Source organism: Pseudomonas mediterranea CFBP 5447, assembly GCF_000774145.1.
Lineage (GTDB): Bacteria > Pseudomonadota > Gammaproteobacteria > Pseudomonadales > Pseudomonadaceae > Aquipseudomonas > Aquipseudomonas mediterranea.
Genome location: NZ_KN322966.1, coordinates 1 through 227,773, shown reverse-complemented (window position 1 = coordinate 227,773; position 227,773 = coordinate 1). Strand labels below are relative to the sequence as shown.

Below are 227,773 nucleotides of genomic sequence, written 5' to 3'. Positions count from 1 at the left end.
GCTGATCGCCGCCATCAGCCTGTTCAGCCACAAGCTGGGCCTGGAACGTGGCCTGTCGGTGGCCCTGTTCCCGATGGTGATCCTGACCATGACCATCGAACGGCTGTCCATCACCTGGGAAGAACGCGGCGGCGGCCATGCCATGAAGGTCGCCATCGGCACCCTGTTCGCCGCATCCCTGGCGCACCTGATCATGAGCGTGCCGGAGCTGGTGTATTTCGTCTTCACTTTCCCGGCGATCCTGCTGATCCTGGTGGGCTTCATGCTGGCCATGGGTCGCTATCGCGGCTACCGCCTGACCGAGCTGGTGCGGTTCAAGGCCTTCCTCAAGGCTGACTCGTAATGTTCGGTTTCTGGAAAACCTGGAAGGCCCTGGAAGCCCGGGGCATCATGGGCATCAACCGGCGCAATGCCGACTACGTGCTCAAGTACAACAAGCGCAGCCTGTACCCCATCGTCGATGACAAGATCATCACCAAGGAACGGGCCATCGCCGCCGGCATTCACGTACCGGAACTGTACGGGATCATCTCCACCGAAAAGGAGATCGACAAACTCGACGGGATCATCGGCGGGCGCACCGACTTCGTGATCAAGCCCGCCCAAGGCGCCGGTGGCGACGGCATCATCGTGATTGCCGACCGCTTCGAAGGCCGCTATCGCACCGTGTCCGGCAAGATCATCAGCCACGAGGAAATCGAGCACCATATTTCCAGCATCCTCACCGGCCTGTACTCCTTGGGCGGACACCGCGACCGGGCGCTGATCGAATACCGCGTGGTGCCGGACCAGATCTTCAAGAGCATCAGCTACGAAGGCGTGCCGGACATCCGCATCATCGTGCTGATGGGCTATCCGGTGATGGCCATGCTGCGCCTGCCGACCCGCCAATCCGGCGGCAAGGCCAACCTGCACCAAGGCGCCATCGGTGTGGGTGTGGACCTTGCCACCGGCCTGACACTGCGCGGCACCTGGCTGAACAACATCATCGCCAAACACCCCGACACCACCAACGCGGTGGATGGCGTGCAACTGCCCTACTGGGACGGTTTCATGAAATTGGCCGCCGGCTGCTATGAGCTGTGCGGACTGGGCTACATCGGCGTGGACATGGTGCTGGACCAGGAAAAAGGCCCGTTGATCCTGGAGCTGAACGCCCGACCGGGGCTGAACATCCAGATCGCCAACGACTGCGGCCTGACCCTGCGCACCCACGCCGTGGAAGCGCACCTGGAGGAATTAAAGGCGCGGGGTGTCGTCGAAACCGTGGAGGAGCGGGTGGCGTTTGCCCAGGAGTTGTTTGGGCATATTCCGCCGGTTGAGGGTTGAGCACTTAAGCGGCTTAATAGAAAACCTGTGGCGAGGGGATTTATCCCCGCTGGGTTGCGCAGCAGCCCCAACAAAGTTAGCTCAATCTGTCTGATACACCGACGTGCCAGGATTTAGGGCTGCTTCGCACCCCAGCGGGGATAAATCCCCTCGCCACAAAAGCTCATACCTGCAGGTAGCTCAAAACCCCGGACTTGCCCATCTCCGACATCCCTCTAGGAGCAAATCCTACACAGGGATTACAATCGCCCCCCCGCCTCAATGGCCGACCCACCCCGCCCATGCCGACCTGTTCCGTACACCCATTACCCTACCGCGCCAACCCCGCCGAGTATTTCGCGGCGATTCGTCATGCCCCGGGAAGCGTGCTGCTCGACAGCGGCCGGCCAAGCGCCGAACGCGGACGTTATGATTTGCTCAGTGCCTGGCCGCTGGAACAACTGGCGGTGCTACCGGAAGAGAGCGGTGCCGATTTCCTGCAACGTTTGCGCGCTCAACTGACGCAGTTGGGGCATGCTGTATTACCGGGCACGCTGCAATTGCCTTTCGCCGGTGGTCTGATCGGCTACCTGAGCTATGACTTCGGCCGGCACCTCGAAGCCCTGCCCTCCCACGCCAAAGACGACCTGCAACTGCCCGATGCCCGTTTCGGCGTGTACGACTGGGCGCTGGTCAGCGACCACCAGACCGGCACCAGCCAACTGGTGTTCCACCCGCATTGCCGCGACAGCGAGCGCCAGCGCCTGATCGCGCTGTTCAGCCAGCCAGCTCCCGCAGCAGAGACCGACTTCAGACTTGAAAGCCCGATGGCTCCCGACCTCAGCGCCGATGAGTATCGGCAGGCCATCGAACGGATCCACGGTTATATCCAGGCCGGCGATTGTTACCAAGTCAACTTTGCTCAGCGCTTCCGGGCGCCCTGCCGGGGGGATGCCTGGGCCGCCTATCAGGCGCTGCGCGCGGCATGCCCGACGCCGTTTTCCGGCTTCCAGAGCCTGCCCGACGGTGGTGCGGTGCTAAGCCTGTCGCCGGAACGCTTCGTTAAAGTCAGCGAAAGCCATGTGGAAACACGCCCGATCAAGGGCACCCGACCGCGGGGCACATCGCCCAGCGAAGACGCGGCTCACGCCGCCGAACTGTTGGCCAGCCCCAAGGACCGCGCGGAAAACCTGATGATCGTCGACCTGCTGCGCAACGACCTGGGCCGCACCTGCCGGACCGGCTCGGTGCGCGTGCCGGAACTGTTCAGCCTGGAAAGCTACCCGAACGTGCATCACCTGGTCAGCAGCGTGACCGGCGAACTGGCCGACGGCAAGGATGCCCTGGACCTGATCGCCGGCAGCTTCCCCGGCGGCTCCATCACCGGCGCCCCGAAGATCCGTGCCATGCAGATCATCGACGAACTCGAACCGACCCGGCGCGGGCTGTATTGCGGCTCGTTGCTGTACCTGGACGTGCGCGGGGAAATGGACAGCTCCATCGCCATCCGCAGCTTGCTGGTCAAGGATGGACAGGTCTGTTGCTGGGGCGGCGGCGGGATTGTCGCGGATTCGGACTGGCAGGCGGAGTATCAGGAGTCGATCACCAAGGTCAAAGTGCTGCTCGATACCTTGCAGAGTCTCTAACCACCGCACAACTTCCCCTGTGGGAGCGAGCCTGCTCGCGATAGCGTCGTGTCAGTCAAGATCAATGCAACTGAACCAACGCTATCGCGAGCAGGCTCGCTCCCACAGGGGATAGTTTTACAAGCTCAGGTTACGAGTCGAGGCCTTGAGGAATTCCTGTTTCAACTCGGCAAAGCTGTGCACCGCCGGGAACTGCGGGAATTCCCGGATCACATTGTCCGGCGCATGGAACAGGATGCCGGCGTCGGCTTCGCCCAGCATGGTGGTGTCGTTGTAGGAATCCCCCGCAGCAATCACCCGGTAGTAGAGGCTCTTGAAGGCCAGGACCGACTGTCTCTTGGGATCTTTCTGACGCAGTTGATAGCCCGTCACCCGCCCGCCTTCATCCGTGATCAGACGATGGCAAAGCAAAGTCGGGAAACCCAGTTGGCGCATCAAGGGTTGGGAAAATTCGTAGAACGTGTCGGAAAGAATCACCACCTGGAAGCGCTCGCGCAGCCAGTCGACGAACTCGATGGCGCCGTCCAGCGGCTTGAGCGTGGCAATGACTTCCTGGATGTCGGAGAGCTTGAGGCCATGCTCGTCGAGGATGCGCAACCGCTGCTTCATCAGCACGTCGTAGTCGGGAATGTCCCGAGTGGTTGCCCTGAGGGATTCAATCCCGGTTTTTTCGGCGAAGGCGATCCAGATTTCCGGGACCAGCACACCTTCCAGGTCGAGACAGGCAATTTCCACAAGACACTCCCATTTTCTGATGTTTATCGGTTGAGTGAACAAAAGGCCTGCCGACTCTAGCCGCAACGCACAGGAACGCGCCAGCCCCGGCCGGTTTTGTTACCATCAGCGTCCTATAGAGCGCGCAGCGCCACCGACCTGTAGGAAACCGCCTGATGAGCCCATCGTTTGACGTCGTGGAACTCGCCACGACCTATGCCAACAAGTCTCCACAAGACATCCTCAAGCTGGCCTTCGCCGAATTCGGCGATGACCTGTGGATATCTTTCAGCGGCGCCGAGGATGTGGTGCTGGTGGACATGGCCTGGAAGCTGAACAAGAACGTCAAGGTGTTCAGCCTCGACACCGGTCGCCTGCATCCGGAAACCTATCGGTTCATCGATCAGGTCCGCGAGCACTACAAGATCGACATCGAACTGATCTCACCGGACCCTACGAAACTGGAGCCCTTTGTGAAGGAAAAGGGTCTGTTCAGTTTCTACAAGGACGGTCATGGCGAGTGCTGCGGCATCCGCAAGATCGAGCCGCTGCGCCGCAAGCTGTCCGACGTTCGCGCCTGGGCCACCGGCCAGCGCCGCGACCAGAGCCCAGGCACTCGCAGCCAGGTGGCCGTGCTGGAAATCGACACGGCGTTCTCCACGCCGGAACGTACCCTGTACAAATTCAACCCGCTGTCGCAGATGACCAGCGAGGAAGTCTGGGGCTACATCCGCATGCTGGAGCTGCCCTACAACAGCCTGCATGAGCGCGGCTTCATCAGCATCGGCTGCGAGCCCTGCACCCGTCCGGTATTGCCGAACCAGCACGAACGCGAAGGCCGCTGGTGGTGGGAAGAAGCCACGCAGAAGGAATGCGGCCTGCACGCCGGCAACATCATCAGCAAATCCAAGACCTGATACGTAGTCGAGTTTTCTGTACACAAAAATGTCACTTCAGGTGGCATTTTTTGTGTGCACTTCTTCAGGCAATGCACCGAAAAGTTACACCGCTGCGTTTCTCTCGCGGCCTATCGCGTCTCTGTTTCCAATCTTCAGAAAATAAATACCTGTTCAAACGGTCAATTTATAAGTGCCAAATTTCATAGACTTATAAAAAGTTGATAACTATTCGAAATCAAGGTTGCTTCTGTTAGATCTTTGCCTGGCACAAATCTGGCTTGAGACGACAAGTGTTTTGTATACAAACCAAATAAAACATACACACACTTTAGATCCGCAAGCCTGAAGCGCCCTATCCCGTACAGGCTGCAGATGCCCCATCACCAATGATGCTTGCCGCGCCGCGACGAAGATTGCCGAGCCCCGCGCTCATGCACAGTCATCGCTGCGCCGAGAATCAGGAGCCTGCCGGAATGCGTACAAGTCTCTCCAACAATATCGCGCTGGATCTACCCTCACCCACCACTGCTTTCGATGATCAAAGCACCGCCATCCTGGCCTTGAGCCCGAGGCTGCACAACAAGGACCTGGCACCGACCAAGGCCGAAGGCCGACGCTGGGGTCGTTACAGCATCTTTGCCCTGTGGACCAACGACGTACACAACATCGCCAACTACTCCTTCGCCATCGGCCTCTATGCACTGGGCCTGGGTGGCTGGCAGATCCTCCTGTCCCTGGGCATCGGCGCGGCCCTGGTATACGGTTTCATGAACCTGTCCGGCTACATGGGCCAGAAGACCGGGGTGCCGTTCCCGGTGATCAGCCGGATCAGCTTCGGCATCCACGGTGCGCAGATTCCCGCATTGATCAGGGCCGTCATCGCCATCGCCTGGTTTGGTATCCAGACCTACCTCGCATCGGTGGTTTTCCGAGTGTTGTTGACGGCGATTCATCCAGGCTTCGCCGACTACGACCACAACTCGATCCTTGGCCTGTCGAGCCTGGGCTGGGTGTGTTTCGTGGCGATCTGGTTCGTGCAACTGCTGATCCTGGCCTACGGCATGGAAACGGTGCGCCGTTACGAAGGCTTCGCCGGGCCGGTGATTCTGGTGACCGTCGCGGCTCTGGCCGGATGGATGTACACCCAGGCCGACGCAACCATTGCCTGGTCGATCCGCGAACCGCTGACGGGCGGTGAGATGTGGCGCAATATCTTCGCCGGCGGTGCGCTATGGCTGGCGATCTACGGCACGCTGGTGCTCAACTTCTGTGACTTCGCCCGCTCTTCGCCGTGCCGTCGGACCATCATCGTCGGCAACTTCTGGGGGCTGCCGGTGAATATCCTGGTGTTTGCCGCCATCACCGTCCTGCTGTGCGGTGCGCAGTTCCAGATCAACGGACAGATCATCGAGAGCCCGACCCAGGTCATCGCCTCGATCCCTAACACCTTTTTCCTGGTGCTCGGCTGCCTGGCGTTCCTGATCGTCACCGTGGCGGTGAACATCATGGCCAACTTCGTCGCCCCGGCCTTCGTGCTCAGCAACCTGGCGCCCAAGTACCTGAACTTCCGCCGCGCCGGGTTGATCAGCGCCGCCATCGCCGTGCTGATCCTGCCATGGAACCTCTATAACAGCCCGCTGGTGATCGTGTACTTCCTTTCCGGCCTCGGTGCCCTGCTCGGCCCGCTGTACGGCGTGATCATGGTCGACTACTGGCTGCTGCGAAAAGGCCGCATCAACGTGCCGCAGTTGTACAGCGAGGACCCGAACGGTGCGTACTTCTACAACAACGGGGTCAACCTGCGGGCCGTGGCGGCATTCATTCCGGCGGCGTTGATCGCGATCGTCCTGGCGCTGGTGCCGGGCTTCGACAGCGTTTCACCGTTCTCCTGGCTGATCGGCGCCTCGATTGCCGGCCTGCTGTACCTGATCATCGCCAAGCGCCAGGCGTATTACGAGGACGTCAGCGGTGAATCCATCGCTGTGGATAACGTCAGCCATTGATCGTTCAAGGCGGCCCGCCGATCCGGGCCGCCGTTTTTTTCTGCGTTAAAGGAAACTGCTCATGCGAATTCTCGTGGTCAACGTCAACACCACCGAATCCATCACCGAGGCCATCGCCCGGCAAGCCCAGGCCGTGGCCGCACCCGGCACCGAAATCGTCGGGCTCACACCGCATTTCGGTGCCGACTCCGTTGAAGGCAATTTCGAAAGTTACCTGGCCGCCATCGCCGTGATGGATCGGGTGATGTCCTACGACCAACCGTTCGACGCGGTGATCCAGGCCGGCTACGGCGAACATGGCCGCGAAGGTCTGCAGGAGCTGCTCGATGTCCCGGTGGTGGACATCACCGACGCCGGCGCCAGCACCGCCATGTTCCTAGGCCATGCCTATTCGGTGGTCACCACCCTGGACCGCACCGTGCCGCTGATCGAAGACCGTCTCAAGCTGTCTGGCCTGTACGACCGCTGCGCCTCGGTGCGGGCCAGTGGCCTGGCGGTGCTGGAGCTGGAGGAAGACCCGCAGCGGGCGGTCGAGGCCATCGTCCGCCAGGCCGAACTGGCAGTCAGCCAGGACAAGGCCGAAGTCATCTGCCTGGGCTGTGGCGGCATGGCCGGGCTCGATGAACAGATCCGCCAACGCACCGGGGTGCCGGTGGTCGATGGGGTGACGGCGGCGGTGACCATTGCCGAATCGTTGGTGCGGTTGGGGCTGTCGACTTCGAAGGTGCGCACCTATGCGACGCCTCGGCCGAAGACCATCATTGGTTGGCCGGGGCGGTTTGGGCGGTGAGTTCACGGCTGTAGACCGCGTCGGTCCTATCGCGAGCAGGCTCGCTCCCACAGGATTGTGGTGTTAGAAAATCTTCTGATCACCGCAAATCCATTGTGGGAGCGAGCCTGCTCGCGATGGGAGCAACGCGGTCCCAAGCCAGACTCAAACCGCACTGAACCGCTCCCCCAACCCCTGCGCGGCGAACTGCTCGATGACGAAGTCCACAAACGCCCGGGTCTTGCCCGGCAGCAGTTTGTGCTCGGCGTAATAAATGGAGATGTTGCCGTCGTCGACGTACCAGTCCGGCAGGACCCGTTGCAACGCCCCGCTCTGCAGATAGGGCACGGCGAACGGCATGCTCACCAGGGCAATCCCCAGCCCTTGGCTTGCGGTGGCGCAGGCAGCTTCCGAATCACTCATGGTCATGCGTGCTTTCAGTGTCAACGGGCTGTGTTGCCGGGTGCGGCTGGTCAGTTGCCACGAACGGATGCGACCGGTTTGCGGTGAACGGATCAAGATGCCCTGATGCTGCGCCAGGTCCTCCGGCTCGACCACCGGAGCCTGTTGCTGCAAATAGGACGGCGCTGCGACCAACACCCTGTGAGCCACCGTCAACTTGCGTGCCACCACGCCCTGGGGCAGCTCGAACCCACCGCCAATGGCCGCATCGAAGCCCTGGCCGATCAAGTCGATCTGGCGGTTATCGAAATGCCAGTCCGGATTGATCGCCGGATACCGCCGCAGAAACTCTCCCAGCAATGGCACCACATACAATCGACCGAACGCAGTGCCCATGCTCACCTTCAGCGTACCTGCCGGTTGCCCACCGGCGCTGGCAAGGTTGGCGACCGCGTTCTGGATGGTATTGAGGCTGCTGCTCACCTCCCCCAGGAACAATTGGCCGGCTTCAGTCAGTGTCAGGCTACGAGTGCTACGCTGGAACAGCCGTACCCCCAGACGCGCCTCAAGCTTGGCGACGCTTTTACCCACCGCCGCCGGGGTCACGCTCAGGCGCCGTGCGGCTTCGGCAAAGCTGCCGACTTCGGCGCTACGCACAAAGCATTCGATACTGCTGAAAGTCTCCATTGGCGCCACTCTAAACTTTTGGTTGATACAGACTGTAGCAAAGACCGTCTACACAAGCTGGCGCCGCATCCTGATACTCACCCCATCGCCGCGGCATCTCGCCCCGGTACATTTTGGAGAACATCATGAGCACTCAAACACTGAACGGTAAGGTCGCCTTGATCCAGGGCGGTTCCCGCGGTATTGGCGCCGCCATCGTCAAGCGTCTGGCCGCAGAAGGCGCAGCCGTAGCCTTCACCTACGTCAGCTCAGCCGCCAAGGCTGAAGAACTGCAGAACAGCATCACGGCAGCGGGCGGCAAGGCCCTGGCGATCAAGGCCGACAGCGCCGACGCCGACGCCATCCGCCATGCCGTCGAAGCGACTGCCGAGGCCTTCGGCGGGCTGGACATCCTGGTCAACAATGCCGGCGTGCTGGCGATGGCACCGCTGGACGAGTTCAAGCTCGAGGACTTCGACCAGACCCTGGCCATCAACGTACGCAGCGTGTTCATCGCCACCCAGGCTGCCGCACGCCACATGACCGAAGGCGGTCGGGTGATCAACATCGGCAGCACCAACGCCGATCGCGTGCCCTTTGCCGGCGCAGCCCCTTACGCCATGAGCAAAGCCGCATTGGTGGGCCTGACCAAAGGCCTGGCCCGTGACCTTGGCTCGCGGGGCATCACGGTCAACAACGTACAACCAGGCCCGGTCGACACCGACATGAACCCGGCGGACAGCGATTTCGCCTCCAGCCTGATGTCACTGATGGCTATCGGGCGCTACGGCAAGGCGGACGAAATCGCCGGCTTCGTCGCCTACCTGGCGGGGCCGGAAGCGGCCTATATCACCGGGGCCAGCCTGACCATCGACGGTGGTTTCGGCGCCTGATCCGGGTATGAAAAAACGCCGGTCATGGCTTCAACCATGACCGGCGCTTCGTTGTGTCGCAGCGGGTCTTCAGGCTCGCTCCAGCTCCGGCAGGCCACAAAGCCCTGGCTGGAACATCTTCAGCGAACGGATGATCCCGTCGGCGTGAGCATATTTTTCGTCGGCCATGGCCGGATCCGGGATGGCGATGGCCGTCATGCCTGCCGCCTTCGCGGCGGTGACGCCAAACGGTGAATCCTCGAACACCAGGCAATCACGAGGATCGACGCCCAGGCGACGAGCCGCGACCAGGAAGATATCCGGTGCCGGTTTTGCCGCGCCCACTTCCGGATCGTCCGCCGTGACGATGAAGTCGAACAGCGCGAACCAGTCCCGGTGCAGGGTGGTTTTCAAAGCAAAGGTATGCCGTGATGAGCTGGTGCCCACCGCGATGGGCACGCCACTGGCCTTGAGGTGACGCACCAGTTCCTCGGCCCCCGGCATCGCCAGGGCATGGGGGAAACGCTCGCGCATCAACGGCTCGCGGATCACCAGGAACTCCTCCGGGGTGATCGGCAGCTCCAGCGCCTGGACCACATAGCGGGCCAGATCCCCGGCACCCCGACCGATGATGTTCTGCTTGACGCTCCAGTCGAACGTGCGCCCATAGCGCTCGGCGATGATGGACGTAACCTCGGTGTAGATGCCCTCGGTGTCCAGCAACAGCCCATCCATGTCGAAAATCACGGCTTTGATCGGGCCAAACTCTTTCAGCGGTGCATTCATCGCATCTGATCCGTTATCAAACAACATTCCAGGGGGATGGCTCAGGCGCGACCGGAGCAACGTGTTTACCTTAAAGGATTCAGCAGAATAGCGAGGGGGGACTGGAAGAGGCAACGGGAAATCTGCGTTCTGTGGATAAGCCCCGGGGCGAGCGCTGCGCACTCGAACGCGAGCCAGCTCGCTCGCCACGGGGAGCCTTCGGATCAGGTGGAAACCTGTCCTGGCTGTGGGCTATTGACTCGAACCGCCCGAGCTGCCGCCACTACTGCTGCTACCAGCACCGGTTCCGCTGCTGGAGGAATCGCCGCCCATGGTGCTGCTACCGCTGGTAGAGCCGCTACCGGTGCCGGGGCTGGTGCTGCTGCCATTGGCGTCGCCGCCATTACCGCCGCTCACGGAACCGGGAGGCAGGGCGTTGCCGTTGGCGTCGGAAGTGCGGCCGGCATCCATTTGGGTCGAGGGTGGCATGCCGCCTTTATCCACTGGCGCATTGTCTCCCGAAGATTGGGCGACAGCCACGACTGAACTGACTGAAAGAATGCCGGCGAGGGTCAAGGCCGTCTTGGTTGACTTCATCATGGTGAGTCTCCTTTTCGAAGTACCTACCTGATGTGGCAACTGGGGCGTGCAGATGGTGCCAGGAAATCGACAGGCGGCTCGGGCCGTCAGCTCGGCTTGCCGGAAGCATCATCACCGGCGATATCCGGGTCATCCGGGCTCGCCTCGACATCATCGTCCTCGCTGGGCACCGACTCCGCATCGGTCTCATCATCCGGCGGGCGTTGGTCGCGGTCCAGGGAATTGGTTGGCGAGGGCAAGGGGTATTCCGGGGTTTCGTCCTCGGTCTCGATCAAGGGAACCAGGGCATCATCCATCAGCGAACCGGGGTCTTCATTGCCCGGATCATTGACGGAAGGTAGACCCGACGGTCTTTTTTCTTCCTTGCCTTCGATTTCCGGCGTCATGGCACACCTCGCATTGCAAATGGATGTATCAATTCGAGGCGGAGGGACAGTAAACGTTCCGATAAATACTGGGGGAAGAAAAAACCCGGCGCCCGGGCCTCACGCTGTTCACTCTGGGGAGTCAGAGTTCCGTGGCGAGGGAGCTTGCTCCCGCTGGGCTGCACAGCAGCCCTTCTTTGTGAGCGCTTCGCACTCAAGCGGGAGCAAGCTCCCTCGTCACAGGTTCATCGTTTTTCTTAAGTGAGCAGCAGGAGGCACAGGGCCGGGCTTTTCAGTCAAACATCGACTCAACGATGCTTTCTTTTATGCTTGTGCTTCTTGCCGGAATGCCCGTCGTTGTCGTTGGACAGGTTGCTGCCCAACGCACCACCCGCCGCGCCGCCGATGCCCGCGCCGATGGTCGAACCGGTGGAGCCGCCCAGGCGATTACCGACAATCGAACCGCCGGCCGAACCCAGGCCGCCGCCAATGGCGGCTTCCGTGCGGCTGCCCTTGCGAGCCCCCACCGCACTGCCAGCCGCGCCGCCGACACCGGCACCAATCGCAGCGCCCGTGCTGCCGCCCATCTGCTGGCCGACCACATTACCCAATACACCGCCAAGGCCACCGCCGATTGCAGCAGTACCATCGCCAGCCGCCATCGCACCTTGGGCAACCACCAGCCCAAGCACCAGGGTGGACAAACTCAAACGCATGATAAAAACCTCAAGAATGCCGCATCGGGAAAGATGGCCGGTGCGCGCGGGCGCGAGTTTACGCCAAACGGCATCAACCATGCTGCTTGGACAACGAGCGTAAGGGGAGTTTTATGACAGGCAAAAAAAAGCCCGCTGGGGAAACGGGCAGGTACTGCTTTCTAACGGATGAGTTCAGCCTACGTCCCCGAGTGTGAAAGAAACGTGAAAGAAATCGCTCGTAGGAAAAAGAGTAGAAATATCTACACCAATGACAGGAATAGTCTGAAGCGAGGGAACACGCCCCCCTGCCACAGGCTCATTCCATTGAATGAGTTCAGTGGCGGGGGTGCGTTTGAGTTATTTGCTGGCAGGTACCCTGGGCAAGAACTTGGCTTTTTCCCCTCGCTGTACCTTCGCAACCTTGGTCCGGATGGACTTGATCGGCTCGTCGCCAAAGTCCGATCGATATGCCGACTGACCACACTGCAACCCTTCATTGATCGGATATGCAGCTGTGCTTTCCTCGCTGTACGGTGCTCCCATCGCCATTCCCCTTTCATCGAGATCGATACCGGCATCAACCGATTACCTGAACAATATCGATCTTCCCGGCTTTTAGACTAGCCGGTCATCAACAGACCGCACGACCATGATGGCACCGACCGACGAATGGAACCCACTGTTTCAAAAGGGAAACACTCAATCGGCAGCGCGCATCGTCCGGCTTAGAATCCGCGAAACCTGGTCAGCCGAGTAAGGTTTGGACAAGAACTCAAAACCCTCATGACCGCTATGGGCCAGTTCCTCGCTGTAGCCCGACGTGAGGACCACCGGCAGATCCTTGCGGCGTCGGCGCAGCTCCCGGGCCAGGGCGATGCCGCTGATGCCGGGCATGACCACATCGGAAAATATCGCATCGAATGCAGCAGCGTCCGGGCCGGCCATCTCCAGCGCTTCCTCGGCGTTGGTCGCCCAGGCGGTTTCGTACCCCAGGTCCTGCAGGATCTGGTTGGCGAAGCGCCCCACCTCCAGGTTGTCTTCCACAATCAACACCCGGCGCCTGCCCTTTTCCAGGATCAGGTGCGTGGTTTCTTCCCGGGCGGGTTCATGCAGTTCTTCGGCTTCGACTTCCGGGAGGTACAAGGTAAACACAGTGCCCTCCCCGACAACGGTCGAAACATCGACATTGCCACCGGACTGCTTGGCAAAGCCGAACACCTGGGACAACCCCAATCCCGTGCCCTTGCCCACCTCCTTGGTGGTGAAGAAGGGTTCGAAAATGTGTTCGAGGTCTTTCGAGGCAATGCCCGTCCCCGTATCCGCCAGGGCTACGGCGACAAAGGGCCGACCGGCGCCCCCATGACCACGAATCGGCGGCATGCCCTCACCGCATTTGAGCCGAAGCCACAACGTGCCCTGGCCACTCATGGCATCCCGGGCATTCAAGGCCATGTTGATCAGGGCCGTTTCAAACTGACTCAGGTCCGCACGGATGTAACAGGGTCGGTCACACAACTCGACCTTGACCTGCATCCGCGCCCCGGTAATGGTTTCCAGCATGTCCCCCAGGTTCTGCACCTGCTTGCCGACATCGATGACTTCCGGTTTCAACGGCTGACGTCGGGCAAAGGCCAGTAACTGGCTGGTCAGCTTGGCGGCACGGTCTACTGTCTCGGAAACTGCCGTCATGTAGCGCTGGCGGCGCTCGTTGGACAGGTCGGGCATGCGCAGGAAGTCGACGGAAGAACGGATGATCGTCAGCAGGTTGTTGAAATCATGGGCAACACCACCGGTGAGCTGGCCGATGGCCTCGAGCTTTTGCGACTGACGCAACGCGGCCTCTGTCTGTTTCAGGCGAGTGCTGCGCTCCTCGACCCGCTGCTCAAGTGTTGCATTCAACTCGGCCAGGGCCGCCAGGCCCTCACGCACCGCGACGTCCGCACGGGCGCGCTCGATATGGGCCCAGGATCGCTCGGTGACTTCCTTGAGCAGTGCCAGATCGTAGGAAGACCAGCATCTGGGCGTCTTGTCATGGATCGCCATCAACGCCGTCAACCGTCCACCCTTGATCAGCGGAACGCAAATAGTCGCCGCGATGCCAAGGGACTGGAACGTCGCCGCCTCCTCTGGCGCCAGCTCCGCCAGGTTGTCGTTGACCACCAATGCCTTGCCGGCCCTGAGGTTGGTGACCGCCAGTCGACCGAAATCGGCCAACCGGTAATGCCCGACAATACTGGGCGAGCCCGCCCTGGCCCAGTCGCCGCGAATCGTGAAACCGTCTTCGTCCTCATCCATGTCGGCATATGCGCAATTGGACAGGTTCAGGTGCGCCGCCAGGATTCGCGTAGTGGCCGCCATGATGTCCTGCGGATCGGTGACATTCGCCACCGCGGTACCGATGGCATCCAATACAGCCAGGCGCTGGTTCATGAACACCGTCGAGGTGGTCTCGGTGACGGTATCCAGCATCCCCACGACCTTGCCGAACTGGTCACGGATGGGGCTGTAGCAGAACGTGAAATAGGCTTGCTCGGGGCCGTCGCCACGCTCGATGACGAGGGGGAAATTCTCGATATACGTCGCCTGTCCGTCGAAGGCCGCCTGCACGATCGGCCCGATCTCGCTCCAGGCTTCCCGCCAGACCTCATCGAACCGCCGTCCCAGTGCATCGGGTTTATTACCGAGAATGGGCACGAAAGCATCGTTGTACAGCATGATCAGATCCGGCCCCCACACAATGGCCTGGGGGAAATGGGAGGCGAGACTGAGCGCCACGGTGGTCTTCAATACATCGGGCCACTGCGCCGGCAACCCAAGGGGCGTGCTCGCCCAATCATGGCGCCGCACCCGTTCGGCCATTTCCCCATAGCTTTGCAGCCAGTCTGTCATTGCGTTAGATCCTTCTGCCGCCCATTCAATCGAGGTACGAAGCGCTCCGGCTTCAGACCGGTGCGTATTATCCCGCCGAGTGTGGGAATGTGCGACGGATTCTGAAGGATGGAGCGTATTAAATCGTGGGAGGGTGGGAGAGATGGCCGATTGGCCTACGGTGACGTCCTACATACCTTGGGAAAATCGGGTTGGCGCATCGTGAACAGCCGACAAGAAACTTCGCACAAGCTATCGCAATCTCCTACATAACATTGGGAATCGTCTGCCTAATCAACCCCTTGTGTCATTTTTGCCGTGGCGACTATAGTTTTGGCGTCGTCCAGATGGCGACCGGGTTTGGCGACCCGATTGACACAAGTGCAACGGTGCTTTCTGCTGTGGCAGCAGCACCCTTGTGCTCACAGAACTGTCTTTATGGCAGCTGTGCGCGGGAGGCCTTCGGGTCTGCCGGCTCCTTGTGTCTCCGGTTCGCCAACCTGCGTACAGCTGTCACCCTTCGTTTGGCGACGAAGCGTGACAGTTCATTCATGACACAAGGAATTGATATGAACCGCTACATAAGCCTTACCAGCAACGCCGACGACCAACCCTTATACGTCGACACCACCGCCCCGCTCCACGTACTCCTTGACGCAGCAGGCTACCGAATCCGCGTCGTCACCCAGTTCCTGGAAAATATCGCGATGCGTGACGAACGCCCTGTCGATCCCTCGACACTCCAGGACCTGGCGCAGCTTTGCTGCATAACCTTGCGCGATGGCTGTGATGTGATGGATGTGATTGCGCGACGCCTGGATGCAGCACCTGCCGGGTTCGCTCTGTAAGGCGTGGACATGCTGGAAACCGAGGCCCCCGACTCAACTCGAATCAGGGGCTTTCATTTATAACCAGCCAAACCCCTTGGCCATCATCCCGGCCAGTCCCAGTGAGGCCACGATCAAGGCCGCGAACAGAACCCTGAAGTCCAGCCTGGTTTCGGTGCGATGTTCCCGCAGGTCCACGCCCATTCCGTTCAGTTCATGCCGGATATATTCGACATGGGTCTCAAGCTTCACGACACGCGATTCCATTCCCAACCTCCCAAGGATGCGACCTCATTTCAAGGCCTTAAACGTTGAGATTGCACGATAACTCTTCTTGGCTTTGGACGTTTCTGTATGGAAGGTAGGAGGTTTCTTGTTTTCTTGTATCCGCTAACGCTGCAACGACAGGCGCTATGAATACGGCGTCTGGGTCTTGATTCCTCGCAAGCGTTTCCCCGGCAACTTCCCGGCAATGTCGACAAAGGGCGTGACGATCAGGCTGTACACCGTCAGGTATCGCTGGTGATCGTGTTCCCCGGTGCCAAAGCGCAGAGGTTCGGGCCGGGCGCTGGTGACATAGAGCGTGCCGAACATCCAGTCCCAGAGCGACAGGTTCGTGCCGAAGTTACGGTTGAAGTGACGTGGCGCATCGCTGTGGTGGATCTGGTGCTGGGCGGGACTGTTCAGCAGGTGTTCGAGCACAGGGCCGAATGACAGCCAGACGTGGGTATGGCGCAGATTGGCCGCCAGGCTATTGAAGATGAGCACCACGTAGGTCACACCGAACAGCCTATAGTGGCTGATCTCCCCGCCGGCCAGGTACCAGAAAATACCGACGTAGAGGCCAAGGCAGGCGGTAATGCTCAGGGTTCCGACAATCCTCTCCACAAAATGAATCCGGCTCGCCGTCGCCGGTACCAGCACCGGTGCTGAATGATGGACCTTGTGAAAAGCCCACAGCCAGCGCGAGTGAAACGCCCGGTGCACCCAGTAGTGAGCGAAGTCTTTCACCAGGAACACCCCCAGCCCATAGAGCAAAACCAGGGATAATCCGTCCTCCGGACGCGGCCGTGCGCCCCAGAGGTTGTTGAAGAATGCCAGGTAGTCTCCGGATCGCAGGATGTACGGATCGACCAGATGAACGATGGGCAATACCAGTGCGAGCTTGAGGAGCTTGCGCAGTAGGTAGTAGCGGCAATCCAGCCACGCAGAGCGATGAAAATACACCCGACTGCCACCGATGAACTGCCAGAACGAATGAGCGTCGGTCAACCCGCGCTGCTTTCTGAAGCGGAACAGGCCATAGGCCACGCCATAGGAAACACAGAGGAACAGAACCCCGAGGCGGCCATTGAAGTTGAAGATGCTGTAGAACTGTTCGGTGATGGGGGTGATGACCCACTCGATCAGTTGCTGGTAGATCAGGGAAAACACATCCACGAAAGGCCGGCCTCTGCTGAAGAGAGGCCATTGTAGATCAGTCGATCAGGGGATAGCGTTCCAGAACCGACGAGGTTGTTCGGGCCTCGATGCATCGATACGCTGACTGACAGGGGCTGGGGGCAGGATTGGTCAAGGAAGCGAAACATGGGTAGCGTCGCGGCAAAACATGATCAGGTTTATCAAGGTATCGCGCTCATCGTCGGTGCGGTCCTGCTGCTGTCGCTGGCCGATGCATCGGTGAAATATTTCAGCAATCGATTGGCGTTGTGGCAGTTGTTCCTGCTGGTGTCCTGCCTGACGGTGCCACTGCTGGGTGGCTGGATGCTGCTTGGGCTCAGATCCGGGCAGCTGCAGGTCACCTCGGTGGGCTGGGTAGCGGCCAGGAGTATCTCGCTGTTGCTGATGTGGGTGGCCTACTACTCAGCCCTGCCGCTCATTCCGCTGTCCGTGGCAGCCGTAGCCATCTACACCACGCCGTTGTTCATTGCGCTTTTCTCGACTTTTTATGCTGGAGAGAAGCTCTCCCTTCTTGGTTGGATCGCCATCGGGACAGGTTTTGCGGGCGTCGCCCTGGTGCTGCGGCCTGGCGCGGATGCCTTCAACCTTGCCGCCCTACTGCCCGTCATTGGCGCCGTGTTCTATGCGATCGCCATGGTGATGACGCGCCGTCACTGTCGCAACGAACATCCTTTGGTGTTGGCACTGGGCCTGAACGTGGCATTCCTGATTGCAGCCAGCCTCGGCGGCATCGCCTCTTTTTTCGATAACGGAACACTCGCCGAGCAGGCCCCTTTCCTGCTGTCGGCCTGGCAACCACTCGGCTGGCAAGGGCTGGTCTTTGTCTGCGGCTATGCCATCGCCCTGATTGCAATCAATACCGCGACGGCAAGGGCCTATCAAATAGCACCGGCCGCGCTGATCGGCACGTTTGACTACGCCTACCTGGTCTTTGCCTGCTTCTGGGGGTATTGGCTGTTTGACGAAGTGCCGGACGGGCTGACCTGGGGTGGAATGTCGCTGATCCTGGGTGCGGGGTTATTGGTGTTGCGCCGATGACCGTCGAACTGTTTCCTTGATAGACGGCTGAACCGCCAGGCGCCGCCACGGGCTCCCGCAGCCATTCTCCCAGGCCACCGCTACGCTGCCTTTCACTTCGATCGAACGCCTCCCACCTCGACGGGGTCTTCTCCTTATCACGTCTCTTATCACGTCTCCGGAATCAGACCATGTCCGCACAAAAGGGCCTTGTTGTACTCGCTCGGGGCGGTTACGCCGCCCGGGGCATTATCTACTTGATCATCGGCATTTTCGCTTTGCTGGCGGCTCAGGATTCGAGCAAACCCAAGGACAGCCACAAAAGCCTGGAGGCGTTGCTGAGCCAGCCATTCGGGCACGTATTGGTCGGACTGGTGGTAGCGGGCCTGCTCGCCTTCGCCGGCTGGCGTATCCTGCAAGCGACGCAAGACGTGGACCATCATGGCAAAGACTTGAAAGGCCTGGTGATACGTGCAGGTCTGTTAGCGGGAGGCGCCGTCAACGGTGCGCTGGCCTTTTTCGCGTTGGGCCTGCTTATCAGCGGCCTTAGAAGCTCCAGCGGCTCAGGCGGTGGACAAACCCGGGACCTGCTGGCCCATCTGCTGTCTTGGGAGCACTCCAATCTATTGATCTATCTGGTTGCACTGGTCCCGCTGGGCACAGGCCTCGCTCATATCATCAAAGGCTGGAAGGCTTCGTTCGAAAAGTACTTCGAAGCGGACGAAGACGTGATGCGCTACGTCCGTCCGGTGTCGCGATTCGGTCTTATCGCCCGTGGCGTGGTCTTCATCGAAATCGCCTTCCTGCTGATGATCAGTGGTTCGAGCTATCGGGCCATGGATCCACCAGGGATGAGGGAAGCGCTCGATGCCCTTCAGAACCTGCCCGCCGGCGGTATTGTTCTGATGCTGATGGCCCTGGGATTGATCGCTTTCTCGGTCTACAGCTTTGCCGAAGCGTTCTGGCGCCGGATAAACATGGAGGTGCCTGGCGTTGCCACTGCCCAGTAGACCCGCACAGTCAAGGCCAGATGAACTTCACGCCCCACAACGCCAGCATCCCCACTACCAACGTCAACAGGGTACTGCGCCAGCGCCAGGCCACCCACGCCGCCACAATCGCTGCCGGTACCTGAGGGTTCTCCAACACGGACGCTCCTTGCCCGTTGGGATAGATCACTGCTGGCAGTACCAGGGAGGCCAAGACGCTCGCCGGCACGTACATCAAGGCCCGCCGCATCAGCGGTGGAATCCGCCAGCGGCCATAGAGTTCGATGAACGACAGCCGGATGGCGAAGGTGCCCAGACCGGCCGCCAGGAACAGGCCCCACAAGGAAAGATCACTCACGATGGCTCTCCTTCGATGCCATCGGCGGTGGCCCGGTTTGAACGCATACTTTCAATCAGCAACCCTGCCAGGACCCCACCGATGGAGGCGGTGATCAACCCCAGGTTGTAGGGCAGCTTGACCGCCAGTACGGCAAGCAATCCGCCGACCGCTGCAGCGCCCCAGCTTGCACCGCTCCGCAGGCCGGGAATGAGCAATGCCAGGAAGGACAGTGGTATGGCAAAACTCAAGGACCAGGTATCAGGGATGCTCGCGCCCAGGTACACCCCGGCCAGCACCGAGAGTTGCCACGCCAGCCACATGCCCACCGCCGTACCGGCATAGTAATGATGGGCGAACGCTCCCAATTCGCCCGACGAGAACTTCAGGCTGCACAGCGCATAAGCCTGGTCCGACAGCAGGTAGGCCATCGGCCAGGTCCAGCGACGGGGCAAGTGGTGCAGGTGCGGGGCCAGGGAAGCGCTGTACATGATGAATCGCAGGTTGATGACCAGGGCCGTGGCCACAATCGCCACCGGCAGGACGCCGTTGTGTAACAACTGGAGTGCAACCATCTGGGCGGAGCCGGAATAGAACAGCAACGTCATGCCCATGCTCATGCCGGGCGACAAGCCCATTTCAATAGCCATGACCCCGGTTACCAGCCCGAATGGGACGACACCCGGCGTCAATGGAAGGAGCGCACGAACACCTTGCATGAAGGCTTCTTTTCCACTTTGGCAGGGCATTTGTTTTCCTTGTTCGTTGTGCTCGCGCCAGGCTCTGGGCAGTGAGGTAGAGTGTAGGCGTCGACCATCGCTGGGCTGAATCAACTTTTTTTCCGGGTAAACAGGTAGTTTTTGTTATGGCACGAAACGACCAGCCTGATCAGGCGCTGATGAAAATGCCCTCGTTCAAGGCCATGAGGTCCTTTGTCGCAGCAGCCAGGTATCGCAACTTTACCCGGGCGGCCGAGGCGTTATGCGTCACTCAGGCGGCGATCAGCCGCCAGATTCGCGATCTGGAAACGTACCTGGGCACGGAGTTGCTTATTCGTACGGGAAGAGAACTCAAGCTGACGCCCTCGGGAACAGCCCTCTTCGACGCCGCGCAGTTGTCGCTGCTCAACATCTTCCAGGCCACGGAAAGAATCCGCCGGAAAAAAAGCGACAAGCACATTCTCACCCTGTGCTGTACTCCCGCCATGTCGACGCTTTGGCTATCCCACAAGCTGAAGAACTTCTTCAGTGCCAACCCCGACATCGACCTGAATGTCATCACCACCCAGCACTTCCTGACCATGGAGCCGGGCATCAATCCGGATATCTTCATCGCCAAAAGCAGCGATCATTACCCCGGCTACCTGCGTCAGGCGTTGTTTCATGAAGTCATCTATCCGGTGTGCACACCACGCTATCTGGAGATGCATCCCGAATTGCAAACATTGGAAGGCCTGCGTAACAGCACCCTGCTGGACCTGAACCCTTACGGTCGCTCGCAACAGTCGGAGCAGGTCGACTGGAATGTATGGTTCGCCTACCAGTCCCACGACTTGCAACCGCCGGTCTCGGACAGCTCCCATTACTTCAGCAGCAACGACTACAGCCTCCTCCTGCAAATGGCCCTGGACGATCAAGGCGTCGCGCTGGGCTGGGACCATCTGGTCGGACATTTCGTGCAACAAGGCCGCCTGGTCAGGCCGGTCGTGGAAGAATTGTCGCTCAGGGAATCGGTTCAGTACCTGATGATCAATGAGGACAAGAAAGACGATCCGGCTTGTGCGCGCTTGAAAGGCTGGTTGGTCGATCAATTTCAGTCATGAATGGGGGGCCGTGATCCTACGCCTCTGAAACTGATCCACCGCTATCGCGAGCAGGCCCCCCCCTCGCGAGCAGGCCCGCTCCCGCAGGCTCGCTCCCACATTGGATCTGCGTGGCGATGACATTTGTGTACAACGCCAAACCTGTGGGAGCGAGCCTGCTCGCGATGACGGCGGCACATTCAACACCTGCGTGACAGCCTCAACCCGTCACACATCCCTGGGGCACTTTCCCGGCAAAACTGTCCACCAGGCTCGCCACCACCATTTCCCCCATTCGCGTGCGGGTCTGCAGGGTTGCGCTGGCGCGATGGGGTTGCAGGACCACCTGCTCGTTGCCAAACAAGGCCTCGGGAACATTCGGCTCATCGACGAACACATCCAGCCCCGCCCCAGCGATGTCGCCGGCGGTCAGTGCCGCCACCAGGTCGGCTTCGTTGACCAGTTTGCCCCTGGCCACATTAATCAGGTAACCGCCCTTGCCCAAGGCGTTCAGTACCTGGGCATCGATGATGGCTTCGGCCTGGTCGGCGGCGGCCGCCAGGATCAAGGCATCACTGGCGCTGGCCAGTTGCTTGAGATCGGCAATGAAAGTGTGAGTCAAATCGCTCATGGGTTGCAGGTCGGTGTAGCTGATCGTGCAGCCGAACGCGGCGAGTCGCGTTGCCACGGCCCGGCCGACACGGCCCATGCCGACGATGCCGATGCGCATGCCGGACACCTGGCGGGCCAGCGGCAAGGGTGCCAACGGCGTCGCGCTATGGGGCCATTGACCCGAGCGCACGTAGCGATCACCGGTGCACAGCCCACGGCACACGCCGATCAACAGGCCGACGGCCAGATCGGCAACGTCTTCGGTCAGTGCACCGATGGTGGCGGTCACGCGGATCCCGCGATCCCGGGCGTAGGCCAGGTCCACTGCATCGGTGCCCACGCCATTGACCGCTACCACTTCGAGATTGGGTAACTGGGCCATGAGCGCCTGGCTGATGCCGGTATGCCCACCGGTGATCACACCGCGAATGTGAGCGCCGTGTTCCTGCAGGTAGGCCGGTTTGTCGGCCTGTTCAAAATAGCGCCTGACCGTAAACAACTCATTGAGCCGGTTGTTGATTTCAGGAATCAGGATCGGGCTGAGCTGCAAGACTTCTGGTTTCATGGGGACCTCGTCAAACGAATAGAAAACCGGCTCAACCGCGACCGGCAAAAGGCATGGCCGTGGCCATGACGGTCATGTTCAGGACATTGGCCGACAGCGGCAGGCCGGCCATGTAGCGCACGGCGTCGGCCACATGCTTGACGTCCACCATCGGCTCTACAGCGATGCTACCGTTGGCCTGGCGCACGCCCTGGGTCATGCGCACCGACATCTCAGTCAGAGCGTTGCCGATGTCGATCTGGCTGCAGGCGATGTTGAATGCCCGACCGTCCAGGGCCAAGGATTTGGTCAGCCCCAGCACTGCGTGTTTGCTGGCGGTGTAGGCGCTGCTGAACGGCCGCGGGGTATGGGCGGAAATCGAACCGTTATTGATAATGCGCCCGCCCTGCGGCTGTTGCCGGCGCATCAGCCCGAAGGCCCCGCGGGCACACAGGAAAACCCCGTTGAGGTTGGTGTCGATCACGTTGCGCCATTGCTCGAACGTCAACTCATCCAACGGTACGGCCGGAGCGTTGACCCCGGCGTTGTTGAACACGACGTCCAGACGTCCGAACGTCACGGTGATGGTCGCAAACAGCGCGTCGACACTCGCCTGATCGCGCACATCGGTGGGCACCGCCAACGCTTCCCGTCCCTCGCTGGCAGCCAGCTCGACCAATGCCTGCAAAGGCTCGGGACGGCGCCCGGCCAATACCAAGGTGTACCCGTCTTCCATCAGGCCCAGGGCCACGGCGCGGCCGATACCGCTGCCGGCGCCGGTGACCAGGGCCACTTTCAATGGGTTGGACATGCTGTCATTTCCTTTCTCGAATCAGTAGGACAAGTGCCGAGCTCAAGGCCGTTGGCCAACCCGCATTTCCAGTTGGCCGATGCCGTCGATGCCGGCGTTGATGATGTCGCCGGGTCGCAGTTCGTCGACGCCGGCCGGGCTGCCGGTCATGATCAGATCCCCAGCCCTGAGCGCCACCGATTGCGAGATCCGGCTGATCATTTCACTGACCGACCAGATCTGGCTGTCGAGGCTGTCGCGCTGGCGCTCCTCGCCGTTCACGTTCAGCCACAAGTCCCCGACGGGGTGACCGGCCTTCGCGACCGGCATGATGGCGGTCATCGGCGCAGCACCGTCGAACACCTTGGCGCCTTCCCAGGGCAAACCGTCGCGTTTGGCCTGACGCTGGACATCACGGCGCGTCAGGTCTAGTCCGGCGGCGTAGCCCCACACATAAGCGAGCGCCTGGCTCTCGGGGATATTCGCGCCGCCCTCGCCGATGGCCACGACCAATTCGATTTCATGGACAAACTCTTCGGTCAGCGACGGAAACGGCACTTCACCGACCGCATCCATCACACAGCTGGCCGGTTTCATGAAGAACACCGGCGGCAGGCGGTTCTGCCCCTGGGCATCAGGCCACGGATAATTGCGACCGACACAAAACACCCGGCCGACGGGAAAACGCTGTGGCGTACCGACAACCGGCAAAGTCACTGGCAGGTCTGGAGTAAAAACATACTCGGTCATGTTCATCCTGATAGAAGTCCTGGTAGAAGCGTCAGCGTACGGCGGCAATCCTTGGCAAAGTTGGATAAAAGCCGCCTCGTCTTGGAGAAAACAGGGTTCAGGCCCGGGTCTTGAGTTCGATGCGATACAACCGCCCCAGCAGAAACGAGTAGGACAAGGTGCCCACCAGCGCCACGCCGCCAATGAACCAGAAGGCCAAGGCAAACGAGCCGGTCTTGTGAACAATCGCGCCGATCACGATGGGGGTGACGATGCCGCCGATGTTCGCGGCCAGGCTGGTGATTCCGCCGGTGAGCCCGATGAGTTCCTTGGGCGCGACCTCCGACACCGCGGCCCAAGAAGACGAAGCAATGCCCTGGGCGAAGAAGGCGATGGTCAGAATGGCAATGCAGATGGCATTCGAGTCGGTGAAGTTCACCAGGACGATGGACATGCCCAGCATCGAGCCCACCACCAGCGGCAACTTGCGGGCAAAGGACAGCGAATAGCCGCGGCGAATCAGCAGGTCGGAAATGATCCCCGCCAGCAGAATACCCACCGTCGCCCCCACGAACGGCAGCACGGCGAAGATCCCGGCTTTGATCATGGTCAGTTGACGCTCTTCGATCAGGTAGGTCGGAAACCAGGTGAGGAAAAAGTACAGCGCCGACGTGCTGGCGAACTTGCCGATGCAGATCGCCCAGACCTGCCGATAGCTGAACAGCTCGGCGATCTGCCGCCAGTTGAAGCGGGTACGCTCCTGGCTGCTCTTGACCAGCCCTCCCCCAGCCTCGATGTACTTCAGCTCTTCCTTGCTGACTTTCTTGCAGTTCATGGGATCGCGGTACAGGTACAGCCAGAGCACACCGAACACAATGCCCAATGCACCGGTGCTGTAGAACACATGCCGCCAGTCGTAGGTGGTCGCCAACCATAGCAGCGCACCGGTAAACAACGCCGTGCCCAGGTACTGGCCGCAGACGTAGATGCTGCTCGCCAGGCCCCGCTCCCGCGCCGGAAACCACACCGTGACCGCCCGGCTATTAGCCGGAAATGCCGGCGCTTCCATCGCACCGACGGCCAGGCGCAGGCCAAACAGCGAAGCGAATCCCGTGGCGAGCCCCTGGCAGACGGTGACCGTCGACCAGCTGATCAACGACACCCCGTAAGTGAACCGCGAACCGAATCGATCGGCGATGAAGCCGGCGGGTACCAATGCAATGGCATAGGTCCAGGCAAAGGCGGAAAAGATCAGGCCCATTTCGATCTTGTCCAGGCCCAGGTCTTTTGCCAGGAAAGGCGCCGCAATCGAGATGTTCACCCGATCGATGTAGTTGATGATCGTCGCAATCAACAGCAACGACAGCATGAACCAACGCCGGCGGGATGGTAGCCGGGCAGACACGGCGGCGTCCACGACGCTGGCCGCCAGCGGCGGCGCGGTGGTCTGGGAGGTGTGGGAATTCGACATGGGTGACCCTTCATTATTGTTAGACGAATCGAAATACGTGCTAGCAGCACGCCTTGATCGGCCATGACAGGCAGCGGCTGCATGGCCGCCAATGTGGTCGTACAACCATGTGAAATCAATTGAGGCGTTAGATCGTTTTTTTCCTGATGAGCCACGGCTGATGAGGCTGTCCAAAAAATACAGCGCTGTAAACTTTGCGAATATTTTCTTTAAATTTAACTAAATAATTGTTTTTAAAGAAAAATATTAGAAGCCTACACATATCATTTTTTGGACAAGTCCCCTCTCCCTTTACGCAGATAAAATTCGGCCCCAAGTGAATGTCATCGTATGACATGTTGAAATTCAGCTGGATACACCCTCACAATTACATTGTCCAAGCCGTTGTCGAGGATCCCCAGGCGATGTCATCATCGAGCCAAGTCCCCACCTACTTCATGCAGCAACGCAGCGAACTGACGGACTTCTACATCCGCGACAAGAAGGGCCGGCGCGCCGAAACCAGCCCCCATCGCCACGAGTATTTCCAGATCCAGATCAACCTGGGCGGCGACACCGTGCAGCACATCGGCCATGTCGAACGGCCGTTCCCACGAAACACCCTGGCGTTCATCCTGCCCCATCGCGTGCACGTCATTCCGCACCCGGTGGAGAGCAATTTCATAGTGATCAACTTCTCCCAGACTTTTCTATTGCCCCATCTGCAGTGCGACCCGATGGACCTGGAAGAAGTCTCGATCCTGCTGGCCCCCGAGTTATCGCCGTTCCGTTTCCAGGAGCATCTGGATTTCATTCTGGGCCAAGAGGATTTCGCCAAAGTCTGTGGACTGATCGAACAGATGCGTGTCCTGGACAGGAACCGCCAGTTCGGCACCCGGGAGATCCTCAAAGGGTTGTTGCTGCAACTGATCGGCAGCGTCTGTGCCTTGTATGCCGAGCCACTCAAGCAGTTGGCTGAAGAGAACGCGGCCGAGATCAGCCGGCGCGATGCACTGGGCAGGATGTCCGAATACCTGCGCAGGAACATTGCCGACCCCGACCTCAACCTGATCAAGGTCGCCGCCGCAACCTACCTGTCGCCGACCTACCTGACCCACTGGCTGCGCAAGGAAATCGGCAAGACGTTCACCGAGCTGGTGCTCGAGCGCAGAATGCACGCGGCGCGCAACTACCTGCTCAATGGCACCCGCCCCGTGGGTGAAGTGGCGCGGTTGTGCGGGTTCGCCGACGAAGCCTATTTTTCACGGCGCTTCCGCCAGATCCATGGCCAGCCACCGGGACAATTCAGAAAGCAGCAGTTGAACCCGGATACACCGCAGTCGGCGTTGAATACGTGATAAGCGAATGTCATCCATGAGACGCGGGAGGCCCTGCCTGCTGCTTTCCCGAGAATGCTGGCAGAGTGCTGGTACCTGAGCTATACATCCCCCACGCCAGAGGGATCTATCGATGAGTACTACTGCACCGGCACATTTGCTGCTTCGAATTTTCACTCGCGTCACCGGACGACCTCGTCTCCTGGTTCTATCCATTGCCCTCGCGCTGGGCACAGCGCCCGATCAATCGACAGCCTATGACATGAACCCCATCGACGTAGATTGCTGGGGGTTGTCGGCACTCTGCTCGGTAACGGACCTGACGGCTGAAATGAAACAACCGGTGCACGAAACCATGACGCTGCTTGCTTATGACTATTACCTCAAGCCCGAAGAAGCGCAGGGAGGAAAAGCCAATTCATCGGCAGAAGATCTCAGGAAAAGTGGAGTTTTTCGGGATCTCGTCCTGGGCAGTGAGTGGAACGATGACCCGGACGCTCTGCTCAGGCAAAACGTCGTGCGAGCGAAGCAATGGTATGCCTTGTTCAAGGACGCCCAGAACCAATCGAAGTGCGCATATGACGGCACGTTGCCGTTGTGCAAGGACGTCAAGATCACAGACACCCCGATGATGCTGTACAGGAGTCATTTCGGCGATTTTCAGTTCCTTCACGCCATGGCATCAACCCCGTCGGAAACCGCGCTGGAAACCAAAGCCAAAATGATGGAATGGGCCAGGTTCGTGTATACCCTCTCGATTTCCGGCAACAATCTCAGCAAGGAAACCATCGACGGCCCGACCATATCATCGTTCTCCAATATAGCGTCCCTCTTGAAAAGACAGGGTTGGACCGTCGGGGCGCTTTTCGATCCAGTCCCCGGCGGTGAGTGGGTAGGGTCTTTTCGCATTGGTAGCCTGGGCCGCTATGAGCCCTCAGGTGATCCCAGGACGCAAGTCAAATACCCCACTGGTACACAGGCATCCAGCATCAAGCACATCGCACTGGGCTCATTGCTTCATATGATCCAGGACTCCTACTCGGACGCACACGTGGAACGGGAAGGAGGTTGTAACCCGCTGAGCCGGGAGCGTGGCCGGATCGTTTCATTCAGGAACTATGTTTTCCAGATCAGTACCGATCACGCCATTGCCGACGTACATCCCAAGTGGCTCGAACATGGAGATCTTGCCAAACACAATCCGCTTTGGGCCTCGGCAAAAATGATCCAGTACTCATTCAGAAAAGTCCCTTGGGAAGGCGAAGTCGAACAATTCCTGAGCAATGAGGTATTCCCATTGGCCTACCCGGAAAAACTGCCTACGACAGGAGATCCTGAGTGCTATCTGGGAACCGGTTGAATCCGGATGACTTCCCGTAACAAGCTTTCAGCCAACCCCCGGGCACGAGCGTCCCGGCCCTCCCTATGCATCAGCGCAGAATCAACACCGCCGCCACCGCTATCACCAGCACCACGCCGAACACCATGCGTGCAATCCACGGCGCGGTCAGCCAGACCCCGGTCACCCCGGCAATCTGCCCGACGTTTTTCTCCGTCAGGCGGAAACTCGGCTCGCGAAAGGGGTTGCCGCATTGAGGGCAAGCGTATGCCTTGTCGGAAATACGGGAAGAGCATTCGGGACAATCGATCAGGCTCATTGCGCTACCTCAGGTGGGTTGAACTTCGGCCACTCAACAGACCATTCATCAGCTTTTTTGTTCTGAACCAAGCGTAGCCGTTTGAACGGAACTTCATGGAAACGTCGTGGCAACTTTCATTCCGGGAGGGTTTCCGGTTTCCAGAATTGCCTGGCCAACCAGCGGCCGATACTCAAGGCCCAGGCCAAGCATGCGATCAGTACCACCCCAAGCAACATTCCATGCACACCCCCATTGCTGATCAGCTTGCCAGCGATGAAAGGAAATCCGAACACACCAATAAAGTAGGCCAGACTAAAGAGCAGGAGTGCCTGTGCCGTCAGTCCCGGTGGCGCTTCATTGGCAGCCAGACCATTAATCACCGAATAGTTAAGGCCATAGCCGACCCCAAGCAGGGCAGCGGTCAATCCATAACTGAAACTGTCGTGGACCCACGAACCGAACCCCATTACGGCGATCAACATCAATGTGGTCAATGCGCAGGAAGTCGCGAGGGGATTACGCTTGACGACCCAGCCGGCAATCAACAAGCGACAAGCAATAGCGGCCCCCATGAACCCGACAAAAAACAGGGAGTAATCCAATCCTTGACTGGCCGCATAGCTTGTCTGAAAACTGCCCAACCCGCCGAAGATCGCGCCTCCCAAACCCACCATGAGGATGGACGACGACGAACGTGAGCGCAGTACTTCCACAGCCGATTTCAGGCCAAGCTGCACCTTATTGCCAGACCGACGCTGTGACTCGGCGAAGTCCCTTCCCAACCACCAAAAATACAAGCCACCCAGCACAGCCGAGGCTGCGGCACAGAAAAAGGCTGTCTGGACAGGCAACCCCCAGTGGCTTGCCAACTTGCCTGCGAGAGGCCCGCTGCCGATTCCGGACAACATGCTGCCTGAAAGAAGCGCAAAACAATGAGTGCGCCTGGACGGCTCGACCATGGCCGCCACCATGATTGGCCCAATCGTATAAAACAGCCCCCATCCGATCCCCAGCAACAAACCGCAAGCCAACAACCCGTTGCCAAGTCCTGACAGCAGGGCAAAGCCCAGCGAAGCAACGACCAGAAATGCTGCCGCCAGTGCCATGCACCGTGCCATGCCGATGCGCTGCATCAAATGCCCCGAGCCAACCACTGCGGCGAGCGTACTCACCATGGCAACCGCAAAGACTTGCCCGGCGTCGCGCTCGGTGCCCCCCAAAGTCGACACGAGCAACGAGACCAGGAAGGTAGCGCCGTAAGCAATAGACAGCAGGAAACTGGCTACGCAAAACAGGCCGAATCGATGGGTGGCTTTGTTATCTGAGAGAAGCGGCATCGGTATTTCTCCACGCGTGGGCCAGACCTCTATGTAGCATGGCCGCACGCGGGAATAGACATCGTGATAACGGAGTCAAGGTTAGGAAATTCGAACCATTGGGACTGCGCAGTGGCTGGACTCGCCTGATGTTGTCTGGCAAATCAGCAAGGAACCACGGTGACCATCCCTGGATTCAAGCTCCACTTCTCAGCCTATTGCTGAACGTGTTTGGACAAGGTCGCCTTGAGCGCGTCCGAGACGAGAGCAATCAGGATCGGCTGGGCGTTGGTTTGCATGTAACGACCAATCCCGGCTTGCCGCTCTTTCACTTCCGCTGCGTACTTTGAAGCGCGTCCTTGCGCAACGAGCGACGCCAACTCTTCCCCGGAGAAGGACTTCTCATAAGCTACGGCAAGGCTCTCTTCCCATTTGGGCTGGTATTGCGGCAACAACGCATTGATCTCGTCGGATAGCGCACTGTTCGCGCTGGCATTGCCAAGCTTATCGGCGATCATTGCGTAGGTTGTCGTGCTTTTCGCCGTCAGCAGTGCAAGGGAAGAGAGTTTCTTGCCCAGTCCAGTCTGGGCAACGAGCATGCGAGCCTCATTAAGCGAAGCTGCATCAGCTTGAACGGTAGTTGAGCAAGTGATTAGCAGCATCAATGCGGCCGCTGCCGATGAAATCCTGTTCATTTTTTCCATTTCCAATCGTGGAGCAATGAGGTCTAGGGTAGTTTCATCCTTGAAGCTATGCCAGAGGCCCGGCCCTGTTCAGGGCCTGAAGCAGCTTGGCCCCGTATCATCAATTTCCAGACACCAAAAACCACAAACCCCCGACTTTCTCTAGGAAAATCAGGGGTTTGCGTTAGCAGAATTTGGCGGTGAAGGAGAGATTCGAACTCTCGATACAGTTTCCTGTATACACACTTTCCAGGCGTGCTCCTTAAGCCACTCGGACACTTCACCGTGTCTCGGCAAACTGTTCAGTCTGTCGAGGCGCGCTAATGTAGTCGAAAGCCTTTCCGATGGCAAAGGTTTTTTTCAGAATTTTCATGCGGTTAAGCTGTTCCGGGATTTCAAACGCGACGGAACAGGGCAAACCGGCCAATCTCCGGTCGACATGTAGGCCGCCCGATGGATACAGCCACGGCCGCCCGGGCGGCAACGACTGTTTATACGGCCCGGGGCTGACCGGTGAGTCAGTCATGGCGCTTTACCTGATCCGCAACGGTGAGTAACGTTTGCGGCAATTCTCCTACAAGGAATGCGTCATGAGCGACCTGATTGCCTACCATCTCGAAGACGGTATCGCGACCCTGACCTTGAACAACGGCAAGGTCAACGCCATCTCACCGGACGTCATTGCCGCGTTCAACGCGGCACTGGACCAGGCGGTGGAGGATCGGGCGGTGGTGATCATCACCGGACAACCGGGGATTTTGTCGGGTGGTTATGATTTGAAGGTGATGACGGCCGGTCCCAAGGAGGCGGTAGGCCTGGTCACCGCCGGTTCGACCCTGGCCCGTCGCCTGTTGTCACACCCCTTCCCCGTCGTTGTCGCTTGCCCTGGCCACGCCGTGGCGAAAGGCGCATTCCTGCTGCTCTCGGCAGACTACCGCATCGGCGTGGACGGGCCGTTCAGCATTGGCCTGAACGAAGTGCAGATCGGCATGACCATGCATCACGCCGGCATCGAGCTGGCCCGTGATCGCTTGCGCAAATCCGCGTTCCATCGTTCGGTCATCAATGGCGAGATGTTCAATCCGCAGAGCGCCGTAGACGCGGGCTTCCTCGACAAAGTGGTGCCGGCGCAGGAACTGCAGAATGCGGCGCTGGAAGCGGCGCGCCAGCTGCAGAAAATCAACATGAAAGCGCACAAGAACACCAAGCTGAAAGTGCGCAAGGCATTGCTGGAAGCGCTGGACACGGCGATCCTGCTGGACCAGGAATACCAGGGCTAATCCCTGTTTATCCAGGACACACTTTTGTGGGAGCGAGCCTGCTCGCGATAGCGGTACATCAGCAACGTATCTATTGAATGTACCTTTGCCATCGCGAGCAGGCTCGCTCCCACAAAAGCCGAGGCCCTCTAGCCTGCGGCTCTCCCTCCGTTGAACACATGCGCTCGAACATCGCCCATCTCCTCCCTCTGTAGGGACAATTGCCGAAAACAGTGCACATTCGTACACTGCGCCACCTTTTGTCCCGGTGGGCCTGTAGATGTTGTTCGTACTGCGTATGTCGTTGATGGCTCTGCACTTTCTCGTAGCAGGTGTGCTGGGTATGATCCTCGGGCTGTGCCGGCCCTTCAACCCGGACAACAGCCGTTTATGCGCAAGGTTGTATGCGCGGCCCGCCATGTGGATTCTGGGTCTACGGGTCATGGCCGATGTCGATACGCTGCGGGATAAACCCCAGAGCTGCGTGATCATTGCCAATCACCAATCCAACTATGACCTGTTCGTGTTCGGCAACGTGGTGCCCCACCGCACCGTGTGCATCGGCAAGAAGAGCCTGAAGTGGGTACCGCTGTTCGGGCAGTTGTTCTGGCTGGCGGGTAACGTGTTGATCGACCGGAGCAATGCGATCAAGGCGCGCCGCGCCATACAGACCACGACCCATACGCTGCAGCATGAACAAACCTCCATCTGGGTGTTCCCGGAAGGCACACGAAACCTTGGCGGGGATGTGCTGCCATTCAAGAAAGGCGCCTTTCAGATGGCGATCGACGCCGGGGTGCCGATTGTTCCGGTGTGCGTCAGCCGCTACATCAAGCACATGCACCTGAACCGTTGGCACAGCGGTGACATTCTCATACAGTCACTGCCGGCGATTCCTACGCAAGGTCTGACCCTGGACGACATGCCCCGCCTCATCGCCCAGTGCCGAGAACAGATGCAGACGTGCATCGCGGCGATGGACAGCCAATTGCAGGCCGGCTGAGCGCAGCCTCTACCCACGACGGGTCTTTCTATTGGAGAACTCAGCGGATTTTGCCGACTCTCAAGCAACAGGGCGCGCTAAGCTGCACGGTGCCTGCTACTGCCATTTTCCAATAAGAAGTGAATCACCATCATGGGTAGAGTCGTTGCTGCTGCGGTCTACAGCGCCGGTAAGAAAGTCACCAATATCACCCTCGACGAAGGCAGCGCCTGGGCTGCAAAACCAGGGCACTTTGTGTGGATCGGTCTGGAAGAGCCCAGTGTCCAGGAGCTGACCAATCTGCAGCGTCAATTCAACCTGCACGAACTGGCAATTGAAGATGCCATGGAGAAGCACAGTCGCCCCAAGCTCGAGACCTTCGGCGATGCGCTGTTCATCGTCACGTACTCGCCGATACGCAAGGACGGCAAGCTGCAGTTCATCGAAACCCATATTTTCGCCGGCAAGGGCTACATCATCACCGCCCGTAATGGGCACTCGGCTTCCTACGCCTATGTCCGACAACGCTGTGAGGCGCGGCCACTCCTGCTGGAGCATGGGGAAGACTTTGTACTCTATGCCATCCTCGATTTCGTGATTGAAAACTATCAGCCCATGGGCGAAGCCATTCATAACGAGATCGATGAGCTGGAGCACCATGTGCTGTGCAGCGCCTTGAACGAACGGGACATTCAGAAACTGCACAGCTTGCGTCGCGACGTGCTGCGCCTGCGCCGCTACGCTGCGCCGATGGTGGAAATCAGCGAGGAATTGCAGAAGCTGAACTTTCCTTTCATCGACAAGAACATGCGCCCGTACTTCCGCGATGTGCAGATCCACGTCACACGGCAGATGGAAGACCTGACGACCCTGGCGGACATTGCCAGCCAGACCATCGAAGTCGGCGTGCTGCTCGAAGCGTCACGCCAGAGCGTGGTGCAGCGCAAGTTTGCGGCATGGGCGGCGATCCTGGCGTTTCCGACGGCGGTAGCCGGGATCTATGGGATGAACTTCCAGGACATGCCGGAACTGAGTTGGCACTACGGCTATTTCACGGTGCTGGGGGTGATTACCGTGGGATGCACCGCGCTGTGGGCCAGCTTCAAACGGTCGGGGTGGTTGTAGGCAGGCCTTCTCCCCATTTGCCCCAGGTACACATAACCCTGTGGGAGCGAGCCTGCTCGCGATAGCGGTGGATCAGCCAACAACAGCGCTGACTGGTAAACAGCTATCGCGAGCAGGCTCGCTCCCACATGAAAGTCTTCAGCGCTGGGTCGTTTCTGCCTGGGGTTTGTGCGCGACGAAACGCATCATCCACTCGGCCACGGTCGTGCCGTGATGTTCCTGTTCCAGGCTCGCCACGCCCTGGCTGTAGACCTGCTCGCCAAGGTGTTGCTGGCGCAGCTCCAGCAATGCACGGGAATAATCGTGGATGAATTCGGGATGGCCCTGGAAGCACAGCACCTGATCATTGATGTGGTAGGCGGCGTACGGACAGAAATCGCTGGAGGCAATGACCGTAGCGTTTTCGGGTAGCTGGGTGACCTGGTCCTGATGGCTGATCAGCAGCGTCAGTTCCTCCATTACCGGGCTCATCCACGGGGCCTTGGCTGCAAGTTTGTAGCGATGGGTGCCGACGCCCCAGCCCTGGGTCGCGCGTTCGGTCTTGCCGCCCAGCAACAACGCCAGCAACTGGTGGCCGAAGCAAATACCCAACAGCTTGTCGCCACGCTGGTAGCGCTCCAGCAGGTACTTCTTGAGGGTTTGAATCCAGGGATCGGTCCCAAAGGAATCGGCCTTGCTACCGGTCACCAGGTAGGCGTCGAACACCTCATCATCGCTCGGGTACTGCCCTTCCACGACGTTGTACACGACGAAATCGGCCGCGACCGGCTGTTGTGAAAACAGCCGCTGGAACATCTGCCCGTAACCCTGATATTGATCGACCAGCTCCGGGCGCAGGATATCGGTTTCGAGGATGCAGATGCGTAGCGACATAAAAAATACCTGACACGGTGATGGGAATATTGCACACCCAGAGCCTGCCTTGAAACACCCCTCAAAGGCAAGCCCCCCGCTGTCAGAACAACGCCTGTCTGGCGGCTTTTTCCAGCAACAGGGCCGGGGGTGAGAAACGTTCGCCATATTGCTCGGCCAGGTACTGGGCCCGGGCGACGAAGTCCCGCAGGCCGTACTGATTGATGAATTGCAACGCACCGCCGGTCCAGGTGGCGAAGCCGATCCCGAAGATCGAGCCAACGTTGGCATCGGCCGTCGACCTGAGCACGCCCTCCTCCACGCAACGCACGGTTTCCAGGGCCTGGATAAACAGCAAGCGATCGCGGATGTCCTGGGGCGGAATCTGCCTGTCGGCATCCTCGAAACGGCGTTTGAGCTCCGGCCACAGATGTTTTTGTCCACCGGCCGGGTATTCATAGAAACCGGCCCCGGCAGCCTTGCCCGGTCGCCGGTACTCCTTGAGCAACACGTCAATCACGGCGAACGCCGGATGCTCAATCGGAGTTTTCCCTTCTGCTTGAAGGTCCTTGGCGGTTTCAGCTCGGATATGACTGATCAAGCTGAGGGAAACTTCGTCGGAAACCGCCAGAGGCCCGACCGGCATCCCGGCCTTGCGGGCCTCGGTCTCGATCATCGGCGCACTCACCCCCTCACCAAGCATGGCGATGCCTTCATGGATAAAGGTGCCGAAGACCCGCGATGTGAAGAAACCGCGACTGTCGTTAACCACAATCGGCGTCTTGTTGATCTGCCGGACGAAATCGAAACCACGCGCCAGGGTTGCATCGCTGGTGTGAGCGCCCCTGACGATCTCCACCAGCGGCATTTTTTCCACCGGACTGAAGAAATGCAGGCCGATGAATTTCGCCGGGTCGGCAATCGCAGCGGCCAGGCCGGTGATGGGCAACGTCGAGGTATTGGAGGCGATCACCGCATCCGGCCCCGCTACCGCCTGGGCGGCCGCCGACACCTTGGCTTTCAGGTCGCGATCCTCGAACACCGCTTCGATGATCAGCTCGCAACCGGACAGCTCCGCATCGTCGTCAGTGGTATGAATCCGCGCCAGCGTGATTTCACCTTGCTGCGGGGTGATCTGCTCGCGGGCGACTTGCTTGTCCAGCAGCGCGGCCAAACGGGCTTTGCCCTGCTCCGCGGCAGCCAGGTCGATATCCTTGAGGACCACCTCGATCCCGGCCAGGGCGCAGACACAGGCAATGCCGGCCCCCATCATGCCAGCGCCGAGCACAGCGACTTTTTCTGTCCGGTAAGGCGCATACCCGTGTGGGCGCGCCCCTCCGGCCTTGATCTCGTTGAGCTGGAACCAGAACGTACCGATCAGATTCTTGGCGATCTGCCCCGTGGTCAATTCAGTGAAATAGCGGGTCTCGATCAGGTGCGCCGCGTCATAACCCACCTGGGCACCCTCCACCGCCGCACAGAGGATTTTCTCCGGCGCCGGCAAGCAGCCCTGGGTCCGGGTGCGCAGGATCGAAGGGGCAATCGCCAGCGTCTGCATGACACCCGGATCGGACGGCGTCCCCCCGGGAATCCGATAGCCCTTTACGTCCCAAGGCTGGACCGCGTCCGGGTTGGCGAGGATCCAGGCCCGCGCCTTGTCCAGCAGCTCATCACGATCGACCGCCAGCTCATCGATCAATCCGGCCTGCAGCGCTTGTCGAGGGCCAACCCGCTTGCCTTCGAGCAGATACGGCAAGGCCCTCTCCAGGCCAAGCAGACGCACCATCCGCACCACCCCGCCGCCGCCCGGCAACAGGCCCAGAGTGACTTCCGGCAGCCCGATCTGCACCGACGAATGATCCAGCGCCACGCGATGATGGCAAGCCAGGCAGATCTCCCAACCGCCTCCGAGCGCCGCACCGTTGATAGCGGCCACCACTGGCTTGCCCAGCATCTCGAGGGCGCGCAATTGCGCCTTGAGTCCCAGGATCATCTCGTAGAAAGCCTTGGCCTCGGGCTTGCCGACCGCGACCAACTCGTTGAGATCGCCACCGGCGAAGAATGTCTGCTTGGCCGAGGTGACGATCACGCCGGCGATCGAATCGCTTTCGGCAACCAGACGAGCCACGCAGGTGGCCATGGCCTCACGGTAAACCGCGTTCATGGTATTGGCGCTTTGGCCAGGCAGGTCCATTGTCAGGACGACAATCCGGTCCTGGCCGGTTTCGTAACGAATGGCAGCGGTCATTGAAAGGGTTCCTGGAAGTCGGCTCAAAGGCGTTCGATAACAGTGGCAATGCCCATGCCGCCACCCACACACAAGGTCGCCAGCCCGTAGCGCAGGCGACGCACCTCCAGTTCATCGAGCAGGGTGCCGAGAATGGCGCACCCCGTTGCCCCCAAGGGGTGCCCCATGGCGATGGAGCCACCGTTGACGTTGACCCTGGCGGGGTCGATGGCCATATCCTTGATGAACTTGAGCACCACCGAGGCGAAGGCTTCGTTGACCTCGAACAGGTCGATGTCCTCCACCCGCAACCCGGCCTTGGCCAAGGCTTTGCGGGTGGCCGGCGCCGGACCGGTGAGCATGATGGTCGGATCGGTGCTGGTGACGGCCGTGGCGATGATTCGCGCCCGAGGCTGCAGGCCCAGGGCGCGCCCCTTGGCTTCAGAACCGATCAGCATCAGCGCCGCGCCATCGACGATCCCGGAGCTGTTGCCGGGTGTATGCACATGGTCGATCCGCTCGACATGGTTGTAGACCCGCAGCGCCGTGGCATCGAAGCCCATCTGGCCCATGGTTTCAAAACTCGGCTTGAGCCTGCCCAGGCCTTCGAGGGTGGTGTCGACACGGATGAATTCATCGTGGTCCAACAACACGATGCCGTTCTGATCCCGAACCGCTACCAGAGACTTGTTGAAAGAGCCGTCGGCCCGGGCCCGCCCGGCTTTTTTCTGGGAATTCAGCGCGTAGGCATCGACGTCTTCGCGACTGAAGCCCTCCAGCGTGGCGATCAGGTCGGCACCGATGCCCTGGGGGACGAAGTGACCGTGCAGGTTGGATTGCGGGTCCAGCGCCCAGGCGCCGCCGTCGCTGCCCATCGGCACCCGGGACATCGACTCGACACCACCGGCCACCACCAGGTCTTCGAACCCGGAGCGCACTTTCATCGCGGCCAGATTCACCGCTTCAAGGCCCGAGGCACAGAACCGATTGAGCTGGACACCCGGAACGCTGACATCCCAGTCGGCTATCAGGGCGGCGGTTTTGGCGATGTCGGCCCCCTGCTCGCCTACCGGCGTCACACAACCGAGCACGATGTCGTCGACCTGGCGGGTGTCCAGGTCCATGCGCTGCTGCAAGGCTTGAAGCAATCCTCCCATCAGGTTCACCGGCTTGACGCTGTGCAGGGCGCCATCGGCCTTGCCCTTGCCACGGGGGGTGCGCAAGGCATCGAAAATCAAAGCTTGGGTCATGACATCCTCGAACCACGACGGATAATGCGATGCTCCAACCATAAGCCCAGCGGCCCTGGATTCAATGACCCGAGCGCTCAAGCGCGTTGACGGCCACGGTCAGACGAACGGTAGCCTGCTATCGGGTTAACCGATTCAGGAACGCAAGCTGTCTAGGTAGAGGACCCGCAAGAAGGTGGCAATAGGCCTCATAGCTTTTTTATAGCGACTTATTTGAAGCTGATACGAATTGGATCTAAGCCAATGCGGCTGCGGCCCCTAATGTAATCCTTGTACAAGAGAGTCGTCGGGTTTTGCCGAGGCGCTTGTCAGACAGGAAGTGCACTGCCAGCCGCCACGGAGTTTTGCAGGCTGGCCTCAGGAAATAACAAAAAAGGCGGGTCAGCCATGTTCAAACATTCGAAAGTTCGTCAAGCCGGACTCATTCTCTTCGCCACAACGCTGCTGTTGATTCTGCCGAATATTCCCAAGGTGATCGGCTAGGTATTGCGCGCGAGTGCCTGCATCAACAGTGAGCGGTATCGCTATCCATTGTGTCGCTAAAAAATGTGACGGGCTCGTTGTTCGAGCGGCGTTGGCTGTGCCAACCTTTGCGTCACTCTCTCGACATGGAAAGCGATCCATTGAAAGCTCTCATCCTGCTCGGGGCGTTGCTGCTCAGCACGCCCCTGTATGCCGCCCAACTGGTACTGGAGCTGGGCGCGACTGCGCGTACCTGGCACACCGAAGAACTGCTCAAGCATCCTGAAGCACAAACGATCCAGATACCCGACGACGTTTCCTACAAGAAACCGATGAGCTATCGCGCCGTGCCACTGACGGCGCTGCTGACCGGTGTCCAGCCGGATGATCACCTGCAGGCCGTGGCCCTGGACGGTTTCGCCGCCGAAATGCCCGCGGCGCCATTACTCAACAAGAACGGCGCACGCGCCTGGCTGGCCATCGAAGATCCAGCCGCACCTTGGCCATCCCTGGGAGAGGGCAAGCCCAGTGCCGGGCCTTTCTATCTGGTCTGGACCGATCCTCAAGCGGGTCATATCAGCCCGGAACAATGGCCATATGCGGTAGCGAGCATCAAGCGCATGTCAGCCGTGGCCGAGCGCTTCCCCGCCCTGCTGCCGGCGCCCAGCCTGTCCAAGGACGACCCGGTCAACAAGGGCTTCGCTGTGTTCCAGAAGAATTGCCTGGCATGCCATCGGCTCAACGGTGCCGGCGACGCACAGTTTGGCCCGGACCTGAATATTCCCTTCAACCCCACCGAATATTTCTCGGGGGATTTCCTCAAGCGCTATATCCGCGATCCCCAGGGCCTGCGTCACTGGCCCCAGGGCAAGATGCCGGCGTTTTCCGCGACCGTGCTGCCGGACTCGGAGCTGGATCTGTTGGTGGGGTATCTGAAGCATATGGCTGGGCGTAAACAGCCGTTGAGCCAATAAGACCATCCACGTGTGGCGAGAGAGCTTGCTCCCTCGCCACAGTAAGTTCCAAGCCGGTCCGCACGTCATTGCTGCTGCACCGTAATCACCGGCGCCGGCGTCACGGCCACCCTGGCCCGCATCTGTTCACCGCCGCCACGACGCAGGCCCCGTACCGGGCAGGCATCCAGGTAATCCAGGCCAACGGCCAATTTCAAGTGTCGCTCCGGACGTGACAACTGGTGGGTCACGTCGAAACTGTACCAGGCGTCGTCGAGCCAGGCTTCGGCCCAGGCGTGGCTGGCCAGGTGTTCACTGTCGCCGCTGTACACGTAGCCCGATACATAGCGTGCCGGTACGCCCAGGCTGCGGGCGCAGGCCAGGAATACGTGGGTATGATCCTGGCACACCCCGCTACGGCCGGCGAATGCCTGGGCCGCGCTGGTTTCCACTTCGGTGGAGCCAGGTGCGTAGGCCATGTGCTGGTTCACCCCGTGCATCAGGTCGATCAGCGCCGTGCGGTCACGACGCTGCCGGCATTGCTCCCGGGCGAAGGCACGAAGGGCCTCGTCCGCTTCGGTCAGCCGGGTGAAGCGCAGGAACGGCAACGCGGATTGATCCTCATGCTCGGCCTCGCGCAACGGGTCGATGTCCACCTGGCCCCGTGCACCGATGATGATCGTTTCGTGGGGCTCGTCCAGGGTAAGGACGTGGAGGATGTTGCCGTACGGATCCAACTGCGCGCGCACCGGCCTCGGCAAATCGAGCTGCCAGCTGAGCACGTGTTGGCGCTCGCTGTCGTGAGGGGTCAGGCGCAGATACTGGATACTGGCGCGAACCTGCTGTTCGTAGTGGTAGGCCGTTTCGTGGCTGATCGAGAGTCTCATATGACCTCCAGGTAAGAACTGTGGATGGCGTTGCCCAGTTCCCGAACCAGCGGAATGAATTCGGTGAGCCAGGCATGCAGGCCACCGTCGAGGATTTCGTTGATGCCGGTGTAGCGCAGCCGTGCATCCATTTCCGCCGCCAGGCGTTGTGCCAGCCGTCCGTTGGTGCCTGGCAGGCTGGCGAGGATCTGGTCGATTTCTTCGGTACAGGCCCGCAGCGAGCGCGGCACATCGGCGCGCAACAGCAGCAACTCGGCCACATGGCGAGCCCCGGGAGCCTCACGGTAGAGCTCAGTGTAGGCCTCGAAGGATGACAGGGCCCGCAACAGGGCGCTCCATTGGTAATACGCGTGGGCCGTGCCGTCGGTGATGGCGTCAGCCTGGTCGCCGGCCATTTCGTAGCGAGCATCGAGTAAGCGTAGCGTGTTGTCGGCCCTTTCGATGAACGTCCCCAGACGAATGAACCGGAATGCATCGTTACGCATGATGGTGCCGAGGTTGCCCCTCGAAACAGATGCGACCGTTCCTTGATCCACTCACAGAAGCGGCTCAGGCCGTAACGCCCCAGGCCCTGGCCGGCGATGTCACGAACCTCCAGCCAGGTGGCATTGGTGTTTTCCCACATGTCGGCGGTGATGCGACCACGCACTGCGTGGGCACTGGCCCGCGCAGCGCCCAGGCAACTGTAGATGCTGGCCGGGTTGGCGGCATCGAGGGCGAAGAAATGCAACAGTCGCTCGGCGTGCAGGTCGCCGTGCCGTTCCCGGTAATCGTCCAGGGTGCCGGTGATCATCAGGGGCATGGCCAGCTCGTGCAGGCCGTCGCCGCGACCATCCTGAGGCATCAATGACAGCGAATAACTCACATCGAGCATTCGCGCGAGATTTTCCGCCCGCTCCAGGTAACGCGACATCCAGTACAGGTCCGAGGCGGTCCTACTCAACATGGCCATTCGTCCTTCAGTCCTCGACCACCCAGGTTTCCTTTAACACCCAGCATAGTCATGGAACGTGGACATGGCCTCTGCTCGACACAGTCAGCTACAAAAAGTGAGTCATACCTGCCCGTGCTCGGCTACAGGTTGCAGACATGAAAACGGCCAACCCGAAGGTCAGCCGTTGTGCTGTGGCAGGGTATGGACATCAGGCCTGGAAGCGTCGGATTTCCTGCTTCACCCCCCAACCTTCGATAATGCCGCCCAAGGGCTCCACCACCGCTTCGAAGTCTTGCTCGAAATCTCCAATGTCATCGTAAGTGGCATACATCACCCGGCTCAGTTCCAATGACCAGGCACCGTCATCCCGTGCGCTGATCTGTGCATTCAACGACTCACCTCGAAAATGACCCGCCGCCCTGCGCGCCCGCTCCTCGTCCGGGAAAATGGCGTAGAACTCGATTGGATGGAATTGTGAGAAGTCGAACCCGCCTTCTTTCATGCGGCGCAGCACACTGGTGCTGATGTCTTCTTGATAGGCTGTGCTCATGAAACGTCCTCCTCAGATCGATGGATAGACTTTCCGTCTTCCCGTGCGGGCAACCCGTGGATTGCAAGCGGTACGGCATCAAATGACCGTCGGGACACAAGCATGTAGCTGACAAGACCGGACCTTGGCGATCCTTTCGCTGATCTCAATTGCAGAGTAGCCGCAAGTGATGGCCACTGCCAAGCGGGGCCAGGCCACGAACTTCATGAAATCGGCTTAATGTCGATGATTTCGATGCTGTGCTGGGATTTGAGATTCTTGACCGTCGGCTCGGCGGTTCGCCCTTCCAGGTCATTGAGGTCCAGCTGGGCGGGCACCGGAAGCAGTCTTTCGCGAATCAACTGTGCTGCCTGCTCCATAGTGGGCTTCTGGTCATAGTCGAACTGCTCGGCGATCGCTTCGCCGTGGTCATCAACGAACGTGATTTCCCACTTTTGCATTGGTGTCTCCTCGATCAAATCATGGCCGGGCTTACCTCTATCTCGACATTTCGGGGGGAATAATCGTTCCACCGAATACCTGGACGGCACCAACGAAAAGACCGCCTCAAGGGCGGTCTCGGTGTAGTCGTCATCAGGCCTGCCGATTACTTCTCGGCACGCTCCCTCAAGGCCTTCAAGGTGTTGAACGGAGCATCCACCACGAATTTGTTGGCCAGCCAGGACGGTACATCACCACCGGGCTCGGTGTGGACCTGATAGGTCACCTCGATCTGGTCCGCGCCCTTGGGTGTGAATTTCCAGAAACCGTCGACCTGGGCCACTCGCACAAACCCCTGCTCTTCCGGGAGGTAGGTCGGCACGCCCTTGAGGTTACGGGTCAGGCTGCCATCGGCGCCTTCGACGGTGGTGACTTGCAGCACCGAATCCCGGGACGTGACCGGCCACGGCGTATTGAACTGGGTATAGGTCCAGCTCTGGTTGCCTTCGTGCTTGAGCAGCTTCTGAGTCTTGCACTCATGGATCCAGGCACAGGCACCCGAGACATCTTCCTGCAGAGCCCGCAACTTCGTCATGGTGGTTTTCATGACGGTCACGCCGCGGTAGGCCTTGTACTTGGAGCCGGCCACTTCACTGAGGGAAACCTTGATACCGTCCTGCTCCTTGGCGACCTGCCAGTCTTCCGCCTGCGCAGTTGCGGTTGCCAGAAAGGCAGTCAAGCCACACAACACAGCCATACGATGCAGCGAACCCATAGTTTTTTTCCTTATTGTCGAAGTCCGGTCATTTGAATTTCGTCATTGGGCTTCGCATTCAGCCCTGTCCATTGACCCGTTACACCGCCGTGGCCTGCTCCCACCAGCCGATCAACCGGATGGCTTCCTCGCTGCTGTTGCCGCAGACCTCGATGTCGGCGGCGAACCCCGAGCACACCGCCGGACGTTCCGGCAGGCCGAAGATCCGGCACAAGTTATCGACCGACAATTGCACACAACGTTCTCCCGCCGGCTTGCCATGGGGCATGCCCGGGATCGACGAGCTGATGGAAGGGGCAATGCAGCAGGCGCCACAGCCTTCACGGCATTTCATGACGACAACATCCTCACGGGTAACGGCCCAATAACGGAATACAGAGTAACGGCTTAAACAACCGTTTTAAATTACCGTCTGCGTGTTTTTTCGCCCAATGGAAGATGACCGGACAGTCAGCGACGAATTGCATTCGCGCTCGAAGACTTATCGCTTGAATTCGAAATCCAGGGCCGCGCCCTCCACTTCCCGGCGCTCCGAATTACGCAGCGGCAGCTGCATTTCGTTATTCAGCAGACGGCCATTGAGCTGGAACGGGTCCGGCTTCTGCCCGAACATGGACGGCAGCAGCGGCTCACGCTTGGGTAGCGGTACCGTTCCGGGTGGTTGCAGTTTCTGAACCATATCATGGGGCAAGCTCAGATCCAGGTTGGCTGGCGGTAATGGAGTCTTGGCGACCTCATGGGCAGATTTGCTCTTGGAGGCAATGGGCGCGCGTTTCTTCTGCGAGGAAGCCGTTTTCTTGGCAGGCACCTTCGCTGCAGGCGGCTTTTTGGACACGCTTTTCGCTGGGCTTTTCGTGGCGCTGGCGGCCGGCTTCTCTTGTACCGAAGCCGCCACCACACCTCCGGCATGGAAGGCAGTCAACAGGCCGATCAAAACCCAGGTGACAGGAACAATGGCTTTCATAGATACGACGGCACTTACGGCAGAGAAGTACATGCTGGCCTGATAATCCGACGCTGACAAGCCCGTCGATCCCTACAGAAAACCGCTGGCGGTCTCCTGGCACAATTGCGTGGCCAACAACCCCAACGTCATCAAGGCCCGTTCCGCCTCGCGATTCCAAGGGATTCCGCAGTTCAGGCGAATGCAGTGGTTGAACTGCTCGGTGTTACTGAAGATCAACCCCGGCGCGATACTGATCCCCTGTTGCAACGCTCGCACGTGCAACTCCTGGGTATTGACCCGCCCCGGCAGGCTGACCCACAGGATGAAGCCGCCGGTGGGACGACTCATCTGCGTGCCTTCGGGGAAGTACTGCTGCACCGCCAACTGGAAAGCGCTGAGATTCTTGCGGTACTCCTGGCGGATATAGCGCAGATGGCGGTCGTAGCCACCGTTTTCCAGATAGGCCGCAATGCCCATCTGCGTGACGCTGCACGCCGAATGTGTACTGAACGTCTGCAGCCGCTGGATCTCCTGCTGGAACTTGCCGGCGATCATCCAGCCGATGCGTACACCCGGCGACAACGTCTTGGAAAAACTCGAACAGTAAATGACCCGGTCCAGCCGATCATAAGCCTTGAGTGCTTTGGTGCGGCCCTGCTCGAACATCAGCTCTCCGTAGATGTCATCCTCGACAATCTGAATGTCGAAATCCGAAGCCAGGCGCAACAGTTGCTTCTGTCGCTCCTCGGGCATGGTACCGCCCAGGGGATTGCTCAGCCGCGTCGTCAGCACCAGCGCCTTGATCGACCATTGGTTGGCCGCCAGTTGCAGGGCCTCCAGGCTCATGCCGGTCACCGGGTCGCTGGGGATTTCGATGACCTTGAGGCCCAACAGATCCGCCAGTTGCAGCAAACCGTAGTAAGTCGGCGATTCGGCGGCGATCAGGTCCCCTGGGCGGGTCAGTACCCGCAGGGACATTTGCAGCGCATCGACGCAACCGTGGGTAATCACCACCTCGGAAGGGTCCACCACGACACCGGCATCGCGCATGCGAATCGCCACCTGGCGACGCAACGGTTCGAAACCCGGGCTGAACATATAGCTGAACGCCCGCGGGCTGTGGAAACGCGTGACTTTGGCCAATTGCTGATGCAGTGCCCGTACAGGCAGGTAATCCACACTCGGCACCGCCGCGCCCAATGGAAATACCCCTTCGCGACGGGACTCGACCAGTACCTGCTGGATGATGCTGCTGCGCGTGACCAACCCCGGCCGCTCGACCCGGGCGATATCCGGGGTCGGTGCCGTCAGCGCCGGCGTCTGGTGCACGTAATAGCCAGATTGCGGCCGCGCACGAATCAGCCCCTGATCCTCAAGGTTGGCGTAGGCCTGCAACACCGTCGCATGGCTGACATTGAGCTGCGAACTCATCTTGCGCACCGACGGCACGCGTTCGCCGGGCTGATACACACCCCGGCGGATGTCTTCGGCCAGTTGCTGAGCAATACGTTGGTAGAGCAAGAGGTTGGTCATGACGCAGCACTCGATTTCACGGGCATGTTGTTCTTGTAGGAAACGATACCGGAACAGTTTAGAAGTGTACGGGGACAGTTGCCAGATTACTCGACCATACAGTGCAGTGACAGCCCCAACTGTGCGCGAGTGATGAACCACGAGCACAAAAAAACCCGGCGCTCCCAAGAGGCCGGGTTTTCCAGTGACGCAGCCCTTAGCGAGCAGCGCCGAGCTGGCCCTTCTCATCGGAGAACACGATTTCAACCCGACGGTTCTGCGCCCGGCCACGCTCGGTGGCGTTGACGTCCACCGGGAACTCGTCGCCGTAGCCTTCGACCTGGATACGCTTGTCATCGATTCCCAGGTCTATCAGCACATCCGCCACCGCCTGCGCGCGGTCCCGGGACAGCTTGAGGTTCTCCTGCTTGCCGCCAGTGCTGTCGGTATAGCCTTCGATGCGCACCACCCGCTTGGGGTTGAGCTGCAGGAACTGCACGATCTTGAGCACGACCCGGTTGGCCGAATTCTTCAACTCAGCCTCGCCGGTATCGAACAGCACATCACCGAGGGTCATCACCAGGCCGCGATCGGTCTGGGTGGTGGTCATCTCCATGATCTGCTCTTCCAGCCATTTGCCCTGTTGCTGGACACTGAGCAACTTGGATTCGCGCAAGGCCAGTTGCAGGCGCTGGCGCTCCAGTTCGAGCTTCGCCGCGCGCTCTTCGTTGAGCACCTGATTACTGTGCTCCCGGGCGATTTCACTGTAGCGCTGGCTGAGGTAGGCGTAGTGCAATACATCCTCGCCGCTGCCCCAGTAGCTGGACAGGCGATCGGCCCGAGCCAGCGACTCGCCGGCGCGAATCACATCCCTGGGCGCTGCGCGCAGGACGTTAGCGTCTTCCTTCACTTTCTGGAAATCGGTACTGGCTTTTTCCAGTGCCGCCTCACTGCGCTGACCCGCGCAGCCATACAAGCTGGCCAGGCCCGCCAGGATCAAACCACCCAACACATGGGAGTGCTTCATTGGGCATCCTCCCTCAGTTGTTTGCGCAAGCGCTTGATGCGGGTGTCGAGCACGTTCAGTTGCTCCTGGCTCTTGAGCGTCAGCACCTTCGCCTCGGCCAGACGTGCGTCCAGCTCGGCCTGCTCGGCACGCATGCGTGCCTTCTTGTACGATTCATCGGCCATGTTGGATTTGGCGCGGGCGAACTTTTCTTCCGCCAGCTTCAATTCGGGTACTTCGTCGGCGCTGGCGCCCACGGCCCGGGCTTGTTCCAAGGCCTGTTCAGTCAGGCGGATCTGTTCATTCGGCGCCGGATCGGCTGCGCAGCCCGCCAGAGCCAGAACGGCCAGGGCAGCGAAAAGAGGTCGAATAGTCACTAATGTTCCCTACTGTTTTGGGGCGCCGACAGGTGGCTGCAACTGTGTGTTCCAACGCTCGAGATTGCGCTGCAACACAGCCTCCGTCAGGCCGGACGCGGCCAATTCTGTCATCTTTTGCGCCAGCTGTCCGCGCAACCATGGGTCGTTGCAGGCGGAGTCATGGGAAACCGCGAGGAACAGTCCCGGTTTATCCACCGGTTGCGGAGCCGCTTGCAGGTCGTTCGCCATCCCCAGTGTCTGCGCCATTGCCAGGCCCGAGTAGCGCCCGGCGAGGACATATTCCACCTCCCCCAGCAGCAATTTCTGAAAGGCCTGGGTCAGGTTGGAGGTGCGGACCAGGGTCAATTTCTGCTCGGCAAAAAGACCGAATTCCTGGGTCATACGAGCCTTTTCCGACAAGGCTCCGGGATGACCGTGCAGATCCTCGGGCCGATTGACGACCAGTGGAGAATCCTTGCGGGTCCAGACCAGGTAATCGTTCTCCAGCACGGGGGGATGAACATAATCCAGGGAATCGAGCCCGGTCGGCGTCAACGAGGCATCGGCGAGCAGGTCCATGCGCCCGCTGCGCACTTCATCCAGTGCCTGGGCGCGCTTGCCGGCGTAAAGCAATTCGACCTTGATGCCCAATTCTCCCGCCACTTGGGTCAGCAAGTCGGCGCTGGCGCCGATCAAGTGTTTGGGATCCTGGGGGTCTTGCCAGAGGTAAGGCGGCGCATCGGGGCTGCCGGTGGCGATCAGGCGTTCGCACTTGCCGGCGGCGACAGCCAGGCCCGGTATACCCGCCAACGCCCACAGCAACGACCAGCCAGCCAAACGGCGAAGATCCATGGCGTTACGCTCCCCTCGAAAATGCAGACAATAAAAAGCCCGGCCTGAACCGTATCGCGGTCATTCAAGGTGAATGGAATCCGTGGCGAGGGAGCTTGCTCCCGCTGGGCTGCACAGCAGCCCTTTTGTGAGCGCTTCGCACTCAAGCGGGAGCAAGCTCCCTCGCCACAATGATTCAGACAAACCTTAAATGAACGGCACTACGGTCAAAGCCGGGCTCTTTATAAGTGAAGAGACCGGATTAGACCAGCTTCTCCAACTCAGGGACTGCTTCGAACAGGTCCGCCACCAGGCCGTAATCAGCCACCTGGAAGATCGGCGCTTCTTCGTCCTTGTTGATCGCGACGATCACCTTGGAGTCCTTCATGCCGGCCAGGTGCTGGATCGCACCGGAGATACCGACGGCGATGTACAGCTGTGGCGCAACGATCTTGCCGGTCTGGCCGACCTGCATGTCGTTGGGTACGAAACCTGCGTCGACCGCTGCGCGGGAAGCGCCGACGGCAGCGCCCAGCTTGTCGGCCAGGGCGTACAGGTGCTTGAAGTTGTCACCGTTCTGCATGCCGCGGCCGCCGGAAACGACGATCTTGGCAGCAGTCAGCTCAGGACGGTCGGACTTGGCCAGTTCTTCGTTGACGAAGCTGGAAATGCCGGCATCGTGGGCAGCGCCTACGGCTTCGACAGCGGCCGAACCACCTTCGGCGGCAACCGGGTCGAAACCGGTGGCGCGGACGGTGATGACCTTGATCGCAGCGGTCGATTGCACGGTGGCAATGGCGTTACCGGCGTAGATCGGACGCTGGAAGGTGTCGGCGCTTTCCACCGAGATGATCTCGGAGATCTGGTCGACGTCCAGGGCAGCGGCAACGCGCGGCAGGATGTTCTTGCCGTTGGACGTAGCGGCAGCCAGGATGTGGCTGTAACCCTTGCCCAACTCGGCTACCAGTGGCGCAACGTTTTCCGGCAGCTGGTGAGCATAGGCGGCGTTGTCGGCCGACAGCACTTTGGCCACGCCGGTGATTTTCGCGGCGGCTTCAGCCACGGCGCCAGCGCCCTGGCCTGCAACCAGAACGTGGATATCGCCACCGATTTTGGCAGCGGCAGCAACGGTGTTCAGCGTGGCCGGAGCCAGCGCCTTGTTATCGTGTTCGGCGATGACGAGGATAGTCATGTTCAGGCTCTCCAATTCAAAGCACCTTCGCTTCGTTTTTCAGTTTCTCGACCAGTTCAGCCACCGACTTGACCTTGATGCCCGCGCTGCGTGCAGCCGGCGCTTCGACCTTCAGGGTCTTGTTGGTGGAGGCGGTGGAAACGCCCAAAGCGTCAGGAGTCAGCACTTCAAGCGGCTTCTTCTTGGCTTTCATGATGTTTGGCAGGGACGCATAGCGCGGCTCGTTCAAACGCAGGTCGGTGGTGACGATGGCCGGCAGTTTCAGGGAAACGGTCTGCGCACCGCCGTCGATTTCGCGAGTCACGGCAACGCTGTCGCCGGACACTTCGACCTTGGAGGCGAAGGTGCCCTGGCCGTAGCCGCTCAATGCCGCGAGCATCTGGCCGGTCTGGTTGTTGTCGCTGTCGATGGCTTGCTTGCCGAGGATCACCAGCTGTGGCTGTTCCTTGTCGACAACGGCCTTGAGCAGCTTGGCCACGGCCAGGGAAGTCAGCTCTTCGGCGGACTCGACGAGGATGGCGCGATCGGCACCCAGCGCCAGCGCCGTGCGCAGTTGCTCCTGGGCGGTGGTCGGACCGATGGAGACGACGACGATTTCAGTCGCCACGCCTTTTTCTTTCAGGCGTACGGCTTCTTCCACGGCGATTTCGCAGAAAGGGTTCATCGACATCTTGACGTTGGCGAGGTCGACGCCGGAGTTGTCCGCCTTGACGCGAACCTTGACGTTATAGTCGACCACTCGTTTGACAGCTACAAGAACCTTCATGGATTCCTCGTTACTCTCCGGTGAAAAGAAAGTCGCCTAGGCGAACCTGGCGGTTGATGCTCATGGGCGCAAGGGCACCTCTAAAAACGCCGGCATGAACCACACATGACTCTTGCTCACGGAGTGAAGACCTTTCGTCGATGGTGACCGATGAGTCATTCATTATCGCGGCGTGTAAACTGCGCGTCCAAACACGCAATACGTCACTTTGTGCTGCCTTCGCCCTGTCTTTAGAGGTGCTCTTGAAACCAACAGTCAGCCTACGGCGAGCGCAAAACCGCCCGTATCTTGACCGGAACGCCTATTCCGGTCAATACGGCAAAATGGCCAGTCATAAGCCGCACGTCGGTGATTTATCTGGGCTGCGGCTATTTCAAACAAACGTTTGTATTGGACCCTGAGAGTGGTGTAGATATAATGCGCCCCCAAGAGAGAACCGCGGGTCATCCATTGTCGCTTTTGTCGTTTTCCCGAAGGAAACAATGGATGCAACGCCCAACCTCCAATTAGAAAAACCGTGAGCCTTGAGAGTAGGAGATAGCCTGTGGAACGCGAATACATGGAATTCGACGTGGTCATCGTCGGTGCCGGCCCCGCTGGCCTGTCTGCCGCCTGCCGCCTGAAGCAGAAGGCCGCCGAAGCCGGTAAGGAAATCAGCGTCTGCGTGGTGGAAAAAGGCTCCGAAGTCGGTGCACACATCCTTTCCGGCGCGGTGTTCGAACCCCGCGCCCTGAATGAGCTGTTCCCGGACTGGAAAGAGCTCGGCGCCCCGCTGAACACGCCAGTCAAGCGCGATGACATTTATGTCCTGAGGAACGCCGACACTGCGAACAAAATCCCTGACTTCTTCGTGCCCAAGACCATGCACAACGAAGGCAACTATATTATTTCCCTCGGCAATCTTTGCCGTTGGCTGGCCCAGCAGGCCGAGAACCTGGGCGTGGAAATCTACCCGGGCTTCGCCGCTCAGGAAGCACTGTTCGACGAAAACGGCGTGGTCCGCGGGATTATCACCGGCGATCTGGGTGTCGACCGTGAAGGCCATCCGAAGGAAGGCCTCTACACGCCTGGCATGGAACTGCGCGGCAAGTACACGCTGTTCGCCGAAGGCTGCCGTGGCCATATCGGCAAGCAACTGATCAAGCGCTTCAACCTGGACAGCGACGCCGACGCCCAGCACTACGGCATCGGCCTGAAGGAAATCTGGGAAATCGACCCGGCCAAGCATCAACCCGGCCTGGTGGTGCACACCGCCGGCTGGCCGCTGGACATCATGGGTACCGAGAACACCGGCGGTTCCTTCCTCTATCACTTGGAAAACAACCAGGTGGTCGTGGGGCTGATCGTCGACCTGTCCTACAGCAACACCTACCTGTCGCCGTTCGACGAATTCCAGCGCCTCAAGCATCACCCGGTGCTCAAGCAGTACCTGGAAGGCGGCAAGCGCGTCAGCTACGGCGCCCGCGCCATCTGCAAGGGCGGCCTGAACTCCCTGCCGAAAATGGTCTTCAAGGGCGGCGCGCTGATCGGTTGCGACCTCGGCACCCTGAACTTCGCCAAGATCAAGGGCAGCCACACCGCCATGAAGTCCGGCATGCTCGCCGCCGAGGCCGTGGCCGATCGCCTGTTCGCCGAATCCGAAGGCGGTGATGAACTGACCGCTTACGTCGACAGCTTCAAGAACAGCTGGCTGTACGAAGAGCTGTTCGCCAGCCGCAACTTCGGCGCGGCGATCCACAAGTACGGCGCAATCATCGGTGGCGGCTTCAACTGGCTCGACCAGAACATCTTCGGCGGCAAGCTGCCGTTCACCCTGCATGACAACAAGCCCGACTACGCCTGCCTGAAGCTGGCAGCCGATTGCAAGAAGATCGACTACCCGAAACCGGACGGCAAGATCAGCTTCGACAAACTCAGCTCGGTGTTCATCTCCGGTACCAACCATGAAGAAGAACAGCCCTGCCATCTGAAGTTGACCGACCCGAGTATCCCCATCGGCAAGAACCTGCCGCTGTACGACGAACCGGCCCAACGCTACTGCCCGGCCGGGGTGTATGAGGTGGTGACCAAGGAAGACGGCGAGAAGCGTTTCCAGATCAACGCCCAGAACTGCGTCCACTGCAAGACCTGCGACATCAAGGATCCTGCGCAGAACATCACCTGGGTCTCGCCGGAAGGCGCCGGTGGACCGACTTACCCGAACATGTAAGCCGATTCGCTGAACATCAAGGCTCCCGCAATGGGGGCCTTTTTGTTGCCTGCGATTAATGGAGCGCCCATACCTCCTGTGGAGCGAGCCTGCTCGCGATAGCGGCGTGTCAGCCAATAAAAAATGCCGACAGGTGAACCGCTATCGCGAGCAGGCTCGCTCCCACAGGGATTGGCGCTGGATCAGGCAGCGCGCTCTTCCCCGGGGTTGCGCTCGAAGTAGCGCTTGTACTCCCGACTGAACTGCGACGAGCTCTGGTAGCCCACCTGATGGGCGACCTGGGCCACGCCCATGCCCTCGCTGAGCAACAGCCGCTGCGCCTTGAGCAGGCGCAATCGCTTGAGGTACTGCACCGGCGACAGCAACGTACTGCGCTTGAAATGCTCATGAAAGGTCGAGGCACTCATGTTCGCGCAGTTGGCCAGGGTCTCGACGTTCAGCGGTTCGGTGAAGTGCGCGTGCAAATGACACAACGCGGCGGCGATCCGGGCGAACTGCCCATGCTGCTCCACCAACGCCCGCAACACATCGGCCTGGGGTCCGCGCAACGCCGCGAAGAGCAATTCTCGCAACCGCGCCTGGCCCATCACCTGGCATTCCAGTGGATCGTGCAGGCAGTACAGCAACCGTTCGACACACCCTCGCATGGCGTCATCGAGCACCGCGCTGGTCATGGATTCCGGCGTCTGCGGCGGCAGGTTCCGTCCCGGCGTCAACCCCATGGCCAGCACCAACTCACCCAGCAGCGGCCGATCGATCGCAACGGAAATCCCGAGCAGCGGAGCATCGGGCATGGCGTAGGTTTCGCACTCGAACGGCACCGGCAGCGCCTGGATCAGGTAATGCCCGGCGCCGTACTCCAGCGTGCGCGGTCCCAGGTAAGCCAGTTTGCTGCCCTGGGCAATGATCACCAGGCTCGGCTCATAGAGCTGCGGGCCACGGGCGATGTCCTGGCTGCACCGCAGCACTTGCACGCCTGGCAGCTGTGTAGGAATAAAGCCGTCACGGGTCGCCAGGGGTTCGATCAGCGAAACCAGCGCCGCATTGGCATCGAGATAGCGGGTCAGCAACATGGGGAAAACTTCACGGAAAAAGGGATGGAAACATCATCGCAGGTCTGGCGCTCCATAGGATCAATCCACGGCCAAGGTCGGAGGATTAGGCATGACACCCGTAGGAATCGCCATCGCGAGATGCGGCCATGGCTCCCAGAATAGATCGCCTGACTGTTCATTGCTTAGCGAGGTTCACTATGTACACTGCCATCGGATATGCCGCCCAATCGCCCACCGCGCCCCTCGCCCCCATGAAGTTCGAGCGGCGCAGCCCGCAGGCCGACGACGTGGCAATCGACATTCTCTACTGTGGCGTCTGCCACTCCGATATCCATCAGGCTCGCAACGAATGGGGCATCGCCGTCTACCCACTGATGCCCGGCCACGAGATCGTAGGCAAGGTTACCGCCGTCGGTGCAAATGTCACCCGCTACAAGATCGGCGACCTGGTGGGCGTTGGCTGCATGGTCGACTCCTGCCGCGAGTGCGAAGCCTGCCATGCCGACCTGGAGCAATACTGCTATCAGGGCATGACCCAGACCTATGCGAGCCCGGACCGTATCAGCGGCGGCCATACCATGGGCGGCTACTCCGACAGCATCGTGGTCAACGAACATTTCGTGCTGCGTATACCGGAAAAACTCGACCCGGCCAGCGCCGCACCGATTCTCTGCGCCGGCATCACCACCTACTCGCCCCTCAAGCACTATGGCGTGAAGGCCGGCGACAAGGTCGGCGTGCTCGGCATGGGCGGCCTCGGGCACATGGGCATCAAGTTCGCCAAGGCCATGGGCGCCGAGGTGACGTTGTTCACCCGCTCGGCGAGCAAGGCGGAAGAAGCCCGTCGCCAGGGTGCCGATCATGTGATCGTGTCCACCGACGCCGAACAGATGGCCGCTGCCGCCGGACGCTTCCACTTCCTGCTGGACACCATTCCGGTGCAGCACGACCTCAATCCCTATCTGGGGACGTTGCGTTTCGACGGCGTACACATCCTGGTGGGCCTGGTCGAGCCGATCGATCCGCCGGTCCATGCCGCCAACTTGATCATGGGTCGTCGTGTATTGGCCGGCTCGTTGATCGGCGGCATTGCCGAGACCCAGGAGGTGCTGGATTTCTGCGCCGAGCACAACATCAGTTGCGACGTTGAAATGCTCGACATCCGCCAGATCAATGAGGCCTACAGCCGCATGATCGCCGGGGACGTGAAGTACCGCTTTGTCATCGACATGGCGACGCTCAAAGCCTGACGTCCGTTAAACCTTGGCACCCAGTTCCGCCGAAAGCCGGGCTGTGACCCCTTTGACCAGGGGAATCAGCTCGGCCATTTTTTCCAACGGCATGTACGGCACGGTGCTGGCAATGCTGATGCCGGCGACAATCCGCTTGCCGGCATCCCGGATCGGCGCCGCGACACAACGGATCGACGGTTCGTTGTCTTCCAGGTCGAAGGCATAACCTCCCGCCACATACTCCACCATCCGCTGCTGGAACTGTTCCCAGGATTGCTCCTGGTGCTGGGGCCAGAATTGATTCTTCCCAGCGGCCGGCAGACTGATTTCGTACAACCGCCGCCAATTTTCCTCGGGATCATCGAGCATCAGCGCCTTGCCGATTCCCGTGCGTGCCAATGGCATGCGATGGCCCACCCGCGAGCGCATTTCGGGGCCATTGCGCCCCGGATTCTTCAGCAGGTACAGAACCTCGTCACCCTCGCGAATCGCCAGGTGAACGGTGTCGCCGGTCAGTGCCGACAACTCGTCCAGGTACGGTCCCGCCAGGCTCACCAGCGGCAGATCTTCCCGGGCCTGGAAACCCAGTTCGATCAACTTCGGTCCCAACAGGTAACCCACCTGCGGCACCACGCGCAGGTAGCGCTCGTCCACCAGGCAACTGGCCAGGCGATGGGTGGTGCTGCGGGTCGTGCCGATCAGCCGGGCGATTTCCTTCAGGTCACGGGCACCGCTGGCGACCGCCTGAACCACACCCAGGCCGCGCAGCAATGTCTGGGTGCCTGTAGGCGATGCGTCCTTGGTGATTTTTGGATCGTCTTGCTGCATAGCCGGCCTTCAACAGTGAGCGGGGAACGGGCGGCATTATGGTCGCCCGCCCCGTCGGACTACAACTCGATGCGCTCGACCTTCCCGACCAGCAGGATGTAGGACAGTGCGCCCACCAGTGCCAGCACGGCGATATAGGTGATGGCCGGGGCAAACGAATCGCCATTGGCGAGGAAACCAATGACAATCGGCGTGGCGATGGCCGCCAGGTTACCGATGAAGTTGAACACCCCACCCGTCAGCCCGAGCAGCCGCGCCGGCGCCAGGGTCGACACCAGCGACCAGGTGATCGAAGCCAGGCCATTACCGAAGAACGCCAGCGCCAGGAACGCGATCACCAATGGCGTCGATTCGACGAAGTTGGCGCCAATGATCGAGGTCGAGATCAGCAACCCGCCAATGATCGGCAGCTTTCGGGCAAACCCGACCGTGGCGCCGCGCCGGATCAGCCAGTCGGAAAAGAACCCGGAACACAACACGCCGACGAACGCCGCGAGAAACGGCAACGACGCCAGCAGGCCGGACTTGATGAAGTCCATGCCGCGATATTTCACCAGGTAGGTCGGGAACCACGTCAGGAAAAACCACAGCGTGGAGTTCAGGCAGAACTGGCCCAGGTAGATGCCCCAGAGTTTGCGCTGGGTCAGGACGATACCCAGGTCGGTCCAGCTGAATTTTGCCTTGGCCTTGGTGGTTTCGGCCTGGATGTCCACCAGCCCACCGCCTTCGCGGATCAAATCGATTTCAGCGGCATTGGCGCCTTTGAAATCCCGAGGCTCGCGATACACCGCGTACCAGATCACCGCCCAGATGATGCCTACCGCACCGGTTACCACGAACACCATGTGCCAGCCGAACGTGTGCTGCAGCCAGGCCAGTACCGGCGTCAGGAAAGCCAGGCCAACGAACTGTCCGGAGGTGTAGAAACCAATAGCCGTGGCCCGCTCGCGCTCGGGGAACCAGGTGGTGACCACGCGGCTGTTGATGGGATACGCCGGCGCTTCCAGGGCCCCGACCGCCATGCGCAGCACGAACAAGGCGATGAAGCTGGCGGCGAAACCAAGCATCACCGTGGCCGCCGACCACAACAGCAACGCGACACTGTACAGAATCCGCGGCGGCACGCGGTCCACCAGCCAGCCGCCGGGGATCTGCATGGCCGCGTAGGTCCAGCCGAACGCCGAGAAGATCAGCCCGACATGGATGGGGTCGATGCCCAGTTCACTGGTCAGCGCGGGGGCGGCAATCGACAGGTTGCTACGGTCCAGGTAGTTGATCACCACGGTGATGAACAGCAGGACCATGATGAAAAAACGCTTGCGGCTGGGCGTCACCAACGACGCTTGCGCGCTCAGGGTGTGCGCTTGCATGTGAGGTGCCTCTTCTTATGTTTATTGAGGAAACGGGCGCGAGGATGGGGGATCTCCTTGCCGATGGAGATCCTTTGTGGGAGCGAGCCTGCTCGCGATAGCGGTATGTCAGTAGCGCATTAATCAGCTGATCCACCGCGATCGCGAGCAGGCTCGCTCCCACAAGGTTCAGTGGTGGGCCTGGGAACTCACCACTCGGCAAAACTGCCATCGGCATGGCGCCAGATCGGGTTGCGCCAGCGGTGGCCGACGGCGGCGCGTTCGATGACGTATTCCTCGTTGATCTCGATGCCCAGGCCCGGGCCGTTGGGGATCTTCACGAAGCCTTGGTCGTAGTCGAACACCCGCGCATCCTTGACGTAATCCAGCAGGTCGTTGCTCTCGTTGTAATGGATGCCCAGGCTCTGCTCCTGGATGAACGCGTTGTAGCAAGCCGCATCCAGTTGCAGGCATGCCGCCAGGGCGATCGGGCCCAGCGGGCAGTGCAGCGCCAGCGCCACGTCATAGGCCTCGGCCATGTTGGCGATCTTGCGGGTTTCAGTGATGCCACCGGCGTGGGACGCATCCGGCTGAATGATGTCGACGTAGCCTTCGCTGAGTACCCGCTTGAAATCCCAGCGGGAAAACAGACGCTCGCCGAGGGCAATCGGCGTGCTGGTCAGCGGCGCCAGTTCCTTGAGGGCTTCGTAGTTTTCGCTGAGCACCGGCTCTTCGATAAACATCAGCTTGTACGGGTCGAGTTCCTTCATCAGCACCTTGGCCATCGGCTTGTGGACCCGGCCGTGGAAGTCCACGCCGATGCCGACGTTCGGCCCTACCGCGTCCCGCACCGCTGCCACGTTGGCGAGGGCCAGGTCGACTTTTTCGAAGGTGTCGAGAAATTGCAGCTCTTCAGTGCCGTTCATCTTCACGGCCGTGAAGCCACGCCCTACGGCTTCTTTCGCTGCGCGGGCGGTGTCCGCCGGCCGGTCGCCGCCGATCCAGGAGTAGACGCGAATCTTGTCGCGCACCTGGCCGCCCAGCAGGTCGCTGACCGACACGCCCAAGGCCTTGCCCTTGATGTCCCACAGCGCCTGGTCGATACCGGCCAGGGCGCTCATGTGCACGGCGCCACCGCGATAGAAGCCGCCGCGATACAGCACGGTCCAGATGTCCTCGATATTGCGTGGGTCTTTGCCGATCAGGTAGTCGGACAATTCCTCGACGGCGGCCGCCACCGTGTGGGCACGGCCCTCGACCACCGGCTCGCCCCAACCGGTCACGCCCTCGTCGGTTTCGACCTTGAGGAAGCACCAGCGCGGCGGAACGATAAAAGTGGTCAGTTTGGTGATTTTCATCTTGTTGTCTCTCTTGTCAGATGCAGCGCACGGGCGCTGGAAAAGTCTTCAGTTCAAGGCATTCCATGCGGCCACGTAAGCCTTGGCGCGCCCCGCGACTTCGTCAGCCGTCAGGCCCGGCTTGAACAATCCGGAGCCCAGGCCGAATCCCTTGACGCCCGCCTCGAGGAACACCGCCATGTTGTCCGGCGTGATCCCGCCCACCGGCACCAGCACGGTCCCGGCCGGCAATACCGCGAGCCAGGCCTTGACCACCGCCGGGCCCATTTGCTCGGCAGGAAACAGCTTCAACACATGGGCGCCTTCGGCCAACGCGGCAAACGCCTCGGTCGGCGTGGCGACGCCCGGCGAGAGGTAGAGCCCCGCCGCTTTCGCCGCCCGCAACACCTTCGGGTCGCTGTGGGGCATGACGATCACCTGGCCGCCGGCGGCCTTCACCTGCTCCACCTGCTCCGGGGTCAGCACGGTGCCGGCACCGATCAGGCAGTCGGCGGGCAAGGTATTGCGCAGGATGCGGATACTTTCGTACGGCTCGGGGGAATTGAGCGGTACTTCGATGACGCGAAATCCGGCGCTGTACAGGACTTCGCCGATGGCTGCCGCCTCTTGGGGACGCAGACCGCGCAGGATCGCGATCAGCCCGTTGTGCGCCAGTGCTTGTGTGAGCATGTCAGACCTCCAGTCAGGTTTAACGCGATGCGCTGGATTCGAGCAGCCCGGCCGCCACGGCCAGTTGCCACAAACCTCGTTCGGTGGCCTGTTCGGCCAGGGTCACCCGGGCAAAGCCGCAGGCGTCGAGGGCCCGTTGATAACGGGCGCAGAGTTGGGAATTGCCGATCAGTACCACCGTCGGCAAATGCACGCTGTTGCGCCGATGCCGTTGTGCGGCGGCCAGTGCCGTCAGCTCGTGGCCGATCAACAAACCAGAGAGATAGTCAGGCTGGGCGCTCGCGCCAAGTTCACCGGTCAGCCCCAGGCTGCGAGCGCTGAACACGGTGGACAATGGACCGACCTGTCCGTCCGTCGACAGTGCCACCTGCACACCCCGGTCGAAGGCCACGCCGTCGAACGCGGCACCGCGCTGTTGGGTACGGCCGAGAATGCTGTGGTCGCTGAGCACGGCAAAGATCTCGCCGGTCATGAAGGTGTCGAAATGCACGATGCAGCCGTCGGCCACTTCCACCCATTTCGAGTGGCTGCCGGGCAAGCCGATCAGCACCGCTTCGTTCGGCAAGCTGTGCAAGGCGCCGAGTACCTGGGTTTCTTCGCCGCGCATCACATTGGGCAACCGCGAGCGCTGGATCACCCCTGGTACGATATGCACATCGACACCGCGAAGGCTCCGAACCGTTTGTAGGGAATGGCCGAGATTGGCGACGTTCGCCGGTGTGTCGCAGTAAGGCGCTTCGCACCAGCCCTGGGCGCTGCCGACCATGCCGCAGGCAATGACGGGTAATCCCGGCTGTGCGTCCAGCCAATCACCGCAGGCTTCGTCGAACGCCAGCTCGAAACCGTCAGTGCACACCCGACCGGCCACGGTCCGCGGCCCAGAAGGCAACTGCATGATCCCCGAAGATAGCGAGCGCTGTTCGAGCACCTCGCCTCCTGCGGCGAGTTTGTAAGCCCGTAGTGAGGTAGTCCCCCAATCGAGCGCGATCAATTGCGCCTGCATCCGCTTCACCTGTTCTGTTTTTTGGCAGTGAGTGGCACGGACTATAAACCTGAGCGCAGAAAAATCTCAATATATAAATATCACTCCCATATATTGGGATAACAACAAAACCATCCTAAACCATCGCCATCCATCCACGACCCTGCTACGTTTCCTGTCCGGATGCCTTAACTCTCAGGGACAACGACATGGCACAACTGCTGAAAATCCTCGGTCGCACTTCCTCGATCAACGTCAGAAAAGTGTTGTGGACTTGCCGAGAACTGGACATTTCCTACGAACGCGAAGACTGGGGCATCGGCTTCAACTCCACCCACGATCCTGCGTTCCTGGCGCTTAACCCCAATGCCCAGGTACCGGTGATCATCGATGAGAACGGTGTGCTCTGGGAGTCGAACACCATCTGCCGTTACCTGGTGGGCAAGCATGGACGCAGTGACCTGCTGGCCGTCGAACCTGCCGCACGGGCGCGAATCGAGCAATGGATGGATTGGCAGGCGACGGAACTCAACCCGTCATGGGGTTATCCGTTCTATGCCCTGGTGCGCAAGGATCCGAGCTGCCAGGACCCGCAGCAAATTGCCGCGGGGGTCAAAGGCTGGAATGAGAAGATGGGGCTGCTTGAACAGCAGTTGAGCCGTACGGGTGCCTATGTGGCCGGGGCGGAGTTTTCCCTGGCAGACGTGCTTATCGGCCTGTCCGTGCACCGCTGGCGCCAGACGCCCATGGAACGGCCGGACTATCCAGCCGTGGCGGCGTACTGCAAGCGTCTGGAACAGCGGCCCGGATTTGCCGAATGGGCCTCCGCCGACCACGCCTGAGCCATCAGTTGCCTTGGGCGAAATCCCGTAGCACCTTGCCGTCCATCCGGTAGCGCACCCATTCTTCCTGGGGTTGCGCGCCGAGGGATTTGTAGAACTCGATCGCCGGTGTGTTCCAGTCCAGGACGCTCCATTCGAAACGACCGCAATCGTTGTCGCAGGCGACCTTGGCCAGATGGCGCAACAACGTCTTGCCCGCCCCGCCGCCACGCTGTTCGGGCGTGATGTACAGGTCTTCGAGGTACAGGCAGTTGCTGCCCAACCAGGTGGAGTAGCTGAAGAAAAACACCGCGAAACCAATCGGTACGCCATCGCGCAGGCAGATCAGCCCGTGGGCGGTCGCGCCTTCGCTGAACAGGCTGCGCTCGATGTCGGCCACACTGGCGATGACTTCGTGACGGGCCTTCTCGTAGTCGGCCAGCTCGGTGATGAAGGCAAGGATTTGAGGCGCATCGCTGGGTTGCGCAGGACGGATCTCGATCGACATGAACGGGCCTTGTAGCCAATTGAAAGCGCCATACTAAGCCGCTACGCGGCGCTCGTCACATTTCAATCCAAATGATGATCGCCCCTGCGAAAGCACCATTCGTCGCAAGCAAGGCACCAACCCCGATCCCGCACGGCCCAAGATCAGGCAAGCATCTGAAAAAATGGAGGCGACACCATGATCACTTCAAGGCTGACTGCGTTCACATTTGCCGCACTGCTGTCTTCGGTGGCCTTCGCGGCGTCCACCTCGGGTACCGGACCGACCGACCCGGTGGAGGCACCCAACTCGCCGGCCACCCAGGGCATGCCCAAGTTGAACACCGACGGCACCGGCGGCGGCACCTTGAACAACGGTCAACCACCCGCCACCGGTACCGATCCGCGTGTGCAGGGTAATGACATGGGCCGTCAGGGCGGCATGAACACACCCGACTCCACAGCGCCCGATAACGCCGAAACCGGCGTGGGCTCGAAAACCACCACCGGCGGTTCGGGCTCCGAAGGCGGCGCCAGCCAGTAGCCTCTGCTCACACACTCGAGGAGGAACATCCCATGCCTCGTGGAAGCAAAGACAAATACACCGCCGAGCAAAAGCGCAAGGCCGAACACATCGAAAAAAGCTACGAGAAGAAAGGCCTGTCCGAGGAAACGGCCGAAGCACGGGCTTGGGCGACGGTGAACAAACAGTCCGGCGGCGGCGAACGTTCCGGCGGTTCGGGAAAACATAAGCCGGCCGCGGAAAAGAAAACCGACCGCAAGGAATCGGCCCGTCGAGCAGCCAAGACCCGGGAAGGTCATCCGCGCAGCAGCAAGGCGTCCCATGAAACCCAGACAGTCGACAGCCTGATGAAGGAGGCCCGGGCGAAGAACATTCCCGGGCGTTCGAAAATGCGCAAGCAGGAGTTGATCGAGGCGTTGCGCAAGGCCGCTTGATTGGCGGCGTCAAGGCGGACGCCATCGCGAGCAGGCTCGCTCCCACATGGGGTCTGCGGCGTTCACAGGTTCCGTGACAACCACAAACCCTGTGGGAGCGAGCCTGCTCGCGATAGCGCCAGGTCAGTCAACATCGATATCGATGTGCCGACGCCTTCGCGGGCAAGCCCGCTCCCGCCGGAGGTCTGCGGCGGGCGCTGGTTTTGTGGTTGACACAAGACCTGTGGGAGCCGGGCTTGCCCGCGATGGGGCCCGCCCGGTCGAAGCAGGTTTCAGCGCTGTTTCATGCGGTCGATGACCACGGCGAGCAGCAGGATCGAGCCACGGATGACGTATTGGTAGAAGGTGTCGATGTTCTTCAGGTTCATCGCATTTTCGATGATCGCCAGAATCAGCACACCGGCAATCACGTGGCGGATCATGCCGATACCGCCGCTCAACGAAACCCCACCCAGCACGCAGGCCGAGATCACTGTCAGTTCGAAGCCCTGGCCGATCATCGGTTGGCCGGAGGTCATGCGCGAGGCCAAAATCACCCCTGCCAGCGCGCCGATCACGCCGTGCACGGCGAAGATGATGATCTTGGTGCGGTCGACGTTCACCCCCGCCAACAGCGCCGCTTCCTGGTTGCCACCGATGGCCATGGTGTTGCGCCCATAGGTGGTGTAGTTCAACAACCAGCCGAAAAACAGGAAGCAGGCGATGGTGATCAGGATCGGCACCGGCACACCGAACAGCTGGCCGTTGCCGTACACGAAGAACGATTCCTGGGACACGCCCACCGCCTTGCCGTTGGCGAAGATGTAGGCCAGGCCGCGAACGATCTGCATGGTCGCCAGCGTGGTGATCAAGGCATTGACCCGCAGCTTGGCAATCACGATGCCGTTGATCAGGCCAACGATCAGCCCCATCACCAGCGCCGCGCTGACACCCAGGAACACGCTGTTGGTATCACGCATCACCACCGCCGCGACCACGCCGGCGCAGGCGATCACCGAGCCGACCGACAGGTCGAAGTGGCCGGACGCCAGGCAATACAACATGGTGCAAGCCGCGATGCCGGTGGTTGAAATCGCCAGGCCCAGGCCCCGCATGTTCAACGGCGACAGGAAGTTATCGATCAACAGCGTGCAGAGCACGAAGATGCCGATGGCCGCCAGCAGCATGACCCAATCGTCGAGGAACCGACGCATGTCCAGGGGTTTGCGTGCCGTTGGCAGTGCATTGTTTTGAATGGTCATGATTTACCTCTCAGTTCGCCGCGTCGGCAACGCGTTGGCGTGGCAGCGCCAGTTGCAGCAGGTTGGATTCGTTGGCCTCGGCACGCGGCAGCTCGCCGCGCATGGCCCCTTCGCATAGCACCAGGATCCGGTCGGAAATGCCCATCACTTCCATCAGGTCGCTGGACACCACAATCACCGCGATGCCCTCGGCCGCCAGGTTGTGGATGATCTGGTAGATCTCGGCCTTGGCACCGATGTCGATGCCGCGGGTCGGCTCATCCAGCAACAGGACTTTCATCGGCATCGATAGCCAGCGACCGAGGATCGCCTTCTGCTGGTTGCCGCCGGACAGGAACATGATTTTCTGCCCCGCCGTGGGCGTCTTCACTTTCAACGCCTTGATCTGCTTGTCGGCGTTGCCTTTTTCCCAATCGCCGCGCAACAGGCAGCCGAAGGTGGAATGGGCGCTGCGGGCGCTGATGTTGATGTTCTCGCCGACGCTGGCCAGGGGCATGATGCCTTCTTTCTTGCGGTCTTCCGGGCAGAGCAGTACACCGGCGGCGATGGCATCCCGGGGCGAACGCAGTTTCAGCGCCTCGCCATGCAGGACCATGCTGCCTTCGGTCTGGCGTTCCAGGCCGCTGAGCAAGCGCAGCAACTCGGTGCGTCCGGCCCCCACCAACCCGAACAACCCGAGGATTTCACCTTTGTGCACCTGGAAACTCACCGGCTCGCGCAGCCCCGGGCCGAGCAGGCGATCGACCTGCAGCGCCACGTCACCGCGCTCGCGGGCACGGTAATCGTAGATGTCCTGGATATCGCGGCCGACCATGCAAGTGACCAGCTGATCGTGGGTCAACTCGCTCATGTTTTCGAAGGTGCGCACGTAGCGGCCGTCCTTGAACACGGTCACCGCGTTACAGATGCGGAACACCTCCTCCATGCGGTGGCTCACGTACAGCACCACTTTGCCCTCGTCCCGCAGGCGGGCGATGATCGCCATCAAGCGGTCGATTTCCCGTGCAGACAGGCTGCTGGTGGGTTCATCGAAAGCGATCACATGGGCGCCCCGGGACAGGGCCTTGGCGATTTCCACCAGTTGGCGCTGACCCAGGGACAGGCGACCGACTTTTTCCTGGGGATCGATTTCGTCGGCCAGGCCCTTGAGCAGCGCCAACGCCTGCTGGCGCAACACGCCGCGATTGACCAGGCCGAAGCGGGCCGGCAGGTGGCCCAGGAACAGGTTCTCGGCCACCGTCATTTCCGGCACCAGATGCAGCTCCTGGTGAATCACCGCCACGCCGCTGGCGATGCTGTCGGCCGTGCATTTGAAGGCCATCACCTGCTCGCCGATCTGCAGCTCGCCGCTGCTCGGGATGTAGGCCCCACCCAGAATTTTCAGCAACGTGGACTTGCCCGCGCCGTTTTCCCCCATCAAGGCATGAACCTGGCCGGGATGGGCAACAAAACTGATATTGGCCAACGCCTGCACGCCAGGAAAGGCCTTGCCGATTCCGTTGAACCGCAAGCTGGCGCCGATGTTGTGTTGTTGTGTCGCTGTTTGCGCTTGCATAACCACCTCGAACTCACAGAGATCAAGCGGCCCCAAGACACCGGGGCCGCTTTTGAATCAACCGGCCGTCAATTCCACAGGCCGATCTTTTCCAGCTCCTGCTTGAAGTTCTCCCGAGTGATCAGCGTCACTTCATCCATGGCGGTGTACTTCGGTGGTTCCTTGCCGGTGGTGACCCACTCGAACATCATCTCGGCAGTCTTGTAGCCTTCGATGTGCGGGCTAGGCAGCATCGAACCGAAGAAACCGCTATGAGGCTTCTTCAGCTCGCCGATGGCGTCGGTGCCGTTGATGCCGATCCCGATCACGTTGTCTGCCTTGAAGCCGGCGCTTTCAGTGGCACGCACTCCACCCAGCACGGTGTTGTCGTTCATGCCGCCGATGATCAGGTTCTTCGCGCCGCTGGGCAGTTTCACCAGGGCGGAGTTGGTGGAGTCCATGCTCCCCGGTACGTCGAGGGTCTTGAGCGCCGTGGTGAGGATGTGATCGTCCGGCATACCGGCTTTCTTCAGGGCGTCCATCGAACCGTCGGTGCGTTTCTTGCCGGTGTCCAACTCGTTGAAGGTGTTGATCACAGCGTAGGTGTCTTTCCAGTCCCAGCCACGTTTCTTGGCTTCGGTGGCCATGGCGGCACCCTGCTTCTGGCCCACTTCGAAGGCGGCCATGCCAAGGTATGGCACGTCTTCCATGAACTTGCCGCTGGCATCGACGAAACGGTCATCGACAGCGATGACTTTCATATCGTTGAGCTTGGCCTTGGCCATGATGGCCGGGCCCAGGGACACGTCCGGCGGGCAGATCACGAAGCCCTTGGCGCCGTTGGCCGCGAGGCTGTCGATGGCCGAGAGGGTCTTCTCGCCATCAGGCACGGCGATCTTGATGACCTTGAAGCCCTTGTCCTTGCCCGCCTTTTCAGCGAACGCCCATTCGGTCTGGAACCAGGGCTCCTCGGCCTGCTTGACCAGAAAACCGATCTTCACTTCTTCAGCCGCCAGCAAGGTACTGCTGAGACCGACCGCGGCAACTGCCAGGGCAACGCGGCACAGGGAACGGATCCCACGACGATGATTCATAGTTGACTCCTTGTTTTTTTTATTGAAAGCCAAACGTCCAGGGTCTGCTCCACCATCGGTGGCAAAGCGCAGGCTGGGCGGTCACAGCAAGTTGCTACAGCATAGATCTAAATAGTCATATCGTATGATGATTGAATTACAGGCAAAGTTTCAGACTGCAATCCCGGAATGTTCAGTCGTGGTACATGACCGAACGTCCACCATCAATGGTGATGCATGAAGCGTTGATGAAAGGTGCTTCATCACTGGCCAGGAACACGGCCGTCATTGCCACTTCGATCGGTTGCCCGATGCGCCGTGGCGGGTGCAGATCCAGCGCACGCTGGCGTTCGGCATGAGGATCGGCGAAGCCGTTCCAATAGTCGACGTTCAGTTGGGTTTCGATATAGCCCGGTGCGATGGCGTTGACGCGTATGCCCTTGGGCGCGTATTCGATGCCCAGGGCACGGGTCAGGCCGAGCAAGCCATGCTTGGCCACCGGGTAAGGGAAACAGCCGGGAATAATGTGGGACGAATGGGTCGAAGCAATATTGATGATGCTGCCCACGCCCTGCTCGATCATCTGCGGCAGCACAGCCTTGCAGCCGTACCAGGCACCGTCCAGGTCAATGGCGAAGCAGCGGCGCCAGTCTTCTTCGGTCATTTCCAAGGGGTCGCGAAACACATTGACCCCGGCGCAATTCACCAATACATCGATGCGGCCGTGCAACTCAACCGCACGTCGGGCCATGGCCTGCAGGTCCTGCGGGTTCGACACATCGGCCCGCAGCGCTTGCACGTCCGCCCCGCGTTCACGCCAGGAAGCGGCAACCTGTTCGACCTTGCCGGCCTGGATGTCGCTGATCACCAGTCGCGCCTGTTGTGCAGCGAACGCGGCGACGATGGCCTCGCCGATGCCTTGGGCGGCGCCGGTCAGCAGCACCACTTTGTTCTTCAGCCGCTCGCCCTTCGGTGGTTCGGGCACTGGCGGCAAGGAAAGCGCTTCAGCCATGACTCAGGACTCCCCTGCCCACAGCCACGACAAAAACCGGGCATCCAGGGATGACCGGCCGAAGGCACTGGGAGGACAGTGGGTCACGTACGTCGCCGGGACGTACGGGGATAGATCGTTGCATCGCTTCACCTGTTTTGTTTTTTTAGTGTGAATGCATGTTGCTGATGGAGCCGACTATAAACCCGGCTCGCCAACAATCTCAATATATATATTTACATCCCATATTTTGGGATTTAACCCGCAAACCGCGTACAGCTCACACCCGGCACATCGACCCGCATGGACAACACTGCGCCATCCAGCGGATGAGCCAACGGACTGGCCGCACTGGTGATGTACAAGGTCTTGAGATCCTCTCCCCCGAACACGCAACTGGTGGGGCGACTGACCGGCAGTTCGATCACCCGGTCAACCTGCCCGTCAGGGCTGATTCGCAGCAGGCAACTGCCGTCCCAGCGGGCGTTCCAGACATAGCCCCGGGCGTCCATCGCCGATCCGTCCGGCCCACCGCGCGAATGAGGGCCGAACCAGACTTCGGCGGGCGCCAGGCTGCCGTCGGGATGAATGAAATGCCGGTACAACGTGCCATCGAGGCTTTCACCGAAATACACCGTGGTGCCGTCAGGACTCCACAACAGCGTGTTGGGAATGCCTCGCCCGCGCAGCAACGGCATGACCCGGCCATCGGCGCCTACGCGAAACAGCCCCCCCGAGCGGTGTTCCAGGGGCAAGTCCTCACCGTTTTCACCAATGTTGTTCTGCATGGTCCCGAGCCAGAGCTGGCCCAAGGCATCGCAACGGGCTTCGTTGGCGCGGTTGCCGGGTTGGGGATCGGCCATGCACAGCAGCGTCAGACGTGGCTCCAGGCCAGGCGAATCAAGATCCAGCCGATAGACACCGCTGCTCAGTGTCACCAGCGCATCACCGCTTTGTGTGGGAATGAAGGCCGACACATGCTCGGGCATCTGCCAGATCTGCACATTGGCACCGATCAACCGCAGGGCCTGTTTGCCGGCGATGTCGACCCAATACAGCGCTTGGGTCGGCGCGTCCCAAAAAGGCCCCTCACCCAGTTTCGCCCGGTGCTCCGTTACCGCCTTCCACATCATTGAAACCTCCCGTTTCCGGCTTGCCCGGCAGTGTCTGTACGACCGGCCATCATGTCAGGGTAGAAGCGCTTGATGGCCAGGTCAGCGTTGTCGATCAGGGTCATGCAGGCCCAGACGCCGCGTGTCGCGTCACGGGAGGCGATGGCTTCGGCGATGTCCTTGTGGATGGGCAAGGTACGGCGCAGCTCATCCGGATCGGCGGCCGATACCTCGAACGACACCGCCAGCAACGCCCCCAGGGCCGGGACCATTTGTTCTATGAATTGATTGTGGCTGGCGGCGAGGATGCACTCGTGAAAAAACTGGTCGGCCCGGTTGTAGTCGGCGCCGCTGTCCACCGCCCGCTCCAGCGCATGGTAGGCCAGGCGGATCGCCTGCACCTGCTCGACCGTCGCCCGCTCGCAGGCCCAGCGCACCGCCATGGGCTCGATGGTGCGGCGCAGGTCCAACAGGTCATCGACAAAGTTCTCCGGCAAACCGCTGCGTGACAACCAGCCGACCACCTGTGGGTCGAACAGATTCCAGCGCCGTACCGGCAACACCCGCGTCCCCACCTTCGGCCCGACCTCGAGCATGCCTTTAGCCACCAGGGTCTTGATCGCCTCGCGAATCACCGTGCGACTGACCCCCAACTGCTCGCCCAGGTCTGCCTCGACCTTGATGGTCTGCCCAGGCTTGACCTGGCCGGCGGCGATCCAGGCGCCCAGCCAATCGACGGTCGATGCGTGAAAACTGCTGGACATGAAAACCCCGCGGGCCACTCTTATTGGTGGCTCACGCTAATCATCATATGATTGGCTGTCAATCGAATTATAGGCAATCCCCTGTGGGAGCGAGCCTGCTCGCGATAGCGTCGGGCCAGCCAACATCAAGTTGACTGACATTACGCCATCGCGAGCAGGCTCGCTCCCACAGGAGGGGTTACGGTTCCAGGCCTATCGGGAAGAACACCCCGCCACTCCACACCCCCAGCCAGCGCTGCCCGTCAACCTCACGGCTCACCGCCAGCTCCACCAATTGGTAGAACACATTTCGGTGGATCAGGGCTTCGAGGTTGCTGCGCACATGCACGTAAGGCGCCGGCTCCTGGGTGCGGGGATCGATCACCACCCGTAGCGGATGGTCGGGGCCGGCTTCGGTGGTCTCATCGACATGGGTGGTGAAGCGCAACAACTGCTCTTCTCCGTGACCCTCGACCTCCAGGGTCACGGCCACGAACGGCGCATCGTCGACCTGGATGCCGACTTTTTCAACGGGGGTAATCAGGAAGTAGTCATCGCCGTCGCGGCGGATGATGGTGGAGAACAGCTTGACCATCGGCTTGCGTCCGATGGGCGTGCCCAGGTAGTACCAGGTGCCATCGCGGGCGATGCGCATGTCGATGTTGCCGCAGAAGTCAGGGTTCCATAAGTGGACCGGCGGCAGGCCTTTGGTCTTGGGGATCTGCCCCAGCAGGTCATTGGCTTTTTGCGGTCCGGTCATGGTGACTCCTCGTTTACTCGTCGCTCATCCCCAACAAACTGCGGGCATATTCACGCAACGGCGTGGCGATGAGGTCTTGTGGCTGCTTGTCGTGGAACGTCAGTAAACCGCCACGACTCTTGATCCGTGCAGTATCAATCAAATACTGGGTGCTGGTCTCGATCAACATGATCTGGATGACGCTGGTATCGACCCCCAGGCGATCCACGGCTTCTTCGTCCAGCCATTCGTCAGAATTGCCGATGCGGTTATCGGCCTTGGCGAACCGGGTGTACAGCAAGTAATGAGCACCGGCAGCACGGGCTTCGCCCATGGCCTGGTCGAGGCCTTCGGGGACACGGGCGCGACGGACCATCGGGAAATACTCGATGAACCCGTTGAAGGCTTCTTCGGCCACGACATTGGGACGCGGATAGGCGCCGCCCGGCGGTGCGAAAGCGCCTTGGGCAATGTAGATGAACGAATCGGGCTGAATACGCAGGTTGTTCACACGGCGGCTGTCGCTGTGATCCAGCAGACCGGCGTCGCTCATGTGATAACGAACGCCCTCTCCCATGTCGCTGACATTCATACAGCCAGCCAGCGCCAAAACGGCCAGCAGCAAAACCAGGCTACGCATCCTACCCTCCAGAAACCGGTGTCGGAAAACCGGCGAATGGCCGTTGAATGCAGCTTTTGCGCCAGCTCAATGAAAATGGGTTGATTGGAGCAATGTAATCGCGGGCAAGCCTTGCTCCCACAGGGTAAGCACCGTACCAGTGGGAGCAAGGCTTGCCCGCGATTGCGTAGGATCAGCCGCCGATGATCTTCATGATGGTCGCGCCCCCGGAGAACGCCACTTCCTGCTTGTCCCCCAACGCCTTGACCAGCAGCCGCTGCAGGGCAGGCAGCGCCTGGTGACGAGGCTTGTCCAGCAGGTCGCCGATGAAGTGACGGTTGCTCGAGGACAGGCAACCATGCAACCAGCCTGTGGAAGACAACCGCAACCGCGAGCAAGTACGGCAGAAAGGCACGCTTTCGTTGGCGATCACACCGAAATAACCCATTCCAGGAATCTCATAGCGCACCGCCGTCGCATCCACCGGCGCGTCGGCTTGCAGGTATTCGTACTGGTCGCCGATCAGGCTCAGCAGTTGTTGCAGGCTGACAAACTGCTGCAAGAACGCATTGGAATCACGGGCCAGGTGTCCCATGCGCATCAATTCGATGAAGCGCAACTCATAGCCACGCGCCAGGCAATATTCCAGCAATGGCATGACCTGATCCAGATTCTGCCCGCGCAACGGCACCATGTTGACCTTGATCTTCATGCCCGCCGCATGGGCCTGGTCCATGCCGTCAAGCACGGTCGCCAGGTCGCCGCCCCGGGCGATGCTGCGAAACGCGGCGGGGTCCAGGGTGTCGAGGGAAACGTTGATGCGGCGGATGCCTGCGTCCACCAGCAAAGGCAGCTTCTTCGCCAGCAACTGGCCGTTGGTGGTCAGGCTGATGTCCTCCAGGCCCATCTGCCCCACCGCCGCCATGAAGCGTTCGAGCTTGGGACTGACCAGCGGCTCACCGCCGGTGATGCGCAGTCGCTCGATGCCGGCCGCTTCGATCAGGTAGGCCACGCCGCGCGCCATCGCTTCGGCCGACAACTCGTCCTGCGCCGCCACCAGGCGCTTGCCGTCGGGCACGCAATAGGTGCAGGCGTAATTGCAGGCGGAAGTCAGGCTGATCCGCAGATTGCGGAAACGCCTGCCCTGACGGTCAACGATCATGGATGACTCCGGCGAAAGAAAAATCGGCCTACGAAACTTGACCTAGAATTCAGGTTTTCGCAAGACCCAAGCCTGAGTATATTACTGGGGCACTGCGCCATGTAAGCAGACATGGCGCAATCAGACAGGTGAATGTCAGTTGTTCGGGACGTCTGTATCACGCTTGCGCTTGTTGCCCATGCGCACACCAATGTCCATCAGGAACTGGAAGAAACCTTCCTGATCCTCCAGCACGTTGCTCCAGAACGGCGAGTGGTACAACGCCACCGCACCATGCACCAACGCCCAGGCAGCGCAGTAGTGGAAGTAAGGCGGCACGTCTTCGAGCTTGCCTTCGCTGATCCGGCCCTTGATCAGCAACGTCAGGCGCTCGAAGTTCGAAGCGCGGATCTTGTGAAGCTCCTCGACCATCTCCGGTACCTGGTTGCCCTTGACCACCTTCTCTTCCAGGCGGTCGAACAAGCGGTAGCGCTGGGGATCGCGCATGCGGAATTCGAAGTAGGCCCGGGACAGCGCCTCCTTGTCCTTGTCCACATCCGCAGAATGCAGCAATTCGTTCAAATCGCGCTCGTAATCGAGCATCAGGCGCAGGTAGATCTCCGCCTTGGATTTGAAATGTTTATAGATCGTGCCTTTGCCGATACCCACGGCATCCGCAATCATCTCGACGGTGACGCTGTCTTCGCCCTGGTCGAGGAACAACTTGAGCGCGGTGTCGAGAATTTCCTGCTCGCGGCGGCGAAACTCACGGACCTTACGAGGTTCTTTGTGCATAAGAAAAAGGTCTGAAGGTCAAAATTCGAAGCCGGGTATTATGCCTAACTTACGCAAAAATGCACGGATCATCCGTTCCCGACGGTAGTTCTTCCGAAAATCGTACAACATTGGCTCACTGCGGCTTACGCCATCGCGTCGCCCCGGCAACCGCTGACGACAGTGAGAACCTATCCGAAGCGAGCGTATTCCAAATTTGTTTAAAAACCGCCCCGGGCAAACTGGACGCGCGGGTTTCCTGATCAATACTTGAACTGTCGGCGCGACATCTCCCCCAAGTGACGCGCCGATAAAGGTACCAAAGGACCGCGTGCCTTTGTTTTACTCCTAATGGTCTTAACCCGGATTCACCCCCCAGAACCCGGGTTTTTTTTGTTCGAAATTCAAGCCTGTAGCGACCGGACATGCGCCTGCGGGAACAACCGCTTGAAGTTCTCGGTCGTCTGGTCCGCGAACCGCTCGTAGGATTCGCCACGCAGCATCGCCAGGAACTCCGCCACTTCCCGTACGTATTGCGGAAGATTCGGTTTGCCGCGATAGGGGATCGGGGCCAGGTACGGCGAATCGGTCTCCACCAGCAGGCGGTCGGCCGGCACTTTGCTGGCGACGTCGCGCAGGGCATCGGCGTTGCGGAACGTGACGATCCCGGACAGGGAAATGTAATAGCCCATGTCCAGCGCCGCCTTGGCCATGTCCCAGTCTTCGGTAAAACAGTGCAGCACGCCGGCCTGGGGCAGCGCGGCGTCGCGCAGCAAGGCCAGGGTGTCGGCTCGTGCACCCCGGGTGTGGATGATCACCGGCTTGCCGGTCTGCTTCGCGGCTTCCAGGTGCAGGCGGAATGAAGCCTGCTGCACCTCGGCGGCTTCCGGCTCGTAGTGATAATCCAGGCCGGTTTCACCGATGGCGACGACTCGCGGATGGTCGAGTTCGCGCAACAGCCAGTCCAGGGCCGGCGCGGCATCGGGCTGGACATCCAGCGGATGGACGCCGACCGAACAATCGACGTCTTCATATCGCTCGGCCAGGACCTTGACGTCGGCGGCGTTGTCGGCGCTGACACCGATGCACAGGAAGTGTCCGACGCCCCGCTGGCGGGCAACATCCAACGCTGCATCCAGGGAACCGCCATGGGCGGCCAGGTCGAGACGGTCGAGGTGACAATGGGAATCTACAAGCATAAAGGCTCGGGCTACATCGTATGGGTGGGACGGTCGGACTTCAGGGTTCCGGCCAGGTGGGTTTCAATCTGATTGCGGGCCGAGCTGTCGCCGTCATTGAACTGTACGCCGACGCCGGCCGCGCGGTTGCCCTGGGCGCCTTTGGGGGTCATCCAGATCACCTTGCCGGCGACCGGGATCTTCTCCGGCTCATCCATCAGGCTCAACAGCATGAACACCTCATCCCCCAGTCGATAATGCTTGTTGGTGGGGATGAACAGGCCGCCATTCCTGATGAAAGGCATGTAGGCGGCGTAAAGCACCGACTTGTCCTTGATGGCCAGGGACAGGATGCCGTTGCGCGGTCCGGGACTGACAGGTTCGTTCATGCTGATCTCCGCTGCGAATTGAACAGAGTCTAGGAGCCCTGGCGATATCTGTCAGTGGCGACCCGGCAAACTCGCCCATTGCACCAACAGCGCTTCGAGCAACAACACCCGGTTGAGGTTCGCCTTGCCCAGCACCTTCTGACGTTGGGCAAGCAACCAGTCCTGAATGTTCAAGATTTTGTCCTGGCTGCTTTTTTGCGCCAGGTACTGAATCACCTTGCGCATATCCGCCAGCCCCAGGCCCGCCTCATCTTCGGTGAGCTGGTAGCGCAGGATCAGGCTCGACCAGCCGCAGAACCAGTCGAACAGCAACAGCAGCGGGATGGCGTTCCAGCCCTCGGCCAATTGCGTCGGCGATTGCTGCTGTTTGAGCAGCTTCTTCACACCGTCCACCACCAGCGCCCGCTGCTCACGCACACCCTGGGCCTGGAGGTTGACGGCCGCCAGGGGCGAACCGGCGGCAAGGGTCAGCAATTCGACACGCTCGTCATCGGTGCTGTCGGGCAAGGCCTGGGCCAGCCATTGCAGACTCATCGCCTCGCTCGGCAAGGGGCAGGCCTGTTGCACGCAACGGCTCTTGATGGTCGGCAGCAAGCGGCTCGGCTGATGACTGACCAGCAAGAGTACCGTGTCGCCGGAAGGCTCCTCGAGGCTCTTGAGCAAGGCGTTGGCGGCGTTGATGTTCATCGACTCGACCGGCTCGATCAGCACCACCTTGCGTCCGCCCAGTTGCGAGGTCTGGACGACGAAGCTGACCAGCTCACGAACTTGGTCGACCTTGATCGCCTTGTCCGCTTCCTCCGGCTCCAGCACGTAATTATCCGGATGGCTGCCGGCCTTGAGCAGCAGGCAGGACTTGCACTCACCGCAGGCGTTCGAGGGGCCCGGACGCTGGCACAGCAAGCTGGCCATCAGGCGTTCGGCCAGCGCTCGCTTGCCGATCCCGACCGGGCCATGCAGCAGGTACGCGTGAGCATGCTGGGCACGGCCGGCCAGTTGTTGCCAGAGACCGTCCTGCCAGGGATAGGCTTCAGCCACGGACGCGCTCCAACAAACCTGGCAACAGGCCGTCCAGCGATTGCTGGACCTGCGTCAACGGCAGGGCGGCATCGATCAACAGGTAACGCGCCGGATCGGCCTTGGCACGGTTCAGGAAGGCGCTGCGCACCGCATTGAAGAATGCCTCGCCTTCAAGCTCGAAGCGATCCAGCCGACCACGGGCGCTGGCACGGGCCAGGCCGACTTCCACCGGCAGGTCGAACACCAGTGTCAGGTCCGGGCGCAGGTCACCCTGGACAAAGGTTTCCAGCGCCGCGATGCGTTCCAGGGACAAACCCCGGCCGCCGCCTTGGTAGGCGTAGGTAGAATCGGTAAAGCGATCGCAGAGCACCACTGCGCCACGGGCCAGGGCCGGACGAATCACCTCCGCCAGGTGTTGTGCCCGGGCGGCGAACACCAGCAACAGTTCGGTGTCGGGGTTCATCACTTCTTCAGCCGGCGCCAGCAGCACCTCACGGATCCGCTCCGCCAGCGGCGTACCGCCCGGCTCGCGGGTCAGCACCACTTCAATCCCCGCCGCCCGAAGGCGTTCGGCGAGGAATTCGCGGTTGGTGCTCTTGCCGGCGCCCTCCGGGCCCTCCAGCGTTATAAACAAGCCAGTCACGGGCAGTCCTTAATCAGAGTCATTGCGGGCTCGGGAGCTCGTCAGCATTCGGTTCGGGAGCGGGCTTCTCGGGTGGCACCTGGGGCAAGGCTTCGGGAGCCGTATCGGGCGAGGCAGCGGGAATCGGCGCCGAGTCGTCCAGCGTAGCCGGAGCCGGGCTGGAGCGATAGTCGGCGCGACGCTTGAGCTGGTATTCGCGCACCGCGTTGTTGTGCTCATCCAGATTGTCGGAAAACACGTGGCTGCCATCCCCGCGCGCCACGAAGTACAGGCTGTTGCCCGAGGCCGGATTCAACGCGGCGTGAATCGCCTCGCGCCCCACCATTGCAATCGGCGTCGGCGGTAGCCCAGGGACCATGTAGGTGTTGTAGGGATTCTCTTCTTTCAGATGGGCGCGGGTGAGTTTGCCGGTGTAGCGTTCGCCCAGGCCGTAGATCACTGTGGGGTCGGTCTGCAACAGCATGCCCATGCGCAGGCGCCGCACGAACACACCGGCGATCTGGCTACGCTCCTGCGGTACGCCGGTTTCCTTTTCCACCAGGGAGGCCATGATCAGCGCCTGGTAGGGCTGGGTGTAAGGCACATCGGCAGCACGCTCGGCCCATTCCTTGGCCAGCACGTCTTCAAGCCGGCCATAGGCCTTGTTCAGCAGATCGACGTCGGACGTCCCGCGCACGAAGCGATAGGTATCCGGGAAAAACCGTCCTTCGGGGAATACACCAGAATGGCCCAGCCGATCCATCACCTCGCTGTCGCTGAGGCCGGTGAGGGTCTGCTGGAGTTTTTCATCCTTGGCCAGCGCCGCACGGACCTGACGGAAATTCCAGCCTTCCACCAGCGTCACGCTGTACTGCACCACTTCGCCGCGTTTCCATACGCCGATCAGGTTTTCCATGGTCATGCCCGGCACCATCCGGTACTCACCGGAGTGCAGGGGCTGGCCGGCGAGATTGAAGCGCCAATACACCCTCAGCCAGAACGCATCCTTGATCAGGCCGTCGGCCTCGAGGCGATAGAGGGTCTTGGTCGGGGTGGTCCCGTTGGGAATCTCCAGCAGTTCTTCCTGGGTGATGTTCAACGGCTGTTGCAACGCCGAATGAATCTTCCAGGCCGAAGCGCCCCACAGCAGCCCTGCCAGAACCAGACCGGTTTCCAGCAACAGCAAGAATTTACGTCTCACGAATCAAACATCCAATAACGCGCGGGCAAGGGTCTGCAGTTTACGGGTGAGCGGCCCGGCCGACCAGCGCGTCGAACCGCATGCGCGTACCGGCCACACGCCATACACGCTGTTGCAGACAAAGACCTCATCGGCCTGCTGCAGCTGCTCGAGGCGGATATCGGTCACTTGCGTGGCGATACCCTCTGACTCGGCCTGAAACAATAATTCGGCACGCATCACCCCAGCCACGCCGCACCGACTCAGGTCAGCCGTTATCAACACGTCATCGCGCACGATAAACAGGTTGCTGAAGACCCCTTCGATCACCCGCCCGGACGTATCCAGCATCAGGCCTTCGGCGTGCTCCGAATCGCTCCACTCGGCGCGAGCCATGACCTGTTCAAGACGATTGAGGTGTTTGAGGCCAGCCAGCAATGGCTGCTCGGACAAGCGAGTGGCACAAGGAAACAGGGCAACGCCCTGCTCGGCATGGGCAGCAGGATAGGCAGCCGGCGGATTCCCTTGCAGGATGCGCCGCACCCGGGCCGAGGGATCGGCGGCGTAGCCGCGCAGGCTATCGCCACGGGTCACGATCAGCTTCAGCACGCCGTCACCCAGGCGTTGCGCGTAGGCGTTCAGTTCAGCCCGCAATGCGCCGTTGTCGAGATTGAGCGCCAGCCGCTGGCAGCCCAGCTCGAGCCGCCGCAGATGACGTTCCAGCAACACCGGTTCGCCATTGCGCACGGCGATGGTTTCGAACAACCCATCGCCATAGGCCAGGCCGCGATCCTTCAGCGACAGAACGTCAGCCGGCTGACCGTCGACCCAGCTGTCCATCAACCGGCAAACCGGCGGAACACCAGCGAGCCGTTGGTACCGCCAAAGCCGAAGGAGTTGGACAGCACCACATCGATGTCCATGCCTCGGGCGGTGTGCGGAACGAAGTCCAGGTCGCAACCTTCGTCCGGCTCGTCGAGGTTGATGGTCGGCGGCGCAACCTGGCTGTTGATCGCCAGCACGCTGAAGATCGCTTCCACCGCGCCCGCGGCGCCCAGCAAGTGACCGGTCATCGACTTGGTCGAGCTGACAGCCAGTTTGTAGGCATGTTCGCCGAACACGGTCTTGATCGCCTGGGCTTCGGCGAGGTCGCCGGCCGGGGTCGAGGTGCCATGGGCGTTGATGTATTGCACCTGCTCGCTGTTGACCTTCGCGTCACGCAGGGCATTGGCGATGCAGCGGGCAGCACCGGCGCCATCCGCTGGCGGCGAGGTCATGTGATACGCATCACCGCTGGTACCAAAGCCAACCAGTTCGGCATAGATGGTCGCGCCACGCGCCTTGGCGTGTTCCAGCTCTTCGAGTACCAGCGCACCGGCACCGTCGGACAGTACGAAGCCATCGCGGCCCTTGTCCCAAGGCCGGCTGGCACGGGTCGGCTCGTCGTTGCGGGTCGACAGTGCACGGGAGGCACCAAAGCCGCCCATACCGAGGCCACAAGCCGCCATCTCGGCGCCGCCGGCGATCATCACGTCGGCTTCGTCGTACATGATGTTGCGCGCCGCCATGCCGATGCAATGGGTACCCGTGGTACATGCCGTGGCAATGGCGTAGTTGGGTCCCTGTGCCCCGAGGTGGATGGACAGGAAACCGGAAATCATATTGATGATCGAGCCCGGCACGAAGAATGGAGAAATCCGTCGCGGTCCCGAATCGTGCAGCGTGCGGCTGGTTTCTTCGATATTGGTCAAGCCGCCAATACCCGATCCCATGGCCACGCCGATGCGTTCACGGTTGGCATCGGTGACTTCCAGGCCGGCGTTGCGCACCGCCTGAAAACCGGCTGCCAGGCCGTACTGGATGAACAGGTCGAGCTTGCGGGCTTCCTTGACCGACAGGTATTCCTCGACATTGAAGCCCTTTACCGAGCCGCCAAAACGGGTGGAATAGGCAGAAAGGTCGGTGTGTTCGATCAGACCAATGCCACTACGGCCAGCCAGAATGCCCTGCCAACTGCTCGGCACATCCGTGCCCAGTGGCGACAACATACCCATACCGGTGACTACGACGCGTCTACGCGACACAGCACTCTCCTTTTTCTAATGACGACTTTTCATCAGACCTAAAGAAAAAACCGCACGCCGTGATGGCAGTGCGGTTTTTCCATGACAGCAAGCAACGACTGGAAACAATCAGCCTTGGTGCTTGTTTACGTAGTCGATAGCCAGCTGAACAGTAGTGATTTTTTCAGCTTCTTCGTCAGGGATTTCGGTCTCGAATTCCTCTTCCAGAGCCATCACCAGCTCAACGGTGTCAAGGGAGTCGGCACCCAGGTCTTCAACGAAAGATGCTTCATTCTTGACTTCATCTTCCTTAACGCCCAGTTGCTCGGCAACGATTTTCTTGACGCGCTCTTCGATGGTGCTCATACCTTGTTTTCACTCCTAATGGACAATTCAGGCAACTGGCCGGTGGGTAAGTGTATAGAAAGGCTTTTCGATTTTTCAACCGAAAGCTTTCCCTTCGAACCCTGACGGCCAGCCGCCTATAAATAAGTTGCAGCTTTATAACGGATTTTAGACAGCTCGTATGACATTTTTTTGAAGCAATCCGTCACATTTAACTCATGTACATCCCGCCGTTCACCGGGATTGTAGCCCCAGTCACGTATGCCGCAGCGTCGGATGCAAGAAAAGCGACCACGGACGCGATCTCTTCAGCCTGCCCCAGGCGCCCCAGCGGAATTTGTGTCAACAAGGCTTCACGCTGTGCTTCCGGCAGTTCGCGGGTCATGTCGGTGTCGATGAAACCCGGTGCGACCGAGTTTACCGTAATCGAGCGCGAACCCACTTCACGCGCCAGTGCACGGCTGAAACCTTCCAGACCGGCCTTGGCCGCAGCATAGTTTACTTGGCCTGCGTTGCCCATGGCACCCACAACCGAACCGATGCTGATGATCCGGCCCCAACGGGCCTTGGTCATGCCGCGCAGGACGCCCTTGGACAGCCGGTACAGACTGTTCAGGTTGGTGTCGACTACGTCGAACCATTCGTCATCTTTCATGCGCATCATGAGGTTATCACGAGTGATACCGGCATTATTGACCAGGATAGCCGGGACACCGAACTGCTCCTGGATGCTGGCCAATACCGCCGCAACGGATTCGTCGCTGGTGACGTTCAGCTCAAGCCCCGTGCCTTGAATACCGTTTTCCTTCAGGGTCGCGGCGATACGCTCGGCACCCGAAGCGGAAGTCGCGGTGCCGACAACGATGGCGCCTTGACGGCCCAGCTCAAGGGCAATGGCCTGGCCGATGCCGCGGCTTGCACCGGTCACCAGTGCAACTTTACCTTGCAGACTCATGCAAGCTTCTCCTGTTCAGGCCTGCGCTGCACGGGCGGCAGCGAAAGCGTCTGGGGTGTTGAGGTTGGAAGTCGACACGCCTTCGGCGCAGCGTTTGTTCAGACCGGCCAGCACCTTGCCAGGGCCACACTCGACCAGTTCGGTCGCGCCCCTGGCCGCCAGGGTCTGCACCGATTCGACCCAGCGAACCGGCTTGTAGAGTTGTTCCAGCAGGTCGCGCTTGAGGGTCTCGAGGTCCGGCGCCACATCGGCGCTGACGTTCTGCACCACGGGAATCTGCGGTGCCTGCCAGTCAATGGCGGCAATGGACTCGGCGAAGCGCTCGGCGGCAGGACGCATCAATTCACAGTGCGACGGCACGCTGACCGGCAATGGCATGGCACGCTTGGCACCACGGGCCTTGCAACCTTCGATGGCACGCTCGACTGCCGCCTTGGCGCCGGCGATCACGACCTGGCCGGGGGAGTTGAAGTTCACCGCACTGACCACATCGCCCTGGGCCGCTTCGGCACAGGCTGCCAGCACGTCGGCATCGTCCAGGCCGAGGATCGCGGCCATGCCGCCCTGCCCGGCCGGAACGGCCTCCTGCATCAACTGGCCACGGCGCTCCACCAGTTTCACCGCGTCGCCCAGGCTCAGGCTGCCCGCAGCCACGAGGGCGCTGTATTCCCCCAGGCTATGACCGGCAACGAAGGCCGGACGCGCGCCGCCTTCTGCCAGCCACAGGCGCCAGAGGGCGACCGAGGCGGTCAGGATGGCCGGTTGGGTTTTATCGGTTTGATTGAGCTGCTCTTCAGGCCCTTGCTGGGTCAGTGCCCACAAGTCATAGCCGAGTGCATCGGACGCTTCTTTGAATGTTTCGAGGATCAGCGGGTATTGCGCGCCCAGTTCGGCCAGCATGCCGAGGGACTGCGAGCCCTGTCCTGGAAAGACGAATGCGAGGGAAGCAGACATGAAAACAAAGCCCCTAATGATCTTGTCGTCAAAAATTGACGCCCCTTGGGGCGCTAGGAAACTGACAGTTGGATGGCCGGTTGAACCGACCGGTCACATTTAAGCATTGTCGGACGAAAACGCCTAAGTTAACAAATCTTCGAGGCGACCATGGAGGCGCTCGGGCAGGTTTTCCTGGATTTCGATCACGGCCCGGTTGATAGCGCTTTGAAAGCCCTGCACACCCGCCGAACCATGACTCTTGATCACAATACCCTGCAACCCGAGAAAACTGGCCCCGTTATGCCGCGCCGGCGCCAGATCAGCCTGCAGGCGACGCATCAAGGGCAACGCCAGGGCACCCACCATCCGCGAGGCCAGGCTCTGCCGGAACAGGCTCTCGATCCGCTCGCCGATCATGGTTGCCAGGCCTTCGCTGGACTTGAGCAGGATGTTGCCGACGAAGCCGTCGCACACCACCACGTCCGCCTCGCCCCGGTACACACCGTCGCCCTCGACAAAACCGATGTAGTTGATTCCCCTGGCGCCCTGCAACAACGTGGCAGCCAACTTGACCTGCTGGTTGCCCTTGATGTCTTCGGTTCCGATATTCAGCAGCGCCACGCGGGGGCGCGCGATACCGAGGGTTTCAGCCGCCACCGAACCCATCACCGCAAATTGCAGCAGGTGCTCGGCGCTGCAATCGACATTGGCCCCCAGGTCCAGCAGCTGGCAAAAACCCGTTCGGGTCGGGATTGCCGCGACCATTGCCGGCCGGTCGATGCCCGGCAGGGTCTTGAGCACGTAGCGCGACAGTGCCATCAGCGCCCCGGTATTCCCGGCACTGACACAGGCCTGGACCTTGTCATCGCGCAACAGCTCAAGGGCCACCCGCATCGACGCGTCAGACTTGCTGCGCAAGGCCTGGGCCGGCTTTTCGTCCATGGTGATGACTTCGGACGCCGGGGTAATCGTCAGGCGCGCGCGATCCACAGCCGTCTGGCCGCTGAGCATTTCTTCAAGGAGGGAGGGTTGACCGACGAGGGTCAGGTGCAGCGAGGGTGTTGCATTCAGGCAAGCAAGGCTGGCCTGAACAATGCTGCGGGGACCGAAGTCCCCGCCCATTGCGTCAATTGCGATGACTTGAGCGGACAAGGATTACTCGTCAGCGCCCTTGTCGATCACTTTACGACCACGGTATACGCCTTCTGGCGATACGTGGTGACGCAGGTGAACTTCACCGGTGGTTTTTTCTACAGACAGGGTGCTAGCCTCGAGAGCGTCGTGCGAACGGCGCATGTCACGGGCAGAGCGGGATTTTTTGTTCTGCTGAACAGCCATAATTGATTAACTCCTAAACGTTTGGGTCACGCTTTAACTGCGCCAATACACTGAACGGGTTGGACCGCGTTACCTCGTCCTCGCTCGGTTCGGGCTCATCTGCTCCCGCCGGCTGCTGGCATTCTTCCGGATGATGAGCAGGCACAATGGGCAAGGCGAGCAGAAGCTCCTCCTCGATCAGTGACTGCAGATCCAATGGATCTTCGCCCAGTTCCAGCACGTCATAACCTTTCGGCAACGACTGGGTATTCGCACCCTCCTTCACCACGGCGTAACTGCATTCGCTGTGGATCGGCAGGGTGACCAGCTCAAGACAACGCTGGCAAACCATTTTGACTTCAGTGTCGATAAAGCTGTGGATCACCACAGATTTACGTTCATCTCGTTCAAAAACGAATTTGGCCTGGACCGTACCGACATCATCGGAAAGCGGGTCGCAGAGTCTCTTCAAATCGGCCAGCAGCAGCTCACCTTGAAGGGTGGTGCCACGATCAGCCAATTTGCGCGGGTCAACGTGAGGTGGAATCGGGTCATTCAACATAGGCGCAGCATTATAGGGATGCACCCGCCCATGTCAAAGGAAATTCAGCCCTGTCCGTCGCTTGCGCGCCTCGCTAGCGTCCTGTCTCGGAAATACGTTCTCTTTTGGCGAGTGGCTTGGGTGTTCGGCCAAGGCGCCGCGACGAGTCATAGCAGGGCTATGGCGAGGAGTGGCAACGCCGGCCGGGCGCCCAAGACGCCGCCAAAAATGAACAGCTTATTTCCGAGACAGGACGCTAGAATTTAGCTCCGACTTTTGGAGATGCCCATGCTGCCTTTATTACTTGCCTCCAGCTCGGTCTACCGCCGGGAATTGCTCACCCGCCTGGGGCTACCATTCGTCTGCAGCTCGCCGGATATCGACGAAAGCCACCGCCCCGGCGAGCCCGCCCAGGAGCTGGTAAAACGCCTGGCCCGGGAAAAAGCCCTGGCATTGGCCGGGAGCCACCCGTCACACCTGATCATCGGCTCGGACCAGGTCGCCGTGCTCGGCGAGCGCATCCTCGGCAAACCCCACACCTTCGAAAATGCCCGCGAACAACTGCTGGCCGCCAGCGGGGCCCAGGTCACGTTCCTCACTGGCCTGGCACTGCTCAACAGCCAGACCGGCGCCTGCCAGGTCGATTGCGTGCCTTTTACGGTCAACATGCGCACGCTCGACCCGGAACGGGTCGAGCGCTACCTGCGGATCGAACAGCCTTATGACTGCGCTGGCAGCTTCAAGGCCGAGGGTCTGGGGGTGAGCCTGTTCCAGAGCACCGAAGGTCCCGACGCCACCAGCCTGATCGGCCTGCCCTTGATCCGCCTTGTGGATATGTTGCTGGCGGAGCGCGTGCAAGTACCCTGAGCGGGTTAGCGCAATGCCGGGCCCTGGAACCCCATCCACATCGCCAGGCGCTCGGCGATGCTCGCCCCCAGCTTCTTCGAGAACCGGTCGAGCGGCGACTCTTCGACGGTGAAGTCCACCAGCTCCTTCTCGCCGATCACATCCCGCGCCACCGAACTGGCACTGCCCAAGCCATCGATCAAGCCCAGGGACAAGGCCTGCTCTCCGGACCAGACCAGACCGGAGAACAGCTCCGGATGATCCTTGTCCTTGAGCCGGTCACCCCGCCCTTTCTTGACGCTGGCGATGAACTGCTTGTGGGTCGTATCGAGCACACCTTGCCAGAAAGCGATTTCTTCCGGCTTCTGCGGCTGGAAAGGATCGAGGAACGACTTATGCTCACCGGCGGTGTAGACCCGACGCTCGATACCGAGCTTGTCCAGGGTCTCGACGAAGCCGTAACCGGCCGCCGTCACGCCAATGGACCCTACCAGGCTGGCCTTGTCGGCATAGACCTGATCCGCCGCACTGGCGATGTAATAAGCACCGGAGGCACCAAGGTCGGCGATCACCGCATAGACTTTGATATCCGGATGCGCCGCACGCAGGCGAACGATCTCGTCATAGACGTAGCCCGCCTGCACCGGGCTGCCGCCCGGACTGTTGATGCGCAGCACCACCCCTTTGACTTTCGAATCCTCGAACGCGGCCCGCAAGCTACCGATGATATTGTCCGCGCTCGCCGCCTCCTTGTCCGCAATCATGCCCTCGATATCGATCACCGCCGTGTACGCCGAACCAGTACCGGGATTCTTCTTCATATCGATCGCCTGGATGATGACCCCCAGCCCGACGAAAAGATAAATAAAGACCAGGCATTTGAAGAAGATTCCCCAGCGGCGCGCACGACGCTGTTCCTCCACCCCCGCCAGCAGGGTCTTTTCCAGCAACTTCCAGCTCTTGTCGTCACCGTTGTCAGCGCTTGCCTTGGCCGGTGCCTTCCATTCATCGGTCATACTTGCATCCTTCAACAAAATTAATCGGTGTGCCGGCTCAGCCAGGCGTGCAATTCAGGAAAATGGTCGATCGCCAGTCGCGGCTCGAATGCCTTCAGGGCCTCGATTGTCTGCGCGCCGTAGCTGACAGCCACCGAGCCCATGCCGGCATTGCGGGCCATTTGCAGATCGAACGACGAGTCCCCCACCATCAGCGCCTGCTCCGGGCGCACCTCGCAATGCGCCAGGATCTGCTCGAGCATCAGCGGGTGCGGCTTGCTGGCGGTCTCATCGGCGGCGCGGGTGATATCGAAATAATCATCCCAACCATGAGCCTTCAGCACCCGATCCAGTCCGCGACGGGCCTTCCCGGTAGCAACAGCCAGGTGATACCCCTCCGCCCGCAACGCCCCGAGCGTATCTGCCACGCCCTCGAACAACGGCGACGGCTCAGCCTCAAGGGCAATGTAGTGGTCGGCATAATGCTGGCGAAAAACCACCAGCGCCTCGTCATCGATCTCCGGATACAGGCTGCGAATCGCTTCCGGCAATCCGAGACCGATGATGCCTTTTACCGCGAAGTCATCGCGCCTGGCAAAACCCGTACGATCGGACGCGACATGCATCGACTCCACGATCCGACCGATGGAATTGGCCAGAGTGCCGTCCCAATCGAAGATCAGAAGTTTGTAGTCAGGGTGCACTCAATCGCTCCACAGTCTTGGCCCACATGGCGTCCACGGGTGCCTGCAACTTCAGTTCACCCCCATCGGGCAGTGGAACCGTGAGCATATAGGCATGCAGAAAGAGGCGTTTTCCGCCCAGATCCCGGATCTCCCGAGTGAAATCGTCGTCCCCGTATTTGGGGTCACCGGCGATGCAATGACCGGCATGTAATGTATGGACACGAATCTGGTGGGTACGACCGGTCACCGGCTTGGCCTCGACCATGGTGGCGAAGTCGCCGAAGCGCCGCAGCACCTTGAACACGGTGAGCGCGTCCTTGCCTTCGTCGTTGACTTCGACCATGCGCTCGCCGGAACGCAGGTTGCTCTTGAGCAACGGCGCACGGACCTGCTTGATGGACGTCGCCCAATGCCCCCGCACCAGCGCCATGTAGCGCTTGTCGATGCCGTCACCGCGCAATTGCTCGTGCAGATGGCGCAACATGCTGCGTTTCTTGGCGATCATCAGCAGGCCGGAGGTGTCGCGGTCCAGGCGGTGGACCAACTCCAGCTCCTTGGCGTCCGGGCGCAACTGACGAAAGGCTTCGATTACGCCGAAATCCAGGCCGCTGCCGCCATGAACCGCAATGCCTGCGGGCTTGTTGATCACAATCAGCGCTTTGTCTTCGTAGATGATCGAGTCTTCCAGGCGTTGCAGCAGTCCCTGGGCAACCGGCACCGGCTCATCGCGCTCGGGCACGCGAACCGGCGGCACGCGCACGATATCGCCCACCTGGAGCTTGTACTCCGGCTTGATCCGGCCTTTGTTCACCCGCACCTCGCCCTTGCGCAAAATGCGATAAATCAAGGTCTTGGGCACGCCCTTGAGCCGGGCGAGAAGGAAGTTATCGATTCTTTGGCCGGCATATTCCGGCGAGACCTCGAGCAGTTGAACGCTCGGGGTCGAAGGGGCAGTAGTCGTCATGCCGGCGATCATAACAATTTTTTATGGAATTGAAGCACTTAATCATTGCTGCTATAGTCGCGAACGCCGCCAAAAGTGGCTGGACAGCGGACCAGCGGTCAAAAACCGGCCCTGACCAACGCAATTCACGAGGACGAGAGGCCGTCCTACGGGGCTTTTGCCACGATTCGGTGAGTTAGCAGGTGTAACGAGCGCAGGTGACATGAGGCCTGAAATACGCCGCAAAGCAGAGTTTTCACTCGCCTTGCGTGCCACATTCACGGCCAGTTCACAAAGTGCAGTCAGTTGCGAACGACCCCGGGCGAAAGCTTCGGAAACAACGCCTAATTTAGCCATGATGCGTGACCTCCCCTTTCCGGAGCTCACGGTAAATGCCAACCCGCTGCGGATTCTGCGCGCGGCAGCACCCGAATTATCAGGGATACGTGTAGGGTGGAGATGTACAACCGTCGGACTGTGTAGCACTAGGCTTGTTTCAGACGCTTCATCTCGTCCACAGACGCCGGTTGATTCCTCCTCCTGACTGAGTGCTTGAGTACCAGCAAGCAGGACGCGTCCGTCGCGACTTCGCCATCATTGGGCCGAACTCGCTGGACACTGGAGTGGTCAGCCACTTCCATGACGCACCTGACACCGACCGTGAGAAGTCGTGTGTGCCGAACGCCGTTTCCGGCAGCCCGGAAACCGACGGTACTACATGAAAAGAATGCTGATTAACGCAACTCAACCCGAAGAGTTGCGTGTTGCACTGGTAGACGGCCAGCGCCTCTACGACCTGGATATCGAATCCGGTGCACGCGAGCAGAAGAAGGCCAACATCTATAAAGGCCGGATTACTCGCATCGAACCAAGCCTTGAGGCTGCCTTTGTCGATTTCGGCTCCGAGCGCCACGGCTTCCTGCCCCTCAAAGAAATCTCCCGCGAATACTTCAAGAAAGCCCCTGAAGGCCGCGTCAACATCAAGGACGTCCTGAGCGAAGGCCAGGAAGTCATCGTCCAGGTCGAAAAGGAAGAACGTGGCAACAAGGGCGCCGCCCTGACCACCTTCATCAGCCTGGCCGGCCGTTACCTGGTCCTGATGCCGAACAACCCGCGTGCCGGCGGCATCTCCCGCCGCATCGAAGGCGAAGAGCGCAACGAACTGCGTGAAGCCCTCAACGGCCTGGTTGCCCCGGCCGACATGGGCCTGATCGTGCGCACTGCCGGCCTTGGCCGCAGCAGCGAAGAAATGCAGTGGGACCTCGACTACCTGCTGCAACTGTGGACCGCCATCAAGGAAGCCTCGCTGGATCGCTCCGCGCCGTTCCTGATCTACCAGGAAAGCAACGTCATCATCCGCGCCATCCGCGATTACCTGCGCCAGGACATCGGCGAAGTGCTGATCGACAGCGTCGAAGCCCAGGACGAAGCCCTGACCTTCATCCGCCAGGTGATGCCGCAGTACGCCAGCAAGATCAAGCTCTACGAAGACAGCGTCCCGCTGTTCAACCGTTTCCAGATCGAAAGCCAGATCGAGACCGCCTTCCAGCGCGTCGTCGAACTGCCGTCCGGCGGCTCCATCGTCATCGATCCGACCGAAGCCCTGGTGTCCATCGACATCAACTCGGCGCGCGCCACCAAAGGCAGCGACATCGAAGAAACCGCCCTGCAGACCAACCTTGAAGCGGCCGAGGAAATCGCCCGTCAGTTGCGCCTGCGCGACATCGGTGGCCTGATCGTCATCGACTTCATCGACATGACGCCGGCCAAGAACCAGCGCGCCGTGGAAGAAAAGGTCCGTGAGTGCCTGGAAGCCGATCGTGCCCGCGTACAGGTCGGTCGCATCTCGCGCTTCGGCCTGCTGGAAATGTCCCGTCAGCGCCTGCGTCCATCCCTGGGCGAAAGCAGCGGCATCGTCTGCCCACGCTGCAACGGCACCGGCATCATCCGTGACGTCGAGTCGCTGTCCCTGGCGATCCTGCGCCTGATCGAAGAAGAAGCCCTGAAAGACCGCACCGCCGAGGTCCGCGCCCAGGTGCCGATCCCGGTGGCGGCGTTCCTGCTCAACGAAAAACGCAACTCGATCACCAAGATCGAACTGCGCACCCGCGCCCGCATCGTGATCCTGCCGAACGATCACCTCGAGACGCCGCACTTCGAAGTCCAGCGCCTGCGCGACGACAGCCCGGAAGCCCACAACAACCAGTCCAGCTACGAGATCGCCGCTGCCGCTGCCGAAGTGGAAGAAGTCCAGCCGGCTGCCGCCACCCGCACCCTGGTTCGCCAGGAAGCCGCCGTGAAGACCGCCCCGGCCCGCGCCAATGCTCCGGTTCCGACCGAAGTCGTCGCACCGGCACCCGCTCCGGTCGCCGCGCCTGAGCCAAGCCTGTTCAAGGGCCTGGTGAAGTCGCTGGTCAGCCTGTTCGCGACCAAGGAAGAGCCTGCCGCACCGGCCGTGGTCGCCAAGCCGGCCGCCACCGAGCGTCCTGCCCGCAACGAAGAACGCCGCAACGGTCGCCAGCAGACCCGCAACCGCAACGGTCGTCGTGACGAAGAGCGCAAGCCACGCGAAGAACGTGCACCGCGTGAAGAACGCGCACCACGTGAGCCTCGTGAAGAGCGCCAGCCTCGCGAAGCCCGCGAGGAAGTGTCGACCGTAGCCCGTGAAGAGCGTGCACCACGTCCGCCGCGTGAAGAGCGTCAACCGCGCGCCCCGCGTGAAGATCGCAAGCCTCGTGGCGAGCGTGAAGAGCGTGTTCGCGAACTGCGCGAGCCCCTGGATGCCGCGCCGGCCGCTGCCGCCACCGCTGAAGAGCGTCCGGCCCGCCAGCCTCGCGAAGAGCGCGCCCCGCGCCCTCCGCGTGAAGAACGTCAACCACGCGCCGAGCAGGCTGCCGCCGCTGCCAGCGAAGAAGAAGTGCTGAATGCCGAGGAGCAACTGCAGGAAGACGGCCAGGACAACGCCGAAGGCGATCGTCCACGCCGCCGCTCCCGTGGCCAGCGTCGTCGTAGCAACCGTCGTGAGCGCCAGCGTGATGCCAACGGTAATGTGATCGAAGGCTCGGAAGAGTCCGAATCCACCGAAGCGCCAAGCGCAGCAGACCTGGCCGCCGGCCTGGCCGTGACTGCGGCCGTTGCCAGCAGCACCATCAGCGCTCCAGCCGAAGCCCAGGCCAATGAACAGGCCGAACGCGCTACCGCTGCGGTGGAAGATGCGCCGGTTGAAAAGCCAGTGGTCGAAGCCATTACCCCAGTAGAAGTGACTGCTTCGCCAGAAGTGGAAGTTGCACCGGCACGCGAAGCCCAGCCTGAAGCCGAAGCTGCCGTCGAGCCTGCACCGGTCGTCGAACAGACGGTGGCCGCAGAACCTGCCGTTGAAACGGCTGCTGAAACGGGTACCGAGGAAAAAGCAGCGGCACCTGTGCGTGAAGAGCAGACAGCCTTCAACTGGAACCCGGAGCCTGCCGCACCGGCACCGGCACCGGTGGTCGAGCCGACGCCAGAGCCTGTCAAGGCAGCCGAGCCAGCGCCAGTGGTCGAGGCCCCTGTGGTTGCCGAAGCACCGGCCCCCGTCGAGGAGCCTGCACCCGCCAGCGCCTTGACCGCGAACGGCCGCGCTCCAAACGATCCGCGCGAAGTGCGTCGTCGCAAGCGTGAAGCCGAGCGTCTGCAGAAGGAAGCCGAAGAGGCTGCCGCCCAGGCATCCGCTGCCGCGCCGGCCCCGGCAGTGGAAGTGGTCGAGGCAGCCTCTGCCCCAGTGACTGAAGCCGCAGCCGAAGCTGCCCCGGTCGAATCGACGCCGGTGACCGACGAAGCCCAGCCTTCCGCTGAAGCTGAAGAAGTCACCCCGCATCGCGCCCCAATGGAAAAAGAGCACGAGCCTAAACCTCACGCCTGATTCCATCGCTCAATAAAAAGCCCCGCCTGGTGAATGCCAGGCGGGGCTTTTTATTTCAGATCGAATGTCAGATCGCCATCGCGAGCAGGCTCGCTCCCACAAGGGATCTGCGTCGATCACAATCTTCCATTCACCTTGGAACACTGTGGGAGCGAGCCTGCTCGCGATGGCGGTGGTCCAGTCGCTATCAATGTTGTTGCTGGAAACTCAAAGCCTCAGGCACATCCACATCCCAAACCACCCCGGGATCGTCCACGGCGATCTCGACCACTCGTGCTCCGGCAAAAAGCACCTTGGCGCCATGATCGCCGCTGAGCGCCATCAATCTCGGCCCGAACCCGCGACCAAACCCCACAGGATGCCCATACTCACCCGCAAGCACCGGCACGCAGATGCCATCCTCGCGAATACCCTCCGCCACCCGCTCAATGCTCGATGGCAGGATGAATGGCATGTCCGCCAGCACAATCAACCAACCATCGAGGTCCGGGCATGCCTGAACGCCCGCCGCGATGCTGTCGCCCAGACCGGGGGAGTCCAGCTCGACGACGTCGCATCCATAAGCCTGGGCCATGCGAATGGCTTGTGGACGCCCCTCGCGGGTCACCAGCACGCATTTTTCCAGGGAGGCCGGCAAATTGACCAGCACCTGCTCGATCACCGAACGGACCGCGCCGTCGCGCCCTGTGCAGTCAGCCAATAACTTGTCCTTGTCGGTACCGGCCACCTGACGAAAACGGTTGCCCTGTCCGGCCGCGACAATGATCACGCCAATCGATCCGCTCATACGTCCTCCTTGCCTCTAGTGGCCTGTGTGGCTAATTCGTTTACTCAAATTAACCGTACAGGCCACTAGCGGCTTACAACGGCTTTTTCTGCCGCAGCTCGACGCCATTCTTGATGGCCACGATTTCGGCCAGCAGCGACAAGGCGATTTCCGCCGGGGTGTGGCTGCCGATGTGCAGGCCGATCGGACCATGCAGCCGCTCGATAGCCTGTGCAGACAAGCCTAGCTGAAGCAGATTGTCCCGGCGCTTCTGGCTGTTGACCCGCGACCCCAGGGCCCCGACATAAAACGCCGGGGAATCCAGGGCAGTCAGCAAGGCCATGTCGTCCAGACGCGGATCATGGGTCAAGGCAACGATTGCCGTGCGCTCGTCGGTCTGGATATTCAGCACCGCCTCATCGGGCATCCCCGAGACGAAACGGCCGTGCTGTTCTTCCCAACCGTAGACGAACTCCTTGCGCGGATCGCAGATCAGCACTTCGAAGTCCAGCAACCGAGCCATTTCCGCGACATAGCGCGACAACTGCCCGGCACCGATCAGCAGCAGCCGCCAACGCGGCCCGTAGATGGCGCGCAGGGTCTGGCCGTCGAAAACCAGCACGTCGCTCTTGCTGGCAGGTGTCAACGCCACATGGCCGGTGGCGATGCTCAACTCACGGGCGACAATCTGATGGGCTTCGCAGCGCTCCAGCAGGTCGGCCACCCACTGTGGGTCACCGACCCGCTCTTCCGTCAGGCGCAGGGTACCGCCACAGGGCAAGCCGAAGCGCGCTGCTTCCTCGCGGGTGACGCCGTAAGTGATCATCTGCACCGGCGGACCATCCGCCGGAATCCGGCCATCATGCAGCCGGGCGATCAGGTCATCCTCGACGCAACCGCCCGACACCGAACCGATCACCACGCCGTCTTCGCGCAGGGCGAGCATCGCCCCCGGAGGTCTCGGCGCGGTACCCCACGTCTGGACCACCGTGAACAGCACCACGCGCTGCCCGGCGCGGCGCCATTGCAGCACGCTACGCAGGACGTTCAGGTCGACGCTGTCCATCAGGCCTTGGCCTGCTGCCAGCCCTGCAGCTGGTAGCGTACCGGCAGGCTGCGGATACGCTGGCCGGTGGCGGCGAAAATCGCATTGCACAGCGCCGGCGCAATCGGTGGTACCCCCGGCTCGCCGACGCCGCCCAACGGCACCTCACCCGGTGGCGTGACCAGGTGCACCGCCACTTCCTTGGGTGCCAGGGACATGCGTGCCACTTCGTACATGTGGAAGTTGTCCTGCTGGACCTTGCCATCCTTGAAGCTGATCTCTCCCACCATCGCATTGCCCAGGCCCATGACGCAGGCGCCTTCGAACTGGGAGCGGATGCGTTCGGGGTTGATCTGCGGACCGCAGTCGACGGCAATGTTCGCCTTGTGCACGATCACCGTGCCGTCCTCCTTGACCTCCACCTCGATGGCAGCCGCCACGTAGGTGACGAAGCTGTAATGCACCGCTAGCCCGAGGCCACGGCCCTTCGGCAACTTCTGCCCCCAACCGGCCGCCTTGGCAGCGGTTTCCAGCACGGTACGGATTCGCGCCGTATCGATGGGATAGCGCTCGGGAGATTCACCGTAGTTCCACTCTTCATTCAAGGTACGCGGATCGATCTTGCGATCCGGGCCGAGCAGCTTGAGGTGGTACTGCAGCGGATCCTGCCCGGCCTTGTGGGCCAGTTCGTCGATAAAGCTCTGGATGGCAAAACCGTGGGGAATGTTCGACACCGAGCGGTACCAGCCCACCCGAGTGTGGGCTACCGCTTCGGGGTTCTCCAGGCGCAGGTTGGGAATGGCGTAGGCCATGTTGGTCACGCCCATGCCCACTTCGAACGGCGCTTCATGAACCATATTCGGCGCAAACAACGCGGTGATGCTCGGGGCCACGGTGCGATGCAGCCAGCCGGACGGCATCCCGTCCCGGTTCAAGCCGGCCTTGAGGTACTCGGCCGAAACGGTGTGGAAATACGAGTGATGAATGTCATCTTCACGGGTCCATTGCACGCGGATCGCCTGGCCCGGAAATTCCTTGGCCAGCACCGCCGCCTCGACGACGAAGTCGGGCTTGGATTTGCGGCCAAAGCCGCCACCCAGCAGGGTGATATTGATCGTGACCTTGTCGAAAGGGATGCCCAACCGTTCGGCGACGCGCTCGCGGGTCACCTGTGGCGCCTGGCTCGGTGCCCAGGCTTCGCACTGGCCATCCTTGAACCGGGCAATGGCCACCATCGGTTCCATCGGCGACTGGGACAGGTGCGGCAGGTAATACGAGGCTTCCAGGGTCGAATCGGCCTTCGCCAGGGCATCGTCGAGGTCGCCGGTGCTGCGCAGGACTTTTCCGGGCTTGAGGGCCGCGGCTTCGAGTTCCTTGCGATAGGCGACCGAGTCATAACCGGCGTTCGGGCCGTCATCCCACTCGATCTTCAAGGCATCGCGTCCCTTGATCGCGGCCCAGGTGTTCTTGGCTACCACGGCTACACCGCCCAGGGGCTGGAACTCCGAAGGCAGCGGACGCCCTTCGATCTGCACCACCTTGACCACGCCCGGTACTTTCAACGCCGCGCTATCGTCCACGCTCCTGACCTTGCCACCATAGACCGGCGGACGCGCCACGACGGCGTAAAGCATGCCGTCGAAGTGCACATCGGCACCGAACACGGCACGACCGTTGACGACGTCGGCACCGTCGATGGCCCGGCTCGCTTCCTTGCCGATGTAGCGAAACTCGGCCGGCTGCTTGAGGCGCAAGCTGTCACGGCCCGGCACCGGCAAGGCGCTGGCAGCGGCGGCCAATGCACCGTAACCCAGTTTCCGACCGGAAGGCTGGTGTACCACGTTGTGCAACTGGGCATGGCATTCACCCACTGGGACGTTCCATTGGGCCGCGGCGGCCTGCTCCAGCATGGTCCGCGCTGCGGCGCCGCAACGGCGCATCGGTTCGTACCAGTGGCGCATGCTGCGCGAACCGTCGGTGTCCTGGTTGCCGAAACGCGCCTCATCGGCAGGCGCCTGTTTTACCTTCACCAATGCCCAGTCGGCGTCCAATTCATCGGCTACGACCATGCTGAGGCTGGTGCGCACACCCTGGCCCATTTCCGAACGGTTGCAGATCACCGTCACGCTGCCGTCGGCGGCGATGCTCACGTACACCTTCGGGTCGTCGATCGCGCCATGGGGCATGCCCTCGGCACCGAATTTCTTTTCCTCGGCAAAGGCCTCCGGCAGACCCCAACTGGCAGCCAACACCAGTACACCGGTGGCGCTCGCGCCCTTGAGGAAGCCACGTCGACTGAGATTGCTCAGCACGAAATCATTGGGCAGCCGGCTCATGCCTTGGCCTCCTTCAAGTGGGTGGACGCCTGGCGGATCGCAGCCTTGATCCGGTTATACGTGCCACAGCGGCAGATATTGCCGACCATGGCTTCCTCGATCTGCTCATCGCTCGGGTTGGGATTGCTCTTGAGCAATGCAGTGGCGGACATGATCTGCCCGCCCTGGCAGTAACCACACTGGGCCACGGCGGTATCGAGCCAGGCCTGTTGTACGACCTGGCCAACCGGGTCGGCATGCAGCCCGTCGATGGTACTGACGTTCTGCCCCTGCACCGAGCCGATCGGCGTGATGCAACTGCGCGCCGGGGCGCCGTCGATATGGATGGTGCACGCGCCGCACAGGCCCATGCCGCAGCCGAATTTGGTGCCGTTGTACCCAGCGACATCGCGGATAGCCCACAGCAGGGGCATGTCCTCGGTCACATCCAGTTGATGGTCTTGTCCATTGAGTTTCAGGGTAATCATGGGCACGCCCGCATAGTTATCGAGTTATGGGGTCGAGCAATCTGCCGCTTGGAGAACGGTTCGGTGTCGCAGACTGGCTCAGGCTGATGGGGCTCTCTTATGTAGACGCAGGCGTCTGCATCGGGCCTTGCGCGATGCGATGGTCGCATCGTCAGCAGATTAAATTAACCCAGGTTCAAGCAAAACGCCCTGCACAATCCTGCACAAATGATGCTTGTGCGAGGTCGCGCAGGGCGTTCCTGGTTCATGGCGAACCTTGACTCAGTAGCGGTTGGGCTCCATTTCCAGGTCGACCTGGAAACGTTCGGCAACATCTTTCTGAATGCGCTGGGCCAGGTCCAGCAGTTGCAGGCCAGTGGCCTCGCCATAGTTGACCAGCACCAGCGCCTGCAGCTTATGCACCCCGGCGTCGCCCTCACGAAAGCCCTTCCAGCCGGCACGCTCGATCAACCAGCCCGCGGCTATTTTCATCTGGTCCTCGGGTTGTGGATAAGCCACCAGGTCGGGGTATTGCAGCTTGAGTTGCGCGACATGCGCGGCCGGCACCAGCGGATTCTTGAAGAAACTGCCGGCATTGCCCAGCACGGCCGGGTCCGGCAGTTTTTCGCTGCGGATGCTGCAAATGGCCCGACTGACATCGAGTGGCGTGGCCTGATCGATGCCCTGCTCGCTTAACCGTTGACGGACCGGGCCATATTCCAGATGCAGGTGGGCAGCGCGGCTGAGGGCGAAGCGCACCCGCAGAATCAACCAACGACCCGACTGCTGCTTGAACAGGCTGTCACGGTAGGCAAAACGGCATTCTTCGAGAGTGAAATCCCGCAACTCGCCGGTGTGACGATCCAGGGCGGTGAGCCCGGCAAAGACGTCCTTGATCTCCACGCCATAGGCGCCGATGTTCTGCATCGGCGCTGCGCCCACCGTACCGGGGATCAGGCTGAGGTTCTCCAACCCCGCCCAGCCTTGCGCCAACGTGTGCTGGACGAAAGGATGCCAGGGCTCTCCAGCCTCGGCCTCGATCACCACCCGCTCCCCCTCATCGCTCAGCAAGCGGATGCCACGGCTGGCCATGCGCAATACCAGGGCATCGATATCCCCGGTGAGCAGCAGGTTGCTGCCACCACCGATCACCAGCAGCGGCACCCCGTGCCCGGCGGCATAGGCCAGCGCCTCGCGCACCTGTGCATCCTCGTGGGCCTCGGCGAACAACCGGGCCTTGACGTCCACGCCGAAACTGTTGAAAGGCTTGAGGCTGACGCCGGCCTGTACCTGCAAGCTCATAGCCGTCCCTTCAATTCGATCACCAGGCGATCCGTGGCGCGCTCGATCAGGTCCAGGACCTGCTCGAATCCCTGCTCGCCGTCGTAGTACGGGTCCGGCACGTCATCGACGCCGGCCTCGTAGCGGCGCAGGAACAGGTCCAGTTCAGCCCGGCCGTTGGCTGGCTGCAGAGCCTTGAGATTGCGCAGGTTGCTGCTGTCCATCGCCAGGATCAGGTCATAGGCGGCGAAATCGGCGCGGCTGACTTGCCGGGCACGCTGGGCCGACAAATCATAGCCGCGCCGCAGGGCCGCGGCCTGGCTGCGCTGGTCCGGCGGCTTGCCCACGTGCCAGTCACCGGTACCGGCGGAGGCCACCTCCACCTGCCCGAGCAGCCCGGCCTCGCGCAGCTTGTGGCGCAGGATGCCTTCGGCGGTGGGCGAGCGGCAGATGTTGCCGAGGCAGACGAACAGAACCCGCATCAGGCCTCCAGCAGGCGACGGACGCGCTCAAGGTCTTCGACCGTGTCGACGCCGGTTGGCGGTGCGATCAATGCATCGGCCACATGGATCCGCACTCCGTGCCAGAGCGCGCGCAGCTGCTCCAGGGCCTCGGTGTTTTCCAGCCAGCACGGGCCCCAGGCGACGAAGTCCTGGAGAAAACCGGCGCGGTAGGCATAGATGCCGATGTGACGACGGTACGGCACGCCTTCGGGCATGACGTCACGGGTTTGAGCAAACGCATCCCGAGCCCAGGGCAACGTAGCGCGACTGAAGGTCAGCGCCAGGCCGTTCAGATCGCTGATCACCTTGACCACGTTCGGGTTGAACAGGGTCTGCACATCCTTGATCGGCTCGGCCAGCGTAGCCATGCGCGCTTCGGGATGGGCCGCCAGGTTGGCCGCGACCTGGTCGATCACGCTGGGCGGGATCAGCGGTTCGTCGCCCTGCACGTTGACCACGATGGCGTCCGGCTCCAGGCCCAGTTTCGCGGCGACTTCCGCCAGGCGATCAGTGCCGGAATTGTGGTCTTCGCGGGTCATGACCACTTCGGCGCCGAAGCCCTCGCAGGCCTCGACGATGCGCAGGTCGTCCGTCGCCACCACCACACGCTGGGCGCTGCTCTTGCAGGCCTGTTCCCACACGTGCTGGATCATCGGCTTGCCGGCGATCGACAACAACGGTTTGCCGGGCAAGCGCGTCGAAGCGAAGCGCGACGGGATCACAACGGTGAAGGCGACGCTCATTTATCCAGGCGCTCATCGGTGGTCAGGGCGCGGGCTTCGCTTTCGAGCATCACCGGGATGCCGTCACGAATCGGATACGCCAGGCCGGCGCCCTTGCTGATCAGCTCGGTCTTGTCGGCGCTGAGCTTGAGCGGGCCTTTGCAAACCGGGCAGGCCAGGATGTCGAGCAGTTTGGTGTCCATGGAATTTCCCCTGGATAAGGTTCTTAAGGTAATAGCCGATCCGGCAACAGGCGCATCAACTGCGTATCGAACCAGGCCTCGAAGGCCGGTGAAGGCGCGGCGTCCACCGCCAGGTACCACCAGTCGGGCGCGGCGAAGGCACGGCATTTGACCGCGTCCTTTTCCGTCATGACCACCGGCAATGGCGGTGTGAAATCCAAGGCCTCGACGCTGTATTCGGCATGGTCGGCAAACCCGTGCGGTATAGGCCGCCAGTGTAGCGTTTCGAGGGTCTTGAAGAAACGTTGCGGATTGCCGATACCGGCCACGGCGTGCAAGGCCTGGCCCGGCGGGAAATGGTCGAGCGGGCGTCGTTCGCCACTGGCCAGGTTCACCAGGGCGGTGGGCCGCAGCTCGAAGGCGAAGCCGTCTTCACGGTCGGCACTGGCGCCGTTGTACAGCACCGCATCCACCGACTGCAGGCGCTCGACCGGCTCGCGCAACGGACCGGCAGGCAGGCAACGCCGGTTGCCCAGGCCGCGGGCATTGTCGATCAACACCAGCTCAAGGTCGCGCGCCAGCCGGTAATGCTGCATGCCATCATCGGAGAGGATCAGGTCCAGCGGTTCCGATGCCAGCAGCGCCTGGACCGCACGGCTGCGCTCCGGATCGATCATCAGCGGCACGCCGGTGCGCTGCACGATCAGCAACGGCTCGTCGCCGGCGATCCCGGCCCCCTGCTCGGCCTCGACTCGCCACGGCAGCTGCGACGGCTTGGCACCATAGCCGCGGCTGACCACGCCAACCCGCAGGCCAGAACGCTGGCAGTGCTGGATCATCCACAGGATCATCGGCGTCTTGCCGGTACCGCCCACGGTGATGTTGCCCACCACCACCAGCGGCACAGGCGGCTGATAGATATCGCCCTCGCCCGCCAGGAAACGCTCGCGCTTGCCGACCACCACGCGCCGGTACAGCCACTCCAGTGGCCGCAACAGCGCCAGGGCCGGGTGACCGTCATACCACGCGGCGAGCAATCGATCGGACATGGCCATCAGGGTGCGGGTGCCGCCTCGACCGTGGTCATGCGCAGATGGCTGAAGCCGAGCTTGCCGGCGGCGTCCATGGCAGTGATGACCGATTGATGGGGCGTCTTGCCATCGGCACTGATGGACAACGGCAGATTGGTGTCGCCGCCGGACTCTTTCTGCAACGCCTCGATCAGGGTCGCCAGGTCGCTCTTGGGCAACAGCTGGTTGTTCACCGAAATCGACCCTTCCGCGTTGATGGTGATCTCCAGGCTCTTCAACTGCTGGTCCTCGGCCGGCGAACCGCTGACGGCTTGCGGCAACTCCACCTTGAGCTGGGTTTCCCGGGTGAAGGTGGTGGTCACAACGAAAAACAGCAGCAGGATGAACACCACATCGATCAGCGACGCGAGGTTGATCTCGATGTTTTCCCGTGGTTTGCGGCGGAACTTCACTTCTTGCTCCCGGCCAGGTCCACGTCACGATCGCCCTGCACCACCTCGACCAACTTGATGGCTTCCTGCTCCATGCCCACCACCAACTCGTCGACGCGGCGCTGCAGGAACCGGTGGAAGAATACGGACGGGATACCGACCATCAGGCCGGCCGCGGTGGTGATCAGGGCTTTGGAGATACCACCGGCCAGCACCGAGGCATTGGTGCTCATGCCAGATCCGGTAAAGGCGCTGAAAATGTCGATCATGCCCAGCACCGTGCCCAGCAGGCCCAGCAACGGGGCCATGGCGGCGATGGTGCCGAGGGCATTGATGTAGCGCTCCAACTCATGGATGACCCGGGCCGCGGCTTCTTCGATGCATTCTTTCATGATCTCGCGACCATGCTTGGAGTTCGCCAGGCCGGCCGCCAGGATCTCGCCCAACGGCGAACTGGCCCGCAGCTCCTTGAGCTTGTCCTTGTTCAGTTGCTTGTCCTTGATCCAGACCCAGACCTGCCCGAGCAGATGCTCCGGCGTCACGCGGCTGGCGCGCAGGGTCCACAGGCGTTCGGCAACGATACCCAGTGCCGCGATGGAACTCAGAATGATCGGCAACATCATCCAGCCGCCGGATTTGACCAATTCCCACACAGTGACTGCCCCCTCGAAAAAGTGCGCCACTTTATCATAGAGACTCGCCATGGAGGCCCCGCCCCGCCGATAACTCCGTCAGGAAGCGACCTGGGTCAATGTCCGGCTCATGGCCCCGCAGGCGGCGGGTCGCGCCAATAGCGCCGGTGGCCGGCCTGGGAGTCCGGCCGCTCGAAGGCCCCCAGTTGCAGACGAATGGCGCCTTGTTCGGCACTGTCGTAAATGGCCATGCCCAACCGCCGATAGCGGGCTATCACCTGGGGATGGGGATGGCCGAACGCGTTGCCCTGGCCTCGGGAGATCAATACCGAATGCGGCTCGAGACGCGACAGCAACGCCATCGACGATGAACTGCGACTGCCATGATGGGGCGCGGCCAGCCATTGGGTCGGCACCGCCAGCGGGCCATCGAGCAAGGCGCGTTCGGCATGGGTGTCGATGTCGCCGGTCAACAGCAGCCGCTCGCCATTGGCTTCGACCAGCAGGACACAGGATTTCTGATTGCTTTCAAGAGCCGATGACCATTGCCACGCTTCGAAGCGGACGCCGTCCCATTCCCACTGTTCGCCGCTGTCGCAGGCCTCGGCTTCAAGGACGACGGGCAACGCGGCCGGATCGCCGCTGATCACCCGCAGCGTTGCCAGCCCGTTGCGCACGGCCTGGGCACCACCGGCGTGATCGGCATCGGCATGGCTGAGCAGCATCAGGTCCAGCTTTCGCACACCCAACTTGCGCAAGGTCGGCAGCACGACACGCTCGCCCACATCGGAATCGCCAAAACGAGGCCCTGCATCATAGAGCAGGCTGTGACGGCGGGTGCGCACCAGCACTGCCAGTCCCTGGCCCACGTCCAGATGCCAGACCTCCGCTCGTCCTGACGGCACTTCTTCCCGTGGCGCAAACACCATCAGCAGCAACATCGGCCAACCCAGCACACGCAGCGGTATTCCCTTGGGCAGTAACAGCACGACAGCGCCAAGCGCGGCGATGCACCAAGCCCAAAAAGATATCGGAACGGGGATCCAGGCCGGTACTCGCCCGGCCACCAGTGCGAGGCCCTTGAACAGCAGATCGAGCAAGCCCCCGGCAATCCATAGCAGCGCTTCGCCGATGAGGGGCACCGGCAGCAACACCGTGCCGAGCAATGCCGACGGCAATACCAGCAGGCTGATCCAGGGTACCGCCACCAGGTTCACCAGCGGCCCGCTGAGACTCACCGGCAGGCCCAATATCAACAACAACGGGCATAGCCCGACCGCCACCAGCCACTGGGCGCGGGTCCAGGTTTGCCACCAGCGCCAGGGGCCCAGGCGCCCGCCGAAGGTGAACATCAGCACCGCCACCGCGGCGAATGACAGCCAGAACCCCGGTCGCAGGCTGGCCAAGGGATCGAACAACAACACCCCATCGAAGGCCAGCAACCACGCCCGCCAGGGGTCGGGATGCTTGAAGCGCAAGCGCCACAACAGCACCAGGCCGATCATCGCGCAGGCCCGCCGCACCGGCACTTCGAACCCGGCAAGCAAGCCGTAGCCCAGGGCCGCGATGAAGGCCAGCCCGCAGGCCCAGGGTAACCACGGCAGGCGTCCCGGCCACACGCCATAACGCGCCGCACCGGCCACCAGCAGGTACATCAGGCCGGCAAGCAGGCCGATGTGCTGACCGGAAATCACCAGCAAATGGACAGTTCCGGTGTCCTGCAACACCTGCCAGTCTTCACGGCTCAACCCGCCGCCATCGCCCAGGACCAATGCCATCAGCGCACCGGAGCGGCCTTGGGCATCGACTTGCGCCAATGCCTGGCGCACCCCATCGCGCCAAGCGCCCCGGGCCGGCTGCAAGCGACGGCCATCCTTGACCGTACCGGTTGCGCCAATGCCCCGGCTCAACAACCAGGCTTGATGGTCGAAACTGTGTGGATTCAAAAGCCCGGCAGGTCGCTTGAGCTTCACCGCCAACCGCCACCGCTCGCCACTGCTCAACGGTGGCCCGCCGAACCAGGCCAGGCGCATTGACATCGGCAGGCGGGTACGACGCGATCGGGCCTCGACCAGATCGAAGCGCACCACGCCTTCACTGTACTGCGGCAAACCGATGACCCGCCCTTCGACCCAACGGGTTTCGCCATCCAGTGCGGCAGGCAGGCGTTCGTCCAGCGCGAATTGCGCCGACAGGCAGGCCCAGGCCAACCCCAACAGGAAAAAACCCAGCGGATACGTCCGAAACGGCAACACCATCAGCGCCAGCATCGGCATCGCCGCGACCAGCCACAACGGCGGCAATGCCGGAAAGAAAACCGGGGCCACCAGCCCCAGTGCAAGCGCGACCAACCCTGTGCGCATAACCCGTCCTTGAGAGCCCTTTCTCCAGGCTTAGTCGGTCTGCGGCACCGTGCGCGTTATCAATTGTCACAAACTCTGAATCTGCCGGACTTAGAATCCGGACATACTTGCCGCTTCATTGCTTTGAACCGACCGAGAAGCCTTATGCCCCGGCGCCTATTCAAACGTTACATGCCTGACCCAGCGAGCATTCGGGAACACAAATCCTTACGCTTTCTCGGCACCCTCCTGCATGACCCCAACCTCTGGCACCTCAATCGTCACTCCGTGGCCCGGGCCATGGCGGTCGGCCTGTTTGCCGCTTTTCTCCCCATTCCCTTGCAGATGCTCCTGGCGGCGGCATTAGCCATTGCGGTGCGGGGCAACATTCCGATTGCGGTTAGCCTGGTCTGGCTGACCAACCCCATCACCATGCCGGCGGTATTCTTCTGCACCTACCAGACCGGCGCCTGGCTGATGGACGTGCCTGCCCGGACGTTGCCGGACGAACTGACCTGGGCGTGGATCACCGAACAACTGTCCACCTTGTGGCAGCCGTTCCTGCTGGGGTCGGTGGTGACCGGCGTGGTGCTTGGCGCCCTGGCCTACTTCGTCACCATGAGTTATTGGCGCTGGTGGGTGACCCGGCAATGGAACCGGCGCAAGAAAAGCCGGATGTGAGATACGAAAAGGCCTCCATTGTTGGAGGCCTTTTTTGCGGCGTATCCGCGACTAAAACAGATCAAATGTGGGAGCGAGCCTGCTCGCGATTGCGCTGGGTCAGATCCGACGCCATCGCGAGCAGGCTCGCTCCCACAGGGGTCAGGTACGCATGCCGCGGCCACTGACCAGCAACCGGGCACAACCGATATAGAGCACTACGGTCGCCACCAGCATGAAGGTGATCGCAACGCTGATGCGGATATCCGAAACCCCGAGGATGCCGAAGCGGAAGGCGTTGACCATGTGCAACACCGGGTTGGCCAGGGACACGGTCTGCCAGAACGGCGGCAGCAGGGAAATGGAATAGAACACCCCGCCCAGGTAAGTCAGCGGCGTAAGCACGAACGTGGGGATGATGGAAATGTCATCGAAGTTGCGCGCGAACACGGCGTTGATGAACCCCAGCAGCGAAAAGATCGTCGCCGTGAGCACCACCACCAGTACCGTCACCCCCAGGTGATGCACCTGCAGATGGGTAAAGAACAGCGACAGCAAGGTCACGATCAGCCCCACCGCCAGGCCGCGCAACACGCCACCCAGGGTGTAGCCGATCAGGATCGTGTGGGGCGAAACCGGCGACACCATCAACTCTTCGATCGAGCGCTGGAACTTGCTGCCGAAGAAACTCGACACCACGTTGCCGTAGGAGTTGGTGATCACCGACATCATGATCAGCCCCGGCACGATGTAGTCCATGTACGTGAAGCCGCCCATGTCGCCGATCTGCCGGCCGATCAGGTTGCCGAAAATCACGAAATACAAAACCATGGTGATGGCAGGCGGCAGCAGGGTCTGTGGCCAGATCCGCGTGAAGCGCCGGACTTCACGGTAAACGATGGTATTGAGGGCGATGAGGTTGGGTCGTAGTTCGGAACTCATACCGCCACCTTTGCCAGGTTTTTTTCCACCAGGGACACGAACAGCTCCTCGAGGCGATTGGTTTTGTTGCGCAGGCTCTGCACTTCGATGTTCTGCAGGGCCAGCTGAGTGAACAACCCGGTGATGCCGACGCTTTTATCCACCTGGACTTCCAGGGTGCGCTGATCCACCAGTCGGGCCGGATAGCCGATCAATTGAGGGGCGGCCTTCAGGTCGCCCTTCAGATCCAGCAGGAACGTCTCCACGTGCAGTTGGCTGAGCAATTGCCGCATGCTGGTGTTCTCGACGATGGTGCCGTGGTCGATGATGCCGATGTTGCGGCACAGCTGTTCGGCCTCTTCCAGGTAATGGGTGGTGAGGATGATGGTGATGCCTTTCTGGTTAAGTTCGGTCAGGAAGGTCCACATCGAACGACGCAACTCGATGTCCACGCCTGCGGTCGGTTCGTCGAGGATCAGCAGGCGCGGCTCATGCACCAGCGCACGGGCGATCATCAGCCGGCGCTTCATGCCGCCGGACAACGAACGGGACGGCACGTCACGCTTGTCCCACAACCCCAGCTGGGTCAGGTACTGCTCGGCGCGCTCGTTGGCGATCTTCGGCGGGATGCCGTAGTAACCCGCCTGGGTCACAACGATGTCGAAGGTCTTTTCGAACTGGTTGAAATTGAATTCCTGGGGCACCACGCCGATGCAGCGCTTGAGCGCCGCGGGCTCGCGGTCCAGGTCATGACCGAAGACATTCACCGTGCCGCTGGTCTTGTTCACCAGAGTGGAAAGAATTCCGATGGTGGTGGATTTGCCGGCACCGTTGGGGCCGAGCAAGGCGAAAAAATCACCTTCGGCGACGTCCAGATCGATACCACTCAGGGCCTGGAAACCGTTGCCGTAGGTTTTGGTTAGCTGCCGGATGGACAGAGCGGAACTCATATCGGATCTACGCACCAAGAAGGGAGGAAAGGAATACATGAGGGCGCGCGGCGAGCAATACAACCACGGCGCACGAAGGCCATGGTGCTTGGCGTCGCCGCACAAGTACAGTCACGCGTGTCGATAGTAAGTATTAAGTCAACGCGGTCATGACGGCCTTGCGGTAAGCCGGACGCTGCTGCAACCGCCGGTACCAGGCCTCCAGATGAGGCTGCGCTACCCGCTCGATGGGCATTTCGAACCAGGCATAGATGAAACTGCCCAAGGGAATGTCGCCCATGCCGATGACCTCGCCCGAGAGGTAGGGCTGTTCGCTCAGGGCCTGGTCTGCCATTGCCAGCAAGCTTTCGCATTCCTTGATCGCGGCATGGATGGCGGGCCAGTCCTGCTGCTCGGCCGGCGTGCGCAGCACACCCCAGAACACGGTGCGGAACGGCCCGGCAAAGGACGATGTGGTCCAGTCCATCCATTTGTCAGCCGTGGCCCGCGCCTGGAGATCGGTCGGGTACCAGGCTGAACCGGGCGCATGGCGCGCCAGCAGATAGCGCACGATGGCGTTGGATTCCCACAGCACGAAACCGTCGTCTTCGATCATCGGTACGCGACCGTTGGGGTTCTTCGCCCGGTATTCCGGCGTGTCCACCACCCCGAATGCGCCGCCCGCATCGATGGCCTCGAAGGCCAGCCCCAGCTCTTCGGCGCACCACAGTGCCTTGCGGACATTCGATGAATTCTTCCGGCCCCAGATCTTCAGCATCACGGTTTCCCTCAGTGGATAAGTGCCGCAGCAGCATACGCCGGATCAGTCGCGACTCAAATCGTCACCACGATCCAGAGCCGAACTGATCCCTGTGGCGAGGGGATTTATCCCCGCCGGGTTGCGCAGCAACCCCAAGATCTGTCTTCGCGGGGCGTCATTGTATAGGGCCGCTGCGCGCCCCAACGGGGCGGTGCGACGTTTCGCTAAATCCCCTCGCCACAGGTCTTGCATTCACTTGCATGATTTAGCGTCCCGTATCTGTCCACAGTTAATGGCATTTCAGCCAAACAACGGCGCTTTCTCACTTTAGCAACGAACCATTTCCCACGATTGTTGCCAACCAGACTGGCGCAATGCATCCGGGGTTTCCCACGAAATCAATCACATCGCGCCGACCGCCGCTTTTACAGATGCCGTCTAAGCTCTGTGGGTCGGTTTTGCCCTGGTTCACGGAGGACTACCTATGCTGTTGTTGTGGATACTGGTTCTGGTCGTCGGGATAGCCTGGCTGGCGCATCGGCGCGTCGCCCCGCTGCCCGCGCTGGGTATCGTCGCGGTGTACCTGCTGGCGATGGGCATATTCAGCCATGCGCCGGGCGCGCTGATGCTGATCCTCTGGGTCGTGCTCGCCGCCATCGCGGCACCTTTGCTGCTGCCGGACCTGCGCCGCAGATATTTCAGCGCGCCGATGTTCGACTGGTTCCAGAAAACCCTGCCGCCCATGTCGGAGACCGAGCGCGATGCCATCGACGCCGGCACGGTGTGGTGGGATGGCGAGCTGTTCAGCGGCCGTCCGGATTGGGACCAGTTGCTGGCCTATCCCAAGGTGCAACTGACCGAGGAGGAACAGGCATTCCTCGACGGTCCCACCGAAGCGCTCTGCGCCATGGTCAGCGATTGGCAGATCGGCCAGGCCATGGACCTGCCGCCCGAAGCCTGGGCGCACATCAAGGAGCACGGCTTCTTCGCACTGATCATTCCAAAGGAATACGGAGGCAAGGGTTTCTCCGCCTATGCCCACTCCCAGGTGGCGATGAAACTGGCCACCCGCAGCGGCGACCTGGCCTCCACGGTGATGGTTCCCAACTCCCTCGGCCCGGCGGAGCTGCTGTTGCACTACGGCACCGAGGAACAGCGTGACCATTACCTGCCGCGGCTGGCCCGTGGCGACGATATTCCGTGCTTCGCCCTGACCGGGCCCCTGGCCGGTTCCGACGCCGGCGCGATGCCCGACACCGGCATCATCTGCAAAGGTGAGTGGCAAGGCCAGGAAACCCTGGGCCTGCGTCTGAACTGGGAGAAGCGCTACATCACCCTGGGCCCCGTGGCCACCCTCCTCGGCCTGGCCTTCAAGGCCTATGACCCCGACCACCTGCTGGGGGACGAAGAAGACCTGGGCATCAGCCTCGCCCTGATTCCCACCGACACTCCCGGCGTCCATATAGGCCGGCGTCACCTGCCCCTCGGCGCGGCGTTCATGAATGGGCCGAACTGGGGCAAGGACGTGTTCATCCCGCTGGACTTCCTCATCGGCGGCCAACCCATGCTCGGCAAGGGCTGGATGATGCTGATGAACTGCCTGTCGGTGGGCCGTTCTATTTCGCTGCCGGCCGTGGGCACCGGGGCGGCGAAGTTCACCAGCCTGGTGACCGGCCAATACGCCCAGGTGCGCGAACAGTTCAACGTGCCGTTGTCTGCCTTTGAAGGCATCCAGGAAGCCATGGCGCGTATCGCTGGCAATGCCTGGATGATGGATGCCGCTCGCATGCTGACCGCCAACGCGGTGGACCTGGGAGAAAAGCCCTCGGTGCTGTCGGCGATCCTCAAGTACCACCTGACCGAACGCGGTCGCGAGTGCATCGGCCACGCCATGGATGTGCATGGCGGCAAAGGCATCATCATGGGCCCGAACAACTACCTGGGGCGCAGCTGGCAAGGCGCGCCGATCTTCATCACCGTGGAAGGCGCGAACATCCTGTCGCGCAACCTGATGATCTTCGGCCAGGGGGCGATCCGCTGCCATCCGTTCGTGCTCAAGGAAATGGCCTTGGCAAGCCGCGAAGACAAGGACCAGGCACTGGTGGAGTTCGACGGTTTGTTGCTCAAGCACATCGGCTTCGCCATCAGCAACGCGGCCAGCACCCTGGTATTGAACCTGGGCCTGGGGCATTTCGACCGGGCTCCCGGCGACACCCTGAGCCAGGGGTATTTCCGCGCGCTCAATCGACAGGCAGCGGCCTTTGCCCTGCTTGCGGACCTGAGCATGATGTTGCTGGGCGGTGAGCTCAAGCGTCGCGAACGTCTATCGGCGCGCCTGGGCGATGTGTTGAGCAACCTCTACCTGGCCTCGGCGGCGCTCAAGCGCTATCACGACCTTGATTCGCCGGACCACATGACGCCGCTGTTCACCTGGGCCATGGAGGAGAGTCTTGGCCAGGCGGAGCGTGCACTGGACGAACTGCTGGCCAATTTCCCGAACCGGCTGCTCGGTGGCCTGCTGCGCTGTGTGGTGTTCCCCTTTGGCCGTCGCCATAAAGGACCAAGCGACAGGCTGGACGCAGAAGTGGCAGCAGTGATCGGGCGGGCCAAGGGCGACCCGACCCTCGAAGAGTTGCTGCAGGGCTGCTATCGCCCGCTCTCGGTCGACGATCCGGTCGGCGCCCTGCAACATGCCGCTGACCTGCTGACGGCGGCCCAGCCGTTGCAGAAAAAACTGCACGCTGCACTCAAACACGGTCAGCTCAAGCCGGCACCCGGTGAGCACCTCATCGACGCGGCCCTGGAAGCCGGAGTGTTGCAAGCCGGCGAGGCCCAGGCGTTGCACGCGGCCGAAGCGGCGCGGCGCAAGGTGATCGACGTGGATGATTTCGACAAAGAGGCGCTGACGCTTGCCGAGAACAAAGTTCGTTGATGATGCAAACAATCCGTGGCGAGGGAGCTTGCTCCGCCCGGGCGATCCGACTGCTTTGCGGAACAGCAACGAAGCTGCTACGCAGACCAGCAGGAGCAAGCTCCCTCGCCACAGGTCACCTATCCTTGCATTCACTCCATGCTGACCCACGGCCATGTAAAAACCGGCGCAGGGGCTTTATACTCCCGCGCCCGTTTTGCTCTTGAGGACTTATCTCGTGTCCAATGTCGTTGCCGATCACCTTGTCTTGCTTGACCACTTGCGCAGCATCCTGGTCGCCGTAGGTGAGGCCGAACAGGTTCCCGAAGAAAGCCATGCGCTGTTCCTGGAGCGCTTCGACGAATTACGCGCGCAACTGCCCGTCGACCCGATCGAAAGCCAGTATTTGGGCCAGGACCTCCTCTGCCAGGTGATCGTCCGTTATCCACAGATCGCCCACCTGGTACCCCGCGATCTACTGTGGTACTTCGGTGGTGACTGCCTGCACTACATGCCCGACGAGGAAATCGACCTGTACCAGGCCCTCGAAGAACGTCGTTTCGAAGCCGAACAGAACGACGAACCTTTCGACTGGAACCAGGAAAAGCAATTGCTGGCGATGTCTGACCAGGACAGCAAGCACTGATTGCGATCAGTCATGCAAAGGCCTGTGGGAGCGAGCCTGCTCGCGATAGCGGAGCGTCTGTCACGCAAGTGCTGAATGTGCCAACGCCATCGCGAGCAAACCCGCTTCCACAGGTGTGATGGCGTAAAAAACGTCCGAAAGCAGCAACGTTTTCGGACGATTCCTCTTGGTTTACTGCTCGACTCATTTGCTGCTGCCGATTTCTCCTCCCGAATCCTGGTCAAAGAACTCCGGAATCGGATAGTTGAAACTATTGAGCCAGCGCTGCATGGCCATTTCACGCTCGGCGGCGGAGACGGTTTGCAGATTGGTGGATGCAACCACACCGCGAATCTGCAACTGCATCCAGCTTTCGGTGCCTTGTTGCGCGGTCGAAGAGGGCCCCGGCTCGATTGCCCAGGCGGAGGTGGACAGGCATGCGATGCAGGCGATCAACAGCTGTTTCGTTTTCATCTCGTGGACTCCTCGTAACGCTCTACTTGGCCGCGCCGGATGAGGCATCGACAACCTCATTCGAGCGGTCTGCCTGTGTCGTTCCCGTCTTGGTGGCCGAACCCCTGATCCTCTCTGCCCGGGCCTGGGCATCCGCCACTTGTGCGGGGCTCAGCCTGGCCATGCTCGCGAGTTCGGCAGCTTGCTTCCAGCTGTCCTGGTAGATCAGCAGCGTCACCATGTTGAGGGCGGCCAGGGAGTCCGCTTGCCTGAGTTCCATGGCCGTCATGAACTCGAAGCGCGCTTCAGGGATCCGGCGTTGATTGAGGTAGACGACGCCCAGGTCATTGCGGATTTTTCCTTCGGTCGGGGCCATTTTCGCTGCGCGTTCAAGGTGTTCGGTGGCGCTGTCGTTATCATTCCTGGCAGCGGCCAACTGGCCGAGGCCATGCTCCCCATCGGCGGCCAGGCAGGTTCCGAGCAGGCTCTTGTACAACGGTTCGGCTTCGTTACGTCCCATCAGGCGCAGTACCCGGGCCTTGCGCAGGCGGACCTGGACGAGGTCTTCCGGCAGACCTTCGAGGTTCGCCAGGCTGGCGTACAGACGCCCATCATTGGCCATGTCATCCGCCAGGTTCAGGGCCAGTTCCTGGTCGGAACTGGGCCTGGCGCAACTGGACGGCCGGGAAGCGACTACGCCGTTACTGGCACAGCCGGCGAGTATCAAGGTCGCCGTTATCGCGATCACTGCTTTCATGGAATGTCCTCCGACACCAGGCTGAACCCCCACCCCCTTGCACATCAGGCGCCGGTTCATTGGGAAAGCCCGCTGCGGTTGTCGAACTCGCCGTGTTCGAGGAAGTACATGCGATAGAAATTCGGGTCATAGTTGCGTAGCTGTTCACCCGGCAAGGTCGGCAGTTGCGCGTCGGCGGCCAACGGTTGGACCAGGTGCGGCGTGACGATCATCAACAGCTCCCGTTCTTCACGGTCGATGGAGTGATTACGGAAGAAGGCGCCGAGAATCGGAATGTCGCCCAGGCCGGGAAATTTGTTCACCTGGGAGGCGTTGCGCGTGCTGATCAGGCCGCTGATGACGAAACTTTCGCCGTCGGCCAAGGCAATGCTGGTATCGGTACGGCGCACGGTGAGCGCCGGAACCAGCGTGCCGGCAATGTTCACGGCGTTGGTGAAGTCCAGCTCGCTGACTTCCGGGGCGACCTTCAATGCGATTCGGCTTTTGCCGATGACCGTCGGTGTCAGGGTCAGGCGGATACCGAACTCCTTGTACTCAATGGACACGTTGTCGCTGCCGGCACTGGGCACCGGAATCGGTACCTCACCGCCAGCCAGGAAGCTCGCGCTCTGCCCACTGAGGGCCACCAGGCTCGGCCGCGCCAGGGTATAGGCAAAGCCGCTGCCTTCCAGCGCGTTGATCATCAGCAAGGTTTGCCCGGTGGCGAAGGACAGGTTGAACATGTCGTTATTGACCGGCAATGAAGGCCGGACCACGCCCCCGATGGTGGGCAGGGTCCTCGGCGAGCCGAACTGGAAGTTGCCGCGGCTGCCGAAGATCGACGTCGAGGCCTCCTTGAGTTTGGTCCGGCTGACCTCGACGAAACGGATGTCGGTCTGTACCTGAGCGAGCAACATCGGATCTTCGGAAGGCACGCTCGCGGCAGTGGTCAGCGCCTCGGTGGCCCGGCCCTTGACGAAGATCATGCTCTGGCGGGGCATCTTCGAACACGCCGTCCAGACCATCAGGCTGGTAGCGCCCGGCGCTATGCCAGTGAGAATGAAGGCATCGCTGCCACTGGGCTGCACGTCGGCGATTTTCGGGTCGCCCACCGCCAGTTTTGTCACAGGGGCCAGGATGCGCAATTCGTTCTGAAGCCCCTGGCCGACCTCGAAGGTCGCCGGCAGACTGTCCAGTTGCGAACAATTGCTGGCTGCGGCGTGTGCCGCATCCAGGCCGAGGCCCATCAGGAACAGGCCATGGATAAAGTGTTTTAACGCGGGCGCGGTACGGTAGCTCATAGAATGCTCCTCGACAGAACAGGCCGTCCTTGGACGTGACCAGTTGCCTCGGATCATTTATGGGGTCCGGGCTACCCCTGTCTTATCACCCGGAAATCAACCCGGGTTGTCGAACGGTGACTGGTACAGACAGTTCGCTTGGGAGGCGATTTGCTGGCCACCTTGTTCGCTTCTGATTGACGGTAGTTCACCTATGGCAAAGCGCCACGCCAAAAATAAAAAAAACGTCTGAAAAGTGGCGCAGGTGAAATTTCCGCTAAAGCGAGCGTCAATAAACTGTCTTTTACACGACTGAGGTGCTTGTGGGTTTGCCCGCGAAAGCCATCCGTCAGGCGGCTCTGCATTGCCCGATGGTCAGCTTTCGCGAGCAAGCCCGCACACAGTTGGATTTGGGTACATCCAATGGAACCAGGCCGGCTATAAGGCCGCCCCTCGCACAGCTACATATTCCCAAACGCCCTGAACACCCCGATCATGGCCGGCCCAATCGCCACCAGGAAAAAACTCGGCCACAAACAGAAGATCAGCGGGAAAATCAGTTTGGTACCGATCTTCGCCCCCATTTCCTCGGCCGCCTGGGTACGCCGGTCACGGAACTCATCAGCGTAGATACGCAAGGTGTCGGCCACGCTGGTGCCGAAGCGGATGCTCTGCGCCAACAGGCTGACCAGCCCCTGGATGTCCTCCAGGCCGGTGCGCATGGCCAGTTGCCGGAGCGCCTCGGTGCTGGTGATGCCCGCACGGATCTGCGCATTCACCAGCGCCAATTCCTCGGCCAGTTCAACCTGGCTGACCGCCATTTCTTCGGCTACCCGTTCGATGGTCGTAGGCAGCGCCAGGCCCGACTCGACGCACACCACCATCAGGTCCAGCGCATCCGGGAATGCGGCGCGCAACCGCGCCTGGCGCGCCTGCTTGCGCTTGCCGACATACAGCGCCGGCAGCAGCCAGCCGATGCCCACCATCATGGTCACCCCCAGCAGGCCGATGATCACGGACACCTTGATCAGCGGCAGCAGCAATAGCGCCAGGCCGAGCAGCAACAACGGCAGCATCAGGCGCACGGCCCAGTACATCTGCACCGCCGACGCCGAGCGGTAACCGGCGTGGATCAGCAGGGTCTGGGTGGCGGACGTCTGGGCCGGGTCTGTCGAAGCGAAGCGCTGGCCGATCCGTTCGAGCAGCAGTTGCAGATTGCCGGGCGCCTCATGCCCCGCCGCGCTGCCCGAATAGCCGCGCTTGATCAGCGCCAGGCGCCGCTGGACCGGGTCCTGCAAGCCCCACATCAACAACAGCAAGGCGACCACTATCAGCAGCGTACTGAGGCCAATCGCGGTGACGAACAGCAGGCGCGCCAACGCTTCGTCCCCGGTAAGGCGGCTGAGTAACCCGAGCAGAAAATCCATGACTGATACCCCGCGGCAAGACAGCGTTCAAACCTGGATCCGGATGATCTTCCGTATCCAGAAAATCCCGATCAACATGGCGCAGAAAGCACCGATGATCAGCTTGTGGCCTATGGGATCGTTGATCAGCACAGGCATGTAGCTGGGGCTCGTGAGCACGATGGCAATCGCCAGCACGAAAGGGATCGCCACCAGCACCCAGGCCGACATGCGCCCTTCCGCCGACAGGGTCCTGATCTTGCGCTGGAAGCGGAAGCGCCCGCGGATCAACCGGCTCAGGCGCTCCAGCACCTCGGTCAGGTTGCCGCCGGTTTCGCGGTGGATGAGGATCGAGGTCACCAGCATCATCACCGTCATGCTGGGCATGCGCTCCAACAGGCCGAGCATGGCCCGGCGCACATCGTTGCCATAGTTGATGTCGGCGAAGGTCATGCCGAACTCCTGGGCCACTGGTCCCTTGTGCTCATCAGCCACCAACCGCAGGGTTTCGTTGAACGGGTGACCGGCGCGCAGAGCCCGACACATGGCGTCCAGCGCATCCGGCAAACCTTCCTCGAACGCCGCGAAACGCTTGCTGCGGTCACGCATGATTTTCAGCACCGGCAGCCAGAACAGCACAAAGGCCGCCAGTAATGCCATCCACCAGATCGGTGAAACCATCAGCACCAAGGCGGCGGCCGCCACGCCCAGGGCCAGACCGAGCAGCATTACCCGATAAGCGCGGTATTCATGGCCGGCCTGCTCGATCAGTTGGGTCAGGTTGGCCATGAACGGCAACTGCTCGAGCCGTGCCTCCAGGGGAGACAGGCGCGTCAGGTATTTCTGCCGCAATACGGTTTGCATATTGGGCAGGTGGTTGGCCCTCTCCAGTACATGCAGGCGCCCGCGAATGCGCTTGCGCATCTTGCCGGCCTCGCCGAACACCGGCACCACCACGCCCTGGGACAGAAGGAAAACGGCGATGAACACCATGCCCAGGAAAATCAGGATGAATTCGGCAGGGATATTGTTCATGACGACCGGGCCTCCATCCACTCAGGGCGGAACAGGGTCAACGGCAACTCGATGCCGCGTTTGGCCAGTACGTCGCGAAAGGCCGGGATCATGCCGCTGGGCCGATATTCGCCAAGCACCTCGCCGTTTTCGCCGATGCCCTGGCGTGCAAAACAGAAGATTTCGGTCATGGTGATGACCTCGCCTTCCATGCCGTTGATCTCCTGAATGCTCACCACCCGTCGCTTGCCGTCTTCTTGACGCTCCAGCTGGATGACCACGTCGATGGCCGAGGCAATTTGTTGACGCATGGCCTTGATCGGAAACGTCGCGCCGGTCATCGACACCATGTTCTCGATTCGCCCCAACGCATCCCGTGCGGTGTTGGCGTGGATGGTGGTCAAGGAACCATCGTGACCGGTGTTCATGGCCGTGAGCATGTCCAGCGCCTCGGCACCACGCACCTCGCCAATAACGATCCGGTCCGGGCGCATCCGCAGGCTGTTGCGCACCAGTTCCCGCTGGCTCACCTCGCCGCGCCCTTCAATGTTCGAAGGCCGGGTCTCCAGGCGCACCACGTGGGGTTGCTGCAGTTGCAGTTCGGCCGAATCCTCGATGGTGACGATGCGTTCGTTGTGGGGGATGAAACTGGATAGCACATTGAGCATCGTGGTCTTACCGCTGCCGGTCCCGCCGGAAATCAGCACGTTCAGGCGCCCGCGCACGATGGCCTTGAGCAACAGGGCAATGGCCGGCGTCATGGTGCCCACCTGGATCAGGCTGTCGGTGTTGAGCAGATCCACCGCGAAGCGCCGGATCGACATGCTCGGACCGTCGATGGCCAGCGGCGGAATGATCGCGTTGACCCGCGAGCCATCCTTGAGCCGGGCGTCCACCAGTGGCGAGGACTCGTCGATGCGCCGCCCCAGGCTGGAGACGATGCGGTCGATGATGTTCAGCAGGTGCTGGTCGTCACGAAAGCGCACGTCGGTGCGTTGCAGCTTGCCAAAGCGCTCGACGTAGACCGAGGCAAACCCGTTGACCAGGATGTCGGACACGCTGTGGTCGGCCAGCAACGGCTCCAGCGGACCGAGGCCCAGCACCTCGTCGGTGATCTGCTTGATGATCAACTGGCGACTGGCGGTGCTCACCGGTGCCGAATGTTCATCGAGCAGGCGCTGGCAGATATCGCGAATCTGCCGCGAGGCCTCGACCTGTTCGAGGGCGTCGAGCAAGGACAGGTCCATGACCTTGAGCAACTGCTGGTAGATCTTTTCCCGCCACTCGGCTTCCACCGGCGTGACCTGGCTACGGGTTTCGTAGAGCACATCCGGGACAGCCTGCTCCCAGGCCATCAGTTCCTCTGTCGAGTCCGGCTGGCCGTCGCCGTGCAGGGGGGCCACTGAAGCGCCGGGTTTACCGGACTGTTTGCGCAAGCGGTTGCGGAAATCGCTGATCATGGGTCATCCCCCGAAGAAACGGTTGAAGGCGCGTTTGAACAGGCCTTTGTCTGTGCTCATCTGGTGACCGACCAGGTCTTCGGTCAAATCGCGCAGGGCGACGGTGATGGCCGCCCTCGGCGCGTGCAGCCCCAACGGCACGCCAGTGTTCTGACTCTGGCTGACCAGGTTGAAGTCATTGGGTAATCTGGACAGGTTCGCGCAGCGCAAAGCCTCGCCGACGTCCTTGAGGCTGATCGCGGCCGCCTTGTCATAGCGGTTGACCACGATCTGCAACTGCTCGCCGCGCACACCCAGGTCTTCGCGCAGGATCCGCACCAGGGCACTGGCATCGCGCAGGTGGCTGACGCTCTGTTGCACCACTACGTACACCCGGTCCACCTGCTCCAGTACCGAGCCGGTGAGATGATCGATCTGTCGTGGCAGATCCACCACCACCCAGTCGTAGCTGGCACGGGCCAATTGCAGGAGCGTGTCGAGCTGTTCCGGTTGGGCGTCCTGGGGCAGGCACAACTCGCCGGCCCGGCCGCCCAGCACGTGCAGGGTCGGGCTGAAGTGGCTGCAGAAACCACGCAGGGCGATGCTGTCCAGGTCGTCGATCTGCTGCAGCACTTCCAGGTGGCTGTGGGTCTGCGCCACGTCGAGGTAATGGGTCACACTGCCGAACTGCAGGTCCATGTCCAGCAACAACGTATTACCCGCACGGACACTAAGTTGCTGCGCCAGGTTGCAGGCCACCAGGGTCCCGCCGGAACCGCCCTTGGCGCCGATCACGGCGACCAGTTTGCCCTCGGCGCCACTGCCGAGACGGACCTCGGCCACCAGGCGGTTCAGTGCGGCGGCCAGTTCGTGTTCAGCGATAGGCTCGGGCAGCACGTCGCGGGCACCGGCCTGCATGGCCAGGCGCATGGCCTCCTGGTCGCCCAACAGGCCGCACACCAGCATCGGCGGACGCTCGTGGGCCGGACGTTGCAACAGCGCCGCCAGCTCTTCGCGCCACAGGTGGCTGACCCGCAACAGCAGCAGGTCAGGCATGCGTTCCAACCCGTAGAGGGGATCGACATGCCCGTTGCTCACCAACCGCGTACTGACTTCCAGGCAAGGCATGCGCTGGCAGACGCATTGCAAATCGCGCAGGGACGCCGCATCGCGGCTGCTGATCAGCAGTCGCAACCCGGCTTTGCCGGTGGCGGTGGGGACTGGGGTTTCTCTGGTATTCAGCATGGTGTGATCTCCCCGGAATCGGAATGGCGCCCAAGGCTTTCGCGTGGCAAGGTCGCCCTGAAGGCGGGCAAGGTAATGGGTACGCCCAGGCCGGGAATGAACAGGTTGAACACGTAGCCCTGCACACTCAACTGGACATAGCGGATGGCCCGGAAGCCGTTGGCACTGACCGTATCGGCGGGATTCGCCACCACGGCGCCGTTGACGTCCAGGTAGGTCAGCGCCAGGTTCGTGGTGGCCAGGCTGCTGATCAGTTGGCTGGTGCCGGCGTCCGTCGCGGCGTTGAAAATGGCCCGGCGCAACACCACCGGATCGCTGATGTTGCACACCGCCGCCAGGCGCGCGCCGCGTCGCGCCGCTTCATCCAGGGCGTTGGCGGTGAAGTACAACCGGCCCATTTCCACCACGCCGAAGAGCAGGATGAACACCAACAGGCCGACGAAAGAAAACTCGACGATATAGGTGCCGCGCATGTGTTTGTAGTTCATGGGTTTCATCACAGCGCCCTCATCACAGTGGTTGCGACCAGCGGGATACCCAGCGGCATGGCGGTGCCGAAAAAGGCCGGCAGCGACCCGGTGCAATTGCCCGCGCCAATCACCGGGCAGAATGTGTAGGTGATGGTGACCCGCACATGGTCCGTGCCCACCGCAGCGACCGCCACGTTGGCCGTGGTCAACCCGGACACCACGGCGCTGCCGACCTGGGCGGGCACGCCATACACCGCGACGTTTTTCGTCTGGGTCAACAAGGTGTTGCTCAGAGCGATGCCGCCCAAGGTGGAGTTCCAGGCCTGGCCGGCGACGAAACGGCCGGCGTCACGGCTGGCCTGCAACAGCACGTTGTACTGGTAGAGCATCCGGCCGAACTCGCCGAAGGCCAGCAACAGCATCAGCACCAGGGGCAGCACCAGGGTGAACTCCACCAGCGCCACGCCTTGCTGGGCCTGCGGGTGTTTGAATTGAACAAGTCCCATGACGCCTCCTACGAGTCAGTGCTCGGGTTGCCACTGCCATTGAGGTAGGTTTTGTAGAGCTGGATGATTTGCGGGCCGGTATCGGTGGACGGTGTGGGGCCCGGTACGCCATCACCTTCGCATTCCTGGACGAACTGGCCGAAGACCAGGGAGTCCGAGCCACCGCCATCCACCGGTTGCACAACGAAGTAGCAGCCGAACCCCAACACGGGGATCGAGGTTGAACCGCCCTGTTTGCCGGTGCAGTTGCCAATGACGATCTTGAGCATCCGACGTTCGAAAACTCCGTTGCTCTCACAGCCACTGCCGCTCCCGGCGACACAGGCAGCGACCTGGGTGCGCCAGTCGTTGTAGTCCTTGATCGCCTCGCCGCCCGCCGCGAGGTTGCCATCGCTCGACGTGACAGGCTGCCCTTTGTACTTCGCCTGTGCGAGCGCATCGTCGTAAGTCATCGCCGGGGTGCTCGACGAGGTCACCAGGTCCGGTGGGTAATCGGAGGAACTGACCGGGCCGTTATAGATGCCGAAGCGTGTGTTCAAGCCCTGGGAGGTCGGGCCGGCCTTGTTGCCGGGCGCGGTCTGGACGTTATCGCCGACACTGCGGCAGACCGAACCGCCGCCGGCCAGGTCTTCCCGGACCGCACTGCCGCCGGAACCGAAATCCAGCAGTTGGAAGTTGCCCGGTCCGATAGGCGAGGTATTGCCCGCCGCCGTCTTCAGAACCTCCAGGTCACCAAAGTGATAACCCCAGAAGTTGCCGGCGGCTGGGTCGTATTGAGCAGGATCGCCGCAAACCATCAAGGGCGCCAGGTCACAAGGCGAAGTCGGGCTGGGCCCCGCGGTGGCAATCGCCGCCACTCGTTTATTGCCGAGGCCGGCGCTGCCCATGGTCTGGACGAAACTCCAGAAGAAACCGTTCAGTTGATAACTCGACACCGACACCCGCACGTACCTGGCATCGGCAGGCCCGGGATAAGAGAACGGGCCGTAGACACTGCTGGCCAGCTCCACCACCGCAAACGCCCCCGGATTGCCGGCGACGGCCGTGGCCAATTCCGTGTTGCCCGAGGCCTGGGAGTTTTTGCTCAGCGTGTCCAGGGCCGCCGCGCGAGTCGTGCTGGCCATGTTCAGACCGCCGGTGACCTGGCTCAGGGTCTTGGCCCCGCTCAACGCTGCGGCATCCACTGCATTCTGTAAACGTGTCTTGTTGAGCAGCATGTGGCCGCCGTCCAGGGCCAACGCTGCCATCATGGAGATCGCCACCAAGGCGATCACCATCAATACACTCACCGCCCCTCCCTGGCGCCGTCCGATATCGGAATTCATCATCACGCCCTCGTTGACTGCATTGAGGATCGCCATCGCCTGGAATCAGGCTGTTTTCGCGCCACTCAGCGAAGGTTGATCACCTTGCTTTCAATGCCACGGATCACCGTCACCTCTGCGCCGTCCTGCACCTTGGCGACGCGTTGCACGATGGGCCGTGGCACCGGAGCGGCGGCCACCGCCATGACCGGGGCGGGTGCGGGTGGCGCGACAGCCACGGCTTTTTTCTCCAGGTTCAACGGGTTGCGCAGGGCCAACTGCAGCTTGCCTTCGGTCTGCGCGGTGACCAGCGCCTCCGCCTCGACCGCCTTCATCTCCAGCGTTACGGCCCGCACCACCACCGGTTGAGTCTTGTCGGTGCCAGCGGTCTGGTCCACGGCCAGCACCCGCAGGTTTTCCAGGATGGTCCGGGACGTAGCGCTGTTGCTGCCGGCACTGGTGGTCTTGGTCGCCAGCACATCGACCCGGTTACCCGGCAGCAGGAACCCGCCGACGCCCACGACATCGTCGACCCGGACCGAGATGGCACGCTTGTCGGGGGCGATCAGCGAGGCCAGGGTGCTGCCCCCCAGGTGCTCGCTCAGACGCGCACCGCGCACGATATCGCCGCGCAGGATGTCGAACGTGGCGATCTTGCCCACGGCCTTTTCACTGGCGTCGAAAGCATCGTCCGGGATCGTATCCATCGGCATGCGCACGGTGGTGACCTGCTGGGCCTCGACCATTTGCCCGAAGGGGATTTCCACAGTGGCGACCACCACGCTGCGCAGATGATCGTCGGGGGTTGCATTGAGTCGCGCACTCAACCAGGAGTCGGCCATCCATGCAGCGCCAAGGCCCATTACCAGGGAAACGCCAATCAGCGGAAGCGTACGAGAGCTCATGTCGGTATCTCCGAATCAAAGAAAGTCGAGCTGAACGAAGTAGTTGTGCCAGGCCCATTCCAGCTCTTGCGGCATCAGGGGTCCGGAACCGCCCAGGTAGCGCTGGCGGTCGAGCGCCATGTTCAACAGGTCGCGGGGATGGCAAGGCACCAGGGGCATGCCTTCGCCGCCATACAGCCGCTGCAGTACGTAGCGCACCAACAGCGGGTCGTAAGGGACACCCAGGCGCTCGCATTCCTGGCGCCAGATGCGTTCGTATTCGTCGGGCTTGAGGTAACCGAACTGGACCTTGTAGCCAATGCGCCGCAGGAACGCCTCGTCGGCCAGTTCCAACGGATTGAGGTTGGTGGAGAACACCAGGACGAGGTCGAACGGCAGTTCGCAATGCCGACCGCCGCCCAGGTTGATGAAGTCGCGCTTCTCTTCCATGGGCACGATCCAGCGATTGAGCAACTCGGCCGGGGCCATGCGCTGGCGGCCCATGTCGTCGATGATGAACAGGCCATTGCTGGCCTTGAGTTGCAAGGCGGCCTGGTATTGACGGGTGAACGGATCGTAGCGGACGTCTAACTGCTCCATGCTCAACTCGCCACCGGTGATGACGATGGGGCGTTTGCAGCACAGCAGCCGGCGGTCGATGCCTTCGTTGAGCATCAGGTTGTTCGGTTGGCTGTCGCCATCCAGGCGTTGATGCACCTGCGGGTCGTAGATCTCGATTACCGACTCGTTGATGACAATGGCGTGGGGCACCCAGATGGCCTCGGCAAACAGGCGGATCAACCGGCTGCTGACGTAGGTCTTGCCGGTGCCCGCCGGGCCATAAATCATGATCGCCCGCCCGGAGTTCAAGGCCACGCCCAACTGGTCGAGCATGCCTTGGCTCAGCACCATGCCCGACAGGGCCTGCTGCATGTCGTTGGCGGTGATGCGACCGTGGTGAATGGTCTGGATCTTGATCAGGGAACGATAGGTGCTCACCGGGAACGGTGCCGCGCCGATATAACCGCTGCGGGCCAGGGCGTCACGGGCAGAACTGCGGCCGCGTTCGGTCAGGCCATAACGCAGGGCCTGAACACTGGCCTGACCGATCTGGCCCAGCACTTCGACACGACCGTCCTTGCGCAGAAACGCCAGGACTTCCTCCAGCACCGCGCCGGTCAGCGCCAGCCGCTCGACCAGCCGCGGCAGGTCCAGCACACCGGCGTCATGCAGATGCTTGCACACCAGTTCGCCGAGAAAACTGTCGGTCAGGCCGGTGTCGCGAATCGTACAAGGCTGGGGCGCCAGGCGTTGTACCGCCTCCCGCTCACTGGGATAGGCATCACTATCATTGATGACGTGCATGACTAGCCTCCCCAGCCGTCGGCAACCAGTTGCCAGTAGACGCTGTTCAAAGTGCCGATCAGGATTGCAATCGAATAAGGAAAGGGTTTGCCGGCCACCTCATCCGAAGTGGGCGCCAGATAGGACTGGGCCCGGACGATCAACCAGTAGCGCCCGAGGGTTTGAAGCAATTGACCGCGGGCCAGGACAATCAGGAATCCGCACACGCCACCGGCGATCAGGCTGAACAATGCCGCCCACAGCGCGTAATGGAACGGCAGGAAGCTGCCAACCATGGTCATCAGCTTGACGTCACCGGCCGCCATGCCGCCTACCGCATACATCGGCAGGAACAGCCCAAAACAGATCAGCAGGCCCAGCAGGCTATCGCCCAAGCCGCCGATCCCGCCCGCGTAGACCTGACCGGCCAGCCCCAGGGCGAGCCCCAGCAGGACCAGTGAGTTGGGGATGCGGTGGCGGAGCAGATCGCTTACCACCGCCACACCCAGCAGTCCCAGCAGTATGAATGTCGACACCAGCAATTCCATGGACATGGCGCGTCTCCTGGTTACAGTTCTCGTTAGCAGGCAACGTTGCTGTTGACGGCTTGGCAGAGTGCTCGGATCTTGGTGTCCACGGCGCCCCCCAGGAGCACGAACGCGGCGGCAACCGCCACTGTGATCAGGCCACCCGCCACGGCATATTCAACAATGGTCAGGCCGTCTTCATCTTTGGCGAACTTGCTGATGGAAGTTCTGATGGTATGCAGAGTCATTTTATTTACCTCATGCTCGGAAGTAATACGGCAATGAACTTAGTTGTTGGGGACAGCGCCAAGTCCATTTGAGGTATTCGTTGTACTCACTGCAAAGGAGTCGCAAGCGTTATTCCGTAAAAGTTGCCGTGTCCCCCTATCGCAAAGTGTTGCGATCAGCAGGCAACGTTGCCGTTGACGGCCTGGCACAGCGCACGGATCTTGGTGTTCACGGCACCGCCCAGCAGAACGAAAGCGGCGGCCACCAATACCGTGATCAACCCACCGGCCACGGCGTATTCCACAATGGTCAGGCCATCTTCATCTTTGGCGAACTTCAGTACCGAAGCCTTGATAGTTTGAAGAGTCATTTCGCACACCTCATCGGGGTTGTTTTTCAAGGGCAGTACATTCGAACTGCCTGATGCAACCCTAGTCAGGAGGTCGGCTTGGCCGTTAGGAGGATTTTGCACATCGCTAGGATTATTTTGCGCAAGGTCGCTCACAGATGCCGGCGGGGCCCCGCCTTAGAGATGGCAATAAAGGAGAGATTTTTTATAAAAATATATTCGGCGCGGTGATAGCACATTGACGATACTTCCGGCTAAAGGCAGGAAGAACCGCTGAGTAGGCACATGACGTCGAATCTGACCGGAAAGCCAAGGTTGTTGTGGTTCGATCTGACTCACGATCGGTCCACGAAGGAACTCGCCACCCAATTCGAGCAAACCTGCCATTGCACGCTGGCAACCAATGCCACAGTACCCGGCGGGGAACAGGTCGACATGATCTGCATTCATTTCGACCGGCCGGACACCCCGGGCCTGAGGCGGTTGCTGGAGATCAAACGGACCGTGCCGACCATTCCCATCACCATGTTCACCGTGCAGCACTCCGAAGAGCTGGCGGTCTGGGCCATGCGCTCCAATGTCTGGGAATACATGGTCCTGCCCCTTTCAGCCACCGAGAGAAAGCGCTACCTGACAGCGGTGGTGCAATTATGCGAGTTGCGACGCAATTCCGGCGGCCGGGGCAAGACGTCGTTGATCGACCACTCCCCCTCCCTGCCGGACAGCATCCGCCTGACCTCCGGCCACCAGAAACACCAGGCCCTCAACCATATCCTGCTGTACATCGACCAGCACTTTCGCGAAAGCATCGATCAGCGTGACCTGGCCAAGCGTTGCGGCATGACCACGTTTCGCTTCAGCCGTCTGTTCAAGGAGGCCAACGGGCTGGGCTTTACCGACTACGTCCTGAACAAGCGCATGAGTTTTGCCAAGGAACTGCTCGACAACAGCGAGATGCCGATCACCAGCATCGGCTATGAAGCCGGCTTCAAGGATCCGTCCTACTTCGCTCGCGCTTTCAAGCAGTACGCCAGCTGCACGCCCAGCGAATACCGCCTGGCGCGACAGGTGCGCACGACGGTCGTCACGCCATCGGTGCCGGAGGAAGCGGGTACGGCAGCGCTTGAAAGCCTGGTGCATAGCTTGGAGGGGTGATGGGCATCTTGATACGGTGACTGGCGTTCAGGCTTTCAAGGGGCGAGTTTTCTTCTCTCGATAGGGACTGACAAGACAATACTGGTGCGCGTCTCTCCGTACGCGTTGATATTGGCAATGATCGCCTCGATCTCAGCCATCGACTTAGCATAGATCCTGATCAGGTAGGAGTCGTTACCCGTGATGTGCAGGCATTCCACGACTTCGGGAATGTCCTGGAGCGTCGCTATCAGTTTGGCTTTCGCCGGCTTGAGGGTGGTGATGCCGACGACAGCCGAGATGCCGTACCCCAGCTTGGTGGGGTCTAGCTGAGCGCTATAACCCTTGATAACCCCGGAGTCTTCCAGCTTGCGTAACCTGTCAGTGGTGGCAGGAATAGAAAGACCCGCGTGCTTGGAAAGTTCCGTGATGGAAATGCGGCCACAGTCCTGTACCTTCCCCAGGATTTTTATGTCTATACGGTCCATGTGCGTTTCTCTTGGTAGGAACTGGAAAATTCAATGAAAGTCCGGGTCTTCATTAAAAAACATGCACCGAAAAAAACCGCGGGCTCCTTCATTGAAGGGAAAACTTTAAGTCCTGCTCAAGCTCCCGTAACCAGCATGACGCCGGTTGCCACTTGGTAGCCCCCCAAAATGCTGATGGTTGCCCCGGAAAGGTAGTTGATCAATCTAATCCTTGATTGAGCGATCCTGGCCTTGAAGATGGAGGAGAATCCGCTCAATCCCAGCCACCAGACAGCCGAGCCCAGGAATATGCCGGTCACCATGGGCACAACTGAGTGCTGGCTGCCCTGTTCGCCGGCCATGCCATCGCTCAGGGCGGCAAATATCGCGATAAACGACAAAATGGTCATGGGGTTCGACAAGGTCAGGAACAGCGTGGTCGAGTAAGCCTTGAACAGGTTGGCGCGCTCACCCTCCATGGCGGTTGCATTGCTGTTCGAGCGTATTGTCTGATAACCGATGTAGGCGAGGAACAGCCCTCCCAGAATACATAACCAGGGTTTGAAGCTGATGAGCGTCGCGATGATGGCGGCGATACCCAACGCACCTATGAATCCGTAGATCGAATCGGCAGTGGCCGCCCCCAACCCTGTGGCAAAACCGGCCCTCCAGCCAAGCATGAGACTCCTTTGTATGCACAACAACCCGATGGGTCCCACAGGGGCCGCAATGCAAAACCCAATGACCATCGATTTAACGAAAATCAACATAGATGCACCTCCAGAATGGGTACTGGAAGGTTAGGAGAACCGCATTTTTTAAGAAATTAATTATTAATTTTCACACATGCCTTTCCGTTAATTTTGCATGTAGTTCGCCGACCCCCCCTTCATTATTAAGGCGATTAGGCCCACGCCCTGAAACACATGCAAATTGTTCGTTTAAAGCACCTGGACCGGTCCAGCGCCGATTGAAATGGCTTTTTCACAGGCATAAAAAAACGCCGCTCGATGAGCGGCGTTTTTTTTTGAATTTGGAGCGGGAAACGAGACTCGAACTCGCGACCCCGACCTTGGCAAGGTCGTGCTCTACCAACTGAGCTATTCCCGCAAATGGCGTCCCCTAGGGGACTCGAACCCCTGTTACCGCCGTGAAAGGGCGGTGTCCTAGGCCACTAGACGAAGGGGACACGCTGCCCGGAACACATGGTNTGGAGCGGGAAACGAGACTCGAACTCGCGACCCCGACCTTGGCAAGGTCGTGCTCTACCAACTGAGCTATTCCCGCATTGGCGTCCCCTAGGGGACTCGAACCCCTGTTACCGCCGTGAAAGGGCGGTGTCCTAGGCCACTAGACGAAGGGGACACACGTACAACATTCACTGCTTATGGCGCTTGGCTGAGTGCTTTACGCTGTAAGTGGCGCGCATTCTATGGATGGATTGAGGGGTCGTCAACCCCCAGATATAAATTTATTTAAATCAATGACTTCGACCGGTTTGAGGAGCAATTCGCAGATTTTGCCCGTCCAGTCTCTGACGCCTATATTCTGTCGCCCGCCAAGACGTTATAGTCGCGCCCGGCAAATAGTGGCAATGTGCATCTACGCTACTGTGCCTCTGGTCAGCAGCACGCCCGTCTAATCTCCTCGTTCGGGCCTATGCGCTTAAAAGCCTAGCCACTACACTGATGTATGCGAACCCTATTAAAGAGGTCTTACCGGTGACACCACTCATGATCACCCTGCTTGTCGTAGCCGGGATCGCACTGTTGATCGCCATTGGCTACATGAACCATGTGGCGGAAAACAGCAAGCTGGAAAAGGCCCGCACCAAGGTTGAACTCAATGACCGCCTGCGTCGTTGCGGCGAGCTCACCGAGACCTTCCCCGGCCAGTTCATGACCCCGGCCCTGAAGCTGCTGATCACCCGTCTTGAGATCAATGTCTGCCAGCGCTTGCTGGGCATGGAGAAGACCAATGCCGCGGTGAAGGCACGCCTGGACGAATTGAACGCCCTGGCGGCCCAGGGCGAATCGATTCCGGTGAACAATCCCCCGGCACCGATCCAGACCGAAGCCAAGGCCAAGGACGTACGGTTCCTGCTTGAGGCCTTGCACGGCCAGATCACCCGCGCCGCCCAGGACGGCTTTCTGCCGCCGAACGAAGCCAAGCGCTGGATCCGCGAAGTACGGCACATCCTGGTGCTGCTGCACATCGAGTTCTTCAACAACCTTGGCCAACAGGCCTTGCAACAGGAACAACCGGGGCAAGCTCGCCTGGCATTCGAGCGCGGCGTGCAATACCTGCGCAAGCAGCAGGAACCGCAGGTCTACGCCGAACAACTGGCTTACCTCGAAAAACTCCTCGCCCGCGTCAATGCCATGGTCCTGGCCAGCACCAAGGCGGCCGAAGGTGAAGTCAACCAGTTGACCGAAGGTTTGAAGGAAGACGAAATGAACGATGAATGGAAGAAGAAGAAGGTCTACGACTGAGGCCAAGTCGAACCTTATTGTGGCGAGGGGATTTATCCCCTCGCCACAGGTTATGGTTTCAAGCTGCCTACGTCACAACCTGAAATGCCCCACCATCCCCTTCAGCTCTACGCCCAACTGCGCCAGTTCAATGCTGGACGCGGCGTTGCCTTGCATCGCCAGAGAGGATTGATCGGCACTGGCGCGGATATTGGTGACGCTGCGGTTGATTTCTTCGGCCACCGAGCTCTGCTCTTCGGCTGCCGCGGCGATCTGTTGGTTCATTTGCTGGATCAACGACACGGCTGCCGCGATGCTGCCCAAGGCACTTTCAGTCTGCAGGGCATCGCTGACCGCCATCTTCACCAGCTCGCCACTGCTCTGAATCTGTTGCACGGAAGTCTGGGCGGCTGAACGCAAGGCACTCACCAACCGCTCGATTTCCTCGGTGGATTGTTGTGTGCGCTTGGCCAGGGCCCGCACCTCATCGGCCACCACCGCAAAGCCCCTGCCCTGCTCACCGGCGCGAGCCGCCTCGATGGCGGCATTGAGCGCCAGCAGGTTGGTTTGCTCGGCGACACTCTTGATCACGCTCAATACCGTGCCGATGTTCTGGATCTCGGCGCTGAGGCTTTCGATACTGGAACTGGCCGAGGTGGCCGAGTCCGCCAACTGCTCGATACGCACCATACTCTGGCGTACCACCTGCTGGCCACTTTCGACTTTGTCGTCGGCGGTCTGCGCCGCCTGGGCCGCTTCCTCGGCATTGCGCGCCACATCGTGCACGGTAGCGGTCATCTGGTTCATGGCCGTGGCAACCTGCTCGGTTTCCTCTTTCTGGCTGCTGACTTCCAGGTTGGTCTGTTCGGTCACGGCCGACAATGACTGAGCGGAATTGGCCAATTGCTCGATACCGGACTGCAACCCACTGACGATACTGCTCAGGCCGGCCCCCATCTGCTGCATGGCCAGCATCAACTGTCCGATTTCATCCCGGCGCGTCACTTCGACCGTTGCACTCAAGTCCCCTCCGGCAATTTGCTGGGCGACACGAATGACGCTGCGCAACGGCGCCACGATCAGCCGGGTGATGACCCAGGCCGCAATCAACCCCACCAGCAACGCCAGGGCCGACGAACCGATGATCAACAACGAATTCTTTTTCAACTCGGCCTGCATGGCCTGGTCTTCGGCCGCATAGGCCTGGTCAACCCGTTCCACTACCTGGGCCGCCCGTTCACGCAGCTGCCCGGAGATGACCTTCTCCTGGGCCAGCAGGCCGGTATATTCGGCAAGTTTCTCGTTGAACCCGGCGATGTGCCCGGCCACTTCGTTGATGACGGTCTGGTAGCCCGGGTCCTTGATCGCAGTCTTGAGCACCTCGGCCTGCTTCATCGCCTGTTCGGCCTGTTCGATCTGGCCTTGCCCGGCTTCCTCGCTGCCTTTGCGGGTCTGATCGAGGCGCACCCGCGCCTCATTCATGGCCACCAGCATCAACCGCGACACTTCACTGACCTGGTTGGCTTGTTCAACGAACTCGGCGCCCTCCTTGCCCTGGGTGTCTTTCAACGTGTAAGTGCCATCATCCGCCAACCCCGCACGCAACACATCGAGGTTATTGGCGACGCTGGACACCGACCAACTGGCCATCTCCAGCGCCAGGTCCTTGCTCTGGCTCAATCCGACGAACTCGTCGAACGCCTTGCGATACGCCACCAAGGCCTGTTCCACATCGTTCATCACCGGCACATTGGCCGCCGACTGCGCCTTGAACTCGTTTGCCTTGGCGATCAGGCTGTCGACGCCCTGGTGCAGGGCATCGACCGTCTTGGGATCGGAGCGCAATGCATAGTCCTGTTCGAGCAGCCGGATCTTGAGCAGCTCGCTACTGAACGAGGACATCTGCTTCAAGCCATCGAAGCGTTGACTGATGGTTTGCAAGGACCAGACGCCGATGGCCGCCACGACAGCCGTGAGCAGCAGCACCATGACAAACCCGATCCCCAGCTTCTTTGCCATACCCAGGTTGGCAAAACGTCTTTGCACGGCCGAAATCATTGCGCTCAGTCCTCTGCCAGTGTGTGTAATCGCAGATTCGCAACGAGACGCCCCATCGCACAAGATGCTGACGTCGGAATAATGGCAAAAAGCTACGGCTCCGTCGTTTTCAGAACACTTGAGGTCGATCCAGACCCGTGGCCCGGAAGAACGCCAACGCCCTGGAGTCCCGGGCATAGGCCACGTTGATCCGTAGCCAGTCACTGTCGACCCCCGAAGGGCTGAACGCTGTACGCGAAGACAGCAGCACGCCGAACCGCTTGGCCAGGCGCTGTAATCCAGCGTAGTCGCACATGGGCGGACGTGCCCAGATGAACAGCCCACCAGCCGGTTTGCCGAAGACGGTCCAGTCGGCGTCCTCCAGTACCTGGAGCACCGCTGCCATTTCGGTAGCCAGGCGTTGCCGCTGGCGCTGGACCAGTTTGCGATAGGCGCCGTTGGCCAACAGGCCGGCGACAACCGACTCGCAGAACCGCGAACCGCCCATGCTGGTGATCGCCTTGACCTTGCTCAAGCGCTCGATGATCGCAGCCCCGGCCACCACGAAGCCGACCCGCAAGGAGCTGCTCAGGGTTTTCGAGAAACTGCCTACATAAAGCACATCGGCATCCAGCGCTGCCAAGCGGGTCCGCGTGGTGCTCTGGAAGTCGGCATAGACGTCGTCCTCAATCACCAGCACCGCATGCTTGCGGGTCAACTGCAGCAGCCGCTGGGCCACGGCCGGCGCCAGGCAACTGCCGGTGGGGTTGTGACACGCGCTGTTGATGAACAAGGCGCTGGGCCGGTGGGTCGCCAACAACGTTTGCAACGCGTCGACATCCGGGCCCCGGGGTGTCCTGGGCAACTCGATCATGTCGATCCCATGAAGCCTGAGCAGCTCGAACAGGCTCGAATAGCCGGGGCTTTCCACCACGACGCAACAGCCCGGCCGCAGCAGTGTCCGCACGATCAGGTCCAGGCCATGGGTCGCCCCCGTCGTGGTCAGGATGAGGTTTTCATCCACATTGATATTGAGCTGCTTCAGTCGCCTGGACAGTTGCTCGCGCAAGGCGGGCAGCCCCAGCGGCGTACTGTAGTTGAACAGCCCCGCCATGTCGGTGCGGGAAACCTGGCGGATGGCATAGGCCAGATCATCGCTTTCGCGCCAACGTTCGGGCAATCCGCCACTGCCCAACTTCAATTCCCACTGCCCATTGTCGGCTGAATCGGCCCGGGGACATTTCACCTCATCCGACATGCCCTTGCCGGAGGGGCCGGGCCTGGTCGAAGAAGGTGATGCGACGAAAAAACCCGAGCCATGGCGGGAGGCCAATATCCCTTGGGCAACCAGGCGTTCACACGCTTCATTGACGCTGGACTGGCTGAGCAGATTCTCCCGCGCCAGTTGGCGGATGGAGGGCAGTCGGGTCCCCGGTTGTACCCCGGCCTGTCGAATCCAGCCGGCCAGCGCATCGACAATTTGCTGCACGACAGGCACCAGGGCCTGCCGGTCGATTCTCAACTCCATGAGTAACCAAGCTCCTAAGCGATTGTTTTATTTCCAGAAACAGTCGGTTTTCCGATGGCAGTTAAGCACAGGGTGTCGCCGGACGATGTACGACAACGTCGTCAAAAGGGCTGATTCTCACGCCTTGAAACACATTGACGGGCCGATCCAGGGAATTTCCAGCTGCCCAAGAAAAAGCCCGCGACAGATGCGGGCTTTTTCCTACAATCCACTTTCTTTAGAAGGCCGTGACGCCGCCATCCACCGCCAGTGAATGGCCGGTGGTGAACGCCGCGCCGTCGCTGCACAAGTACAGCACGGCGCTGGCGATTTCCTCGACCTTGCCGATACGTCCTACCGGGTGCATGGCGTTGGCGAATTCGCCCTTCTTCGGATCAGACTCATAGGCACGACGGAACATGTCAGTATCGATCACTGCCGGGCAGACTGCGTTCACGCGGATCTTCCTCTTGGCGTATTCGATGGCGGCCGATTTGGTCAAGCCGATCACGGCATGCTTGGAGGCGGCATAGATGCTCATTTTCGGCGCCGCGCCCAGGCCGGCCACGGAGGCGGTATTGACGATGGAACCGCCGCCCTGAGCCAGCAGCAGGGGCAACTGGTATTTCATACACAACCAGACACCCTTCACGTTGACGCCCATGATCGCGTCGAACTCATCGAGGCTGCCGTCGGCCAGCTTGCCCTTCTCGATCTCGATCCCGGCATTGTTGAAGGCGTAATCGAGACGACCGTAGGTAGCGATCACCACGTTCATCAGGTTCTGCACGTCGCTTTCCAGTGTCACGTCGCAGCGTACGAACACCGCGTCGCCACCGGCTTCGCGAATCAACTGCACCGTGCCCTCGCCCCCCGCCACATCCAAGTCGGCCACCACGACCCTCAGGCCTTCCGTGGCGAACGCACGGGCGGTGGCACGGCCGATGCCCGCGGCGGCACCGGTGACTACGGCGACTTGTCCAGAAAACGTCATGCTCATTGTCAGTTCCTTGAAGGATGCAGGGTGGCGCCAGTGTAGACACAGCCCGACATGGCGCAGCAGCACTATCCAGATGCCGGTTGAGCATCCATCGACACCAGTGATAACAGCCCCAGCGGCATTATCACCGGGTTGTATCGACCTGCATTCGCTACGCCGGCAAACCTTGCGACAAGCGTTTCGAAGGGCTATCAACAAAGCTTCATTTCATCTCGAGTACCCACCATGACTGCCCAGACCAATCGCCAGTTCCTGCTCGCCAAACGCCCGGTGGGCGCCGCGACCCGCGAGACCTTCACTTATCAGCAAGTACCGGTCGGCGAACCGGCGGCCGGTCAGATCCTGGTGAAGAACGAGTACCTGTCCCTGGACCCGGCCATGCGCGGCTGGATGAACGAGGGCAAGTCCTATATCGCGCCAGTAGGCATCGGCGAAGTGATGCGTGCGTTGGGCGTGGGCCAGGTGATTGCCTCGAACAACCCGGGGTTTGCGGTCGGGGACTACGTCAACGGTGCACTGGGTGTGCAGGATTATTTCCTTGGCGAGCCAAGAGGCTTCTACAAGGTCGATCCGAAACTGGCGCCGCTGCCACGTTATTTATCCGCCCTGGGCATGACGGGCATGACAGCTTACTTCGCGCTGCTGGACGTCGGCGCCCCCAAGGCTGGTGAAACCGTGGTGCTGTCGGGTGCCGCCGGCGCGGTGGGCAGCATCGCCGGGCAGATTGCCAAGATCAAAGGCTGTCGCGTGGTAGGTATCGCCGGTGGGGCTGACAAATGCAAGTTCCTGATCGAAGAGCTGGGCTTCGACGGTGCCATCGACTACAAGAGCGAAGACGTCCAGGCCGGCCTCAAACGCGAATGCCCCAAAGGCGTCGATGTGTATTTCGACAACGTCGGCGGCGACATCCTGGATGCCGTGCTCAGCCGCTTGAACCTCAAGGCCCGCGTGGTGATTTGCGGTGCCATCAGCCAGTACAACAACAAGGAAGCGGTGAAAGGCCCCGCCAACTATCTGTCCCTGCTGGTGAACCGGGCACGGATGGAAGGCTTCGTGGTCATGGATTACGCCGCCCAGTTCGCCGCCGCGGGCCAGGAAATGGCCGGTTGGATGGCCAAGGGGCAGCTCAAGAGCAAGGAAGACATCGTCGAAGGGCTGGAGACATTTCCCGAGACGCTGACCAAATTGTTCAGCGGGGAGAACTTCGGGAAACTCGTGCTCAAGGTCTGACCTGAAACACCTGTGGGAGCGAGCCTGCTCGCGATAGCGGTCGGTCAGTTGACAGGGATGTCGACTGACACGGCCTCATCGCGAGCAGGCTCGCTCCCACATTGGTTTTCAGTGCGGGATCAGGCCAGTTCGGCCACGACCGCTGCCAGCGCCTTGGCCGGATCGGCCGCCTGGCTGATCGGACGGCCGATCACCAGGTAATCGGAACCGGCGTCCAGTGCCTGGCGCGGCGTCAGGATCCGGCGTTGATCGTCCTGGGCGCTGCCCGCCGGCCGGATACCCGGGGTGACCAACTGCAGCGACGGGTGCGCCGTCTTCAGGGCGTTGGCTTCAAGGGCCGAGCACACCAGGCCGTCCATGCCGGCCTTCTCGGCCAGCGCCGCCAGACGCAACACCTGCTCCTGAGGCTCGATGTCCAGGCCGATCCCCGCCAGATCCTCACGCTCCATGCTGGTCAGCACGGTCACGCCGATCAACAACGGTTTCGGGCCGCTGCGCTGGTCCAGCACTTCACGGCAGGCCGCCATCATGCGCAGGCCACCGGAACAGTGCACATTGACCATCCACACGCCCATCTCCGCGGCAGCCTTGACGGCCATGGCGGTAGTGTTGGGGATATCGTGGAATTTCAGGTCGAGGAACACTTCGAACCCCTTGTCACGCAGGGTGCCGACGATCTCCGACGCGCAGCTGGTGAACAGTTCCTTGCCGACTTTGACCCGGCAGAGCTTGGGGTCCAACTGGTCGGCCAGCTTCAGGGCGGCGTCACGGGTAGGGAAATCCAGGGCGACGATGATAGGCGTCTGGCAGGCGGACATGAGTGGGCTCTCAGGCAAGTCGAAATCGGCGCGCATTGTAGCGGAACCAGCGCCCGTGGGGGACCCGATGATCGGTAAATCATCATCGCACCCCGCCGAACATGGACAATAATGGGTTTTGTGTCCAGGCCGATACATTCAGGACATCCGGGCAATACGCCAGCCCATTACCATCCGCCGCCGCACCCCGTCCTTCCAGCCCTTCCCGCCCTGCGGCCCGAAGCCTATGCTGGAGCCACAACCTCGCCGCCTTCTTCGCGGTTGGCAGCTTACCTGGCAGATGATGCACCCATGCAGAACACCCCTGTTGCAAATGCTGGCGGCCAGCCGGCCTCAAGCGATGACAAACGCTGGAGCATCCGCGCGCTGATCGTCGATGACGATGTGCCGATCCGCGAGCTGCTGATCGATTACCTGGCCCGCTTCAACATTCGCGCCATCGGTGTAACCGATGGCGCCGGCATGCGCCAGGCCATGCAGGCCGAGCATTTCGACGTGATCGTGCTCGACCTGATGCTGCCGGGTGAAGACGGCTTGCAGTTGTGTCGCTGGTTGCGCGCCGAATCGGACATTCCGATCCTGATGCTCACCGCCCGCTGCGAACCCACCGACCGTATCATCGGCCTGGAATTGGGTGCCGACGATTACATGGCCAAGCCATTCGAGCCCAGGGAACTGGTGGCGCGGATCCAGACAATCCTGCGCCGGGTGCGCGACGACCGCAGCGAGCAGCGCGCCAACATCCGCTTCGACAACTGGCGGCTCAACAGCGTGCTACGCCAATTGATCTCCGCCGATGGGTTGGTCGTGCCGTTGTCCAACGCCGAGTTCCGGTTGCTGTGGGTGTTCATCGAACGACCGCGTCGGGTGCTCAGCCGCGAACAACTGCTGGACGCCGCCCGTGGACGCTCCATCGAGGCGTTCGACCGCAGTATCGACCTGTTGGTCTCGCGCCTGCGCCAGAAACTGGGTGACGACCCCAAGGCCCCGCAATTGATCAAGACCGTGCGCGGTGAAGGCTACCTGTTCGACGCGCGGGACATCGGCTGATGCGATTGCGCCTCGACTCGCTGTTCGGCCGCCTGTTTGGCGTGCTGTTGCTGGCGATCGTCCTGGCCCATCTGTTGGCCTTCGCCTGGTTCATCCATTACGACCAACCGCCGCCTCCCGGCCCACCGCCTGAGTTTTCCCGGCACGGTGACGGACCACCGCCCTTTGCCTCCTCCCCTTTCGCTCCGCCTCCCGAGCCTCGTCCCCGCCCCTGGTTCGGTGGCCCGGTGGTACCGCTGACGTTCCAGTTCATCTGCCTGATCATCGCGGCCTGGTATGGCGCCAAGCTCCTGACCCGGCCGATCCGGCGCCTGAGCGATGCCGCCGAACGCCTGAGCGAGGACCTCGACAGCCCACCGCTGGACGAAACCGGGCCTCGGGAAGCCCGGCAGGCCGCCCATACGTTCAACCTGATGCAAAGGCGCATTCGGGAACAGGTCCAGCAGCGCTCACGCATGCTCGGGGCGGTGTCCCACGACCTGCGCACCCCGCTGTCACGGCTGAAGCTGCGCCTGGAACAGATCGACGACGTCAAGCTGCAAGGCCAGATGCGCCAGGACCTGGACGACATGATCGGCATGCTCGACGCTACCCTCAGCTACCTGCACGAACAGCGCACCAGCGAGGCGCTGCAATGGATGGACGTGCAGGCCCTGGTGGAATCCCTGAGCGAAAATGCCCAGGACCAGGGTGCCGATGTACAGGCCAGTGGCTTCTGTGCGCCGTTGCAGGTGCAACCGATGGCGCTGCGTTCGTGCATCAACAACCTCATGGACAACGCCTTGCGCTACGCCGGGCAGGCTTCGATCGCGCTGGAGGACCAGGGCTTCCAGGTGCTGATCCGGGTCATCGACCATGGTCCCGGTATCGCCGAAGACAAACGCGAAGCGGTGTTCGAACCGTTCTATCGCCTGGAAGGCTCACGCAACCGCAACTCCGGCGGCGTCGGCCTGGGCATGACCATCGCCCGGGAAGCCGCGGAGCGCCTGGGCGGGCAATTGAGCCTGGAAGAAACCCCGGGCGGCGGGTTGACCGCGGTCATTCGATTGCCGCGCACCTGAATCCCTGCGTGCAAAGCCATCTGTGGGAGCGAGCCTGCTCCCACAGGGGTCCCGGCTGAGCCAGGGTTTTGTACTCCCCCCGGTACAAACCCCACATACCCACGACAACTGCCCCATCGAGGCTGCATAAGCCGGTGCACCCACCGGCTACTTCACCCCAAGGAGAGCACCCATGATCGGCAGCGTCAGCAGTAGCAGCTACTCGACGTACACCAGCATCAACCGTACCGCGACCAACAGTGCCCGCAGCCAACAGTTCCAGAAGGAACTGCTGAGCAAGCTCGACAGTAACGGCAATGGCTCGGTCGACCAGGATGAACTGAGCACGGCCCTGTCGCAGAAAAGCGACGACGGCCTCCTGGTCAGCCTGAGCAAAAATTTCACAGACCTGGACAGCGACAGCAGCGGTGACCTGAGCACCGATGAAATGGCCGCAATGGCCCCGCCGCCACCGCCGCCCGGTGACCAGCCACCGAACACCGAACTGGCCGATGCGCTGCTCAGCGCCCTGGACTCCGACGGTGACGGCTCGGTCAGCAGCGAGGAGTTGAGCAGCGGCCTTTCCAGCGCCGGCAGCAGCGCCGACAGCGCCCAAGTGTTCTCGGCCCTGGACAAGAACCAGGACGGCACCGTCAGCCTCGACGAACTCGCCGCCAGCCTTGCTCCACCTCCCCCACCACCGCCACCTCAGCAGGCCTCCAGTGAGGAACTGTTCAGCCAGCTCGACGCCGATGGCGACGGCAGCGTCACCGCCAGCGAACTGACCAGCGCCTTGCAGTCCAGCGACAGTTCCACCACGGGCACCGATACCAGCGCCATGCTGATGAAGGTACTCGACAGCGACAGCTCTACCGATCAGTCCAAGGTCAGCGAAGCGCTGAACAGAATGATTGCCAACCTGAGTCGGCAGTATTCGCTGGATAACGTGGCGAGCGTTGGCAAACATCTGAACGTGGCGACCTGACGCGGTGAGAGCCTGGCCCCAAACGCCAGGGTCATTGATCAGGATCCCACTTGTGGCGAGGGGATTTATCCCCGCTGGGCTGCATAGCAGCCCTGAAAGCTGGCGCCTCGGTATATCAGATAGATCGAGGTTGACTGTTTTGGGGCTGCTACGCAGCCCAGCGGGGATAAATCCCCTCGCCACAGAGAAGCCCTCTCCCACACTTAATTACCCATACCGCATCACCGCGCCTGGCTCTTGCTCCAATCCGTCAGCAGGCTGTACGCCACCGCCAGCAACGTAGGGCCGATGAACAGGCCGATGAAACCGAAAGCGATCAACCCACCGAACACCCCCAGCAAGACAATGACCAAGGGCAGGTTTCCACCACGGCTGATCAGGTAGGGTTTGAGCACATTGTCCACGCCGCTGATGATGAACGTGCCCCAGATGCCGAGGAACACGGCCATCCCGTATTCGCCCTTCCACACCAGCCAGGCCGTTGCAGGGATCCAGACCAGCGGCGGCCCCATGGGAATCAGACTGAGCAGGAAGGTGGCGATGCCTAGTACCAGCGCACCCGGTACGCCGGCGATCAGGAAGCCAATCAGTGCCAGCAAGGCCTGGGCGGCGGCGGTACCGATCACACCGTTGACCACCCGTTGCACCGTACCGGCCACCAGTTCGATGTAGTAACCGGCACGGTCGCCGATCAGGCGTTCGAGCAGCCCGTGGACAAATGCCGCCAGGCGCGGGCCGTCGCGATAGAAAAAGAACACGAACACGATGCTCAGGGTCAGCTCGAGCATGCCGCCGCCGATCTGTTTGCTGCGGGCCAGCAGCCAGTTGCCGACCTGTCCCAGGTAGGGCTTGATGGAGACCATCATCGCCGCTCCCTGCTGGTCGACGCTGTTCCAGATAGCGACCAGCCGCCCGCCCACCAGCGGCAAGCCGCCCAGCCAGGCCGGGGCATCGGGCAAGCCATCGACCTGCACGTCCCGGATGAACGCCGTGGCATCGCGTACATGATCGGCCAGGTTGAAACCCAACCACACCAGAGGCACCGCCACCAATAGCATCCAACCCACGGTCAGCACCGCCGCTGCGAGGGATTCGCGGCCATTGACCCAGCGGGTCAGCAGACGCATCAGCGGCCAGCTGGCGAAGGCCAGCACCGCGCCCCAGAACAGCGCCGACCAGAACGGCGCCATGACCCACAGGCTTGCACCGAACAACACCAGGAGCAGGATCTGCACCAACAGCCGATCGTTATTGAGCATGAAAAGTCTCGAAGAATGAACAGGACCGGGACAGCGGCGCATCGTCCGCTGTCCGTCACAGATTAGCGCAGCAACTCAAGGTGAAGACCCGCCGTATTGCCGCCACCGGCCGCTTCCATCCGCGCCTCACGCACCCCCTGCCCCGCCAGTGCCTGGCGCCAGGCTTCGGCCTCGGGACCGGCGAGGCTGACCCGCAGGCCGGTGTCCAGGTTCAGCGCCCGGGCCAGCAGGCGTAGCCAGGTCTCGTCCGGCTCGCCGGCAAGACGTGGCAGATCCAGCACGCCGGTGTCCTTGAGCTGGCGCAGCAGCGTGGCGGAGGTTGGCAACAAGTCCCCCAGGGGAGTGCTCGCCTCGAACTGCTCGACATGCAGGTAAGCCTTGCGATTGCCGCGGGTGATGCCGTACAGCGCAATCAAGGTGTTGTCCGTCGGCGGCGCCAGGCGCAGCAGCAGATAGGCCTGACCGTTGTCGGCGCCGTAGAGCTTGGCGTTGCCGAACACTTCGTTGGCCCAGAGGCTGCTTTCGCCGCAATCGCGGGCCTGGCACCAGTACAACAACTCGGCACCTTGCTGTTGCAAAGCCTCTCGCGCGGCGGTAAAGGCCTGGGTGGCGGAATGTTCCGGCGGCAGCTCATAGGTCACCGACGTGACGGCGCCACGGCCATCGACCTGCCCGTCGAAACGCAGCTGGCCGCTGATCTTGCGAATCGAGCCCAGGGGATAGATGCGCTCGATGTCGCTGGTTTGCCGGTAATCGACAATCTGCGCGTCGGGCAGGCGCGGCACGCGCTCCAGATCCCGGCTGCCGGGCACATCGACGGCGAATGACGCCGGGCTGATGCAGGCCAGCGCCAACCAGGCGAGTGAATGAACGAATGGTTTCATCGGATCAACTTGGCCTGGCGCCCGTGGACGAAACCGGCGTCGTCCCTGCGCCATAAGGCGGGTAAGCAGAACTCTGTCATGGTGGTCTCCCTTTCAACCCGCCCAGCCTCGACAGTTGCCCGACGCAAGTCAAGAAGCGCTGAAGAACCGATTGAAACAGTCTGCTACAAGCACGGCACCGGCCTCGTCGTTCAGGTGCAAATGATGGCCGCCGGGCAATTGTTCATGACCGAAGGGTAGACGCTCCAGCAGCTCGGCGTGCCGGGCCAGCATGCCCTCGGCCGCCACGATCAGATGGGCGGGGCAACCGACCCGCGCCACGAAGGCCATGGCCTGTTCGTCGGTCAGGCGCACCGGCGATGGCAAGGTCAGGCGATTGTCGGTGCGCCAGGTGTAGCCTCCCGGCACCGGCATCAGGCCACGCTGGGCGAGCAGCTCGGCGGCCTCGCGGCTGACCGCTACGAGCCCTTTCATGCGGGCTTCGATGGCCCGGTCGAGGGTTTTATAGACCGGTTTGGTCTTTTTCTGCAGATCGAGCTGTGCCTGCAAGGCCATGCCCATGCGTTCGGCCGCATTGTCGCCCTGGGCGGTCGGTGGAATGATGCCGTCGATCAGCCCCAGGTGCGTCACCCGCTCCGGCAGGGACCCGGCCAACACCAGCGACACGATGGCGCCCAGGGAATGCCCCAGCAGCGCGAAACGTTGCAGGCCCAGTTGTTCGGCCACCTGCAACACATCATGGGCATAGTCCCACAGGGCGTAGCCGGCACCGGCCGGCCGATGCCCCGAATGACCATGACCGGCCATGTCCAGGGCAATGATCCGCAAGCCTTCGAGCCGAGGGGCCAGGCGGGCGAAACTGTTGGCATTGTCCAGCCAGCCATGCAAGGCGATCACCGGCCGCCCATCTTCCGGTCCGAACAGGTGGGCTGCCAGTTCGATGTGGGGCAAGCTCAGGCGGACTTCTTCGACACCGTTCATACACCGAGTCCTTGCCAACGCTGGAACAACCCCTTGAGCAGGTCCGCCGTATCCAGGGGATGCTCCAGGGGAAACATGTGACCGCCAGGCATGCTCAGGGACTCGCCCAAGGGCATGCTGCCCACCGAACGGGTGTGATGACGCATCACCACACGACTTTGCCGACCGCGCACCACCGCCAGGGGCACCCTGAGCGTGCGGGCCCGACCGGGGCTGGTGTGCGGCACGCCGCGGTAGATGCTGATTTCCGTGGCCGGATCGAAGCGCAGCCGCAACTGATCGCCGACCTGTTGCAGGCCATGCTGGAGGTAGGCGTCGAAGCAATCAGGGTCGAAACCGCGAAACAGCGTCTTGCCGGAAAAATACTGCCGGGCCGCCTCCAGGTCGGCGAACGCCTCGCGTCGACCCAGGGTCCGGCCGGCCGGGGTCAGGCGGTCGATGAAACCCAGGCGCTTGGCGGCGAGGATCACCCAGCGATCCGCGCGGGTCAGGACCGGCGAATCGAGCATGACCACACCACGGTACAACCGCGGGCAGCGCAACGCCGCGTGCAGATGCAATACGCCGCCCAGGGAATGACCGACACCCCATACCGGTCCTGGCTGTTGTTCCAGGTGATGAATCAACTCGTCCACCAGGTTGTGCCAGTTATCGTCCACCGGGAAACGCGGATCATGGCCATGCAGCTCCAGATGCGCGACCTGATACTGCGGCGCCAGCGCGGCAAACAGCTTGCCGTAGGTGGCCGAGGGAAAACCATTGGCGTGAGTGAAAAACACCTGTTGCGACATGACAGCCGATCCATTGGGGGAACTGGGGCTGATTGTCCGCAGATGCCGGCGGCGCGGCAATGACCGTAACTGACAGGAATGATGACAGTCTGGGTTGGGCTATGGCGCTATGGCTGGCCAGCCGCGAATTTTGTGGCAACGACACCTGTGGGAGCAAAGCTTGCTCGCGACGCAGACGCCGCCACTTCTGAAAGACCGCGTCGGCTTCATCGCGGGCAAGCCTTGCTCCCACAAATCCCTTCGCTACAAAGAATCTATGGAATCAGCGCGCCGGCGGTTGCTCGCCCAGCGGCACCACTGCCATGGTCAGGCGCGACACGCAGCTGACCTTGCCCTCGTCGTTGCTCAGGCGGATGTCCCAGACCTGGGTGGTACGCCCCAGATGGATCATCCTGGCCGTGGCCGTCACCCGTCCACTGCGCACACCGCGCAGGTGGTTGGCATTGATTTCCAAGCCCACGCAATAGAACTTGCTGGTGTCCACGCACAGGTAGGCGGCCATGGAGCCGACCGTTTCGGCCAGGACCACCGAAGCGCCGCCATGCAACAGGCCGAACGGCTGGTGAGTGCGGTGATCGACCACCATGCTGGCGGTCAGGGATTCGTCGTCGAACGACTCGAAACGAATATCCAGCACCTCGCTGATGGTGTTTTTTGCGGCAGCGTTCAGTTGTTCGATGTTGGGTGTGGTGCGCCACAGACTCATCGTTGCCCTTCCTTATGTTTATGTGGGAACAAGGCCCCCAATGCCAATCAACGATCAAGCGATATTTCTGTGGGAGCGAGCCTGCTCGCGATAGCGATGGATCAATCAGCAGACACGTTGACTGACACACCGCCATCGCGAGCAGGCTCGCTCCCACAGGTTGTGTAGCTTGACTGGCAGCAAGGCCCGGTCTTTTTCATGGATGCCTAAGGCCCTTGAGTTGCATCGCCCCGGCCATCGGCAGGTCACCTTCGAGTTCTGCCAGGCCGGCCGTCTTCACCTGCTCGGGTTGTTGCAGGTGGCCGTGTTGCGCCAAGCCCAACAGGCTGCCCACCAGCGGGTTATGGCTGACCAGCAGCACATCATCCCGGTCCGCCAGATGTTCCAGGACTGTTTGTGGCCGGGTTTCCGGCTTGAGCCAGTCGACCGTGATCAATTCCGGTTCGAACCCCAAAGCCTCGCGTACCAGTTGCGCAGTCTGCTGGGCGCGCAGATAAGGGCTGGCATAGATGGCCGTCAGGGGGCGGCCGATCAGTTCGGCGGCACTGCGCAGGACTTCTTCACGCCCGTGAACCGTCAACGCCCGGTCGGGATCGGGGCGGGCACCGTATGGCTCGGCTTCTCCATGGCGCAGTACCCACACTTTCATAGCTTGGGTTCCTCATCATGAACAGGATGCGCGGCCGGCGTCACGACATGGGGAGCTTCGCCTTCCGGTGCACGCGGGCTCGGCCAGTCAGCGAACGGCCAGGGCTTCTGGTCGCTGTGGAAGGTGCCGAAACGGCCGATCTGCGCCAGGAACTGGCTGAGGCTGTCGCCGAAATTCATCAGGCTGGCGCTGGGTGCGCCGTAGATCAGCCGATAGATCAATTGCACCAATACCACGGCACCGAGGATGAATTGCGCCACTTGCCAGACCAGCAGGTAGATCACCATCCACAGCACCCGCAACAGGATGGACTCGTATTGGGCCTGGCCCTTCGGATCGTTCATAGCTCACTCCTGTTTGTCATCGACAGCGGCTCAGTTGAAGCCACTGGTGGAAATGAAATCGACATCGGTCTTCGGCTCGCCACGCATCAACAGCTCGATCACCTGCTCCAGCGTGCGCCCTTCGAACAGAATCGCGTGCAGCCCGGCGACCAGCGGCATATAGACCCCGGCTTCCTGGGACTTGGCCTTGAGCACCTTCAGGGTATTTACCCCTTCCGCCACTTCACCCAGGCGCGACACGGCCTCGTCCAGGCTCAAGCCCTGGCCGAGGGCGAAACCGACCTGGTAGTTGCGGCTCTTGGGCGAGGAGCAGGTAACGATGAGGTCGCCCACCCCGGCCAAGCCGAGAAAGGTCATCGGGTTGGCGCCCTGGCTGACGGCAAAGCGCGTCATTTCCGCCAGGGCCCGGGTGATCAGCATGCTTTTAGTGTTTTCGCCCATGCCCAGCGCCACCGCCATGCCGGAGATGATCGCATAGACATTCTTCAGCGCCCCGCCCAGCTCCACGCCGAAACGGTCGGCGCTGGCATAGACCCGGAAGGTGCGGCCATGGAGTGCGGCCTGGACGCGCCGGCACAGTTCTTCGTCTTCGCTGGCCACCACGGTGGCGGTCAAGGCGTGCTCGGCGATTTCCCGCGCCAGGTTCGGCCCGGAAATCACACCGATCCGCGCTTTGGGCGCGATGTCTTGAAGAATCTCGCTCATCAGCTTGAAGGTCTGGGCTTCGATACCCTTGGTCAGGCTGACCAGGAGCTTGCCGCTCAGACACTCGGCGTGGGGCGCCAGCACCGAACGCAAGGCGCTGGACGGCAAGGCGACGAAAAACAGGTCGCTGCCCTGGAGCGTGGCTTGCAGGTCGGTGACCGGCTCCACTTCCGGACGGATCTTGATGCCCTTGAGGTAACGCGGGTTCTCGCGGTTGACCCGGATGGCCTCGGCCTGCTCCGGGTCGCGCATCCATTGGCGCACCGGGTGGCCATTTTCGGCCAGCAGGTTAGCCACGGCGGTTCCGAAACTCCCGCCTCCCAGGACCGCAATCGGGCGCTGTTCAGTCATATGCAATCCGTTCATCCATACCAAGTGGCGATGCCGGGCATTATACGGAGCGTCCGGATCGCGACTAGCCCCGCCATTAATTACCCATAACTGTAGGAAGCTGACCATCAGTTGTTCGGAAAATGCTGTCAACGCAACTGGAAAAGTCCCTCAGCTCAGTTAACATGCCCGCCATCGTTCTGTTATCAAAGGCTCCGCCGTGACCGTTGGCCCCTACCGCTCAGGTTCGTCACTGCTATTGGCGCTGCTCGTCAGCCCGCCGGTGTGGGCCGATGACTTGTTCGTCGACACTCAGCCCCTGCCCCAGGTCCTGACCGCCACGCGCCTGAAGCAATCGCCGGCGGCGGTGCCGGGCAGCATGACCGTACTGGACAGCGAGCTGATCAAGGCCAGCGGCGCCCGGGATATCAGCGAGCTGCTGCGCCTGGTACCCGGCATGATGGTCGGCAACCTCAGTGGCAACCAGCCCACCGTGAACTACCACGGCACCAACGCCAGCGAAGCCCGCCGCATGCAGGTGCTGATCGACGGCCGCTCGGTGTACCGCGCCGGCCTCGCCACCGTGGACTGGAGCGACATTCCGGTGGCCATGGAGGACATCGAGCGAATCGAAGTCTTCCGCGGCCCCAACACCGTCAGCTATGGCGCCAACGCGCTGATGGCAGTGGTCAACATCATCACCCGGGCACCGGCCAACAGCCACGGCACGCGGGTAAAGGTCACCCGGGGCGAGCGCGGTATCAGCGACTGGTACGCCAGCCAGGGCACCGGCTGGGACGGCGGCGACCTGCGCCTGTCCCTGTCCGGCCAGGAAGACTATGGCTTTGACAGCAACCGCAACGGCGCCGACTACCGTGACAGTCGCCGCTTGAATCGCATCAACCTGGCGGTCAGCCAGACGCTGAACGAGCAGCAGAGCATCGACTGGCAACTGAATGCCAAGGACGGGACCAACCAGCGGCCTTATACCTACCGCCCGGTCTTTGCCGGGATTACCGCCGCTGGGGATAACTCCGACGTCATCGCCAAGGACTATGCCGGCTCGGCGCGCTGGAACCTGGACCTCAACCCCGACCACAGCCTGTATGTGCAGGGTTCGATCCAGCATTGGGATCGCCAGCAGACTTGGCGCGCCTGCGATGCCGAGGTGTCCTTCAGCCCGCAACTGACCGACCTGTGGCTGCTCAATCCGAACTACGCCGAGAAACTCGCGCGCAACATGCCCGGCTTCACCAGCATCGGTGCCCCACCCGGTACGGCGCAGGAACAGGCGCTGGCCAACCAGGTGCTCGACCAATGGCGCAACGGCGCCTCGCGAACCGTGTGCGGCGACATCGACCAGAGTGCCCGGGAATCGCGCTATGACCTGGAAATCCAGGACACCCTCAGCCTGTCCGACAGCCTGCGGCTGGTGACCGGGGCGAACTATCGCTATGACCGGGCCGACTCCGAGACGTACTTCAACGGCACCCTAGACGACACCACCTGGCGGCTGTTTGGCCAGTTCGAATGGCGGGCCACCGAACACTGGCTGTTGCAGGGCGGCGCGATGTTCGAGGACACCCGCCTGACTGGCAGTTCGCTGACGCCGCGGGTGGCGGTCAACTACCTGATCACGCCTCGGCATGGCTTGCGGGCGGTGTACTCCGAAGCGGTGCGCTCACCGGACATGTTCGAGAACAACGTCAACTGGAGCTACCAGGTCACGAACCTGCAACCCAGCGCCTTTGGCCGAAGCAGCGCCCGCTACTTTGTCCAGACCCGCGGCCCGGGGAACCTCGACCAGGAGCACATGCGTTCCCGGGAACTGGGTTACAACGGTTACTTCATGGACCTGGGCCTGACGGTTGACGTCAGGCTGTTCCATGACGAAATCACCGGCATGATCAGCGAACCGCTGCGCAACAATCAGTACATCGCCAGCAACGCCAATGAATCGCAGTTTTCCGGCGCCGAAACCCAACTCGACTGGCGCATGACCAACGCCGACCGCCTGCGCGTGACCTATGCCTACGTCGACGCCCTGGCCAGCGCCCCCCTCGATGAACAACTGACCGCCCGCAACAGCGGTTCGGCCGGCTGGCTGCGGGACTGGGGCCAGGGCTGGAACAGCTCGGTGTTCTATTACGCCGCCGATGCTCTCAACGGCTACCGCTTCGAACGGGTCGATACCCGCCTTGCCCGGCGCATCCCCCTGGGCAAAGCCAGCCTGGAGCTGGCGGGCGTCTTGCAACAGCGCCTCGATAATCAACCCACCACCTTCGTCGACAACCGCTACGACTCCCGGCACGTCATGTACTTCAGCGCGGAGTTGTCCTTCTAGATGCCCCGGAGCCAACCGCGCAAGAGGCCGTTACTTGGCCGCCTGCCGCTGGCCCTGTGCCTGGTGTTGGCCGGCCTGCTGGCAACGTTCGAGGCCCGCGCCGCCGACATCCTGTTGACCGGAGCCCAGGACAGCCCCGGCGTGCAGTCCTTTACCCAGGCCCTGAAGGCCCTGCGCCCCGAAGACGATGTGCGCTTCGCCCCGTTGGCGAGTCTGCCGGCACCAGACAAATTGCCGGCCAACACCCGACTGATCCTGCTGGACCTGCCCAGCCTCGACTGGCGCCTGCAGGAGCCCCAGGGACCGGCCACGCTGGTGCTGCGGATCAGCCGCCTGCAAGCCCGGGACCGCCTGGGCGAGGCGCTCCCCGCTCACTTGAGCCTGCTGTGGAGCGACCCGCCGGTCGCGCGACAACTGCGCCTGATCCGCATGATCTTCCCGCAAGCACGCCGGGTCGGGGTGCTGTTCGACGGGCACAGTGAGTTCCAGCTCAAGGAGATCCGCCAGGCTGCCGCACCGCTGGACCTGGAGATCGTCGCCGAGCGCTGGGAAGACACCAGCGACAGCCGTCCCCTGCAAAGCCTGCTGGGCCAGAGCGATGTATTGCTGGGCCTCGACGACCCCGACCTGTACAACCCCAAGACCGTGAAGAACCTGTTGCTCAGTAGCTATGCCCGGCAACGCGCGCTGATCGGGCCGAGCGCGGCGTTCGTCAAGGCCGGCAGCCTGGCCAGCACCTACAGCGACCAAGAAGACTGGCTGGCGATTCTCGACGATCTGCTCGACCGTCCCGTCGCCACCTGGCCACGCGCGCTGTATCCCGCCCGCTTCAAAGTCCTGGACAACCGGCAAGTCGCCCGCTCACTGGGGCTCGAACCGATTGACGCCGCATCCGTCGCTACGCAGTTGGCCGAAGGAGAACACCGCCCATGACCTTGCGTCGCCGTTGGGATATCAGTACACGCACCCAGCTCGTCGCCCTTGGCCCGGCGCTGTTGCTGACCGTGCTGTTGATCAGCTTCTTCACCTTCGTGCGAATCCAGGACCTGCGCCAGGAACTCAATCACACCGGGCAACTGATCGCCAACCAGCTGGCTCCGGCCACCGAATACGGGGTGATTTCCGGCAACAACGATGTGCTGGAGAGTCTGCTCACCGCCACCCTGGCCACCCCCCACGTGCGTTTCCTGGAAGTGCAGGACAGCACGCACCGGGTGTTGGTGCACGTCGAGCAGCCCGCGCAGAATCGCGTTCACTCCCAGCAGATCGAAATGTTCCAGGCGCCGGTTCGCCTGCAGCGCATCACCCTGAACAACGATTTCCTGCAGGGCAACAGCACGCCCATCGAGGCGCCCGGCGAAGACTACCTGGGCCGGGTGATCGTCGGCATGTCCAATGACGCCTTCAGCCAGCGACAGCAGGAAATCCTGTTCAAGGCCGCGATCCTGGCGTTGTTCGCACTGCTGTTCACCTTCCTGCTGGCGCGTCGCCTGGCCGCAGACCTGTCCCGGCCGATCCGCGACATCGGCAACGCCGTCAAGGCCATCCAGCAAGGCGACTACAGCAAGCCATTGCCTATCGTGGACGACGCCGAGCTGGGGGCTTTGTCGCGGCACATCAACAACCTGGCCGACGGCCTGGACCAAGCCAGCCGGGAACAGCATCAGGCCATGGCGCAATTGATCAAGACCCGGGAAGAAGCGGAAAAGGCCAACAGCGCCAAATCCGAATTCCTGGCCATGATGAGCCATGAATTGCGCACGCCCATGAACGGTGTGCTGGGCATGCTGCAACTGCTGGAAACCACTCGGATGACCGATGAGCAGCACGAGTACACGGCGCTGGCCTCGGAGTCCACCGAACACCTGCTCAAGGTGATCAACGACATCCTCGATTTCTCGCGCATCGAACGCTCGGCCCTGGAACTGGAACATATCCCATTCAACCTGACCGAGTTGGTGGGCAGTTGCGCCCAGTCGTTCCAGCACAGCGCCGCCCAACGCAAGCTGGGCCTGGACCTGCTGATTCCCGACGACATGAAGGCCTTGCAGGTGCAAGGCGATCCAACGCGGATCCGACAGATCCTGGTGAACCTGATCGGCAACGCGCTGAAGTTCACCGAGCAGGGACGTGTCACGGTGCAGTGCCAGTGGCAGGCCCTGGATCACGAATTGCTGTGGTTCACCTGCACGGTGCGCGACAGCGGCATCGGTATTTCCCCCGAAAGCCTGGAACGCATGTTCGACGCTTTCCAGCAGGCCGATAGTTCGATTTCGCGCCGCTATGGCGGCACCGGTCTGGGCCTGCCCATCGCGCGCACCCTGGCCGAACGCATGGGCGGCACCCTGCGGGCCCAGAGCGAAGAAGGCCAGGGCTCGGTGTTCACCCTGGAAATTCCGCTGGCCCTGTCCACACAGAGCCCGGCGGAGATGACGCCGCGGTTGGCCCACGGCAGCGAGGGTGGCGAAGGCCGCAATGTGCTGCTGGTGGAGGACAACCCGGTCAACCAGACCGTGATCGAAGCCATGTTGCGCAGCCTGGGCTTTACCGTCAGCATCGCCGCCGACGGCGCCCAGGCCATCCGTAGCGCGGAAAGCCTGATGTTCGAATTGATTCTGATGGATTGCCGCCTGCCCGTGGTCGACGGCTATGAGGCCACGCGGCGGATCCGCCAGTTGCCAGGCTGCAGCGAAGTGCCGATCGTCGCCCTGACGGCCAATGCCCTGCAGGGCGATCGCGAAGCCTGCCTGGCGGCGGGTATGAACGATTACCTCGCAAAGCCGTTCAAAAGGGTTGATCTGCAGCATATTCTGCAGCGTTGGGTGCATTAATAGGCTGTGTAGCTGGCGTGAAAGGCGAAAGTGCGGCAGTCTTAGGCACCCGAACGAGCCTCGATTGAGGCCCGGATAAAAATTTCAGTGCACAGGTGTACATTCATTTTCCCGTGCGCTGTGACTTTCACTACAACGCAATAGTCTATGAGTAGGCTGTCGATTCGAGGCATGACCGCTTCGGTCGGTCGGGAAGATTCGCCCAACCCTGCCGCATGGGACTATTGAGGAGCTCGCATGACCAAACAAAACGCCTTTACCCGGGAAGATCTGCTGCGCTGCAGTCGCGGTGAGCTGTTCGGCCCAGGTAACGCGCAACTGCCCGCCCCGAACATGCTGATGGTGGATCGCATCACCCATATCAGCGAAGAGGGTGGCAAGTACGGCAAAGGTGAATTGGTCGCCGAGCTGGATATCAATCCGGACCTGTGGTTCTTCGCCTGCCATTTCGAAGGCGATCCGGTCATGCCGGGCTGCCTGGGCCTGGATGCCATGTGGCAGCTGGTCGGCTTTTTCCTCGGCTGGCAGGGCCTGCCGGGTCGCGGTCGCGCCCTGGGTTCGGGCGAAGTGAAGTTCTTCGGTCAGGTCCTCCCGACCGCGAAGAAAATCACCTATAACATTCATATCAAACGCGTCCTCAAGGGCAAGCTGAACATGGCCATTGCCGACGGTTCGGTGAGTGTCGACGGTCGCGAGATCTACACCGCCGAGGGCCTTCGGGTCGGCGTTTTCACCTCCACTGACAACTTCTAAGGGTTATCCGCATGCGCCGCGTCGTTATCACTGGTCTGGGCATCGTTTCTTGCCTGGGCAATGACAAAGAGACCGTCTCCGCTAACCTGCGTGCAAGTCGCCCTGGCATCCGGTTCAACCCGGAATACGCCGAAATGGGTCTGCGTAGCCAGGTTTCCGGCTCCATTGACCTCAACCTCGAAGAACTGATCGATCGCAAGATCTACCGTTTTGTCGGCCATGCCGCGGCTTACGCCTACCTGGCCATGAAGGACGCCATCGCCGACTCCGGCCTGACCGAAGAGCAGGTGTCCAACCCGCGCACCGGCCTGATCGCAGGTTCCGGCGGCGCTTCGACCTTGAACCAGATGGAAGCGCTGGACATCCTGCGCGAGAAAGGCGTCAAGCGCGTCGGTCCGTATCGCGTCACCCGGACCATGAGCAGCACCGTTTCCGCCTGCCTGGCCACGCCTTTCAAGATCAAGGGCCTGAACTACTCCATCGCTTCTGCCTGCGCCACCAGTGCCCACTGCATCGGTACCGCCATGGAACAGATCCAGATGGGCAAGCAGGACATCGTGTTCGCCGGCGGCGGTGAAGAAGAACACTGGAGCCAATCGTTCCTGTTCGACGCCATGGGCGCCCTGTCCAGCAAGCGCAACGAAACACCGGAAAAAGCCTCCCGCGCCTACGATGCCGACCGTGACGGTTTCGTCATCGCCGGTGGTGGCGGCATGGTGGTGGTCGAGGAGTTGGAACATGCCCTGGCCCGTGGTGCGAAAATCTATGCGGAAATCGTCGGCTACGGCGCCACGTCCGACGGCTACGACATGGTGGCCCCAAGCGGCGAAGGTGCTATCCGCTGCATGCAGATGGCCATGTCCACTGTCGACGCACCCATCGACTACCTGAACACCCACGGCACTTCGACTCCGGTCGGCGACGTTGCGGAAATGAAAGGTGTGCGTGAAGTGTTCGGCGACAAGGCACCGGCCATCAGCTCCACCAAGAGCCTGTCGGGTCACTCCCTGGGCGCCGCCGGCGTTCACGAAGCGATCTATTGCATGCTGATGATGGAAGGCAACTTCATCGCCGGCTCGGCCAACATCGACGAGCTGGACCCGGAAGTGGCCGACCTGCCGATCCTGACCAAGACCCGCGAAAACGCCACCATCAACACCGTGATGAGCAACAGCTTCGGCTTCGGCGGCACCAACGCCACCCTGGTGCTGAAGCGCTGGCAGGGCAAGTAAGCCCCGCCGCTACGCCGCACACGAAAACGCCCCGACTGGTTCGGGGCATTTTTTTGCCTGGGTCATTACCCATCACCCTGTAGCGAGGGGATTTATCCCCGCTGGGCTGCGTAGCAGCCCCAAAGCAGTCGCGCTCATCTGTCTGACACACCAGGGTTGTCTGGTTTTAGGGCTGCTGCGCAGCCCGGCGGGGATAAATCCCCTCGCCACAAAACCTCATTTGCCACAGAGATCCTATTACAAACACCTTTTACTCTCGGATCACCCGAGGCAACACCGCCAGGAAATTATCCCGCGCCACCTTCCTCGCCACGTCCTCAGGCAAGGCATCCAAAAACGGGTCGAAGCCACGCAGCTCCTTCCCCAGCTTGTTGAAACGTCCAACCACGTCCGACCCCACCATGAAGCGCTCCGGAAAGCGCTCCACCAGCTTTACCCACTCCTGCCGAGGCGTGCCCGCTTCGTCGAGCAAGTAGGGCGTGAGCAGGCTCCAGGACAGGTCTATGTACAGATTGGGGTAGGATTCGAGCAGCCGGGTCAGGGTCGGCAACAGAAAATCCAACCGAGTCTGATGCCGATGAATCTCCATGCTGGTACCGGCATGGGCCCAGATGAAGCGGGTGTGCGGATGATTACGCAACGGCTCTTCGATTTCTGCCAGGTAAAGCGGATTCTTCTCACGCTTGGAGGTGATGTTGGAATGCAGCATCACCGGCAGGTCGTGCTCGGCCGCCAGGTGATAGATCATCGTCATGGCTTCGTTGTTGGCGCGCGGGGTATCGCCCGAGGTCAGCGCTGTGAGGTCATCATGGCGGGTGAAGACTTCACCGATGCCCTGCCACACCCTCGGATACAGGTCTAGCATGCGCTGGACATGGGCAGCGGAGTTCTTGTCATTGGGGTTGAAACCCGAGAGGAAGGGATGAAAGTGCCGGCGCTGTTCGGTGGTCAGCTTACCCACCGCCGTCGCGACAATCACATCGGTGGCGCTGTACCAATAGGCGTCCGCATCGTCACCGGCGTAATAACGCGGGCGCTTGGGTTCGTCCTCGTGCCATTTCTTGGCGACCGGGATGCCTGAGATCATCACATGCTCGATGCGATTGTCGTGCATCGCCTGGAGCAGCTTGGGCATGCCGGCGGTTTCCTGAAAGAAATCGACGTAATGCAGGTGCGCATCGCTGTAGGCATATTCGCGGGCCATGGCGCCGCCGCTCGAAGCGATCAACAGCCAGGCGAAAATCAGACGGGTCAAGGGAGTCATTTCCAAGGGCCATGAGCAGCATAGACCCCGCCCGTCCCGCTCGGGTTCAAGACACCTGTGCCACCGACCCTGACGGCGGGTTATGCTCGCCGCATCCGTCGTTCAATCTGGAAGACACCATGACCACGCCCCTGACCATTCGCCCCCGCGCAGAAGATGTCGAAGGCCAGCCGATTCTTCGTCCGCTACCGTCCGCCAAATGCCGCAGCGTCGGACCTTTCGTGTTTTTCGACCACATGCTGCAGACCACCTACCCGGCGGGTAAGGGAATGAATATCCGCCAGCATCCCCACATCGGACTCTCCACCCTCACCTACCTGTTCGAAGGAAAAATCCAGCACAAAGACAGCCTGGGCTCGGACCAGGTGGTCGAGGCCGGGGATGTCAGTTGGATGACCGCCGGCAGCGCCATTGCCCATGTCGAGCGCACACCGGCAGCGCAATTGGGCAGCGACTTCGTCATGCACGGTTTGCAAGTCTGGCTGGCCTCGCCCCAACCCCACGAACAGGGGCCAGGGCATTACAGCCATCACCCGGCACACACCCTGCCGGTCAGCGACAACCTGGGTGTCGCCATCCGCATGATCGCCGGGTCAGGCTTTTGCCTGGAATCGCCGGTACCGGTACTGTCCCCTACGCTCTATGCCGAACTCAACCTGCAAACCGCGACGACCCTGGTGGTTCCCACCGAGCATGCAGAACGGGCGCTGTACGTATTGAGCGGCGAGGCGTTGTTGGAGGGCGAACCGCTGGAGCCGCACTCGCTGGTGATACTGCCGGTCGGGGAAGAGATGACGCTGTTCGCCAACAGCGACTGCCATGCCGTGCTGTTCGGCGGCGCCCCTCTGGACGGACCGCGCCGGATGAACTGGAATTTCGTCTCCAGCGATCCGGCCCGGATCGACGAAGCCCGCCGACGCTGGGCGGCCGGGGACTGGCCGACCGTGCCGGGGGAAAGTGAGCGGATCGAGTTGCCCTGAATTCAGTATCGCCTGATAAATCGCCATCGCGAGCAGGCTCGCTCCCACAGGAGGGCGTCGTTCACCCATCCAATGTGGGAGCGAGCCTGCTCGCGATGGCGGCAGGCCAGACAACAGCAAAATCAGATCAAGTCCAACTCAGCCCGCGAACACTTCATCCAGCAAATTATGCATCGACCTGAACGCCCGCTTGGCCACCTTGGCGTTGTACATCATCTTGCCCGGCACATTGGCGTGGGGATCGGTGAACGAATGCACCGCGCCACCGTAGCTCAGCAGTTGCCAATCGACCCCGGCAGCATTCATTTCGTCCTCGAAGGCCGGCAGTTGCTCTTTCGGCACCAGCGGGTCGGAAGCGCCGTGCATCACCAGCACCGCGCCCTTGATGTTCTGCGCATCCGCCGGATTCGGCGTATCTAGGGTGCCATGGAACGAGATGGCGGCCTTCAGCGGCGCGCCCGTGCGGGCCAGCTCCAGGGCGCAGCAACCGCCGAAGCAGAAGCCGAACGTGGCGAGTTTCCCAGTGTCGACCGGCGCCTCACCCTGCCCCTGCAGTTGCTCGAATGCCGCCTGCATGCGCTTGCGCAACAGCGCCCGGTCATTCTTGAGCGGCATCATCGCTGCCCCCGCCTCATCGGCATTGCTCGGGCGTACTGCCTGACCGTACAGGTCGGCGATCAACACCACATACCCCTTGGCCGCCACCGACTTGGCGATTTCCTCCGCCCCCGCCCCTACGCCCATCCAATTCGGCGCCATCAGCAAGCCCGGACGCGGGCCCTGCTGGGTAGCATCGAAGGCCAGGCGACTTTCGTAGGTCTGACCGTCGACCTGATAGACCACTGAACGAACCGTAATCTGACTCATGACTGTCTCCTCTTTAACGGGTACCAGAAATGAAAACCCCGCCGAAGCGGGGTTTTCCTTAGCTCATCAAGCTGACAGTTCAACCAACAGCTTGTTCAGGCGACGCACATAGGCCGCCGGGTCCTTCAGGCTGTCGCCCGCCGCCAGGGCCGCCTGGTCGAACAGGATGTGCGACAGGTCGCCGAAGCGCTCTTCGCTCTGCTCGTTGTCGAGTTTTTCCACCAGCGGGTGCGCCGGGTTGAACTCGAAAATCGGCTTGGAGTCCGGGACTTTCTGGCCGCTGGCTTCCAGGATCTGGCGCATTTGCAGGCCGAGGTCCTGTTCACCGATGGCGAGGATCGCCGGGGAGTCGGTCAGGCGGTGCGAGACACGCACTTCGCTGACGGCATCGCCCAGGGCGGTCTTGATCCGCTCCACCAGGCCTTCCTTGCTCTTGGCGACTTCTTCGGCGGCTTTCTTGTCTTCTTCCGAATCCAGGTTGCCGAGATCCAGGTCGCCACGGGCCACGTCGACGAAGCTCTTGCCGTCGAACTCGTTGAGGTAGCTCATCAGCCACTCATCGATACGATCGGTCAGCAACAGCACTTCGATGCCTTTCTTGCGGAAGACTTCCAGGTGCGGGCTGTTCTTGACCTGTGCATAAGTTTCACCGGTCAGGTAGTAGATCTTGTCCTGACCTTCCTTGGCGCGGGCCAGGTAATCGGCCAGGCCGACGATCTGCTCGCCATCGTCACCCTGGGTCGACGCAAAGCGCAGCAGGCCGGCGATCTTCTCCTTGTTGGCGAAGTCCTCGGCCGGGCCTTCCTTCATCACCTGGCCAAAGTTCTTCCAGAAGCTCTTGTACTGCTCGGGCTCGTTCTTCGCCAGTTTTTCCAGCATGTCCAGGACACGCTTGGTCAGCGCCGACTTCATGGAGTCGATGATCGGATCTTTCTGCAGGATTTCACGCGAGACGTTCAGGGACAGGTCGTTGGAATCCACCACGCCCTTGATGAAACGCAGGTACAGCGGCAGGAACGATTCGGCCTGGTCCATCACGAACACGCGCTGCACGTACAGCTTCAGGCCACGTGGTGCTTCGCGCTGATACAGGTCGAACGGGGCGCGGGCCGGCACGTACAGCAGCGAGTTGTACTCCAGCTTGCCTTCGACCTTGTTATGGCTCCAGCTCAGCGGGTTCTCGTAATCGTGGGCGATGTGCTTGTAGAACTCCTGGTATTCCTCGTCCTTCACCTCGGTGCGTGGGCGAGTCCACAGGGCGCTGGCACGGTTGACGGTTTCCCATTCCACCTCAGGCTTTTCTTCGCCCTCGGCGGCGGTGACTTCCTTCGGCAGCTCGATCGGCAAGGCGATATGGTCGGAGTATTTCTTGATGATGTTGCGCAGGCGCCAGCCATCGGCGAACTCGTCCTCGCCGGACTTGAGGTGCAGCACGATGCGGGTACCGCGATCAGCCTTGTCGATGGTGGCGACTTCAAACTCGCCCTCGCCCTTGGACGACCAGTGCACGCCTTCGCTCGCAGCGAGGCCGGCACGGCGGCTGAATACTTCGACCTGTTCGGCAACGATGAACGCGGAATAGAAACCGACGCCGAACTGACCGATCAGGTGGGAATCCTTCTTCTGGTCGCCCGACAGGTTTTTCATGAAGTCGGCGGTGCCGGACTTGGCGATGGTGCCCAGGTGCGTGATCACCTCTTCGCGGCTCATGCCAATGCCGTTGTCTTCGAGGGTGACGGTCTTGGCGTCCTTGTCGAAGCTCACACGGATTTTCAGTTCAGCGCCGCCTTCCAGCAATTCTGGCTTGGACAGGGCTTCGAAACGCAATTTGTCGACAGCATCGGAGGCGTTTGAAATCAGCTCGCGAAGGAAAATTTCCTTATTCGAATACAGCGAGTGAATCATCAGGTGCAGCAGTTGCTTCACCTCGGTCTGGAAGCCCAGGGTTTCCTTTTGAGTTTCCACGCTCATGGTCATCAAACTCCAAGTGGATGGTGGTGTCCGCCTCGCTGAGATGGCGGCGGGATGTCCTCAAGGTGGGGGCAGCGATGGGGATTTCAAGGGTGGTTCGGCTTTGCAGGCTCCTGGATCTTGAAATGCGCCCGTGCGGTTGCGATCGGCTCGGCTTCCACATCTTGCCAGGCAGTGATGGCAACATTGGCCACCCGCCGGCCCTGGCGCCAGACCTGGCACCGGGCATAAGTGTCGCGAAATTGCCCGGCGCGCAGGTAGTCCAGGGAGAAATCGATGATCTTCGGCACACCCGGCGTGCGGGTGGCGATCAACAGATGAACGGCCGCCGCCAGCTCCATGAAACCGGCAATGACGCCGCCATGAATCGCCGGCAGTAAAGGGTTACCAATGTTGTCCCTGTTGGCCGGCAGGCGAAAGATCAGGTCATCGCCCTGGCGCGTGCATTCAGCGCCGATGAGCTGGGCATAGGGGATCGCAGCGAGCAGCCGCGCATGATCGCCCTGCTCGCAGGCCTGGCGCAGTTGCTCTCGGGTGATATTGGTCATGGCTTGTCCCTGGCAGCCATCGGGCCACCCTTCGTGATTCCCCTGGCGTGCTGGCCCAGGCGCATGAAAGTCCCCACCACATGGGCGATGGGCTGAGCGGGATCGTCCTGATAGGCGAAACCACGGGTGAAAATCACGTCCGGCGTCACCCGATAGCACTGCGCGAAGCCATAGACATCCTTGTTCGGCTCGGCGGCATGCATGTAGTCGATACGCAGGTCCAGGGTCGGACAGACCTCGAACGCCGGCAACACGCAGAGGGTGGACATGCCGCAGGCCGTGTCCATCAACGACGTCAACGCCCCACCATGGAGGACGCCGGAAAGCGGGTTACCCACGATCCGGGGACTGAAAGGTAAAACCAGGGTCAATCCATCCTGGCTGGCGCTGTGCAACTTCAGGCCCAGCACCTGGCAATGTCTCAGCGCAGACAGAAAACGCGTCGCGCGCTCAAAAACGGGGTCTTCGGCCATGGGGTCAATGCTCTTGTCGGTATTGGGGCCTGATAGCAGGCGGCTCTCATAAAGTTCAATTCCACCGCAACGTTATATATCTGTCGCAAAAGAGGAACTTAACCCGAGGCGGATTGCTCAAACGGCCAGTAGTTATTTCCATAAGGAGAAACACCCCATGCGTAAGACTTTAGCTATTGCCTTGATGTTGGCCGCCTCCCTCGGTCTCGCTGCCTGCGATAAGAAATCCGAGGACAAAGCTCAAGATGCCAACCAACACGCTGAGCAAGCTCAGCAGGACATGAACAAAGCACAGGATAAAGTGAACGACGCAGCGAAAGAAAACGCCGAAGCCGCCAAAGATCAGGCTGAAGCGAACAAAGCCGCTGCTCAGGAACAAGCGCCTGCCACAGCGCCTAAAACCAACTGATACGGTTTTAGCGACAAAAGAAAACCCGCCTGGTGCGGGTTTTCTTTTGCCTATGATTTAGCCGGGCATGTTGTCATACCGCGTCCTTGACGACTTCGGGTGCCGGTACTTCCGTCGGGGTATAGACCATGACGTCCAGCACATCAGAATGGAACTCGCGTTGATAGAGCACAAACACTACTCCGGCACTCATCAACATGAATAACCAGGGGCTGACGAACCACGCCAACATGGTCATGCCGAAATAATAAGAACGCAGGCCGAAGTTGAACTGGTTGGCCGCCATCGAGATAACCCGCGCGGCCCGCAGCGCAAAGGCCTTGCGCTCCTGCTCCGAGACATGCCGCTCACCGATCATCGGCGCCGAGCCCACCAGGACCGCGGCGAAGTTGTATTGACGCATGCACCAGCTGAACGTGAAGAACGCGTAGACAAATACCAACGCCAGGCACAGCAGCTTGACTTCGGCCAGGCCCTGGGAAGCCTGCTGCACCAGCGGCAGGTCCGCCAGCAAGGACACCGCGCGATCGGACGCACCGAGGACGGTCAGGATACCGGCCAGGATGATCAACGTGCTGGAGGCAAAGAATGACGCGTTACGCTCCAGGTTGCCGATCACGCTGGCATCGGCGATACGGTTCTCGCGCAGCAGCATGCGGCGCATCCAGTCTTCACGATACAAGTGCATCACGCTGGCCAGGCAGGCCGTATCCCGGGCCTTCCACGTGGCATAACGGGTGTAGCCGCCCCAGCAGATGATGAACCAGACAGCGGCCAGGAGATGGGTCAGGTTGGCTTGGATGAATGACATTTGATTCCTTGTGTGAAAAGAACATGGAGCAGTTGCAGCGCCCCTTGTGGGAGCGAGCCTGCTCGCGATAGCGGCAGGTCAGCCAATAAGTGGATAGCTGACCCACCGCAATCGCGAGCAGGCTCGCTCCCACAGGGGATCTTCATCTGTGCAGGACACTGCTTCGACGTTAGCCCAAGGAAAAAGACACCGCCGCATAAAAAATGCCCCGTATCGATTGATACGGGGCATTTCGGTCCAGCGGGAGCGGCTTGTAGCCGCTTAAGCCAGTGCTTCGCTGCGCTTGCCCAGCAGGCGATCACACACCACGGCCACGACCAGGGTCATCACCGATGGCACCAGCCACGCCAGCCCCTGCTCGCTCAGCGGCAGATGAGCCAGTTGCGCCGGCATCCAGTCCGCCAGCCCCGCGCCCTTGAGCGCGTCGACCAGGCCAAACAGGAACGACACCAGCATCACCGGGCCGACGATGCGCCCCTGTTCATGCCAGAAATCCTTGCAGAAGCTCAGGGCCACCAGGGCGATGCATGGCGGGTAGATGGCGGTCAGCACCGGGATCGAGAAAGCGATCAGCTTGGTCAGCCCGAGGTTGGACACCAGCAGCGAAAAAGCGGCCAGGATCACCACCAGCGTCTTGTAGGACAGTGGCAGGACGCGGCTGAAGTATTCGGCGCAAGCGCAGGTCAGGCCGACCGCGGTCACCAGGCAGGCCAGGGAGATCAGCACGGCAAGGAAGCCGCTGCCCAGGCTGCCGAAGGTGTGCTGCACGTAGGCATGCAGCACCGCGGCGCCATTGGTCGCACCGGCGGCCACTTCATGGCTGCCCGAGCCCAGGCGGAACAGGCTGATATAGACCAGCGCCAACCCTATCCCGGCGATCAGCCCGGCAATGATCGCGTAGCGGGTGATCAGCGCCGGCGACTCGACACCACGGGAACGGATCGCGTTCACGATGACGATGCCGAACACCAATGCCCCCAGGGTATCCATGGTCAGGTAACCATTGATGAACCCTTGGGAAAACGGCGCCGCGACGTATTCCGGGGTCGCCACGCCGATGTTGCCGGCAGGCAAGGCAAACGCGGCGATGCCCAACACCGCCAGGGCGATGATCTTCAGTGGCGCGAGGAAGCGTCCGACGGTATCCAGCAGCCGGCCCGGATAGAGCGAGATGAAGAACACCACCAGGAAATACAGGGCGCTGTAGAGAAACAGTGCCAGCGGACTTTCGCCGGTCAGCGGCGCCAGGCCGACTTCGAACGACACGGTCGCGGTACGCGGCGTGGCGAACAGCGGGCCGACGGCCAGGTAGCAGACCGCTGCCAGCAGACCGCCGGCGAGCTTGCCGATGGGGCTGCTCAAGGCATCCATCGCCCCGCCGACTTTCGCCAGGGCGACCACGGTGATCACTGGCAGCCCGACCGCCGTGATCAGGAAGCCCAGCGCCGCCATCCAGACATGGGGCCCGGACTGCAAACCGACGATAGGTGGGAAGATGATGTTGCCGGCCCCGACGAACAGGGCAAATGTCATGAAACCAAGCGCCAGGATGTCCTGGCCTTTCAACACTTTCATTAAGGAAACCACACTACTGAATCGGAATTTAGAGAGGGATTTCCCCATGGGTGAGGGAAATGCTGCCGATCCGTATGGGATCGACCCGTTTAGCGCGTCGCGTCCTTGTGGGCAGCGGTCGCAAAAATGGCTGCTAGCCTAACCAATTCGGAGCACAAACGCACTGTTACGGGGCAAACTATCCGATACACGACATTTCCGTGTCGCGTTTACGTATCTATTTTTCGGGATCCCTGCCTCGGGCAGCAGCACAATCCTCGCCACAGGGGTACTGCGTCGTTTGCCAGCCATATGGCCAGAAACGACAAAGGCCACCCGAAGGTGGCCTTTGTTGCTGGAACGAATCAGTCAGCCGAAGCTTACTTCTTCATTTCCCAGCCAGTCAGCTCGGCCAGGGCCTTGCCGATGTCTGCCAGCGAACGCACGGTTTTCACGCCTGCGTCTTGCAGAGCAGCGAATTTCTCGTCTGCAGTGCCTTTGCCGCCAGAGATGATTGCGCCAGCATGGCCCATGCGCTTGCCCGGAGGAGCAGTCACACCTGCGATGTAGGAAACAACCGGCTTGGTCACGTTTGCCTTGATGAAAGCAGCCGCTTCTTCTTCCGCCGAACCGCCGATCTCACCGATCATGACGATCGCTTCGGTCTTCGGGTCTTCCTGGAACAGCTTCAGGATGTCGATGAAGTTCGAGCCCGGGATCGGGTCACCGCCGATGCCGACGCAAGTCGACTGACCGAAACCGGCGTCAGTGGTCTGCTTCACGGCTTCGTAGGTCAGGGTGCCGGAACGGGAAACGATACCGACCTTGCCTGGCAAGTGAATGTGACCTGGCATGATGCCGATCTTGCATTCGCCTGGAGTGATCACGCCTGGGCAGTTAGGACCGATCAGGGTGATACCCAGCTCGTCGCACTTGACCTTGGCTTCCAGCATGTCGATGGTCGGGATGCCTTCGGTGATGCAGACGATCAGCTTGATGCCGCCGAACGCTGCTTCAAGGATGGAATCCTTGCAGAAAGGAGCCGGAACGTAGATCACGCTGGCGGTGGCGCCAGTGGCTGCAACAGCGTCTTTGACGGTGTTGAAGACAGGCAGGCCCAGGTGCTCGGTGCCGCCCTTGCCCGGAGTTACGCCGCCAACCATCTTGGTGCCGTATTCGATGGCTTGCTGGGTGTGGAAACTACCTTGCGAACCGGTAATACCCTGGCAGATAACCTTGGTGTCTTTGTTGATCAGGACGCTCATTATTTGCCCTCCGCAGCTTTAACGACTTGTTGAGCAGCGTCGGTCAGGCTGGTAGCAGCGATGATGTTCAAACCGCTTTCTGCCAGTACTTTAGCGCCCAGCTCAGCGTTGTTGCCTTCGAGGCGAACAACAACCGGGATTTTCACGCCAACTTCTTTCACGGCGCCGATGATGCCTTCGGCAATCATGTCGCAACGAACGATGCCGCCGAAGATGTTGACCAGTACTGCGGCGACGTTGGTGTCGGACAGGATGATCTTGAACGCTTCGGTTACGCGTTCCTTGGTAGCACCACCGCCTACGTCGAGGAAGTTGGCTGGCTTGCCGCCGTGCAGGTTGACGATGTCCATGGTACCCATGGCCAAGCCGGCACCGTTGACCATGCAGCCGATGTTACCTTCCAGGGCCACGTAGTTCAGTTCGAACTTGGCAGCGTGCGCTTCGCGCGGATCGTCTTGCGACGGATCGTGGAAAGTCTTCAGCTTGGGCTGACGGTACATGGCGTTGGCGTCGATGTTGATCTTGGCATCGAGGCAGTGCAGGTCGCCGTCGGCCTTGATCACCAGTGGGTTCACTTCCAGCAGTGCCAGGTCGTGGTCCTGGAACAGCTTGGCCAGACCTACGAAGATCTTGGCGAATTGAGTGACCTGCTTGCCTTCCAGACCCAGCTGGAATGCCAGTTCGCGACCCTGGAATGGCTGAGCGCCAACCAGTGGATCGATCGTGGCCTTGAGGATTTTTTCAGGGGTATCGTGAGCGATCTTCTCGATGTCCACGCCACCTTCGGTGGAAGCCATGAACACGATGCGACGGCTCGAACGGTCAACGACAGCGCCCAGGTACAGCTCTTTAGCGATATCAGTGCACGATTCAACCAGGATCTTGGTGACTGGCTGACCATTGGCATCAGTCTGGTAAGTTACCAGACGCTTGCCCAGCCACTGCTGTGCGAAGGCCTTGGCGTCTTCTTTGCTGCGAACCAGCTTGACGCCGCCCGCTTTACCGCGACCACCGGCGTGAACCTGGGCTTTGACAACCCACTCGCTGCCGCCGATTTTGTCGCAAGCTTCTGCTGCTGCTTCCGGGGTGTCTACCGCGTAGCCTGTGGATACTGGCAGGCCGTACTCAGCGAACAGCTGCTTACCCTGATACTCGTGAAGATTCATGCTTATTACCGTCTTCGTTAGGTACTGCGCATTCGGTGCTGCACCGTTTTCAGTGCCGCACCACCTGTGACTGCTGCTTGCGTAGCCTTCCGGACAACCGGTCGAGCTACGCAAGACTGCGTCCAGCGGACATTCCGCGGTGAGTCTTGCGCGCAAGGCTCACGACGGGCCGAACCGCCGTGGTTTCTTATTATTTATTAACGCTTCTTGCGGTTGGCCACGTGGATGGCGCCGCCATTTACGGCCAGGGCCGCTTCGTGCAAGGCTTCGGACAGGGTCGGATGGGAGAAGACCATCATGCCCAGATCTTCAGCGCTGGTGCCGAATTCCATGCCGATCGCGCCTTGCTGTACCAGCTCGGCAGCGCTTGGGCCGATGACGTGAACGCCCAATACGCGATCCGTCTTGGCATCGGCGATGACTTTCACAAAACCGCCGGTATCGTTGGCTGCCATGGCACGGCCACTGGCGGCGAACGGGAAGGTGCCGACGTTAACCTCGACGCCTTCGGCTTTCAAGGCTTGCTCGGTCTTACCGACCCATGCGATTTCCGGGTGGGTGTAGATGACCGACGGAATCAGGTCGTAGTTCATCTGGGCCTTGTGGCCTTTAATGCGCTCGACGACCATGATGCCTTCTTCGGACGCCTTGTGCGCCAGCATCATGCCGCGAACCACGTCACCAATGGCGAAGACGCCGGGTACGGTGGTAGCGCAGAAATCGTCAACCTGGATGAAACCACGCTCGTCCAGGTTCACGCCGCAATCGGCAGCCAACAGGTCGGTGGTCACCGGACGACGGCCGACCGCAACGATCAGTTTGTCGAAGGTGATGGTCTGTTCGCCGTTGGCGTCGGTGTAGGTCACCACGACTTCTTCGCCGTTGACCTTCGAACCGGTCACGCGAGCGCCCAGCTTGATGTCCAGGCCTTGCTTGGTCAGGGTCTTCAGCGCCTCCTTGGAGACTGCGGTGTCGGCAGCCATCAGGAAGGTGTCGAGGGCTTCCAGCACGGTCACTTGCGCGCCCAGGCGCGACCATACCGAACCCAGTTCCAGGCCGATCACGCCGGCACCGATGACGCCCAGACGCTTAGGCACGGACTGGAATTCCAGGGCGCCGGTGGAGTCAACGATGACGTTCTGGTCGACCGGAGCCGGCGGAATGTCGATCGGACGCGAGCCTGGTGCCAGGATGACGTTCTCGGCTTCGATCACTTCAACCGAGCCGTCCGGCTTGGTCACTTCAACTTTCTTGCCCAGCAGCAGCTTGCCGTGGCCCTGGATCGAAGTCACACCGTTGGCCTTGAACAGGGTGGCAACACCGCTGGTCAGGTTCTTCACGATGTTGGCCTTGCGGCTGACCATCGCCGGTACGTCCATGCTCACGCCGGAGTGGCTGATGCCGTGGATCTTGAAGCCGTCTTGCGCTTCGTGGAACTTCCAGGAGCTGTCCAGCAGCGCCTTGGATGGAATGCAACCGACGTTCAGGCAGGTACCGCCCAGGGCCTGTTTGCCCTCTTTGTCGGTGTACTTCTCGATGCAGGCGGTGGTGAGGCCCAGTTGCGCAGCCTTGATGGCCGCTACGTAGCCACCAGGGCCCGCACCAATCACTACCACGTCGAATTTCTGAGTCATAAAAAGGTTCCCTTTTAGCTGCAAGCTACAAGCCGCAAGCTACAAGCCCCAACCCCGCCCGCGGAGGGCTTGAGGCTGGCCGCTTGCAGCTTGCAGCTGCTTTTTAAATATCCAGAAGCAGACGAGCCGGATCTTCCAGCAGGTTCTTGATGGTCACCAGGAACGTCACGGCTTCTTTACCGTCGATCAGGCGGTGATCGTAGGACAGGGCCAAGTACATCATCGGACGAATCACAACCTGACCGTTGATCGCCATCGGACGCTGCAGGATGTTGTGCATGCCCAGGATCGCCGCTTGTGGCGGGTTGACGATCGGCGTGGACATCATCGAACCGAATGTACCACCGTTGGTGATGGTGAACGTACCGCCGGTCATCTCTTCGATGGACAGCTTGCCGTCACGGGCCTTCTTGCCGAAGGTGGCGATGCCGCCTTCGATTTCGGCCAGGCTCATCAGTTCGGCATTACGCAGGACCGGAACCACCAGGCCACGGTCGCTGGAAACCGCAACACCGATGTCGGCGTAGCCGTGGTAGACGATGTCGGAACCGTCGATCGACGCGTTGACGGCCGGGAAGCGCTTCAGCGCTTCGGTGGCAGCCTTGACGAAGAACGACATGAAGCCCAGGCGTACGCCGTTATGGGACTTCTCGAACAGATCCTTGTACTTCGAACGCAGGGCCATGACTTCGGTCATGTCGACTTCGTTGAAGGTGGTCAGCATCGCCATGTTCGACTGGGCTTCGACCAGACGCTCGGCAACCTTGGCACGCAGGCGGGTCATCGGAACGCGTTTTTCAACGCGATCGCCGGCAGCGAACACCGGCGCCGAAGCGGCAGGCGCGGCTGGCTTGGCAGGGGCGGCGGCTGGAGCGGCTTTCTTGGCGGCCACGGCGGCAACCACGTCTTCCTTGGTCACGCGACCACCTTTGCCAGTGCCGGCAACGGAAGCGATGTTGATGCCGTTCTCTTCGGCGATCTTGCGCGCAGCAGGTGCGGCGACTGGATCGTCTTCGCCATCGGCGGCCGGAGCGGCGGCCTGGGCAGCGGCAGGTGCAGCAGCGGCCGGAGCCTCTGCGGCAGCACCACCTTCAACGATCGAGCCCAGCACTTCGTCGGACAGAACGGTGTCGCCTTCGTTCTTGACGATCGTGCCCAGCACGCCGTCGGCGGTCGCCAGGACTTCCAGCACGACCTTGTCGGTCTCGATGTCGACGATCAGTTCGTCACGCTTGACGGCCTCGCCCGGTTTTTTGTGCCAGGTGGCAACGGTGCCATCGGCAACCGATTCCGGGAAAGTGGGGGCTTTGATCTCGATAGCCATTATCTGTGGTTCCTTAAATTCGGTTTCAGGTGCACGGAGGCATTAAACGGTAAAGGCATCTTGCAGCAGTTGTTCCTGCTGCTCGGCGTGCATCGATGCGTAACCACAAGCAGGTGCGGCAGAAGCCTCACGACCGGCGTACTCCAGGCCCAGGGCCTTGTTATGGTTGCCGATGCTGCGACGCAGGTGATGCTGGCTGCTGTACCACGCGCCCTGGTTCATCGGTTCTTCCTGGCACCACACCACGCGGGTGAGGTTGGTGTAAGGCGCGATGGCCTCCATCAGGTCTTCTTCCGGGAACGGGTAAAGCTGCTCGATACGCACGATGGCGATGTCTTCGCGGCCTTCGGCACGACGCTTTTCCAACAGGTCATAGTAGACCTTGCCGCTGCACAGGATCAGGCGAGTCACCTTGGCCGCGTCCAGCGTATCGATCTCGGAAATAACGGTCTGGAACGAGCCTTCGGCCAGGTCCTCGAGCGTGGAGATCGCCAGCTTGTGGCGCAGCAGCGACTTCGGCGTCAGCACGATCAGCGGCTTGCGCAGCGGACGGATGACCTGACGACGCAGCAGGTGGTAGATCTGCGCCGGAGTCGTCGGTACGCAGACCTGGACGTTGTGCTCGGCGCACAGTTGCAGGTAACGCTCCAGGCGTGCCGAGGAGTGCTCCGGCCCCTGCCCTTCATAACCGTGTGGCAGCAGCATGGTCAGGCCGCACAGACGACCCCACTTGTGCTCGCCGCTGGTGATGAACTGGTCGACAACCACCTGGGCACCGTTGGCGAAGTCGCCGAACTGGGCCTCCCAGATCACCAGCGCATTCGGCTCGGTGGTGGAGTAGCCATATTCGAACGCCAGGACGGCTTCCTCGGACAGCAGCGAATCGTACAGGTCGAAACGTGGCTGGCCTTTGTACAGGTGTTGCAGCGGGATGTAGGTGCTGGCGTCTTTCTGGTTGTGCAGCGCCGCGTGACGGTGCGAGAAAGTGCCGCGGCCTACGTCCTGACCGGTGATGCGGATCGGGTGACCTTCGAACGCCAGGGTCGCGTACGCCATGGTTTCGGCGTAACCCCAGTTGATCGGCAGGCCGCCGGCTTGCATCTTCTGACGGTCTTCGTAGATCTTCGCGACCTGGCGCTGGACCACGAAGCCTTCCGGAATTTCCAGCAGCTTGGCGGACAGTTCCTGCAGGGTCTTGAGGTCGAAACGCGTGTCGTGACGAGCGGTCCAGGCGTGGCCCAGGTACGGACGCCAGTCCACGAACAACTCTTTGTTCGGTTCCTTGACCAGGCTTTTTACAACGTGCAGGCCGTTGTCCAGGGCGTTGCGATATTCATCGACTTTTTCCTGGACGCGCTCGGCATTCAGCACGCCGCTCTGGGTCAGGCGCTCGGCATACAGCTCACGGGTGGTGCGCTGCTTGGCGATCTGCTGGTACATCAGAGGCTGGGTGCCGCTTGGCTCGTCGGCTTCGTTGTGGCCGCGACGACGGTAGCAGACCAGGTCGATCACCACGTCACGCTTGTACTGCATGCGGTAGTCGATGGCCAGCTGGGTCACGAACAGCACGGCTTCCGGATCATCGCCATTCACATGGAGGATCGGTGCCTGGATCATCTTCGCCACGTCGGTCGCGTACTCGGTGGAGCGCGAGTCCAACGGGTTGCTGATGGTGAAACCAACCTGGTTGTTGATGACGATGTGCACCGTACCGCCGGTCTTGAAACCGCGGGTCTGGGACATCTGGAAGGTTTCCATGACCACGCCCTGACCGGCGAACGCCGCGTCACCGTGGATGGAGATCGGCAGTACCTTCTCGCCGGTCGGGTCGTTGCGACGATCCTGACGGGCGCGAACCGAACCTTCGACCACCGGGGAAACGATTTCCAGGTGGGACGGGTTGAACGCCATCGCCAGGTGAACTTCGCCACCGGTGGTCATCACGTTGGACGAGAAGCCCTGGTGGTATTTAACGTCACCGGAACCCAGCTCGACCTTCTTCTTGCCTTCGAACTCGTCGAACAGCTCGCGCGGGTTCTTGCCGAAGGTGTTGACCAGCACGTTGAGACGGCCACGGTGGGCCATGCCGATGACCACTTCCTTGGTGCCGTACGAACCGGAACGCTGGATCAGCTCGTCCAGCATCGGGATCAGGCTCTCGCCGCCTTCCAGGCCGAAACGCTTGGTACCCGGGTATTTGGTGCCCAGGTATTTCTCCAGGCCTTCACCGGCAGTCACGCGCTCGAGCAGGTGGCTCTTGATGTCGGCGGAGTACGTCGGACGGCCACGAACGCTTTCCAGACGCTGCTGGAACCACTGGCGTTGCTCGGAATCGGTGATGTGCGTGAACTCAGCGCCGATGGTGCGGCAATATGTCTGCTGCAACGCTTCGTGAATTTCACGTAGGCTCGCTTCCTCTTTGCCGATGAACAGGTCGCCGGCACGGAAGGTCGTATCAAGATCGGCATTGGTCAAGCCGTAGTGAGTGATCGACAGGTCTGCAGGTGCAGGACGCTGCCACAGCCCCAGCGGGTCCAGCTGGGCTGCCTGGTGGCCTCGCATCCTGTAGGCCTGGATCAGTCGCAGTACTTCAACTTGCTTCTTCTCGTGTTCGCTGCTCACGCTGCCGGCGGAGACCGGTTGAGCGCGGCGCTGGTTCTTTGCCAGCAGCACGAAATGATCGCGAATCGTCGAGTGCGAAACATCGGTGGCAGAGTTACCGTCAGCAGGCAACTTCTGAAAATAGGTGCGCCATTCTTCTGGCACAGCGTTAGGGTCGTGCAGGTAGAGCTCGTAGAGCTCTTCCACATAGGCAGCGTTACCACCGGAGAGGTGGGCACTGTTCCACATGCGCTGCATCACGCTTTCTTGCATGCTTGGTCACCCTCGATTAGGGGAACACCATCGGCGAAAACACCGAGCAAACTTGCAGAAGTCCGAGTGCAGCGACTAAAACAAGCCACTTAGGATCACGCTGATAGTCCGGGTACCAGCCCGGATGCCCCTGCTTGTCTCATTTCTTCAAAATAAGAACCGCCGCTTTGTGGGCGGCTGTCCTGGTTATGCTACGACGCGGGTTGAAGCCCGCGCCTTAGCCTCTACGGGTACAGCGGTTCTACGGGTACAGCAGCTGAATCACACGCCGTTTTGCAGCAGCATGTTACGTACGTGACCGATGGCCTTAGTCGGGTTCAGGCCTTTCGGACAGACGTTGACGCAGTTCATGATCCCGCGGCAGCGGAATACGCTGAACGGGTCATCCAGTGCGGCCAGACGCTCGGACGTCTTGGTGTCACGGCTGTCTGCCAGGAAGCGGTACGCTTGCAGCAGGGCGGCCGGGCCCAGGAACTTGTCCGGGTTCCACCAGAAGGATGGGCACGAAGTCGAGCAGCAAGCGCACAGGATGCACTCGTACAGACCGTCGAGCTTCTCACGCTCTTCCGGGGACTGCAGACGCTCGATGGCCGGAGCCGGCGTGTCGTTCTGCAGGAATGGCTTCACCTTCTCGTATTGCTTGTAGAAGATGCTCATATCGACGACCAGGTCACGGATAACCGGCAAACCTGGCAGCGGACGAACGATCAGCTTGTTGCCTTTGACAACGGCCGACAGTGGCGTGATGCAGGCCAGGCCGTTCTTGCCGTTGATGTTCATGCCGTCGGAGCCGCAAACGCCCTCGCGGCAGGAGCGACGATAGGAGAAACCTTCGTCCTGCTCCTTGATCAGGGCCAGCACGTCCAGCACCATCAGGTCCTTACCACCGGTATCGACCTGGAAATCCTGCATGAACGGCGCAGCGTCCTGATCAGGGTTGTAGCGATAAACACTGACTTGCAACATGGCGGTCACCCTTAATAAGTCCGGACTTTAGGTTCGAAAGTCGGAACAGTCTTCGGCGAGAAGTTCACGGCACGCTTGGCGACGCGTTTTTCACCCGGGAAGTACAAGGTGTGGCACAGCCAGTTTTCGTCGTCACGGTCTTCGTAGTCTTCGCGGGCGTGGGCACCACGGGACTCTTTACGCACTTCTGCGGCGATGGCGGTGGCTTCGGCCACTTCCAGCAGGTTCTGCAGTTCCAACGCTTCGATACGAGCAGTGTTGAACGCCTGTGACTTATCGTTGATCTTCACATTGGCAATTCGTTCACGCAGTTCTGCCAGCTGGGCAATACCCTTCTGCATGTATTCGCCGGTACGGAATACACCGAAGTAGTTCTGCATGCAGCTTTGCAGCTCGCGACGCAGGGTGGCCACGTCTTCGCCATCGGTGCGGTTGTTCAGCGCGTTCAGGCGCGACAGGGCCGCATTGATGTCGGCTTCGGTAGCGTCGTCGTACTCGATACCGTCGGTCAGGGCCTTTTCCAGGTGCAGGCCGGCAGCGCGACCGAAGACCACCAGGTCGAGCAGCGAGTTGCCGCCCAGGCGGTTGGCACCGTGAACCGATACGCACGCCACTTCACCCACTGCGAACAGGCCAGGGATGATTTCGTCCACGCCTTCGGCGTTCTGGGTGATTGCCTGGCCATGAATGTTGGTGGCAACGCCGCCCATCATATAGTGGCAGGTTGGAACCACTGGAACCGGCGCGACGACCGGGTCGACGTGAGCGAAGGTCTTCGACAGCTCGCAGATGCCTGGCAGGCGGCTGTGCAGCACTTCCTCGCCCAGGTGGTCGAGCTTGAGCATCACGTGGTCGCCATTCGGGCCACAGCCGTTACCGGCGATGATTTCCTTGACCATCGAACGCGCCACGACGTCACGACCGGCAAGGTCCTTGGCGTTCGGAGCATAACGCTCCATGAAACGCTCGCCGTGCTTGTTGATCAGGTAGCCGCCTTCACCGCGGCAACCTTCGGTGACCAGTACACCGGCGCCGGCGATGCCGGTCGGGTGGAACTGCCACATTTCGATGTCTTGTACCGGTACGCCGGCACGCAGGGCCATGCCGACACCGTCACCGGTGTTGATCAGGGCGTTGGTGGTGGACGCATAGATACGACCTGCACCGCCGGTCGCCAGCACGGTGGCTTTCGAGCGGATGTAGGTGGTTTCGCCGGTTTCGATGCAGATCGCGATCACACCGACGAAGGCGCCGTCCTGGTTCTTCACCAGGTCTACGGCGTAGTACTCGTTCAGGAACGTGGTACCGGCTTTCAGGTTGCCCTGGTACAGGGTGTGCAGCAGCGCGTGGCCGGTACGGTCGGATGCCGCACAGGTACGTGCAGCCTGGCCGCCCTTGCCGTAGTCCTTGGACTGGCCGCCGAATGGACGCTGGTAGATACGGCCGGTTTCGGTACGGGAGAACGGCAGGCCCATGTGGTCCAGCTCGAACACCGCGGCCGGGCCTTCCTGACACATGTATTCGATAGCGTCCTGGTCACCGATGTAGTCGGAACCCTTGACGGTATCGTACATGTGCCAGCGCCAGTCGTCGTTCGGGTCGGCCGAAGCGATGGCGCAGGTGATGCCGCCCTGGGCGGAAACAGTGTGCGAACGGGTCGGGAAGACCTTGGTGATCACGGCAGTCTTGTGACCGCCCTGTGCCAGTTGCAGCGCTGCGCGCATGCCGGCACCGCCGCCGCCAATGATGATGGCGTCGAAAGAAATCGTTGGAATGTTAGCCATGGATCAGATACCCCAGAGAATCTGCACGCCCCAGACGAAGTAAGCGAACATCGCAACGCCGCATACCGCCTGGAAGAGGAAACGTACGGCAGTCGCCGACTTGCCGAACGCCATCTGCGTCAGGTAGTCGGTGGCGATGGTCCACATGCCGACCCAGGCGTGAGCGCCCAGTGCGACGAGGGCCAGCAGACTGAAGATACGCATCCAGTTGCTTGCGAACAGTTCATGCCATTGGGCATAGCCAAGGCCTGGGTTGGCGACGACATATCCGATCAGGAAAATGAAATAAGCCGCGAGAACGACCGCAGACACACGCTGCGCCATCCAGTCATAGAGGCCCGAACGCGAGAGGTTCGTGACGTTGGTTACCATATCCAGACTCCTGCCAGAACGATTACCACCACGGAAACGGCGATAACGATTTTCGAGCCCAGCTTGCCGCCTTCCAGCGTCTCACCGATGCCCATATCCATGATCAAGTGGCGCACACCGGCAACCAGGTGATACAGCAAGGCGGACAGGATGCCCCAAATCACTAGCTTGGCTAGCGGACTGGTCAGACACGCCTTCACCTGACCGAAGCCTTCTTCCGAGTCGAGCGACTTGTCCAATGCGTAGAGCATGATGGCCAGGCTGACAAAGAGGATGACACCGGAAATACGGTGAAGAATGGACGTGTAAGCAGTGACTGGGAGTTTGATGGTCCTTAGGTCTAGGTTTACAGGTCGTTGGCTTTTCACGGCTTTTTTCACACTGAAGAGCCCCTAAGAATCAGGGCAAAGTTGTTGCGGCGCGCACTGGTCAGGTACTCACCACCCAGGGAGTGACGACCCCCAGCGAAGCTGGCCCAAAAGCCCCTGGCGGTCGGCTGCCGAGTATAGACAGTTAGGTTACTAATGACAACGCGTTCACCTTCCACTGATGGCGCATTGCACAACAGCGGCAAAAGGCGTAAACGGCAGGTAATTTCGAGGAAAAAGTCCGGTTAAAGCCTTCTGGAGCAAGACTTTAGGCAAATTGACATTCGGATTTATCTCACTATAGTGGTGCGGGCCCTGCGTGGGGGGTCTGTCTGATGATTCCAAGCATTAATAGGAGGCCACATGGCTGACAAAAAAGCGCAGTTGATCATCGAGGGCGCAGCCCCCGTCGAGCTGCCCATTTTAACCGGCACCGTTGGTCCCGATGTAATCGACGTTCGCGGCCTGACGGCCACGGGCCGCTTCACCTTCGACCCAGGGTTCATGTCGACCGCTTCGTGCGAGTCGAAGATCACCTATATCGATGGCGACAACGGCATCCTGCTGCACCGCGGCTACCCGATCGAGCAACTGGCTGAAAAATCGGACTACCTGGAAACCTGCTACCTGCTGCTCAACGGCGAGCTCCCGACCGCAGAACAGAAGGCCCAGTTCGTCAGCACCGTGAAGAACCACACCATGGTTCACGAGCAGTTGAAGTCGTTCTTCAACGGCTTCCGTCGCGACGCCCACCCGATGGCCGTCATGTGCGGCGTTGTCGGCGCCCTCTCGGCCTTCTACCACGACTCCCTGGACATCAATAACCCCCAGCATCGCGAAATCTCCGCGGTCCGCCTGGTGGCGAAGATGCCGACCCTGGCAGCCATGGTCTACAAGTACTCCATGGGCCAACCCATGATGTACCCGCGCAACGACCTGTCGTACGCGGAAAACTTCCTGCACATGATGTTCAACACCCCGTGCGAGATCAAACCGATCAGCCCGGTGCTCGCCAAGGCCATGGACCGGATCTTCATCCTCCATGCCGACCACGAGCAGAACGCCTCCACGTCCACCGTACGCTTGGCCGGCTCGTCGGGTGCCAACCCGTTCGCCTGTATCGCCGCCGGTATCGCCGCACTCTGGGGCCCGGCCCACGGCGGTGCCAACGAAGCGGTACTGACCATGCTCGATGAAATCGGCGATGTCTCGAACATCGACAAGTTCATCGCCAAGGCCAAGGACAAGAACGATCCGTTCAAGCTGATGGGCTTCGGCCACCGGGTCTACAAGAACCGCGACCCGCGCGCCACCGTCATGAAGCAGACCTGCGACGAAGTGCTCAAGGAACTGGGGATCAAGAACGATCCGCAACTCGAACTGGCCATGCGCCTGGAAGAGATCGCCCTGACCGATCCGTACTTCATCGAGCGCTCGCTGTACCCGAACGTCGACTTCTACTCGGGGATCATCCTCAAGGCGATCGGCATTCCAACCAGCATGTTCACCGTGATCTTCGCCCTGGCGCGGACCGTCGGCTGGATCTCCCACTGGAAGGAAATGCTCTCCAGCCCGTACAAGATCGGCCGTCCACGCCAGCTGTACACCGGCTATGAGTCGCGCGACATCACCAAGCTGGAAGATCGGCACTAAACCCCAGCCAAAAAAGAAACGGCCTCTTGATGAGGCCGTTTTTTTTTGGCGGGGGTTTAGTGAGCTGCAAGCTGCAAGCTGCAAGCAAAAAGATACCCCTGTCTCTCGACAGGGGTATTTTCCTATGCTGCACCGCTTCTAACTTGCAGCTTGAAGCTCGCAGCTCGCCACTGCCTCATTAGTGATTAACCGCCCCGCTCGCCCCCAGGCCAGTCTGCGAACGCACGAACTGCGGGAAGAACAGCGCCCGCTCGTTCTCGGCTTCAGCCGACTTGTCGGTGATGGAGAAGAACCAGATACCGACGAAGGCAATCGCCATCGAGAACAGCGCCGGGTACTCGTACGGGTAGATCGGCTTCTCGTGACCCATGATCTGCACCCAGATGGTCGGGCCGAGGATCATCAGCCCCACGGCACTGATCAGGCCCAGCCAGCCACCGATCATGGCGCCACGGGTGGTCAGTTTCTTCCAGTACATCGAAAGCAGCAGCACCGGGAAGTTGCAGCTCGCCGCGATGGAGAACGCCAGGCCCACCATGAACGCGATGTTCTGCTTCTCGAACAGGATGCCCAAGGCAATCGCCAGCACCGCCAGGGCGATGGTGGTGATCTTCGAGACACGGATCTCGTCCTTCTCGTTGGCCTTGCCTTTCTTGATCACACTGGCGTACAGGTCATGGGACACCGCCGAAGCGCCGGCCAGGGTCAGGCCTGCCACAACCGCCAGGATAGTGGCAAACGCCACGGCCGAGATGAAGCCCAGGAAGACACTGCCGCCGACGGCGTTGGCCAGGTGCACCGCCGCCATGTTGTTACCGCCCAGCAAGGCACCTGCCGCGTCCTTGAAGGCCGGATTGGTGCTGACCAGCAGGATCGCGCCGAAGCCGATGATGAAGGTCAGGATGTAGAAGTAACCGATGAAGCCAGTGGCATACAGCACGCTCTTGCGCGCTTCCTTGGCGTCACTCACTGTGAAGAAGCGCATCAGGATGTGCGGCAGGCCAGCAGTACCGAACATCAGGGCCAGGCCCAGGGAGAAGGCCGAGACCGGATCCTTCACCAGGCCGCCAGGGCTCATGATCGCCTCACCTTTAGGGTGAACCTTGACCGCTTCGGCAAACAGCATGTTGAAGTCGAAGTTGACGTGCTTCATCACCATCAGCGCCATGAACGAAGCGCCCGACAGCAACAGCACCGCCTTGATGATCTGTACCCAGGTGGTCGCCAGCATGCCGCCGAACAGCACATAGAGGCACATCAGGATACCCACCAGCACTACCGCAACGTGGTAGTCCAGGCCGAACAGCAGCTGGATCAGCTTGCCGGCGCCGACCATCTGCGCGATCAGGTAGAACGCCACCACCACCAGCGAACCGCTGGCGGACAAGGTACGGATCTGCTTTTGCCCCAGGCGATAGGACGCCACGTCGGCAAAGGTGTATTTACCCAGGTTACGCAGGCGCTCGGCGATCAGGAACAGGATGATCGGCCAGCCCACCAGGAAGCCGATGGAGTAGATCAGGCCATCGTAGCCCGACGCGAATACCAGCGCGGAAATCCCCAGGAAGGACGCCGCCGACATGTAGTCACCAGCAATGGCCAGGCCGTTCTGGAAACCGGTGATCCGACCGCCGGCCGCATAGTAGTCGCTGGCCGACTTGCTACGCTTGGATGCCCAGTAGGTGATGCCCAGGGTCAAGCCGACGAACGCCACGAACATGACGATGGCGGAGACGTTGAGGGGTTGTTTCTGCACGGCCCCGGTCAGGGCTTCAGCCGCCCAGGCACCCGGGGCGAACGCTGCGATGCTCAATAGAGCCAGTAGACGCCGGATCATTGTTGAGCCTCCTTGAGAATCGCAGTGTTCAGCTCATCGAACTCGCCGTTGGCGCGTCGCACGTAGATGGCGGTCAGGATGAATGCCGAGACAATCAGGCCGACACCGATGGGAATACCCCAGGTCATCGTCGAATCGGGCGTGATCCTGGCCCCGAGTATGTGCGGCCCGTAGGCGATCAGCAGAATGAATCCGGAGTACAGCCCTAGCATGATCGCCGAAAGAATCCAGGCGAACCTTTCTCTTTTTCTCACCAGCTCCTTGAAGCGCGGGCTGTTTTGAATCGAGAGGTAAATGCTGTCGTTCATTGTTTTTATCCTCGCAGCACAATTTAAGTTGGAACGACTCTACTCTATGCGGCTCAAGGCCAGGTTCCAGACGACCTTAGTATTAGAACGACATGACGGTTTTGCCAGTTTCCAGCAAAAACCATCGCCACGCCCCCCCTTGTGGGAGCGAGCCTGCTCGCGATGACGGCGTCATATTCAACATTGTTGCAAGCAGGTACGCCGCTATCGCGAGCAGGCTCGCTCCCACAGGGGGCAGTGCAAGGCTTGAGAAATACGCGGGCATAAAAAAAACCGCATGACACGACGTCATGCGGCTTTCGGAATCACAGGATCAGGCCGATTACTTGCCAGTCCACTCCTTTACGCGGTCCGGGTGCTTGGCGACCCAGTCCTTGGCAGCGGCTTCAGGCTTGGCACCCTCTTGGATAGCCAGCATGACTTCGCCGATTTCGTCCTTCGAGGACCATTGGAATTTCTTCAGGAACTCGGCGACTTCCGGTGCTTTGGTCGCCAATTCCTTGCTGCCGATGCTGTTCACGGTTTCAGCCGCGCCATAGACGCCTTTCGGGTCTTCCAGGAAGCGCAGTTTCCACTTGGCGAACATCCAGTGCGGCACCCAACCGGTAACGGCGATGGATTCGTTCTTTTTCTCGGCACGGGTCAGCTCGGCAATCATGCCGGCGCCGGAACTGGCCTTGAGTTGATAGCCGGTCAGGTCGTAGTCCTTGATCGCCTGTTCGGTCTTGAGCATCACGCCTGAACCGGCGTCGATGCCAACAATGCGGTTCTTGAAGCTTTCATCGGTCTTGAGATCGGCTACGGACTGAGCCTTGACGTACTCCGGCACGATCAGGCCGATTTTCGCGTCTTTGAAGTTGGGACCGTAATCGACTACCTGGTCTTTGTTCTTCGTCCAGTAATCGCCGTGAGTCACTGGCAACCAGGCCGAAAGCATGGCATCGAGCTTGCCGGTGGCCACGCCCTGCCACATGATCCCGGTCGCCACCGCTTGCAGCTTCACGTCATAACCGAGCTTCTGCTGGATGACTTCCGCCGCCACGTGAGTCGTCGCGACGCTGTCGGACCAGCCGTCAACGTAGCCGATGCTCAGGGTTTTGGTTTCGGCGCTAGCCAGTGTGGAGCTGATCGCCAGTACCAGTGCGGCACCTGCGCCCATGAGTCGTCGCATCTTCATCGTGTACTTCCCCGAAAGTGCTGCGCCCGACGAATGCCGAGCGACGTCAACGTATTGTTATGGTGCTCAGCGCCCCCATCACGCTCGCCTGCCAAACCAGTTCGAACATCAGTGGAGTACTGATGGAACGATCATCAACCTGCGACGATCCTGAACCTGATCTGTTAGCGACATTGATACAGCGAGGAGCGACATCAGAACGCCATCCACGACAAGTGTAGGCAACTAGCCACCAACCACCACTCCGTGTATCGTCCCGATGCTATCGCCCCCCACTCAAAGCTGTTTCGTGCCGGTCATGGCACTTGGCTTCGCTTCAGTGGTCATAGCCTGCGAACCTCATTCGGCACCATCCTCTAAGGGATCCAGTCATGCTCCGTTCCTTGCGCTTCGCTGCCCTCCTCGGCGGCCTTATCCTGAGTGCGTCCGCGCTGGCGGTGGATATCGACGCCGCCAGTTATGGCTACCCCTTGACCAACCCGTTCGAGGCGACCATCGCGACCACCCCGCCCGACCTGCGCCCCGAGTTGCCCTTGATCGAGGACATCAACCAGGCGGACCACAGCGTCACCCTGCGCCCGGAACGTGAGTTCATCCTGCCGGACAACTTCTGGCCGGTGAAAAGCCTCACCTACCGCATGGCCACCCAGGACAAACCGGCACCGCTGATCTTCCTGATCGCCGGTACCGGTGCACGGTATGACAGCACCCTCAACGAATACCTCAAGCGCCTCTACTATAAGGCCGGCTACCACGTGGTGCAGTTGTCATCGCCCACCAGTTTCGACTTCATGAGCTCCGCCTCGCGCTTCGCCACCCCGGGCATCACCAAGGAAGATGCCGAAGACATGTACCGGGTCATGCAAGCCGTGCGCGCGCAGAACCCCAAAGTGCCGGTGACCGAGTACTACCTCACCGGCTACAGCCTCGGGGCGCTGGACGCAGCCTTCGTCGCACACCTGGACGAAACCCGGCGCAGCTTCAACTTCAAGAAAGTGCTGTTGCTGAACCCGCCGGTGAACCTCTACACCTCGGTCACCAACCTGGACAAACTGGTCCAGACCCAGGTCAAGGGCATCAACAGCACCACGACGTTCTATGAAGTGGTGCTGAACAAGCTGACCCGCTACTTCCAGCAAAAAGGCTACATCGACCTCAACGATGCCCTCCTTTATGACTTCCAGCAGTCCAAGCAACACCTGAGCAACGAACAGATGGCGATGCTGATCGGCACCTCGTTCCGCTTCTCGGCGGCCGATATCGCCTTCACTTCGGACCTGATCAACCGTCGCGGCCTGATTACCCCGCCCAAGTTCCCGATCACCGAAAGCACCAGCCTGACGCCATTTCTCAAGCGTGCGCTGCAGTGCGATTTCGACTGCTACCTGACTGAACAAGTGATCCCGATGTGGCGCGCGCGGACCGACGGCGGCAGCCTGCTGCAACTGGTCGACCAGGTCAGCCTCTACGCCCTGAAGGATTACCTGCATGAAAGCTCGAAGATCGCCGTGATGCACAACGCCGACGACGTCATCCTCGGCCCCGGCGACCTGGGCTTCCTGCGCAAGACCTTTGGCGATCGGCTGACGGTGTACCCACTGGGCGGCCATTGCGGCAACCTCAATTACCGCGTCAACAGCGACGCCATGCTGGAGTTCTTCCGTGGCTAAATACCTCCTGCTTATCGCTGCGTTACTGGGTGCAGGCGTGGTTCACGCCGATGACAAGGCGACCGTGGATGCCGACGGCTTCAAGGAACCGCTGACCAAACTCAAGTTCAACCCGGGGCTGGACCAGCGCGAATTCGAGCGTTCGACCCTCAACGCGTTGAACGTCTATGACCCGCTCGAGTCCTGGAACCGTCGCGTCTATCACTTCAATTACCGTTTCGACCAATGGGTGTTCCTGCCCGTGGTCGACGGCTACCGCTACGTCACCCCGAGCTTCGTGCGCACCGGCGTCAGCAACTTCTTCAACAACCTGGGTGACGTGCCGAACCTGATGAACAGCCTGCTGCAGTTCAAGGGCAAGCGTTCGATGGAGACCACGGCGCGGCTGCTGCTCAACACCACCATCGGCGTCGCCGGCCTGTGGGACCCCGCCACCGCCATGGGCCTGCCGCGCCAGAGCGAAGACTTCGGCCAGACCCTGGGCTTCTACGGCGTACCGGCCGGCGCCTACTTCGTACTGCCGATCTTCGGTCCGTCCAACCTGCGGGACACTTCAGGGTTGCTGGTGGACTACACGGCCGAGTCGGCGATCAACTTCCTGAACGTCTCGGAAGTCAGTGCCAATCACCCGGAACTGCTGCTCCTGCGCGGGGTGGACAAGCGCTATCAGACCAGCTTCCGCTATGGCCAGCTGAACTCGCCATTCGAGTATGAAAAGGTGCGCTACGTGTACACGGAATCGCGCAAGTTGCAGATTGCCGAGTAGCCGTCGGCCAAGTGAGATCCCCTGTGGGAGCGAGCCTGCTCGCGATGAGGGCCTGACATTCAACATTTATGTTGCCTGACAGAGCGCTATCGCGAGCAGGCTCGCTCCCACAGGGGTTTCGGGTTGTCAGATTCAGCCTTTCAGCGCCTTCCAGAGCTTGCCCACCACCATCACTCCCGCCAGCACCACCGCGCCTGCGACAATCCCCGCCACTGCATTGAGCAGCATCGGCACGATGAACCCGGCCCCGCCGGCACTGGCTGCCACGCCTTCGATCCAGTGATGCACCACCGGCACGCCATGGGTGAGGATGCCGCCGCCCACCAGGAACATCGCCGCTGTGCCGATCACCGACAGGCTTTTCATCATGTACGGTGCGGCACGCAGGATGGTGCCGCCGATGCTTTTGGCAACCTGCCCCGGCTTCCGGGTCAGCCACAGCCCCAGGTCATCGAGCTTGACGATCCCGGCCACCAGGCCATAGACACCAACGGTCATGACCACAGCGATGCCCGATAGCACGATCACCTGCTGGGTCAGCGGAGCATCGGCGACGGTGCCGAGGGTGATGGCGATGATCTCCGCCGACAGGATGAAATCGGTGCGCACGGCGCCCTTGATCTTGTCCTTCTCGAACGCTACCAGGTCCACCGCCGGATCGGCCACGGCCTCGACCAGTTGCGCATGCTCGGCCTGGTCTTCGGCCGCGCTGTGGAGAAACTTGTGGGCGAGTTTTTCGAACCCCTCGAAACACAGGTAGGCGCCACCCACCATCAACAGCGGCGTTACCAGCCACGGCACGAAGGCACTGATGGCCAGCGCCGACGGCACCAGAATCAGCTTGTTGATAAACGAGCCCTTCGCCACGGCCCAGACCACCGGCAGCTCGCGCTCGGCCCGCACGCCAGACACCTGCTGGGCGTTGAGTGCCAGATCGTCGCCAAGCACGCCGGCGGTTTTCTTCGCGGCCATCTTGGTCATCAGCGCGACATCGTCGAGCACGGTGGCGATGTCGTCGATCAACACCAGCAAACTGCTTCCAGCCATGGAGGGGCTCCTTGAATGATAATGCCGCGCAGCATACCGCGAGCCGCCGTGCCACGGGGCATTCTTGAGCGTCGCGCGAGGCCGGTGCTACCATGCGCCACCGCCAGAACAGGCAAGGAACCCCTGGGTTTATGAGCACTATCCGCGAGCGCAACAAAGAACTCATCCTGCGTGCCGCCAGCGAGGAATTTGCCGACAAGGGCTTCGCGGCGACCAAGACCAGCGACATCGCGGCCAAGGCGGGCCTGCCCAAACCCAACGTCTACTACTATTTCAAATCCAAGGAAAACCTCTACCGCGAGGTCCTGGAAAGCATCATCGAGCCGATCCTCCAGGCCTCGACCCCGTTCAACGCCGACGGCGTGCCCGGCGAAGTGCTGAGCCACTACATCCGCTCCAAGATCCGCATTTCCCGCGACCTGCCCTTCGCCTCGAAGGTCTTCGCCAGCGAGATCATGCACGGCGCCCCCCACCTGAGCCCCGACCTGGTGGAACAACTCAACGCCCAGGCCCGGCACAACATCGACTGCATCCAGACCTGGATAGACCGCGGCCAGATCGCCCCCATCGACCCCAACCACCTGATGTTCAGCATCTGGGCCGCCACCCAGACCTATGCCGACTTCGACTGGCAGATCACCGCCATCACCGGCAAGGCGAAGCTGGATGAGGCCGATTATGAAGCGGCGGCGCAGACGATTATCCGGTTGGTGTTGAAGGGGTGTGAGTTGGATCGCCAGGCTTAGCATCGAGTCGCTTTCATCGCGAGCAGGCTCGCTCCCACAAGGGATTTCGATCGTTCGCTGAATCATATCCACAGCCAAACCCTGTGGGAGCGAGCCTGCTCGCGATGAAGGCGACTCGATTCCCAATCAAACCCAGATCGCATCCCACAACGGATAATCGCCAAACCGTTCGACCAAGCCAGCCCGCAATGGGTTAGCCACAACATATCGGGCAAGCTTGACCAGATCCTCTTCCCGCCGCAGCGCCCGGTCATGAAAACCTAGCTGCCAAAGGCACAGTTTCCGGCCGAGCCGCTGGTTCACTGACTTGGTACTCAATGATTTTGTCCTTTGCATCAAGCCACTTAGCGAGCCCCTGCGCAATTCGATCAACCAATGGAAGTGATCCGGCATGACGACCCACGCCAATGAGTTGGCAAGGCCCAGATCCTCAGCTTTCCGAAACTGCTCGACAACCAATCTTCCCAAGACAAATTCGCTGAAGACTGGCATCCGGTCGAAGGTGTTTGCGGTTAATAGATATATACGGCTGAACTCCGCACAACGGCCGAGGCGCAGCCGGTGCGAAGCGGGCAAATCAGGCATTCCGTGCCCCCTTTGTCATCGAGTCCCGGACAAGGCTAGACCTATGAATGCAGGGATGAGGGGCAGACCATTAGCAGGATGTGTCTGAGAGATTGTCATCGCGAGCAGGCTCGCTCCCACAGGGGATTTGCGGTGTTCGTACATTTTGTGTCCACCCATCGAAACCTGTGGGAGCGAGCCTGCTCGCGATAGCGATAGGTCAGTCAATACAGAATCAAACAACCCCCCCCGCATCCGCCCGCAACCCCACCGCCTCCACCGCCCTGACAGCCACCTGCTCATCGACATCCGACAGGTCGCCGCTGATGCCAATCGCGCCCAGCACCTGCCCCGCCTGATCCCTGATCAACACCCCACCCGGAACCGGCACGACGCTGCCTTGCCCGAGGCTGTTCAACGCGGCGATGAACGCTGGCCGTTGTTGGGCGTCCTGGGCCAGCAGGCGTGAGCCTTTACCCAAGGCGACGGCGCCCCAGGCCTTGCCGATGGCGATCTGGGGGCGGAGTAGGCTGGCGCCGTCTTCGCGCTGCAGGGCAATCAAGTGCCCGCCGCTGTCCAAGACCGCGACGGTCAAGGGTGCAGCGTTGATTTCACGGCCCGCGACAAGGGCCTGCTCCGCCAGGCTGACGGCGACGTTCATGGTTAGAGCGCTCATGGATGCTGTCCTTCTTTTGTTATTGGAAAGCCTTCTGGGTTTCACTTCAGGCGAACCCTCACACAACAAATAGAGCACAATTAAATTTATTTTTGTATACAATAATTCTCGTAAATCGCCATGCGCGACGAAAAGCCACAGGCTTATCGGCCTTCCGACGAATGAAACAGGTACTTGAGGAAAAGGATTGACCTGCAACGTTCGCCGTGAATAAACTCGCCGAAAAGCCACTTGTATACAATTACAAAACGTAAGAGGCACAAAACCATGAGCAAAATGAGAGCAATCGAAGCCGCCGTTCTGGTGATGCGCCGTGAAGGCGTGGACACCGCCTTCGGTATTCCGGGTGCCGCGATCAACCCGCTGTACTCCGCCCTACAGAAAGTCGGTGGCATCGATCATGTCCTCGCGCGCCACGTTGAAGGTGCCTCGCACATGGCTGAGGGCTACACCCGCACCAAGGCCGGCAACATCGGTGTCTGCATCGGCACGTCGGGCCCGGCCGGCACCGACATGGTCACCGGGCTCTACAGCGCCTCGGCCGATTCGATCCCGATCCTGTGCATCACCGGGCAAGCCCCCCGCGCCCGCCTGCACAAGGAAGATTTCCAGGCGGTGGACATCACCAGCATCGTCAAACCGGTGACCAAGTGGGCGACCACCGTCCTGGAACCAGGCCAGGTGCCCTACGCGTTCCAGAAAGCGTTCTTCGAGATGCGCTCCGGCCGCCCCGGCCCGGTATTGATCGACCTGCCCTTCGATGTGCAGATGGCCGAGATCGAGTTCGACATCGATACCTACCAGCCACTGCCACTGGCCAAACCCGCGGCCAACCGTGCGCAGGTCGAGAAAGCCCTGGCGATGCTCGATCAGGCCGAACGGCCCTTGCTCGTGGCCGGTGGCGGCATCATCAACGCCGATGCCAGCGAGCTGTTGGTGGAGTTCGCCGAGCTGACCGGAATCCCGGTGATCCCTACGCTGATGGGTTGGGGCACCATCCCGGACGACCACCCGCTGATGGTCGGCATGGTCGGCCTGCAGACGTCCCACCGCTACGGCAACGCGACGCTGCTCAAGTCGGACCTGGTGCTGGGGGTCGGTAACCGCTGGGCCAACCGCCACACCGGTTCGGTGGATGTCTATACCGAAGGTCGCCGGTTCATTCATGTCGACATCGAACCGACCCAGATCGGCCGCGTGTTCACCCCGGACCTGGGCATCGTCTCCGACGCCGCCTCGGCACTGACGGTGTTCATCGAAGTCGCCCGTGAATGGCAGGCCACCGGCAAGCTGAAAAACCGCAGCGCCTGGTTGCAGGACTGCCAGCAGCGCAAGGCCAGCCTGCAACGCAAGACACACTTCGACAATGTGCCGGTCAAGCCCCAGCGCGTGTACGAAGAAATGAACCAGGTGTTCGGCAAGGACACCTGCTACGTCAGCACCATCGGCCTGTCGCAGATCGCCGGGGCGCAGTTCCTGCACGTCTACAAACCACGCCACTGGATCAACTGCGGCCAGGCCGGTCCGTTGGGCTGGACCATTCCGGCCGCGCTGGGGGTGGTCAAGGCCGATCCGAGCCGCAAGGTCGTGGCCTTGTCGGGGGACTACGACTTCCAGTTCATGATCGAAGAACTGGCCGTGGGTGCGCAGTTCAAGCTGCCGTACATCCACGTCGTGGTGAACAACTCCTACCTGGGCCTGATTCGCCAGGCACAGCGCGGGTTCGACATGGACTACTGCGTACAGCTGTCCTTCGACAACCTCAACGCGCCGGAACTCAACGGCTACGGGGTGGACCACATCGCCGTTGCCGAGGGCCTGGGCTGCAAGGCGCTGCGGGTGTTCGAACCGTCCGCCATCCAGCCGGCGTTGCGCAAGGCCCAGGAAATGATCGAGGAGTTCAAGGTGCCGGTGATCGTCGAGGTCATCCTCGAGCGGGTGACCAATATTTCCATGGGCACCGAGATCAACGCCGTCAACGAATTCGAAGACCTGGCACTGGTGGGCAACGACGCGCCGACGGCCATTTCGTTGCTCGACTGACCGCCGTGGGAGCAAGGCTTGCCCGCGATGGAAGCGCCTCGGTTCATCTTGATACCGAGGCGATGTGATCGCGGGCAAGCCTTGCTCCCACAGAAGTCCGCCCCACAAGGGCTTCAGAATATTCACAGGAGACTGCCATGCCGCGTTTCGCCGCCAACCTGTCCATGCTGTTCACCGAACAGGATTTCCTCGCCCGCTTCGAAGCGGCCGCCAAGGCCGGTTTCAGTGGGGTCGAATACCTGTTCCCCTACGACTACAGTTCCGCCGAACTCAAGGCCCTGCTCGACGCCAACGGCCTGACCCAGGTGCTGTTCAACCTGCCGGCCGGTGACTGGGCCAAGGGCGAGCGTGGCATTGCCTGCCTGCCGGACCGGGTCGAGGAGTTCCGCGCCGGCGTCGACCTGGCGATTGCCTACGCGCAGGTACTGGGCAACACCCAGGTCAACTGCCTGGCCGGGATCTGCCCGCAGAATTGCGACGAGGCCCTGGTGCGCAAGACCTTCGTCGCCAACCTGAAGTACGCCGCCGAGAAGCTGCAGGCCAAGGGCATCAAGTTGGTGATGGAAGCCATCAATACCCGTGACATCCCCGGCTTCTACCTGAACAACACCGCCCAGGCCCTGTCGATCCGCGAGCAGGTGGGCAGCGCCAATCTGTTCCTGCAATACGACATCTACCACATGCAGATCATGGAAGGTGACCTGGCCCGGACCCTGTCGGCGCACCTGAGCGAGATCAACCATGTGCAACTGGCGGACAACCCGGGACGCAACGAGCCGGGCACCGGCGAGATCAACTATCGCTTCCTGTTCGAACACCTGGACCGCATCGGCTACCAGGGTTGGGTCGGCTGCGAATACAAGCCGTTGACCAGCACCGAAGCGGGTTTGAACTGGCTGAAGACCCATAACGCGATCTGACCCGACTCCACCCTGTGGGAGCGAGCCTGCTCGCGATGGCGGCAGGCCATTCCCCCCTATTTGGCTGACACACCGCTATCGCGAGCAGGCACTGAGATCATTGTGGCGAGCGGCCTGTGAATCAGCCGATGCTGATCGCCGGCAACGTCGGCAAGGTCACCGTCTGTTGCTTGCGCGGCGCGAGGATCTCGGCCTCGCCATCCACCACCAGTTCATCGCGCTGGTTGAACACGCGAGTGGCGATGCGTACGCGAAACTTCGGCAGTTTTTCCAGGATCTCCAGGCGTACGGTCAGGGTGTCGCCGATCTTGACCGGTTTCTGGAAGCTCATCTGCTGGCCGATGTAGATAGTCCCGGGCCCAGGCAACTCGCACGCCACCGCCGCGCTGATCAACGCACCGCTGAACATGCCATGGGCGATGCGTTCCTTGAACATGCTCGCCGCGGCGAATTCGGGGTCCAGGTGCACGGGGTTGTGATCGCCCGACATGGCGGCGAATAGCTGGATGTCGCGCTCTTCGACAGATTTGCTGTAGCTGGCGGTCTGGCCGACTTCGAGGGCTTCGTAAGGCGTATTGGTAACCTGGGTCATCTGTTTCCGATCCTGTGGCGGGTAATGGAAAAAACGCTGGAAAACTATTCGCTGCGTGGCGGGCGCTTGTGGGTCAGGGCCTGGGCAATCCAGGTCAACACATCGGCCGTCACTTCATCGCGGTTGGTTTCGTTGAACAATTCATGCCGGGCCTGTGGGTAAATCGTCAATTGCAGGTGCTGGCTGCCGGCGCTGCGCAGGGCGTCGGCCAGATCCTTGAGACGCTTGCCTTCGCTCACCGGATCACATTCACCGCCAATGACCAGCAACGGCAGGTCCGGATCGATCTGGGCGAGATTGGACGCTTTGCTGATTTGCTGCAAGCCGCCGAGCAGGTCGACCCACAGCTGATTGCTGCAACGAAAGCCGCACAGTGGGTCGTGGACATACTTGTCCACCTCGGCCGGGTCGCGGCTGAGCCAGTCGAAGGGCGTGCGTGTCGGCTTGAATTTCTGATTGAAACTGCCGAACGACAGCCATTCGATCAAGGCACTGCGCCCGGTGGCGCCCTGGCGCCAGCGTTCGAAACGGGCGATCAGGCGGGCGACGCGATACAGCGCCACCGGTTGGAAATTGGAACCGCTGAGAATCGCTCCATGCAGGCTCGCGCTGTGATGCAACAGGTACGCCTGGGCGATGTAGCTGCCCATGCTGTGGCCCAACAGCACGATTGGCACGTCGGGATGTTGCTGAACGATGTGATGGTTGAGGCTGGCCAGGTCGCCGACCACTTTGGCCCAGCCATCTTCGTCGGCATAGTGGCCGAGGATCGCTCCTTCACCGGTCTTGCCATGGCCGCGCAAGTCCGGCGCGTAGACACCGTAGCCTTCGTCACAGAAGGCCTGGGCCAGGCGCCCATAGCGGCCGCTGTGTTCGGCCATGCCGTGAGCCAGCATGATCACGGCCCGGGGCGCGGTTTCGGGCAACCACTGATTGACGAACAGGCGGCTGTGGTCGGTCGCGGTCAGCCAGAACGTTTGATGAATCATGACGATCCTTTACATGGGCGCATGGGCGATGTTGCTCCATTGTATAGCGCATCCGTTGCGTCTCGCCTGATCAGGCCACACGTAGGCGGCAAGATTCACACAATCTATGACACAAATTGCCGTATTTGCCTGATTGGCCAGAGCTGCTAGTGTCCCAAGAGCTCCGCTTCTGCGAGCAATCCAGAAGCGGCCCGGGATAGGTTCAGGTAAAGAGGACAAAAACAATGCAGCCTGATTTCTGGAATGACAAACGCCCGGCCGGCGTGCCCTCGGACATCGACCTGGGGGCCTACAAGTCGGTCATCGAGGTGTTCGAGCGTTCCTGCAAGAAATTCGTCGACCGCCCGGCGTTCAGCAACATGGGCGTGACCCTCACCTATGCCGAGCTCGAGCGCTGCAGCGCGGCGTTCGCCGGTTACCTGCAGACCCATACCGATCTGGTCCCCGGTGACCGTATCGCGGTGCAGATGCCCAATGTCCTGCAATATCCTATTGCCGTGTTCGGTGCCTTGCGCGCCGGGCTGATTGTGGTCAACACCAACCCGCTGTACACGCCGCGGGAAATGCGCCACCAGTTCAAGGACTCCGGTGCCCGGGCGCTGGTGTACATGAACCTGTTCGGCAGCAAGGTTCAGGAAGTGCTGCCCGACACGGACCTGCAATACCTGATCGAAGCGAAAATGGGCGACCTGATGCCCGCCGCCAAGGGCTGGCTGGTCAACACCGTGGTGAACAAGGTCAAGAAAATGGTCCCGGCGTATTCGCTGCCCCAGGCCATTTCCTTCAAGAGCGCCTTGCGCCTGGGACGTGGCCAGGCCATCAAGCCCCTGAAGGTCGGCCTCGACGATATCGCGGTGCTGCAGTACACCGGTGGCACCACCGGCTTGGCAAAGGGCGCGATGCTGACCCATGGCAACCTGGTGGCGAACATGCAACAGGCCAGGGCGTGCCTGGGCCAGTTCGGCGACGACGGCCAGCCGCTGCTGCGCGAAGGCCAGGAAGTGATGATCGCGCCGTTGCCGCTCTATCACATCTATGCGTTCACGGCGAACTGCATGTGCATGATGGTCACCGGCAACCACAACGTGCTGATCACCAACCCGAGGGACATCGGCGGTTTTATCAAGGAGCTGAAAAACTGGCGTTTCTCGGCTTTGTTGGGGCTCAACACGTTGTTCGTGGCGTTGATGGACCATCCGGATTTCAAGACCCTGGATTTCTCCAGCCTCAAACTCACCAATTCCGGCGGCACCGCGCTGGTCAAGGCCACGGCGGATCGTTGGGAGCAGCTCACGGGCTGCCGTATCACCGAAGGCTATGGCCTGACCGAAACCTCGCCCGTGGCCTGTACCAACCCTTACGGCAAGAGGTCGCGGCTGGGCACGGTGGGTCTGCCGGTGCCAGGCACGCTCATGAAAGTGATCAGCGACGACGGCGCCGAACAGCCCCTGGGCGAGCGTGGCGAGCTGTGCATCAAGGGGCCGCAGATCATGAAAGGCTACTGGAACAAGCCTGAAGCCACTGCCGAGGTGCTGGACAGCGAGGGTTGGTTCAAGTCCGGTGACATCGCGGTGATCGACCCGGACGGTTTCGTGCGGATCGTCGACCGCAAGAAGGACATGATCATCGTCTCGGGTTTCAACGTGTACCCCAACGAAATCGAAGATGTGGTGATGGCCCACCCGAAGGTTGCCAATTGCGCGGTGATCGGTGTGCCGGACGAGCGCTCGGGGGAGGCGGTGAAACTGTTCGTGGTGGCGCGGGAGACGGGCGTCAGCCTCGAAGAACTCAAGGCCTACTGCAAGGAGAACTTCACCGGCTACAAGATACCCAAGCACATCGTGTTGCGAGAGTCGCTGCCGATGACACCGGTGGGCAAGATCCTGCGCCGGGAGCTGCGCGATATCGCTTGATGTAGACCATGCACACGCCCTTTGTGGGAGCGAGCCTGCTCGCGATAGCGGTAGTCAGTCACAGGAATATTGGCTGACACACCGCTATCGCGAGCAGGCTCGCTCCCACATAAAAAGCACTCCCTCATTCGCCTGAAACAGCAACAAAACAAGAGGATTATCCCCATGGCTAAAATCGGATTCATCGGCACCGGCATCATGGGTCACCCCATGGCTCTGAACCTGCAAAAGGCCGGGCACAGCCTGTTCCTGTCCCAACACCACGACCCGGCTCCCGCCGATCTGCTGGCCGCCGGCGCGGTGGCCCTGGCCAACCCGAAGGAAGTCGCCCAGGAAGCCGAGTTCATCATCGTCATGGTCCCGGACACGCCCCAGGTCGATGATGTGCTGTTCCGCGCCGACGGCGTCGCGGCGGGCGTGGGTGCGGGCAAGGTGGTGATCGACATGAGTTCGATCTCCCCCACCGCCACCAAGGCGTTCGCAGCGAAGATCAATGAGAAAGGCGCGCAGTATCTCGATGCCCCGGTGTCCGGTGGCGAAGTCGGCGCCAAGGCCGCGTCCCTGAGCATCATGGTCGGTGGCGACAGCAGTGCTTTTGAACGCGCCCTGCCGCTGTTCCAGGCCATGGGCAAGAACATCACCCTGGTGGGCGGCAACGGCGACGGCCAGACCGCCAAGGTCGCCAACCAGATCATCGTCGCCCTGAACATCCAGGCGGTGGCCGAAGCCCTGCTGTTCGCTTCGAAGAACGGCGCCGACCCGGCGAAGGTCCGCGAAGCGCTGATGGGCGGGTTTGCCTCGTCGAAGATCCTGGAAGTGCACGGCGAGCGCATGATCAAGGGCACCTTCGATCCGGGCTTCCGCATCAGCCTGCACCAGAAGGACCTGAACCTGGCCCTGCAAGGTGCCCGGGAACTGAACATCAACCTGCCCAACACCGCCAACGCCCAGCAAGTGTTCAGCACTTGCGCAGCCCTCGGCGGCAGCAACTGGGATCACTCGGCGCTGATCAAGGGGCTGGAACACATGGCGAACTTCTCGATTCGGGATAACTGATCACCGAAGCCCCCCTGTGGGAGCGAGCCTGCTCGCGATGGCGATTTCACAGTCAACGATGTTGTTGACCGAACCACGGCTATCGCGAGCAGGCTCGCGCCCACAAGAGACCGCATCAATCCAATAAGAATAATCGGGAGCCCGCCATGTCGGTCGATCCGCAACAATTGCTCCACGAGCTGTTTGCCGCAGCCATCGACGCGGCCCATCCGCAACACGTCCTTGAACAGTACCTGCCGGCCGACCGCAGCGGCCGGGTGATTGTCATCGGCGCCGGCAAGGCCGCCGCGGCGATGGCGCAGGTGGTCGAGCGTTGCTGGCAGGGCGAGGTCAGCGGCCTGGTGGTGACCCGCTACGGCCATGGCGCGCCTTGCCAGAAAATCGAAGTGGTGGAAGCCGCCCACCCCGTACCCGACGCGGCTGGCTTGGCAGTGGCCGGACGGGTGCTGGAGCTGGTCAGCAACCTGACGGAAGACGACCGGGTGATCTTCCTCTTGTCCGGCGGGGGCTCGGCGCTGCTGGCACTGCCCGCGGCCGGCATCACCCTGGCCGACAAGCAGGCGATCAACAAAGCCTTGCTCAAGTCCGGCGCCACCATCGGCGAGATGAACTGCGTGCGCAAGCACCTTTCGGCGATCAAGGGCGGACGCCTGGGCAAGGCCTGCTGGCCGGCGACGGTCTATACCTATGCGATTTCCGATGTGCCGGGCGACCTCGCCACGGTCATCGCCTCCGGCCCCACCGTGGCCGACCCCAGCACATCGGCCGAAGCCCTGGCGATCCTCAAGCGCTACAGCATCGAGGTCCCGGCGTCGGTGCACACCTGGCTGCACAGCGCGGAGTCGGAAACCGTCAAGCCCGGCGACCCAAGCCTGGCCCGCAGTCATTTCCAATTGATCGCCCGCCCCCAGCAATCCCTGGAAGCGGCAGCGGTGAAAGCCCGCCAGGCCGGTTTCAGCCCGCTGATCCTGGGCGACCTGGAGGGCGAGTCGCGGGAAGTGGCGAAAGTCCATGCCGGCATCGCCCGGCAAATCGCCCGCTACGGCCAGCCCCTGGCAGCGCCCTGCGTGATCCTGTCCGGCGGCGAAACCACGGTGACCGTGCGCGGCAATGGCCGAGGCGGTCGCAACGCCGAATTCCTGCTGAGCCTGACCGACAGCCTCAAAGGCCACCCCGGTATTTATGCACTGGCCGGCGATACCGACGGCATCGACGGTTCCGAGGACAACGCCGGCGCCATCATGACCCCAGACAGTTATCGCCGTGCCGCCGAGCTGGGCCTGAGCACCAGCGACGAGCTGGACAACAACAACGGCTACGGTTATTTCGCCGCGCTGGACGGGTTGATCGTCACCGAGCCGACCCGCACCAACGTCAACGACTTCCGCGCCATCCTGATCCTCGAGAACCCCGCCCATGACGCCTGACAAAAAGGTCAAGATCCTCGCCACCCTCGGCCCCGCCACCCGCGGGATCGATGACATCCATGAGCTGGTGCGGGCCGGGGTGAACATCTTCCGCCTGAACTTCAGCCACGGCGATCACGCCGACCACGCCCAGCGCTATCAGTGGATTCGCGAAGTGGAGCAGCAGCTCAACTACCCGCTGGGCATCCTGATGGACCTGCAAGGCCCGAAGCTGCGGGTCGGCCGATTCGCCGATGGCAAAGTCCTGCTGCAACGTGGCCAGGCCCTGCGCCTGGACTTGGACCCGACCCCCGGCGATCAACGCCGGGTCAACCTGCCCCACCCGGAAATCATCGCAGCCCTGGAGCCGGGCATGGATCTGCTGCTGGATGACGGCAAGCTGCGCCTGCGGGTGATTGCCCGGCACAGCGATGCCATCGACACCGAAGTGCTCAACGGTGGCGAACTGTCGGACCGCAAAGGCGTGAACGTACCCCAGGCCGTGCTCGACCTGAGCCCGCTGACCGCCAAGGACCGTCGCGACCTGGGCTTCGGCCTGGAACTGGGTGTGGATTGGGTGGCGCTGTCGTTCGTCCAACGTCCCGAAGACATCCGCGAAGCCCGCGCGCTGATTGGCGACAAGGCGTTCCTGATGGCCAAGATCGAGAAGCCGTCGGCGGTGGCCCAACTGCGGGAAATCGCCGAGTTGAGCGACGCGATCATGGTTGCGCGTGGCGACCTAGGCGTTGAAGTGCCGGCCGAGAGCGTGCCGCAGATCCAGAAGAACATCATCGGCACCTGCCGCGCCCTCGGCAAACCGGTGGTGGTGGCAACCCAGATGCTGGAATCGATGCGCTTCTCCCCGGCGCCCACCCGGGCAGAGGTCACCGACGTCGCCAACGCCGTGGCCGAAGGTGCCGATGCGGTGATGCTCTCGGCGGAAACCGCGTCGGGCGACTACCCCCTCGAAGCCGTGCAGATGATGAGCAAGATCATCCGCCAAGTCGAAAACGGCCCGGATTATCAAACCCAACTGGACGTCAGCCGACCGAAAGCCGAGGCCACGGTATCGGACGCGATCAGTTGTGCGATCCGTCGCATCAGCAACGTGCTGCCGGTGGCGGTGCTGGTGAACTACAGCGAATCGGGCAGTTCCAGCCTGCGAGCCGCGCGGGAACGGCCGACGGTGCCGATCCTCAACCTCACGCCGAACCTTCAGGCCGCCCGCCGCTTGACCGTGGCCTGGGGCGTCCACTCGGTGGTCAACGATCGGCTGCGGCAGGTGGATGAAGTCTGTTCCACCGCCCTGGAAATCGCTCAGGCCCAAGGCATGGCGCAGCGCGGCGATACGCTGTTGATCACCGCGGGCGTGCCGTTCGGGCAGCCGGGGTCGACCAATTCGTTGCGCATCGAGACGTTGATCTAGCGCTGGTACTGGCCCCATCGCGAGCAGGCTCGCTCCCACAGGGATTACGCCGCACCTTGTGGGAGCGAGCCTGCTCGCGATGAGCTCGACTCGATCCACCAGACATACCACCCAACCATGCCCAACAACCACTGCCCCGACTGGGCCACCGCCCTGCTCAACGGCTTCAGCCAGATCTTCCTCCAGCGTCATCCGCTGTGCGGCCTGTTGTGCCTGCTGGCAATCCTGTTCAGCGTACCGGCCTTGTTCGGCTGGGCACTGCTGGGTGGCGTGGCCGGATTGCTCACGGCCCAGCGACGCGATTACCCCAAGGCGGATCGCCAGGCCGGGCTGTTCAGCTACAACGGCATCCTTCTGGGGTTGCTGGCGGGCCTGGTCTTGCCCTGGTCCGTCTTGCTGCCGCCGCTGGTCATCGCCGGCGGCGGTCTCAGCGCGATGCTGACCCAGCAATGGCTCAAACGCAGCCGTGGCCCACGCTGCCTGCCCGCTTATACCGCGCCCTTCGTGGGGCTGGGCTGGTTACTGCTGGGATTCGCCCCGCTGCAGCCGTCAGCCCCGGCAGTCGAACTGACAGTGCCCAATTTGCTGGTCGGCTGGTTGGATGGATTGGGCCAGGTGGTGTTTCTCGACCAGCCGTTGGCCGGAGCGCTGATCGCGACAGGCCTGCTGCTGGCCAGTCCGCGCGCCGCCATCTGGGCATTGTTCGGTTCGGCCGCCGGTCTGGCCTTCGCTTTGCTGCAGCATGAAAACGCGGCCGCCCTGTCAGGGCTGGCTGGCTACAACCCGGCCCTGGTGGCGCTGGCGCTCAGCCCGGCGCGGCGCTCTCCCTGGCTGCCGCTGGCGGGCATCCTGCTGGCGATCCTGCTCACGCCCGGGTTCACCGCCCTCGGCCTGACGCCGCTGACCGCCCCGTTCATCCTCGCCGGCTGGCTGGTCCACGCCACGGTTCGGGCGTGGCACCAGGCCAGACTCGACACCGCGCCTTGCGCTCTGCGGGGCAATCGCCCTAGGCTTCGCTGACTCTGAATCAGGCGAAGGTTATGGACAGCACCGACAACTGGCGTGAACGCCTCTACATCATGATTTTCCAGACCGATACCGTGGCCGGTCGACGCTTCGACAGTGCATTGCTGCTGATCATCCTCGCCAGCCTGGTGATCGTGATGCTCGACAGCATCGACAGCGTGCACAAGAACTACGCGGCCCTGCTGGCCGGGATCGAATGGGGTTTCACTTTCATCTTCCTCGTCGAGTACAGCCTGCGCCTGTACTGCTCGCCCAAGCCCCTGCGCTATGCGTTCAGTTTCTACGGCCTGGTGGATCTGCTGGCAATCGTGCCGGGGATCCTGGCGTTGTACTACAGCGATGCCCAGTACCTGCTGATCATCCGGATCATCCGCATGCTGCGGATCTTCCGGGTGCTCAAGCTCAGCCCCTACCTCAAGCAAGCCAATTACCTGATGGCGGCCCTGCGGGGCAGCAAGCAGAAAATCATCGTGTTCCTGGTCAGCGTCTCCACCCTGGTGACGGTGTTCGGCACGCTGATGTACGTCATCGAAGGCCCGGAGCACGGCTTCACCAGCATTCCCAAGGGCATCTACTGGGCTATCGTGACCCTGACCACCGTGGGCTTCGGCGATATCGTACCCAAGACGCCCCTGGGCCAGGTGGTTTCATCCCTGGTGATGATCACCGGTTATTCGATCATCGCCGTGCCCACCGGTATCTTCACCGCAGAACTGGCCACCGCCATGCGCGGTGACCAGCTCAAGCACGATTGCCCGGTGTGCAGCAAAAACAGCCACGAACAGGGAGCCGCGTTCTGCTCCCGATGCGGCAATGCGCTGTTCAGGAAACTGGAATAAGCAAAGCACTTTTTGATGCTTGTCGGCCAAAAGGCCTACCGCTAGTGTGCTGGCCTGGAAACCCCTTTCAAATAAAAAGGAATTCGCAGTGAAGAACTTCTTTGGCGCCACCCTTCTCGCCGCCGGCCTGACCTTCGGCAGCCTGGCTCACGCTGCCCCGACACTGCTCAACGTGTCCTACGACGTGATGCGCGACTTCTACAAGGATTACAACGCCGCCTTCCAGAAGCACTGGCAGGCCGAGCACAACGAAAACATCACCGTGCAGATGTCCTTCGGCGGCTCGAGCAAGCAAGCACGCTCGGTCATCGACGGCCTGCCGGCCGATGTCATCACCATGAACATGGCCACCGACATCAACGCCCTGGCGGACAACGGCAAACTGGTGCCCGAGGACTGGGTCAGCCGCTTGCCGAACCACAGCGCCCCGTTCACTTCGGCCACGGTGTTCATCGTGCGCAAGGGCAACCCCAAGGCCCTGAAAGACTGGCCCGACCTGCTCAAGGACGGCGTGCAGGTGATCGTGCCCAACCCGAAGACCTCCGGCAACGGCCGCTACACCTATTTGTCGGCCTGGGGCTACGTACTGAAGAACGGTGGCGATGAAACCAAGGCCAAGGACTTCGTCGGCAAGCTGTTCAAGCAGGCGCCAGTGCTGGACACCGGCGGTCGTGCCGCGACCACCACGTTCATGACCAACCAGATCGGCGACGTGCTGGTGACCTTTGAAAACGAAGCCGAGATGATCGCCCGTGAATTCGGCCGCGACCAGTTCGAAGTGGTCTACCCGAGCGTGTCCGCCGAGGCCGAGCCTCCGGTGACCGTGGTGGACAAGGTCGTGGAGAAAAAAGGCTCCCGCGCCGCCGCCGAAGCGTACCTCAAGTACCTGTGGTCACCGGAAGGCCAGGAAATCGCCGCCGCCAACTACCTGCGTCCGCGGGATCCAGCCATCCTGGCCAAATACACCGACCGCTTCCCGAAAGTGGATTTCCTGTCGGTGGAGAAGACCTTCGGCGACTGGCGCACCGTGCAGAAGACGCACTTCAATGACGGTGGGGTTTTCGATCAGATCTACAGCGGGCAATAGCCCGCAACCTTTTCAAAACCACACCCCCCTGTGGGAGCGAGCCTGCTCGCGATAGCGGAGTATCAGACAAGCACTGGTAACTGACACACCACTATCGCGGGCAGGCTCACTCCCACAGTCGCATCAATCCCGGACATGGTCGTTATCAATCCAGGCGACTACCCCAAAGCCGGCACAGCCTTTAGCCTTGCCCGCAATCCTTACTAGTCAACTGACGGAAATCCCATGACCGCCAACTCCCCCGCCATGACCCGAGGCATGGTCCTGCTGTTCGCCTTCTGCTGCGGCGCCATCGTTGCCAACCTCTATTACGCCCAACCCATCATCGAACTGATCGCTCCCGACGTCGGCCTGTCCAGCACCGTGGCCAGCCTGATCGTCTCGCTGACCCAGATCGGTTATGCCCTGGGCCTGTTCTTCCTGGTGCCGCTGGGCGACCTGCTGGAAAACCGCCGGTTGATGATCCTCACCACACTCGTGGCGATTGCCAGCCTGTTGGGCGCGGCGTTCACCGATCAGCCGAATGTGTTCCTGCTGGTTTCGCTGCTGGTAGGCTTCAGTTCGGTGTCGGTGCAAGTGCTGATTCCCCTGGCCGCGCATCTCACCCCGGAAGCGTCCCGGGGTCGGGTGGTGGGTGGGATCATGGGTGGACTGTTGCTGGGGATCCTGCTGGCGCGGCCGGTGGCCAGCGTGGTGGCGGATTACTTCGGCTGGCGCGCGATGTTCATGATCGCGGCGGCATTGATGGCGGCGATCAGCCTCGTCCTGGCGTTCACCGTGCCCAAGCGCCAGCCCGACCACAGCGCCACCTACGGGCAACTGCTGGGCTCCCTCGGCACTTTGCTGCGCCAACAACCACTGTTGCGCCAACGGGCGCTTTACCAGGCCTGCATGTTCGCGACGTTCAGCCTGTTCTGGACCGCCGCCCCCCTGGAACTTGCCCGTAACCATGGGCTGTCCCAGACCGAGATTGCCCTGTTCGCCCTGGTCGGTGCCATCGGTGCCATCGCCGCGCCCATTGCCGGGCGACTGGCCGACGCCGGTCACACCCGCATCGCCTCGCTGCTGGCGATGCTCTTTGCCAGCCTGAGTTTCCTGCCGGCGTTCATCCATCCGCTCTATAGCGTCATCGGCTTGGCAGTCACCGGCGTGGTATTGGACTTTTGTGTGCAGATGAACATGGTGCTGGGCCAACGCACGATCTATGCCCTGGATGCCAAGAGCCGCAGCCGGCTCAATGCCCTGTACATGACCAGCATCTTCGTCGGCGGCGCCTTTGGCTCGTCGATTGCCAGCGCGGTGTACGAGCATGGCGGCTGGTTGTGGGTGGTTATCGTCGGCAGTGCGTTCCCACTGCTGGCCCTGCTGCGCTTCCTCGGCACCTCACAGAAGCACGCCTTGGCAGCGGCCTGATGGATAGGAGCCCGGCAGGCGAATCCTGCCGGGCGCCGCAGGAGAACCGTCAGACCCGCACGTTGCCTCGCGGCCCGGCAATCGCCCAGATGATCAGGCCCAATACCGGCAACAGCAGGATCAGCAGCACCCAGAGGATTTTCATCCCGGTTTCCGCGCCACTCTTGAGTACATTGATGATCGCCCAGATATCGAGCGCCAGGATGATCAGGCCAACCAGGCCATTGAAGGTAGAACCCATGGTGTCGCTCCCAAGTGATGACATGCACACTTAGGATAGTCCGCCTCCAGCGAGGGTTCCGTTGGATTGCTTCAGACGTGGACCGCGACCTTGAGGGCTTCCAGGGCGGGCGCCACGGCGATGCCGACTTGCGCGCCCAACTCCAGCACCCGCGGCACGTCGTTGCCGTACACCAGCACCATCTGCAACTCATCGTCGAGCAGCTGGCTGAAGTTCATCAACACGTAGCCGCCGTTTTCCTTGTTCAGGCTGCTCATCTGGATCTGGATGCGGTTGAGCGCCGTCAGCGCTTCGGTTTTCGCCAGTTGCTTGGGCTTGAGATTGAACGCCACGCCGGGGCCGAAAGACGCGACGATCTGCTCGAACAACTGCACATAGGCGTCGGCCTGGAACAGTACGGTGTCCGGCAAGCTGCCCACCACCACCCACTCGCCCAGGGGGATCGGAAAGGTGTCGTCGTAGTTGATGTCCGGGTTGGCCGCCAGGAAAGCCGCCGGATCGGCATAGGCCTGGGCTGCTTCGTCGGCAATCCTTTCAATGTCGGCATCGCCCAGGCAGCCGGAGCTGATTTTGCTGATGAGTTCGACGAGTGCGGCTTTCATGGGCGAATCCTGTGGCAATTGGGAGTTTCGAGGGCGCGCAGGATAGCGCATCACATCAGCCGAGGCATCCGTGGCGAGGGAGCTTGCTGTGGGAGCAAAGCTTGCTCGCGACAGCGGCAGGCCAGTCGACATTATTGCTGACTGAATTGCCGTAATCGCGAGCAAGCTTTGCTCCCACAATCATTCTCATCACATGGATAGCTTCTCCAACTGCGCCGTGGTGTCCACCGCGCCCATGGTCCGGGCCGCATCGAGGGCCGAGACGCCGTTGGCGTCCTTGGCCTTCGGGTCCGCGCCTTTGCCGATCAGATAGTCGACGATTGCCACCCGGTTGAACATCGCCGCCATCATCAGCGCCGTGCGGCCATCGAAGGACGCGCCTTCCACCTGTGCGCCACCGTCCACCAACGCCGAAACCACCGCCAGGTCGCCCTTGAACGCCGCGCCGGCAATCGGGCTCTGGCCGTTGTCGTTGCGGATTTCCGGATCGGCCTTGTGTTCCAGCAATACTTTCACCGTTTCCACGTGACCGTGATAAGCGGCCAGCATCAGCAAGGTGTCACCCTTGTGGTTGCGCAGGTTGGGCGGCAAGCCTTTGCTCAGCAAGGCCGCCATCATCGCGGCGTCCCCCTGGCGCGCCACGTTGAACACCTGCTCGGCAAATTCCGCAGCCTCTTCCGGGGTCATCTGGCGGCTTGTATCGGACATGGGGCACTCCACTTGAGTCTTCGAGAATGCCGCTAGTTTCCCGAGCGACGCAGGGCCTGTCATCCCCTTTTTCTCTGTACCCGTTATAGCCACAATCAATAGCAGAACCGCCCACCCTGGATCTGCGTCGCCAATTGGCGGTCGACCCGCACATAGGTTCCAGTACCGGGCAACCAGGCGTAGACCGGCTCATCGCCCATGACGCAGGGGTCGAAGGCTTCGCGCCTGAGCCGGGTCTTGTGGTATTTGAAGGTGCCGGTGATGTCCATCTTCACCTTGATGCGCAGGAACAGCGGCACCGCACCGGCCGACAGCCTGGATTGCAGGAACTGCAACAGTTCGCTGAAATCCAGGGTTGCCAGCGATTCGGACGGGGTGATCGCCGCCATGCCGGCGCGCCCGTCGACGCCGTTGACCTCCACCCCATAGACCACCGCCTCGGCCACTTGCGGATGCTGCAGCAAGACATTCTCAACCTGCGTGGCGGATACGCTTTCGCCCCTCCAGTGGAAAGTGTCGCCGAGACGGTCGACGAACTGGCCATGGCCAAAACCCAGGTCACGCAGCAGATCGCCAGTGTTGAAGTAAAGGTCGCCCGGGGTAAAGGCGTCCCGGTAGAGGGTTTCTTCGTTCTGGGCCGCGTCGGTGTAGCCATCCAGGGGCGCCTTGTCATCGATCCGCGCCAACAACAGGCCAGGCTGGCCCTTCGGCACTTTCTGCAGCCGCCCTTGCAGGTTGCGCAACGGCATCCCGCTGCCCTGGTCGTATCGCACCAGCGCCCAGCCCGTCAGGGAAAACCCGACGGTATTGTCGAAATTCAATAGGTTGGTGAAACCGATATTACCGTCGCTGGCCGCGTACAGCTCACAGATGTGCTCGACACCGAAGCGGGCCTTGAACGCCGCCCAGGCGCCCGGCCGCAGGCCGGTGCCGATCATCTGCTTCACGTCATGGCGCCGGTCTTCGCCACTGGCCGGCTGGTCGATCAGGTAACGGCACAGCTCCCCCGCATAACCCAGGGTGGTCGCTCGATAACGGCGTACATCGCTCCAGAACCGGCCGGCGCTGAAGGTGCGCCGGATCGCAAAAGCCGATGCGCCACAGATCGCCGCTCCCCAACACACGCACAGTCCCGTGGCGTGATACAGCGGCAAAGGGCAATAGAGGACATCGTCGGGCTGCATGTCCAGGGCAATCAGGCCAGAATGGACGGCCGTACGCATCCAGCGCCCATGGCGGAAGACCACGGCCTTGGGCAGGCCGCTGGTGCCCGAGGTGTAGAGATAAAAACACGGGTCGTCGAAAAATACCTGGCGGCTGCTGGCCGGGTTGGCACTGGGGTAGTCCTCGCTGTTGCCCAACAGGTCGACGAAACCGCAAGGCACAGCGGCGCTGTGCTCGTCCGCCAGCCACCAGGTGCGAACGCTCGGCAAAGCGGTCCGACCGCGCACCGCTTCGAAAGCCGCAACCCGTTCGTCCCCCACCACCACAGCGGCCGGCGCGACCAGCGCCAAGCCATGGACCAGCGCGTCGCCCGTTTGCGAGGTGTTGATCATGGCGCTGACCGCCCCGACTTTCGCCGCCGCCAGCAATGTAATCAGCAGTTGTGGACGGTTTTCGAGAAAGATCGCGATGCAATCGCCCTTGCCGATACCCTGCGCCAACCAGTAGTGGGCGATGCGATTGGCCTGCTCGTTGACCTGTGCATAACTCAATGAAATGTTGCCGCATAGCAACGCCGGGCCGTGGGGATTGCGTTGCGTGGCCTGTTCGAAACTCCAGCCCAGGCCACAGGGCTGGGCCGGGTCCCGGACATTGGCGAGCTTGCGGCCCTTGATGATTCGGGGAACGATTCTGAAGAGGGAAGGCAGCTTGCGCAGCATCATGCCCCAGGTAATGGCGTCGCTGGGTGTACGACTCATGAAACTCCCTGTTCGACCTGCGGGTCTCGGTTCCTGCGCTCGGCTGGCAGTGATGGTCGGTCGAAAGTACTCAGCGGTTGCCCAGCTGTACACGCGGTTTTTGCAATGTTTTGTATCTGCTGACGGGACAGGCGAAGCGTGAGCGTCAGGAATCGATTTGGTTCCAAAAATGATTGCCCGACCACGCAAAATGCAGGATGCACGATGGCTATTCATGCAAGATGCACGAAAGCAAAAAAACAGCAGAAAATTAACTTATTGTTTTTAAAGTAATTTTTAGCGGATCCAATGCTGGCATGGTCAGTGCAACTTCTCCTCCACGGTTTGCCACCACCAAGGAGCAGTCATATGAATATGATTCAAGAGAAGTTCGCGTCCCTGTTTTCCAACTACGAAGTGACTACACAAGCTCGCCCGGACGGCGGCATCCTGCTGACATTGCGCAACAGCGAAGGCAAACAGTTCAAACGCTCGATTTCCTACGCCCAGTTGCACGCAGGGGACCAGTTGTCCTGGGTGATCAGTGCCATCCGTCGTGACTTGGCCGAACAGGCCAGCGAGCTGCCGCAGATCACCATGCTGCAAAGCCAGCATCGCTTCGCGCTGCCGACTTACCACAGCGCTTGATGTCGACGGTCAGTCAAAACAAGGTTGAACATTGTGGCGAGGGAGCTTGCTCCCGTTGGATCGCGCAGCGATCCCCATTTTTTGGGGCTGCTTCGCAACCCAACGGGAGCAAGCTCCCTCGCCACAATTCGGGTAGGCCTTAAAGTCTTCTTAGCGGGATGAAAACTGCGCAGGATCGATTCGCGCAAAACTGTCCACCGTGACATGCCCTTCCAACGTCCCCCCCTCCCGAGCCAATCCACACGTCGCCATGCCAGCCCCTCGGGCCGCATCCAGTTCCTGGACGATGTCCGACAGGAACAGGATCTCATCAGGCGCAATACCTATGGCCTGGCTGATCTTCTGATAAGACTGCACCTCGCGCTTGGGCCCTGAGGTGGTGTCGAAATAACCGCTGAACAGCGGCGACAGGTCGCCGGCCTCTGAGCAGCCGAAGATCAGCTTCTGTGCCTGGATCGATCCCGATGAATACACGTGGAGCCCATAGCCAGCCCGATGCCAGCGCTTGAGGGCCTCGACCGCATCCGGGTACACGTGCCCTTTCAATTGCCCGGCCTGATACCCCTGCTCCCAGACCATACCCTGCAACGCCTTGAGTGGCGTGGCCTTGCGGTCCTCGGCAATCCAGCCCAGCAGAATCGCGACGACCCGCTCGACGTCAGCGTCCGGTTCGCCACTGTCCTGGCGCACCGCCGCCAGTTGTTCGGCCACGTCGCTGCGGTCGGCGTGCTGGCGGACAAATGTCGGCAGATGTTGCGCGGCGTAGGGAAACAGCACGTCGAAGACGAAACTCACCGCACTGGTGGTGCCTTCGATGTCGGTGAGTATGGCTTTGATCGACACGGGCTCAGTCCTCCAGACGTGGGAAACGGCTGGCGATGTCGTCGCCAGTGAACTTGGCGACCCAGCCTTCCGGATTGTTGAACAGGCGAATGGCAACGAAGTGCGGGTGCTCGCCCATGTCGAACCAGTGCGGTGTGCCGGCCGGTACGGAGATCAGGTCGTTCTTTTCGCACAACACGGCGTAGACGTAGTCATCGATGTGCAGGGTAAACAGGCCACGCCCGGCGACGAAAAAGCGCACCTCGTCCTCGCCGTGGCGATGCTCATCGAGGAACTTGGCGCGCAGTTCGGCTTTTTGCGGATGATCGCTGTCGAGGCTGATGACATCCACCGTGATGTAGCCGCGCTCGGTCATCAATTGATCGATCTGGCTGCGGTAGGCGGCAATCACTTCGTCCTGGGTCGCGCCAGGCTGGATTTTCGTCGCGGCCTCCCAACGGTCGAAGCGAACCCCTTGTTCGGCCAGTGTCGCGGCGATGTCTTCGAAGTGGGTCAACACCTTGTTCGGGATGTCAGGACTCGAGACGTGGTAAACGGACAGGCTGCTCATGGCAATGGCTCCAGCAAATTAACGGTTCAGGAGTGCGCGAGTCTTCAGCTCGCACTCGAACAGGAACTCGAACGCCTCGATCTGGCGCAACGCATCACTCATGCGTGCCCCCCAGGTATACAGGCCGTGACCACGGATCAGGTAGCCCACGCAATCGGGATGCTCAGCGAGCCACGGCTGTACCTTGGCGGCCAGGCGGGCGATGTCCTGGTCGTTGTCGAAAATCGGCACGCGCACCCGGGACTCGTGGGTCGACACGCCGCTGAAGGCTTTCTGCAGTTCATAGTCTTCGAAATCGATGAACGCTTGAGCCGTCAGGCGCGACAGCACCGTGGCGTTCACCGAATGGGTGTGCAGCACCGCGCCGATCTCCGGGCGCCAGCGGTAGAGCTGGGTGTGCAACAGGGTTTCGGCGGAAGGTTTCTTGCCCGGTTCCAGGCTGTTGCCGTCCAGGTCAGTGGCCAGCACATCGTCAACGCCCAGTTGCCCCTTGTGCTTGCCGGACACGGTGAGCAAGGCCTGGTCAGGGGCAAGACGGGTGGAATAATTGCTGCTGGTGGCCGGGGACCAACCGCGGCCGTACAGGAAACGCCCGGCGTCGATGATTTCCCGGGCAAAGTGTTCACGGGTAAGGCTCATGGCCTGTCCTCTTGCATACGTGTGGCAATGATAACGGCTGCAGCGAAGGCTGCGACGCTGGCGATGCTGAAAGTCCAGGTGGCGCCCAAGGCGTTCCAGCTGTAGCCGGAGTACAACGCGCCCAATGCCCCGCCCGTGCCGGCCAGCGCGGCATACAGCGCCTGGCCCTGGCCTTGCTGGCGGGAGCCGAAGCTACGTTGCACGAAATGGATGGCAGCGGCGTGAAAGCTGCCGAAGGTCGCCGCATGCAGCACCTGGGCAAACAACAGCACCCAGAGAAATTCGGCCAATGAGCCCAGCAGCAGCCAGCGCAATGCGGCCAGCAGGAAACTCGCCAGCAGCACCCGCCGTACGGAAAACCGCGCCAGGATCCGGCTCATCACCAGGAACACCAGCACCTCGGCCACCACGCCCACCGCCCAGAGCACGCCGATCACCCCACGGCTGTAACCCAGCCGCTCAAGGTGCAGCGTCAGGAAGGTGTAATACGGCCCATGGCTCATCTGCATCAGGCCGACGCACGCGTAGAAGGCCAGCACACCGGGGTTGCGCAGCTGGCGCAGGAATCCGTCGCCCGCCACCCGTGGCCCCTGCACCGGTTGGGCATTGGGCACCCAGAAACTGGCGAGCACGATGCCGCCCATGATCAACACCAGCGTCAGCGGGTAGATGTCCAGGCTCAGCCATTCGAACAACCGGCCCAGCAGGACCACGGCGATGATGAAACCGATGGAACCCCACAGGCGGATCTGGCTGTAGCGCGAGGCCTGCGCGCTCAGGTGGGCCAGGGTGATGACCTCGAACTGCGGCAGCACCGCGTGCCAGAAGAACGCGTGCAAGGCCATGACCATCGCCAGCCAGGCGTAGCTCTTGTCGATGAAGATCAGGGAAAAGGTCAGCAACGTACAGACCGCGCCGAACCGCACGATTGCCAGGCGCTGGCCGGTGTAATCCCCCAGCCAACCCCAGATGTTAGGCGCCACGCAGCGCATCAGCATGGGGATCGCCACCAGTTCGCCGATGCGCGCCGCGTTGAATCCCAGGTGATCGAAATACAGCGCCAGGAACGGCGCCGTCGAGCCGAGCAAGGCGAAATAGAACAGATAGAAACTGGAAAGCCGCCAGTACGGCAGTGCCGCCATGCTCGTCAGGCCACGGCGGTCGGCAGGTCAGCCATCAAAGCTGACCCAGTACCGGGGTGCCGACCCGGACATCGGCGTTCTGGCCGCGATGACGCAACAGGTGATCCATCAACACGATCGCCATCATCGCCTCGGCGATCGGTGTGGCACGGATGCCGACGCACGGATCGTGACGGCCCTTGGTGATCACTTCCACCGGATTGCCGTGGATGTCGATGGAGCGGCCCGGCGTGGTGATGCTGGACGTCGGCTTCAACGCCAGGTGCGCGACGATCGGCTGGCCCGAGGAAATGCCGCCGAGAATGCCGCCGGCGTTGTTGCTGAGGAAACCCTGCGGGGTCAGTTCGTCGCGGTGCTCGGTGCCACGCTGGGCGACGCAGGCGAAACCGGCACCGATCTCCACGCCTTTCACCGCGTTGATGCTCATCAGCGCGTGAGCGAGTTCGGCGTCGAGGCGGTCGAAGATCGGCTCGCCAAGGCCGGGCATCACCCCTTCGGCCACCACGGTGATCTTCGCGCCAACCGAATCCTGGTCCCGGCGCAACTGGTCCATGTAGGCCTCAAGCTCTGGCACTTTGTCCGGGTCGGGGCAGAAAAAGGCGTTCTGCTCCACCGAATCCCAGGTCTTGAACGGAATTTCGATAGGGCCCAACTGGCTCATGTAGCCACGGATCACGATGCCCTGGCTGGCCAGGTATTTCTTGGCAATTGCCCCGGCCGCCACGCGCATCGCGGTTTCCCGGGCCGAACTGCGGCCGCCGCCACGGTAGTCGCGCTCACCGTACTTGTGGTGGTAGGTGTAGTCGGCGTGGGCCGGGCGGAACAGGTCCTTGATGGCCGAGTAGTCCTTGGACTTCTGGTCGGTGTTGCGGATCAGCAGGCCGATGGCGCAACCGGTGGTGCGTCCTTCGAACACGCCGGACAGGATCTCGACTTCGTCGGCTTCCTGGCGCTGGGTGGTGTGGCGGCTGGTACCGGGCTTGCGCCGATCCAGGTCACGCTGCAGATCCTCCAGGGCAATCTCCAGGCCCGGCGGGCAGCCGTCGACAATGGCGACCAACGCCGGGCCATGGCTTTCGCCCGCGGTGGTGACAGTGAACAGCTTGCCGTAGGTATTGCCGGACATGCAGGGTGCTCCGTGAAATCGCTGAGAAACTCAATCTGGGATTCTTGATGGGCGCCAGTATACGCAGGCTAACTGCGTAGTTCATCCTCGAACCTTATCGGTGGCCGCCAGTCCAACCGGCACCTTCGCAACCAGTGGCGTGATGATGCTAAACCTGCGTGTCCTGAGCCTTACCCTGTTCATCGGTCTGTTTTCCAGCCTGGCCCAGGCGACGGTCCTGTTAAGACCGATCAGCCTCGACACCGGCCACGGGGAACTCTTCGGTTCATTGTTGCTGCCCCAGTCCGACACGCCGGTGCCGGTTGTCCTGATCATTTCCGGGTCCGGTCCTACGGACCGCAACGGCAATAACCCCGAGGGCGGGCGCAACGACAGTCTCAAGCGCCTGGCCTGGGTCCTGGCCAAGCACAACATTGCCAGCGTGCGCTATGACAAGCGCGGCGTGGCCGCCAGCCTGGCCGCGACACCGGACGAACGCGACCTGAGCGTCGAGGCCTATGTGGCCGACGTCGTGGCCTGGAGCCGCAAGCTGGCCGCCGACCCACGGCTGGGCCCATTGATCCTGCTGGGCCACAGCGAAGGCGCATTGATCGCCAGCCTCGCCGCGCCCCAGACCAACGCGGCAGCGGTCATCTCGGTGGCCGGCAGTGCCCGCCCCATCGACCAGGTGCTGCGCCAGCAACTGGGCAGCCGCCTGCCACCGCCGCTGATGCTGCGCAGCAATGAACTGCTGGACAGCCTCAAGGCCGGTCGCGTCGATGCCAACGTGCCGGCGCAATTGCAGTTCATTTTTCGCCCCAGCGTGCAGCCGTACCTGATCTCGCTGTTCCGCCAGGACCCGGCCCGGGCATTCGCGGCGCTGAAAGTGCCGGCCTTGATCGTCCAGGGCAGCCATGACATCCAGGTCAGCGTCGATGACGCCCGGCAATTGAAGGCGGCCAAACCCGACGCCGAACTGGCGCTGATCGGGGGCATGAACCACGTGATGCGTATCGTGCCCAACGACGAAAAACAGCAACTGGCCTCTTATAAAAGCCCCGACCTGCCCCTGGCGGCGGCGCTCGGTACTCATATCCTGGCCTTTATTGACTCGATAGCCACCCGTTAAACGCTTTTAGCCCTCCAGTCCTGGAAAAAACGGCCGATAGACCGGTGTCGGACAGCGCATTGGCTGCCGACGAGCCGGCCAGGACAGGATTTCGCCGTTATGACTGAGACTGAAACTTCACCCGACACCACCGCCGAAACGCCCGCCACACCGGCGGCGGAGCTGCCATGGGCGGACGTGCAAGCCGAGCACCACAAGATGCTCCGGCTGGCCCCGCTCAAGACGGACCGCGCCACGGGCGCGCGGCCGCTGCGGTTTGTCGAATTCAGCTACGCCGAGCGCCACAGCAAGGAACGCAGCTTGTTGCGCATGAGCATCCAGTTGCCGGGCCAGCGCGTGCGCAAGGAACAGAACCACTTGGATGTCTGGGCCGATCACGTCGAAAAGCGCCTGCACTTTTCCCCGGACAGTCTGCAGATGGAGCCGATGAACCGCGGCATCGGCCGCTTCCTCGCGGCCCAGGCCATTACCTGGGCCAAGAAGCGTTGGTCAAGTTATCGGGTCGACGGCACCGACCTGAACAACAAGGACGCGCTGAACGAAGACACCCGACTGCGCCGCGACCGTTTCCTGCAAGCCCATGGCTTCGAAGTGGTCTATGCCGACGCCCAGCACCTCAAGGGCAGCGTCAAGGATGCCCAGGTCGGTGACCTGAAAGGTGACTGGAACACCGAAAAGCTGCAGTTCGTGGAAATCCTCGAAGCCGCGCAAATGCTGCAACAAGCCGAGCAGAACCTCGCGGAGCAGGAGGTCAAGCTCAAGCAGCAGGAGGAGAAGGTCAACAAGTTCAAGCGCGAAGACACCGGCCTGCGCTTCACCATCACCTGCCTGGTGGCGTTCGCCATGTTCCAGGCGGGTTTGCTGATCTGGATTGCGACGCGGCACTGAGTACCGGGTCTTTTCCGGGGCAATGACTTGGAATACACCTGTGGCGAGGGGATTTATCCCCGCTGGGTTGCGAAGCAGCCCCATGCAGTCTCAACTCAATCTGTCTGAGACACCGAGTTGCCTGGTTTCAGGGCTGCTTCGCAACCCAACGGCCTATTTAGGGGAGCGGTGTCTATTTACCCCCCGCCACAAAAGCCTGCTTAAACCGCATTAAATCCGCGAAGCAAACAACCCCTGATGCTGGCGGCACTGCTCCGCGCTGAGCATGAACACGCCATGCCCGCCGCGTTCGAAATCCAGCCAGGCGAAATCGACTTCGGGGTACAACGCCTCGACATGCACCTGGCTGTTGCCCACTTCGACAATCAACAGCCCCTTCTCGGTCAGATGATCGGCCGCCTCGGCCAGCATCCGGCGCACCAGGTTCAAGCCGTCATCGCCACAGGCCAGGCCCAGCTCCGGCTCATGCTGGTATTCCTGGGGCATGTCGGCGAAATCTTCCGCATCGACGTAGGGCGGGTTCGACACGATCAGGTCAAAACGCTGCCCCGGCAGACCGTCGAAGCCATCGCCCTGAACGGTGAAGACACGCTCATCGACGCCATGGCGCTCGATGTTCTGGTTGGCCACTTCCAGCGCCTCGAACGACAGGTCGGCCAGCACCACTTCGGCCTCCGGAAACTCATAGGCACAAGCGATACCGATGCAGCCGGAACCGGTGCACAGGTCGAGAATCCGCGCAGGGGCCTGGGCCAACCAGGGTTCGAAACGCTTTTCGATCAGTTCACCGATGGGCGAGCGCGGAATGAGCACGCGTTCGTCGACAATGAATGACATCCCACAGAACCAGGCTTCGCCCAACAGGTAGGCCGCGGGGATTCGCTCCGCGATACGTCGCTGCAACAGGCGCTGCACATGGACCAATTCGTCGTCTTCCAGGCTGCAATCCAGGTAGCTGTCGGCAATTTCCCACGGCAGGTGCAGCGCGCCCAACACCAGTTGGCGGGCTTCATCCCACGCATTGTCGGTGCCATGGCCGAAAAACAGATCCTCCCCATGGAAACGGCTGACGGCCCAACGGATATGGTCGCGCAGGGTACGAAGACGGGAAGTGATCACGGCGGCAAACTCCAGAAAAAACGACTGGCGAGTCTAACAGCCAAACGCGCCGCCACCCAAACGCGCCTCAAGGACGACTGAAAACGCCAGAGCATTCGTAGGAACCTTCCGTTTTTTGTACTCCCCATTGAACAAGATGGCCATCTTGACAAGGCTGTAGGCCAGCAACGACGGCGCTTGCGATGGAAGCGATTCACAGAACCGCTCAGCCAGAGGACAATGTCGCAAAAGCCCCACCCGAAGGAGCCCCAGAATGTCCGTTCCAAAAACGATGTTTCAACTCAGCGGCCGTGGTTACGCGGCGGCCAACCTGAGTCAAGCGACCCTGATCATCATCGATGCCCAGAAAGAATACCTCGCCGGCCCCCTGGCCCTGAGCGGCATGGATGCAGCGGTTGCGAACATCAGGCAATTGCTCGGCGCGGCCCGTGCCGCCGGCCGGCCGATCGTGCATGTGCGTCACCTGGGCACCCATGGCGGCCTGTTCGATCCGCAGGGTGAGCGCGGCGAATTCATTCCAGGCCTCGAACCCCAGGGTGACGAAACCATCATCGGCAAGCTGCTGCCCAGCGCCTTCCACGGCACCGAATTGAAAAAGCGCCTGGAGGAGTTTGGCCCTCTGGACCTGATCGTCTGCGGCTTCATGAGCCATTCCAGCGTCAGCACCACCGTGCGCGCCGCCAAGAACCTGGGCTTTCGCTGCACCCTGGTGGAAGACGCCTGCGCCACCCGCGACCTGCCGCACAAGGGCGGCGTCCTGAGCGCCGACCACGTGCATCAGACCGAAATGGCGATCATGGCGGACAACTTCGCCACCCTGGCCCTGACCCACGACCTGATCTGATTGCCCCTCGATGAGCGGCAGCCTCCGCCGCTCATCCGCAAAAGACTCTCATTAGCCTAGCTTCAGGAACAACCCGAACATCTTCCGGTCGAAGGGCCGATACCCACTGAGGAAGGTCGGAATGAAGTTATCCGATGGTTTTGACGCACGTCGCTTGCGGCCCAAAGGCCCGAGCAACTGGCGGTTTCGTTTTGGCGCGGCCATCGCGGCGCTGCTGGCAACACTCGGCGTCCTGTTGGCCATGGCCGGTGCCGCCAGCCTGTTGGGCCGTCCGCCCGCGATGGGCGACCTGAATGCCACCCCGCTCGGTTCGGCGATCATCCTGGCCGTGGGCCTCCTGATCCTGTGGCTGGGTGTCTGGCTCTGGCGCCGCTGCCGCCGTCGCGCCCGCCAATCCCTGGAGCTGGCCATGGCTCCGCACCTGATGAAAAAGCACGACTGACCCGCCATCCGACGTTTTGTCGCGCCCGATCCCGCCAGACTTGGGTAAACTGGCCGGCCTTCGCGGAGGCTGACATGCAAGACGACGATTTTTCCCTGTTCAAAAGTGCGATCCAGGGCGTTAAACCGATCAAACACGATCGCGCCGACACCGGTAAACCGAAAGCCGATCGCGCACAGATCGCCAAGCTGCGCCAGGCCGCCACCGTGCTCGCCGATGCCACCACCGTGGACGGACTGTCCGATCAGTTCGTGATCGACGTAGGTCCCGAAGACGAGTTGATGTGGGCGCGCGATGGCGTCCAGGAAAGCCAGATGCGCAAGCTGAAGGTCGGCCAGATCCCCTTCGAAGGCAGCCTCGACCTGCACGGCATGAGCGTCGAAAAAGCCCGGGAAACCCTCTGGGCCTTCCTCGCCGAAGCCACGAAGTTCGAAATCCGTTGTGTGCGCGTCACCCACGGCAAGGCCGTGCGACTGGACGGCAAGCGGCCGATGATCAAGAGCCACGTCAACACCTGGCTGCGCCAGCACCCCCAAGTGCTGGGTTTCACCTCCTGCCAGGCGAAACACGGTGGCGCCGGGGCGGTGTACGTGATGCTCAAGCGCACCATGATGGAAGGCCGCGACGAGTAGCGTTCGATTGCCGAGCTTGCAGCGCCGTGTCTGCCAACGCCCCCTTTTTCTCTCTCTATTGTGTCGATGATGTCTTATCGAGCAGTTGTCGGAAAAGGAGGACCAGGCTGGATTGCTGCTCGCCTAGAGATCCAAAAAATTTACGATCAACTTCCTCCACGATGACAATTGCCTTGTGTGCCAGATCACGACCGGCTTCGGAAACTGAAATAATCTTGGCTCGCGTGTCAGTAGGATGTACGTCTCTCACAAACAGCCCATTTTTAAGAAGCGTTCTGACCACTTGAGAGGTGGTCATCGGGTCGCTGCCAGTCAATTGCGACAGGCGTGCCTGGGTGAGCGGCTCTTGTGAGGCAAACCACGTTGCGACTGCAAGCATGACAAACTGGGTATGGGTAAGACCCAGCTGCTGTAATGCGGCGCGCTGCTCACGCTGCCAGGTGTTGGAGATGCGCCAGAGCAAAAAACCTGGACTATCTGACGGTCCGCTATGGAGGGTTGGCAGCGGTTTCGACTTCATCAATTACGCCTCAGTGCCAGCAGGTCGACACCCATCGCGCAAGCAATTGTGCAGGTATCTTTGTCGGTCAATGGAATCAGTCCGCGCCTTAGCACAATGCCCCAGTTTGGCGGAACACAGAGGTCCAGCTCTCCACGCACGAGGTCCAGAGCGACTTCTTTTGCCTTGGCATATCGAACCCGACGACGAAACGGCACGAACCCTGCGCCCATGTCGAATTCGAAAACCTCATCGTCCTCAATTTTCCCTATGGCGGTGAAGGCTTTAAGCGGCGCGCCCTGCACTTCTATATTCGGGGAGTAATAAACAAAAATATCACCCTTGCTCATCTTGCGCAGTGGCTCCTTTTTGCCATGACAGACCTGTGCAAAGCCGCCCTCCATGCCTCGCCAGACGTGCGACCGAGATACAACACCCAGCCACGCCCGGTTCATACGCCCGTCTCACTTTCTGCGCGGGCTGCCAGTGCCCGCAGGACTTCAGAGAAATCACAAGACACTTGCGTGCAGATCTCCCCTGCGCCCTCTCCCACGACATCAATCGAATAAACGATAGAGTGATTGCCATTCGGGAGCGGAGTGATTTCATGCCTGACGCGAACAGTGGTGCTACCCAGTACAGTCTCATCAGTGAATCCGTTCGGTTTATTGACTTCTACCAACTGAGACTGGATGACCTCTTGGTCAGGCAGCACCATTGTCATCCATGTACCCTCAATGAAAGAACCGTGGAGCGTGCATGAATGGACACCTGCGTTCCAATCTTTCCAACGGGGAACAGCTTCGAAAAGCGCCCAGATTGCAGCTGCGGATGCACGGGTTTCGTGAGTATATGAAGCAGTGGCGTGCATGGAATTGGGCATGTCGGCCTCCTTTTAGTAAGTCAACTTATCGTATGCACGCATACCACTATCGTCAATCGTGTATCACGTAAAAGGAAGTCACTAAGCCGTCGCACTGGCCAATCTGGTGGTTACGCCTTGGGATGATGCCGAAGCGAATTGACGACACGAGATGCTCGGTCAGAAAAACCCGATCCAAACAGACCGGTGAGCCCGCAGCCAGGTAAAGTCTCATCACCGATGAGATTGGATGAATAGCACCGGCCGGCAATACAACTACCGACACACATACGCTACCATGTGCCCCATGGCGGGTATGAACCCTACATTTATTGCCCCTCGGTTGGGTCGCAGTGTTCAGATGTTACTTACAACTTATGCACGATGGATAAACTCCAACACCGCTGGAGTGAGCTTAATAAACTGGAAAACGATATTAATAGCTTTAATAATCAGCAATATAATTAGCTAATTTAACCTTTGAACGCCTCAACCGCTTCACACCAAGGTCCGCTTGAAACCGCTGGGACAGTAGCCGCTGGTTGCCTTGAATTTAGTTTGACTTTTTGGATCAAGAAGGCCGAGGCGGTTAAAACATCCCTTCGCACCTCAACATCACAATTATTATAAACATTTTCTAATATAACAGTGTAGGCATCCGACTCATCTGCTCTGAACGTATACGACGTGCTACAGCTACGGGGATGAAAATTCGCTCCATCAAAGGTGCTACCGACGTATTTTATATAAATAGTCTGATACGGCTTTTTTTCCAATAACACCGTGACATTTCTTTGAGAAGAATTTACCACAATAGATTTAATACCAAAGCAATCATAACTCTCTTCAAAATAGACAGCTGTAAGCTTATCCTGAGAGGAGCGATTTATTATGTCTAAGGTAATACTAGCTTGAGGTTTTTTTCTGTTTTAACATTAACAGCACAACCACCCAAGCAAACAACAGTGCACAACGTAAGCGCAGCAATTTTTTTCAACATGGATTCCGTTCCTAAAGGGACTGGCATGGATGGCTATAGGCTATCAGCCTCCCCCCTCTCTGTCTCTATCGATACGAACAGACCGGATGATCGCGCAGGCAGAGAAGCGTCATCACCCGATGAGATTGGATGAATAGCTCCGTTCAGCAATACAACTGCAGGCACACATACGCTACCATGTGGCTCATGGCGGGTATGAACCCTGCGTTTATTGCCACTCAGCTGGGTCTCAGCGTTCAGATGTTGCTCTCGACCTATGCCCGATGGATCAACCCCAGCGCCGACTGGGGGCGAACTCGGGCAGCTCGAAAACAGCTTGATTGGTACAAAATTGGTACAGACAGAACAAGTACCCTCCTGAAACCCTTATGGAATCAGCCTCTGTGACACTGGAACAGAATTACACCGCGATTCTCGGCCAACTGGGCGAGGACGTTTCCCGCGAGGGTCTGCTCGACACGCCCAAGCGCGCTGCCAAGGCCATGCAGTACCTCTGCCGTGGCTATGAACAGACCCTCGAAGAAGTCACCAACGGTGCCTTGTTCAGCTCCGACAACAGCGAAATGGTGCTGGTCAAGGACATCGAGTTGTACTCGTTGTGCGAGCATCACCTGCTGCCGTTCATCGGCAAGGCCCATGTGGCCTACATCCCGAGCGGCAAGGTGCTGGGGCTGTCGAAAGTGGCGCGGATCGTCGACATGTATGCGCGTCGCCTGCAGATCCAGGAAAACCTCAGCCGCCAGATCGCCGACGCGGTCCAGCAGGTCACCGGTGCCCTGGGCGTGGCAGTGGTGATCGAGGCCAAGCACATGTGCATGATGATGCGCGGTGTGGAAAAGCAGAACTCCTCGATGATCACCTCGGTGATGCTCGGTGAGTTCCGTGAGAACGCCGCGACCCGCAGCGAGTTCCTCAGCCTCATCAAGTAACCTGTCGTTCGAAAAAAACCGGCATTGATCGCCGGTTTTTTTTCGCCCGTGAAAAATCAGGTAAGCTGCGCGCCCTCTTCTTCCCTGCCGCGAGGCTTATACCGTGATCGTCAAAGCGCTTCGAGTTGGCCTGGGCCAACTGATCATCTTCATCGACTTCATCACCCGTCCTGGCAAGAAACAGCGCCCGGCCGATGCCCAGGCGCAGGTCAACCAGGCCGCCCGCAGCCTGACGCTGTATCAATTCCACGCGTGCCCGTTCTGCGTGAAAACCCGCCGCACCCTGCGCCGCCTCAACGTACCGGTGGCCCTGCGCGATGCGAAGAACAACGAACAGGATCGCCAGGCGCTGCTGGAGCAAGGCGGCAGGATCAAGGTGCCTTGCCTGCGTATTGAAGAGAACGGGGAAACCACCTGGATGTATGAGTCCAAGGTGATCATTGATTACCTGGACAAGCGGTTTTCGGCGGTCTGATGGTTCTTGGGGGGATGTGAAGGCCCCATCGCGAGCAGGCTCGCTCCCACATGGGATCTTCAGTGTTCACAAAACCTCTGTGGGAGCGAGCCTGCTCGCGATAGCGCCGGCCCGCTCACCACAAGACCCACCGCCTTACGCCGCTTCGGCAGCCAACGCCGCCCGCACCACCCCCGCCAACCGCCTCAGCCCTTCATCCAGTCGCGACGGATCGATATGGCTGAAGTTCAAACGCAGATGCCCCGGGTGCCGGTCCGGCTCGGGGAAGAACGGCTCTCCCGGCATGAACGCCACATCCACCGCCAGCGCGGCAGCGAGCAGTGTGCGGGTGTCCAGCGGTTGCTTGAGGGTCAGCCAGAAAAACAGCCCTCCCTCGGGCATGTTCCAGTCCGCGATGTCGGAAAAATGCGTCTGCAGCGCGGCCTGGAACCGGTCGCGACGATCCCGGTAGAAGTCCCTCAATTCGCCAAGGTGGCTGCGGTACTGCTCGGTGCCGATCCATTGCAGCGCCTGCCATTGGCCGATGCGATTGGTGTGCAGGTCCGCCGATTGCTTGAGCCGCAGCAGGTGCGGGAACAGGTCCGGACTGGCAATCAGGTAACCCACCCGCAGCCCCGGCAACAGGGTCTTCGACACGGTGCCGGTGTAGATCCAACTGGCCTTCTTCAAGCGGCTGACAATCGGTGTGGCGCTGCCGCCGTCGAAAGTCAGTTCGCGGTAGGGTTCGTCTTCGATCAGGGTCACGCCGAATTCATCCAGCAAGGCCGCCACCGCGTCGCGCTTGGCCTCGCTGTAGCGCACTGCCGAAGGGTTCTGGAACGTGGGGATCAGGTAGATGAATGCCGGCCGGTGTTGTTCCAGGCGTGCTCGCAATTGCTTCAGGTCCGGCCCATCGGCTTGCAAGGGCACAGTAATGCAGTCGGCGCCGAACAGCTGGAAAATCTGCAGCGCCGCCAGGTAGGTCGGCGCTTCCAGCATGATCTCGGTGCCGACGTCGATGTGCAGCTTCGCCGCCAGGTCGAGGGTCTGCTGCGAGCCGCTGACCACCAGCACCTGACTCGCCTCACAGGCCAGGCCCAGTGCCCGCGCCTGCGCCGCCAGGGCTTCGCGCAGGGCCGGCTCGCCTTCGCTCATGCCGTATTGACCCATGGCCAACGGCATGGCGTCCCACTTCACTTTCGGCAGCATGGCTTCGGCGGGCAGACCGCCGGCGAACGACATCACCTCAGGGCGTTGGGCCGCCGCGAGGATTTCTCGAATCAAAGAACTTTTGAGGCGCGAGACACGTTCGGAAAAAGCCATGGGGACCACCTGTAGCGAGGCATTGGGGAAATGAGTCAAACTGATTGACCGAAATTACTCCGACCTTTCTGGATACGTCAATATGCTTGACCTTAAAAACCCGACTTCCCAGCAAATGGCCATGGAAGCGTTTTTCTTCGGCTACCAGGCGTTCACTGCCAAGGCCGATGAAATGCTCGAGCGTCGTGGGTTGAGCCGGGTGCATCAGCGCATCGTTTTCTTCGTTGCCCGGTATCCGTCCCTCAGCGTGAAAGAATTGCTGGCCCTGCTGGGCGTCACCAAGCAGGCCCTGAACATGCCGTTGCGGCAGTTGATGGAAATGCATCTGGTCAACAGCGTCGCCTCCGAGACCGACAAACGTAAGCGGCTGCTGGAGTTGACCGAGGAAGGCGCGCGGTTCGAACAGGCGTTGCGGCGCGAGCAGGTGAAGTTGCTGGAACGGGTGTTTGCCGAGGCCGGGGAGGCGGCGGTGAATGGGTGGTTGGCGGTGAATATGGCGCTGGGTAAGGGGTCTGCGGGCTGAGGGTGGCGTTGCTTGGACTGGCGCCATCGCGAGCAGGCTCGCTCCCACATTGGATCTCGCGTGCACTTAACCCTGTGGGAGCGAGCCTGCTCGCGATGGCGTCCTCCCTGGCGATATATCCCTATCGCCGGACATTTCGTCCACAAACCAGAAAACATTATTTGCTTTATTTGTATACAAAAGCATAATTCGCTTCGTGCGAGTTCCTGACCATCAGGTCAACTACTTCGCCAGCCTTACCTGCCTCAAGGCGCGCAAGCCTCCTCCGGATGGCCTGCGACGCCGGAAATAACAATAAAACTGTTGAGGAGTACTCGCTGTGGAAAGCCGCAAACCCGAAGCCCGGACGCTGGACCTCTCGCCGCCATCAAGCCGTGGTTGGCTGGAGCGCATTTTCAAACTCAGCGTGCATGGCACCACGGTGAAGACCGAGCTGATCGCCGGCCTGACGACCTTCATCACCATGGCCTACATCATTTTCGTCAACCCCAACATCATGGCCGATGCCGGCATCGACCACGGCGCGGCGTTCGTCGCCACTTGCATCGCCGCCGCCCTGGGTTGTCTGTTGATGGGCCTGTACGCCAACTGGCCGGTCGGCCTGGCACCGGGCATGGGCCTGAATGCCTTCTTCACCTACACCGTGGTCGGCACCATGGGCTACAACTGGGAGACCGCGTTGGGCGCGGTGTTCATTTCCGGCGTGCTGTTCATGATCCTGACCTTGTCACGGGTCCGTGAGTGGCTGCTCAACAGCATTCCGGTGAGCCTGCGGTTCGCCATGGGCGCGGGGGTCGGGTTGTTCCTCGGACTGATCGGCCTGAAGACCGCCGGGATCATCGTCGACAGCCCCGCCACCCTGATCAAGCTCGGCTCGTTGCGTGAACCCGGCCCGCTGCTCGCCGCCGTGTGCTTCCTGATGATTGCCGTGCTCAGTTATCACCGGGTGTTCGGCGCGATCCTGATCAGCATCATCGCCGTGACCCTGGCCGGCTGGGGCCTGGGCCTGGTGCAATACAACGGTGTGATGTCGACGCCACCGAGCCTGGCGCCGACCTGGATGGCGATGGACGTGGCCGGAGTGTTCAACGTCAGCATGATCAGCGTGGTGCTGGCCTTCCTGTTCGTGCATATGTTCGACACCGCCGGCACCTTGATGGGCGTGGCCCAGCGTGCTGGCCTGGTGAAGGCCGATGGCCGGATCGAGAACCTCTCCCGTGCCCTGAAAGCCGACAGCGCCTCCAGTGTATTCGGCGCCATGGTCGGCGTGCCGCCGGTGACCAGCTACGTGGAAAGTGCTGCCGGTGTCGCGGCGGGAGGCCGCACGGGGCTTACCGCGGTGACCGTCGGCGTGCTATTTATTGCCGCCATGTTCTTCGCGCCGCTGGCCGGGATGATCCCCGCCTACGCCACCGCCGGTGCCTTGATCTACGTCGCCATGCTGATGATGGGCGGCATGGCCCATATCGAATGGGACGAGCCGACCGACAGCATTCCGGCCATCGTCACGGCCATCATGATGCCCCTGACCTTTTCGGTCGCCGACGGGATCGCACTGGGTTTCATCACCTACGTGGTGCTCAAGGCCGGCACCGGTAAACGCAAGGAAATTTCTGTCAGCCTGTGGGTGCTCTGCGCGATCTTCATCGCCAAGTTCATCTTCTTGTAAGCGACACCGTATCCACCCGCCTCACCCACTCGGTGAGGCTTTTGTACATCAGGAGCAAAGCAATGAATCTGGAAACCTGGCTGTTGTTCAGTGGCGCCGCGCTGGTGGTGATTCTCATCCCCGGCCCCCTGTCGCTGTTGATGATCGGCAACAGCCTGAACTACGGCCTGCGTCGCTCGTATCCGGCATTCCTGGGTGGGGTGATCGCCTCGATCTGCTTGTTGAGCGCCTCGGCACTGGGACTCGGAGCATTGCTGCTGGCTTCGGAAAAACTGTTCAGTGCCCTGAAGATCGTCGGTGCGCTGTACCTGTTCTTCCTGGCCTGGCAGAGCTGGCAGCAATCGCGACAGCCCTCCCAAGGCGCCGAAGTGCCCCAGGCCGCCGCCGTCCCACGCTTTCGCGCGCTGTTTGGCCGAGCATTCGTGTTGGGCGCCAGTAACCCGAAAGACATCCTGTTCTTCGCCGCGTTCCTGCCGCAGTTCCTGAGCGCCGGGCAACCCTTCCTGCCCCAACTGCTGATCATGATCGCTACCTGGACCGTCCTCGACCTGCTCTGCAAGCTGGCCTACGGCCTCGGCGCCCATGGCGCGGCGCGGTACCTGCGTACGGGTAAAGGCCAGAGCTGGTTCAATCGCATCAGTGCGGGCTTGTTTGGCGGCGCGGGCGCGGCGTCGTTATTGTCCGCCCACTGAGTGGCAAAACGAGGCAACAACCCATCGATATACACCGCCCAGGAAAACATCTTACATAGAGGACCATTCAATCATCGTTGAACAAGGACGTTCACAATGGCCAAGGTTATTCAACCACCCTCCGTTTTTGCCGAGCGTGGCATCGTCATTACAGACATCGGCTTGCATGCCAATGCGCGCACAACCGAAACGCTCGATTTCAAAGTTGTCGATCAATCGCAGCTCGGTTCAGAACTCAGACAGCGCCAAGCGCAACTTGAAGTGGTGGATAAACTCTACGGCCCGCTCCACATCGGTTCCGTGGCCGTCACCCGTTCTGCCCTGAATGCACTCGGTGCAACGACCGATGGACAGCCCCTGAACGGTGACAATACTTTTTTCCGCATCCCCAATCGCTTTTTCCTGAGCTCACTGCAACTCAACGCCAGTGATGTCGAAACCCGCCTGAAACTCACCCGCGACGCAAACGACTATCGGCTGCCGACATTGCTGTTCGAGCTGGCAAGCCAACGGTCACGCTCCGCACGATCACTGTTGCGGGAAGTGCCTGGGACCCAGGCTGAACCGAGCCGTTATCGGAACACGCTTGAACGGCTTTTGAACGCCGCCCGGAACCTCGACAGCCAAGCGCTGGTGCAGCGCTCATCCGGCTGGATCAACCAGGCCAAGAGCCAGGCCCTTATTCCCACGGGCCTGGGGCTTCAGGCCTTCGGCATCTACAGCGGGCTGCGGGGCCTGCAAGACGCCATCCGGGACAAGGACGCCTACCAGACCCTGTTCAACGGGGCCAGCGTGGCCGCCGAGGTGAGCTCCATCGGTGTCGAAGCGCTGGTGACCCGCCAAGCCACCCAAATGATCAAGGCCAGCCAGCGTTCCCTGGGGGATTTCGCCAAAACGACCTTCGCCATCAGGTTGGCCCGGGGAAGCGGCCTGATTGCCAGCGTGCTCACACTGCCTTTCGATATCATCGCCGCGATCGACTCGTTCAAGGCCGCCGTCGGCGCCACCGGCCGCGAGGCCACCGACCACTATGTCAGCGCGGCCTTGAGCGTGACCAGTGCCGCCATGGCCGTGACCCTCGGCGTCGCGGCGCTGGCCGGGTTCACATCAGCGGGTCCCGCGGGCCTGGCCGCCGGGCTTATCCTGGTGGTCGGCTCACAGATCTGGGGGGCGATCCGTCAAGTCGATGAAATCGACGACTACATACAACTCACCGTCCACGAGCGCCTTCGCACGGGCTGGTTCGCCTTCTGGACAATCAGTCCCGATGACGATATCCAGGACCGCTACACCCTCGCCAAGGCCACCGCCGAACAGACGAAGCGACTCCAGGCCAACGCCTTGAACCTGCTCAGGGGGCCGTTGAAAAACAGCACTGAAGCGATCGTAAACGGCAAGTTCACCGTAGAACTGCAACGGGTGACCTACAACACCCGGAGTTGGTGGACCGGGGAAAGTTATCAGGCAACCGCCATGCGCCCCAGGATCAAGGACAGCGATGACTGGATCGATGCACGCAGCGGCGTAACGGCTGAGACACCCGGCGCGGTCATTGGAACGGCCGCGGACCACAAAGGTATCCAGTGGTCTATCGGCGGCGGTAACGACACCGTGCTAGGTGTTGAAAACAAGCCGAACGTCTTTCATTACGGGGGAGGCGTCAAGGCACTGACCGGCGGCGCGAAGGATGATGTGTTCATTTTCGAGGCGGCGCCCGAGATCGTCGCCGGGAACCAGGCGCCCCGGCCGAGCCGCCTGATGGGTGGCGCAGGCAACGACACGCTGATCCTGGCGGGCGGCGCCAGCGACAGTCAGGAGCCAAGACTGGGTTATCAGGTCGATCTGGCCACCGGGCGGGTCAGCGTGATCACTCAAGCCCCTCACGCAACGGCAAACGGCGCCTATCGCCCGACGCTCCTTGAAAGCATTGAACATGTCGAAATCCTTGAGGGTGGGACCAGCGTCATCAAGGGAACGGACGGCCCGAACATCATCAAGTCCCGCGGCAACGATTCCATCGAGGCCGGCGCGGGTGATGACCAGATCTCTATCCTCGGGGGTAACAATCGCGAGGCTGCCGGTGGCCCAGGCGAGGATGTCTATGCCATCGCCCATAAACCTGGACATGTATCGATCACCGAAGATGGCGTGGGTCACAGTGTCATCGCACTGGACTGGCGAGCGGACCTGATTGAAAGCTGGGCAATTGAAGCAGGCAACCTGGTGTTGGTTTCATGCTTCGACTCGAACGATTGGGACGTGCGCAAAGTCACCGTCAATAACGTCTATGGCGACACTGCGTATCCTCGATCCTTACAAAACGACAAACTGACGTTCATCACGAAAGATGGTTTCCATTGGGTGCCCGACCTGCCCGACCGCATCGAACACGGTAACCGGCTCGCCATCGAAGCCGTCATGGTGCAACAAGGCACGCCGCGAAACCCAGCCATCCTCAATGATAAAAGCGAGCAATCGATCGCCCATGACAAAGATACGAGCTATTACGTTTCCCGCCTGATCGAACTCGCCACCCTCAACATCAAACAGAAAAGTGAATACTCCACCACACTTCACCTGGACTACGTCCACTCCGAATTGACACGAATCGAAGCCCACTACACTGCCCATGTCATTCAGGAGGACGAATCGGACACGGTGAAGTATGGAGCGTGTGGCCTGACGCTGTACTTTGGCAATCGCCGGGTCGTCGTGAATAACCTCGCCAGTTCCGATGAGCGTTATACCGCGCGAAGAACCGCCACGGGACGACGTGCATTTTCCGCCCTCGGATTGAATCATACGGTGATCCTGATCACCAATGACGGCGCCTCCTACCGTCTCGCCGTGCCCTCTCCCGACTACGGCCTGTTGCTGGACAAGAAGTTCATAGACAAGGACCCGGTACAATGGAAAACGCAACTTTCACTGCCACTCACGCCGACGAAAAAGAAATACGCCTATCTTCAACCCCTGGATAAAACACCCCACTACATGGGCAACCGGGCAACCTGCGCCCTGCTCACTTCATCGGCTGTACAAACGGGTGTCGAAGTCCTGATTGGCCAAGGCTCCGCCTACCTTGTCCACCTCGGCCCGAACATGACGCTACGCCTCTCCACTCCAGGCGCACTGGCCAGCGCCAACCCACGATTACCCCAGGCCTCCCGGTGGGAATTCGACGCGACGCAGCTCGGCCAGGTCGAGATAAAACTGGCTTCCAACCTGCTGCAAATCGGCGGGACGGTGATTCATCTGCCCGCTTACGAAGTTGACGACCTTGTGGACCAGATACGCGTGATCACTGCACAAGGTGTCGTGCATGCGGTCGACAGTCTGTTCGAGAGGGTTTATGTGGAAGGGCTGGATGGTCGCTATTTTGCACCCACGGTCGACCCCGACGTAGCGTTGCCCTCGGAACTGTCCGGATTGTCGTCCGCATCATTGAAGGTCTTCAATGTTGCCCTCAAGGATGGCTCCCCCGGGACCCTGAGCTATCACCTCAAGACACGTAAGTGGACCCTGGATACCGACAAGTCTCGTGTCATTACCGCGCAGGACCTTCGGAAAAAAAACTTGTGCGACCACCACCTCAAGATCTACAGGGATATAGCTCGAGAAGGTCTCAGCCAGCATCCGCCCTTGGACGATGGGGCGCTGCGTTCATTGTGGGAACAATGCGCAAAACTGCTGGAGGGCTTGACGTTGAGCAAGTCGTTGTTGCTTGCACAGGCAATCAGCTTGGGTCCGACATTTTCCAGGCAACTGCCTTATATGACTTGGATGCTCTCGCCGGGCGAGGCTCTTTCCGATCCTGCATAGTCTCAGGCAGGTTTTTCCAGATATTTAGTTCAAACGCAATATATATGTAGTGCACCTGCGCGCTCATTTCCCATGAATATCGTCAAGGCGACGATCAACTATTCGTTTCAAGTCATGTTCATTATTTATATTCAAGAGCCGAAATTCCGATGAGTCCCAGAAAAAACACCCGTTCCAATGTTTCAACTTCGTCCTCCGATACATCCCCCACCAGCCGCGATACAACGCCGGAAAGTTCGCCCGCAAGGCCCATGAGGATGGAAGGAGCGGGCCAGGCATCCGTCTCGCCGGGAAGACACACCGAAGCCGCGGAATCCCAGCCCACAACCCTCCAGGTATCCGAAATCACACAACAGGCGTCCCCCCATGGTGACGGCGCCCCGGTGTCGCTGGACGATTATCATCTTTCAGCCGAACTGATCCCCCTGTTATCGGCGCCAGACGCGACCTCTGGCATACGGACGTTCAGGACACGCACCTACGTCGAGCTTGAAGACGGTGCAACGGTGTTGCTGGGGCGCGATGCCGAACAGAACTACCGGGCCCGATCAAGCACCGAGCTCATCGCCTCCGGACCACGCCTGGAACAAGTGGAAGGGAGTCTCCTATGGCGGCGGGTTCCCCAACCTGTCGAGCCAGGCAGCAGTGACTCCCCCCAGACCATTACCCCCTACAGCCTCGATGAGCCTTCTGAAGCCAGCGCACCCAAGCGCCAGCGCACGATGTCGCCTGCGCAAAGCGAAGCCGCTGTGCAAGGCCCGGCGGTATTCAGGCGGGACTGGGCGTTCCAACCCACGCTGACACTGCCGCACTTCATCACCGTGAACGACGTTCACTACAAGGTAATGAACCGCATGGAGGCGCGGGATTTTCCGATGCTCTACATTCAGCCTCCCAGTCATCCCGCCTATGATTTCGACGTGCTGGAGGCCATCCTCAGGCATACGCCCGACGAACAGCCCAGGGCTGTCATCCGTGTCCCTCCGGATAATCACTGGGAGATCGACGCCAGGCTGCCCTTCGAAAAACCACTGACAGCCTACGTCCGGGACGCTTTCCCGGAGGTCACGACCGTCACCCTGGAAAACATCGCCAGAAAGCAATTCGAGCTGGCCAACAGCTCGACCTACGCCGATGCCGCAGGGTTGACCGCGCTCAGGCAGATATTTCATAGCTGGAGACAGGCCACGCCTTCACCGCACCCACAGTGGAGCGATCCATTGTTGATGCTGTCGATTCTTCCCACGTCCTCGGGGGTGACGAGCACCTCCCGTGCAATCGAGCTGCCCTTCCCCTCCACGACAGGCACCTTGGACCGGATGGATTTCGACCCGATGCGGTTCCGACGGCAGTGGGATTTCTTCCTCTCGACCTACTCGACAGTGGACTTCAAACGCTTCATGGCCGGCCTCCTGAGCCGTAATGGCTATACGGTCATGGAGCCCAATAACTTCAACAGTTTTCCGGCATTGGTGTTTCGACGAACAGGGCACGACTATCTGTTTTTCATGAGTCTGCATCGCACCCGGATCCCGAAGCTGTCCCTGCCCACCCACACCAACCCCAACACCACCGGCATGAACCTGGAAACCCAGGTCGGCGACGCCGCCGCGCAGGCCGTCAAGGATGCTCACGCCGCCAACAAGATCATCTGGCTCAAGGGCGGTTCCCAGATCCTTCCAGGCCACGCCGACACCGTCTTCATCATCCGGGATGACAATGCCCGGCTGTAAACAACAGGCAAAAAAAAGCCCGCAGTGTGAGCGGGCGAAAAACCGAGGAAGCTCTATGCGCAGGCGCTTCCAGGAGCAGGCGGCTGCCTGGGGTCAGCTGCCGCGATAGGTTGAATAAGCGTAGGGCGAAATCAGCAGGGGCACGTGGTAGTGCTCCTGCTCGGCCGAAATGCCGAAGCGCAGCACCACCACGTCAAGGAAGGCCGGATCGGGCAATTGCACGCCCCGGGCGCGGTAGTAATCGCCGGCATGGAACTGCAGTTGATAGACCCCCGAACGGTAGTCCTCCCCTTGCAGCAGCGGCGTATCGCAACGGCCATCGCTGTTGGTCATCGCGCTGGCGACGAGGTGCAGTTGCGGGCCTTCCACACGGTACAGCTCGATCTTGATCGAGCTGCCCGGGCAGCCGTGTGCAGCATCCAAAACGTGAGTAGTCAAACGTCCCATTGATTGTGCGCGCCTCGCTGCAGGACAGTCCGGCCCGACGCCTCCTGATCAGTTGAAAGACAAGTCGCACCGTTCCAGAGCATGAAACGCTGCGGCGATGTGCGAATTAAGACATTTTAAATAGAAATTGTACACAATAAAAAACACATATCTGCTCTACCCTTCGTCCATCGGTCCCTCAGGCCAGATTCGAGCCAACCCAAAGGGTACATGGCTTACCCAATGATTAATTGACCAAACCGGCAGATTTCTTGCAGTGTAGGGCCAACCAGGGAGGCGATGAAAAATGCAGAAAAACGGGCTTACAAATCGCGCATAAAGTTGTATACAATCAACCCATCGTCGTGACGCCAGCTTGTGCCTCATCGCCCAGGCGCCACCTACATGGTACGAACAAGAAGGAAGACTGCAGTGAGCGCTGACTACCCACGCGACCTGATCGGTTACGGCAGTAACCCTCCCCATCCCAACTGGCCGGGCAATGCCCGCATCGCCCTGTCCTTCGTACTCAACTACGAGGAAGGCGGCGAGCGCAACATCCTGCATGGCGACAAGGAGTCCGAAGCGTTCCTCTCGGAAATGGTCGCGGCGCAACCGCTGCAGGGCGAGCGCAACATGAGTATGGAGTCGCTGTACGAGTATGGCAGCCGCGCCGGTGTCTGGCGGATTCTCAAGCTGTTCAAGGAATTCGATATCCCGCTGACCATCTTCGCCGTGGCCATGGCCGCCCAGCGTCATCCGGACGTGATCCGCGCCATGGTCGCCGCCGGTCATGAAATCTGCAGCCACGGTTATCGCTGGATCGACTACCAATACATGGATGAAGCCCAGGAACGCGAGCACATGCTCGAAGCGATCCGCATCCTCACCGACATCACCGGCGAACGCCCGCTGGGTTGGTACACCGGCCGCACCGGCCCCAACACCCGGCGTCTGGTGATGGAGGAAGGCGGTTTTCTCTATGACAGCGACACCTACGACGACGACCTGCCCTACTGGGAACCGAACACCCCCAACGGCAAGCCGCACCTGGTGATCCCGTACACCCTCGATACCAACGACATGCGCTTCACCCAGGTGCAGGGGTTCAACAACGGCGACGACTTCTTCCAGTACCTCAAGGATGCTTTCGATGTGCTGTATGCCGAAGGCGCCGAGGCCCCGAAGATGCTCTCCATCGGCTTGCACTGTCGCCTGATCGGCCGTCCTGCCCGCCTCGCCTCCCTAAAGCGTTTCCTCGAGTACGCCAAGGGCCATGAGCAGGTCTGGTTCAGCCGTCGCGTCGACATCGCCCGCCACTGGCAGCAGACCCATCCGCATCCTGGAGCCTTGAAATGACTGCGTTCCAGACCCTCAAGCCGTCGACCTTGAGCCGCGATGCGTTCGTCGACGCCTTCGCCGACATCTACGAACACTCGCCATGGGTCGCCGAGAAAGCCTTCGACCTGGGCCAGGACCCGTCGATCGACGAGATCGAAACCCTGCACCAGCGCATGAGCGACATCCTGTTGAGCGCTGACCATGCCAGCCAACTGGCCCTGATCAACGCTCACCCGGACCTGGCCGGCAAAGCCGCCGTCCAGGGCCAACTGACCGAAGCCAGCACGAACGAACAGGCCGGCGCCGGTATTCACCAATGCACGGCCGAAGAGTTCCAGCGCTTCACCGAGCTGAACGACGCCTACAAGGCCAAGTTCGAGTTTCCCTTCATCATGGCGGTAAAAGGCAGCAACCGACACCAGATCCTCGCGGCGTTCGAAACCCGCATCCATAACCCGGTGGACACCGAGTTCAGGTGCGCGCTGGCGGAGATCAACAAGATCGCGTTGTTCCGACTACTGACCCTTTAGCGAGCGGCCTGAATCCAGGCCAGCAAGCATCCCCAGCCAACTTATTAAAGGCAGACAAGAAGAATGAAAGCTTACGCCGTACCTTTCGAGAAGTTCGTCAACCTGGCCGACGCCCGTCTCGGCACGAAGATCATCTCCGTTACCGATGACTGGTTCGCCGACGCCAACCGCCTGTTCCAGCCCACGCCGGCCGTGTGGAAGGAAGGCGTGTTCGATGACAACGGCAAGTGGATGGACGGCTGGGAATCGCGTCGCAAGCGCTTCGAAGGCTACGACAGCGCGGTGATCCGCCTGGGCGTACCGGGTTCGATCAAGGGCGTGGACATCGACACTTCATTCTTCACCGGCAACTATCCACCGTCGGCGTCCCTGGAAGCCTGCTTCCTGGCCGAAGGCGAGCCGGACGACAACACCCAGTGGATCGAAGTGCTGTCCGCCGTCGAGCTGCAAGGCAACAGCCACCACTACCACGAAATCAGCAACGACCAGGCCTTCAGCCACCTGCGTTTCAACATCTACCCCGATGGCGGCGTGGCCCGGTTGCGGGTCTACGGCATTCCGTATCGCGACTGGTCGGCGGTCGGCGACAACGAACAGATCGACCTGGCCGCCGCCCTCAACGGTGGGCGCGCCCTGGCCTGCTCCGACGAGCACTTCGGGCGCATGAGCAACATCCTCAACCCGGGCCGTGGCGTCAACATGGGCGACGGCTGGGAAACCGCCCGCCGCCGCACGCCAGGCAACGACTGGGTCATCGTCGCCCTGGGCCATGCCGGCGAGGTCGAGAAAGTCATCGTCGACACCCTGCACTTCAAGGGCAACTACCCCGACAGCTGCTCGATCCAGGGTGCCTTCGTCAAGGGCGGCACCGACAGCCAGATCGAAACCCAGTCGCTGTTCTGGCGCGAGCTGCTGCCGAGCCAGAAACTGGAGATGCACGCCGAACACACCTTCGCAGAACAGATCAAGGCCCTGGGCCCGATTACCCACATCCGCCTCAATGTGTTCCCGGATGGGGGTGTGAGTCGCCTGCGCGTGCTTGGCAAGGTCGCTAAATAGAGTCGACCCCAATCGCGAGCAGGCTCGCTCCCACAGGGGTACGCGGTCAAATGTGGGAGCGAGCCTGCTCGCGATAGCAATAGAACAGACAACACAGAATTTTTGGATAAGAAGACCAGCATGCGCACACTCAAGATCGAACCCTTGACCAAAGAAGCCTTCGCCCCCTTCGGTGACGTGATCGAAACCGACGGCAGCGATCACTTCATGATCAACAACGGTTCGACCATGCGCTTCCATCGCCTGGCGACGGTTGAAACCGCCACGCCGGACGACAAGGCGATCATCAGCATCTTCCGCGCCGACGCGCTGGAGATGCCGTTGACCGTGCGCATGCTGGAGCGCCATCCGCTGGGCAGCCAGGCGTTCATTCCGCTGCTCGGCAACCCCTTTCTGATCGTGGTCGCGCCACTTGGCGATGCACCTGTATCAGGCTTGGTCCGCGCCTTCGTCACCAACGGCAGGCAGGGCATCAATTACCATCGCGGCGTCTGGCACCACCCGGTGCTGACGATCGAAAAGCGGGATGACTTCCTGGTGGTTGATCGCAGTGGCACAGGCAATAACTGCGATGAGCATTTCTTCGAAGAGGATGAGTGTTTGATCCTCGATCCCCACCAATAAGAGAAGCGTCCGATCACGCGAGAACAAGCGTGACGGGCGAGAGGTAACGACTGTGGAAGCACATTTGCTGGAATGGCTGAACCTGAGCATCCGCTGGGTTCATATGATCACTGGCGTGGCCTGGATCGGCGCGTCGTTCTATTTCGTCTGGCTGGAAAACAACCTCAATCGCGTCAACCCCAGGAGCGGCCTGGCCGGTGACCTGTGGGCCATCCACGGTGGCGGCATCTACCACCTGGAAAAATACAAACTCGCACCGCCGTCCATGCCGGACAACCTGCACTGGTTCAAGTGGGAAGCCTATTTCACCTGGATGTCGGGTATCGCGTTGCTGTGCGTGGTGTTCTACTGGAATCCGACGATCTACCTGCTGGCCCCCGGCAGCAGTTTGAGCGGGCCCGAAGGCGTCGCCCTGGGCATCGGTTCGTTGTTCGTCGGCTGGTTCGTCTATTCCTTCCTTTGCGACTCGGCCCTGGGCAAGCGCCCTGCCCTGCTCGGTGCGATCCTGTTCGTGCTGCTGATCGCCGCGGCCTACGGGTTCAGCAAGGTATTCAGCGGTCGCGGTGCGTACCTGCATGTCGGGGCGGTCATCGGCACGATCATGGTCGGCAACGTGTTCCGCATCATCATGCCGGCACAGCGTGCGCTGGTCGCCGCCATCGCCGAGAACCGCACGCCCGATCCGGCGTTGCCGGCCAAGGGCTTGCTGCGCTCGCGGCACAACAACTACTTCACCCTGCCCGTGCTGTTCATCATGATCAGCAACCACTTCCCGAGCACCTACGGCAGCCAGTACAACTGGTTGATCCTCGCCGGGATCGCGGTGGCGGCGGTGTTGGTGCGTCATTACTTCAACACCCGTCACGACAGTAACCGGTTTGCCTGGACACTGCCGGTCGGTGCCCTGGCGATGATCTGCCTGGCGTATGTCACCGGACCCAAGCCCGTATCCAGCGCCCCCGACGTGGCCAAGGCGCCGGCCGCCATCGAATACCAACCGTTGCCGGAAACCGCTGTGGGCGGTGGCGCCAAGCCGCAAACCGCGCCTGCACAACCCGCCGCAGCGCCCGCCCAGGCCGCCAACGCCCAGGGCCCTTCGTTCGAAAAGGTGCACAGCGTGATTCAGGAACGCTGCTCGGTCTGCCATTCGGCCAAGCCCACCAGTCCACTGTTCAGCGCGGCACCGGCCGGGGTGATGTTCGATACGCCACAGCAGATCCAACAGCAGGCCGCGCGTATCCAGGCCCAGGCCGTGACTACGCAGATCATGCCCCTGGGCAACATCACCCAGATGACCCAACAGGAACGTGACCTGATCGGCGCATGGATCACCCAGGGCGCGCAGACCAACTGAGCCCCCTACCCAGTCTGACTGAACCCGCTACACGCACTACCTGACAGGCGACCCGGTCGCCTGTCAGCCACTCCCTGCATCTCGACAAACATTGTTCCAGACAGTTGAACGAGCCCTTCGGGAATCTTTCCCTGGGCTCGGCCACCAGGATTTGCCACAAGCAAAAACCTGACCGAACGGATGTTTTATTGGAGAAAAAAGGCGCCACACCAGAGCGCTGACAAAAAGCGGTACCACTTACCTTGGGAGCAAACCGAATGAAACGTACGTGCACCAGCCTGATACTCGCAGGATCCTTGCTGGCCGGCGGCCAGGCCATGGCCGACGATCTGTTCCAATGGCAGAACAACAGCCTGACCTACCTGTACGGCAAGGATTTCCAGGTCAACCCGCGCATCCAGCAGACGGTGACCTTCGAACACGCCGATGCCTGGAAATACGGCGACAACTTCTTTTTCCTCGACCGGATTTTCTACAACGGCAAGGAGGACGGCCAGTCGGGGCCGAACACCTACTATGGCGAGTTCAGCCCGCGTTTGTCGTTCGGCAAGATTTTCGACCAGAAGCTGGAAGCGGGGCCGATCAAGGACGTGCTGCTGGCCATGACCTATGAGTTCGGTGAAGGCGACAACGAGTCCTACCTGATCGGCCCGGGCTTCGACCTGGCCATCCCTGGCTTCGATTACTTCCAGCTGAACTTCTACAACCGCCAGACCGAAGGCCCACGCGCTGGCGACAACGTCTGGCAGATCACCCCGGTCTGGGCATACACGATTCCCGTGGGCTCATCCGACATCCTGATCGACGGTTTCATCGACTGGGTGGTGGACAACGACAGCAATTCAAAAGGCACCTCTCACGCCAACCTGCACATCAACCCGCAGATCAAATATGACCTGGGCAAGGCGCTGAACCTGGGTGCCAAGCAGTTGTACGTCGGTGTGGAGTATGACTACTGGAAGAACAAGTACGGGATCGAAGACAGCGACGGGTTCAAGACCAACCAGAGCAATACGAGCTTTTTGCTGAAGTATCACTTCTGATTACCCGCCTTGATTCTGGATACTCAGAAATACTTGTGGGAGCCGAGCTTGCTCGCGATAGCGGTGGATCAGGCCAGGCAAGTGCTGGATGTGCCGCCGTCATCGCGAGCAAGCTCGGCTCCCACAGGGGTTATGGGTGGGTTGAGATTTCGCATTCACCATATAGATCCCTTGTGGGAGCGAGCCTGCTCGCG

224 protein-coding genes, 5 tRNA genes and 4 pseudogenes (1 of these 233 cut by a window edge) are annotated in these 227,773 nt (G+C 61.1%); 75 read left to right on the top strand and 158 right to left on the bottom strand.

Going from position 1 to position 227,773, the window contains the following annotated elements; all coding sequences use genetic code 11:
* From rloB to pabB, 3 genes are all read left to right on the top strand, one after another.
* Window positions 1-343, top strand: the 3' end of a protein-coding gene (rloB, locus tag N005_RS02910; protein WP_047699231.1) for an osmotic stress tolerance membrane protein RloB. 1,190 nt of this gene lie to the left of the window's left edge; the window shows 343 of its 1,533 coding nt (coding positions 1,191-1,533); its start codon lies off the left edge, out of view; it ends in the stop codon at window positions 341-343.
* On the top strand, window positions 343-1,329 hold the full coding sequence (locus tag N005_RS02905) for an alpha-L-glutamate ligase-like protein (protein WP_047699229.1): 987 nt from the start codon (window positions 343-345) through the stop codon (window positions 1,327-1,329). The genes rloB and N005_RS02905 overlap by 1 nt, the downstream gene beginning before the upstream one ends.
* Window positions 1,330-1,610: 281 nt before the next feature.
* Window positions 1,611-2,954, top strand: a complete 1,344-nt coding sequence (gene pabB, locus N005_RS02900) for an aminodeoxychorismate synthase component I (protein WP_047699227.1) — start codon at window positions 1,611-1,613, stop codon at window positions 2,952-2,954.
* Window positions 2,955-3,071: 117 nt separating this feature from the next.
* Here the strand turns inward: pabB and thrH are convergent, their stop codons facing one another.
* Window positions 3,072-3,689: a bifunctional phosphoserine phosphatase/homoserine phosphotransferase ThrH gene (gene thrH / locus N005_RS02895; protein WP_047699225.1), complete on the bottom strand. Its 618-nt coding sequence runs from the start codon at window positions 3,687-3,689 to the stop codon at window positions 3,072-3,074.
* Window positions 3,690-3,844: 155 nt separating this feature from the next.
* Between thrH and N005_RS02890 the strand changes: the two genes are divergently transcribed.
* The 3 genes from N005_RS02890 (at window position 3,845) to N005_RS02880 (ending at window position 7,360) form a co-directional block, all read left to right on the top strand.
* Window positions 3,845-4,585 carry a phosphoadenylyl-sulfate reductase gene (locus N005_RS02890; RefSeq protein WP_047699223.1) on the top strand — a complete coding sequence of 247 codons (741 nt, stop codon included), beginning with the start codon at window positions 3,845-3,847 and terminating at the stop codon, window positions 4,583-4,585.
* 455 nt (window positions 4,586-5,040) lie between these two features.
* A complete protein-coding gene (locus tag N005_RS02885; RefSeq protein ID WP_047699221.1) occupies window positions 5,041-6,570 on the top strand; it encodes an NCS1 family nucleobase:cation symporter-1 in 1,530 nt (509 codons plus the stop codon).
* Window positions 6,571-6,631: 61 nt separating this feature from the next.
* Entirely contained in the window at window positions 6,632-7,360 is a 729-nt protein-coding gene (locus tag N005_RS02880) for an aspartate/glutamate racemase family protein (RefSeq protein WP_041021375.1), read from the top strand.
* Between the two features lie 144 nt (window positions 7,361-7,504).
* On the opposite strand, the gene N005_RS02875 is transcribed toward N005_RS02880, so the two are convergent.
* A complete protein-coding gene (locus N005_RS02875; RefSeq protein ID WP_047699220.1) occupies window positions 7,505-8,428 on the bottom strand; it encodes a LysR family transcriptional regulator in 924 nt (307 codons plus the stop codon).
* 125 nt (window positions 8,429-8,553) lie between these two features.
* Here N005_RS02875 and N005_RS02870 point away from each other — a divergent pair, with 125 nt between their 5' ends.
* A complete protein-coding gene (locus tag N005_RS02870; protein ID WP_047699218.1) occupies window positions 8,554-9,300 on the top strand; it encodes a 3-oxoacyl-ACP reductase family protein in 747 nt (248 codons plus the stop codon).
* Window positions 9,301-9,369: 69 nt separating this feature from the next.
* On the opposite strand, the gene N005_RS02865 is transcribed toward N005_RS02870, so the two are convergent.
* The 5 genes from N005_RS02865 to N005_RS02840 form a co-directional block, all read right to left on the bottom strand.
* On the bottom strand, window positions 9,370-10,065 hold the full coding sequence (locus N005_RS02865) for an HAD-IA family hydrolase (RefSeq protein ID WP_041021378.1): 696 nt from the start codon (window positions 10,063-10,065) through the stop codon (window positions 9,370-9,372).
* A gap of 231 nt (window positions 10,066-10,296) precedes the next feature.
* Entirely contained in the window at window positions 10,297-10,644 is a 348-nt protein-coding gene (locus tag N005_RS02860) for a hypothetical protein (RefSeq protein ID WP_047699216.1), read from the bottom strand.
* Between the two features lie 86 nt (window positions 10,645-10,730).
* A complete protein-coding gene (locus N005_RS02855) occupies window positions 10,731-11,030 on the bottom strand; it encodes a hypothetical protein (RefSeq protein WP_047699214.1) in 300 nt (99 codons plus the stop codon).
* A 287-nt stretch (window positions 11,031-11,317) separates the two neighbouring features.
* The gene (locus tag N005_RS02850) at window positions 11,318-11,725 is read right to left on the bottom strand and encodes a glycine zipper domain-containing protein (RefSeq protein ID WP_047699212.1); all 408 of its coding nucleotides are present in this window, start codon (window positions 11,723-11,725) and stop codon (window positions 11,318-11,320) included.
* A 681-nt stretch (window positions 11,726-12,406) separates the two neighbouring features.
* Window positions 12,407-14,596 (bottom strand): GAF domain-containing hybrid sensor histidine kinase/response regulator, encoded by a 2,190-nt coding sequence (locus N005_RS02840; RefSeq protein WP_047699210.1) that lies wholly within the window; start codon window positions 14,594-14,596, stop codon window positions 12,407-12,409.
* Window positions 14,597-15,144: 548 nt separating this feature from the next.
* On the opposite strand from N005_RS02840, the gene N005_RS02835 reads away from it, so the two are divergent.
* Window positions 15,145-15,423, top strand: coding sequence for a hypothetical protein (locus N005_RS02835; protein WP_047699208.1), 279 nt, complete (start codon window positions 15,145-15,147; stop codon window positions 15,421-15,423).
* Window positions 15,424-15,480: 57 nt separating this feature from the next.
* Here N005_RS02835 and N005_RS02830 read toward each other — a convergent pair whose 3' ends face one another.
* Together N005_RS02830 and N005_RS02825 are read right to left on the bottom strand one after the other, a co-directional pair.
* On the bottom strand, window positions 15,481-15,669 hold the full coding sequence (locus N005_RS02830) for a hypothetical protein (RefSeq protein ID WP_041024573.1): 189 nt from the start codon (window positions 15,667-15,669) through the stop codon (window positions 15,481-15,483).
* A 144-nt stretch (window positions 15,670-15,813) separates the two neighbouring features.
* On the bottom strand, window positions 15,814-16,842 hold the full coding sequence (locus tag N005_RS02825; protein WP_047699206.1) for a sterol desaturase family protein: 1,029 nt from the start codon (window positions 16,840-16,842) through the stop codon (window positions 15,814-15,816).
* A 147-nt stretch (window positions 16,843-16,989) separates the two neighbouring features.
* Here N005_RS02825 and N005_RS02820 point away from each other — a divergent pair, with 147 nt between their 5' ends.
* A complete protein-coding gene (locus tag N005_RS02820; RefSeq protein WP_047699204.1) occupies window positions 16,990-17,901 on the top strand; it encodes a DMT family transporter in 912 nt (303 codons plus the stop codon).
* Between the two features lie 170 nt (window positions 17,902-18,071).
* Window positions 18,072-18,890 (top strand): DUF1206 domain-containing protein, encoded by an 819-nt coding sequence (locus N005_RS02815; RefSeq protein ID WP_047699202.1) that lies wholly within the window; start codon window positions 18,072-18,074, stop codon window positions 18,888-18,890.
* Between the two features lie 10 nt (window positions 18,891-18,900).
* Here N005_RS02815 and N005_RS02810 read toward each other — a convergent pair whose 3' ends face one another.
* Window positions 18,901-19,227 (bottom strand): AzlD domain-containing protein, encoded by a 327-nt coding sequence (locus N005_RS02810; protein WP_047699200.1) that lies wholly within the window; start codon window positions 19,225-19,227, stop codon window positions 18,901-18,903.
* Window positions 19,224-19,955, bottom strand: a complete 732-nt coding sequence (locus tag N005_RS02805) for an AzlC family ABC transporter permease (RefSeq protein WP_047699199.1) — start codon at window positions 19,953-19,955, stop codon at window positions 19,224-19,226. The genes N005_RS02810 and N005_RS02805 overlap by 4 nt, the downstream gene beginning before the upstream one ends.
* Before the next feature lie 116 nt (window positions 19,956-20,071).
* Between N005_RS02805 and N005_RS02800 the strand changes: the two genes are divergently transcribed.
* Complete coding sequence (locus N005_RS02800; protein WP_047699197.1) at window positions 20,072-21,028, top strand: LysR family transcriptional regulator; 957 nt, start codon at window positions 20,072-20,074, stop codon at window positions 21,026-21,028.
* A 199-nt stretch (window positions 21,029-21,227) separates the two neighbouring features.
* Here N005_RS02800 and N005_RS02795 read toward each other — a convergent pair whose 3' ends face one another.
* The 4 genes from N005_RS02795 to N005_RS02780 all read right to left on the bottom strand — a co-directional run bounded on the left by N005_RS02795 (window position 21,228) and on the right by N005_RS02780 (window position 25,153).
* Window positions 21,228-22,184, bottom strand: a complete 957-nt coding sequence (locus tag N005_RS02795) for a 2-hydroxyacid dehydrogenase (protein ID WP_047699195.1) — start codon at window positions 22,182-22,184, stop codon at window positions 21,228-21,230.
* Window positions 22,185-22,215: 31 nt separating this feature from the next.
* Window positions 22,216-22,974 carry an SDR family oxidoreductase gene (locus tag N005_RS02790; RefSeq protein ID WP_047699193.1) on the bottom strand — a complete coding sequence of 253 codons (759 nt, stop codon included), beginning with the start codon at window positions 22,972-22,974 and terminating at the stop codon, window positions 22,216-22,218.
* Between the two features lie 42 nt (window positions 22,975-23,016).
* Complete coding sequence (locus N005_RS02785; protein WP_047699191.1) at window positions 23,017-23,709, bottom strand: fumarylacetoacetate hydrolase family protein; 693 nt, start codon at window positions 23,707-23,709, stop codon at window positions 23,017-23,019.
* Between the two features lie 91 nt (window positions 23,710-23,800).
* A complete protein-coding gene (locus tag N005_RS02780) occupies window positions 23,801-25,153 on the bottom strand; it encodes an MFS transporter (RefSeq protein ID WP_047699190.1) in 1,353 nt (450 codons plus the stop codon).
* A 404-nt stretch (window positions 25,154-25,557) separates the two neighbouring features.
* Here N005_RS02780 and N005_RS02775 point away from each other — a divergent pair, with 404 nt between their 5' ends.
* Both N005_RS02775 and N005_RS02770 read left to right on the top strand, forming a co-directional pair.
* Window positions 25,558-26,490: a helix-turn-helix transcriptional regulator gene (locus tag N005_RS02775; protein WP_047699188.1), complete on the top strand. Its 933-nt coding sequence runs from the start codon at window positions 25,558-25,560 to the stop codon at window positions 26,488-26,490.
* A 112-nt stretch (window positions 26,491-26,602) separates the two neighbouring features.
* On the top strand, window positions 26,603-27,829 hold the full coding sequence (locus N005_RS02770; protein WP_047699186.1) for a hypothetical protein: 1,227 nt from the start codon (window positions 26,603-26,605) through the stop codon (window positions 27,827-27,829).
* 70 nt (window positions 27,830-27,899) lie between these two features.
* Here N005_RS02770 and N005_RS02765 read toward each other — a convergent pair whose 3' ends face one another.
* The 5 genes from N005_RS02765 to N005_RS28700 form a co-directional block, all read right to left on the bottom strand.
* Window positions 27,900-28,127, bottom strand: coding sequence for a hypothetical protein (locus N005_RS02765; protein ID WP_047699184.1), 228 nt, complete (start codon window positions 28,125-28,127; stop codon window positions 27,900-27,902).
* 116 nt (window positions 28,128-28,243) lie between these two features.
* Complete coding sequence (locus tag N005_RS02760) at window positions 28,244-29,446, bottom strand: MFS transporter (protein ID WP_047699182.1); 1,203 nt, start codon at window positions 29,444-29,446, stop codon at window positions 28,244-28,246.
* A 194-nt stretch (window positions 29,447-29,640) separates the two neighbouring features.
* Window positions 29,641-30,129, bottom strand: coding sequence for a hypothetical protein (locus N005_RS02755; RefSeq protein ID WP_144402615.1), 489 nt, complete (start codon window positions 30,127-30,129; stop codon window positions 29,641-29,643).
* A gap of 174 nt (window positions 30,130-30,303) precedes the next feature.
* Window positions 30,304-30,393 (bottom strand) — tRNA-Ser (locus N005_RS02750).
* The gene (locus N005_RS28700; RefSeq protein WP_144402614.1) at window positions 30,389-30,634 is read right to left on the bottom strand and encodes a hypothetical protein; all 246 of its coding nucleotides are present in this window, start codon (window positions 30,632-30,634) and stop codon (window positions 30,389-30,391) included. Before N005_RS28700 ends, N005_RS02750 begins: the two co-directional genes overlap by 5 nt.
* A 64-nt stretch (window positions 30,635-30,698) precedes the next feature.
* Between N005_RS28700 and N005_RS02745 the strand changes: the two genes are divergently transcribed.
* The 3 genes from N005_RS02745 (at window position 30,699) to N005_RS02735 (ending at window position 33,474) form a co-directional block, all read left to right on the top strand.
* Window positions 30,699-31,388: a crotonase/enoyl-CoA hydratase family protein gene (locus N005_RS02745; protein ID WP_047699180.1), complete on the top strand. Its 690-nt coding sequence runs from the start codon at window positions 30,699-30,701 to the stop codon at window positions 31,386-31,388.
* A 259-nt stretch (window positions 31,389-31,647) separates the two neighbouring features.
* Window positions 31,648-32,370, top strand: coding sequence for a 1-acylglycerol-3-phosphate O-acyltransferase (locus tag N005_RS02740; RefSeq protein WP_047699178.1), 723 nt, complete (start codon window positions 31,648-31,650; stop codon window positions 32,368-32,370).
* A 132-nt stretch (window positions 32,371-32,502) separates the two neighbouring features.
* Window positions 32,503-33,474 (top strand): magnesium and cobalt transport protein CorA, encoded by a 972-nt coding sequence (locus N005_RS02735; RefSeq protein ID WP_047699176.1) that lies wholly within the window; start codon window positions 32,503-32,505, stop codon window positions 33,472-33,474.
* Window positions 33,475-33,612: 138 nt separating this feature from the next.
* Here N005_RS02735 and N005_RS02730 read toward each other — a convergent pair whose 3' ends face one another.
* From N005_RS02730 to N005_RS02720, 3 genes are all read right to left on the bottom strand, one after another.
* Window positions 33,613-34,347, bottom strand: coding sequence for an amidotransferase (locus N005_RS02730; protein WP_047699174.1), 735 nt, complete (start codon window positions 34,345-34,347; stop codon window positions 33,613-33,615).
* Between the two features lie 82 nt (window positions 34,348-34,429).
* A complete protein-coding gene (locus tag N005_RS02725) occupies window positions 34,430-36,574 on the bottom strand; it encodes a 3-hydroxyacyl-CoA dehydrogenase NAD-binding domain-containing protein (RefSeq protein ID WP_047699172.1) in 2,145 nt (714 codons plus the stop codon).
* A 23-nt stretch (window positions 36,575-36,597) separates the two neighbouring features.
* Window positions 36,598-37,803 (bottom strand): acetyl-CoA C-acetyltransferase, encoded by a 1,206-nt coding sequence (locus N005_RS02720; RefSeq protein WP_047699170.1) that lies wholly within the window; start codon window positions 37,801-37,803, stop codon window positions 36,598-36,600.
* Between the two features lie 608 nt (window positions 37,804-38,411).
* Here N005_RS02720 and N005_RS02715 point away from each other — a divergent pair.
* Window positions 38,412-39,239 (top strand): c-type cytochrome, encoded by an 828-nt coding sequence (locus N005_RS02715; protein ID WP_047699168.1) that lies wholly within the window; start codon window positions 38,412-38,414, stop codon window positions 39,237-39,239.
* Between the two features lie 65 nt (window positions 39,240-39,304).
* Here N005_RS02715 and N005_RS02710 read toward each other — a convergent pair whose 3' ends face one another.
* From N005_RS02710 to N005_RS02650, 13 genes and pseudogenes are all read right to left on the bottom strand, one after another.
* On the bottom strand, window positions 39,305-40,105 hold the full coding sequence (locus N005_RS02710; RefSeq protein ID WP_047699166.1) for a transglutaminase family protein: 801 nt from the start codon (window positions 40,103-40,105) through the stop codon (window positions 39,305-39,307).
* A pseudogene (locus N005_RS02705) lies at window positions 40,102-41,051 on the bottom strand (alpha-E domain-containing protein). The gene N005_RS02710 and the pseudogene N005_RS02705 overlap by 4 nt, the downstream one beginning before the upstream one ends.
* 196 nt (window positions 41,052-41,247) lie before the next feature.
* Window positions 41,248-41,589, bottom strand: coding sequence for a ribonuclease E inhibitor RraB (locus N005_RS02700; protein ID WP_047699165.1), 342 nt, complete (start codon window positions 41,587-41,589; stop codon window positions 41,248-41,250).
* A 203-nt stretch (window positions 41,590-41,792) separates the two neighbouring features.
* Window positions 41,793-42,029 carry a hypothetical protein gene (locus N005_RS02695; RefSeq protein WP_047699163.1) on the bottom strand — a complete coding sequence of 79 codons (237 nt, stop codon included), beginning with the start codon at window positions 42,027-42,029 and terminating at the stop codon, window positions 41,793-41,795.
* Window positions 42,030-42,175: 146 nt separating this feature from the next.
* On the bottom strand, window positions 42,176-42,784 hold the full coding sequence (locus tag N005_RS02690) for an START domain-containing protein (RefSeq protein ID WP_047699161.1): 609 nt from the start codon (window positions 42,782-42,784) through the stop codon (window positions 42,176-42,178).
* A gap of 79 nt (window positions 42,785-42,863) precedes the next feature.
* Window positions 42,864-43,118, bottom strand: coding sequence for a YkgJ family cysteine cluster protein (locus tag N005_RS02685; RefSeq protein ID WP_047699159.1), 255 nt, complete (start codon window positions 43,116-43,118; stop codon window positions 42,864-42,866).
* A 147-nt stretch (window positions 43,119-43,265) separates the two neighbouring features.
* A complete protein-coding gene (locus tag N005_RS02680) occupies window positions 43,266-43,748 on the bottom strand; it encodes a hypothetical protein (RefSeq protein ID WP_047699157.1) in 483 nt (160 codons plus the stop codon).
* Between the two features lie 72 nt (window positions 43,749-43,820).
* Complete coding sequence (locus N005_RS02675; RefSeq protein WP_024776873.1) at window positions 43,821-45,263, bottom strand: aminotransferase-like domain-containing protein; 1,443 nt, start codon at window positions 45,261-45,263, stop codon at window positions 43,821-43,823.
* Between the two features lie 196 nt (window positions 45,264-45,459).
* Entirely contained in the window at window positions 45,460-46,269 is an 810-nt protein-coding gene (locus N005_RS02670; protein ID WP_047699155.1) for an OmpA family protein, read from the bottom strand.
* Window positions 46,266-46,625: a DUF4398 domain-containing protein gene (locus N005_RS02665; protein ID WP_047699154.1), complete on the bottom strand. Its 360-nt coding sequence runs from the start codon at window positions 46,623-46,625 to the stop codon at window positions 46,266-46,268. The genes N005_RS02670 and N005_RS02665 overlap by 4 nt, the downstream gene beginning before the upstream one ends.
* A gap of 9 nt (window positions 46,626-46,634) precedes the next feature.
* Window positions 46,635-47,459 carry a substrate-binding periplasmic protein gene (locus tag N005_RS02660; RefSeq protein ID WP_047699152.1) on the bottom strand — a complete coding sequence of 275 codons (825 nt, stop codon included), beginning with the start codon at window positions 47,457-47,459 and terminating at the stop codon, window positions 46,635-46,637.
* Between the two features lie 241 nt (window positions 47,460-47,700).
* Window positions 47,701-48,630 (bottom strand): electron transfer flavoprotein subunit alpha/FixB family protein, encoded by a 930-nt coding sequence (locus N005_RS02655; RefSeq protein ID WP_047699278.1) that lies wholly within the window; start codon window positions 48,628-48,630, stop codon window positions 47,701-47,703.
* A gap of 16 nt (window positions 48,631-48,646) precedes the next feature.
* Entirely contained in the window at window positions 48,647-49,396 is a 750-nt protein-coding gene (locus N005_RS02650; RefSeq protein WP_047699150.1) for an electron transfer flavoprotein subunit beta/FixA family protein, read from the bottom strand.
* A 544-nt stretch (window positions 49,397-49,940) separates the two neighbouring features.
* Here N005_RS02650 and N005_RS02645 point away from each other — a divergent pair.
* Window positions 49,941-51,605, top strand: a complete 1,665-nt coding sequence (locus tag N005_RS02645) for an electron transfer flavoprotein-ubiquinone oxidoreductase (RefSeq protein ID WP_047699148.1) — start codon at window positions 49,941-49,943, stop codon at window positions 51,603-51,605.
* Window positions 51,606-51,787: 182 nt separating this feature from the next.
* On the opposite strand, the gene N005_RS02640 is transcribed toward N005_RS02645, so the two are convergent.
* A complete protein-coding gene (locus N005_RS02640; protein WP_047699146.1) occupies window positions 51,788-52,678 on the bottom strand; it encodes an AraC family transcriptional regulator in 891 nt (296 codons plus the stop codon).
* 179 nt (window positions 52,679-52,857) lie between these two features.
* Here N005_RS02640 and N005_RS02635 point away from each other — a divergent pair, with 179 nt between their 5' ends.
* Entirely contained in the window at window positions 52,858-53,910 is a 1,053-nt protein-coding gene (locus tag N005_RS02635; RefSeq protein ID WP_047699144.1) for an NAD(P)-dependent alcohol dehydrogenase, read from the top strand.
* A gap of 6 nt (window positions 53,911-53,916) precedes the next feature.
* On the opposite strand, the gene N005_RS02630 is transcribed toward N005_RS02635, so the two are convergent.
* From N005_RS02630 to N005_RS02610, 5 genes are all read right to left on the bottom strand, one after another.
* Entirely contained in the window at window positions 53,917-54,720 is an 804-nt protein-coding gene (locus N005_RS02630; RefSeq protein WP_047699142.1) for an IclR family transcriptional regulator, read from the bottom strand.
* Window positions 54,721-54,779: 59 nt separating this feature from the next.
* Complete coding sequence (locus N005_RS02625; protein WP_047699141.1) at window positions 54,780-56,090, bottom strand: MFS transporter; 1,311 nt, start codon at window positions 56,088-56,090, stop codon at window positions 54,780-54,782.
* A gap of 188 nt (window positions 56,091-56,278) precedes the next feature.
* Window positions 56,279-57,427: a galactonate dehydratase gene (dgoD, locus tag N005_RS02620; RefSeq protein ID WP_041020447.1), complete on the bottom strand. Its 1,149-nt coding sequence runs from the start codon at window positions 57,425-57,427 to the stop codon at window positions 56,279-56,281.
* Window positions 57,428-57,475: 48 nt separating this feature from the next.
* A complete protein-coding gene (locus N005_RS02615; RefSeq protein ID WP_047699139.1) occupies window positions 57,476-58,096 on the bottom strand; it encodes a 2-dehydro-3-deoxy-6-phosphogalactonate aldolase in 621 nt (206 codons plus the stop codon).
* Window positions 58,097-58,115: 19 nt separating this feature from the next.
* On the bottom strand, window positions 58,116-59,099 hold the full coding sequence (locus N005_RS02610; RefSeq protein ID WP_047699137.1) for a 2-dehydro-3-deoxygalactonokinase: 984 nt from the start codon (window positions 59,097-59,099) through the stop codon (window positions 58,116-58,118).
* 188 nt (window positions 59,100-59,287) lie between these two features.
* On the opposite strand from N005_RS02610, the gene N005_RS02605 reads away from it, so the two are divergent.
* Entirely contained in the window at window positions 59,288-59,920 is a 633-nt protein-coding gene (locus N005_RS02605; RefSeq protein ID WP_047699136.1) for a glutathione S-transferase family protein, read from the top strand.
* Between the two features lie 4 nt (window positions 59,921-59,924).
* Here N005_RS02605 and N005_RS02600 read toward each other — a convergent pair whose 3' ends face one another.
* Entirely contained in the window at window positions 59,925-60,407 is a 483-nt protein-coding gene (locus N005_RS02600) for a GNAT family N-acetyltransferase (RefSeq protein ID WP_003179435.1), read from the bottom strand.
* 177 nt (window positions 60,408-60,584) lie between these two features.
* Here N005_RS02600 and N005_RS02595 point away from each other — a divergent pair, with 177 nt between their 5' ends.
* Together N005_RS02595 and N005_RS02590 are read left to right on the top strand one after the other, a co-directional pair.
* On the top strand, window positions 60,585-60,929 hold the full coding sequence (locus N005_RS02595) for a hypothetical protein (RefSeq protein WP_047699134.1): 345 nt from the start codon (window positions 60,585-60,587) through the stop codon (window positions 60,927-60,929).
* A gap of 32 nt (window positions 60,930-60,961) precedes the next feature.
* Window positions 60,962-61,342 carry a Rho termination factor N-terminal domain-containing protein gene (locus N005_RS02590; protein ID WP_047699132.1) on the top strand — a complete coding sequence of 127 codons (381 nt, stop codon included), beginning with the start codon at window positions 60,962-60,964 and terminating at the stop codon, window positions 61,340-61,342.
* A gap of 272 nt (window positions 61,343-61,614) precedes the next feature.
* Here N005_RS02590 and araH read toward each other — a convergent pair whose 3' ends face one another.
* The 23 genes from araH to N005_RS02480 form a co-directional block, all read right to left on the bottom strand.
* Entirely contained in the window at window positions 61,615-62,583 is a 969-nt protein-coding gene (araH, locus tag N005_RS02585) for an L-arabinose ABC transporter permease AraH (RefSeq protein ID WP_047699130.1), read from the bottom strand.
* A 10-nt stretch (window positions 62,584-62,593) separates the two neighbouring features.
* A complete protein-coding gene (gene araG, locus N005_RS02580; RefSeq protein WP_047699128.1) occupies window positions 62,594-64,138 on the bottom strand; it encodes an L-arabinose ABC transporter ATP-binding protein AraG in 1,545 nt (514 codons plus the stop codon).
* A 68-nt stretch (window positions 64,139-64,206) separates the two neighbouring features.
* Window positions 64,207-65,211 carry a substrate-binding domain-containing protein gene (locus tag N005_RS02575; RefSeq protein WP_047699126.1) on the bottom strand — a complete coding sequence of 335 codons (1,005 nt, stop codon included), beginning with the start codon at window positions 65,209-65,211 and terminating at the stop codon, window positions 64,207-64,209.
* Window positions 65,212-65,383: 172 nt separating this feature from the next.
* The gene (locus tag N005_RS02570; RefSeq protein WP_047699124.1) at window positions 65,384-66,202 is read right to left on the bottom strand and encodes an SDR family oxidoreductase; all 819 of its coding nucleotides are present in this window, start codon (window positions 66,200-66,202) and stop codon (window positions 65,384-65,386) included.
* A 236-nt stretch (window positions 66,203-66,438) separates the two neighbouring features.
* On the bottom strand, window positions 66,439-67,314 hold the full coding sequence (locus N005_RS02565) for an SMP-30/gluconolactonase/LRE family protein (protein WP_047699122.1): 876 nt from the start codon (window positions 67,312-67,314) through the stop codon (window positions 66,439-66,441).
* A complete protein-coding gene (locus N005_RS02560) occupies window positions 67,311-68,057 on the bottom strand; it encodes a FadR/GntR family transcriptional regulator (RefSeq protein WP_047699120.1) in 747 nt (248 codons plus the stop codon). The genes N005_RS02565 and N005_RS02560 overlap by 4 nt, the downstream gene beginning before the upstream one ends.
* Window positions 68,058-68,235: 178 nt before the next feature.
* The gene (locus N005_RS02555) at window positions 68,236-68,796 is read right to left on the bottom strand and encodes a DUF1285 domain-containing protein (RefSeq protein WP_047699118.1); all 561 of its coding nucleotides are present in this window, start codon (window positions 68,794-68,796) and stop codon (window positions 68,236-68,238) included.
* 13 nt (window positions 68,797-68,809) lie between these two features.
* Window positions 68,810-69,415: a DUF4823 domain-containing protein gene (locus N005_RS02550; protein ID WP_047699116.1), complete on the bottom strand. Its 606-nt coding sequence runs from the start codon at window positions 69,413-69,415 to the stop codon at window positions 68,810-68,812.
* A gap of 172 nt (window positions 69,416-69,587) precedes the next feature.
* The gene (locus N005_RS02545; RefSeq protein ID WP_047699114.1) at window positions 69,588-70,556 is read right to left on the bottom strand and encodes a GTP 3',8-cyclase MoaA; all 969 of its coding nucleotides are present in this window, start codon (window positions 70,554-70,556) and stop codon (window positions 69,588-69,590) included.
* A 135-nt stretch (window positions 70,557-70,691) separates the two neighbouring features.
* Window positions 70,692-71,330 (bottom strand): TetR/AcrR family transcriptional regulator, encoded by a 639-nt coding sequence (locus N005_RS02540; RefSeq protein ID WP_047699112.1) that lies wholly within the window; start codon window positions 71,328-71,330, stop codon window positions 70,692-70,694.
* A 383-nt stretch (window positions 71,331-71,713) separates the two neighbouring features.
* A complete protein-coding gene (locus N005_RS02535; protein WP_047699110.1) occupies window positions 71,714-72,508 on the bottom strand; it encodes a TatD family hydrolase in 795 nt (264 codons plus the stop codon).
* Window positions 72,509-72,519: 11 nt separating this feature from the next.
* Complete coding sequence (locus N005_RS02530) at window positions 72,520-72,876, bottom strand: PilZ domain-containing protein (RefSeq protein WP_024776899.1); 357 nt, start codon at window positions 72,874-72,876, stop codon at window positions 72,520-72,522.
* Between the two features lie 51 nt (window positions 72,877-72,927).
* Window positions 72,928-73,914, bottom strand: a complete 987-nt coding sequence (locus N005_RS02525) for a DNA polymerase III subunit delta' (protein ID WP_047699108.1) — start codon at window positions 73,912-73,914, stop codon at window positions 72,928-72,930.
* Window positions 73,907-74,539 (bottom strand): dTMP kinase, encoded by a 633-nt coding sequence (gene tmk / locus N005_RS02520; protein WP_047699106.1) that lies wholly within the window; start codon window positions 74,537-74,539, stop codon window positions 73,907-73,909. The genes N005_RS02525 and tmk overlap by 8 nt, the downstream gene beginning before the upstream one ends.
* A gap of 19 nt (window positions 74,540-74,558) precedes the next feature.
* Window positions 74,559-75,719 (bottom strand): endolytic transglycosylase MltG, encoded by a 1,161-nt coding sequence (gene mltG, locus N005_RS02515; protein ID WP_047699104.1) that lies wholly within the window; start codon window positions 75,717-75,719, stop codon window positions 74,559-74,561.
* Window positions 75,720-75,722: 3 nt separating this feature from the next.
* Window positions 75,723-76,538: an aminodeoxychorismate lyase gene (gene pabC, locus N005_RS02510; protein ID WP_047699101.1), complete on the bottom strand. Its 816-nt coding sequence runs from the start codon at window positions 76,536-76,538 to the stop codon at window positions 75,723-75,725.
* Window positions 76,538-77,782, bottom strand: coding sequence for a beta-ketoacyl-ACP synthase II (fabF, locus tag N005_RS02505; RefSeq protein WP_047699099.1), 1,245 nt, complete (start codon window positions 77,780-77,782; stop codon window positions 76,538-76,540). Before fabF ends, pabC begins: the two co-directional genes overlap by 1 nt.
* Before the next feature lie 108 nt (window positions 77,783-77,890).
* On the bottom strand, window positions 77,891-78,127 hold the full coding sequence (acpP, locus tag N005_RS02500; RefSeq protein ID WP_047699097.1) for an acyl carrier protein: 237 nt from the start codon (window positions 78,125-78,127) through the stop codon (window positions 77,891-77,893).
* Window positions 78,128-78,317: 190 nt separating this feature from the next.
* Window positions 78,318-79,061, bottom strand: coding sequence for a 3-oxoacyl-ACP reductase FabG (gene fabG / locus N005_RS02495; RefSeq protein ID WP_047699095.1), 744 nt, complete (start codon window positions 79,059-79,061; stop codon window positions 78,318-78,320).
* A gap of 15 nt (window positions 79,062-79,076) precedes the next feature.
* Complete coding sequence (gene fabD / locus N005_RS02490; protein WP_047699093.1) at window positions 79,077-80,015, bottom strand: ACP S-malonyltransferase; 939 nt, start codon at window positions 80,013-80,015, stop codon at window positions 79,077-79,079.
* 123 nt (window positions 80,016-80,138) lie between these two features.
* Complete coding sequence (gene plsX / locus N005_RS02485) at window positions 80,139-81,149, bottom strand: phosphate acyltransferase PlsX (protein ID WP_081993209.1); 1,011 nt, start codon at window positions 81,147-81,149, stop codon at window positions 80,139-80,141.
* A gap of 3 nt (window positions 81,150-81,152) precedes the next feature.
* Entirely contained in the window at window positions 81,153-81,335 is a 183-nt protein-coding gene (rpmF, locus tag N005_RS27950) for a 50S ribosomal protein L32 (protein WP_003179396.1), read from the bottom strand.
* A gap of 13 nt (window positions 81,336-81,348) precedes the next feature.
* Window positions 81,349-81,876, bottom strand: coding sequence for a YceD family protein (locus tag N005_RS02480; RefSeq protein ID WP_003204262.1), 528 nt, complete (start codon window positions 81,874-81,876; stop codon window positions 81,349-81,351).
* Window positions 81,877-82,143: 267 nt separating this feature from the next.
* Here N005_RS02480 and N005_RS02475 point away from each other — a divergent pair, with 267 nt between their 5' ends.
* On the top strand, window positions 82,144-82,722 hold the full coding sequence (locus N005_RS02475) for a Maf family protein (protein ID WP_047699088.1): 579 nt from the start codon (window positions 82,144-82,146) through the stop codon (window positions 82,720-82,722).
* Between the two features lie 5 nt (window positions 82,723-82,727).
* On the opposite strand, the gene N005_RS02470 is transcribed toward N005_RS02475, so the two are convergent.
* From N005_RS02470 to rluC, 3 genes are read right to left on the bottom strand one after another with little or no spacing between them, the layout of a single operon-like run.
* On the bottom strand, window positions 82,728-83,717 hold the full coding sequence (locus N005_RS02470) for a S49 family peptidase (RefSeq protein ID WP_047699086.1): 990 nt from the start codon (window positions 83,715-83,717) through the stop codon (window positions 82,728-82,730).
* Between the two features lie 20 nt (window positions 83,718-83,737).
* Window positions 83,738-84,400: an HAD-IA family hydrolase gene (locus N005_RS02465; protein WP_047699084.1), complete on the bottom strand. Its 663-nt coding sequence runs from the start codon at window positions 84,398-84,400 to the stop codon at window positions 83,738-83,740.
* Window positions 84,390-85,346: a 23S rRNA pseudouridine(955/2504/2580) synthase RluC gene (gene rluC, locus N005_RS02460; RefSeq protein WP_047699276.1), complete on the bottom strand. Its 957-nt coding sequence runs from the start codon at window positions 85,344-85,346 to the stop codon at window positions 84,390-84,392. The genes N005_RS02465 and rluC overlap by 11 nt, the downstream gene beginning before the upstream one ends.
* A 697-nt stretch (window positions 85,347-86,043) precedes the next feature.
* Here rluC and rne point away from each other — a divergent pair.
* Window positions 86,044-89,223, top strand: a complete 3,180-nt coding sequence (gene rne, locus N005_RS02455) for a ribonuclease E (RefSeq protein WP_047699083.1) — start codon at window positions 86,044-86,046, stop codon at window positions 89,221-89,223.
* Window positions 89,224-89,410: 187 nt separating this feature from the next.
* On the opposite strand, the gene N005_RS02450 is transcribed toward rne, so the two are convergent.
* From N005_RS02450 to N005_RS02395, 12 genes are all read right to left on the bottom strand, one after another.
* Window positions 89,411-90,010, bottom strand: coding sequence for a nucleotidyltransferase family protein (locus N005_RS02450; protein ID WP_047699081.1), 600 nt, complete (start codon window positions 90,008-90,010; stop codon window positions 89,411-89,413).
* 73 nt (window positions 90,011-90,083) lie between these two features.
* The gene (locus N005_RS02445; protein ID WP_047699079.1) at window positions 90,084-91,055 is read right to left on the bottom strand and encodes an XdhC family protein; all 972 of its coding nucleotides are present in this window, start codon (window positions 91,053-91,055) and stop codon (window positions 90,084-90,086) included.
* Complete coding sequence (locus N005_RS02440; protein ID WP_047699077.1) at window positions 91,055-93,370, bottom strand: xanthine dehydrogenase family protein molybdopterin-binding subunit; 2,316 nt, start codon at window positions 93,368-93,370, stop codon at window positions 91,055-91,057. Before N005_RS02440 ends, N005_RS02445 begins: the two co-directional genes overlap by 1 nt.
* Window positions 93,367-93,837: a (2Fe-2S)-binding protein gene (locus N005_RS02435; protein ID WP_047699075.1), complete on the bottom strand. Its 471-nt coding sequence runs from the start codon at window positions 93,835-93,837 to the stop codon at window positions 93,367-93,369. Before N005_RS02435 ends, N005_RS02440 begins: the two co-directional genes overlap by 4 nt.
* Window positions 93,838-94,098: 261 nt before the next feature.
* On the bottom strand, window positions 94,099-95,118 hold the full coding sequence (gene murB / locus N005_RS02430; protein WP_047699073.1) for a UDP-N-acetylmuramate dehydrogenase: 1,020 nt from the start codon (window positions 95,116-95,118) through the stop codon (window positions 94,099-94,101).
* Entirely contained in the window at window positions 95,115-95,579 is a 465-nt protein-coding gene (locus N005_RS02425; protein ID WP_047699071.1) for a low molecular weight protein-tyrosine-phosphatase, read from the bottom strand. The genes murB and N005_RS02425 overlap by 4 nt, the downstream gene beginning before the upstream one ends.
* Complete coding sequence (gene kdsB, locus N005_RS02420) at window positions 95,579-96,343, bottom strand: 3-deoxy-manno-octulosonate cytidylyltransferase (protein WP_047699069.1); 765 nt, start codon at window positions 96,341-96,343, stop codon at window positions 95,579-95,581. The genes N005_RS02425 and kdsB overlap by 1 nt, the downstream gene beginning before the upstream one ends.
* Window positions 96,340-96,525 (bottom strand): Trm112 family protein, encoded by a 186-nt coding sequence (locus N005_RS02415; RefSeq protein ID WP_047699067.1) that lies wholly within the window; start codon window positions 96,523-96,525, stop codon window positions 96,340-96,342. The genes kdsB and N005_RS02415 overlap by 4 nt, the downstream gene beginning before the upstream one ends.
* Window positions 96,526-96,548: 23 nt before the next feature.
* Complete coding sequence (lpxK, locus tag N005_RS02410; protein ID WP_047699064.1) at window positions 96,549-97,559, bottom strand: tetraacyldisaccharide 4'-kinase; 1,011 nt, start codon at window positions 97,557-97,559, stop codon at window positions 96,549-96,551.
* The gene (locus tag N005_RS02405; protein ID WP_047699062.1) at window positions 97,559-97,987 is read right to left on the bottom strand and encodes an ExbD/TolR family protein; all 429 of its coding nucleotides are present in this window, start codon (window positions 97,985-97,987) and stop codon (window positions 97,559-97,561) included. The genes lpxK and N005_RS02405 overlap by 1 nt, the downstream gene beginning before the upstream one ends.
* Entirely contained in the window at window positions 97,984-98,619 is a 636-nt protein-coding gene (locus N005_RS02400) for a MotA/TolQ/ExbB proton channel family protein (RefSeq protein WP_053150108.1), read from the bottom strand. Before N005_RS02400 ends, N005_RS02405 begins: the two co-directional genes overlap by 4 nt.
* Before the next feature lie 107 nt (window positions 98,620-98,726).
* On the bottom strand, window positions 98,727-100,961 hold the full coding sequence (locus N005_RS02395; RefSeq protein ID WP_047699060.1) for a DNA internalization-related competence protein ComEC/Rec2: 2,235 nt from the start codon (window positions 100,959-100,961) through the stop codon (window positions 98,727-98,729).
* A 144-nt stretch (window positions 100,962-101,105) separates the two neighbouring features.
* On the opposite strand from N005_RS02395, the gene N005_RS02390 reads away from it, so the two are divergent.
* On the top strand, window positions 101,106-101,621 hold the full coding sequence (locus N005_RS02390) for a DUF2062 domain-containing protein (RefSeq protein ID WP_047699058.1): 516 nt from the start codon (window positions 101,106-101,108) through the stop codon (window positions 101,619-101,621).
* Between the two features lie 141 nt (window positions 101,622-101,762).
* Here N005_RS02390 and N005_RS02385 read toward each other — a convergent pair whose 3' ends face one another.
* The 3 genes from N005_RS02385 to N005_RS02375 all read right to left on the bottom strand — a co-directional run bounded on the left by N005_RS02385 (window position 101,763) and on the right by N005_RS02375 (window position 104,228).
* Window positions 101,763-102,542 carry an ABC transporter permease gene (locus N005_RS02385; protein WP_047699055.1) on the bottom strand — a complete coding sequence of 260 codons (780 nt, stop codon included), beginning with the start codon at window positions 102,540-102,542 and terminating at the stop codon, window positions 101,763-101,765.
* A complete protein-coding gene (locus N005_RS02380; protein WP_047699053.1) occupies window positions 102,539-103,471 on the bottom strand; it encodes an ABC transporter ATP-binding protein in 933 nt (310 codons plus the stop codon). Before N005_RS02380 ends, N005_RS02385 begins: the two co-directional genes overlap by 4 nt.
* Before the next feature lie 133 nt (window positions 103,472-103,604).
* Entirely contained in the window at window positions 103,605-104,228 is a 624-nt protein-coding gene (locus N005_RS02375; protein WP_047699051.1) for a glutathione S-transferase family protein, read from the bottom strand.
* A gap of 466 nt (window positions 104,229-104,694) precedes the next feature.
* Between N005_RS02375 and N005_RS02370 the strand changes: the two genes are divergently transcribed.
* Window positions 104,695-107,142, top strand: coding sequence for an acyl-CoA dehydrogenase (locus N005_RS02370; protein WP_047699049.1), 2,448 nt, complete (start codon window positions 104,695-104,697; stop codon window positions 107,140-107,142).
* A gap of 217 nt (window positions 107,143-107,359) precedes the next feature.
* Window positions 107,360-107,767, top strand: coding sequence for a PA2817 family protein (locus N005_RS02365; protein ID WP_024776930.1), 408 nt, complete (start codon window positions 107,360-107,362; stop codon window positions 107,765-107,767).
* A 183-nt stretch (window positions 107,768-107,950) separates the two neighbouring features.
* Here the strand turns inward: N005_RS02365 and N005_RS02360 are convergent, their stop codons facing one another.
* The 15 genes from N005_RS02360 to N005_RS02290 all read right to left on the bottom strand — a co-directional run bounded on the left by N005_RS02360 (window position 107,951) and on the right by N005_RS02290 (window position 120,952).
* Complete coding sequence (locus tag N005_RS02360; RefSeq protein ID WP_047699047.1) at window positions 107,951-108,220, bottom strand: DUF3613 domain-containing protein; 270 nt, start codon at window positions 108,218-108,220, stop codon at window positions 107,951-107,953.
* 22 nt (window positions 108,221-108,242) lie between these two features.
* A complete protein-coding gene (locus tag N005_RS02355) occupies window positions 108,243-108,956 on the bottom strand; it encodes a tetratricopeptide repeat protein (RefSeq protein ID WP_047699046.1) in 714 nt (237 codons plus the stop codon).
* A gap of 56 nt (window positions 108,957-109,012) precedes the next feature.
* Window positions 109,013-110,236 carry a type II and III secretion system protein family protein gene (locus tag N005_RS02350; RefSeq protein ID WP_047699044.1) on the bottom strand — a complete coding sequence of 408 codons (1,224 nt, stop codon included), beginning with the start codon at window positions 110,234-110,236 and terminating at the stop codon, window positions 109,013-109,015.
* 440 nt (window positions 110,237-110,676) lie between these two features.
* On the bottom strand, window positions 110,677-111,642 hold the full coding sequence (locus N005_RS02345) for a type II secretion system F family protein (RefSeq protein ID WP_047699042.1): 966 nt from the start codon (window positions 111,640-111,642) through the stop codon (window positions 110,677-110,679).
* Between the two features lie 27 nt (window positions 111,643-111,669).
* A complete protein-coding gene (locus N005_RS02340; RefSeq protein ID WP_047699040.1) occupies window positions 111,670-112,656 on the bottom strand; it encodes a type II secretion system F family protein in 987 nt (328 codons plus the stop codon).
* The gene (locus tag N005_RS02335) at window positions 112,653-114,095 is read right to left on the bottom strand and encodes a TadA family conjugal transfer-associated ATPase (protein ID WP_047699038.1); all 1,443 of its coding nucleotides are present in this window, start codon (window positions 114,093-114,095) and stop codon (window positions 112,653-112,655) included. The genes N005_RS02340 and N005_RS02335 overlap by 4 nt, the downstream gene beginning before the upstream one ends.
* 3 nt (window positions 114,096-114,098) lie before the next feature.
* Window positions 114,099-115,319 (bottom strand): AAA family ATPase, encoded by a 1,221-nt coding sequence (locus N005_RS02330; protein WP_047699036.1) that lies wholly within the window; start codon window positions 115,317-115,319, stop codon window positions 114,099-114,101.
* The gene (locus N005_RS02325; RefSeq protein ID WP_047699272.1) at window positions 115,313-115,807 is read right to left on the bottom strand and encodes a TadE family protein; all 495 of its coding nucleotides are present in this window, start codon (window positions 115,805-115,807) and stop codon (window positions 115,313-115,315) included. Before N005_RS02325 ends, N005_RS02330 begins: the two co-directional genes overlap by 7 nt.
* Window positions 115,808-115,815: 8 nt before the next feature.
* Window positions 115,816-116,295 (bottom strand): TadE/TadG family type IV pilus assembly protein, encoded by a 480-nt coding sequence (locus N005_RS02320; protein ID WP_047699035.1) that lies wholly within the window; start codon window positions 116,293-116,295, stop codon window positions 115,816-115,818.
* A gap of 8 nt (window positions 116,296-116,303) precedes the next feature.
* A complete protein-coding gene (locus N005_RS02315) occupies window positions 116,304-117,623 on the bottom strand; it encodes a TadE/TadG family type IV pilus assembly protein (RefSeq protein ID WP_047699270.1) in 1,320 nt (439 codons plus the stop codon).
* Between the two features lie 62 nt (window positions 117,624-117,685).
* Window positions 117,686-118,504 carry a Flp pilus assembly protein CpaB gene (cpaB, locus tag N005_RS02310; RefSeq protein WP_047699033.1) on the bottom strand — a complete coding sequence of 273 codons (819 nt, stop codon included), beginning with the start codon at window positions 118,502-118,504 and terminating at the stop codon, window positions 117,686-117,688.
* 15 nt (window positions 118,505-118,519) lie between these two features.
* Window positions 118,520-119,848, bottom strand: coding sequence for a P-loop NTPase family protein (locus N005_RS02305; protein WP_047699032.1), 1,329 nt, complete (start codon window positions 119,846-119,848; stop codon window positions 118,520-118,522).
* A 2-nt stretch (window positions 119,849-119,850) separates the two neighbouring features.
* Window positions 119,851-120,381, bottom strand: coding sequence for an A24 family peptidase (locus N005_RS02300; RefSeq protein WP_047699031.1), 531 nt, complete (start codon window positions 120,379-120,381; stop codon window positions 119,851-119,853).
* 26 nt (window positions 120,382-120,407) lie between these two features.
* On the bottom strand, window positions 120,408-120,602 hold the full coding sequence (locus N005_RS02295) for a Flp family type IVb pilin (RefSeq protein WP_047699029.1): 195 nt from the start codon (window positions 120,600-120,602) through the stop codon (window positions 120,408-120,410).
* A 155-nt stretch (window positions 120,603-120,757) separates the two neighbouring features.
* On the bottom strand, window positions 120,758-120,952 hold the full coding sequence (locus N005_RS02290) for a Flp family type IVb pilin (RefSeq protein ID WP_008070254.1): 195 nt from the start codon (window positions 120,950-120,952) through the stop codon (window positions 120,758-120,760).
* Window positions 120,953-121,216: 264 nt separating this feature from the next.
* Between N005_RS02290 and N005_RS02285 the strand changes: the two genes are divergently transcribed.
* The gene (locus tag N005_RS02285; protein WP_047699028.1) at window positions 121,217-122,086 is read left to right on the top strand and encodes a response regulator transcription factor; all 870 of its coding nucleotides are present in this window, start codon (window positions 121,217-121,219) and stop codon (window positions 122,084-122,086) included.
* Window positions 122,087-122,121: 35 nt separating this feature from the next.
* Here the strand turns inward: N005_RS02285 and N005_RS02280 are convergent, their stop codons facing one another.
* The 6 genes from N005_RS02280 to N005_RS02255 form a co-directional block, all read right to left on the bottom strand.
* Window positions 122,122-122,553 carry an Lrp/AsnC family transcriptional regulator gene (locus N005_RS02280; RefSeq protein ID WP_041021680.1) on the bottom strand — a complete coding sequence of 144 codons (432 nt, stop codon included), beginning with the start codon at window positions 122,551-122,553 and terminating at the stop codon, window positions 122,122-122,124.
* Between the two features lie 116 nt (window positions 122,554-122,669).
* Entirely contained in the window at window positions 122,670-123,302 is a 633-nt protein-coding gene (locus N005_RS02275; RefSeq protein WP_047699026.1) for a LysE family translocator, read from the bottom strand.
* Window positions 123,303-123,566: 264 nt separating this feature from the next.
* Window positions 123,567-123,642: transfer RNA gene (locus N005_RS02270), tRNA-Gly, on the bottom strand.
* Between the two features lie 3 nt (window positions 123,643-123,645).
* A tRNA-Glu gene (locus N005_RS02265) sits at window positions 123,646-123,721 on the bottom strand.
* 22 nt (window positions 123,722-123,743) lie between these two features.
* Window positions 123,744-123,819 (bottom strand) — tRNA-Gly (locus N005_RS02260).
* Window positions 123,820-123,821: 2 nt separating this feature from the next.
* Window positions 123,822-123,897, bottom strand: a tRNA-Glu gene (locus N005_RS02255).
* Window positions 123,898-124,253: 356 nt separating this feature from the next.
* Here N005_RS02255 and N005_RS02250 point away from each other — a divergent pair.
* Window positions 124,254-125,024 (top strand): hypothetical protein, encoded by a 771-nt coding sequence (locus tag N005_RS02250; RefSeq protein ID WP_081993207.1) that lies wholly within the window; start codon window positions 124,254-124,256, stop codon window positions 125,022-125,024.
* Window positions 125,025-125,096: 72 nt separating this feature from the next.
* On the opposite strand, the gene N005_RS29895 is transcribed toward N005_RS02250, so the two are convergent.
* The 4 genes and pseudogenes from N005_RS29895 to N005_RS02235 form a co-directional block, all read right to left on the bottom strand.
* A complete protein-coding gene (locus tag N005_RS29895) occupies window positions 125,097-125,801 on the bottom strand; it encodes a methyl-accepting chemotaxis protein (RefSeq protein ID WP_392397525.1) in 705 nt (234 codons plus the stop codon).
* Between the two features lie 204 nt (window positions 125,802-126,005).
* Window positions 126,006-126,182, bottom strand: a pseudogene (locus N005_RS29890) (HAMP domain-containing protein); the annotation flags it as partial.
* Window positions 126,183-127,170: 988 nt separating this feature from the next.
* On the bottom strand, window positions 127,171-128,568 hold the full coding sequence (locus N005_RS02240) for an aminotransferase-like domain-containing protein (RefSeq protein WP_047699022.1): 1,398 nt from the start codon (window positions 128,566-128,568) through the stop codon (window positions 127,171-127,173).
* A gap of 217 nt (window positions 128,569-128,785) precedes the next feature.
* The gene (locus tag N005_RS02235) at window positions 128,786-129,547 is read right to left on the bottom strand and encodes an SDR family oxidoreductase (protein ID WP_047699021.1); all 762 of its coding nucleotides are present in this window, start codon (window positions 129,545-129,547) and stop codon (window positions 128,786-128,788) included.
* 225 nt (window positions 129,548-129,772) lie between these two features.
* Between N005_RS02235 and N005_RS02230 the strand changes: the two genes are divergently transcribed.
* Window positions 129,773-130,777 carry an NADP-dependent oxidoreductase gene (locus tag N005_RS02230; RefSeq protein WP_047699019.1) on the top strand — a complete coding sequence of 335 codons (1,005 nt, stop codon included), beginning with the start codon at window positions 129,773-129,775 and terminating at the stop codon, window positions 130,775-130,777.
* Window positions 130,778-130,896: 119 nt separating this feature from the next.
* Here N005_RS02230 and pyrF read toward each other — a convergent pair whose 3' ends face one another.
* Entirely contained in the window at window positions 130,897-131,595 is a 699-nt protein-coding gene (gene pyrF / locus N005_RS02225; protein WP_047699017.1) for an orotidine-5'-phosphate decarboxylase, read from the bottom strand.
* Between the two features lie 291 nt (window positions 131,596-131,886).
* Here pyrF and N005_RS02220 point away from each other — a divergent pair, with 291 nt between their 5' ends.
* The 3 genes from N005_RS02220 to xopAW all read left to right on the top strand — a co-directional run bounded on the left by N005_RS02220 (window position 131,887) and on the right by xopAW (window position 134,670).
* Window positions 131,887-132,645 (top strand): response regulator, encoded by a 759-nt coding sequence (locus tag N005_RS02220; RefSeq protein ID WP_047699014.1) that lies wholly within the window; start codon window positions 131,887-131,889, stop codon window positions 132,643-132,645.
* A complete protein-coding gene (locus N005_RS02215) occupies window positions 132,645-133,706 on the top strand; it encodes a sensor histidine kinase (RefSeq protein WP_047699012.1) in 1,062 nt (353 codons plus the stop codon). The genes N005_RS02220 and N005_RS02215 overlap by 1 nt, the downstream gene beginning before the upstream one ends.
* A gap of 172 nt (window positions 133,707-133,878) precedes the next feature.
* Window positions 133,879-134,670: an EF-hand domain-containing protein gene (xopAW, locus tag N005_RS02210; RefSeq protein WP_047699011.1), complete on the top strand. Its 792-nt coding sequence runs from the start codon at window positions 133,879-133,881 to the stop codon at window positions 134,668-134,670.
* Window positions 134,671-134,891: 221 nt separating this feature from the next.
* On the opposite strand, the gene N005_RS02205 is transcribed toward xopAW, so the two are convergent.
* The 8 genes from N005_RS02205 to N005_RS02170 form a co-directional block, all read right to left on the bottom strand.
* Window positions 134,892-135,929, bottom strand: coding sequence for an AI-2E family transporter (locus N005_RS02205; RefSeq protein ID WP_024776958.1), 1,038 nt, complete (start codon window positions 135,927-135,929; stop codon window positions 134,892-134,894).
* A gap of 62 nt (window positions 135,930-135,991) precedes the next feature.
* On the bottom strand, window positions 135,992-136,813 hold the full coding sequence (locus N005_RS02200) for a DUF4892 domain-containing protein (RefSeq protein ID WP_047699009.1): 822 nt from the start codon (window positions 136,811-136,813) through the stop codon (window positions 135,992-135,994).
* A gap of 129 nt (window positions 136,814-136,942) precedes the next feature.
* Window positions 136,943-137,794 carry an alpha/beta hydrolase gene (locus N005_RS02195; protein ID WP_047699006.1) on the bottom strand — a complete coding sequence of 284 codons (852 nt, stop codon included), beginning with the start codon at window positions 137,792-137,794 and terminating at the stop codon, window positions 136,943-136,945.
* The gene (locus N005_RS02190; RefSeq protein WP_047699005.1) at window positions 137,791-138,585 is read right to left on the bottom strand and encodes an alpha/beta fold hydrolase; all 795 of its coding nucleotides are present in this window, start codon (window positions 138,583-138,585) and stop codon (window positions 137,791-137,793) included. The genes N005_RS02195 and N005_RS02190 overlap by 4 nt, the downstream gene beginning before the upstream one ends.
* Before the next feature lie 262 nt (window positions 138,586-138,847).
* Complete coding sequence (locus tag N005_RS02185) at window positions 138,848-139,291, bottom strand: hotdog fold thioesterase (RefSeq protein WP_047699003.1); 444 nt, start codon at window positions 139,289-139,291, stop codon at window positions 138,848-138,850.
* 196 nt (window positions 139,292-139,487) lie between these two features.
* A complete protein-coding gene (locus N005_RS02180; RefSeq protein ID WP_047699001.1) occupies window positions 139,488-139,940 on the bottom strand; it encodes a SixA phosphatase family protein in 453 nt (150 codons plus the stop codon).
* Window positions 139,937-140,284: a DUF4389 domain-containing protein gene (locus N005_RS02175; RefSeq protein WP_047698999.1), complete on the bottom strand. Its 348-nt coding sequence runs from the start codon at window positions 140,282-140,284 to the stop codon at window positions 139,937-139,939. The genes N005_RS02180 and N005_RS02175 overlap by 4 nt, the downstream gene beginning before the upstream one ends.
* A 30-nt stretch (window positions 140,285-140,314) precedes the next feature.
* Window positions 140,315-141,340, bottom strand: a complete 1,026-nt coding sequence (locus N005_RS02170; RefSeq protein ID WP_047698997.1) for an NAD(P)H-dependent glycerol-3-phosphate dehydrogenase — start codon at window positions 141,338-141,340, stop codon at window positions 140,315-140,317.
* Window positions 141,341-141,539: 199 nt separating this feature from the next.
* Here N005_RS02170 and N005_RS02165 point away from each other — a divergent pair, with 199 nt between their 5' ends.
* From N005_RS02165 to fabB, 5 genes are all read left to right on the top strand, one after another.
* A complete protein-coding gene (locus N005_RS02165; protein ID WP_047698995.1) occupies window positions 141,540-143,663 on the top strand; it encodes a TonB-dependent receptor plug domain-containing protein in 2,124 nt (707 codons plus the stop codon).
* Window positions 143,664-144,596, top strand: a complete 933-nt coding sequence (locus tag N005_RS02160; protein ID WP_047698993.1) for an ABC transporter substrate-binding protein — start codon at window positions 143,664-143,666, stop codon at window positions 144,594-144,596.
* Window positions 144,593-146,494, top strand: coding sequence for an ATP-binding protein (locus tag N005_RS02155; protein WP_047698991.1), 1,902 nt, complete (start codon window positions 144,593-144,595; stop codon window positions 146,492-146,494). The genes N005_RS02160 and N005_RS02155 overlap by 4 nt, the downstream gene beginning before the upstream one ends.
* 237 nt (window positions 146,495-146,731) lie before the next feature.
* Window positions 146,732-147,247, top strand: coding sequence for a 3-hydroxyacyl-[acyl-carrier-protein] dehydratase FabA (gene fabA, locus N005_RS02150; RefSeq protein WP_047698989.1), 516 nt, complete (start codon window positions 146,732-146,734; stop codon window positions 147,245-147,247).
* 11 nt (window positions 147,248-147,258) lie between these two features.
* Entirely contained in the window at window positions 147,259-148,479 is a 1,221-nt protein-coding gene (fabB, locus tag N005_RS02145; RefSeq protein WP_047698987.1) for a beta-ketoacyl-ACP synthase I, read from the top strand.
* A gap of 250 nt (window positions 148,480-148,729) precedes the next feature.
* On the opposite strand, the gene N005_RS02140 is transcribed toward fabB, so the two are convergent.
* Entirely contained in the window at window positions 148,730-149,743 is a 1,014-nt protein-coding gene (locus N005_RS02140) for an amidohydrolase family protein (protein ID WP_047698985.1), read from the bottom strand.
* 119 nt (window positions 149,744-149,862) lie between these two features.
* On the opposite strand from N005_RS02140, the gene N005_RS02135 reads away from it, so the two are divergent.
* A complete protein-coding gene (locus tag N005_RS02135) occupies window positions 149,863-150,723 on the top strand; it encodes a pirin family protein (protein ID WP_047698983.1) in 861 nt (286 codons plus the stop codon).
* A gap of 138 nt (window positions 150,724-150,861) precedes the next feature.
* On the opposite strand, the gene N005_RS02130 is transcribed toward N005_RS02135, so the two are convergent.
* The 4 genes from N005_RS02130 to N005_RS02115 form a co-directional block, all read right to left on the bottom strand.
* Window positions 150,862-151,590 (bottom strand): dienelactone hydrolase family protein, encoded by a 729-nt coding sequence (locus N005_RS02130; RefSeq protein ID WP_047698981.1) that lies wholly within the window; start codon window positions 151,588-151,590, stop codon window positions 150,862-150,864.
* Between the two features lie 66 nt (window positions 151,591-151,656).
* On the bottom strand, window positions 151,657-153,561 hold the full coding sequence (gene htpG / locus N005_RS02125; RefSeq protein WP_024780608.1) for a molecular chaperone HtpG: 1,905 nt from the start codon (window positions 153,559-153,561) through the stop codon (window positions 151,657-151,659).
* A gap of 86 nt (window positions 153,562-153,647) precedes the next feature.
* Complete coding sequence (locus tag N005_RS02120; RefSeq protein WP_047698978.1) at window positions 153,648-154,109, bottom strand: PaaI family thioesterase; 462 nt, start codon at window positions 154,107-154,109, stop codon at window positions 153,648-153,650.
* Window positions 154,106-154,582, bottom strand: coding sequence for a PaaI family thioesterase (locus tag N005_RS02115; RefSeq protein ID WP_047698976.1), 477 nt, complete (start codon window positions 154,580-154,582; stop codon window positions 154,106-154,108). Before N005_RS02115 ends, N005_RS02120 begins: the two co-directional genes overlap by 4 nt.
* Before the next feature lie 157 nt (window positions 154,583-154,739).
* Between N005_RS02115 and N005_RS02110 the strand changes: the two genes are divergently transcribed.
* On the top strand, window positions 154,740-154,991 hold the full coding sequence (locus tag N005_RS02110) for a hypothetical protein (protein WP_041024944.1): 252 nt from the start codon (window positions 154,740-154,742) through the stop codon (window positions 154,989-154,991).
* A gap of 73 nt (window positions 154,992-155,064) precedes the next feature.
* Here the strand turns inward: N005_RS02110 and N005_RS02105 are convergent, their stop codons facing one another.
* From N005_RS02105 to sdhC, 11 genes are all read right to left on the bottom strand, one after another.
* Window positions 155,065-155,802 carry a DUF599 domain-containing protein gene (locus N005_RS02105; RefSeq protein ID WP_047698974.1) on the bottom strand — a complete coding sequence of 246 codons (738 nt, stop codon included), beginning with the start codon at window positions 155,800-155,802 and terminating at the stop codon, window positions 155,065-155,067.
* 261 nt (window positions 155,803-156,063) lie between these two features.
* Window positions 156,064-157,377, bottom strand: a complete 1,314-nt coding sequence (brnQ, locus tag N005_RS02100; protein ID WP_047698972.1) for a branched-chain amino acid transport system II carrier protein — start codon at window positions 157,375-157,377, stop codon at window positions 156,064-156,066.
* 359 nt (window positions 157,378-157,736) lie between these two features.
* Complete coding sequence (gene sucD / locus N005_RS02095; RefSeq protein WP_047698970.1) at window positions 157,737-158,621, bottom strand: succinate--CoA ligase subunit alpha; 885 nt, start codon at window positions 158,619-158,621, stop codon at window positions 157,737-157,739.
* Window positions 158,621-159,787 (bottom strand): ADP-forming succinate--CoA ligase subunit beta, encoded by a 1,167-nt coding sequence (gene sucC / locus N005_RS02090; RefSeq protein ID WP_003179235.1) that lies wholly within the window; start codon window positions 159,785-159,787, stop codon window positions 158,621-158,623. The genes sucD and sucC overlap by 1 nt, the downstream gene beginning before the upstream one ends.
* 197 nt (window positions 159,788-159,984) lie before the next feature.
* Window positions 159,985-161,421 carry a dihydrolipoyl dehydrogenase gene (lpdA, locus tag N005_RS02085; RefSeq protein ID WP_047698968.1) on the bottom strand — a complete coding sequence of 479 codons (1,437 nt, stop codon included), beginning with the start codon at window positions 161,419-161,421 and terminating at the stop codon, window positions 159,985-159,987.
* Between the two features lie 103 nt (window positions 161,422-161,524).
* Window positions 161,525-162,745 (bottom strand): 2-oxoglutarate dehydrogenase complex dihydrolipoyllysine-residue succinyltransferase, encoded by a 1,221-nt coding sequence (odhB, locus tag N005_RS02080; RefSeq protein ID WP_047698966.1) that lies wholly within the window; start codon window positions 162,743-162,745, stop codon window positions 161,525-161,527.
* A gap of 42 nt (window positions 162,746-162,787) precedes the next feature.
* Window positions 162,788-165,619 carry a 2-oxoglutarate dehydrogenase E1 component gene (locus N005_RS02075; RefSeq protein ID WP_047698964.1) on the bottom strand — a complete coding sequence of 944 codons (2,832 nt, stop codon included), beginning with the start codon at window positions 165,617-165,619 and terminating at the stop codon, window positions 162,788-162,790.
* Between the two features lie 261 nt (window positions 165,620-165,880).
* Window positions 165,881-166,585: a succinate dehydrogenase iron-sulfur subunit gene (locus N005_RS02070; protein WP_039594133.1), complete on the bottom strand. Its 705-nt coding sequence runs from the start codon at window positions 166,583-166,585 to the stop codon at window positions 165,881-165,883.
* 11 nt (window positions 166,586-166,596) lie between these two features.
* Window positions 166,597-168,369: a succinate dehydrogenase flavoprotein subunit gene (gene sdhA, locus N005_RS02065; protein WP_047698962.1), complete on the bottom strand. Its 1,773-nt coding sequence runs from the start codon at window positions 168,367-168,369 to the stop codon at window positions 166,597-166,599.
* Between the two features lie 3 nt (window positions 168,370-168,372).
* Window positions 168,373-168,741, bottom strand: coding sequence for a succinate dehydrogenase, hydrophobic membrane anchor protein (gene sdhD, locus N005_RS02060; protein WP_047698960.1), 369 nt, complete (start codon window positions 168,739-168,741; stop codon window positions 168,373-168,375).
* Window positions 168,735-169,121 carry a succinate dehydrogenase, cytochrome b556 subunit gene (sdhC, locus tag N005_RS02055; RefSeq protein WP_172679607.1) on the bottom strand — a complete coding sequence of 129 codons (387 nt, stop codon included), beginning with the start codon at window positions 169,119-169,121 and terminating at the stop codon, window positions 168,735-168,737. The genes sdhD and sdhC overlap by 7 nt, the downstream gene beginning before the upstream one ends.
* Before the next feature lie 351 nt (window positions 169,122-169,472).
* Here sdhC and gltA point away from each other — a divergent pair, with 351 nt between their 5' ends.
* Entirely contained in the window at window positions 169,473-170,762 is a 1,290-nt protein-coding gene (gene gltA / locus N005_RS02050) for a citrate synthase (RefSeq protein ID WP_047698958.1), read from the top strand.
* A gap of 178 nt (window positions 170,763-170,940) precedes the next feature.
* Here gltA and N005_RS02045 read toward each other — a convergent pair whose 3' ends face one another.
* From N005_RS02045 to N005_RS02035, 3 genes are all read right to left on the bottom strand, one after another.
* Window positions 170,941-172,599: a cation acetate symporter gene (locus N005_RS02045; RefSeq protein ID WP_047698956.1), complete on the bottom strand. Its 1,659-nt coding sequence runs from the start codon at window positions 172,597-172,599 to the stop codon at window positions 170,941-170,943.
* Complete coding sequence (locus N005_RS02040) at window positions 172,596-172,907, bottom strand: DUF485 domain-containing protein (RefSeq protein WP_047698954.1); 312 nt, start codon at window positions 172,905-172,907, stop codon at window positions 172,596-172,598. Before N005_RS02040 ends, N005_RS02045 begins: the two co-directional genes overlap by 4 nt.
* Before the next feature lie 322 nt (window positions 172,908-173,229).
* Window positions 173,230-174,084: a glycine betaine ABC transporter substrate-binding protein gene (locus tag N005_RS02035; protein ID WP_047698952.1), complete on the bottom strand. Its 855-nt coding sequence runs from the start codon at window positions 174,082-174,084 to the stop codon at window positions 173,230-173,232.
* A 371-nt stretch (window positions 174,085-174,455) separates the two neighbouring features.
* On the opposite strand from N005_RS02035, the gene N005_RS02030 reads away from it, so the two are divergent.
* Window positions 174,456-175,754, top strand: a complete 1,299-nt coding sequence (locus N005_RS02030; RefSeq protein ID WP_047698950.1) for a serine/threonine protein kinase — start codon at window positions 174,456-174,458, stop codon at window positions 175,752-175,754.
* Window positions 175,747-176,520: an MlaA family lipoprotein gene (locus tag N005_RS02025; RefSeq protein ID WP_047698948.1), complete on the top strand. Its 774-nt coding sequence runs from the start codon at window positions 175,747-175,749 to the stop codon at window positions 176,518-176,520. The genes N005_RS02030 and N005_RS02025 overlap by 8 nt, the downstream gene beginning before the upstream one ends.
* 132 nt (window positions 176,521-176,652) lie before the next feature.
* On the opposite strand, the gene N005_RS02020 is transcribed toward N005_RS02025, so the two are convergent.
* The gene (locus tag N005_RS02020) at window positions 176,653-177,567 is read right to left on the bottom strand and encodes a DUF808 domain-containing protein (protein WP_047698946.1); all 915 of its coding nucleotides are present in this window, start codon (window positions 177,565-177,567) and stop codon (window positions 176,653-176,655) included.
* A 131-nt stretch (window positions 177,568-177,698) separates the two neighbouring features.
* On the opposite strand from N005_RS02020, the gene N005_RS02015 reads away from it, so the two are divergent.
* On the top strand, window positions 177,699-178,313 hold the full coding sequence (locus N005_RS02015) for a TetR/AcrR family transcriptional regulator (protein ID WP_041024959.1): 615 nt from the start codon (window positions 177,699-177,701) through the stop codon (window positions 178,311-178,313).
* Between the two features lie 126 nt (window positions 178,314-178,439).
* On the opposite strand, the gene N005_RS02010 is transcribed toward N005_RS02015, so the two are convergent.
* Both N005_RS02010 and N005_RS02005 read right to left on the bottom strand, forming a co-directional pair.
* Window positions 178,440-178,898: an REP-associated tyrosine transposase gene (locus tag N005_RS02010; protein ID WP_047698943.1), complete on the bottom strand. Its 459-nt coding sequence runs from the start codon at window positions 178,896-178,898 to the stop codon at window positions 178,440-178,442.
* 214 nt (window positions 178,899-179,112) lie between these two features.
* Window positions 179,113-179,553, bottom strand: a complete 441-nt coding sequence (locus tag N005_RS02005) for a GlcG/HbpS family heme-binding protein (RefSeq protein WP_047698941.1) — start codon at window positions 179,551-179,553, stop codon at window positions 179,113-179,115.
* A 267-nt stretch (window positions 179,554-179,820) separates the two neighbouring features.
* Between N005_RS02005 and gcl the strand changes: the two genes are divergently transcribed.
* The gene (gene gcl / locus N005_RS02000; RefSeq protein WP_047698940.1) at window positions 179,821-181,596 is read left to right on the top strand and encodes a glyoxylate carboligase; all 1,776 of its coding nucleotides are present in this window, start codon (window positions 179,821-179,823) and stop codon (window positions 181,594-181,596) included.
* 137 nt (window positions 181,597-181,733) lie between these two features.
* Complete coding sequence (gene hyi, locus N005_RS01995; RefSeq protein ID WP_047698938.1) at window positions 181,734-182,516, top strand: hydroxypyruvate isomerase; 783 nt, start codon at window positions 181,734-181,736, stop codon at window positions 182,514-182,516.
* 121 nt (window positions 182,517-182,637) lie between these two features.
* On the opposite strand, the gene N005_RS01990 is transcribed toward hyi, so the two are convergent.
* Window positions 182,638-183,108, bottom strand: a complete 471-nt coding sequence (locus tag N005_RS01990) for a MaoC family dehydratase (protein ID WP_047698936.1) — start codon at window positions 183,106-183,108, stop codon at window positions 182,638-182,640.
* 44 nt (window positions 183,109-183,152) lie between these two features.
* Window positions 183,153-184,097, bottom strand: coding sequence for an alpha/beta hydrolase (locus N005_RS01985; RefSeq protein ID WP_047698934.1), 945 nt, complete (start codon window positions 184,095-184,097; stop codon window positions 183,153-183,155).
* 224 nt (window positions 184,098-184,321) lie between these two features.
* On the opposite strand from N005_RS01985, the gene fadD2 reads away from it, so the two are divergent.
* The 8 genes from fadD2 to N005_RS01945 all read left to right on the top strand — a co-directional run bounded on the left by fadD2 (window position 184,322) and on the right by N005_RS01945 (window position 194,263).
* A complete protein-coding gene (fadD2, locus tag N005_RS01980) occupies window positions 184,322-186,010 on the top strand; it encodes a long-chain-fatty-acid--CoA ligase FadD2 (protein WP_047698932.1) in 1,689 nt (562 codons plus the stop codon).
* A 165-nt stretch (window positions 186,011-186,175) separates the two neighbouring features.
* Entirely contained in the window at window positions 186,176-187,066 is an 891-nt protein-coding gene (locus tag N005_RS01975; RefSeq protein WP_047698931.1) for a 2-hydroxy-3-oxopropionate reductase, read from the top strand.
* Window positions 187,067-187,212: 146 nt separating this feature from the next.
* A complete protein-coding gene (locus tag N005_RS01970) occupies window positions 187,213-188,493 on the top strand; it encodes a glycerate kinase type-2 family protein (protein WP_047698930.1) in 1,281 nt (426 codons plus the stop codon).
* Window positions 188,483-189,898 (top strand): pyruvate kinase, encoded by a 1,416-nt coding sequence (pyk, locus tag N005_RS01965; protein ID WP_047698929.1) that lies wholly within the window; start codon window positions 188,483-188,485, stop codon window positions 189,896-189,898. The genes N005_RS01970 and pyk overlap by 11 nt, the downstream gene beginning before the upstream one ends.
* 117 nt (window positions 189,899-190,015) lie before the next feature.
* Window positions 190,016-190,918, top strand: a complete 903-nt coding sequence (locus tag N005_RS01960; protein WP_047698926.1) for an urea transporter — start codon at window positions 190,016-190,018, stop codon at window positions 190,916-190,918.
* A gap of 20 nt (window positions 190,919-190,938) precedes the next feature.
* Window positions 190,939-191,763, top strand: coding sequence for an ion transporter (locus N005_RS01955; RefSeq protein ID WP_047698925.1), 825 nt, complete (start codon window positions 190,939-190,941; stop codon window positions 191,761-191,763).
* Between the two features lie 88 nt (window positions 191,764-191,851).
* Window positions 191,852-192,850 carry a sulfate ABC transporter substrate-binding protein gene (locus N005_RS01950; protein ID WP_047698924.1) on the top strand — a complete coding sequence of 333 codons (999 nt, stop codon included), beginning with the start codon at window positions 191,852-191,854 and terminating at the stop codon, window positions 192,848-192,850.
* Between the two features lie 225 nt (window positions 192,851-193,075).
* Window positions 193,076-194,263: an MFS transporter gene (locus N005_RS01945; RefSeq protein ID WP_047698922.1), complete on the top strand. Its 1,188-nt coding sequence runs from the start codon at window positions 193,076-193,078 to the stop codon at window positions 194,261-194,263.
* A gap of 49 nt (window positions 194,264-194,312) precedes the next feature.
* On the opposite strand, the gene N005_RS01940 is transcribed toward N005_RS01945, so the two are convergent.
* The 4 genes from N005_RS01940 to N005_RS01925 form a co-directional block, all read right to left on the bottom strand.
* Window positions 194,313-194,504: a PLDc N-terminal domain-containing protein gene (locus tag N005_RS01940; protein WP_041021537.1), complete on the bottom strand. Its 192-nt coding sequence runs from the start codon at window positions 194,502-194,504 to the stop codon at window positions 194,313-194,315.
* Window positions 194,505-194,575: 71 nt separating this feature from the next.
* A complete protein-coding gene (locus N005_RS01935; protein WP_047698920.1) occupies window positions 194,576-195,106 on the bottom strand; it encodes a hypothetical protein in 531 nt (176 codons plus the stop codon).
* Window positions 195,107-195,295: 189 nt separating this feature from the next.
* Window positions 195,296-195,814, bottom strand: a complete 519-nt coding sequence (locus tag N005_RS01930) for an ankyrin repeat domain-containing protein (protein ID WP_047698918.1) — start codon at window positions 195,812-195,814, stop codon at window positions 195,296-195,298.
* Window positions 195,815-195,909: 95 nt separating this feature from the next.
* Window positions 195,910-197,736 (bottom strand): long-chain-acyl-CoA synthetase, encoded by a 1,827-nt coding sequence (locus N005_RS01925; protein WP_047698917.1) that lies wholly within the window; start codon window positions 197,734-197,736, stop codon window positions 195,910-195,912.
* 348 nt (window positions 197,737-198,084) lie between these two features.
* Between N005_RS01925 and N005_RS01920 the strand changes: the two genes are divergently transcribed.
* Window positions 198,085-198,363: a DUF3509 domain-containing protein gene (locus N005_RS01920; protein WP_041021541.1), complete on the top strand. Its 279-nt coding sequence runs from the start codon at window positions 198,085-198,087 to the stop codon at window positions 198,361-198,363.
* Between the two features lie 150 nt (window positions 198,364-198,513).
* Here N005_RS01920 and mtnC read toward each other — a convergent pair whose 3' ends face one another.
* The 5 genes from mtnC to aroC are packed head-to-tail and all read right to left on the bottom strand — an operon-like array spanning window position 198,514 to window position 202,663.
* The gene (gene mtnC, locus N005_RS01915) at window positions 198,514-199,206 is read right to left on the bottom strand and encodes an acireductone synthase (RefSeq protein ID WP_047698915.1); all 693 of its coding nucleotides are present in this window, start codon (window positions 199,204-199,206) and stop codon (window positions 198,514-198,516) included.
* Window positions 199,207-199,210: 4 nt separating this feature from the next.
* The gene (locus N005_RS01910) at window positions 199,211-199,756 is read right to left on the bottom strand and encodes a 1,2-dihydroxy-3-keto-5-methylthiopentene dioxygenase (RefSeq protein ID WP_047698913.1); all 546 of its coding nucleotides are present in this window, start codon (window positions 199,754-199,756) and stop codon (window positions 199,211-199,213) included.
* 18 nt (window positions 199,757-199,774) lie between these two features.
* On the bottom strand, window positions 199,775-200,395 hold the full coding sequence (locus N005_RS01905; protein ID WP_047698912.1) for a methylthioribulose 1-phosphate dehydratase: 621 nt from the start codon (window positions 200,393-200,395) through the stop codon (window positions 199,775-199,777).
* Window positions 200,392-201,537, bottom strand: a complete 1,146-nt coding sequence (locus tag N005_RS01900) for an MFS transporter (protein WP_047698910.1) — start codon at window positions 201,535-201,537, stop codon at window positions 200,392-200,394. The genes N005_RS01905 and N005_RS01900 overlap by 4 nt, the downstream gene beginning before the upstream one ends.
* Before the next feature lie 34 nt (window positions 201,538-201,571).
* On the bottom strand, window positions 201,572-202,663 hold the full coding sequence (gene aroC / locus N005_RS01895) for a chorismate synthase (protein WP_047698908.1): 1,092 nt from the start codon (window positions 202,661-202,663) through the stop codon (window positions 201,572-201,574).
* A gap of 142 nt (window positions 202,664-202,805) precedes the next feature.
* On the opposite strand from aroC, the gene N005_RS01890 reads away from it, so the two are divergent.
* The gene (locus N005_RS01890) at window positions 202,806-203,771 is read left to right on the top strand and encodes an alpha/beta hydrolase (protein ID WP_047699268.1); all 966 of its coding nucleotides are present in this window, start codon (window positions 202,806-202,808) and stop codon (window positions 203,769-203,771) included.
* Between the two features lie 99 nt (window positions 203,772-203,870).
* Entirely contained in the window at window positions 203,871-204,659 is a 789-nt protein-coding gene (locus N005_RS01885; protein WP_047698906.1) for an N-acetyltransferase, read from the top strand.
* A gap of 210 nt (window positions 204,660-204,869) precedes the next feature.
* Here the strand turns inward: N005_RS01885 and prmB are convergent, their stop codons facing one another.
* Entirely contained in the window at window positions 204,870-205,778 is a 909-nt protein-coding gene (gene prmB, locus N005_RS01880; protein ID WP_047698905.1) for a 50S ribosomal protein L3 N(5)-glutamine methyltransferase, read from the bottom strand.
* 253 nt (window positions 205,779-206,031) lie between these two features.
* Between prmB and N005_RS01870 the strand changes: the two genes are divergently transcribed.
* The 3 genes from N005_RS01870 (at window position 206,032) to N005_RS01860 (ending at window position 207,696) form a co-directional block, all read left to right on the top strand.
* Window positions 206,032-206,622, top strand: a complete 591-nt coding sequence (locus N005_RS01870; protein WP_047698903.1) for a cysteine hydrolase family protein — start codon at window positions 206,032-206,034, stop codon at window positions 206,620-206,622.
* Between the two features lie 121 nt (window positions 206,623-206,743).
* Window positions 206,744-207,064, top strand: a complete 321-nt coding sequence (locus N005_RS01865) for a hypothetical protein (RefSeq protein WP_047698901.1) — start codon at window positions 206,744-206,746, stop codon at window positions 207,062-207,064.
* Between the two features lie 74 nt (window positions 207,065-207,138).
* Window positions 207,139-207,696, top strand: coding sequence for a Smr/MutS family protein (locus N005_RS01860; protein WP_047698899.1), 558 nt, complete (start codon window positions 207,139-207,141; stop codon window positions 207,694-207,696).
* Window positions 207,697-207,751: 55 nt separating this feature from the next.
* On the opposite strand, the gene N005_RS01855 is transcribed toward N005_RS01860, so the two are convergent.
* From N005_RS01855 to N005_RS27940, 3 genes are read right to left on the bottom strand one after another with little or no spacing between them, the layout of a single operon-like run.
* Window positions 207,752-208,216, bottom strand: coding sequence for a MarR family winged helix-turn-helix transcriptional regulator (locus N005_RS01855; RefSeq protein ID WP_052126348.1), 465 nt, complete (start codon window positions 208,214-208,216; stop codon window positions 207,752-207,754).
* Entirely contained in the window at window positions 208,216-208,650 is a 435-nt protein-coding gene (locus N005_RS01850; RefSeq protein ID WP_047698898.1) for an EVE domain-containing protein, read from the bottom strand. The genes N005_RS01855 and N005_RS01850 overlap by 1 nt, the downstream gene beginning before the upstream one ends.
* The gene (locus N005_RS27940) at window positions 208,647-209,078 is read right to left on the bottom strand and encodes an SRPBCC family protein (RefSeq protein ID WP_081993206.1); all 432 of its coding nucleotides are present in this window, start codon (window positions 209,076-209,078) and stop codon (window positions 208,647-208,649) included. Before N005_RS27940 ends, N005_RS01850 begins: the two co-directional genes overlap by 4 nt.
* Before the next feature lie 244 nt (window positions 209,079-209,322).
* On the opposite strand from N005_RS27940, the pseudogene N005_RS29620 reads away from it, so the two are divergent.
* From N005_RS29620 to N005_RS01830, 4 genes and pseudogenes are all read left to right on the top strand, one after another.
* Window positions 209,323-209,525: pseudogene (locus tag N005_RS29620) on the top strand (hypothetical protein); the annotation flags it as partial.
* Between the two features lie 682 nt (window positions 209,526-210,207).
* Window positions 210,208-210,444: pseudogene (locus tag N005_RS29615) on the top strand (hypothetical protein); the annotation flags it as partial.
* Complete coding sequence (gene folE, locus N005_RS01835; RefSeq protein WP_010456659.1) at window positions 210,441-210,986, top strand: GTP cyclohydrolase I FolE; 546 nt, start codon at window positions 210,441-210,443, stop codon at window positions 210,984-210,986. The pseudogene N005_RS29615 and the gene folE, both read left to right, overlap by 4 nt.
* A gap of 103 nt (window positions 210,987-211,089) precedes the next feature.
* Window positions 211,090-211,461 (top strand): glutathione S-transferase N-terminal domain-containing protein, encoded by a 372-nt coding sequence (locus tag N005_RS01830; RefSeq protein WP_047698892.1) that lies wholly within the window; start codon window positions 211,090-211,092, stop codon window positions 211,459-211,461.
* Between the two features lie 135 nt (window positions 211,462-211,596).
* Here the strand turns inward: N005_RS01830 and N005_RS01825 are convergent, their stop codons facing one another.
* Window positions 211,597-212,763, bottom strand: coding sequence for an aminotransferase-like domain-containing protein (locus tag N005_RS01825; RefSeq protein WP_047698890.1), 1,167 nt, complete (start codon window positions 212,761-212,763; stop codon window positions 211,597-211,599).
* An 82-nt stretch (window positions 212,764-212,845) separates the two neighbouring features.
* On the opposite strand from N005_RS01825, the gene N005_RS01820 reads away from it, so the two are divergent.
* From N005_RS01820 to N005_RS01805, 4 genes are all read left to right on the top strand, one after another.
* The gene (locus N005_RS01820; RefSeq protein ID WP_047698888.1) at window positions 212,846-213,286 is read left to right on the top strand and encodes a MarR family winged helix-turn-helix transcriptional regulator; all 441 of its coding nucleotides are present in this window, start codon (window positions 212,846-212,848) and stop codon (window positions 213,284-213,286) included.
* A 319-nt stretch (window positions 213,287-213,605) separates the two neighbouring features.
* A complete protein-coding gene (locus tag N005_RS01815; RefSeq protein WP_041021556.1) occupies window positions 213,606-214,955 on the top strand; it encodes an NCS2 family permease in 1,350 nt (449 codons plus the stop codon).
* A 62-nt stretch (window positions 214,956-215,017) separates the two neighbouring features.
* Window positions 215,018-215,647 (top strand): LysE family translocator, encoded by a 630-nt coding sequence (locus N005_RS01810; protein WP_047698886.1) that lies wholly within the window; start codon window positions 215,018-215,020, stop codon window positions 215,645-215,647.
* Window positions 215,648-215,743: 96 nt separating this feature from the next.
* Window positions 215,744-219,469 (top strand): calcium-binding protein, encoded by a 3,726-nt coding sequence (locus tag N005_RS01805; protein ID WP_193753954.1) that lies wholly within the window; start codon window positions 215,744-215,746, stop codon window positions 219,467-219,469.
* Between the two features lie 121 nt (window positions 219,470-219,590).
* On the opposite strand, the gene N005_RS29525 is transcribed toward N005_RS01805, so the two are convergent.
* Complete coding sequence (locus N005_RS29525) at window positions 219,591-219,794, bottom strand: hypothetical protein (RefSeq protein WP_144402608.1); 204 nt, start codon at window positions 219,792-219,794, stop codon at window positions 219,591-219,593.
* Between the two features lie 58 nt (window positions 219,795-219,852).
* Here N005_RS29525 and N005_RS01800 point away from each other — a divergent pair, with 58 nt between their 5' ends.
* A complete protein-coding gene (locus N005_RS01800) occupies window positions 219,853-221,202 on the top strand; it encodes a hypothetical protein (RefSeq protein WP_144402607.1) in 1,350 nt (449 codons plus the stop codon).
* Window positions 221,203-221,295: 93 nt separating this feature from the next.
* On the opposite strand, the gene uraH is transcribed toward N005_RS01800, so the two are convergent.
* Window positions 221,296-221,649: a hydroxyisourate hydrolase gene (gene uraH / locus N005_RS01795; protein ID WP_047698882.1), complete on the bottom strand. Its 354-nt coding sequence runs from the start codon at window positions 221,647-221,649 to the stop codon at window positions 221,296-221,298.
* A 411-nt stretch (window positions 221,650-222,060) separates the two neighbouring features.
* Between uraH and puuE the strand changes: the two genes are divergently transcribed.
* The 6 genes from puuE to N005_RS01765 all read left to right on the top strand — a co-directional run bounded on the left by puuE (window position 222,061) and on the right by N005_RS01765 (window position 227,579).
* Window positions 222,061-222,987 (top strand): allantoinase PuuE, encoded by a 927-nt coding sequence (puuE, locus tag N005_RS01790; RefSeq protein ID WP_047698880.1) that lies wholly within the window; start codon window positions 222,061-222,063, stop codon window positions 222,985-222,987.
* Window positions 222,984-223,499 carry a 2-oxo-4-hydroxy-4-carboxy-5-ureidoimidazoline decarboxylase gene (gene uraD, locus N005_RS01785; protein ID WP_047698878.1) on the top strand — a complete coding sequence of 172 codons (516 nt, stop codon included), beginning with the start codon at window positions 222,984-222,986 and terminating at the stop codon, window positions 223,497-223,499. The genes puuE and uraD overlap by 4 nt, the downstream gene beginning before the upstream one ends.
* Window positions 223,500-223,562: 63 nt before the next feature.
* A complete protein-coding gene (alc, locus tag N005_RS01780; RefSeq protein ID WP_047698876.1) occupies window positions 223,563-224,558 on the top strand; it encodes an allantoicase in 996 nt (331 codons plus the stop codon).
* A 120-nt stretch (window positions 224,559-224,678) separates the two neighbouring features.
* Complete coding sequence (locus N005_RS01775) at window positions 224,679-225,182, top strand: ureidoglycolate lyase (protein WP_047698874.1); 504 nt, start codon at window positions 224,679-224,681, stop codon at window positions 225,180-225,182.
* A gap of 52 nt (window positions 225,183-225,234) precedes the next feature.
* Complete coding sequence (locus N005_RS01770; RefSeq protein WP_047698872.1) at window positions 225,235-226,536, top strand: urate hydroxylase PuuD; 1,302 nt, start codon at window positions 225,235-225,237, stop codon at window positions 226,534-226,536.
* 257 nt (window positions 226,537-226,793) lie between these two features.
* A complete protein-coding gene (locus N005_RS01765) occupies window positions 226,794-227,579 on the top strand; it encodes an outer membrane protein OmpK (RefSeq protein ID WP_047698871.1) in 786 nt (261 codons plus the stop codon).
* The last annotated feature ends 194 nt before the right edge of the window (window positions 227,580-227,773 follow it).

Bases quoted from the DNA above. Each gene is read 5' to 3' on its own strand.
- N005_RS02385 (WP_047699055.1), bottom strand. From the start codon at position 102,542: ATGAGTTCCGAACTACGACCCAACCTCATCGCCCTCAATACCATCGTT.
- N005_RS02595 (WP_047699134.1), top strand. From the start codon at position 60,585: ATGATCACTTCAAGGCTGACTGCGTTCACATTTGCCGCACTGCTGTCT.
- N005_RS02040 (WP_047698954.1), bottom strand. From the start codon at position 172,907: ATGAACGACAGCATTTACCTCTCGATTCAAAACAGCCCGCGCTTCAAG.
- uraD (WP_047698878.1), top strand. From the start codon at position 222,984: ATGACTGCGTTCCAGACCCTCAAGCCGTCGACCTTGAGCCGCGATGCG.
- N005_RS01890 (WP_047699268.1), top strand. From the start codon at position 202,806: ATGATGCTAAACCTGCGTGTCCTGAGCCTTACCCTGTTCATCGGTCTG.
- N005_RS02880 (WP_041021375.1), top strand. From the start codon at position 6,632: ATGCGAATTCTCGTGGTCAACGTCAACACCACCGAATCCATCACCGAG.
- N005_RS02470 (WP_047699086.1), bottom strand. From the start codon at position 83,717: ATGACCGATGAATGGAAGGCACCGGCCAAGGCAAGCGCTGACAACGGT.
- N005_RS02435 (WP_047699075.1), bottom strand. From the start codon at position 93,837: ATGATTACCCTGAAACTCAATGGACAAGACCATCAACTGGATGTGACC.
- N005_RS02675 (WP_024776873.1), bottom strand. From the start codon at position 45,263: ATGACCAACCTCTTGCTCTACCAACGTATTGCTCAGCAACTGGCCGAA.
- N005_RS02715 (WP_047699168.1), top strand. From the start codon at position 38,412: ATGGAAAGCGATCCATTGAAAGCTCTCATCCTGCTCGGGGCGTTGCTG.
- N005_RS02640 (WP_047699146.1), bottom strand. From the start codon at position 52,678: ATGTTGCTGACCCGCTATCTCGATGCCAATGCGGCGCTGGTTTCGCTG.
- lpxK (WP_047699064.1), bottom strand. From the start codon at position 97,559: ATGGCCATGTCCGATCGATTGCTCGCCGCGTGGTATGACGGTCACCCG.
- N005_RS02615 (WP_047699139.1), bottom strand. From the start codon at position 58,096: ATGCTCACACAAGCACTGGCGCACAACGGGCTGATCGCGATCCTGCGC.
- N005_RS02725 (WP_047699172.1), bottom strand. From the start codon at position 36,574: ATGACCGCTGCCATTCGTTACGAAACCGGCCAGGACCGGATTGTCGTC.
- N005_RS02140 (WP_047698985.1), bottom strand. From the start codon at position 149,743: ATGACTCCCTTGACCCGTCTGATTTTCGCCTGGCTGTTGATCGCTTCG.
- N005_RS01885 (WP_047698906.1), top strand. From the start codon at position 203,871: ATGACTGAGACTGAAACTTCACCCGACACCACCGCCGAAACGCCCGCC.
- N005_RS01865 (WP_047698901.1), top strand. From the start codon at position 206,744: ATGAAGTTATCCGATGGTTTTGACGCACGTCGCTTGCGGCCCAAAGGC.
- N005_RS02440 (WP_047699077.1), bottom strand. From the start codon at position 93,370: ATGAGCCGGCTGCCCAATGATTTCGTGCTGAGCAATCTCAGTCGACGT.
- N005_RS02765 (WP_047699184.1), bottom strand. From the start codon at position 28,127: ATGAGCCTGATCGATTGTCCCGAATGCTCTTCCCGTATTTCCGACAAG.
- N005_RS02835 (WP_047699208.1), top strand. From the start codon at position 15,145: ATGAACCGCTACATAAGCCTTACCAGCAACGCCGACGACCAACCCTTA.
- N005_RS01940 (WP_041021537.1), bottom strand. From the start codon at position 194,504: ATGGGTTCTACCTTCAATGGCCTGGTTGGCCTGATCATCCTGGCGCTC.
- N005_RS02760 (WP_047699182.1), bottom strand. From the start codon at position 29,446: ATGCCGCTTCTCTCAGATAACAAAGCCACCCATCGATTCGGCCTGTTT.
- pabC (WP_047699101.1), bottom strand. From the start codon at position 76,538: ATGGACAGCTGGGTCGACGGTCAGCCGGCTGACGTTCTGTCGCTGAAG.
- N005_RS02160 (WP_047698993.1), top strand. From the start codon at position 143,664: ATGCCCCGGAGCCAACCGCGCAAGAGGCCGTTACTTGGCCGCCTGCCG.
- N005_RS01900 (WP_047698910.1), bottom strand. From the start codon at position 201,537: ATGGCGGCACTGCCGTACTGGCGGCTTTCCAGTTTCTATCTGTTCTAT.
- alc (WP_047698876.1), top strand. From the start codon at position 223,563: ATGAAAGCTTACGCCGTACCTTTCGAGAAGTTCGTCAACCTGGCCGAC.
- odhB (WP_047698966.1), bottom strand. From the start codon at position 162,745: ATGGCTATCGAGATCAAAGCCCCCACTTTCCCGGAATCGGTTGCCGAT.
- N005_RS02575 (WP_047699126.1), bottom strand. From the start codon at position 65,211: ATGAATCATCGTCGTGGGATCCGTTCCCTGTGCCGCGTTGCCCTGGCA.
- N005_RS02770 (WP_047699186.1), top strand. From the start codon at position 26,603: ATGAGTACTACTGCACCGGCACATTTGCTGCTTCGAATTTTCACTCGC.
- N005_RS01855 (WP_052126348.1), bottom strand. From the start codon at position 208,216: ATGAAGTCGAAACCGCTGCCAACCCTCCATAGCGGACCGTCAGATAGT.
- N005_RS02075 (WP_047698964.1), bottom strand. From the start codon at position 165,619: ATGCAAGAAAGCGTGATGCAGCGCATGTGGAACAGTGCCCACCTCTCC.
- N005_RS02865 (WP_041021378.1), bottom strand. From the start codon at position 10,065: ATGAATGCACCGCTGAAAGAGTTTGGCCCGATCAAAGCCGTGATTTTC.
- dgoD (WP_041020447.1), bottom strand. From the start codon at position 57,427: ATGAAAATCACCAAACTGACCACTTTTATCGTTCCGCCGCGCTGGTGC.
- N005_RS02605 (WP_047699136.1), top strand. From the start codon at position 59,288: ATGGCACAACTGCTGAAAATCCTCGGTCGCACTTCCTCGATCAACGTC.
- N005_RS02480 (WP_003204262.1), bottom strand. From the start codon at position 81,876: ATGTTGAATGACCCGATTCCACCTCACGTTGACCCGCGCAAATTGGCT.
- N005_RS02565 (WP_047699122.1), bottom strand. From the start codon at position 67,314: ATGATGTGGAAGGCGGTAACGGAGCACCGGGCGAAACTGGGTGAGGGG.
- N005_RS02015 (WP_041024959.1), top strand. From the start codon at position 177,699: ATGAGCACTATCCGCGAGCGCAACAAAGAACTCATCCTGCGTGCCGCC.
- N005_RS02860 (WP_047699216.1), bottom strand. From the start codon at position 10,644: ATGATGAAGTCAACCAAGACGGCCTTGACCCTCGCCGGCATTCTTTCA.
- N005_RS01975 (WP_047698931.1), top strand. From the start codon at position 186,176: ATGGCTAAAATCGGATTCATCGGCACCGGCATCATGGGTCACCCCATG.
- N005_RS01860 (WP_047698899.1), top strand. From the start codon at position 207,139: ATGCAAGACGACGATTTTTCCCTGTTCAAAAGTGCGATCCAGGGCGTT.
- N005_RS01850 (WP_047698898.1), bottom strand. From the start codon at position 208,650: ATGAACCGGGCGTGGCTGGGTGTTGTATCTCGGTCGCACGTCTGGCGA.
- N005_RS02205 (WP_024776958.1), bottom strand. From the start codon at position 135,929: ATGCTCAATAACGATCGGCTGTTGGTGCAGATCCTGCTCCTGGTGTTG.
- N005_RS02315 (WP_047699270.1), bottom strand. From the start codon at position 117,623: ATGATGAATTCCGATATCGGACGGCGCCAGGGAGGGGCGGTGAGTGTA.
- N005_RS02890 (WP_047699223.1), top strand. From the start codon at position 3,845: ATGAGCCCATCGTTTGACGTCGTGGAACTCGCCACGACCTATGCCAAC.
- cpaB (WP_047699033.1), bottom strand. From the start codon at position 118,504: ATGAGCTCTCGTACGCTTCCGCTGATTGGCGTTTCCCTGGTAATGGGC.
- rluC (WP_047699276.1), bottom strand. From the start codon at position 85,346: ATGACGACTACTGCCCCTTCGACCCCGAGCGTTCAACTGCTCGAGGTC.
- N005_RS02360 (WP_047699047.1), bottom strand. From the start codon at position 108,220: ATGAAAACGAAACAGCTGTTGATCGCCTGCATCGCATGCCTGTCCACC.
- sdhD (WP_047698960.1), bottom strand. From the start codon at position 168,741: ATGGTAACCAACGTCACGAACCTCTCGCGTTCGGGCCTCTATGACTGG.
- N005_RS01825 (WP_047698890.1), bottom strand. From the start codon at position 212,763: ATGGCTTTTTCCGAACGTGTCTCGCGCCTCAAAAGTTCTTTGATTCGA.
- N005_RS02415 (WP_047699067.1), bottom strand. From the start codon at position 96,525: ATGGACACCAAACTGCTCGACATCCTGGCCTGCCCGGTTTGCAAAGGC.
- sucD (WP_047698970.1), bottom strand. From the start codon at position 158,621: ATGAGCGTCCTGATCAACAAAGACACCAAGGTTATCTGCCAGGGTATT.
- N005_RS02045 (WP_047698956.1), bottom strand. From the start codon at position 172,599: ATGATCCGGCGTCTACTGGCTCTATTGAGCATCGCAGCGTTCGCCCCG.
- lpdA (WP_047698968.1), bottom strand. From the start codon at position 161,421: ATGACTCAGAAATTCGACGTGGTAGTGATTGGTGCGGGCCCTGGTGGC.
- N005_RS02855 (WP_047699214.1), bottom strand. From the start codon at position 11,030: ATGACGCCGGAAATCGAAGGCAAGGAAGAAAAAAGACCGTCGGGTCTA.
- htpG (WP_024780608.1), bottom strand. From the start codon at position 153,561: ATGAGCGTGGAAACTCAAAAGGAAACCCTGGGCTTCCAGACCGAGGTG.
- N005_RS02195 (WP_047699006.1), bottom strand. From the start codon at position 137,794: ATGAACGGTGTCGAAGAAGTCCGCCTGAGCTTGCCCCACATCGAACTG.
- N005_RS02875 (WP_047699220.1), bottom strand. From the start codon at position 8,428: ATGGAGACTTTCAGCAGTATCGAATGCTTTGTGCGTAGCGCCGAAGTC.
- N005_RS02180 (WP_047699001.1), bottom strand. From the start codon at position 139,940: ATGAAAGTGTGGGTACTGCGCCATGGAGAAGCCGAGCCATACGGTGCC.
- N005_RS02740 (WP_047699178.1), top strand. From the start codon at position 31,648: ATGTTGTTCGTACTGCGTATGTCGTTGATGGCTCTGCACTTTCTCGTA.
- N005_RS01970 (WP_047698930.1), top strand. From the start codon at position 187,213: ATGTCGGTCGATCCGCAACAATTGCTCCACGAGCTGTTTGCCGCAGCC.
- N005_RS02170 (WP_047698997.1), bottom strand. From the start codon at position 141,340: ATGACTGAACAGCGCCCGATTGCGGTCCTGGGAGGCGGGAGTTTCGGA.
- uraH (WP_047698882.1), bottom strand. From the start codon at position 221,649: ATGGGACGTTTGACTACTCACGTTTTGGATGCTGCACACGGCTGCCCG.
- N005_RS02790 (WP_047699193.1), bottom strand. From the start codon at position 22,974: ATGTCCAACCCATTGAAAGTGGCCCTGGTCACCGGCGCCGGCAGCGGT.
- N005_RS01945 (WP_047698922.1), top strand. From the start codon at position 193,076: ATGACCGCCAACTCCCCCGCCATGACCCGAGGCATGGTCCTGCTGTTC.
- gcl (WP_047698940.1), top strand. From the start codon at position 179,821: ATGAGCAAAATGAGAGCAATCGAAGCCGCCGTTCTGGTGATGCGCCGT.
- pyk (WP_047698929.1), top strand. From the start codon at position 188,483: ATGACGCCTGACAAAAAGGTCAAGATCCTCGCCACCCTCGGCCCCGCC.
- N005_RS02690 (WP_047699161.1), bottom strand. From the start codon at position 42,784: ATGGGTTCGCTGCATCGTATGGCTGTGTTGTGTGGCTTGACTGCCTTT.
- N005_RS02775 (WP_047699188.1), top strand. From the start codon at position 25,558: ATGTCATCATCGAGCCAAGTCCCCACCTACTTCATGCAGCAACGCAGC.
- rpmF (WP_003179396.1), bottom strand. From the start codon at position 81,335: ATGGCTGTTCAGCAGAACAAAAAATCCCGCTCTGCCCGTGACATGCGC.
- N005_RS01870 (WP_047698903.1), top strand. From the start codon at position 206,032: ATGTCCGTTCCAAAAACGATGTTTCAACTCAGCGGCCGTGGTTACGCG.
- N005_RS02555 (WP_047699118.1), bottom strand. From the start codon at position 68,796: ATGACCGGACCGCAAAAAGCCAATGACCTGCTGGGGCAGATCCCCAAG.
- N005_RS02610 (WP_047699137.1), bottom strand. From the start codon at position 59,099: ATGCAGGCGCAATTGATCGCGCTCGATTGGGGGACTACCTCACTACGG.
- N005_RS02335 (WP_047699038.1), bottom strand. From the start codon at position 114,095: ATGATCAGCGATTTCCGCAACCGCTTGCGCAAACAGTCCGGTAAACCC.
- N005_RS02425 (WP_047699071.1), bottom strand. From the start codon at position 95,579: ATGCGGGTTCTGTTCGTCTGCCTCGGCAACATCTGCCGCTCGCCCACC.
- N005_RS01935 (WP_047698920.1), bottom strand. From the start codon at position 195,106: ATGAAAGCCGCACTCGTCGAACTCATCAGCAAAATCAGCTCCGGCTGC.
- N005_RS02390 (WP_047699058.1), top strand. From the start codon at position 101,106: ATGCCCCGGCGCCTATTCAAACGTTACATGCCTGACCCAGCGAGCATT.
- N005_RS01805 (WP_193753954.1), top strand. From the start codon at position 215,744: ATGGCCAAGGTTATTCAACCACCCTCCGTTTTTGCCGAGCGTGGCATC.
- N005_RS27940 (WP_081993206.1), bottom strand. From the start codon at position 209,078: ATGCCCAATTCCATGCACGCCACTGCTTCATATACTCACGAAACCCGT.
- N005_RS02730 (WP_047699174.1), bottom strand. From the start codon at position 34,347: ATGTCGCTACGCATCTGCATCCTCGAAACCGATATCCTGCGCCCGGAG.
- N005_RS02130 (WP_047698981.1), bottom strand. From the start codon at position 151,590: ATGAGTCAGATTACGGTTCGTTCAGTGGTCTATCAGGTCGACGGTCAG.
- N005_RS02795 (WP_047699195.1), bottom strand. From the start codon at position 22,184: ATGAAACCAGAAGTCTTGCAGCTCAGCCCGATCCTGATTCCTGAAATC.
- N005_RS02680 (WP_047699157.1), bottom strand. From the start codon at position 43,748: ATGAAAGCCATTGTTCCTGTCACCTGGGTTTTGATCGGCCTGTTGACT.
- N005_RS02745 (WP_047699180.1), top strand. From the start codon at position 30,699: ATGAGCGACCTGATTGCCTACCATCTCGAAGACGGTATCGCGACCCTG.
- N005_RS02185 (WP_047699003.1), bottom strand. From the start codon at position 139,291: ATGAGTCTGTGGCGCACCACACCCAACATCGAACAACTGAACGCTGCC.
- N005_RS02375 (WP_047699051.1), bottom strand. From the start codon at position 104,228: ATGCTGAAGATCTGGGGCCGGAAGAATTCATCGAATGTCCGCAAGGCA.
- fabD (WP_047699093.1), bottom strand. From the start codon at position 80,015: ATGTCTGCTTCCCTCGCATTCGTCTTTCCAGGACAGGGCTCGCAGTCC.
- araH (WP_047699130.1), bottom strand. From the start codon at position 62,583: ATGACCATTCAAAACAATGCACTGCCAACGGCACGCAAACCCCTGGAC.
- fadD2 (WP_047698932.1), top strand. From the start codon at position 184,322: ATGCAGCCTGATTTCTGGAATGACAAACGCCCGGCCGGCGTGCCCTCG.
- N005_RS02105 (WP_047698974.1), bottom strand. From the start codon at position 155,802: ATGTCATTCATCCAAGCCAACCTGACCCATCTCCTGGCCGCTGTCTGG.
- brnQ (WP_047698972.1), bottom strand. From the start codon at position 157,377: ATGAAAGTGTTGAAAGGCCAGGACATCCTGGCGCTTGGTTTCATGACA.
- sdhA (WP_047698962.1), bottom strand. From the start codon at position 168,369: ATGGCTAACATTCCAACGATTTCTTTCGACGCCATCATCATTGGCGGC.
- N005_RS02110 (WP_041024944.1), top strand. From the start codon at position 154,740: ATGCGTAAGACTTTAGCTATTGCCTTGATGTTGGCCGCCTCCCTCGGT.
- acpP (WP_047699097.1), bottom strand. From the start codon at position 78,127: ATGAGCACCATCGAAGAGCGCGTCAAGAAAATCGTTGCCGAGCAACTG.
- N005_RS02350 (WP_047699044.1), bottom strand. From the start codon at position 110,236: ATGAGCTACCGTACCGCGCCCGCGTTAAAACACTTTATCCATGGCCTG.
- N005_RS02325 (WP_047699272.1), bottom strand. From the start codon at position 115,807: ATGAACTACAAACACATGCGCGGCACCTATATCGTCGAGTTTTCTTTC.
- N005_RS02735 (WP_047699176.1), top strand. From the start codon at position 32,503: ATGGGTAGAGTCGTTGCTGCTGCGGTCTACAGCGCCGGTAAGAAAGTC.
- N005_RS02370 (WP_047699049.1), top strand. From the start codon at position 104,695: ATGCTGTTGTTGTGGATACTGGTTCTGGTCGTCGGGATAGCCTGGCTG.
- N005_RS02800 (WP_047699197.1), top strand. From the start codon at position 20,072: ATGGCACGAAACGACCAGCCTGATCAGGCGCTGATGAAAATGCCCTCG.
- N005_RS02240 (WP_047699022.1), bottom strand. From the start codon at position 128,568: ATGGAGTTGAGAATCGACCGGCAGGCCCTGGTGCCTGTCGTGCAGCAA.
- N005_RS02120 (WP_047698978.1), bottom strand. From the start codon at position 154,109: ATGACCAATATCACCCGAGAGCAACTGCGCCAGGCCTGCGAGCAGGGC.
- N005_RS02710 (WP_047699166.1), bottom strand. From the start codon at position 40,105: ATGAGACTCTCGATCAGCCACGAAACGGCCTACCACTACGAACAGCAG.
- N005_RS02885 (WP_047699221.1), top strand. From the start codon at position 5,041: ATGCGTACAAGTCTCTCCAACAATATCGCGCTGGATCTACCCTCACCC.
- N005_RS29895 (WP_392397525.1), bottom strand. From the start codon at position 125,801: ATGACCGCTACCGTGCACGATGTGGCGCGCAATGCCGAGGAAGCGGCC.
- N005_RS02830 (WP_041024573.1), bottom strand. From the start codon at position 15,669: ATGGAATCGCGTGTCGTGAAGCTTGAGACCCATGTCGAATATATCCGG.
- N005_RS28700 (WP_144402614.1), bottom strand. From the start codon at position 30,634: ATGACTGACTCACCGGTCAGCCCCGGGCCGTATAAACAGTCGTTGCCG.
- N005_RS01920 (WP_041021541.1), top strand. From the start codon at position 198,085: ATGAATATGATTCAAGAGAAGTTCGCGTCCCTGTTTTCCAACTACGAA.
- N005_RS02340 (WP_047699040.1), bottom strand. From the start codon at position 112,656: ATGAACAATATCCCTGCCGAATTCATCCTGATTTTCCTGGGCATGGTG.
- N005_RS02850 (WP_047699212.1), bottom strand. From the start codon at position 11,725: ATGCGTTTGAGTTTGTCCACCCTGGTGCTTGGGCTGGTGGTTGCCCAA.
- N005_RS02395 (WP_047699060.1), bottom strand. From the start codon at position 100,961: ATGCGCACAGGGTTGGTCGCGCTTGCACTGGGGCTGGTGGCCCCGGTT.
- N005_RS02695 (WP_047699163.1), bottom strand. From the start codon at position 42,029: ATGCAAAAGTGGGAAATCACGTTCGTTGATGACCACGGCGAAGCGATC.
- N005_RS02635 (WP_047699144.1), top strand. From the start codon at position 52,858: ATGTACACTGCCATCGGATATGCCGCCCAATCGCCCACCGCGCCCCTC.
- N005_RS02115 (WP_047698976.1), bottom strand. From the start codon at position 154,582: ATGGCCGAAGACCCCGTTTTTGAGCGCGCGACGCGTTTTCTGTCTGCG.
- N005_RS02005 (WP_047698941.1), bottom strand. From the start codon at position 179,553: ATGAGCGCTCTAACCATGAACGTCGCCGTCAGCCTGGCGGAGCAGGCC.
- N005_RS02805 (WP_047699199.1), bottom strand. From the start codon at position 19,955: ATGCCCTGCCAAAGTGGAAAAGAAGCCTTCATGCAAGGTGTTCGTGCG.
- N005_RS02780 (WP_047699190.1), bottom strand. From the start codon at position 25,153: ATGTCGAATTCCCACACCTCCCAGACCACCGCGCCGCCGCTGGCGGCC.
- gltA (WP_047698958.1), top strand. From the start codon at position 169,473: ATGGCTGACAAAAAAGCGCAGTTGATCATCGAGGGCGCAGCCCCCGTC.
- N005_RS02550 (WP_047699116.1), bottom strand. From the start codon at position 69,415: ATGCGTAGCCTGGTTTTGCTGCTGGCCGTTTTGGCGCTGGCTGGCTGT.
- N005_RS02545 (WP_047699114.1), bottom strand. From the start codon at position 70,556: ATGATCGTTGACCGTCAGGGCAGGCGTTTCCGCAATCTGCGGATCAGC.
- N005_RS02220 (WP_047699014.1), top strand. From the start codon at position 131,887: ATGCAGAACACCCCTGTTGCAAATGCTGGCGGCCAGCCGGCCTCAAGC.
- N005_RS01925 (WP_047698917.1), bottom strand. From the start codon at position 197,736: ATGAGTCGTACACCCAGCGACGCCATTACCTGGGGCATGATGCTGCGC.
- N005_RS02540 (WP_047699112.1), bottom strand. From the start codon at position 71,330: ATGCACAAAGAACCTCGTAAGGTCCGTGAGTTTCGCCGCCGCGAGCAG.
- N005_RS02190 (WP_047699005.1), bottom strand. From the start codon at position 138,585: ATGTCGCAACAGGTGTTTTTCACTCACGCCAATGGTTTTCCCTCGGCC.
- N005_RS01810 (WP_047698886.1), top strand. From the start codon at position 215,018: ATGAATCTGGAAACCTGGCTGTTGTTCAGTGGCGCCGCGCTGGTGGTG.
- N005_RS02755 (WP_144402615.1), bottom strand. From the start codon at position 30,129: ATGGAAAAAATGAACAGGATTTCATCGGCAGCGGCCGCATTGATGCTG.
- N005_RS01960 (WP_047698926.1), top strand. From the start codon at position 190,016: ATGCCCAACAACCACTGCCCCGACTGGGCCACCGCCCTGCTCAACGGC.
- N005_RS02475 (WP_047699088.1), top strand. From the start codon at position 82,144: ATGCTGCCTTTATTACTTGCCTCCAGCTCGGTCTACCGCCGGGAATTG.
- N005_RS01985 (WP_047698934.1), bottom strand. From the start codon at position 184,097: ATGATTCATCAAACGTTCTGGCTGACCGCGACCGACCACAGCCGCCTG.
- N005_RS02230 (WP_047699019.1), top strand. From the start codon at position 129,773: ATGACTGCCCAGACCAATCGCCAGTTCCTGCTCGCCAAACGCCCGGTG.
- rne (WP_047699083.1), top strand. From the start codon at position 86,044: ATGAAAAGAATGCTGATTAACGCAACTCAACCCGAAGAGTTGCGTGTT.
- pabB (WP_047699227.1), top strand. From the start codon at position 1,611: ATGCCGACCTGTTCCGTACACCCATTACCCTACCGCGCCAACCCCGCC.
- kdsB (WP_047699069.1), bottom strand. From the start codon at position 96,343: ATGAGCGTCGCCTTCACCGTTGTGATCCCGTCGCGCTTCGCTTCGACG.
- N005_RS01930 (WP_047698918.1), bottom strand. From the start codon at position 195,814: ATGTCCGATACAAGCCGCCAGATGACCCCGGAAGAGGCTGCGGAATTT.
- pyrF (WP_047699017.1), bottom strand. From the start codon at position 131,595: ATGTCCGCCTGCCAGACGCCTATCATCGTCGCCCTGGATTTCCCTACC.
- N005_RS01910 (WP_047698913.1), bottom strand. From the start codon at position 199,756: ATGAGCAGCCTGTCCGTTTACCACGTCTCGAGTCCTGACATCCCGAAC.
- N005_RS01990 (WP_047698936.1), bottom strand. From the start codon at position 183,108: ATGACCCAGGTTACCAATACGCCTTACGAAGCCCTCGAAGTCGGCCAG.
- N005_RS02600 (WP_003179435.1), bottom strand. From the start codon at position 60,407: ATGTCGATCGAGATCCGTCCTGCGCAACCCAGCGATGCGCCTCAAATC.
- N005_RS02450 (WP_047699081.1), bottom strand. From the start codon at position 90,010: ATGAGCGGATCGATTGGCGTGATCATTGTCGCGGCCGGACAGGGCAAC.
- N005_RS02700 (WP_047699165.1), bottom strand. From the start codon at position 41,589: ATGAGCACAGCCTATCAAGAAGACATCAGCACCAGTGTGCTGCGCCGC.
- N005_RS02020 (WP_047698946.1), bottom strand. From the start codon at position 177,567: ATGGCTGGAAGCAGTTTGCTGGTGTTGATCGACGACATCGCCACCGTG.
- N005_RS02870 (WP_047699218.1), top strand. From the start codon at position 8,554: ATGAGCACTCAAACACTGAACGGTAAGGTCGCCTTGATCCAGGGCGGT.
- N005_RS02290 (WP_008070254.1), bottom strand. From the start codon at position 120,952: ATGACTCTTCAAACTATCAAGGCTTCGGTACTGAAGTTCGCCAAAGAT.
- N005_RS02535 (WP_047699110.1), bottom strand. From the start codon at position 72,508: ATGCTTGTAGATTCCCATTGTCACCTCGACCGTCTCGACCTGGCCGCC.
- murB (WP_047699073.1), bottom strand. From the start codon at position 95,118: ATGAGCTTGCAGGTACAGGCCGGCGTCAGCCTCAAGCCTTTCAACAGT.
- N005_RS02200 (WP_047699009.1), bottom strand. From the start codon at position 136,813: ATGAAACCATTCGTTCATTCACTCGCCTGGTTGGCGCTGGCCTGCATC.
- N005_RS02685 (WP_047699159.1), bottom strand. From the start codon at position 43,118: ATGAAATGCCGTGAAGGCTGTGGCGCCTGCTGCATTGCCCCTTCCATC.
- N005_RS02655 (WP_047699278.1), bottom strand. From the start codon at position 48,630: ATGACTATCCTCGTCATCGCCGAACACGATAACAAGGCGCTGGCTCCG.
- N005_RS02570 (WP_047699124.1), bottom strand. From the start codon at position 66,202: ATGGCTGAAGCGCTTTCCTTGCCGCCAGTGCCCGAACCACCGAAGGGC.
- N005_RS02295 (WP_047699029.1), bottom strand. From the start codon at position 120,602: ATGACTCTGCATACCATCAGAACTTCCATCAGCAAGTTCGCCAAAGAT.
- N005_RS02355 (WP_047699046.1), bottom strand. From the start codon at position 108,956: ATGAAAGCAGTGATCGCGATAACGGCGACCTTGATACTCGCCGGCTGT.
- N005_RS02215 (WP_047699012.1), top strand. From the start codon at position 132,645: ATGCGATTGCGCCTCGACTCGCTGTTCGGCCGCCTGTTTGGCGTGCTG.
- N005_RS01765 (WP_047698871.1), top strand. From the start codon at position 226,794: ATGAAACGTACGTGCACCAGCCTGATACTCGCAGGATCCTTGCTGGCC.
- N005_RS02320 (WP_047699035.1), bottom strand. From the start codon at position 116,295: ATGGGACTTGTTCAATTCAAACACCCGCAGGCCCAGCAAGGCGTGGCG.
- N005_RS02630 (WP_047699142.1), bottom strand. From the start codon at position 54,720: ATGCAGCAAGACGATCCAAAAATCACCAAGGACGCATCGCCTACAGGC.
- N005_RS02035 (WP_047698952.1), bottom strand. From the start codon at position 174,084: ATGAAGATGCGACGACTCATGGGCGCAGGTGCCGCACTGGTACTGGCG.
- N005_RS01905 (WP_047698912.1), bottom strand. From the start codon at position 200,395: ATGAGCCTTACCCGTGAACACTTTGCCCGGGAAATCATCGACGCCGGG.
- N005_RS02235 (WP_047699021.1), bottom strand. From the start codon at position 129,547: ATGAGCATGACGTTTTCTGGACAAGTCGCCGTAGTCACCGGTGCCGCC.
- N005_RS02660 (WP_047699152.1), bottom strand. From the start codon at position 47,459: ATGGATCTTCGCCGTTTGGCTGGCTGGTCGTTGCTGTGGGCGTTGGCG.
- N005_RS02560 (WP_047699120.1), bottom strand. From the start codon at position 68,057: ATGTCCAGCAGTTTTCACGCATCGACCGTCGATTGGCTGGGCGCCTGG.
- N005_RS02445 (WP_047699079.1), bottom strand. From the start codon at position 91,055: ATGGACAGCGTCGACCTGAACGTCCTGCGTAGCGTGCTGCAATGGCGC.
- N005_RS02815 (WP_047699202.1), top strand. From the start codon at position 18,072: ATGTCCGCACAAAAGGGCCTTGTTGTACTCGCTCGGGGCGGTTACGCC.
- N005_RS02670 (WP_047699155.1), bottom strand. From the start codon at position 46,269: ATGAAGCACTCCCATGTGTTGGGTGGTTTGATCCTGGCGGGCCTGGCC.
- fabA (WP_047698989.1), top strand. From the start codon at position 146,732: ATGACCAAACAAAACGCCTTTACCCGGGAAGATCTGCTGCGCTGCAGT.
- N005_RS02905 (WP_047699229.1), top strand. From the start codon at position 343: ATGTTCGGTTTCTGGAAAACCTGGAAGGCCCTGGAAGCCCGGGGCATC.
- N005_RS02030 (WP_047698950.1), top strand. From the start codon at position 174,456: ATGCTCCGTTCCTTGCGCTTCGCTGCCCTCCTCGGCGGCCTTATCCTG.
- N005_RS02530 (WP_024776899.1), bottom strand. From the start codon at position 72,876: ATGAACGAACCTGTCAGTCCCGGACCGCGCAACGGCATCCTGTCCCTG.
- N005_RS02010 (WP_047698943.1), bottom strand. From the start codon at position 178,898: ATGCCTGATTTGCCCGCTTCGCACCGGCTGCGCCTCGGCCGTTGTGCG.
- hyi (WP_047698938.1), top strand. From the start codon at position 181,734: ATGCCGCGTTTCGCCGCCAACCTGTCCATGCTGTTCACCGAACAGGAT.
- N005_RS01775 (WP_047698874.1), top strand. From the start codon at position 224,679: ATGCGCACACTCAAGATCGAACCCTTGACCAAAGAAGCCTTCGCCCCC.
- N005_RS02280 (WP_041021680.1), bottom strand. From the start codon at position 122,553: ATGGACCGTATAGACATAAAAATCCTGGGGAAGGTACAGGACTGTGGC.
- fabB (WP_047698987.1), top strand. From the start codon at position 147,259: ATGCGCCGCGTCGTTATCACTGGTCTGGGCATCGTTTCTTGCCTGGGC.
- N005_RS01955 (WP_047698925.1), top strand. From the start codon at position 190,939: ATGGACAGCACCGACAACTGGCGTGAACGCCTCTACATCATGATTTTC.
- N005_RS02820 (WP_047699204.1), top strand. From the start codon at position 16,990: ATGGGTAGCGTCGCGGCAAAACATGATCAGGTTTATCAAGGTATCGCG.
- N005_RS02720 (WP_047699170.1), bottom strand. From the start codon at position 37,803: ATGACCCAAGCTTTGATTTTCGATGCCTTGCGCACCCCCCGTGGCAAG.
- N005_RS02785 (WP_047699191.1), bottom strand. From the start codon at position 23,709: ATGAACATGACCGAGTATGTTTTTACTCCAGACCTGCCAGTGACTTTG.
- N005_RS02650 (WP_047699150.1), bottom strand. From the start codon at position 49,396: ATGAAGGTTCTTGTAGCTGTCAAACGAGTGGTCGACTATAACGTCAAG.
- N005_RS02305 (WP_047699032.1), bottom strand. From the start codon at position 119,848: ATGCACGTCATCAATGATAGTGATGCCTATCCCAGTGAGCGGGAGGCG.
- xopAW (WP_047699011.1), top strand. From the start codon at position 133,879: ATGATCGGCAGCGTCAGCAGTAGCAGCTACTCGACGTACACCAGCATC.
- N005_RS02330 (WP_047699036.1), bottom strand. From the start codon at position 115,319: ATGCTGAATACCAGAGAAACCCCAGTCCCCACCGCCACCGGCAAAGCC.
- N005_RS02175 (WP_047698999.1), bottom strand. From the start codon at position 140,284: ATGAACGATCCGAAGGGCCAGGCCCAATACGAGTCCATCCTGTTGCGG.
- N005_RS02070 (WP_039594133.1), bottom strand. From the start codon at position 166,585: ATGTTGCAAGTCAGTGTTTATCGCTACAACCCTGATCAGGACGCTGCG.
- N005_RS02285 (WP_047699028.1), top strand. From the start codon at position 121,217: ATGACGTCGAATCTGACCGGAAAGCCAAGGTTGTTGTGGTTCGATCTG.
- N005_RS02380 (WP_047699053.1), bottom strand. From the start codon at position 103,471: ATGAGTTCCGCTCTGTCCATCCGGCAGCTAACCAAAACCTACGGCAAC.
- N005_RS02840 (WP_047699210.1), bottom strand. From the start codon at position 14,596: ATGACAGACTGGCTGCAAAGCTATGGGGAAATGGCCGAACGGGTGCGG.
- N005_RS02135 (WP_047698983.1), top strand. From the start codon at position 149,863: ATGACCACGCCCCTGACCATTCGCCCCCGCGCAGAAGATGTCGAAGGC.
- N005_RS02300 (WP_047699031.1), bottom strand. From the start codon at position 120,381: ATGTCCATGGAATTGCTGGTGTCGACATTCATACTGCTGGGACTGCTG.
- N005_RS02625 (WP_047699141.1), bottom strand. From the start codon at position 56,090: ATGCAAGCGCACACCCTGAGCGCGCAAGCGTCGTTGGTGACGCCCAGC.
- N005_RS02590 (WP_047699132.1), top strand. From the start codon at position 60,962: ATGCCTCGTGGAAGCAAAGACAAATACACCGCCGAGCAAAAGCGCAAG.
- N005_RS02345 (WP_047699042.1), bottom strand. From the start codon at position 111,642: ATGGATTTTCTGCTCGGGTTACTCAGCCGCCTTACCGGGGACGAAGCG.
- sucC (WP_003179235.1), bottom strand. From the start codon at position 159,787: ATGAATCTTCACGAGTATCAGGGTAAGCAGCTGTTCGCTGAGTACGGC.
- fabG (WP_047699095.1), bottom strand. From the start codon at position 79,061: ATGAGTCTGCAAGGTAAAGTTGCACTGGTGACCGGTGCAAGCCGCGGC.
- aroC (WP_047698908.1), bottom strand. From the start codon at position 202,663: ATGTCCGGCAATACCTACGGCAAGCTGTTCACTGTCACCACCGCGGGC.
- araG (WP_047699128.1), bottom strand. From the start codon at position 64,138: ATGCAAGCGCAAACAGCGACACAACAACACAACATCGGCGCCAGCTTG.
- N005_RS02275 (WP_047699026.1), bottom strand. From the start codon at position 123,302: ATGTTGATTTTCGTTAAATCGATGGTCATTGGGTTTTGCATTGCGGCC.
- N005_RS02155 (WP_047698991.1), top strand. From the start codon at position 144,593: ATGACCTTGCGTCGCCGTTGGGATATCAGTACACGCACCCAGCTCGTC.
- N005_RS01820 (WP_047698888.1), top strand. From the start codon at position 212,846: ATGCTTGACCTTAAAAACCCGACTTCCCAGCAAATGGCCATGGAAGCG.